The sequence below is a fragment of the Amycolatopsis sp. NBC_01307 genome (assembly GCF_035975215.1).
In the GTDB taxonomy this organism is placed as follows: domain Bacteria; phylum Actinomycetota; class Actinomycetes; order Mycobacteriales; family Pseudonocardiaceae; genus Amycolatopsis.
The window spans coordinates 4287652-4517463 of sequence record NZ_CP108403.1 but is presented as its reverse complement, the minus strand read 5'-3'; the positions used below and the strand labels follow the sequence as shown (position 1 = coordinate 4517463).

Sequence of the window (229812 nt, the reverse complement as noted above, 5' to 3'; positions counted from 1 at the left end):
CGGTGGTCACCGCGTGCGGGTGCGCCGGGTCGTAGGTGTAGTCCCCGGTCCGGGAGTTCCCGGCGATGTTGCCGGCCGCGTCGTAGGACACGGACTGGTTGTTCGCCGTGCCGGTGTCCGCGGTCGCGCTGGTGAGCTGGTCGGCCTCGTCGTAGGCGTAGGTCCAGCTCTCGTCGGGGAACGGGCTGGTGACCTTTGTGATCTTGCCGCTCGCGTCGCGGGTGAACGCGTTGTCCTGGACGACGTCGGCGCCCGACGTCGTCTTGATGCCGGTGAGCCAGCCGCGGGCGCCGTCGTGCGGGCGGGTGGTCACGGTGCCGTTGGCGTTGGCGATCGTGGTCACCTTGCCGTCGGCGTTGTAGGTCGCCGAGGTGACGTAGCCGGGGATCGCCGCGAGCCGGCCCGCGCTGTCGTAGCGCAGCGGCGCCGCCGCGGTGCCCTGCGTGTCACCGTCGGGGTAGGTGGTCCACAGCTTCCGGTCGCCCGTGTCGAAGCCGTACCGGAACTCGTAGGCCGTGCCGCCCACGGTGCGCACCGTCTTGACGACGTGGCCGAGGGCGTCGTAGCCGAACGTCCTGGTGCCGGCCGCGTCGGCGTTCGAGGTGACCTTTCCGACGTTGTAGAAGCCGTCCTGGACCTGGTCGTAGGTCCAGGAAACCGTTGCGGCGGAAGCGGTGCCCGCGTCGGACGTCTTGCCGGTCTCGCGGCCCAGCAGGTCGTTGGTGAAGGTCGTGCGGTGGTTGTTCGCGTCGGTCTGCGCGGTCGCCCGGCCGGCGGCGTCCCACTCGTAGGTGGTGGCGCCCTTGTCCGGATCCGCCACCTTCGTCTGCCGGCCGAACGAGTCGGTGGTGTAGGTGATGACGTACCCGGCCGGGTCGGTCGACTGCGCGAGGTTGCCGCGCAGGTCGTAGCTGTACCGCGCGGTACTGGGCTGGCCGCCGACCACCTGCTGGCGCTCGACGCGCTTGCCGTACGCGTCCGTGCGGTCGGTCGTGGTGTGGCCGCTCTCGTCGGTGGTGGTGGTCGACCACGGGCCGTAGCTCTCGGTCTGGGTCGCGCCGTCCGGCAGTGTGGTCCTGGTCGACCGGTCGAGTCCGTCGTAGGCGGTGGTCGTCGCGTAGGTCGCCGGCTGCGCCTGGCCCGCCACCCGGTAGTAGGGCGCGGTCTTCGACGCGACCTGGCCGCGGGCGTTGTACGCCGTGTCGACGTAGATGTCGCCGGTCGCGGCGTCCGGGCCCTTCGCCGCGGTGCGGTACGGGCGCTGCAGACCGTCGACGTAGCGGCGGCTCCACTGCGGAGCGCTCGTGCCGTCCGCGGCCGGCTTCTCGACCTGCTCGTACTGCCCGGCCGGATCGCCGACGTTCACCCACTTGTGGCGTTCGAACTTGCCGCCGGGCTGGGTGGTCTCGACCACCCGGCACAGCGGGTCGTAGGTGAGCGTGGTCGGCTGCTTGTTGAGGTCGTTCACCCGGGTCGGCGTGCCGCAGCCGGCGTCCCACGTCGCGTCGACCGTCTGGGACAGCGCGTTGGTCTCCGAGGTCTGGAACACGTGGTAGGCCGGGTCGTAGCCGAGCGTGGTGCGCGCGCCGACCGGGTCGATCTCCGCGGTGAGGTTGCCCCAGGCGTCGTACTCCTTGCCGGTCTCGACGAACGCGTCCGTGGTCGAGAGCCACCGCGCGGACGTCGTCTCGAAGCCGGCCGCCGGGGCCTGGTCCCAGGCCTTCACGCCGTCGTAGCCGGTGCGGGTCTCGCTGAGCCTGGTCCCACCGGCGCCGACGCCGGCGACGACCTTCACCGCGGCGGGTTTGTCCACGATGTAGGCGGCCGTGTTGGGCACGAACGTGGTCACCGTCGTGCGCTCGTCGCCCGGCTGCTCTTCGTCGCCGTGCTCGATCCGGGTCACCACCTCGCCGTAGGCGTTGTACGCCAGGCTCGTGTGGGTGCGCTTGCAGTCCGCTCCGGGGCAGACCGCGCTCCGGCCGGTGTACGCGTACTCCCAGGTGCCGGTCGGCAGCACGGTCCTCGGCACGGTCGTGCCGCTGGTGGCGTATTCGGTGACCGTCGCGCTCAGCAGCGCGCCGTCACCTTCGTGGTTCTCGACGCGCTCCGGCCGGCCGATCGCGGCGAGGTCCTGGCGGAAGGTCGTGTCGGTGTACGGGCACGCCGTCTCGCCCGCGTTGCAGGGCTTGGTCTCCCGCTGCGTGCGGAACCCGAGGAACGTGCGCTCCGGGTGGTAGTACGTCCCGCCCGAGTAGCTGTAGTTCGTGGTCGCGGCGCCGCCCGGGCCGGCGTCGTCGGTCACCGCGGCCACCGTCTGGGTCAGCGGCGGGTTGTTCGTGTTCGCCCACGCGGAGGACGGCTTGTAGCTCACCGTCGTCTTGGCGCCCCACTCGTTGGTGCGGGACGTCAGCACGTCGGTCGCCGCGCCACCCATGTTCCAGATGTGGCGCCCCTTGTTGAGGCCGAAGTTGGTGTTGTAGAGCTCCACCATCTCCGTGCGCATGTCGCCGTTGACGTCCATCTCGAGGAAGTCGGCGGTGCAGTTGCCTTTGCTGCAGGTGTAGGTGCCCATCGTCGGGTCGCTCGCGCCGGGCGCGAAGCCGGTGCCGGTGGACAGCCAGATGTCGCGCTTCGTCGAGGCGCCCAGGAATCCGGGGGAGAGGGTGACCATGTCCATCCGGTGATCGCCGTTGACGTCCATCACGAGCTGCTTGGACGCCGTGCTGTAGCTCATGCTCGTGTCGGTGGCACCCAGCTTGTAGCCGTAGCCGGTGGAGAGCCAGGTCCGGCGGGTGTACGTGCCGAACGCCGGGTAGAGCTCGACCATGTCGGCCTTGTCGTCGTCGTTGACGTCCATGATCAGGAACCGGCTGCCGGCGCCCTCGGCGTCCGGCTGGCTCCAGGAGATGCCGCCGTCGGTCGCCCCGGAGACGAAGCCCGTGCCGGTGGACAGCCAGATGTGCCGGGTACCGGCGCCGAAGAGCGCGGGCAGCAGCTCGATGAAGTCGGACTTGCCGTCGCCGTTCACGTCGGCGGCCTCGAACTGCCGATCCGCGCTCATCCCGATGCCGGCGTCGTTGGAGGCGAGCGTGAAGGTGGTGCCGTCCGAAAGCCAAGTCGCGCGGCAGAAGTTCACGGGGAAGATGCCGCAGGAGTACAGCTCGAGGACGTCGGTCTTGCCGTCGCCGTTGACGTCCATCGGGAGGAAGCGCGAGTTCGCGTCGTTGCGGCCCTGGGCCGCGCCGGTCGAGCCCGCCGTGAAGCCGGTGCCGGTGGACACCCACAGCTGCCGCGCCATGCCGAGGCCGGAGGGGGAGAACTCCAGCAGGTCGGACTTCCCGTCACCGGTGAAGTCGCCGGGCAGGTAACGCGCGTTCTGGTTGAGCGACGTCGCGCCCTCCGTCGACGCGAGCGTGAAGTCGGTGCCGTTGGAGAGCCACGTCTTGCGTTGGTAGGAACCGAAGTTCGGCCACAGCTCGAGCATGTCGGTCTTGCCGTCGCCGTTGATGTCCATCGGGAAGTTCTTGGCGGTGTTGTTGTTCCCGGTGAACGCCTTGTTGTCGTTGCCGGAGACGAACGCGGGCGCGCCGGCCTGGTAGGTCGCCGAGACGGCCGGCATCGCCGTGCCGCCGGTGACGGTGCCGGTGGCGTCCAGCACGGCGTCGGTGCCGAACTGCTGCACGGCCGACAGGAGCGACCGGCCCGTCGCGTCACTGGTGGCGTAGGTCAGCTTGTACGCGCGGACCCGGCCGCCGGCCACGCTCACGTCGACGGTCTTGATGCGCCCTTGGACGGTCCGGAGGCCGCCGTTGCCCATCGCCTCGAGGTCGGTGTCGGTGCGCTTCTCGTAGAGGAACTTGATCGTGGCCTGGTTGTAGGTGACCGAGTCGAGGTACTCCCAGCAGCACTCGAACTGGTTGACCGCCCAGTTGTAGGAGACCGTGTTGTTCTTGGTGTCGACGACCTGGCTGAGGCCCCACCGGTAGACGAGATCGGTCGCGGCGGACAGCACCGGCGCGTAGACGCGCTTGACGCCGTCCTTCGCGGTCAAGGTCCACCGGCTGGCGGCGCCGGTGCCGGTCAGCGCGACCCTCCCGAAGGACTCGTTCTTGGTCGAGTGCGTGCCACCCGAGGTGCAGCTCGGGCTCACACTGCCGGCGGCGCAGGGGACGAGCTCCTCGCCGTCCAGGAGGTAGCCGTCCGAGCCGTCGTACCGGGGCGCGCCCTTGCCGCTGCCGGCCCGCTCGATCTCGCTCAGGCCGTTGAGCGTCCAGCCGACCCCGGCCAGCCCGTTGCGCGCGGAAGAATCGTAGGCCAGCGAAAGTTCCGGGGTGATGTTGTGGAAGGCCGGGACGCGGATCGCGATGTCGTCGGTGAACGTGCCGTTCCCGTCGACCTGCCAGGATTTGTCCGGCACCTGCGGCTCCGGCGTCTTCGCGACGTCGGCGAGCGGGGTGCGCGCCGCCTCTTTCTGGCTGTCGGCGGGCGCGGTCACCGCCCCGGCCGTGCTCACACTGCCGGCGACCAGCACAACGGCGACGAAGAATCCGCGCAGCGCGCGGCCGACTACCGACCTCATGGGTCCGACACCTCGGCATGGGAGTGGACGGGCGCACCGTCCAGGAGATTGTGCCGTCCGGGCCCCGATTCCGTCGGCTTGATCAAATCCGATGGTACATCGCAGCCTGTGCACTGAAAAGGGTAAGTGTCACATTGCGGCTACGGGCCGCTACCTCGCCCGTGCGCTCCCGATCACTCACGGTCACACTGCAGGGGGTGTTCGCGCCGAGATTTCCGTGCAGAAGAAATCGCTGCAATAGCAGTGCGGCCACGATCGACGTCGACATCCGAAGTCACGGAACGTGCTGGTGCGAACGGGCTCTTCCCGCCGGACTTCCGCGCAGTTTCCGCGCTGTTCACCCCCGGTTGGCCGCGAAGACTCGCTACGATCACCCGGTGGGGGATCGACGCTGCCCGGTCACGAGAGTCGTCAGCGGCACCTGGGTGCGCGACGTCGTCACGGTGGATGCCGGGGGTTGCGGCGGTCATCGAGTGAACCGCGAGAAGGAACCGACGCCATGGCGAACCCGCTGGTAGCTCAGCGCGAAGATTCCACCACGGCCATTTCCGGGGTGCCGCTGCTGGAGTCCGCGAACGATCTCAAGCAGGGGATCGAGAGCGGCGACTGGGCCTCGGTCGCGATGGGGGCCGTCGGGGTCGCGCTCGACGCGCTGTCCATGGCCATGGATCCCTTCGGGTCGATCCTCGCCGCGGGGGTCGGGTGGCTGCTGGAACACGTCGGCCCGCTCTCCGCGGCGCTCGACGCCCTGACCGGGGACGCCGACCAGATCAAGGCCCAGTCCCAGACGTGGGCGAACGTCGCCGAGGAACTCGGGGCCGTCGGCACGGACCTGACCGACATGGTCAAGGCCGACCTGCAGTCCTGGAGCGGGAACGCCTCCGACCAGTACCGCCAGCGGGCCGCCGACACGGTCGACATCCTCACCGCCGCCCAGAAGGGCTGCGAAGGGGCCTCCAGCGGCGTCAAGACGGCCGGTGAGGTCGTCGCCGCCGTCCGGATGCTCGTCCGCGACATCATCGCCGAGCTCGTCGGCCACCTCATCAGCTGGGCGCTGCAGGTGGTGTTCACCCTCGGCATCGGCCTGACCTGGGTGGTGCCGCAGGTCGTGGCCGCGGTCGCCAAGACCGCGTCGAAGATCGCCGACCTGGTCAAGAAGCTCGTCAAAGCGCTCAAGGCCCTCGTGCCGCTGCTCAAGAAGGCCGGGACGCTGTTCGACGACGCCGCCAAGGCGCTGCGCAAGATCAAGCCCGGCAAGGTGGACGCCCCGCGACCCATCAAGGAGAAGCCCGGCGGCAAGAAGGGTGACGGCGGCCCCGACGCCAAGAAGGACAAGCCGCACGACGACGACAGCACCGCCACCTCGAGCGCGGGCCACGGCGACGGCAAGGGCGGCGACGGTCACAAGGGTGGTGACAACGGCGCGGACAAGGGCGGCCACAAGAACGACAGCGACCAGACGAACCCCAGCGGCGCCGGGAACAGCGGCGGCAAAGGTGGCGGCAAAGGCGGCAAGGGCGACAAGGGCAACGACACCAGGAAGAAGGACAACCCCGACCGTTCGGCGGCCGACAAGTCGAAGAACTACTGCGGTGACCCGATCGACGTCGCGACGGGCGAGGTCGTGATGACCCAGGTCGACGCCACCCTGCCCGGCGAGGTCGCGGACCTGGAGCTCTCCCGGACGCACCTGTCGTCCTACCGGGCCGGCCGGTGGTTCGGTCCATCGTGGACGTCCACTTGGGACCAACGGCTGGAGCTCGACGCGAACCGGGTCCGGTTCTACGCCGAAGACGGCATGGTGCTGGAGTACCCCGTCCCGGGCGACGAGCCCGTGCTGCCGGTGCAGGGGCCGCGGCACCGGCTGCGCCGTGTGCCACAGGGTTTCCGGCTCTCGGTGGGCCGCCGCGAACTGTATTTCTCCGGCACCGGCGGTGTTCTGCCGGTGACGGCCATCGAGCAGGACGGCGAGCGCACCGAAATCGACTACGCCGCCGACGGTTCACCCACGAGGCTGCGCCGGCCTGGCGGCGTCGAGATCGTGGTCAGCACCGCGCGGGGCCGGATCGTCGCGCTGGGGGCGCCGGGGCAGCCGCCGGTGGTGCGGTTCGCGTACAACCGGCTCACCCAGCTGAGCTCGGTGACGGACTTCGCGGGCCGCTCGATGGCGCTCGACCACGACTTCGACCACCGGCTCGTCGGCTGGCAGGACCGGGTCGGCACCTGGTACCGCTACGTCTACGACAACGTCGGCCGCTGCGTCCGCGCGGTGGGCGCGAACGGTTACTACAACGCGGCTTTCGCCTACGAACCCGGCACGAGCCGGCACACCGACGCCCTCGGCCACACCTGGACCTACCGCCTGAACGCGGCCCACCAGCTGATCGAGCGCATCGACCCGCTGGGCAACTCCCGGCGCTACGAGTGGAACCGGCGGGACGAGCTGCTGTCCCAAGTGGACGAACTGGGCCGCGAGACCCGCTACGAGTACGACGACGACGGGCTGGTGTCCCTCCACCGCCCCGGAGCGCCCGCCGTGCGGCTGACCCCGGCCGAAGACGGCGCGGTGTGGCTGCAGGCCGGCGAAGGCGACGACGAGATCGAGCGGCTGGTGGCCGAGTTCGACCCGGCCACCACGCTGCTCGGCAACGGGCTCCCGGTGGACGTTCTGGAGCCGCCCGACCCGTTCGAGGACGCGCCCGTGACCGACCCGGCGGCCCGCCCCGGCGACCGCGACCTGTACGGCCGCCCGCGCCTCGCGCACACGGCGTCCGGCGGGGCCGCGCGGCTCGGCTGGACCGCCGACGGCCGCCGCGCCTGGCGGCTCGACCCGCACGGCGGCCGCGAGACGTGGGTGCACGACGCGGAAGGCAACGTCGTCGAATACCGAGACGCGGCGGGTGCGCCTCGGCGCCGCAAGCACGGCCCGTTCGGCCTCGTGCTGGAGGAGACCGACGCCGCGGGCGCGCGCACGCTGTTCACCTACGACGGGGAGCTGCGGCTCACCTCGGTGACCAACCCGGCCGGCCTCACCTGGCGCTACGTCCGCGACGCCGCCGGCAGGCTCGTCGAAGAGACCGACTTCGACGGCCGCCGGACCACCTACGCCCACGACGCGGCCGGCCAGCTGCGGCGCATGACCACCGGCGCCGGCCAGATCGTCGAGTACGACTACGACCTCGAGGGCAACGTCGCGGAGCGGCGGACCCCCGACGACGTCACGACCTACGTGTACGACGCGCTCGGCCGGCTGGTCGTCGCCGAGAACGCCGAGTCGCGGGTCGAGATCCGCCGCGACGGCGGTGACCGGGTCATCGCCGACACGATCAACGGGCTCGGCGTGTGCTGGCGCGACGAGGGCGACGCCGTCATCCGCCGGACTTCGTCCGGTGTGGACAGTGAGTGGCGCTTCACCGAGTCCGGCCGGCCCCGATCGCTGCGGATCGCCGGTCACGACGTCGAATTCGCCTACGACGACGCCGGACGGGAAGCCGTCCGCAGCGTCGACGGCGCGGTGGTGCTCCGGCGGCGGTTCGACGAACAGGACCGGCTCGCCGAGGAGGACGTCGCCGGGGTCGGGCGGCGCACCTACCGCTACCGGCCGGACGGCAGGCTCGCCGGCGTCGACGACACGATCCGGCCGTGGCAGTTCTCCTACGACGCGGCCGGCCGGGTCAGCGAGGCGCACGGGCCGGTGGTGGCGGAACGGTTCACCCGCGACACCGCGGGCAACATCATCTCGGCGACGACGCCGTCACCGCCGGGCCCGCGCGGTTACGAGCGCAACCGGCTCGCCCGCATCGGGGACATCCACTTCGACGGTGACGAGCAGGGCCGCGTCACCGGCTGGCGCCACGCCGGCCGGGCGTGCGGCTACACGTGGGACCACCTCGACCGGCTGCGTGCCGCGCGCACGCCCGACGGTGCGCTCTGGACCTACCACTACGACCCGATCGGGCGGCGGTTCGCCAAGCGCTGCTGGGTGAGCGGCCCGGACGGGGAGCCCGAGCTCGCCCTGGACGTCCGGTTCCTGTGGAGCGAGCTGAACCTCGTCGAGCAGGTGGAGCACCGCCCGGCGGACGGGTCCCACCGGATCCTCACGTGGGAGCGCTTCGACGACGATCGCCCCGTCGTGCAGGTCGAGCACGCCGGCGTCGTCGAACAGGCCCGGTTCCGGGTCGTGATCACCTCGCCCGCCGGGACGCCGACCGAACTGCTCGACGAGCGCGGGACGCTGGTCTGGCAGGACCGCAGCAGCTTCTGGGGTGTGCCGCTGGCCGGCGCCGACACCGCGGCGATGCCGCTGGCGTTCCCCGGTCAGTGCCGCGACGAGGAGACCGGCCTGCACTACAACGTCTTCCGGTACTACGACCCGCGGACCACGCGCTACCTCAGCCAGGACCCGCTGGGCCTCGCCGCGGCGCCCAACCCGGTCGGCTACGTCGACCAGCCGCTGCTCGACAGCGACCCGCTCGGCCTCGCCCCGCAGCGGTGTTTCAAGGGGCGGGTGAAGGACCGGGCGAAGCGGCTGCGCGACCGGAACAAGAAGAAGCAGGCGGCCCAGCCGGCGACGCGGAAGAGCCCGCGGAAGCCGCCCGTCCGCGTCGACAACATGAGCAAGGAGGAGTTCGAGAAGTTCAAGCCGGAACTCGACAAGATGCTGAAGGCCGACAAGCACTTCTTCTGGTCCGGCGGTCACCTGGAGCGGGTGCCCGGGCGGAAGAAGCCGGACGAGTACCTCGGCTCGATGGAGGACAAGGCCACCAAGATCGCCAAGCAGCACGGCGGCAACACCCTCGAAGGCACCCTCAAGGACAACAACGTGAAGATGCCCGGGTGGATCAAGGACCCCAAGGACCCGCGGCGGCCGCTGGTCCAGGAGAAGTGGGACTACGTCTCCGAGACCTTCGCCAAGAACTCCGAGGCCGGCAAGACGCACGTCGTCTTCCCCAGCTACCCGGGCAAGGGCCACGACGTCTACCCGTTCCGGCGCTCGGACAACGTGTTCGACGTGACGGAGTACCCGCGGCTCAAGCAGGACGGCAAGGGGGACATCACCAAGTTCCACGACCGGACCGACTACGAGCGCCCGTACCGCGCGCCGAAGTGACGACGTCCTCTTAGGACGGTGCGTGGCCGGTCAGCCGATGACCCGGCGGATCCAGCTCAGCTGCCGGAAGACGTCGCCGGCACCGGCCATGGTGTCGCGGTCGGAGGTGTCGAAGACCCCGACGAGCGTGCCCGTCGCGGCGCCGGTGCCCATGACCGGGCCGCCGGAGTCGCCGCCCGCCGGGATGCCGGTGACGCTCGTGGTGCAGAAGTCGGTTCCGCCCGGGACGGCGAAGCCGTCGCAGTGCGGGTCGTCGGCGGCCAGGACCCGCAGGAGCGACTGCTTGAGCACGTCCGACTGGCAGCTGTTCTCGTCGCCCTGGCAGGTGGCGCCCCAGCCGTACTGCCGGACGTGCCGCCCCGGCCGCACCGGGCCCGTGGCGGGCAGTTTCGCCGGGGTGACGGTCATCGGCGGCACCTTGATCAGCATCATGTCGGCGTCCGCGCTGCCCTGCCTGCTGCCGGGCACCGGCCGCACCACGGTGCCTTTCCGCTGGTCCAGGTGGCCGACGTGGAACTCGATGCGGGTGTCCGCGATGGCCTCGGCCTGCTCGAAGAAGCAGTGCGACGCGCTGATGATCCATTCGCGCGTGATCGCGGTTCCGGTGCACTCGCCCTTGCCGTCGACGAGCATCCGCACGGCCCACGGCCCGCTGGTGCTGACCGAGCCGCCGATCACCGCCGACGCGGCAGGGGCCGTGGCCAGCGTGGCCGGCGCGACCAGCGCCAGCAGGACGAGCAGACGGCGAAGCCTCATGCGGATGCCCTTTCGTCGGTCGGTGTTCGAGGCGGATCAGACGTCTGCGAATTCTTCCGGCTGCCGGCCCGATCGGCTCGGCGAGAACCGGTCGATCACCCAGGCGATTGTCGTGGGCCAGTGGCCGGCGTCCGGGTGGCCCGTGGTCCGCTGACGAAGATGCGACGTGTCGTGTTTTGGACGCGGCCGCCCTAGTGACGGATGACGATCACGGCGCGAGCCTGGTGCGATGTACTGGAGATCACGTGTTCTGGTCCTGACCTGCGTCGCCACCCTGGCCGCGGGCACCGCCGGAGCCGCGGACGCGGCCCCCGGCCCGACAGCGGCGCCGGCCCCCGCGGCCGTCGAACGGCATTCGGTCACCCTGCTCACCGGGGACGTCGTCCAGGTCGAACGGCAGCCCGGCGGCAAGCAGGCCGCCACCGTCCAGCCCGCACCGGGCCGGGAGAAGATCCGGTTCCACCAGCAGGAGGTCGACGGCCACCTCAGCGTCTTCCCCGAGGACGTCGCCCCCCGGCTCGGCTCGAAGCAGGTCGACCGGACCCTGTTCGACGTCACCGAGCTGATCGCCGAGGGTTACGCCGACGAGCAGTCGAAGACGCTCCCGCTGATCCTCACCTACCGCAAGGGCGCCGACCTGCGCACCGCCGAGGCGGCCCCGGCGGCCGCCGAGCTGGGCGTGACGCTGAGCAGCGTCAACGGCCGTTCCGCGCGGGCCAGCAAGGCCGACGCCACGGCGTTCTGGACGTCGTCGGCGGGCAACGCGATCGAGCGGATCTCCCTGGACCGCAAGGTCCGTGCCTCCCTCGACCGGAGCGTCCCGCAGATCGGCGCCCCCGAGGCGTGGGCCGCGGGCTACGACGGCACCGGCACCACGGTCGCGGTGCTCGACACCGGCTACGACCCCACCCACCCCGACCTGGCCGGGCGCGTGAAGGAGGCGGTCAACTTCACGACCAGCCCCGACACCACCGACCACTTCGGCCACGGCACGCACGTCGCCTCGACGATCGCGGGCTCCGGCGCCGCCTCGGGCGGGCGGCTCAAGGGCGCCGCGCCGGGCGCGAAACTGCTCGTCGGCAAGGTCCTCGACGACGACGGCTTCGGCTACGAGTCCTGGGTCCTCGCCGGGATGGAGTGGGCGGCGCACTCCGGGGCCAAGGCGGTCAACATGAGCCTCGGCGGCGGTCCGACCGACGGCACCGACGAGCTCAGCCTCGGTCTCGAGGCGCTCAGCGCGCAGACCGGCACGCTCTTCGTGGTGGCCGGCGGCAACGACGGCGAACTGGGCGCGTACACGATCGGCTCGCCGGGCACCGCCGCGGCGGCGCTGACCGTCGGCGCCGTCGGCCGTGACGAGAGCCTGGCGCCGTTCTCCAGCCGCGGCCCGCGCCTGGGCGACAACGCCGTCAAGCCCGACATCACCGCGCCCGGCGTCGGCATCGTCGCCGCGCGCGCCGCGGGGACCGCCATGGGCGACGTCGTCGACGACCGCTACACCGCCGCGTCCGGCACGTCGATGGCCACGCCGCACGTCGCGGGCGCGGTGGCGATCCTCGCCCAGCAGCACCCGGACTGGACGGGCCGGCAGCTCAAGGACGCGCTGGCCAGCACCTCCCTGACCGCCGGCGGACTTTCGGTGTTCGAGCAGGGCGGTGGCCGGGTCGACGTCGCCCGTGCGGTGAAGCAGCAGGTCTTCGCCACCGGCACGCTCGACCTGGGCGCCGTCGAGGACGGCCGGGCGCCGGTGGTCAAGCAGGTCACCTACACCAACGTCGGCACCACACCGGTCTCCCTGAAGCTCGCCCTCGACGCCAAGTCCCTCGCCGGTGTCCCCGCCGCCGACGGGATCCGGCTCGGCAAGTCCACTGTGGACGTCCCGGCCGGTGGCCAGGCGAGCGTCACGATCACCGGCGACCCGGCGAAACTGGCGGCGGGCACCTACAGCGGGCGGCTCACGGCGACCGCGTCCGGTGTGGTCGTGCACACCTCGCTCGGCGCGGACAAGACCGCGCCGAAGCGCAAGGTCACGCTCACCGCCCTCGACCTGCAGGGCAAGCCGACGGTCGCGCCGTGGCTGCTGATGTACGGCGAGGACTACCGCTTCGACGTGAACACCTGGCTGGCCGGCGACGGCCTGACGGTCGAGCTCGGCGACGGCGTGTACTACCTGACCGCGCAGGTCAACGGCGTCCAGAGCAGCGACTACGTCTACCAGGTCGTCCAGCCGGAGATCCGGATCACCGGCGACACGACCATCGTGCTGGACGCCCGCAAGGCGGTGAAGGTGCAGATCGAGACCCCGAAACCGTCGGAACAGGCCGGGATCTGGAGCTACTACACCTACCGGGAACTCGGCTCGCGCAAGATCGCGAACTACGCCATGCAGTTCGACTACACCCGTGAACTCTGGGTCACGCCGACGCCGAAGGTGACGACCGGGGCCTTCGAGTTCGGCTCCCGCTGGTCGCGGATCGCGCCGCCGTTGACGGCGAACGTCCTGGGCGGCCGTGCTCCGCTCACGACCCGCTACCTCGCCGGATCGCCCAAGCTGGACGGGTGGCGGCTGCTCCAGGCCGTCTCCGCGGGTGCGGGCAAACCGGCGGACTTCACGAAGGCGAACGTGCGCGGGAAGGCCGCGATCGTCGACCCGGACCCGGCGGACTACAACCGCGACGAGGTCTCCCGCGCTGCCGCGGACGCCGGGGCGGCGATCGTCTTCATCGTCGTGCCGGACGGCTGGGGGACCGCCGCGGTGCCGTCGATCAGCGCGGCGCCGTTCCTGCGGATCCCGACCGTTCAACTCGACCGGGACGAGGGCGTGGCGCTGCTCGGCAAGATCAAACGCCTCCCGGCTTTCCTGAGCCTGCGAGGGATCGCGGTCAGTCCGTACCTCTACGACGTGGTGCAGACCGAGCGCGACCGGATCCCGGAGAAGCTCGTCCACCGGGTCACCGCGGCGAACACCGCGACCGTCACCACCCACTACCGCCAGACCGGCAGCGGCGGGGAGGCCAAGGAACAGCGGTTCGCGTGGAAGCCGTGGCAGGACTTCGCCGTCAACGAGTACCAGCGGTACGTGACGACGCCGTCGACCCGCGAGGAGTACGTCAGCTCCGGGGACGTCCAGTGGCAGCACCGGGTCAAGCACGGCCTGGTGTGGGACGAGATGTCGCCGCTCGACGGCGGTGTGACCGCGGCGCCGCGCACCTACACGGGCAAGGAGAACCTGACCGAGGACTGGTTCGCACCGGTCGTGCGGCCCGCCATCCCGCGGGGCGTGCCCGGTTTGGACTCGACCCGCGAGGGCGACAACCTGCGGATCCGGATCCCGGAGTTCGTCGACAGCCAGGCCGGGCACTACGGTTTCAACGAAGGCGACGACCAGGCCGCCCCGGCCACCACGTCGGCGAAACTGTTCCGGGACGGCAAGCTCGTGTCGGAGCAGCCGTACGCGTTCGGCACCTTCCCCGCCGGCGCCGACCCGGCGACCTACCGGCTCGACCTGTCGGTGCGGCGCGACTCACCGGAGTGGCTGTTCGGCACCAGCACGCAGACGTCGTGGACGTTCCGCTCGGCCCGGTCGGCAGCGCCGGCGCTGCTTCCGTTGCTGCAGCTGGACTACGCGGTGGACGCTGACTCCGGCAACCGGCTCCCGGCCGGTCGGAAGGCCAGGATCGGCCTGAGCGCGCGGTTCCAGGACGGGATGGCCGCGCCGGACGTACGATCGGTGAAGGCCTGGGCGTCCTACGACGACGGCAGGACCTGGCGCGCCGTCGACGTCAAGCGCACCGGGAAGTCCTACGAGGCCACGATCGACCACCCGTCGCTCGGGGCCACGAACAAGTACGTCGCGTTGCGGGTGCAGGCCACCGACGCGGCGGGCGAGATCGTCGACCAGACGGTGACGCGGGCGTACGGGCTGCGCTAGCCGGTTTCGCTCAAGGGCTCCGGGTGCCTTCCGCCGGTTCGCGGCAGGAGGTGCCCGGGGCTCGGCTCGTCCAGCCAGCCGAGTTTGCTGGCCTGCCAGGCCAGCTGCATCCGGGTGCGGGCGTTGACCCGGCGCATCAGGTCCTGCAGGCGCCGCTGGACGGTCCGGTAGCTGACGTCGAGCTGCGTCGCGATCGACTTGTCGCTGACGCCGCCGATGAGCAGGGACAGCAGCCGCCGCTCGTCGGGGTCGAGGTGGCTCGTGGGCGCGGTGTCGCCGATCCGCAGCGGCGACGCGCGTTCCCAGTAGACCTCGAACAACGCGACCAGCGCGGACAGCAGGCTGCTCTCCCGGACGAGCGCGGCGGTCGGCTCGCCCGTGCTGTCGTGGCTGACCAGCGGGCACAGCGCCACCGAGCGGTCGGAGATGGCCAGGCGCACCGGGAGTTTCGAGATCGAGCGGGCGATCTCGCCACCTTCGATCCCCTCCAGGACGTTGACGATCCGGCCGGGTTCTTCGAGCAGGCCGGTCTCGTAGATCACGCGGTAGCGCACGCCGCGGGCCTGCGCGAGCGCCTCCTCGACGTTCTCCGACGCCGCCATCGCGACGTTGCCCTCCAGGCAGAACCACAGCGACTCTTCGCGGGCCCCGCGCTGGATGGCGAGGGCCTGCCGCCGGATCGCGTCCACCCCGGTGACGACCTCGACGAGCTGCGCGGAGTCCCGCCGCCGCGCGCTGCCGCGGTACTCCTCGGCGAGCTGGGACACCGCGGCCCTGGCGGCCTCCAGCTTCTCCTGGCCGTGCACCAGCAGCGGACCGAGCGAGACGTCCGGCGGCGCGGACACGTAGTGCTCGTCGGTCCTGTTGACGAGCCCCTTCGCCAGCAGGACCTCCAGGATCGGGTCGACCTCGCCGCGGCCCACGCCGATCTTGCCCGCGATCTCGTCGGGCGCGGTCCGGTAGCCGCCGACGATCGCGCGGTAGACCCGTTCTTCATCGGGGGTCATGCCCAGTGCTTCCAGCACAATGCCTCCTGGCCACGTGGCCGGCGGGTGTCCCATCGGCGCTGACGGCTTGTCGACAACGTACAACGCGGGCGCAAACGGGTGAACGGGTCACACCGCTTCGTGATCTTGCCGGTCGTCCCGCAGCGCCGACTCCGCTTGCCCGGCCAGCCAGCCGGCCGCCTGCTCCAGGCCCCAGCCGAAGCTCCACATGGTGCGCCACGACTCGAACCCGAAGTAGAACCACAGGATCTGCCCGACGCGGGTCCGGTCCAGCCCCGCGCGCAGGCCGCCGATCTCGACGAGACGTCCCGCGGCGACGTCGAGACGCGCCCGGGTGGCGCGCACCGCCAGGTCGGCCGCGGCGGCGACGTCCCGGTCGGCCGTGCGGTTGTCCAGCAGGATCGCGAGGATCCGCTGCCGGCGCCGTTGCACCGAGCCGGTGCCCTCGGCCACCAGCCGCACCACCGCGCGGACGTCGGCGCACCCGGTGACCGCCCGCGCCGCTTCGACGGCTTCCTCGTCGCGGGCGCCGTCCTCGGTCAGCGCGGTCACCAGGGCCGGCTTGCCGCCCACGCTGGTGTAGACGGTGTTCACCGCCACCCCGGCGGCCTCCGCGACGGCGGCGACGCTCGTGCGGGCGTACCCCCGCTCGGCGAACAACGCGGCGGCCGCGTCGAGGATCGTCCGGCGGGTGTCCTGGGCGTGCCGCTCCCGCACCGACGACCGGTAGTCACGTGCAGCCATGGGCCGATGCTACCTCCCTACATTGAGAGTATGATCGTTACTATGAATATGGGGAGACTCCAGTCAACTGAACCGGTGCGTGACGACGTCGTGGTCGTCGGAGCGGGGCCGGTGGGCCTGTGGACGGCAGCGGAGCTGGGCCTGGGCGGCGTGCCGGCCGTGGTCCTGGAACGGGCCGCCGGGCGCAGCCCGCACTCCAAGGCGCTGGGCGTGCACCCGCGCACCCTGGAGGTGCTGGCGACGCGCGGGCTCGCCGAGCGGTTCCTGGCCGAGGGAACGCCCATCCCGCGGTGGCACTTCGGCATGCTGGACACCCCGATCGACCTCTCCGTGCTCGACACGCCCTACCCGTTCATGCTCGCCCTGCCCCAGCGCCGCACCGAGGAGCTGCTCGAAGAGCACGTGCTCGCGGCGGGGGCGCGGATCCTGCGTGGCCACCGCGTCACGGACCTGACGCAGGACGAGGACGGCGTCCGGCTGGAAGTGTCCGGACCGGACGGTCCGTACACGCGCCTCGCGCACTACGTCGTCGGAGCCGACGGCGTCGGCAGCGTGGTGCGCACCGCGGCCGGGATCGCCTTCCCTGGGACCGAAACGACGTTCTACAGCTACCTCGGCGAGGTCCGGGTGACGTCGGAACCGGTGCGCAGCGCCCACAACGAGCACGGCGCGCTGCTGTCGGTGCCCCTGCGCGACGGCCGCTACCGGATCTCCGGGGTGGACAAGGTGACCGGCCACGAAGCCGGCCCGTTGACCCTGGAAGCCCTGCGCGAGGCCACGATCCGCGTCGCCGGGAGCGATTTCGGGATGCACGACCCCAGCTGGCTCACCCGGTTCGGCGATGCCGCGAAGCTGGCGGAACGCTACCGCCACGGCCGGGTGCTGCTCGCCGGCGACGCGGCGCACCGGCACCTGCCGGCCGGGGGAGTGGGCCTCAACGTCGGCGTCCAGGACGCGATGAACCTCGGCTGGCGCCTGGCGGCGGTCGCCCGGGGCGACGCGGACCCGGCGCTGCTGGACGCCTACCACGACGAGCGTCACCCGGTCGGGGAACAGCTGGTCCAGCACACCCAGGGCCAGTCGGCGCTCATCACCGCCACCACCCCGGACGGGATGGCCCTGCGGGCGGTGCTGAGCGGGCTCATCGCCGAGGTGCCCGAGCTTTCGCTGGCGCTGGCCCGCAAACTGTCCGCCCTGGACGTCGCCTACCCGGCCGGCGGCCACCCGCTGACCGGCACACGCGTGCCGGTCGCACAGCCGTGGCCGGTGCTCCTGGTCGACGCGGCCGCACCGATCCCGGCGGCCACCGCGGCCGCGGTGAAGCGGGGAATCGACGTCGTCGCGGCGCCACTCCCGTGGACCACTGCGGCGGCGGTGCTCGTGCGTCCCGACGGGCACGTCTGGTGGGCCGCGGACGAGGTGGACGACGAGCGGATCGCCGCGGCACTGGCCGACGTCGGCGTCCGCTGGCCTGAACGCTCCGCTTCGGCCTAGGCGTTGCGCCGCTTCGGCTTGTCCCGCGGTGTCGTCTTCGTCGGTGTCTTCGGCGGTGCCAGGAGGCTAGGCATGAGGGCCACCGTCTCGGCGAACGCGTCGTTGTCGCCGAGGACTCGGGCGAGCACCAGCGAGCCTTCGATGCGCAGGAAGACGTCTCGGGCGGCACGCATGGCGTCGTCCGGGCGGCGGCCCGCGCGTTGTGCGGCTTCGGCCATCGCGTCGATCCACGTCTTGGCCAGCGCCCGGGCGTGGTCGCGCAGCCGCTCCGGGGTGCCGGCCAAGGTCATCGTGTCGAGGACGCACGACAACGCGCCCGCCCCGTAGAACTGGCCGAGCCGTTGCGCGGTCTCCGTGATGCCCTCGGTGACGTCCGGGTCCTCGCGCATCGGCGCCAGTATCCAGAGGAACCGTTTGCCCACCTCGGTGAGCACGGCGTCCGCCATCCCTTCCTTGCCGTCGGGGAAGCGGTGGTAGAGGCTCGCCCGCTGGAGGCCGGTGGCCGCCGAGAGGTCGCCGATCGCCGTGCCTTCGACGCCCTTCTCGCGGAACACCTTGACGAGCAGGTCGATCAGGTCGGCTTCGGTGATGGAGGGGGGGCGGGCCATACCGGCTAGTTTACCGAACTTTCGGTAAACTAGCCGGAGGGTGCTACTTCTTGAGCCTGCGGCTCCCGGCGTGCCAGTCCTCGGTCTTGCCCGTCTCCTCCGTCGTGACGCCGAACGACGGCAGCTGCGGGCGCTCGCGCAGGCTGCGCTTGAGCTCGGCGAAGCCGGGGAACCGGGCGAGGCCGACGACGTGGTCCCACAGCGCCGCGGCCTGGTCCTCGTCGGGCAGCCGGCTGATCACCGGCCCGAAGAAGGCGACACCCCCGGGCGGTTCGAAGTGGACGATCGGCGTACCGACGTCCTTGCCCGTCAAGGACAGTGCCTCGTCGGACTCGGCTTGGATCTCGGCGTCGCGGGTCGTGTCGTCGAGGGCGTCGGCGAGCGACGTCGGCAGGCCGGCTTCGGCGAGCGCGTCGGCGGCGAGGCCGGGGGTGCCTTGCCAGCCGGGGGTCTTGCCTTCGTCGGGGCCGGCTTCGAGGATGCGCGCGCCGAAGGCCGCGTAGAGCGGGCCGATCGCCTCACGGCCGTGCTTCTCGCGGGCCGCCGACGCGACGCGCAGCAGCCGCAGGCCCGCGGTGTGCTGGGCGTCGTACTCCGGGGGGAAGTGGGTGTCGTAGTCGAGGTGCGAGTTGATCAGGCGCAGGGAGATGAACCGCCAGTCGACGGTGTAGTCGCGCTGCGCCTGGACGATCCGGATCCACTTGCTCGTCATCCACGCGAACGGGCAGATGGGGTCGAAGTAGAAGTTGATGTCAGCGTTCTTCGCCGGATTCATGGTCACGATCCTAAGGTCGGTCTTCGGGTGGACGGCTGCTCAGTAGACGAAGCTCGGCCAGCCGCTGACGTAGTTGATGAAGCGCTCGCTCAGCCCGCCGGTGCGCAGATACTGTGCCGTCACGGGAAGCTGCGCGCTGTCGTACCGCGGGTTCGCTTTCACCTGCCGGGGGAAGTCCCGCTGGAGGATGCCGGCCCGGCCGATCAGCACGAAGTCGCAGCCTTCGTCCAGCAGCTGCCCGGCGCGCTGGGCGCTCATGATCTTGCCCGCTGTCCCCACGCGCACGCTCTTCCGGGGAAGATCGGTGAAGACGCCGAGCATGGACTGTCCGCGCAACGCCCCCTCCTGGACGAGCTGCGCGGAATCCCACAGGGCCAGGTCGAGGTAGTCGATCAGCTCGCGGTCGAGCACCTCGGCGGTGATGTCCCGCAGTTCTTCCAGGCGCAGCCCGTACCGCTCGACCGACAACCGCCAGCCGATCTGGAACCCGGGGCCGCACGCCCGGCGGATTCCCTCGATCACCTCGAGGGTGAGGCGAGCCCGGTTCTCGGTGCTGCCGCCGTACTTGTCGGTGCGGTCGTTGAGCAGCGGTGACATGAACTCGGACAGGATCCACCCGAAGGCGCCGTGGACGGCGACGCCGTCGAACCCGGCCCGTTCCGCCCGCACGGCGGCGGCGACGAAGCTGTCGCGGATGCGCTCGACTTCTTCCGTCGTCAGCGCTTTGACACCCGGCACCGTGGAGTCGGAGGCCGGAGCCGGGAGCCCGCCCAGTTCGGGGCGAGCGCGATGGCCGGCGTGGTGCAACTGCACCGCGGACAGGCCACCGCCCCGCCGGATCGAGGTGGCCATCTCGGTCAGGCCGGGCAGGTGGGCGTCGCTGTGGACACCCAGCTGCCGCTCGAACGCGATGCCGCCGGCCTCGACGGTGGCGGCGCACGTCTGGATCAAGGCGTAGTCGCTCCGGGCGAGCTGCCTGATCCACTCCTGGTCGAAGGGGGACGCGGAACCGTCGTGCTCGCTCTGCTGGTTGGTGAGCGGTGCCAGCATGAAGCGATTGCGCATCGCCGGGCCGTGGGCGAGGGTGAGCGGTTCGAACAGATCCGAAACTGACATGACGATCTCCTGCTGACGATGATTTCGGGCGAGCGACGGCGCTACTGGCCGGAGACGGGGTTCCGCGCCGGGAACGCGTGGGTCCGGGCGAGGAGCACGGCGAGCGCGGTCGGTACGAGGAGCACGACGGCCGCGATGATGAGCGACTCGGGGCCGAAACCGGCGAGCAGCGCGCCGCCGACCAGGCCGCCCAGTCCGATGCCCGGTTCCAGGTGGTCACCATCGACGACTGGGCTGCGTCGGCGTGCTTGCCCGCGGCCCTCATCAGCGCCGACTGCAGCAAGGTGGCCGCTCCGCCGAACGCGAGTCCCCACGCCGCGACCGCGGCGTAGTCGACGGCGGGGCTGGAGGCGGCCACGGCGAGCACGCCCGCGGCTACGGCGAAGAGTGCGGTGCTGACGACGACCAGCCGGCGGTGGTGCCGGTCGATGAGCACGCCGGTGAGCCAGATGCTGACGATCGAGGCGATGCCGAAGTCGAGCAGGACCCACTGCACCTGGTCCTGCAGTCCGGCTTCGGAGAGGATCGGCGCGATGTAGGTATAGAGGATGGTGTGCGCGAGTACGAACGCGCCCGTCACGGCGAGGACGGTGCGAATGCCGTGCAGCCGCAGGATGCGACGCAGCGGAACCCGATCCTCGGCCTTTTGCCCGGCGAAGTTGGGAAGGCTCCACACGGTCCAGATGATCAGCAGCCCGGTCAGGGCCGTGACGACGCCGAACGTGAGCTGCCACCCGACCGCCTTGCCGAGGTACGCCCCCACGGGAACGCCGAGGGAAAGGGCCACGGGCGTACCGGCCATGGCGAACGCCATCGCCCGCCCCTTGAGCCCGGGGCCGACCAGCCGGGATGCGTACCCGCCGAGAAGGCTCCAGACGATGCCGGAGGAAGCGCCCGCGATGAATCGCGCGCCCATGGTGACGGGGAAGCTGAGGGAAATCGCGGTCACGAGGTTGGCGACCACGAATCCGGCCAGCGCCGCCAGGAGCAGATGACGTCTCGGCCACGAGGCGGTGGCCAGGGTGACGGGAATCGCCGTCAGCAGGGTGCCGACCGCGTAGATCGTGACCGTCTGACCGCCGACGGATTCCGAGACTTCCAGCGCCTGGCTCATCTGCGGCAACACGCCGGCCGGCAGCGCCTCGGTGAGGGTGGTGATCAGTCCGGCGACGAAGAGCGCGATCAAGGGGAGCAGGGGCAGCCGTTCCGCGGGCGCGGTTGTCGGAACGTGCGTTGGTGAGGTGGTCACGAGTGTCCTTTGTGGTCAGAGCCGTTGAAGGTGTTGCCCTGGGCTCGAATCGGGCCTCCGTGTTCGGAGACTCGGCTAGACTCCAACCTTGACATCGATGTGAAGGCTAGTGGCTTTCCGGGAGTTGTGATGAGGATCAAAGCGCTGTCCGAGCGGACCGGCGTTTCCGCGCGGTTGCTGCGTTATTACGAAGAGCAGGGTCTTATCGATCCTCTACGCCAGCAAAACGGTTACCGCGACTACGACGAGGCTCAGGTCGAGCGGGTCCGACAGATTCGTAGCCTGCTGGATGCCGGGCTGACAACCGAGATCATCAGGGCCGTGCTGCCCTGCCTGGCCGAGGCGGCGGATTCCCGTTATCCCGCACCGGACTTCGTCAGTCGGATCCGGCAGGAACGCAGCCGCATGGCTGAACGGCTCGCAATCCTGTCGAAGAACCTGCAGGCGATGGACGCCTATCTGGACGCGCTCGTCAAGGAGTAACACTCTGGTGTCCACTGTGCACAGTCCGAGGTGGACGCTTCGGTTCCGGTGTTCGTTGGTCCGGTCATGGTCCTCCCCGGTATGGACGATGGCACACTTGTTACCGAACGTACGGTAAAAAACTCCTGCGGGCAGCGTGACGAGTGCCACTTTTGAATATTACCGAACGTACGGTAAAAATGAAGCCGTTCACCTCATCCGATCCCGAGGAGCACGTTCCATGAGCAGTAAGACCGCGGTCGTGGTGCTGTCCGACCCGTCGACCGGCACCGACGAAGCACTGGGCCGGGTGTTCGACGCCCTCGCCACGGCGTGGGAGTTCGCGCAGGGCGGGGAGGCCCTGGTGCTGTTCCAGGGCACCGGCACCCGCTGGCCGGCCGTGCTGGCCGACCCGGCCCACCCCGCGCACGAGCTCTACACGGCGGTGAAGAAGCAGGTGGCCACGGTGGCCTCCTCCGGCTGCACGACCGTTTTCGGGGCGACTGCGGGCATCGAGGCCGAGGAGATCAAGCAGATCGGCCAGAACCAGGCCCCCGGCACCCCCGGCGTCGCGAGCATCCGGGAACTGGTCGAGTCCGGTTACCAGGTCCTGACCTTCTGACGCCGTGACCTCATCGACCGGCTCGCCGTCCACCCGGCGAGCCGGCGGCGAGGTCCGGCGGGATCCCCGACGCCGGGCGGCCGCCCGGCGCAGCGACAATCCGAAGTGGACGGTGACGATGAACCCCAGCGCGCACCCGGCGACCCGCGCCGCGCGAGCGGGCACCCACACCCCGCCCGGCGCGGCCCCGCCCCTGGTGCCGGCGCTGCACCAGAGCACCGTGCACGCCTACCCGGACCTCGCGTCGCTGCACCGGGTCCTCGACGACGAGGAGCGCGGGCAGGTCTACTACCGGTTCGGGCACTACAACGGCCAGGTGCTCGAAGAGGCCGTCGCGGACCTCGAAGGCGCGGCCGACGCGGTCTCCGCCGCGTCCGGCATGGCCGCGCTCACCGGGACGGTGCTCGCCCTCGTCGAGGCCGGCGGCCACGTCGTCGCCGACCGCAACGCCTACGGCGGCACCCGCAGCCTGCTCGAGGTCGACCTGCCCCGGCTCGGCATCACCACGACCCTCGTCGACGCCGCCGACCCCGGCGACGTCGAACGGGCGCTGACCCCGCGGACCGGGCTCCTGCTCGTGGAGGCGCTGACCAACCCGACCATGCGGGTGCCCGACCTGCCCGCCCTCGCCGCGCTCGCCGCCGCGGCCGGTGCCACCTTCGTCGTCGACTCGACGTTCGCCACGCCCGCCCTGATCCGGCCGCTCGACCACGGCGCCGACCTGGTGTGGCACAGCATCCCCAAGTACCTCGGCGGCCACTCCGCCGCGATGGGCGGCATCGTCGCCGGCGACGCCGGCCTCGTCGCGCGGATCCGCCGGTCGATCGTCCACGTCGGCGCCACGCTGGGCCCGTTCGACGCGTGGCTGGCCCTGCTCGGGCTGAAGACCCTCCCGCTGCGGATGCGGGCGCACACCCGCGGCGCGACGGCCGTCGCGGAGTTCCTCGCCACGCACCCGGCGGTCACGCGCGTGCACCACCCGGCGCACCCCGGCCACCCGCACGCCGCCACCGCGGCCCGGCTCTACCCGGGCGGAACGGGCGGCATGCTGTCCTTCGAGCTCGCCGGCGGCCGCCGCGCCGTCGACGAGCTCATCCGCCGCCTCGGGCCGGCGATCCCGCTGTCGCCCAGCCTGGCCGACGTCGCGACGACACTCGTCCACCCCGCCACGACCACGCACCGGTCGCTGGCCCCGGAGGACCTGGCGGTTCTCGGGATCACCGACGGGCTGGTCCGCCTCTCGGTCGGCATCGAAGAGCCGGCCGACCTCGTCGCCGAGCTGGGCGCGGCGCTCTAGAGCCGGTCGGCGAGCTTCCGCGCCAGTGCGGTGTAGACGTCGGTGCGGTGCTCGCGCAGGTACAGGGTCACGGTCCGGTTCTGGCCGTGGCTCCGCTTCCCGGTCATGACCAGGGCGACGCCGTCGGCGGCGGCCAGCGGGCAGTGGATCGCGCCCTCGCCGATCCCGGGCAGGGTGGTCGCGGGGCCGCGGCAGTCCCGCTTGCTGTTTTCGACCGCCCTGGCGGGTGTGTAGGACCGGGACGACGCGATGATCCACATGTCGAGCACCCAGGGCGTCCGGTACTTGCCTTCGTAGCGGCACCGGAACTCGGTGCCGGGTACGTAGGTCGGGTCCGGCGGCTGCTCGGTCGCGATGATGTCCTCGCTGGTGCCGATCAGCTCCTGCACTTCGCCGGGGCCGAGGAACGGGCACGCGGCCGTCACCTTCGCGGGCGACACCAGCGGCGTGAACGGCGGCGCCACCGGGGTCGTGGTGGCCGGCGGGGTCGTGGCCGGGCGCGCGGTCGTGGCGGTCGTCGCCGGCGCGGACGTCACGGCGGCGGTCTTCGGGGCCGAGCACGCGGCCGGGCCGGCCAGGACCAGTACGGCCGCGAGAGCGACCCCGAATCTCCCCATACCGCCAATCTAGCCCGAAATCGGTCGGTGGCGAGGGCCGGTGCAGCGGTCACGACCGCGGAAACCGTCGAATGGGAAGTGGCGGATCCCGCCGAGGTGCCGGATTCGTCGGTGGCGCACCCACAGTCCGTCCCGCGGCCGGGCGACCGTGCTGATCCCGGGCCCTCGGTCCGGCTCGTGATTGACTGGCACGCATGGCCCTGCTCCCGCGTCCGTTCGCCCGGGTCCGCCGATGACCGCCGAGTCGCCCGCGGCCACCCGGCCGCGCAACCGCAAGCAGCTCATCGTCGAAGCGGCGGGCCGGGTGTTCAGCGAGCGCGGTTACCACGCCGCGTCCATGGAGGAGATCGCCACCACGGTGGGCATCACCGCGGCCGCGCTGTACCGGCACTTCCCGAACAAGTACGCGTTGTTCGCCGAGTGCGCGAACGTGATGGTGGACCGGCTCGTCGCCGCGGTCGACGAGGTGCCGCCCGACGCGGCCTTGGCGGACCTGCTCGCCGCCGTCACCCGGGTCACCGTCGCCCATCGCGCGGCGGGCGGGCTGTACCGGTGGGAGGCGCGCTACCTCGACCGCGACGACCGCCGGGTCCTGAGGGCGAAGTTCGCGCACGTCGTCGCGCGGGTGACCGGGGTGGTGCGGCGCGAGCACCCGCTGCCGGACGAGCACCTGCGGGCCGCGGCGGCCCTCGGCGCGATCGCGTCGGTCACGATGCACCGCACCTCGATCGCCCCGCGCCGGGCCGAGGACCTGCTGCTGGCGGCCGCTTTGCGCGTCGCCGCGACCAGCCCCGCGGCGGCCGTCGGGAGCGCGCGCGCCGTCGAGCTGCCGGTCCTGCCCGTGCCGCGCACCCGGCGCGCGGAGATCCTCGCCGCCGCCGTCCCGCTGTTCGAACGGGACGGCTTCGCCACCGTCACGAACGGCCGGATCGCCGAGGCCGCGGGCCTGGTCCCGTCGACGATCTACCGCCACTTCCCCGCCAAGGCCGACATCCTGGCCGCGGCCTGCCTGCAGGCCGCGGGGCTGCTGGCCCAAGCGGTGGAACAGAACCTGCACGGGGTGGCCGGCCCGCACGACGCCGTCGTCGCACTGGCGGCGACGTACGTGGCCTACAGCTTCGAGCACACCGCCCTCACCAGCGTCGCCGACGCCGAGGTCGCCGGCCTGCCGGCCGCCCTGCAGCGCCCGTTGGCCGTCGCGCAGCGCGAGCACATCGCCGTCTGGGAGCAGCAACTGCGGCTGGCCCGCCCGGACCTCGATCCGCGCCAGGCCCGGGCCCTGGTGCACGCGGGCTTCGGCGTGGTGGTCGAGGCCGGCCGGCGGCTGCGGTGGCGGGACAGCCCGGACCACCGCGCCGCCGTCACCGCGTTGGTCGTCGGGGCGCTGGGACTCCCGGCGCGCCGGTCAGGCGCCGGGCCGGTTCGCGGTGGGGATCACGATGGTGGTGCTCGTCGGTGACGTCCCGTTGTTGAGGAACAACATCGCCAGCGCCCGCACGAACTGGTCGAACATGTAGAACCCGACGGGCAGCACGGGCAACAGCCCCTCCCGGAACGCGATGTAGGTGGGCCACCCGGTGCGGACCAGGGTGGCCGCCGCGTAGTCGCGGGGCAGGGAGAGCCAGTCGCCGATCTTGTCGTTGAGCACGTAGCGCACGAACTCGTTCAGGAATCCGCGTGTCACACCCAAATCGACCTGCGCGGTCAGGCCGAGGAGGTCCTTGGCCAGTTCCTTGCCCTCGGTCGTCGGGGCGAGGATCGGCGTGAGCGCGTACGCCGACTGCGCGTTCGCGTCGGCCCACGTCTTGGGGATGAACTCGTCGCGCACGCCGAGCAGGTGGATGGCGACCTGCCACATGTGCAGGAAGGCCTCCTCCTCCGCGGCCGTCATCGGCACCTTCCACTCGACCAGCTTCCGGTGCACGAAGGTGCCCAGGCTGTGGAAGGTGACCAGGATGTCGCCGTTGCTGATCGGGATCGGCGTGTCCGTGGCCGCCTGCCAGTGCGCCGACCGCGGCAGCAGGTGGCGCACCGCGGCGTGCACCAGCCGCGTCTTGTTGGCGGTGACCACGAACTGGCCGGTGGGCTCGTAGGCGGTCAGCTCGCTCAGGTCGTAGCCGAACGTGAACGTCTTGGCCGCGCGGTCCTTCATGTTGGCGCCGCCCGCGGACCAGTAGACCGACTCGGCCTCCCGCGGGATGACCGTGCTCATGATGCCGCTGCCGAGGCCGTACAGCATGAACAGGTAGGTGTCCTTGCGCCGGTTGAAGTCGGCGGCGAGCCGGAGCTTGGCGCGGTCGGCCCAGGCGGGCAGGTTCGCGGCCTGCTGGAGGTGCGCGGCGAGGGCGGCCGGCAGGCTGCTGGGCACCGGGTCGTTGTTGTTCGCCCACGACGCCAGCGCGGCGTTGACCGCCGGGACCTGGCCGTTGTCGAGCAGCGATGCCACGAGACCGTCGACCGGGCCGTCCCAGACCTGCCACGGGTCGGCTCCTGAGCCGGTGCCGGCCATCGACCCCGTCGACGACCAGGCCCACGCGGGGGCGGCCGTGCTCGCCACACCCGCGAGCCCGAGCGCCGCACCGAGGGACAAGACACTCCTTCTGCTGAGATTGCTCATTTACATACCTGCTTCCTTGGAGGCTGTTACGTGCATCTCTGCTGTCTGGCCTGGACTTGGTGCCACGACGTCGTGTTCGAGCTTGTGTGCGGGTGCGATTCCTCGTTAACATATCGAAGCGGGGTGCCGGTCAGCAAGGCCGTCGCCGGCCGGAACCGGTTCGCAGGCGTCGAAGGAGTTCGTGTGACCACAGTCAGCCCGGCCGAGCGGTCGCTCTACGACCAGGACCACGAGCTCCTGCGGGACACGGTCCGCGCGTTCGTCGACAAGCACGCCGCGCCCCACGCCGAGCGGTGGCGGGCGGCGGGCAAGGTCGACCGCGAGCTCTTCCGGGAGGCCGCCCGCGCCGGGATCCTCGGCTTCTCCATCCCCGAGGAGTACGGCGGGGCCGGGATCACCGACTACCGCTTCAACGCCGTGATCGGCGAGGAGTTCTCGCGTAACCCGGTGTCGGACGGGCTCGCCTGCGTGGCGCTGTCCAACGACATCGTCGTGCCCTACTTCACCGACCTGACGAACGACGAGCAGAAAGCCCGCTGGCTGCCCGGCATCGCCGCCGGCGAGCTGGTCGTCGCGGTCGCGATGACCGAGCCCGGCACCGGCAGCGACCTCACGGGGATCAGCACCACCGCCGTCCGCGACGGCGACGACTACGTGGTCGACGGCAGCAAGGTCTTCATCTCCAACGGCCAGAACGCCGACCTCGTCGTCACCGCCGTCCGGACCGGCCCGGACCGCCACGGCGGGCTCAGCCTGCTGGTCGTCGAGGCCGATCGGGCCGGCTTCTCCCGCGGCCGCAACCTGGAGAAGATCGGCCTGCACGCCCAGGACACCAGCGAGCTGTTCTTCCAGGGCGTCCGGGTGCCCGCCGCCAACCTGCTCGGCGCGGAGGGGGCGGGCTTCGCCGGCCTGATGCGCAACCTGCCCCAGGAGCGGATCTCGATCGCCGCCAACGCCGTGGCGTCGTCGGAGGGCGTGCTGGAGCGCACCCTGGACTACGTCAAGCAGCGCACGGCGTTCGGCAAGCCGATCGGCTCGTTCCAGAACACGCGCTTCGAGCTGGCGGAAATGGTCACCGCCGTGCGGGTGAGCCGCAGCTACATCGACGACCTGCTGGCCCGGCACTCCCGCGGCGAACTGTCCTCAGTGGACGCCGCGGCGGCGAAGTTCTGGACCACGGAACAGTACGTCGACATCGTCGGGCGGTGCCTGCAGCTGCACGGCGGATACGGTTACATGCTCGAATACCGCATCGCGCACGACTACCTCGACTCACGCGTCTCCACCATCTACGGCGGCACCACGGAGATCATGAAGGAGATCGTCGGCCGCGACCTGGGCTTGTAAGTCTCGCTTCGGCCGAGTGCTAAGACTCGCGGCGAGCGAAGAGAACCGCGCCCGGCTTCTCGTCCGGGTGCAGCAGAAACTGGGCCTCGATCCCGAAACCGGCCTCACGCAGCCAGGCCGCTACCTGCTCCGGCCGCCGAAGGTGCTCGGTTTCCGACGGTGACCCGTCGCCGACGTGAAAGCCCAGCTGCAGCGGCCCGCCGGGCCGCAGCACCCGGTGGAAGTGCCCGAACACGGCCGGCACCTCGTCGTCGGGAATGTGGACCAACGACCACCAGGCGATCAGGCCGGCCACCGAGGCGTCGGGCAGGGCCAGGTCCGTCATCGACCCCACTTCGAACCGCAGGCCGGGATGGTCGCGCCGGGCCACGTCGATCATCCCGGGGGAGAGGTCGACTCCGAACGCGTCGACGCCGAGTCCGTGCAGGTGCGCGGTGACATACCCGGGCCCGCAGCCGACATCCGCCACCGGCCCGCCGCCGGCGGCCCGCACGTTGCCGGCGAACAGCGCGAGAGCCGTCCGCAGGTACGGCTGCTCGGTCAAGAGGTCGCGCACTTGATCGGCGTAGCTGACGGCGATGGTGTCGTAGGAGGTTCGGACATCGCCCAGCCAGTCGTCTGTGCCCATGATCCGCACGGTAGCCCACGATCCGGCGGCTTGAGCGGCTTTGGCGACCGGACGTGTGAAACGCCGGACCCGTAGCTGACCCTGCGTGGTCGCTGGTGGTGGCGCGCAGTGCGCGGAATCGCGGACACCGCCGTCGGCAATCGTTGGTCCCAACCGAAATGCCACGGTTCTTGATTTGTCCGATGTGGACACCGATTCCGGCCAGGCCGGAACGGTATCGGTGATCGGTTGCTCCGAATCGGTGACCGGTGCACGCGGGATCGATCACGGTGACGGCTTTCGTGGCCTGGGCCACACCAGGGAAAGGACCTTGACAGGTCAGGAGGTCGCCATCTAGCTTGAGGTACGGTAACTTTCATACCTAGGCCAGGGTGCAGAAACTGAACCCGCCGCTTCTCTTCACATCGTCGTGAAACCACATCGGATGAGTCCCGTTCAACGCTCCGGGGGAGTCTTGACTGTCGTCGATCAGGATGTCGAACTGTCTTTTGTGTCCACGGTTCCGCGGAACCTGGTGCATCGTGCCGCAATTTGTGAAGTGTTTCTGACCGATTCCGTGAAAACAACCGACGATCGTTTCGTGCTGGCCGCGCAGTTGCCGCGGGTGCACAGTTATTACAGTGACCAGGTCGCGTCGCGGCCGGTTTACGACCCGCTGCTGCTCACCGAGGCCGTCCGGCAGGCCGCCATCTTCGTCGCGCACCGCTACCTGGGCGCGCCGCCGGCCGACAAGTTCGTCTACAACACGAGCGACCTGCGCATCTGCGACCCGGACGCGCTGGCCGTCACCGAGCTGCCCGGGCACCTGCTGCTGGACGCCACGCTGACCGCCACCAAGCGCCGCGGTGACGTGGTCGTCGGGCTCGCGCTCGCGGTGGCCCTGCGCGTCGACGGCGTCGTCGCGGGGTCGATGGACATCACCATCCAGTGGATGCCGCCCGCGGTGTGGGACGGCCTGCGCACCCGCGCCCGCGCCGGCCTGGACGCGGCCCCCGACCGCGCCCACTCCCTGGACACCCGGCTGCGCGCGCACCGGGTCGGCCGGCTGCTCGACCCCAACGTGGTCCTCGGCCGGTTCGCCGCGACCGGCGACACGCTGACGGCGAACGTGCTGGTCGACCGCTCGCACCCGGCGCTGTTCGACCACCCGCTGGACCACATTCCGGGGATGCTGCTGTTCGAGGCCCTGCGCCAGGCCGGTGCGCTGGCCGCCTACGAGCTGAACGGGTCGGCGCCGTCCCGGCTCACCCTGGTCGGCTGCCGCGCGGAGTTCACCCGGTTCGGCGAGTTCGAGCTGCCGACCGCCGCGCACACCACGCTGCTGCCCGCGCCGGGGCCGGGGCGGACCGCCTTCGCGGTCGACGTCCGGCAGGACGACGCGACCATCGCCCGCGGCGAGGTCGAGTTCACCGCGCTCGCCTGGCGCGAACGGTAGGCGCGGCGATGTTCGTCTGGTTCGACTTCGGCGGTGTGCTTTCGCCGCCCCTGCAGGTCCTGTTCGACACCTTCCGCGACCGCACCGGCATCTCCCGCGAGCGGCTGTGGGCCGCGATGACCGCGGCCGACGCCGAGCTCGGCCTGCCGCCGCTGGCGAGCGTCGAACTCGCCGTCCGGACCGAAGCCGAGTGGGGCGCGCGGCTGCGCCACCACCTCGCGGCGGCCGATCCCGGCCTCGACCTCTCCCGCGCGCGGCTGGAGGAGTTCGGGGCCCAGTGGTTCGCCGGGATCGAGCCCAACCACCTGATGATCGCCACCCTGCGCCACCTCCGGGACAACGGCGTTCCCGTGGGCATCCTCACCAACAACGTCCTCGAATGGGGACCGCACTGGAAACGGATGGTCGGGTGCGCCGGCGAGGTCGACGCGCTCGTCGATTCGTGCGAGATCGGCGCGCGCAAACCGCAGCCGGAGATCTTCGCGATCGCCGAAAAGACGTCGGCGGCCACCGGCCCGTTCCTGCTCGTCGACGACGTCGCGGAAAACTGCGCGGCCGCGCGGAACGCGGGCTGGCTCGCGATTCATTTCCGCGACAACGTCCAGGTCTGCCGGGAACTCTTCCGGCACACCGGGGTGCCCGGAATCATCTGAACCCCGTCGTTCTTCTCACACTTGGGGGAAAACCATGTCTGTTGACAGCGCTTTCCGCGCGTCCGTCGGTGCGGTACCGCACCTGGACGCGCCCCCGCACTACACGAAGACGGACCCGTCGCCGGGCGGTGTGCCGCGGATCGTCCTGCCCAGCGGGCACGTGGCGGCGCACCTGACCCGGTACCGCGACGTCTTCGCCGTCCTCGCGGACCCGACCTGCTCCCGCAGCGTCACCAACGTCGAGGACGGCCCCAGTTTCCTGCCGACGATCATGCCGAAGGAGATGCTGCTCAACCTGGACGTGCCCGACCACTCGCGGATGAAGACCGTCGCCAACGCCGAGTACAGCGCCCGGGCCGTGGCGGCCCTGACCCCCGTGCTCGGCACCGTCGTGGACGAGCGGTTCGCCGCGCTGCGCGCCGAAGAGCGGCCCGACCTGTTCCGGACCGTCCTCGACGAGGTGCCGATCCGCGTCAACAGCGTCTTCCTGGGGCTGCCGCTGGCGGACCGCGAGTACTACCGCCCGCTCGGGCACACCGTGCAGCGGGCGCCCGCCGACGACGTCGAAGGCCTGCTGGCCGACTTCTGGCGGCTGTACGAGTACGTCACCGACCTCGTGCGCGGGGTCCGGCCGGTGCGCGAGGGCGGCCTGATCGCCCGCCTGCTGGCCGGGCGGTCGGCGAGCACCCCGCCGCTGACCGACGAGGAGCTGGTCGCGCTGCTGCTGGGGTCGGTGCTCGGAGCCGACCAGAACATCCTTTCGGTGCTGACAAAAGCGGTGTACGTGCTGCTGGTGTCGCCGGGGCTGTGGGGCCGGCTGCACGACGAGCCCGCGCTCGTCACCCCGGTCTGCGAGGAGCTGATCCGGCTGATCCCGCTCGGCACGATCTCGGCGTTCCCCCGCGTCCTCACGCGTGACGTCGAGACGAGCGAAGGGATCGTGCCGGAAGGGAGCGTGGTCTACGCGGACGCGTTCGCCGCCAACCGCGATCCCGAGGCGTTCCCCGACCCGCTCACGATCGACCCGGGCCGCCGCGGTCCGCGGCACCTGCAGTTCGGCTACGGGATGCACCACTGCATGGGTGCCGCGCTGGCCCGCCTGGAGATCACGACGCTGGTCGGGCGGCTCGTCGCCGAGTTCCCCGGCATGACGCTCGACGCCGACCCGCACACGCTGCCGTGGGACACCGGCACCGTGCTGCGCCGCCCGGCCGCCCTGCCCGTGCGCTGGTAACCGACCCGAAAGGAACGCGATGTCCATCGGTATCCTGGGCACCGGCTCGTACCTGCCCAAGCAAGAGGTCTCCAACGCCGAGGTCGCCGAACGCGTCGGTGTCGACCCCGAGTGGATCGAACGCAAGACCCGGATCCTCAACCGGCGCTACGCCGCACCGCACGAAGCGACGTCCGACCTGGCCGCGGCCGCGGCGGTCGCGGCCCTCGAGCAGTCCGGTGTCGCGGCGGCGGAGCTCGACTTCCTGATCGTCTCGACGTCCACTCCGGACTCGCCCCAGCCGCCGACGTCGGCGGTCGTGCAGAACCTCATCGGGGCCCGCAACGCCGCGTGCTTCGACCTCAACGTCGTGTGCGCCGGGTTCGTCTACGCCCTGGAGATCGCGCGCGGCCTGCTGCGGGGGCGCCCGGGCGGCCGCGTGCTGGTGATCGGCGCGGACCTGTACTCGCGCTGCCTCGACTTCGGCGACCGCCGCACCGCGGTCCTGCTGGGCGACGGCGCGGGTGCCGTCGTCCTCGGCGAGACGGCCGAGGGCGGACTGCTCGCCACGGACCTCGCCACGCGGGGCGAGGACCAGCACCTCATCCGGGTGGAGGCCGGCGGCACGCGGCTGCCGGCCAGCGCCGAAACCGTGGCCGGGACAGGGCACTTCTTCAAGATGGAGGGCCGCGCGGTGCGTGATTTCGTGCTGGCGCACGTGCCCCCGGCGATCACCGCCCTGCTCGCCCGCACGGGCGTCCGACCGTCCGAAGTGGACCACGTGGTCCCGCACCAGCCCAACGGCGTGCTGCTGGCCGAGCTGGTCGAGCACGCGGGGCTCGGGCACGCGGTCACCCACCGCACCCTCGAGCGGTACGGCAACGTCGGCAGCGCGTGCGTCCCGGTCGCGCTCGACGCCGGGTACCGCGCCGGCGCGATCCGGCCCGGCGAGCTGGTGCTCTTCAGCGCGTTCGGCGGCGGCATGTCGATGGGGCACAGCCTGATCCGGTGGGGACTGCGATGACGGCGACCGTTTCCCCGGCCGAGGCCGACGAGCGCGACCCGCGGGTCCGGGTGACGCGGTTCGCCGGGGCGTTCGCCGAGCGCCGCGCCGACGGCGGCGGGCTGTGGGGCACCGCGCCGGTGTGCGGGGTCACGGTGGTCGTGTTCGCCCTCGACCCGCGCGACCGGGGCGGGGCGATGGGCGCGGCGAACTGCGAGATCATCGTCGAGGCCTACGAACACGCGTTGGAGCGCAGGCTGCCGATCGTCGGGCTGTGGCACTCCAGCGGGGCGAAGCTGCAGGACGGCGTGGTGAGCCTGCACGCCGCGGCCCGGGTGTTCGCGATCATGACGCGGGCGTCGGGACGGGTGCCGCAGATCTCCGTCGTGCTGGGGCCCGCCGCCGGCGGCGCCGCGTACGGACCCGCGCTGACCGACGTGATCGTCATGGCGCCGCGGGCCCGGTTGTTCGTCACCGGGCCGGACGTCATCCGGTCGGTCACCGGTGAGGTGATCGACGCCGAAAGCCTCGGCGGCCCGGCGCAGCACGCCGGCCGCAGCGGGGTCGCCCACCTCGCGGCCGGGTCCGAGGCGGACGCGTACCGGCAGGCCGGCCTGCTCGCCGGGCTGCTGGCCGATCGCCGCGCGGTCGATCCCGCGCTCGCCGGCGACCGCGGGTTCGCGGACCTGCTGCCGGTGCCGGACACGGCGTACGACGTGCGCCCGGTCGTGGCGCGGTTGCTGGACGGCCCGCCGCTGGAGCTGCACGGCGGGTACGCCGGCAACGTCGTCACGGCGCTCGGGCGGCTCGGTGGCGGCACGGTCGGGGTCCTGGCCAGCAATCCCGCGGCCGGGGGCGGGTTCCTGGACTCGGCCGCCGCCGAGAAGGCCGCGCGGTTCGTGCGGATGTGCGACGGCGCCGGAGTGCCGTTGGTCGTGCTCGTCGACGTGCCCGGGTACCTGCCCGGGACCGATCAGGAGCGCGACGGCGCGGTGCGGCGCGGGGCGAAGCTGCTGTTCGCCTTCGCCGAGGCGTCGGTCCCGCGGATCACGGTCATCATCGGCAAGGCGTACGGCGGCGCGTACGTCGCGATGAACAGCCGCGGTCTCGGGGCGAGCCACGTGCTCGCGTGGCCGGCCGCGGAGGTGGCGGTGATGGCCCCGGTGGCCGCGGTCCGGTTGCTCAACCGCCGTGAGCTGGCCGCGGTGCCGGAGCCGGAGCGAGCCGCGGTGGAGGAAGTCCTGGCCCGGCGACACGCGGCGGACGCGGGCGGGCTGGCCGCGGCGCTGGACCTCGGCGTCGTCGACGAGGTGCTCGATCCGGACCACACCCGCCACCGGGTGGCCGGGCTGCTCGCCGGGGCGCACGGGCGCCGCGGCGAGCACGGCAACATCCCGTTGTGACCTGCGGTCAGGCACCTTCGGTGGCGAGCAGGTCCAGCAGGCCGGGGAAGCGGTGCTTCAGGTCGGCCCGGCGCAGCCGCACCTTGCGGCTGTTGCCGCGGTCGACCTGCCGGATCAGGCCGGCCTCCCGCAGGATGCGGAAGTGGTGGGTCAGCGTGGACTTGCCGACCGGCAGGCCGAACGACTGACAGGTCCGCTCGGTGTCCTCGGGCTGGCCCAGCAGGGTGACGACCACCGAGCGGCGGTGGTCGTCGGCCAGCGCGGTGAGCACCGCCCGCAGTTCCATCTCGGCGAGCTCGGGGTGGCCTTCGGCGTCGGGCATCGCACCTCCTCGTGCCGTCGTACTACGACCATCGTACCTACCCTCTTGTCCCGTGCGAGCGAGACGTGTCACGATAGGTACGACATCGGACGTACCTTTCATCCTCATCCTACCTTCGCGGAGACCGTTCCCATGAGTGCAACCGACGACCTCGCCGCCACGGACCGCGTGGCGACCCCACCCGCGGTGCGCGGTTCCGGGCTCACGCTCGCCGTCGTGCTGCTCGCCGTGTTCGTCGTACCGAGCTCGATCTCCGGTACCGCCGTCGCCCTGCCCGCGATCGGCGCCGACCTCGACTCCGGCGTCGCCGGACTGCAGTGGGTGGTCAACGCCTTCAACCTGGCCTTCGCCTGCTTCACGCTGGCGTGGGGCTCGATCGCGGACATCATCGGCCGGGCGCGGGCGTTCGCCGCCGGTGCCGCGCTGTACCTGGTGGCCTCGGTGATCAGCGCCGTCGCCGGGAACATCTACCTGATCGACGCCGGGCGCGCGCTCGCCGGCATCGGCGGGGCGGCGATCTTCGCCGCCGGCGGGGCGATCCTGTCCACGATCTTCACCGGCACCCAGCGCGCCCGGGCGTTCGGGCTGTTCGGCGCGGTCGCCGGGATCGGGGTGGCGCTGGGCCCGTCGCTGTCCGGCGTGATCGTCGAGGGCCTGGGCTGGCGGTGGATCTTCGGCCTGCACGTGATCGTGCTGGCCGTCGCGCTGCTCGGCTCGCCCGCGGTGTTCCGCGCGGTCGGCGGCGTGCGGCGGCAGGCGAGCGTCGACTTCGCCGGCGCCGGCCTGTTCATCCTCGCCATGCTCGCGCTGATGATCGGCATCGTGCAGGGCGGGGAGTGGGGCTGGACGAGCACAGCGGTGCTCGGCTCGTTCGCCGCGTTCGTGGTGCTGCTGGCGGTGTTCACGGCCGTGCAGCGCCGCGTGGCGCACCCGATGCTGGACCTGTCGGTGCTGCGCGACCGCCGGTTCGTCGGCGTCAGCCTGGTCACGGTCGTGGCGTCGTTCGGGTTCGTCACGATGCTGACCTACCTGCCGAGCTACCTCACCACGGTCGGCGGCACGTCCACCGCGCTCGCCGGGGTGCTGATGGTGCTGCTGACCGCCGGCGTGCTCGTCTGCCCGCTGGCGGCGGGAAAACTGGTCTCCCGGGGGGTTTCCCCGCTGACGCTGATCTACGTGAGCCTCGCCTGCCTGGTCGCCGGCGACGCGGCGGCGACGGTGTTCGGCCCGTCGTTCTCCGTCGGCGTCGTGGTGTTGCCGCTGCTGGTGATCGGCGCGGGCATGGGCATCTCGACCGGCCTGGTCGACGGGCAGGCGCTCGACGCCGTCCCCGCCGAGAAGGCCGGGATGGCCGCGGGCGTGGTGAACACGATGCGGCTGGGCAGCGAGGCGATCGCGGTCGCCGTCTACGGCGCGCTGCTGGCGGCGATCCTGCGGAGCACGCTGACGACCGGCCTGCCCGCGTTCGGCGCGGCTGACCCGGTCCGCGTCGCGGGCGACCTGGCCACCGGCAACCTCGCCGCCGCGGCCCGCACGGCGGGTGGCGGGGCCGGGGTCACGGACTTCCTGGTGCGCAGCTACGACGACGCGTTCCACACCATCCTGTGGGTGCTGACCGGGATCTGCCTGGTGCTGTCGCTGGTGATCGTGGCCCTGCTGCGCAAGCCCGCCCGGGTCGTGGCGTGACCGAGGTGCTGATCGCCGGCGGCGGTCCGGTCGGCATGGTCCTGGCCGCCGAACTGGCTCTACTCGGCGTCGGCACGACGGTCCTGGAACCGAATTTGTCCACTGTGGACGTACCGAAGGCGGGCACGCTGCACGCGCGCACGGTGCAGTCGCTGGCGCGCCGCGGCTACCTGCGCGCGGACGCCGGTCATCCGCCGGGCGCGCGCGTCACCTCCCGGTTCCACTTCGCCGGGCTGCCCGGCCTGGACATCAGCGGCCCGGCGACCGAGGGGACGCCGATCGTCGGGCTGAGCCAGGCCGACCTCGAACGGCACGCCGAGGCCCGCGCCCGGCGGCTGGGTGCGACCATCCACAGAGGACACCGGCTCACCGCCGCCGGCCAGGACGCGGACGGCGCGCACGCGACCGTGCTCGGTCCCGGCGGCGAGTACCGGATCTCGGCCCGCTACCTCGTGGGCGCGGACGGCGCCCGCGGCGTCACGCGGGAGGCCGCGGGCTTCACCGCCGAGACCCACGGGCCCACGATCGCCGCGCTGCTCGGGGCCGTGCGGCTGCTCGATCCCGCGCACGCGCCGGCGGGCTGGCACCGCACCGAACGCGGCTGGTTCGTCGGCAACCCGAACCCGTACGGCCACTCCCGCGTCATCACGTTCGACTTCGCCGGACCGCACCCGGACCGGCGGGCGCCGCTGACCCTGGACGAACTGTCCGCGACCGCCGACCGGATCGTCGGCCGGCCGGTGCCGATGACCGACGCGGTGTTCCTGTCGCGGTTCAGCGACTACAGCCGGCTGGTCACCGAGTACCGCCGGGGCCGCGTCCTGCTGGCGGGCGACGCCGCCCACGTGCACTTCCCGGTCGGCGGGCAGGGGCTCAACCTGGGCGTGCAGGACGCGGTCAACCTGGGCTGGAAGCTCGCGGCGGTGCTGCGCGGCGCCGACGAGAGCCTGCTCGACACCTACCACGCCGAGCGCCACCCGGTGGCCGCGCGGGTCGTCCACAACACCCGCGCCCAGCTGGCGCTGATGAACCCGGACCCCGCGGTGGACCCGCTGCGCGACCTGGTGACGGAACTGCTCGGCCTGGAGCCGGTCCGCCGCCACCTCGGCGACATGATCAGCGACCAGGAGATCGACGGCTTCCTCCCCAACGCCTCGCTGCGGGTGAACGGGCGCACCACAACGATCGCCGAGCTGCTGTGGCCGGGCCGCCCGCTGCTCGTCGTCCTCGACGACGGCGCGCGTCCGCCGGACCTGCCGGGCGTCGAGGTGGTCCACGCGACGGCGACCCATCCACTGCCCTGGTCGTCCGCCCTGATCCGCCCGGACGGCTACCTGGCCTGGTCGGCGCCGAGCGGGGTGCGCGACACCGAAGGCCTGTCGGCGGCCGCGCACCGCTGGTTCGGCACCAAGGCGGAGTCGGGCACCGGCCTTTGTGGCCACGACGTCCGTGCGCGCTGACCCGGCGGGGGAAACCCGGGCCAGGGCCGGAGAACCGGCCCGGTTGTGGCGAATCCGACTCGGACTAAGCCGAACCGCGGGGCCGGGCGTGGTGGCATCATGAAACCGAGAACAAAAGTCTTCGCTGTCATCACGTTCCTACTGTCCGTGGTCTTCACCGGTGCCACGCCGGCGTCGGCCGCCACGGTGCAGACCGTCGAAGTCGCCACGCCGGTGGCCAGTGGCCTTCCGCCCTACGTCGCCTTCATCAGGCCCGTCACCGCGCAGCGGCTCGCTTCCAGCTGGCACGAGGGCTGCCCCGTCGGTCCCGATCAGCTGCGGCTGATGAGCTTGCGGTTCTTCGGCTTCGACGGTGCGGTGCACCAGGGTGAACTGGTCGTCAACGCCGATCGCGCCGTCGAAGTCGCCTACGCCTTCGGTGACCTGTACGCCGCCCGGTTCCCGATCGAGCGGATGGAAACCGTGGAGAAGTACGGCTCCGACGACGACGCGTCGATGGCGGCGAACAACACCTCGGCGTTCAACTGCCGGGCGATCACCGGCGGCACCGCGTGGTCCAACCACTCCTACGGGCGCGCCATCGACGTCAACACCGTGCAGAACCCCTACATCTCCGGCAGCGGCGCGATCTACCCGCCCAACGGCGCGCCCTACGCCGACCGCACGCTCAACGCGCCGGGCATGATCCACGCGGGCGACACCACCGAGCAGGCGTTCAGCACCCGCGGCTGGACCTGGGGCGGCTCCTGGGACACCCCGATCGACTACCAGCACTTCGAGAAGCCCTGACTCCGTAAGGGACCACGCCCAGGATCGCCACCGGCCGGATCGGCGGCGGCCCTGGGCGGGTCGTCGTGGCCTCGCGGCGTTAGGGTTTTTCCCTTGGTGATAAGGGGAAACAGGGCCATGACCGACGAAGCGGACGAGTGGTACGCGGTGCGCTGCGTCTTCCGGTGGTCCGAGCCCGACGACCGGCCGTCAGGGCGCGCGCTGACCGGCCGAGCCGACGTCAAGATCGGTGCGCCGCCGGGCGGCGGCGGAGTTCCGGGTGCGCGAGTGCCGGTGGGACGTAGGCGACGTCGATCGGTCCGACGTCCGTTCCCGGCGCGACGATCTCGTCGATGCGGTCGAGCACGTCGTCGTCGAGGAGCGTGCCCGCTCCCGCGAACAGGTCGTCGAGCTGCTCGGGCGTGCGCGGGCCGATGATCGCCGACGTGACCGCGGGGTGGGCGGTCGCGAACGCCAGCGCGAGGTGGGGCAGCGACAGCCCGGCCTGATCGGCGACGCCGGCGAGGGCTTCGACGGCGTCGAGCTTGCGTTCGTCGGTCATGTGCCGCCCCGCCCAGTGCAGCCGCCCGGCCGACGCCGTTTCCGCGCTGCCCTTGCGCAGGCGCCCGGCGAGCAGGCCCATCGCCAGCGGGCTCCACACCAGGACACCCAGCCCGTGCCGCTCGCAGACCGGCAGGATCTCGCGTTCGATCCCGCGGTTGAGGATCGAGTAGTGCGGCTGTTCGGACCGGAAGCGGGCCAGCCCGCGCCGCTGCGCCACCCACTGGGCCTCGACGATGTCCGACGCGGGCAGGTTGGAGTGACCGATCGCGCGGATCTTGCCCGCGCGCAGCAGGTCGGTCAGCGCGCCGAGGGTTTCCTCGACGTCGGTGCCGGGGTCGGGGTGGTGGGCCTGGTAGAGGTCGATGTGGTCGGCACCCAGCCGCCGCAGCGATCCTTCGACGGCGGACACGATCCACCGGCGGGAGCTGCCGCGTTCGTTGGGGCCGGACCCCATCGGGCCGTTGAACTTCGTGGCCAGGACGACGTCGTCGCGGCGGCCGCGCAGGGCCTTCCCGACGATCTTCTCGGACTCGCCGTCGCCGCCGTAGACGTCGGCGGTGTCGATGAGGGTGATGCCGCCGTCGAGGGCGCGGTGGACGATGCGCACGCAGTCGTCGGGGTCGGGATTGCCGTAGGGCCCGAACATCATCGTGCCGAGGGCGTAGGCGCTGACCTGGATGCCGGTCCGGCCGAGCGGGCGGGTCTGCATGGGGTTCTCCTGTGGGGGTGCGGGGAGTGCGGCCGGGACCGGCCGCACTCCCCGCGGGTCGGTCAGGCCTGGGCGTACTCGGCCGCGACGTCGACGATCCAGGTGACGCCGAAGCGGTCGGCGAGCATCCCGAAGCCGGGCGCCCAGGGGGCGGGGCCGAACGCCTCGATCACGGCCCCGCCCTTGGCGAGGCCCTCCCAGACGGGGGTGACCTCGTCGACGCTCTCGCCGCGGACGGAGAGGAAGAACGGCTCCGTGGTGATCGTGGTGCCGTTTTCGCGACGCGTGGTGGGCGCGCCCGGGGCGGCCGGCGTCTGCGCGCCGGGCACGTCGTAGGCCATGACCCGGAAGCCGTTGTCGGCGACGACCTGGCCGAACACGACGCGGTCGGCGCCCGGCACGTCGGCGGGCATCCCGAAGTCGGCGTAGGTGGCGACGGTGAGCTGCCCGCCGAACACCGACTGGTAGAACTCCAGGGCTTCGCGGGCCTGGCCGTGGAAGTTCAGGTGGGTGACAGCGCTGAGCGACATGGTGTTCCGGTCCTTCACGAGTGGTTCCTGGTGCCGGAGGTTTCCGGCGACTGGAACGACGATGCCAGCAGTAGCGGACAGGGAACGTCCGCTACTTGTGGCATGGTGAAACCATGCCGATCGCCTCCTCGACGACCACCTCCAGCCGGCTGCTGTCGCTGCTGTCCATGCTGCAGGCCCGCCGTGACTGGCCCGGCGGCCTGCTCGCCGAGCGGCTGGGCGTCAGCGAGCGGACCGTGCGCCGTGACGTCGACCGGCTGCGCGAGCTGGGTTATCCCGTCCACGCGGTCAAGGGCCCCGACGGCGGCTACCGGCTCGAAGCCGGCAGTCAGCTGCCGCCTTTGCTGTTCGACGAGGAGCAAGCGGTCGCGCTCACGGTGGCGCTGCGGATCGCCGTCGGCACCGGCGCGGGCATCGAGGAGGCGGCCGCGCGGGCCCTGACCACGGTGCGGCAGGTGCTGCCGTCGCGGCTGCGGCAGCGCGTCGACGCCCTCGAGATCAGCGCGGCCGGCCCCGGCGGGCCCCAGGTCGACACCGGGGTGCTGCTCACGCTGAGCGCCGCGGTCCGCGCGGGGGAGGAGCTGCGGTTCGGCTACCGCTCGCCGGGGCGCCCCGCGGACGCCGAGCCGGGCCCGCCGCGGCGGGTGCAGCCCCACCACCTGGTGGTGCGGGCCGGGCGCTGGTACGTCGTCGGTTGGGATCCCGACCGCGAAGACTGGCGGACCTACCGCGCCGACCGGATGACACCGCGGATCCCGAACGGGCCGCGGTTCGCGCCCCGCGAAGTGCCGGGCGGCGACGTGGCCGCGTTCCTGTCGGCCCGGTTCAAGGGATCCGAGAGCGCGGACGCCTGGCCCTGCCGCGGCGAGGTGATCCTCGACCTGCCGGTGGCGGAGGTGGCCCCGTTCGCCGGCGACGGCGTCGTCGAGGCGCTCGGCGCGACCCGGACCAGGCTGACGTCGGGCTCCTGGTCCTGGACCGCCCTCGCCGGGGCGCTGGCCCGGTTCGACACCGAGATCGAGGTGATCGCCCCGCCGCAGCTGCGTACGGCGTTCGCGGAACTGTCCCGGCGGGCCGCCCGCGCCGCCGGCTAGGCGCTGTCCTGTAAGTCATCGGAGCCGGAGGACGATCGCGGCGATGGTGAGTTCTGCCTGGTAGCAGGTAGCGGGTGGCCAGGTCACGGATCTGTTTGAGCCGGTTGAAGCACCGCTCCACGACGTTGGGCTGCTTGTAGGCCTCGGCATCGAAGGCGGGTGGCCGGCCGCCGCGGGAACCTTTGGCTGCGCGGCGGGCAACCACACTCGAATCCACCGAGACGACCCACTCGAGGTCGCCGACAGAGTCGTCTTCGCGCCCAGGCGGCCCCTGACGGCACGGGCGGCTCACCCGAGAACGACCCGGTACGAGGGCGATCCGCCCGCACCGTCAGGAACCACCTGGATCACGAAGCCCGTCGAGCAGACTCGCAGGACAGCGCCTGGACGATCAGGCCGAGTGCAGCCGCACCGGCAGTTCGCGCACGCCCCAGGTGAAGTTCGACGCCGTGTAGCGCGGCTCGCCCACGATGTCCACGGCGGTCACCCGGTTCAGCAGCTCCTCCAGGAACACGGTCAGTTCCAGGCGGGCCAGGCGCGCCCCCAGGCACTGGTGACGGCCGCCGCCGAAGGCGAGGTGGCGGTTGGGTGTGCGGTCCACCCGGAAGCGGCCGGCGTCGCCGAACTCGGCGTCGTCGCGGTTGGCCGAGACGTTCCACAGGGTCACCCGGTCGCCCGCGGCGATGTCGACGCCGCCGATCGTGGTGGGCGCGGTCGCGGTGCGCAGCACGTGCACGCCGGGGGTGGTCCAGCGCAGGACCTCCTCGACCGCGCTCGGCAGCAGCCCGGGGTCGGCCCGCAGCGCCGCCCACTGGTCCGGGTGCTCGATCAGGGCGAGGACGGCGCCGGCCGCGGAGTAGCGCGTGGTCTCGTTGCCGCCCGCGAGGACGCCGTTGCAGTTCACCACGATCTCGGTGTCGGTCAGCGGCCGCTTCGTGCCGTCCGCCGTGGACCGCCGGTCGGCGGCGATGCGGCTGACGAAGTCGTCGCCCGGGTGCTCCCGGCGGTCGAGCACCAGTTCCGAGAAGTACAGGAAGATCTCGGCGTGCGCGGCGAGCCTGCTCTGCTCGTCCTCGCCCTCGAAGGCGTCGTTCATCGTGCCGCCGAGCCAGTCCCACTCCTCGCGCGGCACGCCCATCAGCGCGCACACCACGCGGGTCGGCAGCCGGCGCGCGGTCTCCACGACGTCCACCTCGCCCGCGGCGAGGGCGTCGTCGAGCAGGCCGCGCACCACGGTGCGCACCAGGTCCTCCGCGTGCGGGATCGCGGCGGGCGAGAAACCCTTGGCCAGCACGGTCTTCAGCTGCGCGTGGTCCGGCTGGTCGGAGACGATCAGCATCTGCCCGGTCACGGCGTCCACCGCGGTCTGGTTGGTGCCCAGCCGCATCCCGTGCCGGGAGCTGAACCCGGCCGCGTCGCGGTAGACCGACAGCACGTCGGCGTACCGGCTGACCACCCAGAACCCGCCGTGGGCGTCGGGGTGGCGGCTCACCGGGTCGTGTTCGCGCAGCCACGCGAAGTGCGGCCAGAATTCGGTGCCGGCGAAGCTCAGGTCGTCGGTCAGGTCCATCAGCACAGCAGGCTCCCCAGCGCGGGCACGGTTTCGTCGGCGAGATCGGTCAGGAAGGTGTGGCTCCCGGCGAAGGCGCGCCGGGTGGTGCCGGCGGTGCTGTAGCCGGCCCAGCCGTCGAGCAGGTGCCCGGGCACGACCTCGTCCAGGTCGCCGGACCAGGCGTGGATCGGGCAGTCCACCCGGAACTTCTCGGCGAGCACGTGGGTGTCGGCGAGCTTGTCGTCCCGGCGCAGCACGTCGAGCAGGAACTCCTGGCTGTCCTCGTCGAGGTCGCGCAGTTCCGGCGGCCCGGAGACGAACAGGTCGCGCAGGATCTGCTCGTCGATGACCAGGTGCTCGGCGGCCGACCGGTTGCCCGGCGGCTCGGTCGCGGCGAGCACGAGCGCGTCCGGCCCCACCGCCCGCGCGAGCTCGTAGGCGAGCAGGCCGCCGAAGCTCTCGCCGACGATGACGAGCGGCGCGCCCGCCCGGAGCTCGGCGAGGTCCGCGGCGACGGCGGCGACGGCGTCGGCGAAGGTCGCCGGATGCTCCTCGGCGAACCGGTTCTCCCGCCCGGGAAGCTGCACGCCGACCACCGAGACGGCCAGCCCGAGCCGGGCCTGCCAGCCGCGGAAGCGGTTGCAGCCGGAGCCGCCGGGCGGCGCGCAGACCAGGGTCGGGCGGCCGGCGGGGGACGGGTGCCACGGCACCACCCAGGCGCTCACGCGGACACCGCCGCGAGCAGGTCCAGCTCCCGGGCCAGCGCCGCCGGGTTGGGGTTGCCCAGCAGCAACGGGATCGACGCCCGCAGCCCGGTCCGCTTGCGCAGCGTGGCCACCATCCGGGCGGCGAGCAGCGAGTGGCCGCCGAGCTCGAAGAAGTCGGCGGCCACGTCGGCCACCGGCTGGTCGAGCACCTCGGCGAAGACGGCGCAGACCTCGTGTTCACGGGCGGTGGCCGGCGCCCGGCCCGCGGGGCGGGCCGCGTCGGCGGCCACCGCGAGCGCGTCCCGGTCGACCTTGCCGCGGTCGGTGTAGGGCAGTGCGGGTACGAAGTCCACTGTGGACGGCAGCAGGTGCTCGGGCAGGAACGTGCGGCAGTGCTCGCGCACGAGCAGGGCGCCGGCGACCGGGTCGTGCCCCTCGCCGAGCACGGCGGCGACGCCGAGGGTGCCGCCGTCGGTCCGCACGAACGCCGTGGCCGCGAGCACGGCCGGCAGCTGCTCGACGACCTGCTCGAGCTCGCCGAGCTCGATCCGGAACCCGCGCACCTTGACCTGGGTGTCGAGCCGGCCGAGGAACTCGAGCTGCCCGTCCGGGCGGGCGAGGACCTCGTCACCGGTGCGGAACAGCCGTTCGCCGTCCACGGTGACGAACCGGCGCGCGGTGAGGTCGGCGTCGCCGCGGTAGCCCCTGGCGAGCGCGGGGCCGCCGAGGCACAGCTCGCCGCGGGTGCCCGCGGGCACCGGCCGCAGGTCGTCGTCGAGCACCCGGGCCAGGTAGCCGGGCAGCGGGCGCCCGATGGTCGTGACGTCGTCGCCGCGGGCGCTGTCGGCGCAGGTCGCGGCGATCGTGGCCTCGGTGGGGCCGTAGACGTTCAGCACCCGGTGCCGGGCCAGCAGCACCTCGAGCAGCCCGCGCGGGCAGCGTTCCCCGGCGACCACCACGACCTCGGCCCCGGCGAGCGCGTCGGCGCAGGAGGCCAGCAGCGACGGGGTGAGGCTGGCCGTGCGCGGCGCGATCGCGGCGATCCGGCCGGCGAGGTCGACGTGCTCGCCGTCGTCGGCGAGGTCGAGGATCGCCGTGCCGATCCCATTCAGCAGGTGCAGCAGCACGCACCAGAGCCAGCCGTCGAACGCGGGCGAAAGCGGGTTGATCCCGAGGCCGCCCGGTCCGATGTGGAGGGTGCTCATGGCGCCCAGCGCGGTTTCCAGTCCCGCGTAGGTGACTTCGACGCCCTTCGGCCGCCCCGCGCTGCCCGAAGTGTGGATGAGGTAGGCGATCTCGCCCCCGGCCGCGGTGAACGCCCCGCCCCGGGCGCTCTCCGGGTCGAGCACGAGCAGGTCGGCCGGCGCGCCCGGCGGCCGCCGGCCGAGGATCAGCGACACGCCGGCGTCGGCGAGCACCTCGGCGGTCCGGGCGGCCGGGTGCCGCTCGTCCAGCGGCACCGCCGTCGCGCCGAGGCGCCACACGGCGAGCAGGCTCGCCACGGCCAGCCGGGACCGTCCGGTGGTCAGCGCGACGGTGGTGCCCGGTCCCGCGCCGGCGGCCGCCAGCGCCCCGGCGATCGCCGTCGTCCGCTCGGCCAGGCCGGCGAAGTCGAGCACGCCGTCCGGCGCGGAGCACGCCGTGGCGGTGGGCCGCTCGGCCGCCCACCGCTCGACCGCGGCCTCCAGCAACCCGATGCTCCTGCTTCGGGCGGCGTTCACCGGCAACGCGAGATCCGTCATCGTGCTGGAATCCATTCTTTCGGACGCGACAATGAAACCGACAAAGGGTGACCCGGCGCGTTCGTCGACGGGGGGTGATCGTCAGGACCGGGGAAGGGCGACTGATCGCTGGAGAAGTTACGGTGAGATCGCGTCCGAAGCAATACCACTCGAAGGTGTTCGACCCTCTTCGCCTAGTCGGACTGTACGCAGCGCAACTGCTCCGAATGCGCCGCCGACCATGGTATGCGACCGTTCGTGGCAGGGTGGATAACCCGATTAGCGTAGGACCGGTCGGATTCACCAATGATTTGACAGTATTGCGAAAAGTGACTATCCACATCGCGCGCCGCGTGGGTTTGTGACTGCCTGTGACAGTGATCGGCGGCGGCTGGTCCCAAGTTCCGGAACCGGCTCCCGCGCCTTGGATCGCCGCGGCGCTTTCCCGGTCGCCGGTCCGACGTGGATAGTGCGGTAGCCACCCGGGAAGTGACGCCCGTCACGTCCGTCGGCGGTGATTACGCCAGTCGGTCCAATTCGGAGCGTCGGCGGCGGACCGCGACGACGGCTTTTGCGATCGACGGCGCGTTCGGCAGGCCGGCTTTGTTCGAGGGCGGCGAAAAAAGGGGAGTCCGGGCCTGTCGGACGCGACGCGGCGAGCCGTACGATGCGGCGTCGCCCGATCTGATCGAATGAGGAAACACCGGATGTCACAGACCATCGGCTGGAACAACTTCGTCGACACCCAGGCGGAGGCCGAGCGCCACCGGCTCGGCCTGCTGGAGAAGAGCTTCGACCCGTTCAGCTTCCGGCAGCTCGAAAGCCTCGGGGTGCGGCGGGGGTGGCGGTGCCTGGAGGTCGGCGCCGGAGCGGGTTCGGTGGCCGACAGGATGGCCGACCTGGCCGGCCCGGAGAACGTGGTCGCGACGGACCTCAGCCTCGCGTTCCTCGACCCGCTCGCCGACCGTGGGGTGACCGTGCTGCACCACGACGTCACCACGGACGACGCGCCCGGGGAGTTCGACGTCATCCACACCCGGTTCGTGCTGGAGCACCTGCCTGCGCGCGACGCCGTGATCAAGCGGTTGTCGTCGTGGCTCAAGCCCGGCGGGTGGCTGCTCATCGAGATCGGTGTCACGCTGCCCGAGCTGTCCTCGCACCCGGCGACCCGCCAGACCATGGCGGCGCTCGCGCGGGTCATGGCGGACCGGGTCGGCACCGCGCCGGAGTGGGGCCGCACCCTGCCGGTCGCGCTGGAGGCGGCCGGCCTGCTCGAGTGCGCCGCGGAGGGCGTGGTCCTGCCGGCGCGGGGCGGGCAGCCGCTGGCGGGCTGGCTCAAGGGCACGACGAAGATCGTCGAGGAGCACGCGCTCGCCACCGGCCTGGTCACCCGGGAGGTGCTCGACGAGGCGTACGCAGTGTACGAGGATCCGTCCTTTGTGGACTACAGCTGGATGACCGTCGGCGCGCGCGGCCGCCGGGGCTGAGCGAGCCCACCCCTCGGTGGCGGGGGAGTGGTCTCGACCACGACCCCGCCCCGACCGGCGTGCACGAAGAGCACGTCTCCGATTGCCGTCAGTGACAACGCAAACACGCGGCCCAGCGCGGCACCGGGCGGCCCTTTGGGGGTTTCCTTCGCGAAGCTAAGCGTTAGTCTGTGGGCATGATCAAGCGCACGGTCCTCGACGCCACCCGTGAACTCCTCCGCGAACTCGGCCTCACCACGGTGTTCGGGAACCCCGGCACCACCGAGGTCCCGTTCCTGACCGACTGGCCGGACGACTTCGACTACATCCTCGGGCTACAGGAGTCCGCCGTCGTGGCGATGGCCGAGGCCTACTCCCAAGCGGCGCGCAAAGCCGTGCTCGTCAACCTGCACTCCGCCGGCGGCGTCGGGCACGGCCTCGGCAGCCTTTACACCGCCTACAAGAACCGGACGCCGCTGATCATCGTCGCGGGGCAGCAGAGCCGCTCGCTGCTGCCGCACGATCCGTTCCTCGGCGCGACGGACGCCCCCGAATTCCCCAAGCCGTACGTGAAGTGGTCCATCGAACCCGCGACCGCCGAGGACGTCCCGGCCGCGCTCGCGCGGGCCTACCACGTCGCGACGCAGGCGCCGTCCGGTCCGGTCTTCGTGTCCGTCCCGGCCGACGACTGGACCGCCACCACCGAACGCCCGATGATCAGCCGGTCGCGGATCCGCGGCTTCGCACCGGATCCCGAGGCCGTCGCCGAACTCGCCGCCGCGCTGGAGGCTGCCGAGCGGCCCGCCATCGTCGTCGGCGGGGCCGTCGACCAGGACGGTGCCGTCGAGGAGACCGTCGCCCTCGCCGAGCGCGTCCGGGCGGGCGTGTGGGTCGCGCCGATGTCGTCCCGGTGCTCGTTCCCCGAGAACCACCCGCTGTTCCAAGGGTTCCTGGACCCCGAGCGCGGCGCGATCTCGGACAAGCTGGCCGCGCACGACCTCGTCGTCGTGCTCGGCGCACCCGCGTTCACCTACCACGTCGACCGCGGTCGCGGGGAGGCTCCGCTGCCGCCGCTGTTCATCGTCAGCGACGACGAGCAGATCCTGGCGCGGGCCTTCGAAGGCACCGGCATCCGGGCCACGCCGAAGCTCGGCATCCGCGCGCTCGTCGACGCCGTCGGCGAGACGAGCCGGCCCGCGCCCGCGCCGCTGGCGCGGCCCGCGAAGCCGAGCAGCGAGAAGCTGACCGGCGAGTTCGTCTACTCGTCGCTCACGGACCTGTTGCCGGACAACGCGATCGTCGTCGAGGAGGCACCCAGCCACCGCGGGGTGATGCACGACCACCTGCCCATCACCGCGACCGACACGGGCTTCCTGACGGTCGCCAGCGGCACGCTCGGCTACGGCGTCCCGGGTGTGGTCGGCGCGGCGCTCGCCCGGCCGGACCGCAAGGTGATCGGCGTGGTCGGTGACGGCTCCAGCATGTACGGCATCCAGGCGCTCTGGACGGCCGCGCGTCAGGAGCTGCCGGTGACGATCCTGATCCTGGACAACACCGAGTACGCGGCGGTCCGCATCTTCGGCGACTCGATCGGTGGCGGGAAGCTGCCGGGTACCGTGCTGGGCGGCATCGACTTCGCCGCACTGGCGTCGAGCATGGGCTGCCAGGGCGTGACGATCTCGGAGCCGTCCGGCCTGGTTCCCGGCCTGACGGCGGCGTTCGCCGACTCGCGCCCGACGCTGGTGCACATCCGCGTCACCTCGGCGGAGAAGTCGCCGTACTGACGCACCGGCGTCGCCGCTGAGTCCCTCGGTTCCGCCAGAACGCCCGTCTTCCGCAGCACGTACCGGCTGCGGAAGGCGGGCGTTCCTGTGTGGAGCGTGGCTCCTGCCACGCAAAGCGGCCTGGCCGGCTTCCTCCCGGAGCAGGGGGAAGCCGGCCAGGCCGGTGAGTCCGCGGAAGCGGTTGCTACCTCAGCTGGTCACCTGCGGGGCGATCATCGAGGCGGCGTCCACGGCGGTCGTGATCGCGCCCATCTGGAGCATCAGGTCGGGCACGCGCTGGAGGCGCCGGGCGTCCAGCTTGGCGACGAAGGCGGGCAGGTTGAGCAGCTTCGCCGTGCCTTCGTCGATCTTGGCGTACTTGACCAGGATCGGCTCGACCTTGGACCGGTCGTTGGTCGTGTCACTGGTGGCCTTCGCCATCGCGCGCTGGAAGGCGGCCAGGGTCTTCGGGTTCGCCTGCACCCACTTCCTGGTCGAGGCGTAGCCCGACAGCGGGAAGTCCTGGGTGGCACCGGTGTTGACGTCGACCACCGGGATCGCGCCCGCGGACTTGGCGGCCTGCGAGAGGAACGGCTCGGGCAGCAAGGCCGCGTCGACCTGACCCTGCTGCAGGGCCGCCGCGACGTTCGGGAACGGCATCTGGACCCAGTTCACCTTGGTGATGTCGACGCCGTGGTCCTTCATCTGGGACTTGGCCAGCAGGTCGCTCGCCGTGTTCTTGGCGGTCATCGCGATCTTCTTGCCCTCGAGGTCGTTGATCGACTTCACCGGCGAGTTCGGGACCGTGACGATCGAGACGGACTTCGGGCTGATCGACGTCGCGTCCGAGACGAACTGCAGGTCGGCCGCACCCGTGCTCTTCGCGACGAAGAACGGGAAGTAGCTCGAGATCGCGATGTCGGTTTCGCCGGAAATCGCCTTCGTCATGGCCGCCTGGCCACTCGCGGCCACAACGGCTTCGACCTCGAGGCCCTCGGCCTTGAAGTAGCCGTTGTCCTGGGCGAGCCACAGCGGAGCGGTGTCGACGGTGGGCAAGATCGCGACCTTGATCTTGGTCTTCTCCAGACCGCCGCCACCGGTCGACGAGGCGTTCGAGCTGTCCGAGCCGAGCGAGCTGCACCCGGAGAGGGCGGTGGCGGCGACGGCGATGAGGGCGAGCCCGAGCGCGGCGCGGCGAGTGCGAACCCGGCCACCGCTCATGGCGTTTCCAAGCAAGGCTTGCTCCTTGAAGAAATATGACGGTTCGGGGACCGAATCCGATGGGAGTGCGTGACTCATTCTCGGGGAGTCACGCGGGCCACTGTAGAGGCGGTGACAGCTTGCTCACAACGGGTGGGGTCAATACTCGGGAGGATGACACACGTCACTTTTTTGGCCTTCGGTCTAGACTCACTGGTCCGTTCGTAGGAGCTGTTCACCCAGTGTAGGACGAAGATCGTGAATCTGAAACGTCAGGAACTTCCGGCGGCCGAGCGCGCCGGAGTGGGCCTGGACCAGGGCGGGGGTGGCCCGGACGGTCCCGTCCGGTGTGGACGGCGTGCGCAACTGTGCGGCGGATCCCACGTGGACGACTCGGTCGAAACAGGACGTTCCGGAACGGACAGTCACCGGACCGGGCGCGCGTTGTCCGATCGCGACAGATCGCTCGGAGGCGGGGTTCGTGCCCGGCCTGGACGTGCTGCGGACACCGATCGCTCCCGCCGGTACCGGGCCGGGGAGTCCATCGTGGTCACTTGTCGGCTCTCGCCCGGCCGGGTGAGCCACGGCCGGTGAATCACGGCCGCCCTCGCGCGGCTCGTCCGCACCGCCGGTGAGTCACGGTCGTCGGGCTACCGCCGGCGAGCCGCGACCGTTGGGCTACCGCCGGTGAGCCACGGCCGCCCTCGCCCGGCTCGCCCGCACCGCCGGTGAGTCACGGTCGTCGGGCTACCGCCGGCGAGCCGCGACCGTTGGGCTACCGCCGGTGAGCCACGGCCGCCCTCGCCGGGCTCGCCCGCACCGCCGGTGAGCCACCGCCGACGGGCTACCGCCGCCGAGCCATGGTCATCGAGCTACCGCGGTGAGTCACGGCTGCCGAGTCGGATCGGCGACCTTACGGCCTCCTTACCGAACGCGTCGCCGGCCCACCTGACCAGCGCGGGGTGCCTAACGTGGGCGGCCTTCGTCGAAAGGGGTTACCGGTGCGTTTCGCTCCGTGGTGCCTGGCCGCCGTCCTCCTCGCCGGCTGCTCGAGTCCGGTCGCGGACAAGCCCGCCGAGCTGCCGCCGGCCGCCGAGCCCGCCGCCGCTCCCGGGGTGGCCCGGCCCCCGGCCGGCCAGGTGCTGCCGATCGGCGCGTCCCCCGAAGGTGTCGTGGCCGACGCGCTGACCCACCTGGTCGCGGTCGGCGTCCGCGAGCCGAACGCGCTCGCCCTCGTCGACGCGCGGACCGGGCAGGTGGTGAAGCGGGTGCCGCTGCCCGGCTGGCTGCGGCACCTGCAGCTGGCCGGGCCCGGTGGGCCGGTGCTGGTGCCCGACGAGACGTCGAACTCGCTGCTGACCATCGCCCTGCCCGGTGGTGAGGTGACCACGACGGTGGTGACCGGGGTGGTCCCGCACGACGCCACCCGGGCCGCCAACGGCTCGTACTTCGTGGCCAATGAGCTGGGCAAGAGCGTCGTCGTGGTCCGCGACGGGCACGTCGTGCACACCTTTGCCGACGTCACCCAGCCCGCCGGGCTCGCCGCGGTCGGCGACCTCGTCGGGCTGGTCGACGTCCGGCAGAACGACCTCACCGTCTACGACGCGGGGGCGTTGCGGCAGGTCGGGCGCGTGCCCGCCGGGGCGGGGCCCACGCACGTCCTCGCCGACAAGCGCGGCCACCTCGCCGTCGCCGACACCCGCGGCAACGCCGTCCTGCTCTACCGGCTCACGCCGCGGCTCGAACAGATCGGGAAGCTGGCGCTGCCGGGAACGCCGTACGGGATCGCCTACGACGCCGTGCGCGACCGGATGTGGGTGACACTGACCGCGCGCAACGAGGTGGTCGGCATCGACCTCTCCTCCGGCACGCCGAAGGAGGTCGTGCGGCTGCCGACGGTCCGGCAGCCGAACACGGTCGGCGTGGATTCGTCGACCGGGAGGCTGTTCGTCACCGGCACGGCCGACGGCGTTCTCGAGCTGATCGACCCGCGCTGACCGTTGTGCACAGTGGACGGTCGGCCGGGCCGTAACGTTCAGGTAAGGATCATCGGCGACGTGACGTGGGACACTCGACGTATCACCGAATCAGGAGGGTACGTCATGACCCACCAGCATTCCTGGCGCACGATGGTCGCCAAGCCGGCCGGAATCCGCCCGCTGCACTGGCTGGTGATCGCCGGCTACGCGCTGGTGGTCGCCGGCGGCGCCAAGGGCGTTTCGCTGCTCACCGCGGGCATGATGACGGGTTTCCCGTTGGTGGGCGCGTGGTTGATGCTCGCGTTGGGACTGGCTTACGCGGGAGTGCGGCTCCGCCCGGCCGTCGGCGGCGCACTGCTCGTCGGGTTCGGCGTCGGCGCCCTGCTGGTCGTGCTCTTCGCGGGGATGCAGATGCTCGGCTGACGACACGGGCGTCCCCTGTGAGTCCGATGTGGACTGTCGCGTCCGGTGTGTCACTCCGTGAGCTGCGGACCGGAGTCGATTTCGGGGATCAGGCGGCCGAGGGAGTCCTTCCAGGCTCGGGCGTAGCGGCCGTCGCGGTAGCTGTGCGCGAGGATGTCGTGGATCGCCTGCCTGAGCGTCGGATCGCCGATGGCGACGGCGATCCCGTAGGCCGTGTCGCCGAAGCTGGTGTTGAGCAGACGGGTGCGCCCGGCCAGCGCCTTGTCGTAGGCGACCAGCAGTGACCGGTCGCCGGTCACGGCCTCGACCTGGTGGCGCAGCAGCAGCCTGAGGCACTCGTCGACCGAGGTCCGGGTGACGATCTGCCCGGCGTCGCCGAGGTAGGGTTTCACCCCCTCCGGCCCGGTGCTGCCGGCGACCCCGCACAGGGTTTTGCCGCTCGTGCGGAGGTCTTCGGGATCGTTGATCGCCGTGTCCCCGGCGAGGACGAGCAGGGTTTGCGCGCTGATCTCGTAGGGGCCCGCGAAGGCGATGTGGCGTTTCCGCTCGGTGGAGATCGCCATGCTCCCGGCCACGAAGTCGACCTGGTGTTGTTGCAGGGCCGAGACCCTGGCCGCGACCGGGAGTTCGGTCCAGGAGATCCGGCCGGGTGGGTAACCGAGGTCGGCGGCGATGATTTCGCCGACGGCGACGTCGAAGCCGCGCAGGCTCCCGTCGGCGCAGCGCTCGGTGTGACCCGGCCGGCCGGACACGATCCCGATGACGATCCGATCGTGGGTCTTCCGGTTCGCGCGCGCCTGGGTGATGGCGGGTGTGGTTTCGGCGTCGACGGCGGTCGGTGACGGTGGTGGTGTGGGGTTGGCGCAGGCCAGCACGGCGTTGACCGGCAGATCCGGCGTCGGCGGCGGCAGCGTGTCGGCGCCGGTGAGCAGCACCGCCGCGGCCGCCACCGCGGCGGGCCAGCGTCGCCGCGGCACGGCCGGGGCGCCGGCCGGTGGCCGCGCCGCGGTGGTCGCAGTGTTGCGGACGAGGACGATGCGGTGGCCGGCGTTGCGGCTGCGCAGCTGGGGGATCGGCCGGTTGCGGGCGTCGAGTTCCGCGCGCAGGTGGTGGTAGATCGTCTCGACGTCCAGCAGGGCGGGGCCGTCCGGCACGCCGGTGCCCAAGGTGCGGAGCAGGGCGCCGGTGAAGGCGGTGAACGGCTCGCCGCGCGGCGCGAGGGCGGTCCTGGTTTCGGCCGTGGCCGTGAGCACGCAGGTGCCGCTGATGGCGACCCGGTCGCCCAGGGCCGCGGGGCCGGCGAGCGAGCCGCCGAGGGCGATGCCGCTGTAGCAGCAGTCGAGGAGGACGACCTTGCGGCGGGAGCGGATGGTGGGGTGCTGCATGGCGTGGCGCAGCCAGCGGTAGGGGAGCGCGGTCCAGGGCCGGTCGGGGTCGGTGCCGGTCAGGGCGAGGTGGAGCTCGTCGGAGTCGGGGTCGACGAAGCCGTGGCCGGCGAGGTGGAGGACGAACAGGTCGGTGGCTTCGGCGGCGGCCGCGCGGACGGCGTCGAGCACGGTCGTGGCGGAGGGCGGATCGGTCAGCACGCGGCAGTGCGCGGCCGGCAGCCCCCACAGCCGCGGGTCGGTCAGGGCGGTGGCGAGCTGGGCCGCGCCGCGGGTGACGGACGGCAGGTGCGGCAGGGCGCTGTAGCGCCCGGTGCCGACGATCACGGCCCGGGAGCGCCCGGTGTCGGCGAGGGAGTCCATGGCCTCAGGCGGGTTCGTCGTCCTCGGGAATCCCGAGCGCGCGGGCGATGGCGGCGATCTCCGCGGCCGAGGCGCCGGTGACGTCGATGACGACTCCGTCTCGTTCCAGCGTCACGGTGGGCGGCACCGCTCGCCGCCGGTCCCGCCAGCCGGCGACCGCGACGACGAGGCTGGACAGCGCCAATCCGTTGGCGACGACCGTGTTGATCACCTCGAAGGTGCCCTGCTGTTCGTCGTCGGCGGGGCCGCCGAAGCCGGTCAGCAGCGCGTGGGCGTCCGGGTCGTCGCCCAGCCAGCGCCAGAGGGAGCCGGGTTCCCGGTCCGGGCGGACGGTGATGACGGCGGCGTGGTTCTCGATCGCGGGGTTCAGGGTCACGCACAGCAAGTCGCCGGAGGAGGGCTGTCCGCTACAAAGCCGTCCTCGGGGGTGGGCCGAGGCCGCCGATCGCGGCACCGGCCGGGCCGTCGATAGCGGGTGGACCGGGTGTGCTATGCGGTCAATCGATCATTTTCTTCATTCGTCCGTGAATGATTGACGAACCTGTGAGAAAGCGCTTTCATGATTTGGTTGGACCATCCCCCGCATCCCCAATGGAGTCGATGTGACGCGCAACCCTTCCGCGGTGAAATCCTGGTTCCTGGCCGCCCTCGCCGTGCCGGCCCTGACGTCGGCCTGCCTGCTGGCGACGGCGGGTGCGTCGGCGGCGGCGGTGACGCTGCCGCCGACGCCGTCGGCGTGGGACTACCAGATCGGCGGGGCCTACACGCCGCCGTCCGGGGTCAAGATCGTGAGCCGGGACCATTCCGACCCGGCGGCGAGCGGGCTGTACAACATCTGTTACATCAACGCTTTCCAGGTCAACGAGGGTGACGACGGCGAGTGGGCGAGTGACCTGCTGCTGCGGGACGCGAACGGCAACAAGGTCGTCGACCCGGACTGGCACGAGGCGTTGCTCGACCTCCGCACGGCCGACAAGCGCTCCCGGGTGGCCGCGCAGATCAACGGGATCGTCGACTCCTGCGCGGGCAAGGGTTTCCAGGCGATCGAGCCGGACAACTACGACAGCTACGAACGGTCGAAGAACCTGATCTCGACGGCGAACGCGCAGGACTACATCAAGCTGCTGTCGAGCCACGCGCACGCGAAGGGGCTGGCGATCGCGCAGAAGAACACGGTGGACCTGGCCGCGAACCGGGTCGCCAACGGGCTGGACTTCGCGGTCGCCGAAGAGTGCGGGCAGTACACGGAGTGCGACGTCTACGCGAACGCGTTCGGGAACCGCGTGGTCGACGTCGAGTACACGAGTTCGGGCCTGAGCAAGGCGTGCGCGTCGTGGAAGGGCAAGATCAGCATCGTCCGCCGGGACGAGGACGTCGTCCCGGCGGGTGAGTCCGGGTACGTCCGGAAGACCTGCTGAGCGCCCCCGGGCTCACCCGGCTACGAGGCGGCTGGTGAACGGCGTCACCGGCCGTTCGAGCAGCTCGCCGTCCACCTCGATGTCGACGATCTCGTTGTAGAACGCGACGTGGTCCTTGATCGGCCCGGCGGCCGGGATCGGGGCCGGGTAGGCCCACGCCGCGTTCGGCGCGTCCGGAGTGGACCAATAGCGGGCGGTTCCCTTGTACGGGCACGACGTCTGCAGCGGAACCGGGGTCAGGCGGTCGAAGTGGACGTCCTCGGGCGGGATGTAGTAGCGGATCGGCAGGCGGGTCTCGAACAGCAGGACCGGCCGCCGGGTCTCGGCGACGACCACGCCGCCGATCGAGACGCGCACCCACCGCGAACCGGGCAGGGCGTCGACGCGCTTGTACGGGTCGCGGGGGTGGACGAAGATCTCCTCTTCCTCTTCGTACCAGTGCTCGACGCCCGGCGAGGTGCGGCCGAACCAGTCGAGCGCGAGGTGCCCGGCCAGCTCGGGCACCTCCCCGGAAACGTCGTAGTCCCAGGCGAGCGCGGGGAACCGCCGCCCGTCGAGGGTCAGGTCGTACCAGGTGCGCACGCCCGGCCGGTCGCGCCCGGCCGCACCCGGGGTGAGCAGGTCGGTCCGGACGTCGCCGGCCGGGAACGCGTACAGCGGTACCGGCCGGCCCGGCTCCCAGACCAGCACCGGGTGCGTGCTGTCGACGACCGTCGTCTCGCCGATCACCCCGCGCACCCGGCGCTCGCCCGGTTCGTAGGTCAGTTCGCCCGCCGGAACCGGGTGGCGCCGGGATGCCGCGAGGTCGCTCATTCGGTCACGGCCGCCACGTAGGGCCGGCCTTCGCGCCAGGCGGCGACCTGCTCGGGCCGCCCGAACACCGAGAGGTACTCCTCGACGCCGGACTTGACCGAGTCCCAGAGCAGGAACGGGTCGTACTCCGGCTCCTCGTCGCCGACGACGAACGGCGCCAGCGGCTCGACGACCGTGTCCACCCGCGGGTGCCAGAACACGCCGCTGGACAGCCGGGTCACCGTGCCGCCGGCGACGACGCGGTGGCGGCCCGCGCGCAGCACGCCGTTGGTCCACCGCGACAGCAGCGACCCGGTGAACACCTGCAGCGCGCCGGGCACGATCGGGACGGGCAGCCAGGTCCCGTCGACCTGCTGGCCCTGCAGGCCTTCGTAGTCGCCGCGCTGGTGCAGCACGGTCAGCGCGGACCCGTCCGCGTGCTCCAGCAGCAACAGCTTCTCGCCGTCCTCTGTGGACGAATCGTCGTGGGTCCAGGTCGGGTAGTTGTTGACGGTGAAGGTCGTGTGGTGCGGGGTCGCGGCCACCGGGAAGACGTCCGGGTTGACCTCGAGCGCGCGGGCGTAGAGCCGGAGCACGCGGCCGGCGAGGCCGGTGGCGGCGTCGTGGTAGGCGAGGGTGACGTCGCGGAAGCCGGGGTCCTGCTCGGGCCACACGTTCGGGTGGGCGAACTCGCCGGTGTACTCGGCGGGCAGCCCGGCCGCCTCGGCGTCGGCGGGGCTGTCGTACCGGCCGATGCTGAACCGCTCGAGCTCGAGGCGGCCGAAGTCGTCCGGCCACTGCCGCCAGCCGCGGTACGGGTGCCCGGTCGGGCTGGCCAGCCCGATCTTCTCGGCGCGGGGCAGCGCGAGCAGCGCGGCGACCCGGTTGTGGAAGTCGTCCACGAGGTCCTGCGGGACGCCGTGGTTCACGACCTGGATGATGCCCAGCTCGGTCCCGGCGGTGCGCAGCCGGGCCAGTTCGGCGGTGTCGCCCGCTTCGGCCGCGGCGACGTCGATCAGGGTGATTTCCGGTGCGCTCATCTCAGTTTCCCTTCCGGACGGTGGTGAGGGCGGCGGCGAACGCGCCGGGATCCCCGGGGGCGGCGAGTTCGGTGATCGTGGTGCCGGGCAGCTGCTCGCGCAGCGCGGTGACGTCGTCGCCGGGCTCGGTGCCGGCGAGCACGACGGTGCCCAGCTCCGCGCGCCGGAGCGCCACCGCGAGCGCGATGACGCCGCCGGCGCCGATGCCGGCGATCACCCGGGCGCGGGGCGCGAACGACGCCACGGCCTCGACGATGTCCCTGGCGGCCCGCTTGGGGGTGCCCGCGCTGCCGCCGGAGCGGCCGGTGCCCGGCGGGTCGATGACCACCACCGGCTCGCCGAGCGCCAGGGCGACGCGGTCGAGGGACCGGGCGTCGGCGCCCGGGGCGGGCAGGAGCACCAGCGCCGCCGGCCCGGCGCCCCAGAGCACCCCGCTGACGTTGATCCCGGCCGTCACGGTGACCCAGCGCCGGTGCACCACCTGCGCGGGCGCCTCGGCGGTCACCTCGGCGAACTCGTTTTCGGGCTGGATCCGGGTGTCGGTCATCGAGGCTCCTTCTCGGCGGCGAGCGGACGGGACGGGGGCAGGCGGTCGGCGGGCAGGTGGCAGCGGACGTCGTGGCCGTCCCCGAGGTCGCGGGCCGGCGGTGGCTCGTCGTCGCAGAGCGGCCCCAGGTGGTGCGGGCAGCCCGCGGCGAACACGCACCCGGCGCCGGTGTCCGCGCGCCGCGGCGCTTCGGTGACCTCGGCGCGGTGGGCGGCGGTGACGAGCAGGTCCGTGTAGGGGTGGTGCGGCCCGGCGAGGACGTCGGCGGTGCGGCCGGTCTCCACCAGGCGGCCGCGGTAGAGCACGCCGACGCGGTCGGCCAGGTAGCCGGCCACGGCGAGGTCGTGCGAGATGAACAGGACCGACGTGTCGGTGGTTTCCCGTTGCCGCGCCAGCAGTTCCAGCACCCCGGCCTGCACGCTGACGTCGAGCGCGGACACCGGCTCGTCGCAGATCACCAGGTCCGGCCGGCCGGCGAAGGCGCGGGCGATGGCGACCCGCTGCTGCTGCCCGCCCGACAGCGCGGTCGTCCGGGCGGTGAGCAGGTCCGGGCCGAGCTGGACGCGCTCGGCGAGCTCCCGCGCGGTGCCGGTGCCCCCGAGCGTCCGGATCGCGCGGCGCAGGACGGTGCCGACGCGCTGGGCCGGGTTCAGGGTGGCTTCCGGCTGCTGGAAGACCATCTGGACCCGCCGCCGGAGCCCGGAGCGGCGCCGGCCGAGCGACGCGGGCAGGTCCGCGCCGGACAACGTCATCGTGCCGGCGCCCCCGCCCGGGCCCAGCCCGGCGATCGTCCGAGCCAGCGTGGTCTTCCCGCTGCCGGACTCGCCGACCAGGCCGAAGACCTCGGCCGGGCGGATCTCGAACGTCACGTCGCGGACCACGGGCCGGCCGCCGTAGCCGGCGGTGAGGCCGTCCACGCCGAGCCGGCTGCCGTCCGGCGCGCCCGAGGACGTCACTTTCGCCGGGAAAGATGCGTCCAGGGGCGGCACGTTCCCGGGGAAAGCCGCGTCCGGGCGGACCGGGAGCGGGGCGAGCCGCTCGGCGTGGTGGCAGCGCACCGTCCGGCCCGGCGCGAACTCCGTGACGCCGGGTTCGGTGGTGCGGCACAGGTCGTCGGCGAACGCGCAGCGCGTGGCGAAGCGGCAGCCCGAGAAGCCGTCGGCGGCCGTGCCCGGCGCGCCGGGGATCGCGGCGAGCCGCCGGACCGAGCGGGGGACACCCACCTCGGGCGCGCACGCCAGCAACGCGGCGGTGTACGGGTGCGCGGGCCCGCGCAGGACGGCGTCGGCCGGGCCGAACTCGCTGCCGCGGCCGGCGTAGAGCACGGCGATGTCGTCGCACAGCCGGCCGACCAGGTCGAGGTCGTGGCTGATCAGGACGACCGTCGCGGACAGCTCGCGGCGCAGCCGGTCGAGCAGGGTGAGGATCTCCCATTCGACGGACGCGTCCAGCCCCGTCGTCGGCTCGTCCAGCACCAGCAGCTTCGGCTGCTTCGCGAGGGCGGCGGCGATGACCACCCGCTGCTGTTGCCCGCCGGACAGCTCGTGCGGGTAGCGCCGCGCCACCGACGCGGGCAGCCGCACGCGCTCCAGCAGCCCGGCCGCCCGCTCCCGCCGGCCGGGGCGGGGAACGTCCTGCAGCGCCAGCGCTTCGGCCAGCTGGGCACCCACCCGCATGGTCGGGTCCAGCGCGCCGCCGGCCTCCTGGTGCACGAACGCCAGGTCCCGGCGGCGCCAGGTCCGCAGGTCGCGGCGGGACAGCCCGAGCACGTCGACCCCGCCCGCCGTGATCCGCCCCGACACGATCCGGCCGCCGGCCGGGAGGTGCCCGCCGAGCGCGCGGGCGATGGTGGTCTTGCCGGACCCGGACTCCCCGACGACGCCCAGCATCCGTCCTTTCGCGATGGTCAGGGACACGTCGTCCACCGCGCGCACCTCGCCCGCCGCCGTCCGGTAGGCGACCCCGAGGTTCTCGACGACCAGGCCGGCGCTCATGCCGCCTCGAACCGGGCGCGCAGGTCGTCGGCGACGAGCGCCACGCCGACGACGAGGGAGGCGATGGCCAGCGCCGGGGCCAGCACGGTCCACGGCGCGGTCGGCAGCCACGCGCGGTTGTCGGAGACCGAGGTGCCCCAGTCCGGCGAACCGGGTTCCTGGCCCAGGCCGAGGAACGCGAGGGTGGCCACGGCGAACACCGCGTCGCCGAGCCGGGACGTCGCCTCGACCAGCACGGTCCGGGCGACGTTGGGCAGGATCTCGCGCAGCATCAGCGACCAGCCCGGCTCACCGCGCAGCCGGGCCACGTCGACGTAGGGCTTGGCCCGCTCCACCAGCGTGGCCGCGCGCACGCTCCGGGCGACGATCGGGACGAACGAGATGCCGATGACGAGCACCAGCACCGCGGCGGAATGCCCGAGCAGGGCGACGAACAGGACGCTCGCGATGATCGACGGGAACACCAGCACGGCGTCCAGCACGCGCATGATGACGCCGTCCACCCAGCGGCCGTAGGTGCCGGCGAGCAGGCCGATCGCGGTACCGGCGACGACGGCGAGCAGCGTCGCGACCGGGGCGATCCGCAGCACCGGCCGGGCGCCGGCCAGCACCCGGGAGAAGGTGTCGCGGCCGAACTGGTCGGTGCCGAGCAGGTTCGCCCCGCCCGGGGCGGCCAGCCGGTGCGCCGGGTGCTGCAGCTGCGGGTCCTGCGGCGCCAGCTGCGGCCAGAACACGGCGACGACCACCCAGCCGAGAACCAGGAGGAGCCCGAGCGCGAGCACGACCGGGACCCGCTTGCGACGCCGGCCCGGCGGGAGCGCGACGGCGGTGACGAGCGCGACCGGGGCCGTCGCCTGCCGGAGGGCGCTCACGCGGTCACCCCGCGGCGGATCCGGGGGTCGAGCAGCCGGTAGGCGAGGTCGACCGCGGTCATGACGAGCACGTAGCACAGGCCCAGCACCACCGCGGTGGCCTGCAGGGTGGGCAGGTCCTTGTCCAGCGCCGACGTCAGCAGCAGCGCGCCCGCCCCCGGGTAGTTGAACAGCAGTTCCACCGCGACGAGGCCACCGAGCAGGAACTGGGCCTGCACGCCGAGCGCGCTGACCGCGGGCACGGTCGCGTTGCGCAGCACGTGCCGCCGGACGACCTGCCACCGCGTCGATCCGCGCAGCTCAGCGGCCCGCACGTAGGTGCTGTCCACCACGGACACGGTGCCGGCGCGGACGTGCCGGGCGACGTAGCCGGTGCACAGCAGCACCAGCGACAGCGCGGGCAGCACCAGGTGCTCCAGCCGCAGCACCAGGCTCGCGCCGGGCGGCGTCTGCGCGGACGCGGGGAACCAGTGGACGTTCACCGCGAACACGACGAGCAGCACCACGCCGGTGACGAACTCCGGGATCGCGCCGAACACCAGGCCCAGCCCGCTCAGCACCCGGTCCAGCGGTCGGTCGTGGTGCAGGCCGCTGAGCACCCCGGCGGCCAGCGCGACCGGCACGAGCAGCACGAACGCGAACCCCGCCAGCAGCAGGGAGCTGCCGAGCCGGTCGAACACCAGCTCGCGCACCGGGACGTGCAGCGTGAGCGACGTGCCCCAGTCGCCGCGGACGAAGTTGCCCGCCCACCGCAGGAACCGGTCGGTCAACGGCTGGTCGAGCCCGAGCGACCCGCGCAGCCGGGCCACCGAAGCCTCGCTCGCCTCGCGGCCCAGCACCGTCCGCGCCACGTCGCCGGGCAGGATCTCGGTGGCGAGGAACACCAGCAGGGACACCACGAACAGCGTCACCGGGATGGCGACGGCGCGGCGCAGCAGCAGCCCCGTCACGCTCGGGACACCGCGCTGAAGTCCACAAAGGACGACGGGTGCGCCTTGATCCCGGTGAAGCGGGTCTTGTTGTAGGCCCGGACGGCGCCGTTCCACAGGGCGAGCACCACCGGGACGTCCTCGTGCAGGACGTCGGCGATGATCTTCGCCTGCCGCTTGCGCTCGTCGTCGGACGTGGCGCCGTCGTAGGCGACGAGCGCCGCGTCGAGCCGCGGATTGCGGTACTTGGCCCCGTTCCACACGCCGTCGGAGGTGACCATGGGCCGCACGAACTGGCTCGGCGCCGGGCGCCCGGCCCAGCCGACGAGGTTGGCCGGCGTGAACAGCCAGGGCGTGTCCTTGGCCTGGTCGCCGCCGTAGAACGCCTTCGACGTCTGCTGGTCGAGGGTGACTTCGATGCCGGCCTGGCGGAGCTGGTCCTGCACCGCCAGCGCGAAGTTCTTGCTCGGCGGGTCGAACGACAGCGGGAAGCTGAGCTTCCCGACGCCGGCCGCGGCGAGCAGCTCCTTGACCTTCGCGGGGTCCTTCGCCCGCTGCGGGATGTCCTTCGGGCCGGCCGCGAACAGCGGGGCGTACAGGTGGTCGTTGCCCAGCTGGGCGATGCCCGCGTCGACCACCTCGTTGAGCGCGGGCCGGTCGAGGGCGTACGCGATCGCCTGGCGGACTTCCTTGCGGTCGAACGGCGCTTGGTCCACCCGCAGGGTCAGCGCGGTCATCGCGGTGCCGGGGACCTTGTCGAGCACGACGTCGCCGGTCTCCTGGATGATCGACGGGTCGGTGATGACCAGCGCGTCGATCTCGCCGCTGCCCAGCGCGAGCTGCTCGGCCTGGGCGTCGGCGTAGAACTTGATCTCGACGCCGTCGAGGTACGGTTTCCCGGGCTGCCAGTACTTCGGGTTCCGGGTGAAGGTGGCGCCGGTGGACGGGTCGTAGCCGCCGAGCAGGAACGGGCCGGTGCCGATCGCGTGGTCGGTGAACGCGCCCGCGTAGTCCGCCTTGAGGATCACGGCGTTGTAGTTGCCCGCCGAGACCAGGAACGGGAAGTCGGAAAACGCCCGGTCCAGCGTGAACACGACCGTCGAAGCGTCCCTTGTGGACACTCCGCCCGCGCTGAGCACGGACTTGAACGCGGCCAGTGCGGCGGAGTCCTGGGCCGGGTCGAGCAGCCGGTCGAACGACGCCTTCACCGCGGTGGCGTCCAGCGGCGTGCCGTCGGAGAAGGTGACGCCCGCGCGCAGGGTGAAGACCCACCGCTTGTTGCCGTCTTCCGCGGCCCACTTCTCGGCCAGCCGCGGCGTCAGGCTGAAGTCGTTCTCCAGCCAGATCAGGTAGTCCGCGACGAGCTGCACGATCGCGATCGCCGAGCCGTCGTACATCGTCACGGGATCGACGGCGGTCGGCGGCGCCGGAGTGCCGACCCGCAGCGTGCCGCCGGATTTCGGCGGCCCACCGGCGGGCCCGGCGGTGTTCTCGGCGTCCACGCCGCACGCGGCGAGCAGGGCGGCGAGGCCGATCCCGCCGGTGCCACGCAGCAGCATCCGGCGTGAGAAAGCGCTTTCGATCATGGTGGACGTCCTTGTCGAAGGCGACGAGGACGTCACCGATCATTCGGGAAAAGGGTGTGACAGCAACAAATGCGTCTGGGCCGGGCGGCCGGCGGGTGCGACGGATCGATACTCGCACGGCGCTGTCGCCGCTGCCAAGAGAGGGAAGCGGCCGTTCAGCATCTGGGAGAGGCGCCGGATTTGCCGAAGAAACGGCAACGAGATTGGGCCCTCCGGGCGTACCGGTACCGGCGACCGGGCCATGGGGGAAGCCGGGCCGGCTCGACGCGGGCGCTCAGCTCAAGGGGGCGCCGACGCGGTGGAGATCACGGCGCGGCACAAGGGGTGACACCATGATCGCCGCCGGCGCGTGGCCGACGGCGATCCGGACTCGTTTCACTTATCGCTTGAGAAGGTGTTCAGTCCCGCGGCGCGTCTTCGATCGTGCCGACCTGCTCGAGGTCGTCCGGTGCGGGCATGTGCCGGATGCTCTCGCCGCCCTTGTGGTCGTGCGCCTTGGTGTACCGGGAGTCCAGCACCTTGCCCAGCTTGTGCGCCGCCCCGGCGTACGCGTCGTCCACGGTGGTGGCGTGGTGGGTGACCGCGACCGGCTGCTTGCCGCCGGGGCGGGCCTCGATCACGCACTTCTTGTCTTCCGGCTTGCCGCCGCCGTCCTCGCTGAGGTGCACCTCCACCCGGGTCAACCAGCCGTCGAACCGGGAGAGGCTGGTCTCCAGGTCGGTGGTCACGAAGGTGGCCAGTCCTTCGCCACCGTGGACGTTGTGGTCGGTGTTGACCTGGATCTGCACGAGCACCCTCCAAAGCGGGACATCGATGATCTCGTGGCAGTACCACGAGGACGGCCTGCTCAAACCCGGTGACGTCCGGTGCAGGTCAGAGCAGTCCGGCGGTGGCGGCGTGCGCGGCGGCCGCCGCCCGGGACGTTACGCCCAGCTTGCCGCGGATGTTCGACACGTGGCGGTGCGCCGTGTGGGCGCTGATGCCGAGCCGGCGGGCGATCTCCTGGTCGCTCAACCCCTGCGCGACCAGGCGCAGCACGTCGAGTTCGCGGTCGGAGAGCTCGTGACGCGGCGAGCCGGCCCGGCGGGCGCGCCGGCCGGCGCCGAGGAACTCCCGCACGGGGCGGACCAGCGCTTCCACGTCCCCGCGCCAGGGCAGGTGGTCGGTGCCGTCGAGCGGGACGAACGTGGCGCCCGGGATGCGGGCGGCGACGTCCTGGCCCAGCGCGAACGGGATCGCGCGGTCGTCGCGACGGTGCAGGACGAGGGTCGGCACCGTGATCGTGGCCAGCCGGTCCCGGACGTCGAACGCGTACACCGCCGCGAGCGAGCGCTCCGCCTTCTCCGCCGTCAGGCCGGCGCGCTGGAAACGGACGAACTCGTCGCGTTCCGCCGGGGTCGCGGTCGGCAGGAACAGGTCGGCGAAGACCCGGGAGCCCACGCCCCAATGCCGGCCGACGAGCGCCACCAGGGAGTCCCGCGCGTCCGCCGTGGCGATCTCGGTGCCGCGGGCGTAGCTGCCGTAGAGGACGAGCCGCTCCACGCGGTCCGGGTGGGCCGCCGCGTACGCCATCGCGGCGCAGCCTCCGGACGAACCGCCGAACAGGGTCACCTTCTCCCCGGCCGCGTCGACGACGGCGCTCAGCGCGGCCACTTCGTCGGCGAGCGAGGTGATCAGCGGCCCGGCGGGGTCGGACATGCCGACGCCGGGCCGGTCGTAGCGCACGAGCGTGAAGTGGTCGCCGAGCAGCCCGCTGAACCGCCGGAACAGCGCGTTCCGCCAGTCCAGCTCGAGGTGCCCGCACCACCAGCTGCCGACGACGAGGGGCGGGCCCGCGCCGGTGGTGGCCCAGGCGACCGGGCGATCGCCCGCGTCGGTGAACCGCACGGCTTGGTCTTGCTCCGGCATTTCCCCAGCTTAGGCCGGGCCACGCGCCGGCGTGGCCCGTTCCGGCCAGCACCCGGAATGGCACGAGCGGGTGATGCGGTGGGCGGGCGGCGGCTGGTGTGCTGCGTCGCATCAAGTGGTGCGGAGGAGGAACGATGGCCGGAGGGGACGACGTGGGGGCACGGGACGGGTTCGGGGAGCGGTTCGGGGCGGCGCTGTACGACCCGTTCCTGCGCCGGGGGGAGCGGCTGGGCCTGGCCGGCCGGCGCGCGGAGCTGCTGCGACGGGCGCACGGACGGGTGGTCGAGATCGGGGCGGGGACCGGGCTCAACGTCCGGCACTACCCGCCGGCGGCGGAGGTCGTGCTGAGCGAGCCCGTCGCGGCGATGTACCGGCGGCTCGAGAAGCGCGTGCGGGGCCACGCCGGGATGCGGCCGGTGCGGGCCGATGCCGACGCGCTGCCGATGGCGGACGCCAGTGTCGACACGGTCGTGTCGACACTGGTCCTGTGCACGGTGCCCGACGTCGATCGGGTGCTGGCCGAGCTCGTGCGGGTGCTGCGGCCGGGTGGGCGGCTGCTGTTCCTGGAGCACGTGCGTGCGGAGGACCCGAAGCTGGCCCGGCGGCAGACGCGCCTGGCGGGGCCGTGGGCGGCGTTCGCGCAGGGCTGCCGGTGCGACCGCGACACCGTCGCGCTCGTCAAGCAGCGGTTCGACATCGAGGACCTGAGCACGGCGAGCTGGCGCGGGATGCCTTCGGTGGTGCACCCGCTGATCATCGGGACGGCGACGCCTGCCCGCTGACGTCGCTCGAGCGTTCCCGGCACCGAGCGGCCAGAATGATCCTCATGGCAGATTTCGGGATCACCCGCGTCGGCGTGGTGGCGCACCCGCGGAAGCCGGTGCGCGACTCGGTCGACGTGCTGGTCGCGTTCGCCGAGCGGCACGGGGTCGAACTGGTGGTGCGGGAAACCGACGCCGCGCAGGTCGGGGCCGGGGTGGCGGTGGTGTCCGACGAGGGGTTCGCGGCCCGATAACACCGCGCCCAGCCTCGGCGGGGACGGCACGATGCTGGGCGCCATGCGGCTGGCCGTCGAGCGGCCGGTGCCGGTGCTCGGGGTGAACTACGGCAACGTCGGCTTTCTGGTCGAGATCGCGCCGGCCGAGCTGGCCGGCGCGATCGAGCGGGTGCACGCCGGGGACTTCGAAATCGAGCCGCACAGCTGCATCGCGCTGGAAGAGGGCGACGCGGCCGCGGTCGCGTTCAACGACGTCGTCGTCGGCGGGGCCGAGCCCGGCGCGACGGTGGAGGTCGACCTGCTGGTCGACGGGGCGCAGTTCGGGTACTACCGCTGTGACGCCCTGATCCTGAGCACCCCGACCGGCTCCACCGCCTACAACTACGCCGCCGGCGGGCCGGTGATCTCCCCGGCGGCGGAAGTGCTCGCGGTGACCCCGGTCGCGTCGATGTCGGGCGTCAGCCGCTCGATCGTGCTGCCGGCCCGCGACGTCGTCACGCTGCGTGGCACGACCCGCAGTGCGCCGCCGATGCTGCGCGTCGACGGGAACGCCTGGCGGCCGCTCGAGCCCGCCACTCCGCTGACGGCGACCCTGCGCCCGGACGCGGCCCAGGTCGTGCGCCTGGACCCCGGCCGCCACGCCCGGCGCAGCCGGGTCAAGCTCAGCCTCCTCGACCTGCCGCTGCGTCCCGAGCAGATGGCCGAGCTCCTGCCCACGGACATGCGCGAGGACCTGGCCCGCCTGCGCGAACGCCGTCAGCTGCCGGAGCGCTGAACCGACCTCGCCGCCCGGCCGCGAGTGTCCACTTCGGACCGTGGTGCGCCTTCAGTTCGTGTGGGTGACGGTCAAGGCGTGGATGACCACTTCGCCGTAGTTGGCGTCCGAACACGGCGCGGACTTGTCGCAGTTGGCTTGGGTGTACGCGCCGGCCTTGAAGTAGGCGCCGCTGAACTTCTGGGAGATCGTGGTCTGCAGCGTGCCGTTGTAGTACGCCTTGACCTTCCCGTCCGAGACGACGTACTTGGCCTCGAACTCCGTGCCGAGCTGGTAGGTGCTGGTGACGAGCTTGTAGTGGGTGTCGTCGCCCTTGGTGACGTAGAGGTTGCCGCCTTCGAGGCGGAACACCGTCAGGTCGTCGTCGGAGCCGTGGATCTGGCCGGCGACCACCTGGTTCTTGTCCTCGGGCAGGTGCGTGATCGCTTCCTTGACCACCATCGTGTGGGTGCCCGAGGTCGAGGACCAGCTCGCGTTCTTCGACCCGTCGGTCTCGCGCAGTTCCGAACGCGGGTAGCCCGAGCCGCTCGTGGTGACGCCGTTCACCGCGGCCCGGAACCGCACGCCGGTGCAGTCGGCCGTCGTGGTGAACCAGGGGTCGGCGCGGTAGGTCGCCAGTTCGGGCTGCTTCACGTTCTTCGGGTTCTCGGCCTCGCCGATCGGCAGGCCCTCGTACCAGTTGTGCAGGTCCAGGACGTCGGCCGGGTAGGTGCAGGACGCCGCGGCCGGGCCGCCCGGCGCCGCGATCGCGGCGCCGCCGCCGCCGGCGAGCACCGCCACGGCACTCAGGACCGTCGCCACCGTCAACCCGCGCTTGACCGTCATCGGTTCCCCCTGTGTATGCGGCTGTGGACGCATCGTAAGTTTCCGTCGCCGGAGACGTCAACGGCGTGATCTTCCGACGGTCAGAGGTTCCGGAGCCCGGCGACGTAGATGTCGGCTTGGCGGCGGGCCGTGGGTTTCCAGCCCGGGACGTCGGGCAGGCCTTGCGCCAGCAGCGCGCCGAAACCGACGATGTCGGCTCTGGTCACGTCGGGCCGGATCGTGCCGTCGTCCTGTCCCCGTTCGAGGATCGAGCCCAGCGTCCGGTGGGCATCGTTGCGGAGCGCGACGGTGGCCTGGTCGCCGGGTGCCGGGCCGCCGTGCATCGGCAGCACGAGGTCCCGCCCGTGCTCGATGGTCCGCTCGAGGAAGAAGCGAATCCCCTCGAGCGCCGGTCCGTCGAGGGCCGCGGCCCGGCGGGCGGTGTCCAGCACGAGCTGGAAGGACCGGTGCGTCAACGCGCCGAGCAGTGCTTCCCGCGAGGGGTAGTGGCGGTACACCGTCCCGACGCCGACCCCGGCGTCCGCCGCGATGGTGGCCATCGGGACCGCGGTCCCTTCCCGGCGGACCGCGACGGCGGCGGCCGCCAGGACCCGGTCGCGGTTGTCGGCCGCGTCCCGTCGTGGCCCCCGGCGCCGGACGACCTTGTCCTGTTCTTCGGTCACGGCACCGATCATCGCAGCTCGACGGTCCGGGGGCGCCGTTGACAGGTGGTTAGACGGACGATAGCGTCCGTTTAAGGCGCACGAGTGCCGGGAAGAAGGACCTCCGTGACGTTCACTGTCGACCCTCAGGTCGCCGCGATCCTGGCGCCGATGGCCGAAGCCATGGCCGACGCACCGCACCCCGCCGTGGGTGACGTCGCCACCCGGCGGGTCGCGCTGGAAGCGATGATGGCGCAGACCGCGGCGCTGCAGCCCACTCCGGCCGACGTGACGGCCACCGACTTCCACGCGGTCGCCGCGGATGGCGCGAAGGTGCTGCTGCGCTGGTACGCCAAGGACGGCGCCGCCCCGGGCCCGGCCGCGTTGTACCTGCACGGCGGCGGGATGATCCTGGGCAGCGTCGCGCTCTACGACGCGCCGATCGCCCGGTACGTGTCCGCGAGCGGGGTGCCGATGCTGGCCGTCGACTACCGGCTCGCCCCCGAACACCCCGATCCCACCCCGATCGAGGACGTTTACACCGGGCTGCGGTGGCTGCACGAGCACGCCGCCGAGCTCGGCGTCGACCCGGCCCGGATCGCCGTGATGGGCGACAGCGCCGGTGGCGGCCTGGCCGCCGGGGTGACGCTGCTGGCCCGCGACCGCGGCGGACCGGCGGTGGCGCGCCAGATCCTCGTCTTCCCGATGCTCGACGACCGCACGACGACGCCGGACCCGGAGCTGGTCCCGTTCGCGACGTGGAATTACGAGGACAACGCCACAGGGTGGACAGCGCTGCTCGGTGACCGGGCGGGCGGCCCCGACGTCTCGCCGTACGCCGCCGCGGCGCGGGCCGCCGACCTTTCGGGTCTGCCGCCGACGTACATCGAGGTCGGCCAGCTCGACATCTTCCGCGACGAGGACCTCGGCTACGCCCGGCGGCTCGGCGCGGCCGGGGTCGACGTGGAGTTCCACCTGCACCCCGGGGTGCCGCACGAGTTCGAGACCTTCGCCTGGGACACCGACGTCGCCCGCCGCGCGGTCGCCGATCGCCTGCGTGTCCTCGGTTCCCTCTGACCGTCCCTTCGAACGGAGCCACCCGATGAGCATGGCCTACCTCGCCCAGCCCGATCAGCAGCAGAAACTGGAGTGGCTCGACGGCGGCACGCTGTCGATCCTGCTCGACAGCGCGGCCACCGACGGCCAGCTGATGGTCGGCCGGTTCGACGTCGAGAAGGGTGAAGCGCCGCCGTTCCACCTGCACACCCGGGAAGACGAGGTGTTCATGCTCATCAAGGGCACCGCGCTGGTGTGGGTGGGGGAGGAGGAGATGGAGCTGGCGGAGGGCGGCATCGTCTTCCTGCCCAAGAACATCCCGCACGCCTACCGCATCACGTCCGCGAAGGCCGACCTGCTGGTGATCAACACCCCGGCGGGCATCGAGGGCATGTTCCGCCACGCCGGCCGCGACCGCGCCGAGCCCCGGCCCGACGGTTTCGAGATCTCCCCGGACCGGATGGCGGAGGCGGCCGAGAAGTTCGGGAACGTCATCGTCGGCCCGCCGCGCTGACGTCGATCCGCCGCCGACCGGCACCGTGATCCGGACCGACCCGGGCCGCCGGGGCCGGGACGGCGTCCCAGCGGTGTCCCACGGGGGTGGCGTTCCCGCTGGTCCGGTGGGGTGGGACTGTCCCGGCGTCCCGAGTCGGTCGCTGACCGCGACCGGCGGGGGCGGGCACTGCCAGCCTGCTCGCCATGCAAAGACTCGCTCTGGTCGTCGCGGTGCTGCTGGTGTTCCCCGCCGCGGCCGCTGCCACAGTCGCGGCCGAACCCGTTGCGGTGTGCGGGCACACCACCGCCCAGCCGACCTTGCAGCAAGGGTCGACCGGCACCGAGGTCGCCGAGGCGCAGTGCGAACTGAACCTGGCGACCAAGACGAGCAAGTACACGCCCATCGGCGCGGACGGCTCCTTCGGCGCGGCCACCGACGCCCGGGTGCGCGTATTCCAGCGGTGCGCCGCGCTGAGCGTGGACGGCCAGATCGGGCCGAACACCTGGACCGCGCTGAACTCGTGGGCCGCGCGGCCGAAGAAGTGCGCCACCCAGGGCACGGCGGACGCCGCGCAGAGCGTGGTGTGCGGCCTCTCCACGGCCCGCCCGACCCTGCAGAGCGGTTCCACCGGCACGGACGTCAAGGAGCTCCAGTGCCGGCTGAACCTCGCCATGGAGCCGGGGCACTACCCGCCGCTGACGGTGGACGGCAACTTCGGTGACGGCACCCGCAACCGGGTGATCCAGTTCCAGCACTGCGTCAACGCCAGCGCCGACGGCGTCGCCGGGCCCACCACGTGGGCGAAGGTGGCCGACTGGTCAAGCCGCAACGCCTACTGCGTGCCGCCGAAGCCCGCGGGACGCCCGATCGACGGCGTCGACACGGCGAAGTACCAGCACCCCGGCGGCGCCCCGATCAACTGGGCCGCGGTGAAGGCGTCCGGTGTCGAGTTCGCGACCGTCAAGGCGACCCGCGGCCTGAACACCACCGACGAGTACCTGGCCACGGACCTGCCCGCCGCCCGCACCGCCGGCCTGGCCGTCGGGCCGTACCACTTCTACACGGGCACCACGGCCGGCACCGGCGGCGCGCAGGCGGACCGGTTCATCGCCGCGGTGCGGGCCACCGGGTACACCGGCAAGCGCGCCGGTGATCTGCCGCCCGTGTTCGACCTGGAGTGGAAGGACGACGGCTCCGGCGGCTGCCCGCCGTACGTCACCGTCGCCGACGCGAAGGCGTGGCTGGACAAGGTCCAGGCGGCGTTCGGGCGGACCCCGATCATCTACACCCAGAAGTCGTTCCTGGACGCCTGCCTGGGCGGCACCACGGCGTTCGCGGCCTATCCGATGCAGCTCGCCGACTACCGCCAGTCGGTCACGCAGCCGTCGCTGCCCGCCGGGTCGAGCACCTGGCTGATGTGGCAGTACACCGACGCGGCCATCCCCGACGGCATCCCCGCGCCGGCGACCGGCGACGTCTTCAACGGCACCCAGGCCGATCTCGACCAGCTCGCCAACCGCTGAATCCCGCCCGAGAATCCCGCTAGGAAAGGACGAGAATGAGTCTCCCCATGAGCCGTCGCACGCTGCTGCGCAGCGCGGCGGTGATCGGCACCGCCGTCGCGGTCAGCCCGCTCCTGCTGCCGGGCATCGCCCAGGCGTACCCGTGGTCCCGCACCCTGGCCGAGGGCAGCACCGGCGCCGACGTCACCGAACTGCAGATCCGGGTGGCGGGCTGGGCGGCCGACTCGGCGAGCCACAGCCGGGTCTCGATCGACGGCGAGTTCGGCCCCGGCACGGCCGCGGCGGTCCGCCGCTTCCAGGCGGCCTACGGCCTGGGTGCCGACGGCGAGGCCGGCCCGGCCACCCAGAGCGCGCTCAACGCGCTGGAGCAGAGCGACGGGTCCACCGCGCACTTCAACTTCAGCGAGTTCACCGACCGGGTGAGCGGCACCTTCAACGGCGGCAAGGTCAGCGCGGCCACCGCCAAGGAGAACGCCCGCCGCTGCATGTACAAGCTGGAGGCGGTGCGCAAGAAGCTCGGGAACAAGCCGATCACCGTGAACTCCGGCTTCCGCAGCATCGCGCACAACGCCGAGATCGGCGGCGCCAGCGACAGCATGCACATGTACGGCACCGCGGCCGACCTGGACGTGCCGGGCGTGGCGAACAAGACCGTCTACCAGAAGGCCGAGACCAGCGGGTTCTCTGGCCTGGAGACCTACAACACCGACCACCAGCACGTGGACAGCCGGGCCGACCTCGGTCGCGCGTGGTGGTGGGAGAACGGGACGGTCTGACCGGCGCTGGGGGTCTGACGCCGGGAACCCCTCTCCCCGGGGGTTTCCGGCGTCAGGATCTTGTGCTCGGGCAGCCCGCCAAGCCGTGCCCCGGGCGGCTCGGCGGGAATTTCGGCGTGCCGCGCGTCGACCTCGTCCGGGCTGAGCGGCTCACCGTGGTGGGGCGGACCACCGTCCGGGTCGTGGTGGCCGTTTCGTGCGGACGGTGTTCACGCGGACCGCTTTCGTGCGGACCGTGGCTTTCGGGACTGTGCGGACCGCCGGGGCCGGTGTGCCCGGGATCGCCCGGCCGGGTGCCGGGGGTGTGGCCGCCGGGGCGGGTGTCGGGACCGTGGGTGCCGGGCCCGAAGCCGCGAGCCGCCGGCGCGGGTGCGTCCGGCGTGCGCGGACACGGGGTGTCACCCGGCCGCCCTTCGGGGAGATCGCGGCCGGGCCGTGACCCGGGCGGCTCGGCGGGAACGAGCACCGGCGCCCGCGTTCAGTGCGACCGCGGGTCCTGGAGGGCCGCCGAGCAGGAGGGCCAGTCGCGGAAGTCGTGGTGGGCGCTCCACAAGCGGTGCGCCGCGTCGATGTTCCAGACCGGGTCGAACGCCTGCCGCGGCGTGCCGCCCAGGTCCAGCAGGCGGGCGTCGGAGATCTGGAAGATCCCCCAGTTGCGGCTGCCGTTCGTGTTCGGCAGCACCCACAGCGGATCGAGGAACGAGGCGCAGCGGGCGATCGCGACCGCGGTGTCCGGCGCCTCGGTGAACACGGCCCGGATCCGCTGCTCCACCAGCGGCCCCGGCCAGGCCGCCAGGCTGGTCCGGCGGTCGTACAGCGCGTTCTTGGTGGCCTCGTCGACGACGCCGCGCGCGGGCAGGCCGGCCATGACCTGGAACGCGGTGACCCGGCGCAGCGTCTCCGGGCCGAACGAGCCGTCGACCGAGAGCCGCCCCTGGGCCGCGACCAGCAGGTTCTGCACCTCGGTGACGCACTCGTCGTGCTGGCCCATGCTCACCGGCGGCTGACAGGCCGGCGAGAAGAGCACCCGGTCGGCGTACCGGCCGGGGGGCGGCTCGGACCCGTCGGCGGTGACCCAGACCAGGCCGCCCGCCAGCAGGATCATGATCGCGATGGCCAGGGCCGCGTACCCGCGTCTGCGTCGCGGTGTGACGTCCGCAGCGGGGGCCGGCGTCGCGGTCGCGGGGACGACCGGCGCCTCGGCGTGCCCCTCCTCGACCCGGCCGGCGTCGGCCAGGGCCCACAGCTGGTGCAGCTCGCGCAGTTCCTCCGCGGACGCGCCGCAGACCTTGGCGAACGAGTGGACCACGCGGTAGTCGGCGGGCACGCTCTGGCCCGAGCAGTACCGGTGCAGGCTGGAGCCGCTGGCCCCGGCCCGCCGGCCGAGACGTTCGTATCCCTGCCCGCTGCGGTCCTTCAACATGCGCAGGTAGGCAGCGAACTTGTCCACGTGCAGGGTCACGGTCACTGGTACACCTCGCTCGGGCGAATGACGGACGGAAGCTAGCACCGTCCCGCCGGAAGCCGGGCGGAAATTCACGGATTGGGCCACTCGGCGGCTCACGGTCCGGCCATGTGGTGGTCACCGCCCGGGGCTCAGTCCCCGGGACAGAGGTGCAGCGCCAGGACGTTCCCGCCGGACACGCGGACGTGGACCCGGGCGATGCCGAACCCGGGACCGGTGGCGACGCGGAAGTCGGCGCCGGCGTTCTCCCGGTTGCCGAACCCCGCGTCGGGCAGGGTGAAGGTCGCCGTCTTCCAGGTGCCGGTGTTCGTGTTCGTCACCGAGGCGCTGCCCTTATACGGCTCCCCGGTCGAGTCGTACTGCACGTTCCACGTCCCGGTGCCCTGGTCGAAGTAGTCGACGTCGATCGTGGCCGTGTAGGCGGAGCCGCCCGGTACAAGGTCGTTCGTGACCCCGAAGTACAGGTAGCCGTTCACCGTGGTGCGGGCCGGGCGGCCCGCGACGGTGCCCGCTTCGGAGCGGCCGTCGTCGTTGTCGAGCCGCTGCAGGCCGCACTCGGTGTCGGTGGCGCCGAGGGTGTCGCACACGGTCGCCGCGCCGTCGGCCGCGGGCACCGTCACGCCGATCGTGCTCCCCGGCAGCGCCTTTCCGGTGGAATCGGCGAAGCTCACCGGCACGGGGTGGCTGCCCTGCGCCGCATCGGCGGTGACCGCGACGGTGACCGCCTGGCTCGTCCCGGGGCGCAGCACGCCCGACGACGGCGTCACGGTGATGCCCGCCGGGGGGTTCGCCGTCCAGCGCACGGGACCGGCGCGGCCCCCGGCGTCGACCACGCCGACGGTCGCCGGGAACGACGTGCCCTGGCCCGTGACCACCCCGCCGCTCGGGCTGGTGTAGCCGATGGCGGGCGCCTGACGGTCCTGATAGGACGGTGGAGCGGCCCCGGCGGCCGTTGCCCAGGACGTGTTGGGCTGCGCCGAAAGCGCGAAGGTCAGCTTCGCGCCGGACCGCAGCGCCGTGTCCGGCAGGACCGTCTTGTCCCACCGCTTGCCGTCGAGGGTCAGACCGGTGACGTAGGGGTGGTCGTCGGCCGCGGCGGGGGCATCGATCGTGATCGCGCGGCCGTTCGCCAGGTGGATCACGGCCTTCGGGAACAGCGGGCTGGCGAACGCGAGGTCGGTCGTGCCCGGCGTCACCGGGTAGAGCCCGAGCGCGGCCCACACGTACCAGGACGACTGCGCGCCCAGGTCGTCGTTGCCGGGCTCGCCGTCCGGGGTCGCGGAGAACAGCTGGGTTTCGATGCGGCGGACGACCTCCTGGGTCTTCCAGGGCTGCCCGGTGTAGTCGTAGAGCCAGGGCGTGGCGAAGTCGATCTCGTTGCCGGACCACTGGTTCGGCAGGTTCGGCCCGGCGTTGAGCAGCCGGAAGAACGCGTCGGCCCGCTGGTTGACGGCGTCGCGGCCGCCCATGGCCGTGATCAGCCCGGCCATGTTCTGCGGGACGAGGTAGTTGTACTGCGCGGCGTTGCCCTCGTCGAAGCCGTCCTGGCCGAACTGGCCGGGTGGCGGCGCGACGAACCCGGGCCCGGTGGGGAAGGCGCCGGTGCTGTCCTTAGGCCGCAGGTAGCCGGTGCCGCCGTCGAAGACGTTCTGCCAGTTCTGCCCGCGCGCCGCGAACGCGCCGGCCGTGTCGCCCCGGCCGAGTGCGCCGGCGAACCGCGAGATCGCGAAGTCGTCGATCGCGTACTCGAGGGTCTGCGACGCGCCTTCGCGCACGTGCCCCAGTTCGGCCCGGTCGTTGGGCACGTAGCCGTAGGCCTGGTAGTCGGCGACGCCTTGGCGTTCGAGGTAGGGGAACCCGGCCGGGGCCGGTGTCGTCGCGCCCTTCAGCAGGTACGTCAGCGCGGTGCCGGTGTCGAAGTCCCGGGCGCCGAAGGCGTGCAGCGACGCGAGGAACGGGACGACGTTGTCGCCGTTCATCACGCCGGACTCCCCGTTCATCACGGGCCACTTCGGCAGCCAGCCGAACTGCTCGGCGTCGTTCACCAGCGACTGGGCGAGGTCGCTGCCGACGTCCGGCAGCAGCAACGCCTGCAGCGCGGCGAGGCAGCGATACGTGTCCCACAGCGAGAAGTTGGCGTACTGGACGCGCTGGTGGCCGCTCACCGCGTGGACCTTCGCATCGAAGCCGAGGTAGCGGCCGTCGACGTCGCTGAACGTCGTCGGGTACAGCAGCGAGTGGTAGAGCGCGGTGTAGAACGTCCGCAGCCGAGCGTCCGTGCCGCCGCCGACCTGGATGCGCGCGAGGACGTCGTCCCACTGCGTGCGCGCGGCGGCTTGGACCGGGCCGGGGTCCCAGCCGGGGATCTCGGCCATGTTCCGCTGGGCACCGGCGGTGTCGACGAAGGAGATCGCGACTTTCGCGTGGACCGTCCGGTTCGTCCGCGTGTCGAACGTCAGGTAGCCGCCCGAGTGCGGGCCGGAGACGTCGATCGACGAGCCCGGTGCGCCGACCGTCGTGCCGTCCCAGCCACCCGCCGTCGTGAACGGGCGGTCGAACCGCACCGAGAAGTAGATCGTGTACTTGTTCTGCTTGCCGCAGAAGTCCCCGGTGGTGGCCGAGCCGGTCACCTCGCGGTCGCCGACCGTCCGCAGACCGGCGGCCTGGTTGCCGTTGAGGCTGGCGCCCGCCTTGACGAGCACCTGCGCCTGGTCACTGGCGGGGAAGGTGAACGCGGCGAGGCCCGTGCGGGTCGTGGAGCTCAGGTCGACGCGCACGTCCGAGTCGGCCAGCGTCACGCTGTAGGCCCCGGCTCGGGCCGTCTCGGTGCTGTGGGAGAACGTCTCGGCGCGGTTCCACGGCGCGGCGCCGACGTCACCCACCACCGGCAGGATCGGCACGTCGCCGAACTGCCGGCAGCCGACGGAGGCGTGCGTGAGGCTGAAGCCGCTGATCTGCGTGCTGTCGTAGGAATAACCGGCGTACGCGCCGGGGGTGTCCGGGCTCCACTGGAGCATGCCGAACGGCACCGCCGGGCCGGGGAAGTTGTTGATCTGCCCGACTTCCGCGCCGCCGGTGCCCGTCCCGATCATCGGGTCGACGTACTGCGCGGGATGCGTCACGAGCGGCACCGCCACGGTGGCCGCGGTGGCCGGCGTGGCGACGCCGAGCGCGAGCAGGATCGCGGCGGGGAGCCCTTTCCACGACGCTTTCCGGGACGGGGATCGGCGCACGGCAAGCCTCCGGAATCGTCGGCATCGCGGTCAGGCGGCGCCTCGAAGTGTCGGCATTTCTCCCATATCTGTCAATACCGCTCACGCCGTAGGGAGCTTGCTGAAACTTTACGTCTTGTCCTGTTCCGGTTTTGCGTCGAACAAAGGGGACAAGATCGCGTTCCGCCCTTGACTTTCCGTGCTGAACGGCGGAAGTGTGGCTTCTCGCGTCGGTCCGCCCCTGGAGGTTTTCCCATGGCCCACACGCGTCCCGCCCACCGGTACACGGCTTTCGCCGTCGCCGCGCTGAGCGGAATCGCCGTCACCGCTGCCGTGGTCACCGATGCGGCCGTCGCGGCTCCCGCGCCCGGCACGCCGATTTACCGGGACACCCATTACAGCTTCGCCGAACGCGCCGCCGATCTGGTTTCGCGCATGACGCTGCCGGAAAAGGTGCAGCAGCTGCACACGAACAACGCGCCCGCGATTCCGCGGCTCGGCGTGCAGCAGTACACCTACTGGAGCGAAGGGCAGCACGGCCTGAACCGGCTCGGCGGCGACGCCGGCGCGGGCGGCCAGGGCGACGTGGACGACGTGCACGCGACGAGCTTCCCGGTGAACTTCGCCGCGACGATGTCGTGGGACCCGGCGCTGACCTACGCCGAGACGACGGCGATCTCCGACGAGGCCCGCGGCTTCCTGGACAAGTCGCTGTTCGGGACCGGGCAGAACAACATCGGCCCGAACGTCGGCGAGTACGGCGACCTCACCTATTGGGCGCCCACGGTCAACCTCGACCGCGACCCGCGCTGGGGCCGCACCGACGAGGCGTTCGGCGAGGACCCGTACCTCGTCGGGAAGATGGCAGGCGCGTTCGTCGACGGTTACCAGGGTTACACGCTCGACGGCACGCCGATGACGCCGTACCTCAAGGTGGCCGCCACGGCCAAGCACTACGCGCTCAACAACGTCGAGGACGACCGGCTCTCCGGCGACTCGCCGACCACCGAGGCCGACCTGCACCAGTATTACCTCAGACAGTTCCAGAAGCTCGTCGAGGACGACCACGTCAGCGGGCTGATGACGTCGTACAACGCGATCGACGGCACGCCCGGCGCGGTCAACACCTACCTGGTGAACCAGCTGGCCCAGCGCACCTTCGGCTTCGACGGCTACACGACGTCGGACTGCGACGCGATCGCCACGGCGTGGCAGCCGCCGCCGGGCGGACACCTGTGGGCCGCGCCGGGCTGGCGCGCTTCCGTCGCGGGTGCGCAGGTGATCTGGACGAACACCACGACCGGCGCGACGATCCCGGCCGCGGCCGGCGCCGAGGCGTACGGCCTGCGTGCCGGGACGCAGCTCAACTGCACGGGCGACCAGGCGACGCTCACGAACATCCAGGCCGCCATCGACGCGGGGATCCTGTCCGAAGGCGTGCTCGACGCCGGTCTCGTCCGGCTGTTCACCACGCGCATGGCCACCGGCGAGTTCGACCCGGCCGACCGGGTCGGCTACACGAAGATCGGCAAGTCCGTCATCGAAAGCCCGGCGCACCAGGCCCTCGCGACGAAGGTCGCCGACAACTCCATGGTGCTGCTGAAGAACGCGCCGCTGCCGGGTGGTGCTCCGCTGCTGCCGGCCGACCCGGCGAAGACCGCGAAGGTCGTCGTCCTCGGCGACCTGGCGAACACGGTGACACTCGGCGGTTACAGCGGCCAGCCGACCCACACCGTCAACGCCGTGCAGGGCATCCGGGCCGCGCTGCCGAACGCGTCCGTCGTCTTCGACGCGGCGGGGACGTCGACCACGGCGACGACGCCCGCGGTGCTGAGCGAGGCGACCAAGGCGGCCGTCCGGGCCGCCGACCTGGTCGTGATCGCCGCCGGCACGGACCGCGCGACGGCGGGGGAGGGCCACGACCGCGCGTCGCTCGCGCTGCCGGGCAACTACACGTCGCTGATCGACCAGGTCAGCGCGCTGGGCAACCCGCGGACCGCGCTCGCGCTGCAGACCCTCGGGCCGGTCGCGCTGGGCGACATCGAGGCGAAGGTGCCGGCGATCCTGTTCAGCGGTTACAACGGGCAGAGCCAGGGCACCGCGCTCGCCGACGTCCTGTTCGGCGCCCAGAACCCGGACGGGCACCTGGACTTCACGTGGTACCAAGGCGACGCGCAGCTGCCGGACGTGCACGACTACGGGCTGAGCGCCGCCGCGACCGGCGGGCTGGGGCGCACCTACCAGTACTTCACCGGCGCGCCGACCCGCCCGTTCGGCTACGGGCTGAGCTACAGCACCTTCCGGTTCTCCCGCGTCGCCGCCGACCACCAGGCGGTGTCCGCCGACGGCACGGTGAACGTCAGCCTTGATGTGACGAACACCGGACAGCGCCCGGGAACCACCGTCGCGCAGCTGTACGTGGCCACGCCCGGCGCGGGCACCGGTGACGAGCCGCTGCAGCGCCTCGCCGGGTTCCGCAAGACGCAGTCGCTCGCCCCGGGCCAGACCCAGCACCTCGTGCTGCCGGTGCGCGTCCGCGACCTCGCGCTGTGGGACACCGCGCACTCGCGTGAGACGGTCGCGGACGGCACCTACCAGTTCCGGGTGGGCACCGACGCGGCGACGATCGTGGCCCGCAAGGACGTTCAGGTGACCGGGACGCCGAAGCCGCGCGTGAAGACGGTGACCGTGCAGCCCGAGGCCGTCGTGTACCACCCCGGGCAGAGCCTCGACCTGACGGGCGCGAACCGGTGGCTGGCCGACGACACGAACCCGGCCGAGCAGCCGGACCGCGACCTGGGCATCGTCGCGGACGACGTCGTCGAAGCGGTGAACGACGATCAGTCCTTTGTGGATCTCGCCCATGCTCATGTCGCGTACCAGAGCAGCAATCCGGACGTCGCGAGCGTCGACGGCAAGGGGATCGTGCACACGATCAAGGACGGCGTCGCGACGATCACCGCGACCGTGAACGGCGTCTCCGGGTCGGCGCCGATCGTCGTCACGGGCACGCTGACGAGCACGGTGCCGGCGTTCCTGGCGGCGGGCGAGCAGGGCACGGCGACGGCGACGTTCGTCAACGGCAGCACCAAGGACGTCCGGGGGCTCGCCGTGGCGATCGCTCTCCCGGCAGGCTGGACCGCCACGCCGTCGACCCCGGCCGGCTCCGGCCGCGTCCCGGCGGGCGCGTCGGTCACGGTGAAGTGGACCGTCACGGCCGAGGCCGACGCCCAGCCCGGCACCTACCCGATCGGCTTCACCGCGACGTCCAGCGCCGGGACGTTCACCTCCAGCGGCGACGTCAAGGTGCCGTACGGCTCGGTGGCGGCCGCTTACAACAACTCCGGGATCAGCGACGACGGCCTGCCCGCCGCCGGCGCGTTCGACGGCAGCGGCCTGAACTACTCGGCCCAGGCGCTGGCCGCCGCCGGCTTCGCGCCGGGACAGCCCGTCACCGCGGGCGGGATCACCTTCGCGTGGCCGCGGCCGAACGTCCCCGACAACGTCATCGCGGCCGGTCAGGTGCTGCCGGTCAGCGGTTCGGGCCGGCTGCTCGGGTTCCTCGGCGCCAGCGCCTTCGGCAGCACGTCCGCGCCGGGCACCGTCGTCTACACCGACGGCAGCACGCAGAGCTACACGCTGTCCTTCGCCGACTGGTGGTCGGGCAGCGCGTCGCCGGGGACGTCGATCGCGGCCACGACGCCGTACATCAACGTCGGGCCGGACAGCGCGCGCCAGAACCAGAACGTGCACGTCTACCTGGCCTGGACGACGCTGGACCCGGCGAAGACGGTCCGGTACGTGGTCCTGCCCGACAGCGCGCCGGGCCAGGCGGCGGGCAGCCCGGCCACGCACGTCTTCGCCGTCGGCGTCGGGCAGCCGGCCGGCGGGGCCGCGATCGTCGGCGACTCGTTCGGCGACCCGGACAGCGCGCACGGCGCGAGCGTCCGGGACGGCGACGACGGCCGGACGATCCCGGTGACCGCGGGCGGGCTGCCCGCTCGCACGACGACGGGTGCCGCGTCGCCGTTCGTCTACCTGGACCTCGACGACGGCGTCGTCCCGGGCGGTAGCTACCAGGCCACCGCGTACGTCAGCTATTTCGACCGGGGTACCGGCAGCTGGAACATCCAGTACGACTCGGGCGCCGACGTGCCGAACAACGCCTACCGCGAGTCGGCGGCCGTGACCGGGGAGGACACGGGTACCTGGCGGACCGCGGTCGTCCCGCTGCCCGACGCCGCGTTCGCGAACCGCGAGAACAACCACTCGGACCTGCGGCTGAACATCGGGACGGGCGGGCTGGCGATCGGCCGGATCGCGGTGACCGTCACCGGCGGCGACGTCGTCCCGATCCAGCTGACGTCGGCGGAGCCGACGGCTCCGGTGGTGTCCCAGCAGCCCCAGGACGCGACCGCCGCACCGGACGCCACGTTCACGGCCTACGCCGTCGGCGACCCGGCCCCGCTGGTGCGCTGGCAGCAGTGGCTGCCCGGTGGCGAGTGGGCCGACGTCCCGGCGGCGACGTCACCGACACTCACGGTGAGCGGCGCGGCCGACGGCACGCAGTATCGAGCCGTGTTCACCAACCTGGCCGGCAGCACGACAAGTGACCCGGCCACCCTGCACGTCGGCTGACCTCACACGGAATTGTCCACGGTGGACAGTGCGGCGTAGGCGATGTCCCGCCCGGCACGCTCCCAGATGACGTCGGGGCCGGTCAGACCCTCGGCGGACAGCTGCCGCTTGACGACCTTGAACGTCGACGTCCGCGGCAGCTCCCGGACGGTGCGCACGTACCGGGGCACCTGTTTGGGCCCGAGATCGGGCTGGCCGGCGAGGAAACGGCCGAACCCGGCGGGGTCCAGGGGCGTGTCGCCGAGGACGATCGCGGCCATCACCTGGTCCCCGGTCACCGGGTCGGGCACCGCGTAGACGGCGGCGTCGGTGATCGCGGGGTGCCGCAGCAGGATGCGCTCGATCGGCGCGGTGCCGAGGTTCTCCCCGTCGACGCGGAGCCAGTCGCCGAGCCGCCCGGCGAAGAAGCAGAACCCGGCGGCGTCGGCGTAGGCGAGGTCGCCGGTGTGGAACCGGCCGCCGCGCAGCCGCTCCGCGTCGGCTCCGGGGTCGCGGTAGTACCCGGCGAACCAGCCGGCGCCGGTGGTGTTGACCAGCTCGCCGACGGCGTCCCCGGCGTTGGTCAGCCGGCCGTCGGCGTCGAACTCGGCCGGTGGGCACGGCCGGCCGGTGTGCGGGTGCACGATGGCGACGTCCTCGGCCGGTCGGCCGAGGGAGCCGGCCGGGGTGTCGTCGGTGCGGGCGAAGCCCACGCCGCCTTCGGTGGAGCCGAACGCGTCGACGACCTTGCAGCCGAAGCGGTTCTCGAACGCGGCCAGGTCGGCGCTCGCGCCTTCGTTGCCGTAGACGAGACGCAGCGGGTTGTCCGCGTCGTCCGGCCGTGGCGGGGTGGCGACCACGTAGGACAGGGGCTTGCCCACGTAGCTGGCGTAGGTCGCGCCGAACTTCCGCACGTCGGGCAGGAAGCCGGATGCGGAGAACCGGCGGCGGAGCGCGATGCCCGCGCCCGCCGCGAGCCCGACCGACCAGCCGGCCATGATGGCGTTGGAGTGGAACATCGGCATCGTGACGTAGACCGTGTCCGTTGTGGACAGTCCGAAGCGCTGGGCGAGCATCGCGCCGGGAAACGCGATCTTGCCGTGGGTGCAGCGCACCGCCTTCGGGTCGCCGCTGGTGCCGGAGGTGAAGATCAGCATGAGCAGGTCGTCCGCCGACGCGGGGACGGGATCGAGCGGCGTGTCCGCCGACGGCCACGATTCCAGGTCCCGCACGCCGATCCCGCCGAGGTCCAGTCCCGCCAGCAGGGGCCGGTACTTGCGCTCGGTGACCACGAACTGGCAGTCGGCGAGCCGGATGTCGCGCGCGAGGGCCGCACCGCGGCGGGTGGGGTTGAGCCCGACCAGCACCGCCCCGGCGAACGCGCAGGCGCCCAGGAGGACGGAGAACGCCGGTACGTTGTCGGCCAGAATGCCGACATGGGGCGGTTTGTCCCGGTCCAGCGTCGCCCGGAGGTCGGTGGCGCGGCAGGCGGAAGCCCGGACGTGCTCGGCCCAGGTGTACGTCTCGTCCTCGAACCGCAGGCCCGGACGCTCGTCGGCGGCGCGGGCCAGCAGCAGTTCGGTCACGGTCGGGACGCCCATCCGCGCACCTCCAGGCACCGGTGATCAAAGTGAAACAGGTTCTACTTCTACCACGGTGACCGGTGCGGGGTCCACCGCCGCCGGGTACTCCGGGAATCACTAAGTCTTCCTCAAGCCCATTTTCTTTCCCCCGCACCGGTGTTAGACCTGCGGTGGTGCTTCCGGACAGCGTGGTCACCAGGGCGGTGGTCACTCGTCCCGGAGAAGGGACGCTCATGCGCACAGTCCGATCAGTCCTCACGGTCGGCGTCGTCACCACCCTGGTGCTGACCGGGGCCGCGGCGCCCGGTCAGGCCCAGCCCCAACCACCGAAACAGGCCGTGGCCGTGGGGTCCGGCGGGGCGGTCGTGTCCAACACCCCCGAGTCCACCCAGGCCGGGATCGACGTCCTGCGCCGGGGCGGTACCGCGGCCGACGCCGCCGTCGCCGTGGCCGCCACCCTCGGCGTCACCGACCCCTACGTCGCCGGGCTCGGCGGCGGGGGCTACTTCGTCTACTACGACGCCCACACGAAGAAGATCTCCACGATCGACGGCCGCGAGGCCACCCCCGCGGCCGACGGCCCGAAGATGTTCATCGACCCGGCCACCGGTCAGCCGTACCCGTTCGAAACCGCCGTCGAGAGCGGCCGGTCCGTCGGGGTGCCCGGCATGCTCGCGACGTGGCAGCGGGCGCTGGACAAGTGGGGCCGGTTCAGCCTGGCGGACAACCTGCGCCCCGCGGAACAGGTGGCGGACCGCGGGTTCGTCGTCGACCCGGCCTTCTCGAACCAGACCACCGAGGAAGCGGCCAAGCTGGGCCAGTTCAGCTCGAGCGCGAAGCTGTTCCTCCCGGGCGGCAAGGCACCGGCCGCCGGCTCGGTCTTCCGCAACCCCGACCTCGCCGCCACCTACCGGCAGATCGGCCGCGAAGGCATCGGCGCGTTCTACGGCGGTCCGGTCGGCCGGGACCTGGTGAACACCGTCCAGCACCTGCCGCTGGCGAAGAACGCCACCATCACGCCGATCCCCGGCCCGATGCAGCTGTCGGACCTGCGCGCCTACCGGGCGCTCGACGCCGCGCCGACGCACGTGAACTACCGGGGTTACGACGTCTACAGCATGGCCCCGTCCTCCAGCGGCGGCATCACCGTCGGCGAATCGCTGAACATCCTGCAGAACTTCGACCTCGGCAAGATGTCCACCGTCCAGGCCCTGCACCACTACCTGGAGGCCAGCCGGCTCGCCTTCGCCGACCGCAACCGCTACATCGGCGACGCGCGTTACGTCGACGTCCCCCAGCAGCAGCTGCTGTCGCGGTCGTTCGCGGCGACCCGGGCCTGCAAGATCGATCCGGCCCGGGCCGGGCAGAGCCCCGTCGCGCCGGGCGATCCGTACCACCCGCAGGGCTGCAAGACCGTCCCGGCGGCGTCGGCCGACGGCAACGAGAACCACACCAACCACTTCGTCGTCACCGACAAGCAGGGCAACGTCGTGTCCTACACGAACACGATCGAGCAGCAGGCCGGCAGCGGCATCACCGTGCCCGGCCGCGGTTTCGTGCTCAACAACGAGCTGACCGACTTCAACTTCGCACCCACCCAGGGCACCGCCCCCGACCCGAACCTCCCGGCGGCCGGCAAGCGGCCGCGCTCGAGCATGTCCCCGAGCATCGTGCTGCGCGACGGCAAGCCGTTCCTCGCCGTCGGCTCCCCGGGCGGCGCGACGATCATCACGACCGTCCTGCAGATCCTCGTCAACCGCATCGACCTGGGCATGAGCCTGCCGCAGGCGATCGCCGCCCCCCGCGCGTCCCAGCGCAACGCGGCGACGACGGACGCCGAGGCGGCGTTCATCGCGCAGCCGACCACGGCGGGGCTCGAGGCACTCGGCCAGAGCTTCACCGACGTCGGCGACATCGGCGTCGCGGCCGGGCTGGAGTTCCTGCCCCACGGCCGGGTCCTCGCGGCGGGCGAACCGGCCCGCCGTGACGGCGGCACGTCCGCGGCGGTCGTCTCCCGCCGGTGAGGTGCGCACCGGCCGGGTTCACCGCCCGGCCGGTGCGGCCCGCTCCCGAACCGGTGGCCCGGTGGCCGCGGCGAGGCGCAGCTTGGTCTCGGCGGGGCTGCCGGGGACGGCGGTCATAATGACGATCTTGAGCTCGGTGTCGCCGTCGCCCAGCACGTCGCAGTTCACCTCGATCGGTCCCACCGCGGGGTGGTCGATCGTCTTGTCGTCCTCGCGGTGGGCGGCCACGGCGCCGGTGGCCCACAGCCGCGCGAACCGCCGGTTGCCCGCGGTCAGCTCGCGGATCAGGCCGGCGAGGCGGGCGTCGTGCGGGAAGCGTCCGGTGGCGCGCCGCAGGTCGGCGACGACGGCGAGGTCGGTCGTGTCGCTGTCGAGCTCGGTCACCGGCCACTGGGCGAGGCAGGCGGGGCCCGCGCCGAGCGGGAACCGATCGCGGGCGAAGTTGCGCCGGCGGGGCTCCGCGGCCGACGGGTCACCCAGCAGCGCGGCCCAGCCGCGGTTCCACCAGACCAGCTGCCAGTCGGCCGCGAACACCGCGACCGCGACGTCGCCGAGCCGGGAGAGCACGCGGTGGACGCCGGGCGGGATGTGGTCGGAGATCGTGCCGCCGGCCGGCGGGGTGAGACCGGCGAGCCGGTACAGGTGGTCCCGTTCGGGCGTCGAGAGCTGCAGGGCCCGCGCGAGGGAGGCGACCACCTGCACCGACGGCGTGGTGGCCCGGCCCTGCTCCAGGCGCACGACGTAGTCGACCGACAGGCCGGCGAGGTCGGCGAGCTCCTCACGCCGCAGCCCGGCCGCGCGGCGGGCCCGGCCCACCGGCAGCGCCGCGGCCGACGGGGGCAGCCGATCCCGCCAGGTGCGGATCATCGCGCCCAGCCCGGTCCCGGGTGTCGTGGTCATGCTCCCATCTTCCCCGAGCACGGCCGCCGGACCCGGCTTCGAGGGTGGTACGGCTGTTCCTACCGTCGAGGCGTCCCTGGCCGGCCGCCCGCAGCGGGCCGAGGATCGACCGCATGACGATCACCTTCATCACCGGAGCGAACAAGGGTCTCGGCCGCGAGACCGCCCGCCGCCTCGTCGAGGCCGGCCACACCGTGCTGGCCGGCGCCCGCGACCCGGAGGCGGGCGCGCGCGCCGCCGCCGCGGTCGGCGCGCGGTTCGTGCTCATCGACGTGACCGACGACGCGTCCGTCGCCGCCGCGGCCGCCGACGTCGCCGCGCACGAGGGCGCGATCGACGTGCTGATCAACAACGCCGGCGTCCACGGCCCGGCCGGCGACCCCACCGGCCTGACCGGCGCCGACGCCCTCGGCGTCTTCGACGTCAACCTCGCCGGCGTCGTCCGCACGACCAGCGCGTTCCTGCCGCTGCTGCGCCGGTCGGCGGACCCGGTGATCATCAACGTCAGCAGCGGGATGGGCTCCCTCGCGCTCACCCACGACCCGGCGCGCGCCGAGTCCCGCGTCGTCGCCCCGCTCTACACCGCCTCGAAGGCGGCGCTCACGATGCTGACCACGCAGTACGCGAAAGCGTTTCCCGGCATCCGCGTCAACGCCGCCGATCCCGGTTACACGGCGACCGACCTCAACGGCCACAGCGGCCCGCAGACCGTCACCGAGGGCACCGACGCCATCGTCGGCCTGGCCACCGAGGAGCCCGGCGCCGGCTCCGGGCGGTTCGTCGCCCGGAGCGGCGAGATCGCCTGGTCCTGAGCCGGTCCTACTCCGGTGCCGGCCCGGCGGGGCGCGACCCGGCCGGCGCCAGGGAGGTGTGCCGCAACAGGGTCAGCGCCTGCTTGGCGGCCAGGGTGAACAGCCCCATGGTGATGTCCGGCTGGCCGAACACGACCAGCAGGAGCGACGTTTCGACCGGGAAGACGCAGACGTAACCTGAGCTGCCCTCGAACATCGCGGAGCGTGATTCGCCGATGCCGGCCTGGGCGGTGAACTGCGCGGCGAGCCCGATGGCCGCCGCCGACATGGCGGCCACGCTGTCGGGCTCGACGCTGTCGGTGTCGTCGGCGAGGACCAGGCCGTCGTGGGTGGCCATGAGCAGCCCGGCCACCTGGTCGACCTGACCCCGGATCGTGCGCAGCACCTCGAGGGTGCGGCCCGAGTCGGGCGGCGGGCTCGTGACCGCCCGTTCCGGCGGGCTCGTGGTCGCGGTGGACGGTTTGCGGATCGGCAGCGGCGCTCTGAAGTGCTGGCTGTGGATGTCGGTACCGCTCATACGGACAGGCTGATCTCGATGCGCTTGAGGCTGTGCCGGGCGAGCGCGAGGTTCGCGCGTTCGCGGTCCAGCACGAGGTAGAGGAACAGCGTCGAGTTGCCGCGGGCCGACAGCGGCCGGATCACGTGGTACTGGCGGTGGAGCGTGATGAGGATGTCCTCGATGGCGTCGTCCAGCCCGAGGGAGGCCATCACGCGCAGCTTCGCCCGGACGACCTCGGTGTTGCCGGCCGCGGCGACGTCCAGGTCGAGCCAGTCACCACCGCCCGCCGAGCCGAGCGACATCCCGCTCTCGTAGTCGACGAGTGTCGCGCCGACGGCGCCGGGAATGCTCATCGCTTCTTTCAACGCCAGGTCGATCGTCATGAAAAGGGGTTCTCCTGTCGGGCGATCACGTTCGAGTGCGGCAATCGACGTGCCCGGGCGCGAAGGCTCGCTTCGCGTAGTGGCAGTCCGTTGCGTAGGCAGGTGACGTTATGTGTCCGCGGCGGTGATGAGTACGCCCGTTCGGAGCAATCTGATTAATTCTTCCGGGAGTCAGGGCGGCGCGGCTTTGTGACTTGTTCGCCTGTCCGATGACCTGGTCCGGCATTCGTTTTCCGCGCGGAAGCGGAGTGCGGGCGAGGCTTATCGCGGCGATATGCATTCGGCAAATTGCAGATCGGCCGTTGTCACGCGCGGTCCGCGTGTGACGAGCGGGGAACGCTAGCCGGAGAACCGCTCCAGCTCCGCCGCCGGGAAGTAGTTCTGGGTGACCGCGCCGACACGCACCAGGTACTTGTCGCGCTTGCCGTCGAAGTGGACGACCGTGCCGACGTTCCCGGTCATCGTCCGGCCGGTGATCCGGACGGTCTCGCCCACCTCGAACTCATCCATGACGATCATGGTGCCACGCGGACCGGCCGCCCGGGATCGCTCGGTCCGGTGATGGCCGGCGTCAGGGCAACCGGCTCCGCAGGGCGGAGATCCGGTCGACCGAGGCCGTGAAGTCCGCGCTCGGCAGGGTGCCGTTGCCCAGCGCGCCGGCCAGCGCGTCGGCGGCGCTGTCGCCCTGGGCGACGTCGCGGGCCGAGGCCAGGATCAGGTCCGTTCCCGCGCCGGCCGCCAGCACCGCGCGGTTGCCGGTGGTCCCGTAGCCGTTCAGGGCCCCGGCTTCCAGCGCGTCGGTGATGGTGACGCCGGAGAAGCCGGTGCGCTGCCGCAGTTCCTGCCGGACGACGACCGGGGACAGCCCGGCCGGGCGTCCGGCGTCGAGTGCCGGGTAGACGGCCCAGGACAGCATCACGAGGTCGACCGCGGCCCGGATCGCCGTCGGGTAGGGCGCTTCGTCCTTCGCGCGCAGCTCGGGCAACGGCACGGTCAACGTCACCGGCGCCACGTCGGTGTTCGCGCTCGCCGGGGCCGAACCCAGACCGGGGAAGTGCTTGGCCGCCGCCGCGACGCCGGTGGCCTGTTGCGCGGTGACGGCCGCGGCGCCGAGGCGCCCGGCGACCGCCGGGTCGTTGCTGTAGGAGCGGCCGTAGCGGTCGATGAAGTCGCCGGCCTGGCGGTAGACGTCGAGCACCGGGGCCAGGTTGACGTTCATCCCGGCCGCGGTCAGGGTGCGGCCCGCGCCGGTGCCGGCGGCGGTCGCGGCGGCCACCGGATCGGCCGCCTGCCCGACCTGCTTCTCCGACAGGGCGGGCTCGCCGGGCAGCCGGCGCACCTGGCCGCCCTCCTGGTCGGTCATCAGCAGCAGCGGCCGGGGCACCGGGCTCTGCGCCGACGCGGCGCGCAGCTGCCGCACGACCCCGGCGATCTGCTGGCTGCTCTGGACGTTCTCGCCGAAGAAGATGACGCCGCCCGCTTCGCCGGCCCGGATGCGCTGCAGGAGCGCGTCCGGTGGCGTGAGGCCGGGGTAGGAGTAGATCACCCGCTGGCCGGCGAGCTGCCGGGGCGTCAGGCCGGTGGCCCCGGGAGCGGCGCCCATGGCGCCCGCCAGCGCCACCACGGCGACCAGGGCCGGCAAAGTCCTCCTGCGCGTCACACGGGTCATGGGTTCCGCTCCCTCCAGGTGACGTCCACGGTAACTCCTTCGAGTGGCTGACGGAAATTTTCTGACGGTCCGATATGTGTTCTGCGGCCGTGGGCGTGTCCGGGAATCGCCGAAAACGGACGAGCCGGGCCGGTTCCGCGAGCGGGCAGCCGATGGAGGGGAACAATGCGCGAGAAATTCTCGCCGGTCGCACTTCCGGTCCTGCTGACGGCCTTTCCCGGACCCGGTCCGGGAAAGGCCGTCAGCGCGTCGCGGATTCCGGTTGCGGTGAACGCCGGACCTCCGGTCGTGGAGCGGTTTGCCGGTGGCGTAAGCGGTATCGGCGGGGCGTCTTGTCCACCCTCACGACATCGGGCGGGCTCGGCCCGAGGTGCTCGCGGCCTGGCGGGCCCGGTAGGCGCGCATCTTGTGCCGGGCGCCGCAGACCGACGTCTCGCACCAGCGGCTGACCGCGTTGGGGGAGCGGTCGTAGAAGGCCCACAGGCAGTCCTCCGCGGCGCAGGTCTTCAGCCGGTGCAGGGAACCGTCCAAGCGGGTGGTCACGACGGTGGCGAGCACCCGGGTGATCGCCGTGTCCAGGGCGGTGGCGTCGTCGCCGACGAACTCCGCGCCGGGTGGGTCAACCCGCAGGAGGGGGCGGGTGCCGGTGCGGGCCAGTTCGCCGTTCAACGCGCTCACCGCGGCCGGTGCGCCTTCAGGGGCGCCCAGCAGCTGCCGCAGGGCTTCCCGGAGGCGGCGCACGCGGGTCAGGTCCGCCTCCGTCGGCCGGGCGGGGCACGGCAGGCCTTCGGAATCCGCCCACGTCACCAGGCCGGCCGGAGTGCTCAGGTCGTCCCGGTCCTCCAGTAGCTCGCGGGTGTTGACCAGGCGCTGGACGACGCCGAGCGGAGGTGGTGCGGCGGGACGGGGAACCATGGCAAGCACGTTACCAGCATTTTCGCTGTGTGAGTTACAGGTGAGGGCGGAGATGTCTTGCGGGGCGGTACGGTCACCCGCTCGGGTTACCAACACTCGGCTTTGCTGGTAACGTCAACTCGTGACGAGTCCGAGGAGATGAGCTGTCGTGACCGAAACCACCACTGAACCCCGCTCCCCGGCCCGGGTCGTGCGCCCGGTGCTGCCGGTGGCCGCGGCCGATCTGGCGGACGGCATGGCGTTCGGCGCGCTCGCGGCCTCGGTCGGGATGGGCGTGCTGGCCCCGGTGGCCATGTCGCTGCTCGTGTTCTCCGGCAGCGCCCAGTACGGCGCCGTCGCCGTCATCGGCCAGCACGGCTCGGTCTGGGCCGTGGTCGGCGCGGCGGCCGCGCTCAACGCGCGTTACCTGCTGATGGGCACCACGATCGCCCCGGCGCTGACCGGGTCCGCGTGGTCGCGGGTCGGGACGGCGCTGCTGATCACCGATGGCTCCTGGGCGATCGCCCACCGCGGTGAGGGGCGCTACGACCTGCGCACGCTGCGGGTGGCCGGCTCGTTGTGCCTGTGCGGCTGGACCGCCGGGACCGCGCTGGGCGCCGTCCTCGGCGACGCCATCGGCGATCCGGGACGGCTGGGGCTGGACGCCGCGTACCCGGTGTTCTTCCTCGGCCTGCTGCGTTCGCACCTGAAGACCACGCGCGCGTGGGTCCTGGCCGTCCTCGGCGTCCTCGTCGCGGCCGCGCTGGTCTCCTGGGCCCCGCCGGGTATCCCGGTGCTGGTGGCCGGGGCGGCGGGTGCCGTGGCGGGGGCGGCTCTGGGGGTGCGGCGATGACGTACCAATGGGTGATCGTGCTGGCGCTCGGCGTCACCGCGCTCACGTTGCGGGTCGTGGTGCCGCTGGCCGCCGGTGGGCGGGAACTGCCCGCCTGGCTGCGCAACGCGCTGACCTGCGCGACTCCGGCTCTCATGGCCGGGCTGGTGGTCACCTTGCTGTGGCCGGCCTCGGGTGACGTGTCCTCGATGCGGACGCTCACCGCGCTGGCGGGCGTCGGCGTCGGAGTGGCCCTGCTGGCCGCCAAGCGGTCCATCCTGACCGCGATGATCGGTGCTGCCGTCGTGAGCGCTCTGCTGCGCCTGGTGCTCGGCTGATCCGTCGTCGCCGGGCGCGTTCGTGCGAACAATTCCTAAAAGTGCAAGATCGACCACCGGGCGTCCGTAAACCCGCTGGTCGGAAAGGGACTGCTCCGGCCGCCTGCGGTCGAATCGGGAACTGGAGCGACGTTGCTCTCTTGGGGTGAAGGACAATTTCTCAGCTGGCCACGTTGGGTGAGAACGAGCAGTTTTCCCTGCCGGATAGTGGCAGTTTGCCAGCCACTTACGGGTGGTATCCGAAGTGGGTCAACCAGCGGGTGAGCGTCGGCCAAGGCCGTTCCCCGCCGCCTGGCAAGGACTTTCGGCAAGGGCATGAACGAAATAATCGAATGGTCACCCGGAGCCGGAAAGGGCCGAAGGTGCCGATCGGGGGACGTTCGTCGTGAAGGGTTTCGTGCCGACAGCGAGTAGGCGGCACCTAGGAGGTTTCGTGTTCGGGACCGAGTTCCACCACTGCGGGAGGGCGGCCACCACGGCCGGCCGGAGAGGCCGTCGGCATCTGACGGCGAGCACTTCTCACCAGAACCACGACGAGCGGGAAGAGGCCGTGCCGCGAAAATCCGCCTCGATCGACGAAGGGACCATTCGCCGCGGCGTGGGCATCGACCCCCGCGCCGCTCGCCAGGATCGGTGGTGACCTGTGGACACCGCGTCCCTCACCACTTTCCTCAACGTGGCCGAGCAGTCGAGCTTCACCAAGGCCGCCAGCGATCTGAGCCTGGCGCAGCCGACGGTCACCGCCCGGATCAAGAAGCTTGAACGCGACCTCGCCTGCGATCTGTTCCACCGCACCGGCGCGCTCATCCGGCTCACCACCGCCGGTCAGCGGTTCCGGCGTTACGCCCACAAGATCGTGAAGCTGAGCCAGATGGCGGAGGAGACGGTGCTCGAAGGCGCCGCTTCCGGGGACGCGCTGAGCGTCGGCGCCGACAGCGGGCTCGCCTCCTACCGGCTGGTGCCGATCATCGAGTACCTGTACCGGCGGCACCCCGAGCTGGCGCTGGAGATCCGGCCGATGGAAGAGGACCCGTGGAGCCGGATCGGCGACTCCGACGTCGACTGCGCGTTCTTCATCGACGTCTGCAAGTCCTCGCCGAAGGCCGATTCGACCCTGCTGTGCCCGGAGCCGCTCGTGGTGGTCACCGGCCCGGACGGCCCGCTCGGCCGGGAGCCGGTGCCGACCTCGCGGCTGGCGAAGTACCCGCTGCTGTGCGCGCACCGGGACAGCGGCTACCAGCGCCTGTTCGAGCGGACGCTGAGCGGTGCCGCCGACAGCCGGATCCGGGCGCTGTCCTTCGGCTCGATCGACGCGGTGAAGCACGCGCTGACCGCGGGGCTGGGCATCGCGCTGCTGCCCCGGCTCAGCGTCGCCACCGAGCTGGCCGACGGCCGGCTGGTCGAGGTGCCGTGGACCGCGCCGTTCCAGGTCTTCACACAGGTCGCCTGGCACCGCGAGATCCGCACCGACCCCCGGTTCTCGGTCCTGCTCGACGCGGCGGCCCGCGCGACCGCCGAGCAGGTCGCGGACGCGGGAACGCGTCCGGCCCACCGGTCCGCCCTCTGAGGGCGGACCGGCGAGCCGGTCCTTCTGTCTTCAGGCCCCGAACGGATGCTGCTCTCCGCAGCCCCCTGTCGGGGCCTTCGTCTCGCCACCCTGCGACTGGCGCGGGCCGGGGTCGTGAGTGGTAAGTAGGGTTAGAACCCGACTAAACACTCACGACAAGCCACGGCAGACCCGGGTACCGCACCTGCCGCCCAGGCGCCCGGGTGCGTTCCTTCCGCTCCTCCGCGACGGAGTGCCGCCCCCGCTCAACCGAAGTCCGTGAATGCCACATTGAGGGACACTAGGTCCCTCAATGTGGCATTCACGGCTTACGGCAAGGCTGGGTTGTAGAGCACGGCAGTTGGGGCCGGGGTGGGGTCGTGAGTGGTAAGTAGGGTTCTAACCCGACTAAACACTCACGACGAGCCGCGGCAGAAGCGGTAGCTGGGGCAAGGGTTCGCCCGGCTCGGCGGGCCGCCCCCAGCGGGGCGGCCCGCCGAGCCGGGCGATTGTTCTTTTCCTCAGGCTCCCAGCGGGTATTGCTCGCGGCCGTAGAGCACTGTCGGGGCTTCGTTCGTGTGCCGCAGCCAGACGACCTTGCCGACGACCACGGTGTGGTCCAGCAGCGCCGCGGTGTCGCCCACCTCGCAGACCAGCGCCACCCCCGCCGCGGACAGCACGGGGATCCGGCGCTCGGGCTGCCACGGGACGCCGTCGAACCGTTCGGCCGGGCTGCCGGAGGCGAACTTGCGGGTCAGCGCCCGCTGTGACCAGGACAGCGTGTTGACGGCGAACGAGCCCGTGTCGAGGATGGCCGCGAGGGTCCGGCTGTGGCTGCCCAGCGACACCAGGACGCTCGGGGTGTCGGCCGAGAGCGACATGACGGCGTTGGCCGTGCAGCCGACGGGGGAGTCCCCGGTGACGGTGGTGAGCACGGTGACCCCGGTCGGCAGCTTCGCGATCGCCTGGCGGAATCCCTCCGCGGGCACCAGGTCCGGCGCGGGCGGGCCCTGCGCCGACGGGCCGTGCGTCGCGGACTCCGATGTCACCGGCGTCGAAACTCCCGGCGCCGAAACCTCGTGTGCCGAATCTCCCGGCACCGAAGCCGAAACGCCAGGCGGCGCGGCCTCCTGGGCCGGCATGCCCGGTACCGGCCGGGTTTCGGTGGGCCGGCGGGTGGTGCGGAGCGGCGACTGGGTGACGTGTGCGGTGCGCATGGTCTTCCCTTCCCGGGGTGTGGTGGTCATCCGCGCTGCCCGATCGCTTCCTTGGTGAGGGCCGAGCGGTCGATCTTGCCGTTGACGTTGAGCGGCAGCGTGTCCAGCACGGTGAGCCGCCGGGGCACCATGTACCCGGGCAGCCGGCCGGCGACGGCGGTGAGCAGCCGATCGGAGTCCAGGTCCGAGCCGGTGCACACCGCTTCGAGCTCCGTCGTGCCGCCGCTGCCGGGCAGGGCGAGCACGATCGCGTCGCGCACCGCCTCCTGGTCCCGCAGCACGGCCTCGATCTCGCCGAGCTCGACCCGGTAGCCCTGCACCTTCACCTGCTGGTCCGACCGTCCCAAGTGGACGAGAGAACCGTCCTGCCAGGACACCCGGTCACCGGTGCGGTACCACGCGGTGTCGTCGAGCTCGTCACCCGCGGCGTGCGGCCGCGCGGTCTCGTCGCCCGGGCCGAAGTGGTAGAAACGGCCTTCGTTGGCGGCCGGGTCGAGGTAGCCGGGGAACCGCTGGGGCCCGCGCGCGCAGAGTTCCCCTTCCACCGCCGGACGTCCCCGGTCGTCGAGCACGACGTGGCTGACGCTGGGGTAGAGGCGCCCGATCGGCACGGTCCCGTTGGCGGTTTCCGGCCAGTCCGCCGGGTCGGCCGGCAGCCGGTACTCCGCGCAGCTGATGGTCAGCTCCGTGGGGCCGTAGAGGTTCTCCACGACACCGCCGGGAGCGGCGCGTTGCCAGGCGGTGGCCTGGTGCGTGGTCAGCGGTTCCCCGCAGAACAGGCTCCAGCGCAACGTCGGCATGCTCCCGGGCCGCAGGCTGCGCAGCCGCTGGGCGTAGGACACCATCGAGGGCACCGAGAACCAGTGGGTGAGCCGCTTCTCCGCGACGAACCGCACCGGCGCCAGCAGGTCCTCGCGGCTGGGGACGACGAGCGTCGCGCCGCCGCCCCACGCGGTGAACATGTCGAACACCGACAGGTCGAAGGTCAGGTCGAAGGTCTGCGAGACGCGGCTGCCCGGCTCCATGCCGTAGCGCGGCACGACGTGCTCGAGGTAGGCGCAGACGTTGCGGTGCCGGATCGGGACGCCTTTCGGCCGCCCGGTCGAGCCCGAGGTGAACAGGATGTAGGCCAGGTCCCCGGTGGCGGACGCCGGCGGGGTGCCAGCGGCGCCGCCGGTGGGCTCGGCCATGGCCAGCTCCGGCACGCCGAGGTCGGCGGGGCCCTCGGTGAGGACCAGGTCGAGACCGGCGGCCTCGGCGATCATCCGGTTGCGCTGCGCGGGAAATGCGGGGTTGAGCGGCACGACGGTGCTGCCGAGCCGGTGCGCGGCGAGGTAGCCGGCGTAGGTGAGCACGCTGCGCTCGGCCAGCACGCCGATCCGGGCGGGCACCGACCCCAGCGCGGCGACGGCCTCGGCCGCGACGTGCCCGGCGAGCTCTTCCAGCTCGCTGTAGGTCAGGGTGCGCGCGCCGACTTCGAGCGCGGGCGCGTCGGCGTGCTTCCCGGCCGAGTTTTCGAACCAGTGGTAAAGGGTGTTCATCGTTCTCATGCCTCCGATGCCGGGCCGGCGGTCGTCTTCGTGTTGGTGCGCACCAGGTCGTCGAACGTCCGCTCCAGCAGACCGGCGCGGGGCCGGCCCCTGGCGGCCGACTCCGCGGCGAACCGGACGACCTTGGGCAGCTCGCCCCAGCTCATCGCGGCCGCGGCGGCGTCCTCCGCGCAGATCTCGCCGTTCGCGGCGAGCACTTCGAGCCGGTAGGTGTAGTGCCTGCTCGCCGCCCACAGGTCGTCGCCGTAGCGGGCGGCGGCGGTCTCGTCCTCGGTGAGGACCCCGCTGATGCGGCCGAGCACCTCGGGCAGGACGCAGGTCCAGCCGTCCGGTTCCGCCGCCGGGGCGGCGGGCGCCTCGCCGGCGGAGCGGGCCAGCCAGCGGAACCGGTCCGCGAGCACCGGCTCCACGGCGGCGCCCAGCGCGTGGCGGTCGCGGTTGTCGATCTCCGCCGGCCACGGGGCGTGCGGCGTCAACGCGCGCTCCAGCGCGGCGTCGTCCAGCCAGCCGAGGAACGGTTCCTGGGCGCCGAGCGGGGTCAACGCGCAGAAGTGGTCACCCACCAGCCAGTGCCCGTCGCGCCGGCCGAGCAGCAGCAGCCAGTGCGGCGAGTGCGCGGTCTCGTGCGCGGGGGACCAGGGCAGGTGGAAGGTGTCGGCGACGGTCAGCACCCGCCCCGAGCGGGTGAGCTCCGCGTCGAGGTCGCCTGCGGCCAGCGCCCAGTCCGGGGCCCCGCGGTAACCGAGCGGATCGTGCGTGGCGCTGTCGTCGACGCGGGCGTGCTGGGAGAACACGAGGTCCCCGCTGCCGCCGTCGAGCCGGACCGCGAGCCGCACGGCGTGGGCCAGGCGGGTCTTCACGCCGGGGTCGTCGGCTTCGAGGTAGGCCACCAGGTTGGTGGTGTAGCAACTGAGTTCCGGCACTACGTCCGGGGCGTTGATGAGGTGCACGTCGACCTCCGTCGTCGTGGTCGGGTTCCGCACCGGATCACCAGTGCGGAGCGGTGTGGAAGGCGCAGCTGAGCGGCACCGGCGATCGGGTGCGCAGGCTCAGCCAGGCGAACCCGCCCCAGTGCCCGGACACCGCGCCGGGCGGGACGTCGATCGACCAGGGCCGTCCGGCCATGCCGGTGCCCGCGGCCTTGACGCACGCTTCCTGCACGGTCCACACCCAGGCGAACTCCCGGGCCCGCCACGCGCGGGGCAGGGCGGTGACCTTCGGTGCGTGCGAGCCGAGGCACCGGCGCACGGTCGAGTCGGTCAGCCGGTCCGGGGGCAGCTGGACGTCCACGCCCACGTCCCCGTGCGCGCACACCGCCGCCGCGATCCGGTCCCCGTCGTGGGAGATGGTGATGCCGGGCAGCGCGAGGTCCGGCGCGCCGCCGGCGTCCAGCCGGGGTTTGCCCGCTGGGTCGGCGCGCAGCGGCAGCGCGGCCAGGTCGGGCCGCACCCGCCGCAGCAGGCGCCGCAGCAGGTGCCGGCCGGCGAGGAACTCCGCGCGGCGCCAGCGCGGCCGGGTGCCGGCGTCGGCGAGGTCGCCCGCGTGGGCGAGCGTGTCGCCGAGGTCAGCACGGGCGGCCGAGGCGACCCACACCCCGGGCGAGATCTCGGCGCCGTCGGCGGTGACGTCCAGGCCATCGCCGGCGTCGGCCCGCGTTCCGGCGGTCACGCGCGCAGCTCCTCGAGCAGGGTCCCGGCGCCGTCGGCAACCGCGCCGAGCATCAGCTCGGTCACCCCGCCGCCGATGCCGAACACCGCGGCCTCGGCCCGCACGAGCTGCAGGCCGTCGTCGGCGAACCCGTCGGCGCCGCGCCAGCGCGCGCAGCGCGAGAGCACCTCGTCGGGGGTGATCCCGATCGCGGCCTTCAGCATGGCCGCGCTCGTCGTGTCGTGTTCCTCCACGACCCGTTCGCCCAGGGCTTCGTACAGGGCGCGCAGTTCGCGCACCCGCACCAGGCAGCGCGCGAACTCCTGGCGGACCGAGTCGTGGTCCCACAGCGCGCGGCCGTCGATCTCCCGCTCGGTCAGCGCGGTCCGGGTGTCGGCCAGCACGCGGCTGGTGAGCGCGGTGGCCCACTGGGCGCCGGCGAGGCGCTCGGTGCCCATGTGCCGGGCGAACAGGGCCAGCCCGCGGCCGGTCCGGCCGAGCACGGCCGACGCGGGCAGGCGGACCCCGGAGAACTCGACGTGCCCGGTGCCCGAGCCCGGGAGCAGGGACGTCGTCGCGGGCGTGACCCGCACCCCGGCCGTGTCGGCCGGGACCAGGACCCAGGTGAAGGACGTGAAGTGCCGTCCGGGCCGGTGCCGGGCCAGCACCAGGAAGTACGCGGCGCGCGTCGCCGTGGTCACCCACCGCTTCGCGCCCTCGAGCCGGACGGTGTCTCCGTCGACCTCGATCTCCGTGCCCAGCCCGGTGAGGTCGGACCCGGCCGCCGCGGCGTCCGTGGCGGCCAGCGCGACCTCGCAGTCGCCGTCGGCGACCCGGTCGAACGCGGCCTCGGCCGGCCCGGTCCCGGCGGCCAGGATCGGCAACGCGCTCGCCGACTGCACCAGCACGCTCAGCGTGATGCCGTTGTCCCCGCGGGCGTCGACCGCGCGCAGGGTGGCGCCGAGCCGGTCCGGGTCGGCGACCAGGCCGGTCGGGGTGCGCCGGCGGTACTGCGCCCGCAGCACGCCGGCGGACCCGAGCGCCCGCCACACCTCGGCGGCGGGGGCGTCGGATTCCACAGTGGACAGTGTTTCCGCCGCGTCCGGGGCGGGACCGGCGCGCACGCGCGAGTCCAGCAGCGCTGACTCAGGCAAAACGCACCTCCTGGTCGAGGAGGGTGAGCCGGCCGTCGGCGAGGTGCAGCCGGTCGTTGCTGTAGTTCAGCACCGCCGAGCGCAGGTCCCGCAGCGACTGCTCCAGCCGCGTCGGGGAGTCGCGCAGGTAACCGTGGCGCATCCCGACGGCGTCGACCAGCTCGTCGACGGCGCGGTAGCACTCCTCGGCGGCGGTGATCTTCACGGCGTTGATCAGCAGCTGCACCTTCGGCACGCTGAGGTCCGCGGTGGTCTCGACGACCTCGCGGGCGTGGTCGATCAGCGCGTGCACGGTGTCCAGCCGCTGGCGCGACCGCGACAGCCGCGTCATCAGCAGCTCCGAGCTCAGGTCGGTCTTCCCGCGGCTGCCGCGCAGCGAGCCGATCACCCGGGACAGCGCCCCGGCCGCCGTGCCCAGCCAGCACGACGCCCAGCCGAGGTGGGCCAGCGGCCCGAACACGGTGGTGACGATCGTGTGGAAGTCGCCGTGCCGGCCGACGACCTGGTGGGCGGGCAGCCGCCCGCGCAGCTTCAGGGCGCCGCTGTCGCTGGCCCGCATGCCCAGCGGGTTCCAGCCGCCGGCCGGCTCGATCTCCACCTGCGAGCGGGCGGCGTAGACCAGCGAAACCTGGTTGTCCGCCTCGGAGTCCGGCGACCGCATCGTGATCAGGAACCCGTCGGCGTGCCGGCCCCCGGTGACGATCGGGGCGAAGCGGTCGACGAGCAGCTCGCCGTCGCGCCAGGCCGCGGCGGACTCGGCGGTCAGCAGGTGCCCGCCCTTGCCCGCCTCGGTGGTGACCGAGGCGATGTAGAGCCGGCCCGCGGCGATCTCGGGCACCAGCTCCGCGCGCAGCTTGCCGTCGGCGTGTGCGAGCACGGCGGCGACCTGCTGGCAGTGCATGGCGAAGATCATCGCCAGGGACATGTCCACCCGGCCCAGCTCGACGCTGGTCTCGAGCATGTCGGCCAGCGATCCGCCGAGCCCGCCCTCCTCGGCGGGCACGAGCAGGCCCAGCAGGCCGGTGGCACGCAGCTCGTCGAGCGCCTGCACCGGGAACGCGGCGTCGTCGTCGGTCTCGCGGACGTGTTCGGCGGCGACCTTGGTCACGCGCCCCACGAGCTCGGCGAGGGGAGCGGTGGTCATGACGAGACCCCCTGGTGCTCCAGCTGAGCGTTGACCGCGGTCCACAGCGTGGCCGGGGTGGCGAAGGTGGCGTCGGTGATGTCCTCGTCCGGCAGCGAGATGCCGAACACGTCCTCGATCTCGAACAGCACGTTGATCGACTGCATCGAGTCCAGCCCGCACTCGCGCAGCGAGTCGTCCGGGCCGAGCTCGCGGCCGTTGAGGAACTTCAGGAACGGGGTCAGCAGTTCGGTCATGCGGGGGTCCATCGGTTCGCTCCTCATTTCGGGTCCGCCGAAGCGGGGTCAGTGACCGTGGTGGTCCTGACCAGTTCCACACGCGAGGTCCGCGCGGGGGTTCCGGGGCGGTCGCCGTCGACGACGACCTCCGCCGGCAGGGGGTGGCCCAGGAAGGCGATCAGGCTGGCGTACAGCCCGTAGGCGCCGACGTTCGGCACCGCCACCAGGTCGCCGGGGCTCAGTTCGGGCAGCTTCCCGTTGCGGGTCCAGGTGTCCAGCGGCGTGCACAGCGGGCCGGCGACGAGCGCGTCCAGCGCGGGCGGGCCGGCCGGGCCGAGCAGGTGGGGGTTGAGCGGCGGCAGCCGCCGCATCCCCGACATGCCGCCGAGGTGGTTGATGCCGGACTCCAGCACGACGATGTCCTTGCCCTGCGAGCGTTTGACGTCCAGCACGGCCGTGACGAGGGTGCCCGCGGTGCCGACCAGGTACCGGCCGGACTCGAACACGACCTCCGGGCCCTGCTCGCGCCAGCCCGGCACCTTCTCGCCGAGCAGCGCTTCGAGCCCTTCGCGCAGGCCGGGCAGCTCGCCCGCGGTGCCTTCCTTCGCGAACGGGGCACCGAAACCACCGCCGAGGTCGAGGGTCCGGAAGCGGACCCCGTGTGATGCCAAGGCTTCCTGCAGCCGCGCGGCGGTGTCCAGCGCGCGGCCGAACTGCCCGAGCAGGTCGTCGACCTGGGTGAGGTTGGTGCCCATGTAGAGGTGCAGCCCGGACGCCTCGGCGTGCGCGCCCCCGGCGAAGCGGGCGGGCTCGGCGAGGATCCAGCCGGTGTCGGCGCCGAACTGCGACGGCACGCCGGTCATCGCCAGGCCCTGGCCCGGCACCGGCTGGTCGTCGTTGACGCGCAGCAGGTAGCGGGCGTGGACGCCGGCCTCGCCGGCGAGCCGGTCGAGCTGGGTGATGGCGTACGGCGAGTCCACGGAGAACTCCCGCACCCCGGCCCGCAGCGCGGCCGTGATCTCGGCGTCCCGCTTGGCCGGGCCGGTGTAGAGTACCTGCTCGCCCGCCCAGCCGGCCTCGAGCGCGGCCCGCAGCTCGCCGGAGGAGCAGACCTCCGGGCGGGCGCCGGCCTCGCGCAGCGTGGCCAGGACGTCCGGGTGCGGGTTGGCCTTCAGCGAGTACAGCAGCCCGGTGCCTGCGGGCAGGGCCTCGTCGAGGCGCCGGTGGTTGCGGCGGACCTCGGCCAGGTCGTAGACGTAGGCGGGGGTCGGCAGCGCGGCGAGCTCGCCGGGCAGGTCCGCGAGCGGGGAGGGATGCTCAGCGAGCAGCTCCACTGGACACCTCCTCCGCGATCGAAGCGAGCGCCTTGCGGTCGACCTTTCCGTTGCCGGTCAGGGGAAGCGTGTCCACCAGGCGGCAGGTCGCCGGGATCTTGAACTCCTCGATCCGGGTGCGCATCGCGTCGAGCACGCCGTCGGCGGCCAGGTCGCCGGTGACGAACAGCCAGGCCGGGCGGGTGTCCTTCGGGACCAGCACCGCGGCTTCGCGGACGCCGGGCACGCGGCGGGCGGCGGCCTCGACCTCGGTCGCGCTGACGCGGAACCCGCGCTCCTTGTAGATGTCGTCGCGGCGGCCGTCGAAGTAGAGGTAGCCCTCGTCGTCGAGCCGGCCGTAGTCGCCGGTGCGCAGTTCCGGGAACAGCCCGTCCACGCGCGGGAACTTCTGCTCGGTGAGCTCCGGACGGCGCCAGTACCCGGCCATCACGTTCGGGCCGCGCACCACGATCTCGCCGACCTCGCCGGCGGGCAGCCGCTCGCCGGCGTCGTCGATGACGAAGACCTCCGTGCCGGGCAGGGCCCGGCCGCTGGAACCAGGCCGGTCCAGGTCGCCGTCCACCGGCATGATGGTGGCGCGCTTGCACTCGGTCAGCCCGAACATCAGCTGCACGCGCAGGCCGGGAATGGCTGCACGCAGGCCTTCCAGCGTGCCGGTGGGCATCGCCGCACCGGTGTTGGTGAGCAGCCGCAGGGCGGGGGCGGGCGTCGGACGGCGCCGCAGCAGCGCGCTCAGCGCCTCGGCGACGGCCGGGACGGCGGGCAGCACGGTCGCGCCGGCGCGCACCAGGTTGCCGACCAGCGACGGCCCCACCTCGGTGGGCGCGCCCAGCGTCAGGTTCGAGCCCGCCGTGACGGACAGGAACACCTGGTAGAGCCCGTAGTCGAAGGACAGCGGCAGCGGGCTGTAGACGACGTCGTCGCTGCGGTACTCCAGCACCGAGGTGATCGCCCCGACGGCGAAGAGCAGCTGCTGGTGGGTGCTGACGACGGCCTTGGGCAGCGAGGTCGTGCCCGAGGTGTAGATCAGGCACACGACGTCCACCGGCAGCGGGGGAGCGGGCAGCTCGACGTCGTGACCGGGGCCGGCGGCGAGGTCCTCCACCGAGACGGCGGGGACACCGGCCGCGGCGGCCGAGCGCCGCACCTCGTCGTCGCCGGTCACCATCAGCACCGGCTCGGAGTCCGCGAGCACGTGGTCGAGGCTGCTGCCGCGGACCTGTTCGTGCAGCAGGGAAAACGCGACCCCGGCGCGGGCGGCGCCGAAGACCACAGCGGGCAGCAGGGTGCTCGCCGGGGCGTTGATCAGCAGCCGGTCGCCGCGGCGGGCGCCCCGGTCGGCCAGCGACGCGGCGACGCGCTGCGCGGCGGCGGCGAGCTCGGCGTAGGTCGTCGACTCGCCCCGGCAGGTCAGCGCGGTGCGGTTCGGCCACTGCCGGGCGGCGTGGTCGAGCAGTTCGTGGAGCACTCGAGGGGAGTAGGTCATCGTGTTCCTCCTGCGGCCAGGACGGCGCGGCAGAGGCCGTCGACGTGGGTGAGTTTCTCCGGGACCAGGTCCTCGGCGGCGAACTCGACGCCGAGGTCGCTTTCGATCCGCTCGACGATCTCCATCATCCGGAACGAGCTGAAGCCGGGGATCTCGCCGAGCGCGCCGGCGCCGGCGGGGGGTTCGGTGCCCAGCACGGTCCCGATCACCGAGGTGACGGACTCGCGGACCTGCACCGGGACCTCGGCGGTGTCCACTGTGGACGTCGCGGTGATCTCGACGATGCCGCCGAACGCGGTGTGGTCCGCGGCGAGGCACTCGGCGAGGCGCGGGAACAGCGCCCGCGGCTCCTCCCGGCCCGCGGACACCCGGCGGCTCGCCAGGTAGACCTGCTTGGCCAGCGCGTCCCACTCCGCCAGGTGCGCCCGCACCGCGTCGGTGTCCAGCTCCATGGCCGCGGCGTGCAGGCGGCGGCTGCGGGTGAGCAGCCACGTCTGCAACGTCAGGCCCCGCAGCGCCCGGACCCGGTCGGGGTGATCGGCGTAGGTCGCCACGAACGAGCCGGCGTCGGCCAGTTCCACCAGCGGCGTGCGCTCGGTGGCGGAGCCGTCGGCGACGAGGTCGAAGGTCAGCGCGCCCTCGGGGAGCGCTTCGGCGAACTCCGCGTGGCCGAGCGTCCAGCGGCCCGGCCGGGCCGCGCCCCACTGGGTGTCGTTGTGGTAGCCGTCCACGACGGTGACGCCGTCGTCGGCCGGCTCGACCAGGAAGCTGTGCTCCAGGTGCTGCTCGTGGAAGTAGGGCACCCAGGGCAGGTGGTAGGCGTCGGCCACGACGTAACAGCCGGGGCCCGGTGCGAGGCCGTCCGCGCCGTCGACCCGCTCGCGCCGGGTGACGCGCATTCCCAGCAGGGTGGCGGATTCGGTCACGTGCGCGTCGACCCGCGGCTCGACGGTGGGCAGGCCGTCCGCGCCCGGCCGGGGCCAGAAGCGCAGGACCCGGCCCAGCGCGAGGTGCGTGCCGTCGCCGTGGAGGCGGTCGGCGAGCTCGGCCAGGTTCACCTGGACGCAGTCGAAGAGGCGGTGGTCCAGCGGCTCAGACGGCATGACCACTCCCGGCGATCGCGAGTCCCTGGACCGGCTGCAGCTGGTCCATCGCCGCCAGGAGCGACTGCTCCACGGGCGGCTCGTTGCTGAGCTCGCCGTCCATCAGCTGCTGGTAGGCGGACAGGTCGAGGTAGCCGTGCCCGCTCACGCAGGCGACCACGCCGCGGGTGGGCCGGTCCTCGTCGTCGCGGCCCGAGGCCAGGCGCGCGGCGACGGCCAGCGCGTGCCCGGACTCCGGTGCGGGGAGCACCATCTCCGTGCGGGTGAAGACCTGACCGGCCTCCAGCGCTTCGACCTGGCCGACGGCCCTGGCGGTGATCTGGTCCTGGTGCCGCATCGCGGACAGGACCTTCGCCGCGCCGTGGAAGCGCAGGCCGGCCGAGTGCGAGTCCGGGATCGGGTAGGAGCTGCCGATCGTGTACATCGCCTCCATCGGGCTGACCCCGGTGGCGTCGGTCTTGTCGTAGGCGTAGACGCCGCGGGTGAGCTTCGGGGTGGTGCTGGACTCCGCGGCGACCAGCCGCGGGCACTCCGCCCCGGTCGCGGCGGCCTCGGCGAAGAACGGCAGGGCGAGCCCGCCGAAGTTCGAGCCGGCGCCGACGCAGCCGACGACACTGTCCACTTCGGCCTCCAGCTCGGCGAGCTGCTCGATGGCCTCCAGCCCGATCACGGACTGGTGCAGGATGCTGTAGGTCTCGCCGCTGCCGATGCAGAACGCGGCCCCTTCGGTGCGCCCGGCGTATTCGACGGCTTCGCCGATGGCCAGCGCGAGGCTGTTGAACCCGCCGCCGGCGCGGGCGGCGACCTCGGTCAGGTCGCTCGGGCTGGCGTGCACGGTGGCGCCGAGGGTCCGCATCAGCGTGCCCCGGTAGGGCTTCTTCTGCAGGCTCGTGCCCACCATGAACACCCGGCAGCGCAACCCGAAGATCGAGCAGGCGGCGGCGAGCGCGGTGCCCCACTGCCCGGCCCCGGTCCCGGTGACCAGTTCCTTCACGCCGGCCTTGGCGTAGTAGTAGGCCTGCGCGAGCGCGGTGTTCAGCTTGTGGCTGCCGGAGATGTTGCCGCCCTCGTACTTGACGTAGATCGGCACCCGCGCGCCGACGGCCTCCTCGAACCGGCGGGCCCGCCACAGCTGGGTGGGCCGGAAGGTGCGGTAGGCGTCGAGCACCTCGGCGGGGATGTCCCAGAACTCGCGGCCCGGTGCGGACTGGCGCACCAGCGCGAACGGCAGGTTCACCGAGACCCCGGCGTCCGAGCTGCCGGCGGTCGCCTCCGGGCTGCGGTCGGGCGGCAGCGGCTCGTCCAGGTGCGGCAGCACGCTGCGCCAGCTGGTCGGCATCGCGACGGTGCTCATCGCTGCACCTCCGTCTCGCGGGCGCCTTCGGCGACGACCTCGACGAGGTCGTTGACCGTCTTGAAGGTGCGGCCGACGAACAGGTCGTCGGGCAGTGTCACGTCGAGGGTGTCCTCCAGCTGCACCAGCATGCCGACGAAACCCATCGAGTTGATGCGCAGCAGGTCGCCGCTGAGCGGCTCGTTGTCCTGGATCTCCTCCGGCGCCAGTGAAAGCCGGGATTCGGCGATCACCACGCGCTTGACCGAGTCGGAGACCGTCGTGTGGTCTGGTCCGGTTGTCATCTTTGCCCTCCCAGGCATTCGGGGATCGGTTCGTCGTTCTTCTTGCGCGGGGAAGTTCAGGCCGTGCGGGCCAGGTCGGCGTCGTTCCGGGCGAGGAACTCGTCGAGGTGGCCCAGCACAGCGGGCAGTGCTTTCCGGCCGAACACGTCGAAGTGACCGCAGTGCAGTTCGCGCACGCGCAGCCGCCCGGACAGCCGGGTCCAGTTCTCGATCTGGGTGCGGCGGTTCGGCCCGTCGCACGCCATCAGCAGCGCGGGGCCGGGGTGGGCGCTGGTCACCCGGTGCCGGCCCGACGCGGTGACGTGGGCGTGGGCGGTGGTTTCGGCCGACGGCTGGTCGCGGGGTGCGACCTTGGCGTGGACCGAGCGCATGATCCGCTCGACGACGTCGTCGCGCTGGGTCGCGGTGCCGAACTCGTCCCGGCGGGTGAAGCTGTCGATCATCACCACGGCGGGGGCCGGGCCGGTCTCGGCGAGCCGTGCGCCCAGCTCCCAGGCGAGGACGCCGCCCATGGACCAGCCCACCAGCAGTTCCGGGCGCCGCGGCAGGGTGTCCAGCAGCCGCAGGTACCGCCGCGCCATCGCGTCGACGTCCTCATCGGGCAGCTCGCCTTCGAACAGGCCGCTGGCGCGGATCCCGCTCACCCCGCCGCGGCGGGCCAGCCGCACGGCCAGCGGGGTGTACGGGCTCAGGCCGCCACCGCCGGGGTGCACGAGCACCGCCTGCGAGGCCTGCGGCCGCCGGCTCAGCGGGAGCAGCAGGGGCGGCTTCGCGGGGGCGGTCATCAGTTCGCCTCGCGCAGCCGGCCGTTGGCCTCGACCACCCAGCTGTAGTTCACCAGCGCGGCCAAGGTGATCGGCCCGCGGGCGTGCAGCCTGCTGGTGCTGATCGCGATCTCCGAGCCCAGCTCCAGCGTGGGACCGTCGTTGAGCCGCAGGGACCCGTTGACGACGATGGTGGCCGCGTCCACCCGGTCGGTGAACTCGCCGGTGACCTCCGGGTCGGTGGCGGCGATCGCTTCGCTGTGCCCGGAGCCGTACCGCTGGATGAACTCGACGGCTTCGTCCGGGGAGTCCACCGCCACCACACCGATCGTGCTGTCGAGGAACTCCCGGCCCAGGTCGTGCTCGCCGAGGGCTTCCGCCCGCCACGGCCCGGTCGTCTCCGGCTGCCGGATCCCTTCACCGACCCGCAGGGTCAGCGGCCGGCCGTCGCGGCGGGCGCCGTCGAGCAGCGCCGCCACGAACTCGTCGGCCACCGGCCGGTCGACCAGCGCGATCTCCAGGGACGTGCAGCCGGCCGGGGCGGGCAGCTTGCTGTCCAGCGCGATCGCGACCGCCTGGTCCAGCTCGGCGCTCGAGTGCACGTAGAGGTGGTTGACCCCGCCGCCGCTGGCCAGCACCGGGATGGTGCCCGCGTTGTGGCAGTAGTCGACGAGCGAGGGGCTGCCGCGGGGGATGAGCACGTCGATCTCGTCGGGCCGGCGCAGCAGTTCCTTCATCAGCGCGCGGCTGGGGTCGTCCAGCACGGTGACCAGGCCCGTGGGCAGGTCCGCGTCCTCCAGCGCGGCGGTGACGGCGGCACCGAGCGCGGCGTTGGTCCGCGCGATCTCCTTGCCACCGCGCAGGATCACCGCGTTGCCGGCCGCGACGTTGAGCAGCGCGCCCTCGACGGTGACGGTCGGGCGGGCCTCGAAGATCATCAGCACCACGCCCAGCGGCCGCGGCACGCGGCGACGCGTGCCCCAGTCGCCGATCGGGGTGCCCGGCGGGCGGTGGGTCAGCTCGCGCATCTCGCCGGCGACCGTCGACGTCAGGGTCACCAGGTCCGCCAGGTGCTCCTCGGTCAGCCGGAGCCGGTCGACGAGCACGTCGGGTAGGCCCTGCTCTTGAGCCCGGCCGACGTCGGCGTCGTTCTCCGCGCGGATCCGCGGCCACGCCGAGGTGAGCCGGGCGGCCAGCCCGGTGCAGAAACGGTCGTACGCTTCGGTGCCCAGCGGCGGGGCCGCCACGGTCGCCGCACGTGCGGCGGTCACGATCTTGTCTACCATTGTTCTCCCGACCTCGAACCGGATTCCAGCCGCGGCGACTCCGCGGCGATTCCGATGATTTCCCCCGGTAGATGACTCACGCTCCCACCGGGAAATGGTCGGGGCAAATGTGATCATGGCCCCGCTGATGGGCTCATCAATAGTTTCTATGACCCCATCAACCGCACCCTGTTCCACGGTTCTAAACGTTGACTACGTGGAAATTTCCTTGGAGTGTCTTCAGGCATGGAACATCGACGACTGGGCCGCAGCGGCCTCTCCCTGAGCAGGATCGCCTACGGCAATTGGATCACCCACGGATCGCAGGTGGCGGAAGAACAAGCGAAGAAATGCGTCGAAGCGGCGCTCGACGCCGGTATCACCACTTTCGACACCGCCGACATGTACGCGAACACCCGCGCCGAAGAGGTGCTGGGCCGCGCGCTGGCGGGCCGTCGCCGGGAAAGCCTGGAGATCTGCACCAAGGTGTACTGGCCGACCGGCCCCGGCGGCCCCAACGACCAGGGCCTGGGCCGCAAGCACATCATGGAGTCCGCGACCGGCTCGCTGCGCCGGCTCGGGACCGACTACCTCGACCTCTACCAGGCCCACCAGTTCGACCCCACGGTCGAACTGGAGGAGACCATGCTGGCCTTCGCCGACCTGGTGCGCCAGGGCAAGGTCCTCTACGTCGGGGTCTCGGAGTGGACCGCCGACCAGATCACCCGCGCCGCCGCGCTGGCCCGCGAGCTGCGGGTCCCGCTGATCGGCAGCCAGACGCAGTACTCGATGCTGTGGCGCGTCATCGAAGCCCAGGTCATCCCGGCCTGCGAGCGCGAAGGCATGGGCCAGCTCGTCTGGTCGCCGATGGCCCAGGGCGTGCTCACCGGCAAGTACCTGCCCGGTCAGCGCCCGCCCGAGGGCTCCCGCGCCACCGACGGCGAGGGCAGCGGCTACATGGTCCGCTGGCTGCAGGACGACGTGCTCCGCAAGGTGCAGGAGCTGCGCCCGGTCGCCGAGGAGCTCGGCCTGACGATGGCCCAGCTGGCCCTCGCCTGGGTGCTGCAGAACCCCAACGTCACCTCCGCGATCACCGGTGCCTCGCGCCCCGAGCAGCTCACGGACAACCTCAAGGCCGTCGACGTCGTGCTCGAGGACGCCGTGATGGCCAAGATCGACGAGGTGCTCGACGGCGTCAGCCGCTTCGACCCGACGTTCATCGGCGTGCCGCTGACGGCCCTCGTCTGATCACGACTCCAGGGAGAAACGCGTGTCGGACACCGAATGGGCCTACGACGGAAAGCGCTATCGGTCGCACCGCTTCCCCGGTGAAGTCCGGGCGGAGCTGAAACCCCTCAACCGCAGCGACAACTGGCACGCCGGACTGGCGTGGCTGGAGGACGCCTGCTGGATCGCGGCGTGCGTGTGGCTCTGCGTCGCGGTGTCGTGGTGGTGCTACCCGCTGGCGGCGCTGGTCATCGGCGCCCGCCAGCGGGGGCTGTCCACGATCCTGCACGACTGCGCCCACGGCGTCGGCGCGGCCGACCACCGGGTGCGGATGCTGCTCGGCACCGTGCTCACGGCGTACCCGATCTTCCAGCAGCACTACGCCTACAAGGTTTCGCACGTGTTCACCCACCACCCGCGGCTGGGCGATCCGGACCAGGACCCGGATCTGCGGTTCTTCATCGAGCAGGGGGCCTACCGGGCCGCGTCGCCGCGGGCCTACGTCCGGCGGGTGGTGCTGATGCCGCTGTTCGGCACGCAGACCTGGGCCTACCTGCGGTACCTGGTGCGCAACCGGTACCGGGTGCTGCGGGCGGGCCGCTCCCAAGAGGCGTCGCCGGTCCAGCCCCGCAAGCGGGCGCTCGACCGCGTCGGGTTCTGGGCGTTCTGGGCCGTGGTCGCCGGCGTGTGCTGGTCACAGGGCTGGACGATGGAGCTGCTGCTGTTCTGGTTCGTGCCCTACCTGACGAGCTTCCAGATCCTGGGCTGGTACATCGAGCTGTCCGAGCACACCCCGCTCGTCCGGGACTCCCGGGTCGACCTGCACATGACCCGCAACCGCAAGAGCCGCGGCTGGGAGAAGTTCCTCACCGGCATCCACAACGACAACTACCACCTGGAACACCACCTCGACCCGCGCACGCCGTTCTGGAACCTCGGCAAGGCGCGGCGGGTGCGGCTGGCCGATCCGGAGTACGCCGCGGTCGACGCCGTGCTGGGCGGTCTGTTCACCCGCGGGCCGCAGGGCCAGCCCAGCGCCGTCACCGCGATCGTCACGTCCATGTCCGAGCAGCCGAGGGAGCACGCCCATGCCGGTCGGTGACAGAGCCGCCAGCACGCCGAAGCAGTACCGGCGGCCCGAGTCCGCGGTGCTGCACGCCGGCGCCGAGCTGCGCACCGGCCCGACCGCGCCGGTGGTCACGCCCATCTTCCAGACCGCGGCCTACGAGCTGCCCGGCACCGGGGCCGCCGCGGGCATCTTCGACCTCAGCGAGGACGGCCACGCCTACACCCGCCTCAACAACCCGACGTGCGACGTCCTCGAGGCGCGGATCGCCGCGGTCGACGGCGCCCCGGCGGCACTGGCCGTCTCGTCCGGCCAGGCCGCGACCACCGTCGCGCTGCTCAACCTGTGCCAGGCCGGCGACAACATCGTCAGCTCCGACGAGCTCTACGGCGGCACGTGGAACCTGCTGGCCAACACCTTCGCCCGGTTCGGCATCGAGACCCGGTTCGTCAGCCCGGAGGACCCGAAGAACTTCGCCGCCGCCACCGACGAGCGCACCCGGTGCTACTTCGGTGAAACCCTGCCCAACCCCAAGCTGCGCATCTTCCCCATCGAGGACGTCGCCGGGCTCGCGGACCAGGCCGGGGTGCCGCTGGTGCTGGACAACACCCTGCTCCCGATGGTCTGCAACCCGCTGAAGTTCGGCGCGAACATCCTGGTGTACTCGGCGACGAAGTACATCGGCGGGCACGGCAGCGCCCTGGGCGGGCTCATCGTGGACGGCGGCACCTTCGACTGGACCCGCCACGCCGCGCGGCACCCGCTGCTCACCGAGCCCGACGCCGCCCACGGTGGCGAGGTGTGGACCGAAGCCGGTGCCGGGCTCGAAGGCGCGCTGGGCCGCAGCCCGTACCTGCTCAAGGCGCGGGAAACGCTGCTGCGCGACCTCGGGCCGTGCCTGAGCCCGTTCAACGCCTTCCTGCTCATCCAGGGCATCGAGACGCTGCCGCTGCGGATGCGGGCGCACGGGGACAACGCGGCCGCGGTGGCCCGGTTCCTCGCCGCGCACCCGGCGGTGGCCTCGGTCCGCCACCCGAGCCTGGCCGGCGGGGAGCAGGCGGACCTGCTCAAGCGCTACCTCGGCGGCAACGGCGGCCCGCTGGTGCAGTTCGAGCTCACCGGCGGGCAGGAGGCGGGCAGCCGGTTCATCGAAGCCCTCCGCCTCTTCGCGCACGTGACCAACATCGGCGACGTCCGGTCCCTGGCCACGCACCCGGCGTCCACCACCCACGCCCAGCTGCCCGTGGCCGACCAGCTCGCGGCGGGCGTGACCCCGGGCTCGGTCCGGCTGTCCCTGGGCCTGGAGCACCCCGACGACCTGCTCGAAGACCTCACCCAGGCGCTGGAGCAGGCCCGGTGAGCCGCCCGCTGATCGCGCTCGCCGCGTCGGCCGAACCGGTCGACGACGTGTCGCACATCGCGGTGCGCGAGGTCTACGTCCGGGCCCTGGAACGGGTTTCCGGCTGCGCGGTGGCCGTCGTCGGCGGCCCCGCGCCGTACCTGGCGGAGCTGCTCGGCCGGTTCGACGGCGTCGTGTTCGGCGGCCACCAGACCGACGTCCAGCCCGCCCGCTACGGCGGCACCCCCCGGCTCGCCCCGGCGGACCCGGCCCGCGACGAGCTCGCGTTGCGGGTGCTGCCCGCCGCGTTGCGGGCACGGCTGCCGGTGCTGGGGGTCTGCCGCGGGCTGCAGGAGCTCAACGTCGCCCTGGGCGGCACCCTGCGCGACCTGCCCCACGACGGGCACCGCGAGGACCTCTCGCAGCCCCGGGACCGGCAGTACCTGCCCGCCCACGAGATCCGCCTGCGCGAAGGCGGGGTGCTGCGGCGGCTGCTGGGCACCTCGGCCGTCTCGGTCAACTCGCTGCACCACCAGGCCATCGACCGGGTCGCCCCGGACCTGCGGGTGGAAGCGGTGTCGGCCGACGGCGTGATCGAGGCCGTCTCGGCCACGACGGGCTCGTTCTGCCTCGCCGTGCAGTGGCACCCGGAGTGGTACGCGGGCACGGACCCGGTCTCCGCCGCGCTCTTCCGCGAGTTCGGCGTCGCGGCCCGGCTGGCGGCCGACCGCCGATCGCACCTGGCCGCGGCCGGCTGAGCCGTCAGCCCGGCTTTCCCTTGCCACGCCCCATGTCCAGCAGCGGCATGAACAGCTGGGCCAGCGGCCCGATCGTGCAGGCGTACAGCACGGTCCCGATGCCCACGGTGGCGCCGAGGGCGAACCCGATCACCAGCACCGCGATCTCGATGCCCCAGCGCACCGCCCAGATCGGGTGCCCGCGCTGGGCGAGCCCGGTCATCAGGCCGTCGCGCGGCCCCGGGCCGGCCTGCGCGCCGATGTAGCAGCCGGTGGCGAAGCCGTTGAGCACGATGCCCGCGATCAGCACGACCCAGCGCAGCCACAAGTGGTCGAACGACGGCAGGAGCGCGAGGGTGACGTCCATCGAGGTGCCGACGAGCAGGACGTTGCACAGCGTGCCCAGCCCCGGTTTCTGCCGCAGCGGGATCCACAGCAGCAGCACGGCGGCGCCGATCAGGTTGGTCCAGACGCCGATGCTGAGCCCGACCGTGCGGGTCAGCCCCTGGGCGAGCGCGTCCCACGGCTCGACGCCGAGCCCGGCCGCCACGACCATCGCGTCGCTGATCCCGTAGAGCACCAGCCCGAAGAGCAGCTGGCTCCCGCGCCGCACGGGCCTGCCCGGCGGGATCAGCGGCGACTGCAGCAGATCGGCCGCCCGCACGCGTGATTTCGGCACCGTCCGGGCCACCCCTTCCCCGCAGAGTCGTCCCGAAGTCTACGGGCACCGGCGTCCCACCGCGCGGCTCAGCGCACCGGCGTCGCCCGGAAGGGCCGGAAGAACTCGCGCAGTTCCGCCGCGTACAGCTCGGGTTCCTCGAACGGCGCGAAGTGGCCACCGCGCGCGGGCTCGGTGACGCGTGTGACGTTCGCCGTGCGCTCGAGCCACGCCCGCGGCGGTGTCAGGAAATCCCCGGGGAACAAGGAAAAGCCGGACGGCACCTCGACGCGCCGGGCGAGCCGCTCGGGTGGGATCGCGGAGTTCGCGCGGTACATCCGCATCGACGAGCCGATCGTCGCGGTGAACCAGTAGAGCGTCACGTTGGTGAGGATCTCGTCCTTCGTGAAGCTACGTTCGACGTCGCCGCCGCAGTCGCTCCACGCCCGCATCTTCTCGACGATCCACGCGGCCAGCCCGACCGGCGAGTCGGTCAGCCCGAAGGCCGCGGTCTGCGGCTTCGTGCGGTGCATCGCCGCGAAGGCGCCCTCGGTCCCGCTCCAGGCCGGCCAGGCGGCCAGCCAGGTCCGTTCCGCCGGCGTGAGGTCCGCCGGGTCGCCGGTGAAGACCGGCAGGCCCGGGTCGGTCCGGTGGACCGCCACCACCCGCTCGGGGTGGTCGAGCGCGAGGAAGCGGCTCACCTGGCTGCCGACGTCGCCGCCCGCCGCGCCGAACCGCGCGTACCCGAGATCGCCCATCAGCTCGGCCCACAGCCCGGCGACGGCGACCGAGTCGAGGGGTGCGGCCGGCCGGTCCGAATAGCCGTAGCCCGGCATGTCCGGCACCACGACGTCGAACGCGTCGGCGGGGTCGGCGCCGTGCGCGCCGGGATCGGTCAGCAGCGGGACGACCTTCGAGTAGCGCCAGAACGAGTCCGGCCAGCCGTGGCTGAGGACCAGCGGAAACGCGGGTCCGGCCGCGGCTTTCGCGTGCACGTAGTGGATCCCGAGGCCGCCCACCGGCGCGTGGAAGCGGGGGAGCCTGCCGAGTGCGGCCTCCTGCGCCGGCCAGTCGAACTCGTCGGCCCAGTACGCGGCCAGCTCGCGGAGGTAGGCGACGTCGGTGCCGAGTGCCCACCCGGCGTCTTCGGGGGCGTCGGGCCAGCGGGTCGCCCGGATCCGCGCACGCAGGTCCTCGATGGCCGCCGGCGTCGTCCGGGGGGTGAATGGGTCGGCGGTCGCCGTGGAGGTCTTCTCGGTTGTCGACACCGGCAAAGGCTATAGTCGGTGTCGGTGACCGTCAACACCGGTATGGGGTTACAGTGGTGTCGTGAACATCGCGGTGGCGGATCTGACCCTGGTCGAGCAGTTCCTCAACACGCTCGACCAGCGGACCTTCCGCTGGCACGGCGAGAAGCGCGTTGCCGCCGACCGGCTGACCTCGGTCGAAGCGCTCTACGAGTGGCTCGAGGAGCACGATCTGGTCGCCGAGGGGCAGCGGCTGCGCCCGGCCGACCTGGCCGCCGCCGTCGCCTTGCGGACCGCGCTGCGGGAAGCGCTCACCGACGGCGCCGCGCGGGCCCTCGCCGAATTTCCCCTGCGCCTGGCGCCGGACCCGGCCGGCGGGCTGCGCGTCACCGCCGACAGCGGCGTACCCGGCCTCGACCCCATCCTCGAGACGGTGGCGGTGAACGTGGCGAGCGGTGGCTGGCACCGCCTGAAGCTGTGCGCGGCGGAGGACTGCCGCTGGGCGTTCCACGACACCTCCCGCAACGGCGGCGGCCGCTGGTGCACGATGGAGGCGTGCGGCAACCGCACCAAGACCCGCGCCTACCGCCGCCGCACGAGCTGATCTCTTCCGGTCGCCCACTGTCCTCAGTGGACTCCCGGCGACGGCGGGCCCGGTCAGCCGACGGCGTTGTCGGCGTAGTTCACCGTGATGTTCTTGAAGCCCAGCGACTGCAGCAGGCCGACCAGCATCGTCCGGGTGTTCTTCTCCGCGTCGGCCACCAGCGGGCTCTTCTCGGCCGCGGCCTGGATCTGCTTCTGCGCGAGTTCGTACAGTGCCTGCTGCGAGTTCGGGTTGCCGCTGAGGAACTCGTTGATCCGGGTGAACAGGCCCTGCTGCTGCGCGTAGACGTGGGACTCGTGCACGTCCAGGGTCGCCGGCTCCAGCTGGGCGTGGCCCAGGGTGATCGTGGCGGACAGGCGGTCGTCGGAGACCTTGATCGCGTCGCCCTTCAGGTGCGAGAAGTCGACGAAGGCGTTGTCCGTGCCGACGCCGATGAACAGCGTGTCGCTGCCCACGAGGAAACTCGGCAGCACCGAACCGGTCGCGATGTCGACGACCACCTGGAACGAGCCGCTGGCCGCCTCGTAGCGGGATAGCTCGACGATCGACTGCAGCAGCACCGGACCCGAGTGCTCTTCGGTGTGTTCGGCGAACGGGTTCCGCAACTGGGGTAACAGGTGTACGGCCGATCCGACGAGCACCGCCGCGACGACGACCACTACGGCCACGGCCATGGCGATGAGCCGCTTGCCCCATTTACTCATACCGGCAGGAATACCCACGTCGCCGCCCGGTCAAGCGGCCGGCGGCGGTACGGTGTTGCCCGCTCGCGTGGCCGGCCCTCCGACGACGGGAAACATCGTGCGCAAGTCCCTGTGGCTGTGGATCCTGCTCCTCGTCCTCGCCGTCCTGGTGCTGGGGATGATCTTCGGCGGCTACCGCATGGGTACCAAGCTCGGTGCCCCCGAAGGCGATCAGCCGTCGACGTCCATCGCGTTCGGGTCCTTCGGCGGCTTGTAGGTCGCGTTGAAGTCCGCGATGTCCTTGTCCGTGATCGACTTGAGCTCCTTCGGGTCGAGGTCGCCGCGCTCCAGCGCGGCCCAGTCGTCGGCCGTCGGGTTCTTGTAGAAGCCGCCGTAGCCCGGCCATTCGCCGGTGCGGGCCGCGTCGCGGGCGCCGTGCATCTCGGCTGCGTCCCACTTGTCGATCGGCTTGGTCGTCACGTGGCCGGTGCCGTCCACCGTGTGGCCGCCCGCCGGGGTGGCCTGGCCGGCCTGCGGGTTGTACCGCATGCCCTCGCCGCCGGAGTGCATGTCGTCGACCATCTTGTGGTACGAGTCGTCGGCGATGTCCATCCGCTTCTGCTCGGCGTCGTAGGAGGCCCGGTCCGGGTGGTTCGGGTCGGCCTTGACGTCGTCCCGGCGGTCCTGCTCGGCCTTCGCCTTGTCCGCCGTGTCCTTGTCGTAGAGCGGGTGGTCCTTGTTGTGGACGTGGTTGGGGTCGTCCCCGTGGTAGACCTGATCGGAGAAGCTGTGCGGCTTGTCGTAGCCCGCGCCGATGGTCTGCGAGTTCTGGAAGCCCTGCTGGTGCCCGTAACCGAGCTGGTTGAGCTGCACCGCGCTGCTCGGGTCGTTGGCCTCGATGGCGTTGCGCTGCGCGTTGCGGTACGACCCGAGGCGGTCGTCGTAGCCGAGCTTGTCGTCCTTAGTCGTGTTCGGCGAGTCCCGGACGTCGCCCTTGGTGAACCCGGACTCGTGGTTGCTGCCGCCCTTGCCCGTGCCCGGGTGGTACCGGTGGTTGGCGTAGTCCTCGTAGTACGCGTTGGCGTTGTTCTCCAGCGGCTTGCTGCTCTTGTCCGCCCGGGAGCCCTTCGCGGCGCCGTTGTCGGTCAGGATGTCGTAGCCGGCGGCGTGCTCGGACTGGTGCGTCTTGTCCCCGTCGATCTTGAAGTCGTGCTTTTCGTCGAGGCGCTTGCGCTCGGCGTTCCGGTCGCCGTAGGTGCCTTCCGGGTACTTGCGCTTGCTCGTCGACGGCCCGGAGTTCCCGCGGGCGTAGGGGTGCGCCTGGGCCTTGGCGGCCGCGGCCGCGCAGGGCGTGGTCCGCGTCGGGGCCAGGCCGAGCGGGTCGATCATCGCGGTCGGGTTGCCGACGTAGGCCAGCGAGTCCGGCGCCGGGGTCAGGCCCAGCGGGTCGTGGGAGAGGTACCGGCCGGTCTCCGGGTCGTAGTAGCGGTGCCGGTTGTAGTGCAGCCCGGTCTCGGGGTCGTGGTACTGGCCCGGGAACCGCAACGGCGTCCCGGCCGTGCCGCCGGCCGAGACGACCGGGCCCCACAGCGCGGTGTGCACGTGCCCGGCCAGCGCGCCGGTGTCGTCGACCAGCTCCGCGGGCGCCCCGACCAGGTCCGAGACGATCGCGTGGAACCGGTCGCCGCCGGCCGCGCCGAGGACGCGTTCGGTCTGGGTGAGCGGCAGCCGCGCGCCCGGCGCGTACTCCCACACCGTGGCGACCGGCGGCCGTCCCGGTCCACTGTGGACCTGTTCGGCGGGGAGCTGGCCGTCCCAGGCGAATTCGACCTGCTCGGCGACGCCGCCGGTGGCGTCGAGGCGCTGCTTGGCGACGCGCCGGCCGAGCGGGTCGTAGCGGTAGCGCCACCCGACACCCTCCGGCGTGCGGACGCCGAGCAGCCGGTTCTCCGCGCTCCACTCGTAGGTCCAGCGCTTCCCGCCGCGCTCGCGGGCGGTGACGCGCCCTTCGCCGTCGTGGGTGTAGCCGGTGGGGCCGGCGGTGGTGAGCAGGGTGCCGGTGTAGGCACGCGGACCGGTGGCCTCCGGCGCGCCGGACCAGCCGGCTCCGGTGACGGCGCCGGTCACGTCGTAGTCGTAGTTCTCCTGCCAGCGCGGGCCACGCACCGCGCGGACCCGCCCGGCGGCGTCGACGTCGAGGGTGCGCGGCCCGGAGATCAGGTCGTCGACGCCGGTGAGGTAGCCGTCGATCAGGTAGCCGTACTCGCGCCGCTGCACGGTCTCCGCGCCGCGGAGCACCGTCTGCGCCGAGAGCTGCCCGGTGGGGGTCCAGTCCTGGCGCAGCTCCGCCACCGGCCCGGCGCCCTTGTGCAGCCGGCGCACCGTTTCCCGGCCCGCGGCGTCGTAGCCGAACCGCAGGGTGCGCCCGGCGGTGGCCAGCGCGGTCGGCCGGTCGGCGGCGTCGTAGCCGATCACCGACTCCGCGCCCGACGGCGTCCGGCGGCCCACGCGGCGGCCGAGCGGGTCGTAACGGGAGTAGACGACCCGGCCGTTGATCGACTCGGACAGCACGCGGCCGAGCGCGTCGTAGGTGAACCGGACCTCGCTGTGCGCGTTGGCCGCCGACAGCATCCGGTCGGCCGCGTCGTAGGTGAACACGGCGACCTCGTCGGCGCTACTGCGCCGCACGACCCGGCCCACGCTGTCCCGCTCGAGGGTGATGGCCTGCCCGGCGCCGTTGGTGCGGTGCACGAGCCGCCCCGCGGCGTCGTAGCCGTAGCGCAGGACGCGCCCGTTGTAGTCGGTCTCGCCGACCTTCCGGCCCGCGGCGTCGTACTCGTAGCGCCACACCAGGCCGCGTTCGTTGGTGACGGAGGTGAGCCGCAGTTCGGTGTCGTAGCCGTACTTCAGCGTGCCGCCGCCGGGGCTCCGCTCGCTGACCGGCACGTCGAACTGGGCGTACTCGATGCGGCTGACGCCGCCGCGCGCGTCCGTCCGCTCCTCGAAGCTGCCCCGCGCCGTCGAGGCGAACCGCTCGACCGCGCCGTCGGCGTCGCGCGCCTGCACGAGGTGGCCGGCGGCGTCGCTGACCAGGGTGGTGGTGTGGCCCAGCGGGTCGGTCGTGCTGGTCGTGTTGCCGAGCGCGTCGTAGCCGTAGCGCCACACGGCGCCGTCCGGCTCGGTGACGAGCACGGGGAGCCCGGCGGCGTTGGCCTGGATCCGGGTGACGCCGCCGAGGGCGTCGGTCGCGGAGTCCACGGTGCCGGTGAAGGGGTCGTAGGTGTAGGCGGTCGCGGCGCCGGTCGGGTCGACGGTGCGGGCGAGGCTGCCGCGCGCGTCGTACTCGTAGCGCCACACGGCGCCGTCCGGTCCGGTCACCGCCGCGGGCCGGCGCCGCTCGTCGTAGCCGACGACCATGCGGCCGCCGTCGGGCCGCGTCACCGCGGTGAGGTTGCCGATCTCGTCGTAGTCCCAGCGCGTGACGTGGCCGAGCTCGTCGGTCTCGGCGACCACGCGCCCGAAGCGGTCCCGCTCGGCGCTGGTGGTGTGGCCCAGCGGGTCGGTCTGCCCGATCACCCGCAGCCGCTCGTCGAGCCGGTAGCGGGTGACGGCGCCGAGCGAGTTCGTGACGGTCGTGACGCCGGGCTCGTAGGCCAGTTCGGTGTTCAGGTAGCCGCCGGTGCCCTGCGCGCGCACGCAGCGCCCCTGGGCGTCGTAGCCGTAGCGGTACCAGCGGCCGTTGACGTCGTCCCAGCGCACCAGCCGGCCGTCGGCGTCGTAGGTGAACTTCTGCGGGGTGCCGACCGCGTCGACGACCTCGACCAGCCGGCGCGCGGCGTCGTAGCCGTACTCCGCCAGCGGGATCGGCGAGCCCGCGGTGCGCAACGCCGTGACCAGGCCGTCGGCGCTGTCGATCTCGACGCGGTAGCCGCCGGAGTGCTCGATGGCCACCGGCACGCCGTCGCGGTAGCGCAGCACGATCCGGTTGCCCGCGCCGTCGACGACCGCGCGCAGCGGCAGGGTGGTGGCGCCGCGGCCGGCCGCGAAGTAGCGCATCCGGTCGGACTGCGGGTCGCCGACGATGAACCCGTGCCGGACCCGGCGCAGCGCCAGGTACGGGCCGCTCTCCGGGACGACGGCCTCGACCCCGCGCGGGACCGGGTAACGCAGCAGCGTGCCGTCGGCCAGGGCGAGGTGCAGCCCGACCGGCTCGACCTCGAGCCGCTCGTCCAGCGTCGAGGTCCAGGTGGGGCCGAACAGCCGGCCCGCGCGGTAGGTCGACAGGTGCGTGCGCGCGACCACGAGCGGCAGCGCGCCGGGCAGCGACACGTCCTCCTGCTCCAGCATCACCGCCCCGGTCGCGACGTCGATCGGGTCGCCGCAGTCCGTCTTGTCCTTGGTCGGCGTGGTGTGCTCGTCCGGCTTGGCGTTGTTGTCCTTGATCCGCGGCCCGTCGTCGGGCTTGCCCTTCGGCGTCGACGACGGTTTCGTGTCGCCACCGTCGGGACCCTTCGACGCCGGGGGCGGCGTGGGGTCGGGGTTCTTGGGCGTTTCGTCCGGACCCTTGGACGCGGGCGGCGGATCGGTCTTGGCCGGCGGCGCGTCCGCACCCGACGAGTGCGTACCGTCGCCGTCACCCTTGGCGCCGGACGGCGACGTGTTCCCATCACCCTTCGGCGGCGGATCCGTCTTCGCCGGCGGCGCGTCCGGCCCACCCTTGCCCTTCGGACCACCCAGATCCTTCGGATTCCCCTTGATGTCGATCTTGTTCGGCGGCGGAGACGCCTTACCCGGCTTGATCTTCCGCAACGCCTTCGCCGCATCCGAGAACAAATCCCCGGCCCGCTTCAGCAACGGAACCAGCGCCTTCAACGCCGTCACCAGCCGCTTCACCAAGTTCGCGATCTTCGACGCCGTCTTCGCCACCGCACCGATCACCTGCGGCACGACCCAGGTGAGGCCGATACCCAGGGTGAACACGACCTGGAGCGCCCAGCTGATCAGGTGCCCGATCAGCTCCGCGATGATGTCCCGCACCAACGCCCGCACCGCCGCGACGACCTCACCAGCGGTCTTCACACCGCTGGAAGCGCCTTCACAACCCTTCTGCGCCGTGTTCAGCAACGTCACCGTGTCATCAGCACGCTGCCGATAGCTGTCACCCGCGGGCCCGGTCCAGGACGCGGTGTCCGCTTTGACCATGCCGGTCAGGTCTTCGCCGATGCTGCCCAGCTCCGTGGCGATGTTCTTCCACGTCTCCGACTGCGCCGCGATCTCATCCGCGTTGCCGGTCAAGCCGTTGAGCGCTTCCTTGAGCGGCCCGACGTGCTCCATCAGCCACCCGACACCCGCGGCCAGGACCGCCCCGAACGGGTCCATCGCCATCGACAGCGCATCGAGAGCAGTGCCGACGGCACCCATCGCGACCGAAGCCCAGTCACCCGACTCGATCGCGGACTTGAGGTCGGCCGCCGACTCCAGCAGCGAGACGCCCGAATACGCCTTCGTCGAGTCCTTGGTCTCCGCGACCAGCGGATTGCTCACGTGCGACTTCCCCTCCACCGGCCGAGCTGCAACAAGTGAAGTTAACAAGAACCATCCGGGTGAACCACGTGAACCCCGGCTGAATGCCTCTTCGCCCCGTCGATCTTGCCCCGTTCCTCGTGCGGTCCACGAGGACTCACGGGCCGATGTCCGAGGCGTAGGCGAAGAGGGTGACGCGGTCGGGCAGCTTCGTCTTCGTCATCAGGCTGGACACGTGCTTTTCCACCGTCTTCGGGGAGATCAGCAGCCGCCGGGCGATCTCGGTGTTGCCGAGCCGGTGCGCCAGGAGCCGGAACACGTCGTACTCGCGGACGGTGACGCCGGCGTCGAGCAGCTCCCGGGGGAGCCGGTGCAGGCCGGGGCGTCGCTGGCGGACCGGCTCGCCCGCGCGGCGCAGCAGGACCCGGCACGCGCCGGCGACCGCCGGGACCGCGGCGTCGTGGAAGTACTCCTCCGCGGCGCGCAGCCACGGCACCGGGTCACCCCAGCCGTCGGCGAAGGCGGCCTCGGCCACGAGCCGGGCCCCGAGGTGGATCGCCATCCGGTACGGCCGGGCCGCGTCCCGGGCCTCCTTCGCCGCGGCTTCCGCGCGGGCGCTGTCGCCGTGGCGGCCGTGCAGGACCGCCTCCGCCAGCGCGGTGAACTGCCGGTTCCAGCGCAACCGGCCCGCCGGGGCCGCGGCCGCGGCCGCCAGCTCGTCCGGACCCAGGTCGCCGGCCAGGACGTCCAGCAGCGGCCCGAGCCCGTGCCGGCCGGACAGGGGAGCGCCGCCGGCGAGCCTCAGGTCGCGCCGGGCGCGGTCGCGGTCCTCCTCGAGCAGGGCGCAGAACGCCTGGGCCAGCCCCAGGCCGGGGTCACCGTCGGCGGCGCGGATCCCGGCCAGCGCCTCGGTCATGCCCGCCCGGTCCGCCTGGTGGGCGGCGCAGACGGCGCGGGTGACGCGGACGTGGCGGACGACGGCGTCGAGGTGGTGACGCTCGGCGGCCGCCGCCAGCCGGGCCGGCTCGCCGGGCCGGTACTCGCCCCCGAGCACCTGGCCGTACCGGACGATCCGGGCGTCCGCCGCGTGGCTCACCGCCACCGCGCCACCGCGGTCCGCCTGGTCCCGGGCCAGCACCAGGCCGCCGACGTCCCCGTCCGCCTGCGCGAGGTGCTCGCCCAGCCGGAGCAGGACGTGCGTGCGCCACAGCGGCAGCCGGTGCGTGTCGGTCAGCAGCCGGGCCCGCTCGAGGTGGTCCCGGGCCGCGTCCGGGTCCCGCTCCCAGGCGAGGACGCCGAGCGCGAGCAGGGCCTGGCAGGCGACGACCGCGTCGTCGTGCCGTTCGGCCTGCGCCAAGGCGGCTGTCGCCAGCCGCCCGGCCTCGCTGGGGTCGGCTCCGCCCGGGGCATCTAGCAGCAGGAGCGCGTGGACGGCGTCGATCGCCGCGCCCTGCCGGTCCGGGCCGGCGGACCCGTGACACGCCCGGGCGGCGGCCACCTGGGCGAGCCCGGCGTCGTACCGGCCCGCCAGGCAGGCGGCCCAGGCCAGCCGCGCGTGCAGCGCGGCGGCCCGGTGGAACAGGCCGACCTCGTCGAGCCGGCCCGACAGCTCGAAGGCCCGCTCGACCTGCCCGGTCTCGCCGAGCACGTAGGCCAGCGATTCGAGGACACCGCCACGCAGCGGGAGATCGGGGCTGTCGGTCAGCAGCGCGTCGGCGCGGCCGAACAGCCCGACCGCGGCCCCGGCCGCCCCGACGGCGAGCGCGCGCTGCCCGGCGTCCGCGAACAGCCGTCCCGCGACGGCCCGGTCGCCCGCGAGCCGCCGCAGCTCTGCGACCCGGGCGCACCAGTCGCCGGGGAGCCCGGGGTGCAGCCGTTCGGCGGCGTCCGCGGCGAGGCGGGCGAGCTCGGCCCGCCGGGTGGGACCCAGCCGGGTGAGCACGGCTTCGACGGTGAGCGGGTGGCGGAAGGCGTACCAGCCGAGCGCCGCCGGGTCCGGCTCGACGAGCCGCGCGTCGATCACGGCGTCGAGGAAGCCGGCCACCGTCCGGTCGTCGGCCCCGGCGGCCCGCTGGACCACCGGCGCGGCGAACCGGGCGCCCATCACGGCCGCGGCGGCCAGCAGCTCGGCGCCGTCGGATCCCAGCTGGGTCATCCGGGCCTCGATGCTGGTGACCAGCGCGACGGGCACGGTCCCGGCCGGTTTGTCCGCGAGGTGCCAGCCGTCGGCCCGTTCGAGCAGCAGCCCGTCGTGGATCAGCTCGTGCAGGAGTTCTTCGACGAGGAACGGGATCCCGGTGCTGAGCTGCCACAGGTGCCCGGCCGTCGCGCCCGGCACCCGCTCGCGGTCCGTGCCGAGGCACGCCGCGATCACGCCGTGCACGTCGTCGCGGCCCAGCCGGTGCAGGGTCCGGACCGCGCAGACGCCGTGCCGGGCCGCCGAGCGGGCGATGTCGCGGGCGGTGGAGGTGTGGTCGCGGATCGTGCCGATCAGCAGGACCCGGGCCGATTCCAGGTTGTTGACCAGGTACTCCAGCACGAACAGGGTCTCCGCGTCGGTGTCGTGGAGGTCGTCGAGCACCAGCACGCAGCCGCCGGCCCGGCCCACCACCGCGAGCAGCCGCAGCACCGCCTCGGCGACGACCAGCAGCGGCGGCGCCGGGTCGTCGTCCGGGCCGGTGCGCCAGTCCGGGACGAGGACGCCGAGCGCCGGCAGGTACGGGCCGAGCTCGGCGACGTCGAGGGGTTCGGTGTCCCGGGTCAGCGAGAGCAGGGCCTCGGCCAGCGGGCGGAACGGCACCAGCGGGCCGATCGAGCTGCCCTGGCCGCGCAGCACCCGGGCGCCGCGCCCGGCCGCCCGGGCGGCCACCTCCCGCGCGAGCCGGGACTTGCCGATCCCGCTTTCCCCGACGAGGACGACGGCGCGGCCGTGCCCGGCCAGCGCGTCGTCGAAGGCCGTGGCGAGCTCCCGCAGCTCGCCGTCCCGGCCGATCAGGTCCGGCGACCGGATCAGCATGCCCGGTGGGTACCGGGTAACGGGACATGATCATCGGAATAATCGTATTCGCTCATCGAATTGTTCCCCCAGCTCTCCGGTCACTCCGGATAGGCACTTCTTGGATACACGACGGGCGTGATCACGCCAAGCGGGACCGAATACTGGAATAAGCGGGAGCGTTGCGCGGAGGTCTTCTGGTAACGGGGCGGGCGAGTCCCCCAGGTTTTCCCGGCCGGATCGCGGGACCCCGGAATCCGGGGCTCGCCCGATCGGAGGTTGACACGCGCCGGGCGCGTCCGCGTCCCGCTCCGGCGCCGTGAGCCACGCCGCACCGGTGGTCCGGGCCGGCGGCGCCGACGCGCCGGTCGGGCCGGATTCGCGCTGCTGACGGCGATTCCGCGAGACGGCGGGGGCACTCCGCGGGAAAGGTGGGGGAGCGGCCCCCATGGCGCCGCGCCGCCCGGCATGGGCAGACTGGCGATCGCCACGGCTGGGGTGCGGTGGACCGGGGCACTGGGGTGACACGGCGGGAATGCGACGCGGAGCGATCCGCGCCGCACATCGGCGCGAACTCGTATTCGGCAGGGTCGCCGGATTCGGCGCGCCTTTCGTCGTGCTCCCGGGCAATCATCTCGAACAGGACAACTCCTTGACGCGGCGACGCGGAAGTCGCGGACCGGCAGAATGCGGGGAAAACAAGTGCTTGCGAACGGAATCACCCGGGTCGGCGTGGTCGGCTCGGGCACGATGGGCGCGGGGATCGCCGAGCTCTGCGTGACGAAGGGTGTCGACGTCCGGCTGGCGGTGTCGCGGGAGTCGTCGCTGGTCTCGGCGCCACGGCGGATCGCGGCGTCGCTCGCCCGCCGCGTCGAGAAGGGGAAGCTGGCCCCGGCCGAGCGCGACGCCGCGCTGGCCCGCCTCTCGGTCGGCACGGACCTCGCCGACCTCGCCGACCGGCAGCTGGTGATCGAGGCGATCCCGGAGGACGAGCAGCTCAAGCTCGGCCTGTTCGCCACGCTCGACAAGGTCGCCGCCGACGACGCGGTGCTGGCCACGACGACGTCGGCGATCGCGATCACCCGGCTCGCCGCGGTGACCAGCCGCCCGGAGCGGGTGATCGGCCTGCACTTCTTCAACCCGGTCACGGCGCTGCGGCTCGTCGAGGTCGTCCCGGCGCTGCCGACGGCCGACGCGGTGACCGACCTGGTGACGGCCTTCGCCGAGGACACGCTGGACCGGCGGGCGGTCACCGTCGCCGACCGCAGCGGCTTCGTGGTCAACGCGCTGCTGATCCCGTACCTGCTTGCGGCGATCCGGATGGTCGAGGCCGGCTACTGCCCGGCCGAGCGGGTCGACCTCGCGATGGAACTGGGCTGCGCGCACCCGATGGGCCCGCTGCGGCTGGCCGACCTGATCGGCTTGGACGTCGTCGCCGCCATCGCGGCCGCGCTGCACGCGGAGTTCAAGGAGCCGCTGTACGCCACGCCGCCGTCGCTGGCGCGGCTGGTCGAAGCCGGGCACCTCGGCCGCAAGACCGGCCGCGGCTTCCACACCTACTGAAACCCCTTGAGGAGAAACCGATGCACTCGTTCCTGAACATCAAGAAGTCGGCCCGGATCAGCGACGACTTCTGGGACGTCACCAACAAGGCCGGGCTGTTCGACGTCGTCGTGGCCGGGCTCGGCGACGGCCGCCACCGCGCGCTCGCCGACGGCCACGAGTTCGTGAACATGTCCTCCTACTCCTACCTCGGCCTCGACACGCACCCGAAGCTGGTGCGGGCCGCGGCCGACGCCGTGCTCGCCGAAGGCGCGCTGAACACCTCGACGTCCCGGATGCGCGTGCGCTTCGGGGTGCTCAGGGACGCCGAAGCGGCGCTCTCGGAGCTGTTCGACGTCGAGGCCGTCACGCTCAATTCGTGCGCCGCCGCCGCGTGGGCGGCCCTGCCGCTCGTCGCGTCCGGCATCTTCACCGAGGGCGAGCCGCCGCTGATGGTGTTCGACAAGAACGCGCACTTCTGCCTCAACGCCATGAAGCCGAGCGTCGCCGACGAAACCGAAGTCGCCGTGGTGCCGCACAACGACGTCGAAGCGCTGGAACAGCTGTGCAAGCAGCACAAGCGGGTCGCCTACGTCGCCGACGGCGTCTACAGCACCGGGGGCCAGGCACCGGTGAAGGAACTCCTTCGCCTGCAGGAGAAGTACGGCCTGTTCCTGGTCTTCGACGAGGCCCACGGCATCTCCACGGTCGGCCACCGCGGCCGCGGCGTCGTGCTCGAAGAGCTCGGCCAGATCAACGACCGCACGATCATCATCACCTCGCTGAACAAGGGCTTCGGCGCGTCCGGCGGCGCGATCTTCCTCGGCCGCCGCGGGTCCCAGTGGCGGCTGGACACCGCGCAGCGCAACGGCGGCCCGCTGATGTGGTCGCAGCGGATCAACACCGCGGGCCTGGGCGGGCTGCTCGCGTCCGCGGAACTGCACCGGACTGCTGAACTGACCGCGTTGCAGCAGCGGCTGCAGGACAACATCGCCCTGTTCGACCGCCTGGTGGAGACCGGTGAACGCGGCGACGGCCTGCCGATCCGGTTCGTCCGGGTGGGGTCGGAGGACGCGACCGTCCGGCTCGCGCAGGGCCTGTTCCGCAACGGCTTCTACGTCTCGCCGATCTTCTTCCCGATCATCGGCCGCGGCAAGGCAGGGCTGCGGATCATGCTGCGCGCCAGCATGACCACCGCGGAGATCGAGCGGTTCGCCGCGTTGCTGGGCACGTTGGGGGAGGCGTGACGGCCCTGCGTTCGCACGTCGACGTCGCCTCGGCCGGCTTCCGCCGCAACGCCGAGGACTTCGAGGTCAACCGTGGGGTGATCGCCCTGGCCAAGGCCGCGGCGCTCGCCGGCGGCAGCGAGAAGGCCCACCGCAAGCACGCCGGCCGCGGCAAACTGACCGCGCGGCAACGGATCTCCCGGCTGCTCGACCCCGGCACGCCGCTGCTGGAGGTCGGCCAGCTCGCCGCGCACGACGTCTACGACGAGCCGGTCCCCTCGGCCGCGCTCGTCACCGGGATCGGGGTCGTGGCCGGCCGGCCGTTCATGATCTTCGCCAACGACGCCACGGTCAAGGGCGGCACGTACTTCCCGCTCGGCGTCCGCAAGCACCTGCGCGGGCAGAAGATCGCCCGCGAGAACGGCCTGGGCTGCCTCTACCTGGTCGACTCCGGCGGGGTGTTCCTGCCGCTGCAGGAGGACCTCTTCCCCGACGAGGACCACCTCGGCCGGATCTTCCGCAACATCGCGGAGATGTCGGCCGCGGGGCTGCCCCAGCTGGCGGCCGTGATGGGGTCGTGCACCGCCGGCGGCGCCTACATCCCGGCGATGTGCGACGAGACGGTGATGGTCCGCGGCACCGGCACCGTGTTCCTCGGCGGCCCGCAGCTGGTGCGCGCGGCGACCGGGGAGGTCGTCGACGCCGAGACGCTCGGCGGGGCCGACCTGCACACCCGCGTCACCGGCGTGGCCGACCACCTCGCCGAGAACGACGACCACGCCCTCGCGATCCTGCGTGACCTCGCCGCGCGCAGCACCCGGCCGCGGCTGGCGGAACCACCTCAGGCACCGCGGCCGCCGAAGTACGACCCGGCCGAGCTGTCGGGCGTCGTCAGCGCCGGGCTCAAGGAGCACATCCCGGCGCGCGAGATCCTGGCGCGGCTGCTCGACGACAGCGAGCTGACCGAGTACCGCGCCCGGTTCGGCCCGACGATCGTCTGCGGGACCGGGCACGTCGGCGGCTACCCGGTCGGGGTGCTGATCAACGACGGCGTCCTGTTCTCCGAGAGCGCGCAGAAGGCCGCGAACTTCATCGAGGTGTGCGCGCAGCGCGACATCCCGCTGCTGTTCCTGCACAACATCAACGGGTTCATGGTCGGCGCCGAGTACGAGGCCGGCGGGATCACCAAGCACGGCGCGAAGCTGGTCAACGCCGTCTCGTGCGCCAAGGTGCCGAAGTTCAGCCTGGTGATCGGCGGCAGTTACGGCGCCGGCAACTTCGCGATGTGCGGGCGGTCGATGGGCTCGCAGCTGATGGCGATGTGGCCGAGCGCGCGGTCCACGGTCGTCGGCGCGGAGCAGACGGCGAAGGTGATGACCCTCATCCGCGGCGACCAGCTCGCCAAGGAGGGCCGCGAGCTCACGCCCGAGGAGGAAGCGGCCATCCGCGAGCCGATCCTCGCCTCCTACGAGCGGCAGGCGCAGCCGTTGTACTACGCGGCCCGGCTGTGGGTCGACGCCGTCGTCGACCCGGTCGAGACCCGGGACTGGCTGGCGCTGTGCCTGGCCATGGCCGCCGACGCGCCGAAGCGGGAGACCCGCTTCGGGGTCTTCAGGATGTGAGGGAAGATGCCGAAACGTGTGCTGATCGCCAACCGCGGCGAGATCGCCCGCCGGATCGCGCGCACCTGCCGCCGGCTCGGCGTCGACCACGTCGCCGTGCACTCCGACGCCGACGCGGGCGCCGCCCACCTCGACGGCGCCTTCGAGACCGTCCACATCGGACCGTCGGCGGCCCGGGAGAGCTACCTCGACATCGACGCGGTCGTCGGCGCGGCGCTGCGGACCGACTGCGACGCCGTCCACCCCGGTTACGGCTTCCTGTCGGAGAACCCGGAGTTCGCGGCGCGGGTGACCGAGGCCGGGCTGGTCTACATCGGACCGGACGCCGCCACGATCGCGGCGATGGGGGACAAGGCCCGGGCCCGGGAGCTGATGGCCGCCGCCGGCGTGCCGGTGCTGCCCGGTTCGGAGCACGCGACGGAGTCCGCGGCGCAGCTGCGCGCCGACGCCGCGCGGATCGGGTACCCGGTGATCCTCAAGCCCGTCGCCGGGGGCGGCGGCAAGGGCATGCGCGTGGTCCACGGCGAAGCCGAGCTGCCCGACGCGGTGGCCGAGGCCGTCCGCCTCGGCCGGGCCGGCTTCGGCGACGGCCGGCTGCTGGCCGAGCGGTACGTCGCCGCGCCCCGGCACATCGAGGTCCAGGTGTTCGGCGACCGGCACGGGAACGTGGTGCACCTGCTCGAACGCGAGTGCTCGCTGCAGCGCCGGCACCAGAAGATCGTCGAGGAGGCGCCGGCCCCGCACCTGCCGCCGGTCACCCGCAAGGCCCTGCTCGACGCGGCCGTGCGGGGCGCCACCGCACTGGGTTACGTCGGCGCCGGCACGTTCGAGTTCATCCTCGACGGCGACGGCCGGTTCTTCTTCCTCGAGGTCAACACCCGGCTGCAGGTGGAGCACCCGGTCACCGAGGAGATCACCGGGCTCGACCTGGTCGAGTGGCAGCTGCGCGTCGCCGACGGCGAGCCGCTCCCGCTGCCGCAGCACCGGATCCGGGCCACCGGCCACGCGATCGAGTGCCGGATCTACGCCGAGGACCCGGCCCACGGGTTCCGGCCCGCGCCCGGCCGCGCCGAGGTCGTCGAGTGGCCGCCCGAGGTCCGCGTCGAAGCCGCCTTCGACGGTCCCGGCGCGGTGCCGGGCTTCTACGACCCGATGGTCGCGAAGCTGGTGGCCGCCGGGCCGGACCGGGAAACGGCGCTCGCCCGCCTCCGCACCGCGATCGGGGAGACCACGCTCGTCGGGCTGACCACCAACCTCGGTTTCCTCGGCGAGCTGCTGGCCGAACCCCGGGTGCTCGACGGCCGCGTCGACACCCACCTGGTCGACGCCTTCACCGCCCGGTCCGCGCCGCCGGACCGGGCGGCGCGGGCCCTCGCCTGCGCGGCGGCCATGGCGGTGCCGGACCGGACCGCCGGGGCCTCGCCGTGGTCGGGCACCGTCGGGGCGTTCGACCGCGCCGCCCTCGACCCCGACGCGCCGCTCGGGCGGATCGGGCTCCGTCACGAGGGCCGGGACCACGAGGCCCGGCTGCTGTCGCGCGACCGCGCCGGGCTGCGCGTCGACACCGACGGCGGCCGCTTCACCGTGCTCGCCGAACCCGCGCCGGGCAGGCTGGTCCGCGGCACCGTCGGGACCACCCAGTGGACCGGGTTGGCCACCGCGGCCGGCTACGAGATCGTCATCGGCGGCCACCGCGTCGCGCTGGGCCGCCGGAGTTTCGACGAAGGCGGCGGTGACACCTCCGACGGCGCCGTGCGCACGCCGATGCCGGGGGTCGTCGTCGGGGTGGCCTGCGCACCCGGTGCCCGAGTTGAAGCGGGGGAGCTGCTGGTGGTCGTCGAGGCGATGAAGATGGAGAACCGCATCGTCGCGCCGTTCGCCGGGACGATCGAGCGGCTTTCCTGCGCGCAGAACGAAACCGTCACCGCCGACCAGGTCCTGGTCACGCTCACACCCGAAGGAGACACCCATGCCTGACGCACCGAACCTGCTGTTCGTCGGCGGCGCGCGCCCGCTGAGCTTCAGCCTCGACATGGCGACCGAGGCGCTCGCCCAGGCCGCCGTGCGCGGCCTGCGCGTGCACGTCACCAACACCGCCGAGATCCTCGCCGCCACCGCGCCGGTCGTCGCGGCGGCCACCGTCCAGTCCACTGTGGACGTCCTGGCGCCCGGCGCCTCCGCCGCGTGGGCCGCGGCCCGGGTCGCGGCCGGCGAGCGATTCGACGCCGTCTACGCGCTGCAGGAGCTGGCGCAGGTCGCCGTGGCCGAGACGGCCGAAGCCGTCGGCGCGCCCGGCAACCCGCCGGCCGCGGTGCACCGCGTCCGGACCAAGGACGCCTGCCGCGAGGCGCTCGCCGCGGCCGGGTTCCCCCAGCCGGTCGTCGGGCTCTGTACCGGCGAAGCCGAGGCGGCGGTGTTCCTGAAGGAGCACGACGGGCCGTGGATCGTGAAGCCGCGCGACGCCATGGGCAGCGTGGGCGTCAGCCTGGTCACCGACGCCGCCGAGCTGCCCGCGGCGCTCGCCCTGCTGCCGGACGCGAAGCCGTTCCTCGTCGAGCAGTTCGTCGACGGGCCGGAGTTCAGCGTGGAAGGCGTCTTCCTCGGCGGGGTCCCGAAGATCCTCGCCGTCACCGCCAAGGAGAAGGTCCCGCCGCCGTTCTTCGTCGAGACCGGGCACGTGCTGCCGGCCCCGCTGCCTGACGCGCGGCGCCGCGAGATCGAAGCCACCGTGGCGGCCGCGCTCACCACGCTCGGCCTGCGGACCGGCGGTTTCCACGTCGAACTCTGGCTCACCCCCGCCGGCGTCGTGCTCGGCGAGGTGCACGGCCGCTTCGGCGGCGACTGGATCCACCGCATGCTCGCCCACGCCATCCCCGGCCTGGAGCTCTACGGGCTGGTCTTCGACGACATGCTCGGCCGGCCGGGCACCGGCGTCCCGCTGGAGCCGAGCCGCGGCGCGGCCGTCCGGTACTTCACGCCGCCGCCGGGACGCCTCGCCGCCGTCGAGGGCTGGGAGCAGGTGCGCACGCACCCCGCCGTGCTGCACGCCGAGCTGGGCGTCGGGCCCGGCGACGAGGTCAAGCCCCTGCAGCGCTCCGGCGACCGCGTCGGGTTCGTGGTCGTCGGCGCCGACACGCCGGAGGCGGCGAGCGCGCTGGCCGCCGACCTCACCGGTTCCGTGAAGTTCCTCTTCGAACCCGAGATCGAGCCCGAGATCGACCCCGAACCCGAGCCCGGCCGGCTGCCCGGTCTCTGGGCCCTGCGCTGACGACCGAAGGACGACATGACCAGCGACATCGGCATCATCGCCACCGGCTCCTACCTGCCCGACCGCGTCGTCACCAACGCCGAGATCGCCCCGGCGGCCGGCGTCGACGCCGCGTGGATCGAACGCAAGACCGGCATCCGCGAACGCCGGCACGCCGCCCCAGGCCAGGCCACGTCGAACCTCGCGGCGATCGCGGCCGACCGGGCCCTGCTCGCGGCCGGGCTGAGCCCGGACGACGTCGACCACGTCGTCGTCGCCACCTCCACCCCGGACCACCCGCAGCCGGCGACGGCCAGCCTCGTCCAGCACCTGATCGGCGCCCGCTCGGCGAGCGCCGTCGACGTCAACGCCGTCTGCAGCGGGTTCGTCTACGCACTGGCGATGGCCCGGGGGCTCGTGCGCGACGGCGGGCACGCGCTGGTGATCGGCGCCGACGTCTACTCCCGCATCCTGGACGTGCGTGACCGCAAGACCGCGATCCTGTTCGGTGACGGTGCGGGGGCGGTCGTGCTCGGAGCGGTACCGGCGGGAGGGGGCGTCATCGGCACGCGGCTGCGCGGACACGGTGCCGACCACCGGCTCATCGGCGTGCGCGCGGGTGGCAGCCGGGTGCCCGCGTCGGTCCGCTCGGTGCTGGACGGCGAGCACTACTTCCGGATGGACGGGCGTGGCGTGCGCGAGTTCGTCAGCGGGCACGTCCCGGCGGCCATCGCCGGGACCCTGCGGGAGAGCGGGCTGCCCGCCACCGCCGTCGACCACCTCGTGCCGCACCAGGCCAACGGGGTGCTGCTGCGCGAACTGGGGGAGGCGCTCGACCTGCCGAACGCGACCCTGCACCTGACCGTCGACCGGTTCGCCAACACCGGCGCGGCGTCGGTGCCCATCACGCTCGACGCCGCCCACCGCGCCGGCGCGCTCGACGTCGGCGATCTCGTGCTCCTGGCCGGGTTCGGCGGCGGCATGAACCTCGGCATCGGCCTTTGCCGCTGGACGGCCACGCCGCCGCGGAGCGACACCGCCGTCCGGAACCACACCAGCGCCCTGTCCCACGGCTGAGAAAGGTCTGTCATGCCCGCGCTCCTTCCCCGCAGCGGACCGCCCCGGCTGCTCGCGGTGGCGACGCTGATCACGATGACCGGCTACGGCGTCTACCTGACCGCCGGTGTCCTGTACTTCACCCGGGCCGTCCACCTGCCCGCCGGTCAGGTCGGGGCCGGGCTGACGATCGCCGGCGCCGTGTCGCTCTCGGCCGGGATCCCGTTCGGGCACCTCGCCGACCGCCACGGCGCCCGCACGGTCTACGCGTTGACGCTGGTGCTCGGCGCGATCTCGATGGCGGGGTTGTGCTTCGCCGGCGGCTTCTGGTCGTTCGTCGTGTTCGCGAGCCTCGGCGCCGCGGCCCAGACGGCCGGCCCGGCCGCCCGCAGCCCGCTCGTCCAGGAGTACGGCGGCGAGCGGCCCGCCGAGTTCCGCGGTTACCTGCGGTCGGTGACCAACCTGGGCATCGCGTTCGGCGCGCTGCTGGCCGGCTGGGGCGTCGCCGCGGACACCCGCAACGCCTACCTGCTGCTCATCGCGGCCAGCGCGGTGTCCTACACGGCGAGCGTGGTCGTCGTGCTGTTCCTCCCGTCCGTGCCACCGAAACCGGCGGGCACCGGCCCGCGCTGGGTGGCCCTGCGCGACCGGCCGTACCTCGTGCTCACGGTGCTGGACGGCGTGATGGCGATTCAGTACCGAGTGCTGACGGCGGCGGTCCCGCTCTGGCTGGTCAGCCGGACCACGGCGCCGAACTGGACGATCTCCGGCGTGATGATCGTGAACACCGCGATCGTCGTGTTCTTCCAGGTCCGCGCCAGCCGCCGGATCGACACGACCCACGCGGGCGCGGTGGCGTTCCGCCGAGCCGGCTTCGCGTTCTTCGCCGCCTGCGTCGCGATCGCCGCCATGGCGGGCGCGCCCACCTGGCTGGCCCTGGTCTTCCTGCTGGCGGCGGTGGTGGTGCACACGATCGGCGAGATCTGGCAGGCGGCGGGCGGGTTCGAGCTGTCGTTCACGCTGGCGCCACCCCACGCGGTCGGCCAGTACCAGGGCCTGTTCGGCATGGGCTTGGGCCTGGGCGTGACCCTCGGCCCGGCGGTGCTGATCGCACTGTGCATCACGTGGGGCACCCCGGGCTGGTGGGTGGTGGGAGGCATCTTCGTGGTGACAGGCCTCGCGGTCCCGCCGGTGGTCCGCTGGGCGGAGCGCGACCGAGCCCGCCGCTCGGTGGCCGAGCCACAGGTGGCTTGACGCGGCTCGGTGCGTCAGGAGCTGTTGGCGAGCAAAGGGACGAGGGCTGCTCGGCCCCGGCCGCGATTCGCCACGCGATGGTGGCCGAGCCCCGGGTGGCTTAAGCGGTCAGGTGCGCGGCGAGCGCGGGATGAGCGCCGCTCGCCGAGCGCCTGGTCGTCGGCCGCGACCGCCCGGCATCGATGAGTCTTCGGCGACCGAGCCTCTGGGCCGAGCGCGACCGGGCCCAGCGCGATAGCCCGCCGCGCCCCAGGCGGCTTGGTGCGTCAGGAGTCGTTGCCGAGCCTCGAAAACAGCGCTGCTTGATGGGAGCCGCGATCCGCCGCGCGGTGGTGGCCGAGCCGCAAGCGGCTTGGGGGCAGGAAGTGCACTGCTCGCCGAGCGCGACCAGGCCCAGCGCGATAGCCCGCCGAGCCCCCAGACGGCTCGAGCGGTCAGGAACCGGTGGCGAGCCGGGGGAATAGAACCTCCGCGGCCGCGCGGTCGACGTCCGGGAAATGCTCGGCGCCCGGGCCCTCGTACGTGGTCAGGTTCCGGTCGAACCCTTCGCGCCATTCCTTGGGGGCGAAGGGGAAGTCGCTGCCGTAGAGGACGTGGCCCGGCTCGGCGAAGGCGTACAGGGACGGCAAGGCCGTCGGGGTGGCCGACAGCGCCGTGTCGAAGTAGAACTTCCGCAGTCCGGCCAGGATGCCGTCCGGGGTGGTGCCCGGGTTGAACATCGCCGCGCCGGTGAAGCGGTGTGCGGCGAACGGCAGGAAGCCGCCCGCGTGCGAAAGGATGACGCGCAGGTCCGGGTGCCGGTCGAACACGCCGTGGGCCACCAGGTCGAGCGCGGCGCGCGTGGTGTCGAACGGGAAGTCCAGCAGCGGGCTCGGCAGGCCGTCGAGCCGCGCGATCGGCGGCTCGGCCGGGTGCACGAACACCACGGCGCGGCGCGCGGCCAGCTCCGTCCACAGTGGACCGTACGCCGGGTCGCCCAGGTAGCGGCCGCGGGCGTTGGACAGCAGGACGACGCCGTCGGCGTGCAGTTCGTCCAGCGCGCGCACGGCTTCGGCGACGGCGCCGTCGAAGTCCGGCAGCGGCAGCACGGCGAAGTGCCCGAAGCGGTCGGGGGCGTCCTTGACCAGTTCCGCCTGGAAGTCGTTGACCTCGCGGGCCAGGTCGCGGGCCGCGGCGTCGTCACCGAAGTGGACGCCCGGTGCGCTGATCGACAGCAGTCCGGTGGCGATGCCCGCGCCGTCCATCATCGCGGTCGCGGCGCCGGGGCTCCACGAGGGCATCGGCCACCCGCCCGCGGTCTCGCCGTTGTCGTCAAGGGCCTTCAGGTAGCGGGGCGGGAGCAGGTGCTGGTGTACGTCGATCCGGCCGGTCATGATGTCTAGCCTCCTAATAGCTAGGTTGCTAACTATTGCTTTGCTAGGCTAGCTCGCATGACGACGACCGGCAACCACCCGCCCACCGCCGCGGAGGTCGACGAGCTCGTGCACGCGGCCGACACGGTGTTCTTCGCGATGCGGAAGGCCCGGTCGGCGGGGGCGGACCGGGACGGCGGGCTGTCGCTGCCGCAGCTCACGATGCTCGAACCCCTGGCCGCCGAGCCGGAGCTGCCGGTCGGCCGGCTCGCGGCGGCCGCGGACGTCTCCATCCCGACGGCCACCCGGATGCTCCAGCAGCTCGAAGCCGCCGGGGTGGTGGTGCGCCGGCGCTCGGCCGCGGACGAGCGCAAGGTGCTGGTGGCGTTGACGGCGGAGGGTGGCGAACGGTTGACGCGGCTGGTCGCCCGCCGCCGGGAACGTCAGGCGGAGGCGTTCGCCGTCTTCACGCCCGCGGAGCGCGAACAGCTCGTCGCCCTGCTCCGGAAGCTCGCGCCGGTAATCGACGTCAACCTGGGTGGCCGGGACTGAGCAGGTAGGCCATCGCCATGTCGGCGAGCTCGTCCGCGTACCGGCGCTGGGCCGCCTCGTCGGTGAAACTGTCCGGCCGCACGGAGTTGTGGAAGCAGGCGCCGAGGATGGCGCGGGCGACGGTGTCCAGCGCCGTCCCCGGGTCGGTGCGCCGGATCTGCCCGGCGTGGGGGAGGGCCGCGTCGAGCAGGAGGCGGTGGATTTCGGTGATGGTGCGGGCGCCCAGCGCCAGCGCGTCGGTTTCCCGCGCGCGCAGCAGTTCGGGGAAGAGGTTGCTGCTGTCGGTGAACGACTGCAGCAACGCGTGCGCGTAGGCGGTCACGACGCCGGCCAGGGACGGCCCGGCCGCGCGCAGCCGCTCGGCCACGAACGCCTCGCGCTCGTCCAGCATCCGTTCCGTCAACGCGGTGATCAGCTGCTGCTTGCCCTCGAAGCGGCGGTAGATCGAGCCGACCGAGACGCCGGCGCGTTCGGCGACGCCGTTGATCGTCAGCTCCTCGAGGCCGAGCGAGGCCGCGAGCTCCCCGGCCGCCTGCAGGACCCGGGCCAGGGTCGCGGCACTGCGCGCCTGCCGGGGTTCCCGGTAGTGCGGTTCGCGGCTCGGCTGCTCGGTCATATCGGGCATGGTAACGGCGGCTCCGGTCGGCGATCTTGACAAGCGGCGCGCGGCCGACGCTACAGTAGCGAATGCGAGTTCGCATTCTCATATCACTCCGGGTAAGGGAGCTGTCATGTCGACGCAGGGGGAGGCCCGCGCCCTGATCGCCGCGGTCCGGGACCGCCATGGGGAACTGGCCGAGGGTGGTTTCGCCGCCGATCGCGACAACGCGGACCCCACCGCGAACCTGGCTTTGCTGGCGGGGCTCGGGGTGGCCCGGCTGGCCGTGCCCGCCGCGTACGGCGGGCTGTGGGACGGCACGGAACGCGGCGGGTGGGGCGCGGTCATCCGGGCGGTGCGGGAGATCAGCGCGGGCGACGGCCCCACCGGGCAGAACTGGCTCACCACCGCGCTGGCGGCCCGCGAGCTGTTCGGCCCGGACAGCGGCCTGCCGGAACCGACCCGCGCCGAGCTGGCGCGCCGCCTGCTCGACGACGGCCTGCGGCTCGTCTCCTCCGCCGCCGAAACGGGCGTCTCGGGCAAGACGACCGCGCGGCCGGTGACCGGCGGGGTGGTGCTGAACGGCACGAAGTCCTTCAACACCAACAGCGGCGGCCTCGGCGTGGCTGCCGTCCGCTGCCTGCTGGCGGGCGAACCGCCCACGCCGTACCAGGTCCTGGTGGACCTGACCCACCCGCAGGTGCGGCTGCACGACGACTGGGACACCATGGGCCAGCGCGGCACCCGCAGCCAGACGGTCACCTACCAGGACGTCTTCGTCCCCGACGGTCGGCACCAGCCCCTCGCCGGGCCGTTCTCCCCGGTCTTCCTGGGCGCGGCGATGCTGCTGCACGCCGGCCTGTTGCAGGGCATCGGCGAAGGCGCCCTGGACGCCCTCGTCCAGCACACGCGCACCATGAAACGCGGCTCGCTGCCGCAGTTCGCCACCCCGGCCGAGGACCCGCTGATCCTGCGCCGTCTCGGCGCACTCTCCAGCAGGCTCGCCGCGTCCCGCGCCCTGCTCCACACCGCGGCCGACCAGCTGGAAACCGGTCAGGACGGCGAAGACGACGGCACCGTCGACTGCTTCCGGGCCAAGGTCGCCGCCGTCGACGCGGCCCTCGAAGCCGCCGCCGGGATCCACGAGGTCACCGGCGCGCGCAGCACGTCCAACGCCTTCCGGTACGACCGCTTCTGGCGCAACGCCCGCACCTTCGCCTCGCACGACCCCACGGACGCGAAGAACGTCTACATCGGCGGTTACGAACTCAGCGGGCACCTCCCCGCGTTGTCGAGCATCATCCGTTTGTGACGGTGACCGCGGTCACACGGGGCGGGTGTCGAGAACGTCGTGCCGGCTCCGTCCCCGGGGCGAGAGCGGCCACGAGGGCCGCGCGACACGGGAGGACAGCATGACGATCCACCGGATGGACCACGTCGGCGTCGTGGTCGGGGACCTCGCGGCCGCCATCGCGTTCTTCGTCGAACTGGGCCTGGAGCTGGAGGGCGAGGCGTCCGTCGAGGGCGACTGGGCGGACCGGCTCATCGGGCTCGACGGTGTCCGCACGGACATCGCCGTCGTGCGGACGCCGGACGGCCACGGCCGGGTCGAGTTGTCGACTTTCCGCTCGCCGGTGACCACGGCCACCGCGCCGCGGCCGTCGGTGGACGTCCCGGGCATCCCGCGGCTCACGTTCGTCGTGGACGCCGTCGACGACGTCGTCGACCGCCTGCGCGGCCACGGCGCCGAGCTGATCGGCGAAGTGGTGCGGTACGAGGACTACTGCCGGTACTGCTACGTTCGCGGGCCCGAGGGCATCATCATCGGGCTGGTCGAAGAACTCGCCTGACGTAGATCCCCTGACCGGAAAGGACGTTTGCCATGGCCGTCGCCGCTGATCTCGACCGCGCCACCGACTCGGCGTGGGACTGGGTCGCCGAGCAGACCCGGGCGTACCTCGCCTCGGACGGAGCGGAGGGGCACGAGTCGGACGGCGTGTTCACGCTCCTGCTCGCCACGACCGGCCGCCGGACGGGCGAGGCCCGCCGCACCTGCCTGATCTACGGCACCGCGGGCGACGACTTCGTCGTCGTCGCCTCGAAGGGCGGCGCCGACGAGGATCCGGCGTGGCTCAAGAACCTCCAGGCGAACCCGAGCGTCGGCGTTCAGGTCGGCCCCCGCCGGTTCACCGCCCACGCCCGCGTCGCGTCCCCGGCAGAGCGCGAGTCCCTCTGGCCGCTGATGACGCGCACCTTCCCGCTGTACGACGAGTACGCGCAGAAGACCGAGCGCGTGATCCCGATCGTGCTGCTCACCCCGGTCGCCGGGTAACGCACCGGGAATCGCCTCGAAGGGTGGTTTCGAGGTCGGGCGGGCGGACCAGCGGATCGTCGGATCGGCGACCGCCGGAGCGCGGCCGGCTACACGGGCCCATCCCAGGTCAGCCGCGACTGCAAACGCACATTCGGCACCCGTCGTCGGCGGCCCCACTGCGCCGGCGACCATCGCGGGAGTGACCTGCGGGCCAGGGTGAGCGCGGTAACGTAGAGCTCGCAGCGAGGTTCCGCCGGCTGGATCTTGAGGAGGCGATGATGGCCTGCTGCCACTGGGAATTCGAATGCGAGGCCGGTACACGGTTCGAGATCGAACTTCGCAGCGGGCCGATGAACGTGCTGCTCATGGACGGCCCCAACTTCACCGCCTACTGCGACGGCCTCGAGTGCTACGCGTTCGGCCGCTACTACGACGTGACCCCTGTAGTTCTCCAAGCGCCGCACGAGGGCTATTGGTGCGTCGTCGTCGACAACGGCAACGAAGAGGAACTCGGCGACATCGATGCATACGTGCAGGCGCTCTAGCCACGCTTCGGTGCGGGAGAGGGCACTTGATGCAGGCGGACCGGGAGGTGGGTGAGGCCCCGGATCAGGAGGCTCGGCTGCCAGCCGACCTCGGCGGGGTCTGCCGCCAGCTCCAGGTCCGGCAGGCGGTCCAGCAGGACGCGGAACGCGATTTCGCCCTCCAGCCGGGCCAGTGCCGCGCCTAGGCAGTAGTGGATGCCGTGGCCGAAGGCCAGGCTGCCGCCCCGGGGGCGGTGCAGGTCCAGGTCGTCCGGGTGGTCGAACGCCGCCGGGTCGCGGTTGGCGGAGCCGATCGCCAGCAGCACCGTCTGGCCGGTGGGGATCGTCGTTCCGCCTATGGTCACCGGCTCGGCGGCGAAGCGGACGGTCGCCGTGTTGACCGGGCTGTCCAGCCTCAGGAACTCCTCCACCGCGCCGGGCAGTGACGCCGGGTCGGCGCGCAGCCGCGCCCACTGGCCCCGGTCGCGCAGGGACGCCAGTGCGCCGTTGCCGATCAGGTTCACCGTCGTTTCGTGGCCGGCCACGAGCAGCAGTGAGGCCATCCCGGTGGCCTCCGCGTCCGACAGCTCGTCGCCGTGGTCGTCCGGGGCGATGATCGCCGACAGCATGGCGTCGTCGGGGTGGGCGCGCTTGTCCGCCACGAGCCGGACGAGGTACTCGCGCATCTCGGCCGACGCCGTCACGAACTGCTGGGGCGTGGCGGGCGACAGGATCGCGTGCGACCAGGTCCGGAAGTCGCCGCGCCGGTCGTCCGGCACCCCCAGGATCTCGCAGATCACGGTCATCGGCAGCGGAAAGGCCAGCGCGTCGATCAGGTCGACGGACGGCTCGCCCGCGGCCAGCCGGGCCGCGACGGCGTCGACCAGTTCGACGGCCAGCGTCTCGATCCGCGGGCGCAGTCTCGCGATGGCCTTGGCGGTGAACGCCTTGGTGACCAGCTTCCGCAGCCTCGTGTGCTTGGGCGGGTCGGAGTTGAGCATGTGGTCGTGGACGTCGAGGCCGCCGAGACCGGCCGCGGCGGCCGGCCCGAACAGGGTGGCGGCGTCCTTGACCAGCCGCGGGTCCGCGAGCGCGGCGCGCACGTCCTCGTATCGGGTGACCAGCCAGAACGGCGGTGCCCCCGGCGCCTGGGCCCGGGTCACCGGGCGCTGCTCGCGCAGGAGCGCGTAGACGGCGTGCGGATCGGCGGCGAACCGCTCGTCGAGCAGGACGACGTCGTCCGCGGTGCCGGGCACCGTGCGGAGCGGCGGTGAAGGTGTCGGCATGCGAAAAGCTCTCCTTCGGACGATGGCGAAACCGCGTTTCCCCGGAAATCGCGCGCACCGAGTCCTGCTGGATACCTTCCTTCCTATCGTGCGTGCGCGTGAAGTCAAATACGAGGTGGGGACACTAATGAATCCCTTAGTCTCGTCCCGGTGACCGGAGACGATCTTGAAAACGCTTGCCCGGCGTGGTTAGGGTGAAATTCACCCGGCGATCGACGAGCACTGGACAGGTGGTTCCATGCAGTTCGGCGACAGCGCTGCTCCGTCCTCGATCGCCGTGATCGGCATTTCGCGCGGTAGTCGGCCGGCACCGCCGGTGGACGACGCCCGGCGCGCGCTGGCGAACGCCGCGATCGTGCCCGGAGCCTGGGAAGGCTTGTCTGCCGGGGTTTTCGCGACGGCGCAGGCGGATTCAGTCGCGGCCGGACTGGCCGTCACGGGTCCCGTCGTGACGGCGGACGTCCCCTTCGCCGCGGTGGTCCACTTGGCCGCGCAGAGCATTCATTCGGGTGAATCCGCATTGGCGATCGCCGGTTCCATTTCTTCGGCGGGCAGTGCGTATATCGTCCTGAAATCGACGGCGCGGGCTGTCGTGGATAGTGATCCGATCCATTGTGTTCTCGCCGGAAGTGCGCTAGGCCGGACGCTGGTCGTGCAGCGCGCGTGCGAACGCGCCGGCGTGGACGTCGACGACATCCGGTTCGCGTGGCACGGTGAATTCCGCTCCGGCCAGACGTCGCTGGCCGATCTCGAGGAGCCGGTCGACGCCGACGACGCGGTGACGGCCCTGCTGGAACTGACGGGCCGGTTCAGTGGGGGAGAGGCCACCGCCGTACTGAGTTCCCTCGACCACGCCGGGAACCACGCCGTCTTGGTGCTGGCCGAACCGCCGGTGCGTCCCGTGCCGGTGCGCGACCCGTTCCCCGTCGTGCCGCTGCTGCTGTCGGCCGAGAGCCCGGAAAGCCTGCGCGGCCAAGCCGAAACCCTGCGCGCCCACCTCGACCGCCCGCAGGCGCCGGACCCGCTCGACGTCGCGCACACGCTGGCCCTCGCACGGCCGCACCTGACGCACCGCGCGGTCGTGCTCGGCGCGGACCGGGCGGAGCTGACGACGGGACTGGCGGATCTGGCCGCCGGCTGGAGCGCGGTGACGCGGGCCGGGACCGGGCGCAAGGTGGCGTTGCTGTTCCCCGGCGAAGGCGGGCAGCGCCCGGGCATGGGCCGCGACCTCTACCCGCGGCTCCCGGTGTTCGCCGCGGCCCTCGACGAGGTGTGCGAGCACCTGGACGCCGTGTCGGCCTGGTCGGTGCGCGACCTGCTGCTGGGCGACGCCGGCACCGCGGTCGCGCCCGAAGACGAGGCTCTGTACAGCCAGGACGCCCTGTTCGCGCTGCAGGTGGCGTTGTTCCGGCAGTTCGAACACTGGGGCGTGCGCCCTGACTTCGTGGTGGGTCACTCGGTGGGGGAGCTGGCCGCGGCGACGGCCGCCGGGGTGTTCACGCTGCCGGACGTCTGCGCGGTGCTCGCCGAGCGGATCCGGCTCTTCCGGGCGAAGACCACGGTCGGCGGCGCGATGGTCGCGCTGCGCGTCACCGAGGACGAGGCCCGCGAATCCCTGGCCGGGCTGGCGGACCAGGCCGCGATCTCGGCGGTCAACGCGCCGCGGTCGGTGGTCATCTCCGGCGACCGGGACGTCGTGCTGCGGATCGCCGGCGACTGGGAACGCCGCGGCCGCAAGGTCAAGCAGCTGGCCGTCGACCGGGCCTTCCACTCCCCGCACATGGCGCCGATGGCCGGCGACTTCGAGCGGTTCCTCCGCGGCCTGCCCACGCGGCCGCCGCGCATCCCGATCGTCCCGGTACACCCCGGGCTCGGCACCGAGCCCGACGTCGTGTGCCGCCCCGAATACTGGGGCACCCAGGTGCGCGGCACCGGGCACTTCCTCGGCTGCGTGCGGACGCTGGCCGCGGCGGGCGTGGACACCTACCTGGACATGAGCGCCAACGGCGTGCTCGCCGCGCTGGTCGAGGAGACGCTGCCCGCGGCCGCGAGCGGCGACGTGCTCGTGACGTCGGCCCTGCGCGACGGCCGGTCCGAGCTGCACGCGGTGCTGGGCACCGCGGCGGAGCTGCACAGCCACGGCGTGCCGATCGCGTGGGGCGAGGTGCTCGGCGGGCGGCGCGTGCACCTGCCCACCGACGTCGCCGAACCCGCGGCGACCCGGACCGCGGACCTGCCCCGGCTCATCCGGGCCGAGGCAGAATCGCTGATCGGCGCGGACTTCCGGGCGGATCGGACGTTCCTGGAGCTGGGCATGGACTCCGTCGCGGCCGTGGAGCTGGTCCGCAGGCTGCGCCGGCGCACCGGGCTGCCGATCGCCACGACCGCGCTGTTCGACCACCCGACCCCGGAGCGGCTGGCCGCGCACCTGGACGCGCACCTGGACGGCGGCACGCCCCGGCGAGCGGTCGTCGCGCCCCGGCGCACCGCGTCCGACGAGCCGATCGCCATCGTCGGGATGAGCTGCCGGTTCCCCGGCGGAATCCAGAATCCGGACGACCTGTGGCAGGTGGTCGCCGACGGCCGGACGGTCCTCGGGCCGATGCCGGAGGACCGCGGGTGGGACGTCGCCGCGCTGTACGACCCGGAGCGGCGGCGGCCGGGCACCAGCTACGTGCGCGAAGGCGGCTTCCTGCACGAGGCCGCCGGGTTCGACAACGCGTTCTTCGGCATCGGCGGCCACGAAGCCCTCGAAATGGACCCGCAGCAACGGCTGCTGCTCGAGCTGGCCTGGGAGGCGTTCGAGCGGGCGGGCATCGACCCGGCGACACTGCGCGGCAGCGACACCGGCGTCTACGCGGGGGTCGCCCACGACGACTACGGCACCGGCCCCGGGCACGGCGGTATCGGCACGCGCGAGAACCTGGCGATCGGGACCGTGTGCAGCGTCGCCTCCGGCCGGATCTCGTTCACCTTCGGCCTGCAGGGCCCCAATCTCTCCGTCGACACGGCGTGTTCGTCGTCGCTCGTCGGCGTGCACTTGGCCGCCACCGCGCTGCGCCGCGGCGAGTGCTCGCTCGCGCTGGCCGGCGGGGTGGCCGTGCTGTCCTCGCCCACCGTCTTCGTCGAGTTCAGCCGGCAGGGCGGGCTGGCGCCGGACGCGCGGGTGAAGCCGTTCGCCGACGGCGCCGACGGCACCGCGTGGGCCGAAGGCGGCGGCTTGTTCGTGCTGGAGCGGTATTCCGACGCCCGCCGCCACGGTCATCCGGTCCTCGCGCTGATCGCCGGCTCCGCCGTCAACTCCGACGGCGCGAGCAACGGCCTCACCGCGCCGAGCGGCACCGCCCAGGAGCGGCTGCTGGCCACCGCGCTCGCCGACGCCGGGCTGCGACCGTCCGATGTGGACGTCGTCGAGGCGCACGGCACGGGCACGAAGCTCGGCGATCCGATCGAGGCCGGGGCGCTGCTGGCGGCCTACGGCGTGCACCGCGCCCCGGACCGGCCGCTGCTGGTCGGCTCGCTCAAGTCCAACCTGGGCCACACCCAGGCCGCGGCCGGGGCGGCCGGCGTGATCAAGATGGTGCAGTCGATGCGCCACGGCACGGTCCCGGCGACGCTCAACGTCGACCGGCCCAGCGAGCACGTCGACTGGACGGGGGGCCTGCATCTGGTCACCGAGGCGACTCCGTGGCCCGAGGGAGCGATCCGGCGCGCGGGCGTCTCGTCGTTCGGCATCGGCGGCACCAACGCCCACGTGATCCTGCAACAACCCCCTTCGCAGCAAGAGGTTTCGCGCTCGACCAAGAGCGACATTCCTCCACTGTGGACGATATCGGCCGGGTCGCCGGACGCGCTGCGCGCGCAGGCCGCCCGGCTGGCCGCGCACTGCGCCGCCCACCCCGAGCTGGACGACCACGACCTCGGGTTCTCGCTCGCGACGACCCGCGCCGCGCTGAGCCACCGGGCGGTGCTGACCGGCGGCCGGGAGGCACTGACGGCGCTGGCGGCCGGGACGACCGATCCCGGGCTCACCACCGGCGTCGTCGGCGAGGGCGGCCTGGCCTTCCTGTTCGCCGGGCAGGGCAGCCAGCGCGCCGGGATGGGCCGTCACCTGCACGAGCGGTACCCGGCCTTCGCCAACGCCTTCGACGAGGTGTGCGCCGAGCTGGACCTCCCGCTCCGGGACGTCGTGTTCGGCGCGGACCAGGACACCCTGGACCGGACGGAGTTCGCGCAGCCCGCGCTGTTCGCGGTCGAGGTCGCGTTGTTCCGGCTGCTGGAGCACTGGGGCAGCCGGCCGGATCTGCTGCTCGGGCACTCGGTCGGCGAGCTGGCGGCCGCGCACGTCGCCGGCGTGCTGTCCCTGCCCGACGCGGGCCGGCTGGTCGCGGCGCGGGGCTCGCTGATGCAGGCGTTGCCCGCGCAGGGTGCCATGTACGCGGTGGCCGCCACGGCGGACGAGGTCGGCGAGCTGCCCGCGGGAGTGTCGCTGGCCGCGGTCAACGGCCCCCGCTCGGTGGTGCTGTCCGGCAGCACCGACGCCGTCACCGCGGTGGCCGAGCGGTTCCGCGCGCGGGGCCGCCGCACCAAGCGGCTGCGCGTCAGCCACGCGTTCCACTCCGCGCTGATGGAGCCGATGCTCGACGACTTCCGGGCCGTCGCGAAGAGCCTGGACTACCGGCCGCCCCGGATCCCGGTCGTGTCGGACCTGACCGGCCGCGTGGCCACCGACGAGCAGCTCTGCTCACCGGACTACTGGGTCGACCACGTGCGCGGCACGGTCCGCTTCGCCGACGGCGTCCGCACGCTCGCCGACCAAGGCGTCACGACGTTCCTGGAGATCGGGCCGTCAGCGACGCTGACGGAGATGGCCGCGGAGTGCCTGGACGACACCGTCGACACGGCCGTGGTCGACACCGTCGACACGGCCGTGGTCCCCGCGCTGGCCGACGACGACGTCCTCGCCGCGATCGCGGCACTGCAAGTGCGCGGCCACGGCCCGGACTGGGCAAAGTGGTACGCCGGGAGCGGGGCGCGGCCGGTGCCGTTGCCCACGTACGCCTTCCAGCGCAAGCGCTTCTGGCTCCTGCCCGAATGGGCGCCGGAGCAGAACCGCGCCGACACGGAGTTCTGGGCCGCCGTCGCGAGCGAAGACCCGCGCCGGTTCGGCGACCTGCTGGGCACCGACCTGGACGTCGCCGGCCTGCTGCCCGCGCTGGCGCGCTGGCGGCGCGGGCACGACCAGGACACCGAAGCGGACCGGCTGCGGTACCGGATCGGCTGGCAGCCGGTCACCGGCCACGACGCCGCGAAGCGCAACTGGGTCGTCGTGCACCCCGCGGACCGGCCCGTACCCGAGCCGATCCTCGCGGCGCTCGGCGGTACGGCGCTGGCCGTCGACGCCGACGCCGGCCGCGCGGAGATCGCCGGGCTCCTCCGGGCCGTCGAGCCCGGAGACGGCCTGGTTTCCCTGCTGGCGCTCGACGAACGGCCGCACCCGGCCGGGGTACCCGCCGGGCTCGCGCTGACCACCGCGCTCGTCCAAGCCGCCGGAGACGCCGACCTCGACGTCCCGTTGTGGTGCGTGACGCAGGAGGCGGTGTCCACCGGCGCCGGCGACCGGCTCGGCGCGCCCGTGCAGGCCATGGTGTGGGGCCTCGGCCGCGTCGCGGCCCTGGAACACCCGCGGCGCTGGGGCGGTCTCGTGGACCTGCCGTCTACAGTGGACCACGCCGCCGCCGAGCGGCTGGCCGGAGTGCTGTCCGGCACCGAGGACCAGGTCGCCGTGCGCGCCTCCGGCGTGTTCGCGCGGCGGCTGCTGCGCGCCCCCGTCGTCGGCGCCTCGCCAGGACGCGCCTGGCCGCGGCACGGCACCACCCTGATCACCGGCGCGTTCGGCGCACTGGGCCGGCACCTGGCCCGCCGGCTGGCCGCCGAAGGCGTGCAGCGGTTGCTGCTGACCGGGAGGCACGCCGACGACCCCGAGTTCGTCGCGGAGCTGACCGCGCTCGGCGCCGAGGTCGACGCGGTCGCCTGCGACGTCGCCGACCGCCAGGCCGTCGCGGACCTCCTCGCCGCGATCCCGGCCGACCGGCCGCTGACGGCGGTCGCCCACGCGGCCGGCGTGCTCGACGACGGCGTCATCGATGCCCTGGACCCGGACCGCCTGGCCCGCGTCCTGCGCGCCAAGGCCGACGGCGCGCGTCACCTGCACGAACTCACCGACGGCCTCGACGCCTTCCTGCTGTTCTCCTCCGCGACCGGCGCCGTCGGCAACGCCGGCCAGGCCAACTACGCGGCGGCCAACACCTACCTCGACGCGCTGGCCGAGCAGCGCCGTGCCGACGGCCTCGCGGCCACCGCGCTGGCCTGGGGCCCGTGGGGCGCGGGCGGCATGGCGGACGCGGCGGCCGTCGGCAGCCGGTTGCGCCGCGGCGGCATGACCGTGCTCGACCCCGGCGTGGCCCTCGCCGCGCTGGCCACGGCCTACGCCCGCGATGAGTCCGGCCTGGTGCTCGCCGACGTCGACTGGGAGCGCTTCGGCACGGTCTTCGCCACCACCCGGCCCAGCCCGCTGCTGGCGGAGCTGCCGGAAGCTCATCGGAGTGCCGCCGAACCGCCGGAAGAGGTCCCCACGCTGCGGCTGGCCGGGCTCTCGGCGGCCCAACGGCGCCGGGAGCTGCGCGACCTGGTCTGCCGGCACACCGCGCTGATCCTCGGGCACGACTCCGCCGCGCAGATCCAGCCCGGGCGGCCCTTCCACGAGCAGGGTCTCAGCTCCCTGGGCGTCGTCGAGCTGCGCAACCAGCTCGGCGCGCGGACCGGGCTGCGGGTCCCCGCGAACGCGTTTTTCGACCACCCCACGCCGCTCGCGCTGGCCGGCTACCTGGAAGCGGGCCTCGCCGACGATCCGGCACCGGCGGCCGCCGAGCCCACCGAGTCCGCCGAGTCCGAAGCGGACGTGCTCAGCCGGGCCGAACGGGAAGTCTTGCTGGCACAGGAGGATCTCATCGATGGCTGACGACAACGCGGTGCTCGCCACGCTGAACCGGGTGACCACCGCCCTGCGGGACACCCGGGAACGGCTGCGCGTGACGCAGGCGCGGGCACGCGAACCGATCGCCGTCGTCGGGCTGGGCTGCCGGTTCCCGGGCGGGGTCGCCGACCCCGAGGCGCTGTGGCGGCTGGTCGAGGGCGGCCACGACGCCGTCACGGCGTTCCCCGCCGACCGCGGCTGGCCGGCCGACCTCACCGGCGCGGGCGGTTTCCTCTCCGACCCGGCGTGGTTCGACGCCGCGTTCTTCGGCATCGGCCCACGCGAGGCCCAGGGCATGGACCCGCAGCAGCGGCTGCTCCTGGAGATCTCCTGGGAGGCGCTGGAGCGCGCCGGGATCGACCCGGCCTCGCTGCGCGGCTCCCGCACGGGCGTCTTCGCCGGGACCAGCGACCAGGACTACCGCCAGCTGCTGATGGCCCACCTCGACGACCACCCCGATCACCTGGCCACCGGCACCTCGGCGAGCGTGCTGTCCGGGCGGATCGCCTACCTGCTCGGGCTGGAAGGGCCCGCGGTCTCGGTCGACACCGCGTGCTCGTCTTCGCTGGTGGCCCTGCACCTGGCCGTGCGCGCGCTGCGCGCGGGGGAGTGCGATCTCGCGCTGGCCGGTGGCGCGCTGGTGATGGCCACCCCCGGCATCTACCGCGCCTTCGAGCACCAGAGCGCGCTCGCCGCCGACGGCCGCTGCAAGGCGTTCGCCGACACCGCGGACGGCGTCGGCTGGGGTGAAGGCGCCGGCGTCGTCGTGGTGGAACGGCTTTCCGACGCCCTCGCGCACGACCACCCGGTCCTCGCCGTCGTCCGCGGCACCGCGGTCAACTCCGACGGCGCGTCCAACGGCCTGACCGCGCCCAACGGGCTGGCCCAGCAGCGGGTCCTGCGCGCCGCGCTGGCCGACGCCGGGCTGCGACCGTCCGATGTGGACGTCGTCGAGGCGCACGGCACGGGCACGAAACTCGGCGACCCCGTCGAGGTCGCGGCCCTGCAGGCCGTCTACGGCCGCGACCGGGCCCGGCCGCTGGCCATCGGCTCGATCAAGTCCAACATCGGGCACAGCCAGGCCGCGGCCGGCGCCGCCGGGCTGCTCAAGGTCGTGCTCGCGCTGCGCCACCGGACCCTGCCCGCGACGCTGCACGCGGATCCGCCGTCGTCCCAAGTGGACTGGACCGGTGGTGGTGTCGAAGTGCTCACCGAGAACCGGCCCTGGCCGGCGGACGACGAACGGCCGCGCCGGGCGGGGGTGTCCGCGTTCGGCATCAGCGGCACCAACGCGCACGTCGTCGTCGAAGAAGCACCGGCTCGCACTGAGACTGTCCCTGCGAACGCGGCCCAGCTGCCGTGGGTGCTCTCCGCGCGCTCCGAGTCCGCGCTGCGGGCCCGGGCCGGGCAGCTGGCGTCCCAAGTGGACGGCCGGGACCCGGTCGCCATGACCCACGCCTTGATCACGACGCGCAGCACGTTCGAGCACCGCGCCGTCGTGCTCGACGACGACCCCGCGACCGCGCTCGACGCGGTGAGCCACGACGCCACCGTGCCCGGTCTCGTGTGCGGCACCGCGGACCTGGCCGGCAAGGTCGTGTTCGTCTTCCCCGGCCAGGGCGGCCAGTGGGCGGGCATGGCCGCGGACCTCCTGGAGAGTGCGCCGGTGTTCCGGGAGCAGCTCGAAGGCTGCGCCGTCGCCCTCGCCCCGCACACGGACTGGGACCTGCTCGACGTCCTGCGCCAGGCCCCGGACGCGCCGTCGCTGGACCGCGTCGACGTCGTGCAGCCCGCGTTGTTCGCGGTGATGGTCTCCCTGGCCGCCCTCTGGCGCGCCTCGGGGATCGAACCGGACGCCGTCGTGGGGCACAGCCAGGGCGAGATCGCCGCCGCCCACGTCGCGGGCGCGCTGTCGCTGGAGGACGCCGCGCTCGTCGTCAGCCGCCGCGCGAAAGCACTGACCGCGCTGTCCGGCCTCGGCGGCATGGCCTCGGTCGAGCAGCCCGCCGACAGCCTGCGCCTGGATGACCGGCTGGCGATCGCCGCGGTCAACGGGCCGGAGTCCGTGGTGGTCGCCGGGGACACCGCCGCCCTCGACGACCTGGTGGCCGAGCTGACCGCGGCCGGCGTCAAGGCGCGGCGGCTCGGCGTCGACTACGCCTCCCACTCGCCCGCGGTCGAACGCGTCCGCGACCGCGTGCTCGCCGACCTCGCCCCGATCTCGCCGCGGGCCGCGGAGATCCCGTTCCACTCCGCGGTGACCGCGACCGTGCTCACCGGCACGGAGCTCGACGCCGAGTACTGGTACGACAACCTGCGCAAACCGGTGCGGTTCGCCGACGCCCTCGCCGGGCTCCCGGCGCCGGAGCACACGTTCTTCGCCGAGATCAGCCCGCACCCCGTGCTCGTCCCCGCGGTACTGGCGGCGGTCGGCGACGACGCCGTCGTCACCGGGACGCTGCGCCGCGGCGAAAGCGGCCGGGACGCGTTCTTCGCCGCGCTCGCCCGGGTGTACGTGCGCGGCCTCCGTCCGAAGTGGACGGAACTGGGCGAGCCCGGCCGCCCCGCGTTCGCCGAGCTGCCGACCTACCCGTTCGAACGCAAGCGCTTCTGGCTGGCGCCGAAGGAGACCCGCAGCAGCGCGCACCCGGTCCTCGACGCGCCGGTCGAGCTGGCCGACACCGGCGAACTGGTGCTGACCGGCCGGCTGTCGTCGGCGGAGACGCCGTGGCTGGCCGACCACCAGGTCCTGGACGCGGTGATCCTGCCCGGCACCGCCTGGCTCGAACTCGCCCTGCACGCCGGGGCGGCCGCGCAGTGCCCGGTCGTCAAGGAGCTCACCCTCGAACGGCCGCTGGTCCTGCCGAACGACACCACCGTCGCCGTCCAGCTGCGCGTCGGCGCGCCGGACGCGGCCGGGCACCGCGACCTGCGCCTGTACGCGAAGGCCGCCGGCGCGAAGTGGGAGCGCCACGGCGAAGGGCTCCTCGGCCGGCAGCAGACGGACCCCGAGCCGATCGGCGCGTGGCCGCCCGAAGGCGCGGAACTCGTTTCGCACAGCGGTCATTACGCGACGCTCGTCGAGCGCGGCCTGCGGTACGGGCCCGCGTTCCAGGGCCTGCGCGCGGTCTGGCGGCGCGGTGACGACGTCTTCGCCGAGGTGGCCTGCCCGGTCGACACGCGCGGGTTCGCCGTCCACCCGGCCCTGCTCGACGCCGCCCTGCACGCGCTCGGGTTCGGCACCGGCGGCCCGGTGGCCGACGGGCCGATGCTGCCGTTCAGCTGGACCGAGGTGACCGCGCACGCCACGCGCCCGGCCGCGCTGCGGGTCCGCCTGCGCGGCGCGGTGGGCGGCTCGGTGCGCCTCGACGTCGCCGACGGCGAAGGCGCGCCGGTGCTCTCGGTGGGCTCCCTGGTGCTGCGCCCGGCCACCGCGCGCGGCGACGTCCCCCGCGACGCGCTGTACCGGACCAAGTGGGTCGAGGTGCCCGCTACAGGCAACACCGCGCCGGGCGGCATCGTCGCCGTGGGCCTGGGCACCGGCCGGTTCCCCGCGTTCGCCGACCTGAACGCCCTGCGGGCCGCCGTCACGGCCGGGCAGCCCGTACCGAGCGCGGTGCTCGTCAGCGCGTCCGGCGACTCGGTGCGGGACGCCACCCACCGCGCGCTTGCTCTTGTGCAGTGGTGGCAGGTCTTCCCGGAGTTCGCCGCCTCGAAACTGGTGTTCCTGACCTCGGGCGCGGTCGCGGCCCGCGGTGGTGACGACGTCGCGGACCTGGCCGGCGCGGCCGTGACCGGCCTGGTCCGCTCCGCCCAGACCGAGGAGCCCGGCCGGTTTGTGCTGCTGGACGCCGCCGACGTCACGCCGTTGACGGTGGCCGCCGCGCTGGGCACCGGCGAGCCCGAACTCGCGCTGCGCGGGGGAGTGCTGCTCGCGCGCCGGCTGGTGCGCGCTTTCGCCCCCGCGCCCGCGCCGTTCGCCGACGCCGACGACGTCGTGCTGATCACCGGCGGCACCGGCACCCTCGGTGGGCTCCTCGCCCGGCACCTGGTCACCGGGCACGGCGTGCGCCGGCTGGTGCTGGCCGGCCGGCGCGGCCGCGCGCCCGAACTGGTCGACGACCTCGCCGAGCTGGGCGCGACGGCCGCCGTCGCCGCCTGCGACGTCGCCGACCCCGGGCAGCTGCGACGGCTGCTCGACGAGCACCGGCCGACGATCATCGTGCACGCGGCCGGAACGCTGGACGACGGCGTGCTGCCGGCCATGACCCCGGCACGGCTGGACGCGGTCCTGCGGCCGAAGGCCGACGCGGCCCTGCTGCTCCACGAACTGACAAAAGACCGGCCGCTCAAGGCGTTCGTGCTGTTCTCCTCGGCCGCCGCGACCGCGGGCAGCGCCGGCCAGGCGAACTACGCCGCCGCCAACGCCGTCCTCGACGCGCTGGCCCACCGGCGGCGCGCGCTCGGCCTGCCCGCGATCGCCCTGGCGTGGGGCCTGTGGGCGGAGCGCAGCGACCTGACCCGCCACCTCGCGCCGTCGCCGGATGCCTTGTCCACCAAGGAAGCGCTCGCCCTGTTCGACGCCGCCGTGTCGCTCGGCGACCCGGTGCTGGTGCCCGCCCGGTTCACCCTGGACGGCGCCGTCGACCGCCCGCTGCTGCGGGAGCTGGCCGAACGGCCCGACACCCCGGACGACGACCTGCGCCACCGGCTGGACCGCCTCGGCGGCCCGGACCGGGAGCGGGCGCTGGTCGACCTCGTGCTGACGACGGTCGCGGGCACCCTCGGCCACGACGGCACCGGCGACCTCCGCCCGAACGCCGGCTTCCTCGAGGTGGGCGTCGACTCGCTGGCGGCGGTCCGGATCCGCAACCGGCTGGCCGGGGTGCTGCGGCTGCGGCTGCGCGCGACGGTGACCTTCGACCACCCGAGCCCGGTGGTGCTGGCCCGGCACCTGGCCGAGCTGCTGGCCACCGGCGCGGAGGACGTCATCGACGAGGAAGGCGCGCGGATGCGCGAGTCGGTGCTGAGCACTCGCGACACCGACTGGCAGGAGACGCGCCGGTTCGTCACGTCACTGCAGGAGGTGTCGCAACCGCCCCAACCGGTCCGGCTGGCCACCGGCTCCCGGCACCCGGCGCTGGTGTGTGTGCCGGGCATCGTTGGCATGTCCGACCCGGTGCAGTTCGCGCGGCTGGCCAAGTCCTTCCAGGGCGACCGGGACGTCTGGGCGGTGCGCCACCCCGGCTACCGCCGCGCCGAGCCGTTGCCGAAGAGCCGGGACCTGCTGCTGGACCTGCACGCCGCCGGGCTGCGCGCCGAACTGGGGGACGAGCCGTTCGTGCTGGCCGGGCTGTCCGCCGGCGGCCTGGTCGCCTACCAGATCGCCCGGCGGCTGCGGGAGCAGGGAACCCCGCCCGCCGGGGTGGTGGTGCTGGACAGCTACGTCCCCAGCGAGCACCAGCGGCTGGTCCGCCTGCTGCCCGGGCTCGGCGAGGAAGCCCAGGCCCGGATGGACAACCCGAACCACGCGGTGCCCGGTGACGACGGCTGGATCACCGCGATGCTGCACTACCAGGAATTCGACTGGACACCGGAAGAACTGCCGATTCCCGTGCTGTTCGTGCGCGCGGCCGAACCGCTGGAGGGCTGGCCCGCTGACTGGGAACCCGAATGGCCGTTCGAGCACACCCTCGCCGTGGCGCCCGGCAACCATTTCACCATGCTGGAAGCCCACGCCGCGGACACTGCCGGGCTGATCGACGGCTGGATGCGCAAATCCCTGGAATGACCGCGGGTAAGCGCTTTCGAAGACGAGTGGTTCTACCAGAAACGCCATCGCCGGCTTTGCCTGAACGCCGGGAAAAGCCAAAATCGAGAACGCAGCCGACTCGAGGGGAATCCGCGTGCAGCGACCCGAGCGCAACGCCCGACTGGCCGGGCGGACCCTGGGCGAAAGCCTGGCCCTGCTGGCCGGCTCCACCCCGGACGCCCGTGCGAGATTCCCCACCGCGGGCGACGAGATCACCGCCACCGAGCTGGACCTGGCCGCCACCGCGGCCGCCCACGGGTTCCTCCGCGCCGGCGTCCGCCCCGGCGACGTCGTCGGCGTGCTGGTCCCCACCGCGGCCCGGTTCCTCACCACGATCTACGGGCTCTGGCGCGCCGGCGCGGCGGTCAGCGTGCTGCCGATCCAGGCCGGCTTCGCCGACGTCGCCAACACCGCGCGCCGGCTCGCCCGCATCGTGACCGCCGCGGGCATGCGCCACCTCGTGCTCGACCCCGCCCACGCCGACCTCGGCGACGCGCTCCGCGGCCTCGGCACCGGCGTCACGCTGGTGCCGCCGTCCGCCCCCAGCGGCACCGGTGACGCGCGTGCCCTGCCCACCGTCGATCCCGCGTCGCTGGCCATCGTGCAGTTCACCTCGGGCAGCACCAGCCGGCCCAAGGGCGTGATGCTGCCGCACGAGACGACCATGGCCGGGCTCGAGTCCTGCGTGATCGCGGGGGAGTTCACCGCCGGCGACGTGTTCCTGCAGTGGGTGCCGACCTTCCACGACATGGGCCTGATCGGGCTGCAGTCGCACTGGCTCAACGGCGCCGACGTGCACGTCTTCGCCCCGACGACCTTCCTGCGGCGGCCGGGTGCGGTGCTTGCGCACTTCGCCGCGCACGGCGGCACCGTGATGACCGGCCCCAACTTCTCCTACGACTACCTCGTCGACCGCGTCCCGGCGGAGGAACTGGCCACGTTGGACCTGTCCCGCTGGCGGCTGGCGTTCAACGGCGCGGAACCGGTCAGCGCGGCGACCGTGCGGCGGTTCACCGAGGCCCTGAAACCCAGCGGGGTGGCCGAATCCGTGATGTACCCGGTGTACGGCATGGCCGAGGCCACCCTGTCGATCAGCTACCCGGATCCCGGCAGCACCGCGCGCGTCCGCGCCGTGGACCGCCAGGAGCTGGGCGCCACCGGCGTCGCGCGGACGGTCGCCGAGACGGCGCCGACGGCCAAGCCGGTCGTCTCGGTGGGCCGCGCGGTGCACGGCATCGACCTGCGGGTGGTCCGCGACAGCGGCGCGGTCGCCACCGACGGCGAGTTCGGCGAGATCCAGATCGCCGGGGACCCGGTGGCCACCGGCTACTTCCGCGACCCCGGAGCGACCGCCGCCGCGTTCGACGGCCGCTGGCTGCGCACCGGGGACCTCGGCTTCCGGCTCGACGGCGAGCTGTACGTGACCGGGCGGCGCAAGGAGATGGTCGTCGTGCACGGCCAGAACTTCTTCCCCGACGACGTCGAGCGCGTCGCCCGGACCGTGCCGGGGGTCTACCGCGGCCGGTGCGTCGCCTTCTCCGACACCGACGACGAAGGCGGCGAACGGATCGGGGTGATCGTCGAGACCGGGGCGGACCCGGCCGGCGTGTGCGAGGAAGTGCGCCGCCGCGTCGCCGCCGAAGTCGACCTCGCGCGGGTGGCGATCTACCCGGTGAAACCCCGCTGGATCCCGCGCACCACCAGCGGCAAGTGGCAGCGGGTGCTCGCCGCTCGCCGCGTCACCGCCGGCGAAGCCGACGGAATGTTCCCGGACAACGCACACGACGGCCGAGGAGAACGGGTGTGAACAACAGGACGACATCGCGGGCCGGCGTACCCCTGCTGGCCGACGAGGAAATGCACAGCGCCAGGATCTTCGCCGACTACCAGCACGCGACGTGGGAGCTGCACCACATCCCGTGGGACTCCTTCCGGGCCGATCTGGTGAAGCCCGAGCACATCATCTTCGCCAAGGGCGCCATCATCGGCGAGTCCAACGTGGTCGCGGCGACCCACGGGCTGCTCAACGAGTTCGGCATGGACTACGACTTCTCCCAGTTCACCTGCATCTGGGGCTACCAGGAGATCCAGCACCACCTGGCTTTCCAGACCTGGCTGCAGCTGGCCGGGCACAGCATCGAGCACCGCACGATCGCCTCGATGCGCGAGGCCTACCCGCCGGGGGTCACCCGGGCGGCGACGCTGGCCACCAACGTCATCTGCGAGGTGCTCGCCACCCACGCCTACAAGTGCGTCGCCCGCAGCATGGAAGAACCGGTGCTGGCCGAGATCCTGCGCAAGGCGAGCGGCGACGAAGCGCGCCACGCCCGCGAGTTCGTGCACTACACCGCGCAGCAGCTGGCCGACCGGCCCGAAGAGCTCGTCTCGGTCTTCGAGACCCTCTACATCTACATGGGCACCACCCGGGACCTCTACCGCCACCCCGTCAGCCGCTTCAAGGGCGACCTGCCCGAGCTGGCCGGCCACGAGACGATCGACGAGATGTTCGCCTACTTCGCCGAGGTCGACGAGGACGGCACCGAGTGGGCCAAGTGCTGCGAGCAGCTGTTCAAGTACTTCTCCACGATCACCGGCTACCCGCTGACGAAGATGGCTGACGTCCGCCGCGCGATCGTCGACGAGTCGCTCAAGGCCGAGGCGGCGGTCGGATGACCGTCGCCGCGCACCAGCCGGGGGAGGAGATCGAATTCCCCTGGCACACCGAATCTTCCTTCAACTGCTTCGGCTGCTCACCGCACAACCCGATCGGGCTCAAGCTGCGCATGCGACGACTGTCCAATGGGGACTATACGGCCGAGACGGTGTTCTCCGAGGACTACGCCTCCTACCCGGGGATCGTGCACGGCGGCATCGTCCAGGTGCTGCTCGACGAGGTCATGGGCGACACCCTCGCGCTGGTGCACGGCATGCTCGCGTTCTCGGTGACCCTGCGCAGCCGGATGCTGCTGCCGCTGCGCGTCGGCATCCCGTACACGACGACCGCGCGGATCACCGGCCGCGGCCACGGGGTGCTGCACACCGAGGCCGAGATCACCGGGCCGGACGCCGAGACGCACGTCATGGCGGGCGGCACCTTCCAGCCGATCCGCTCCGACCAGGCCCGGACCCTGATGGACCTGGACGAGGCCGCCTTCGGCCGCGTCCGGCACTACTTCGACCACGGAACAGGAGAGTCATGACCGCCGAATCCGCCACCCGCGAAGACATCGCGTCCGTCACCGCCGAGTACCTCGCCGGCGAGCTGAAGATCCCGACGGGCGAGATCGCCGCCACCGACGTGCTCCGGGACCTGCCCGGCGCCGACTCGATGAAGATGCTGCGCGTGGTGGCCAAGCTGGAGCGCCGCTGGGACGTCGAGTTCGAGGACGAGGAGATCTTCGCGGTGAAGACCGTCGACGAGCTCGTCACGCTGGTGCGGAAGGGCATCGGCGGCGACCTGGCGGAGTCATGACGGCGACGACCCCGCAGCAGGCCCGTGAGGCGACGAACAAGCACTACGAGCTGCCACCCGAGCTGTTCGCGCTCTACCTGGACCGCCGCCTGAAGTACAGCGCCGGGCTGTACGCCGACGAGCACACCGACCTCGACACCGCGCAGACGAACAAGCTGCACTTCGTCGCGCGGCAGCTGGGCCTGAAGGGCGGGGAACGGCTGCTCGACGTCGGCTGCGGCTGGGGCAGCCTGATCCTGTTCATGGCCCAGGAGTACGGCTGCCGCGCCACCGGCGTCACGCCGTCCGGCCCGCAGGCCGAGTACATCCGGGCGCGCGCGGCCGAGGCCGGCGTCGCCGAGCTGATCACCCTGGTGCCCGGCTCGTTCACCGACGTCGAGCCGGCCGGGCGCTTCGACGCCGTGACCATGCTGGGCTCGATCGTGCACATGCCGGACCGGACCGAGGTGCTGCGCAAGGTCCGCGGCCTGTTGCGGCGCAACGGATCGCTGTACGTGTCGGAGAGCTGCTTCCGCGACCACGAGACCTACCGCGAGTTCTCCCGGCGCCCGGGCACCGTGCACGTCACCGAGGACATCTTCGGGTTCGCCGACATGGTGCCGGCCTCGGTGCTGCTGGAAGCGCTCGAATCGGCGGGGTTCAGCCTCACCGGTCTCACCGACCTGACGGCGCACTACCACCGCACCATCGAGCAGTGGGAGGAGCGCGTGCACGCCGCGCGCGACCGCGTCGAGCAGGTGGCGCCCGGCATGAGCGAACCGCTGATCCGGTACCTGCAGACGGCCAACGCCGGCTGGGGGTACACCACCAAGCACTACGCCATGACCGCGGTGAAGTCCCGGATGGGCCCCACGGAGGCGCCATGAACCAGCCCGACGCGTCCGGTGCCCGGGCGGACCTGGACCCGGCCGAGATGCGCCGGCTGGCCGGGGCCGCCGTCAGCCGCGCGGGCACCCGCCAGTGGTCGGTCGACGACCTGCCGTGGGAGTCCCTGCGGCCGGAGGAACTGACCGAGACCGACTGCTCGGTGGTCCGGTTCATCACCTTCATCGAGGACCACATCCCCGGCTACCTCACCTACTTCCTCCAGGCGTTCCCGGTGTCCGGCGGCGACCAGGCCATCGAGGAGTTCTGCTTCAACCGCGAGTACTTCCGGTTCCTGATCTCCTGGGCCAACGACGAGGAGCGGCACGCGTCGGTGCTGACGCGCTACCAGATCGAGGCGGGCATCAGCGACCCCGACACCCTGATGTGGGAGCTGGCGCGGGAAGGCAGCAAGAAGTTCGCCCTGCCCTACGAGACCCCGGTGCAGGCGTTCACCTACACCCTGGTGCAGGAGAAGGCGACGCAGCTGTTCTACCAGCGGTTCAAGGCGGTCGCGACCGAGCCCGTGCTGCGTTCCCTGCTGCACCGGCTGGCCCGGGACGAGGCCCGGCACTTCGCGTTCTACAGCGAGCTCGTCACCGCCTACATCCGCCGGCACGGCCTCGCCGCGACGGTGCCCGATCTCAAGGACGTGCTCGCGACGTTCCGGATGCCGCTGGCCGACACGCTCAAGGGGTACTGGCGGTGGTCGGTGAAGATCACCGACGCCACGTCGTACGACCACACCGAGGCCTACGACGCGCTGGTCCGGCTGGTGACCGGCTTCGCGGGCGAGAGCGGCCGGGCGTCGGCGGCGGACCTGACCGGGTTCGTGCACCGCATCCGCGCGATCTGAGGGACGGGAACCAGATGACCACGCTGTTCGACCCCCGCGATCCCGCGGTGCGCACCGACCCGTACCCGGTGTACCGGCGCCTGCGCGAGACGGACCCGGTCCACCGGTCGGACTTCGGCTTCTGGGTGCTCTCCCGCTACGCCGACGTCGACGCCGTGCTGCGCGCGCCCGGCGTGTCCAGCGAGTTCTACCGGAACCCGAGCTGGGCCCAGCGCCGCGGCGGCCTGGACAGCCCGCTGGTGCGCAGCGTGCGGAGCTGGCTGCTGATGCTCGACGGGCCCGCGCACCGGCGGATCCGCGGCGTCATCGGCAAGGTCTTCACCCGCGCCGCCGTGGACCGGCTGCGCCCGCGCGTCGCCGCCGAGACGAACCGGCTGCTCGACGCCGCCGGTGAGGGCCGCACCGACCTGATCGCGAGCCTCGCGCTGCCCCTGCCGGTCACCGTGACCTGCGACCTGCTCGGCCTCCCCACGGACGACCGCGACCGGTTCCGGCGCTGGACCGAGCAGATCAGCCGGGTGATCGACCCGGCGATCACGGCCGCGGACGTCGCCGAGCTGAACCGGGCGGAAACCGAGTTCCGCGCGTACGTCACCGGAGAGCTCGACCGCCGCCGCGCCACCCCGCGTGACGACATCCTGTCGCTGCTCGCCCACACCGAGGTGGACGGCGTCCGCCTGACCGACCACGAGATCATCGCCAACGTGCTGTTCCTGTTCGTGGCCGGGCACGAGACCACGGTGAACCTGATCGGCAACGGCCTGCTCGCGCTGCTGCGCCACCCGGAGCAGCTGAAGCTGCTGCGCGAGCACCCCGAGCTGATCCCCGGCGCCATCGACGAGATCACCCGCTTCGACGCGCCCGTGCAGATCGCCTCGCGGCTGCTCGACGACCAGGTCGTGCTCGACGACGTCGCCCTGCCCGCCGGCTCGAAGGTCATGCTGCTGTTCGGCGCGGCCTGCCGTGACCCGGAGCGCTACGCGGACCCGGAACACCTCGACGTCACCCGGACCGGGATCAAAAACCTGGCGTTCAGCGGCGGCCCGCACTACTGCCTCGGCGCGGCGCTCGGGAAGATGGAGGCCGCGACCGTGTTCCGGGCGCTGCTGGACCGCTACCGCGTGATCGAGCTGACCGGCGAGGAGCTGTGCTGGCGGCCCAACGTCAGTTTCCGCGGGCTGGAACGGCTGCCGCTGGACCTCGCGCACTGAGCCGCGCGCGAAGGCGGCGATCCAGCCGGTAGGTGCCGAGCGTGGAGCCACCACAGGCGCCCTGCTCGGCGATCGGCTCCGTCGTGGCCCGCACGATCTGCTCCCGCTGCGCCCGGTGGTGACCGACCGCTGGTCATCGTCGTGTACTCGCTCAAGTACACGGCCGCGCGGCGACGCCTTCCTTCACTCGATCGAGGGAGATGACAAAAGCGACCTGTCCTGCGGCGCGACGGCGGCGAACAAAGGGCATACCCGGGAACGAGCCGGGTGAAGTTCTCCGCCGATCGGCCAATCCGGTCCGGCGGGAGCGCCGAACCACCGCCAGTACCCTGGGCAGATCCACAGTGGACTGTCTCCGCCGCCGCAATCCGTGGAGTGATTTCGCATGAGCAAGCTTCGTATCGCCGGTATCGGCCTGACCGCGGTCGCCGCGCTGGCCCTGACCGCGTGCAGCAGCAACGACACCGCCTCTTCGGGCTCGGCGAGCAGCAGCGCGTCCGCGCCGGCCCCGATGTCCTCCTCGGCCGCCGCGCCGGCCGGTGGCGCCACCGACGGCGTGACCACTAACGCCGACGTCTTCGGCCCGGCCTGCTCGCAGCTGCCGCAGGGCTCTTCGCCCGGTTCGCTGGACTCGATGGGCCCGCAGCCGGTCGCGTCGGCCGCGTCGACGAACCCGCTGCTGACCAAGCTGGTCGCCGCGGTCAAGGCCACCAACCTGGTCGACACCCTCAACAGCGCCCCCGCCATCACCGTGTTCGCCCCGGCCGACCCGGCCTTCGCCGCGTTGGGTGACGCGAAGTTCAACGAGCTGGCGGGCAAGCCGGCCGAGTTGTCGCCGATCCTGCAGTACCACGTCGTCGGCAAGCGTTACGACGCCAAGGGCCTCGCGTCCGCCGGCACGCTCGACTCGCTGAACGCCGCCGGTGGGCCGCTGAAGATCGAGGGCACCGGTGACAACATGACCGTCAACGGCGCGAAGATCCTGTGCGGCAACATCCCCACCAAGAACGCCACCGTCTTCGTGATCGACAAGGTGCTGACCCCGGGCACCAACAAGTAACACCGGATCTCCCGGGCCACCTCACCCCTCCCGCGCGGGTGGTCCGGTGACAGCAGGCCGCCGCGGCTCCGCCAACTCGGAGCCGCGGCGGTCGCGTCGCATCCACGAGGTGACGCGCCCTCGTGGTGTCCGGCCTGGCGGCGGGTTGCAGGAGATCCGCCGCCGGGGGACGCCGAAGCGGCGGCGTTCCGCCGGTCGCCGGCTCTGCCGGTTCACTCCAGGGCAGGGCCGGCGGCCGGCCCTCGGTCTCGCCGGCCGTGAAGTGCTTACCGGCAAAGAAAACGAAGGCCACCCCGGGACGCGCCCGAGGTGGCCTTCGGAATCATCTCCTACTGCTCGGTGGAGAGCTGGAACTCGACGCCGCCGAGGTCGTCCTTGCCGTCGGACTGCGACATCCGGAACACGAACTCACCGCCGGCCGCCGCGTCGGTCGCGGTGAACGTCACCGCGGTTTCGAGGCGTTCCTTCGGCTCGATCACCAGGCCCTGCAGCGTCGCCTGCCGCGGGTCGACGATCTCGACCTGCGTGTCCCCGACCGGCCGGACACCGACGCCCTTCTGGCCGCTCTGGCGCCAGCGCTCGGCGAGCACCTTGCCGAGGTCGACGACGACCGTGCCGGGCCCGCCCGCGAACGGCTTGCCGGGCTGGGTGAAGACCAGGTCCGTGGTCAGCCGGTCGGCGACCGGGTTGCCCAGGGTGAACGGGTGGGTGGTGCCGACGCCGGGCTTGAGCTTGATCGTGTCGACGTTGTGCCACGCGATGTTGTTGTTGTTCCGCGTGTTGGTGAGCGTGTTCGACCCGGGCAGCTCGGGGGAGGTCATCGGGTCGGTCGCGGAGATCCACCGGGCCAGCAGGCAGAAGTGGCCGGGACCGGGGACGCCGGCCCACAGGACCGGGACCTGCACCGACCCCGGGGCCACGGTCACCGTCGCCGAGGAGCCGACCGGGACCCAGTCCGTCGGCCACAGGGCCGCGCCGCCCTGCGCGGTGTAGGAGACCTCCACGTGGCCGGTCGACGCGCCGGAGCCGTACGGGCCCGGGTTGTTGAGCGTCACCACGACGTAGTTCGTCGCGCCGACGACCGGGTTGATCGAGGCGCACGGCGGCAGCGACGCGCACACCTTGATGTCCGGGCTCGTCCAGATCGGGTTCAGCGCGTGCGGCGCGACCCCCGTGTCCGCGGCGGCGTCCTTGATGAACACGTCGGTCTTGCGGCAGTTCTTCAGCGCGTCGAGGATCGCGGTCCCCGCGCCCGCGCCGCTGGCGGGTGTCGCGGCGTAGGTGCCGCCGGTCGTGCTGGCGTAGTCTTGCATGATCGTCGGGATGACCGGGTAGGCCGTGCTCGTCTGCACGTAGACCGACGAGATCTTGATGCCCTTGGTCGCCGCCTGGACCGCCCGGAGGTGGGCGTTCGCCTGGTCGGCCGCCGCGAAGGCGTCGTCGAAGCCGCCGGGGCGGGCGTCGGTCACCAGGATGACCATCTTCGTCGCGTTGCTGCGCCAGACGCCGGCGAAGTTGCCGACCTGCGGCCGCCCGGTGGCGGGCAGGTTGTTGACGGCCGTGTTGACCGCCTCGTCGGAGGCCTCGGGTTCGTTGTTGCCGCCGGTCGCGGTCAGGGCGTTGATCTGCGGGGTGACCGTGGCCAGGTTGAGCGCGGCGAGGTCGCTGTGCACGGTGATGTTGTCCTTGAACGTCACCAGGCCCAGCTTGTAGTCGTTGCCGGAGTTGGTCTGCACCGCGGTGGCGATGTTGCCCAGCTCGTTCTTGATGTTGGTCAGGGCCGGGCCCATGCTGCCGGTGTCGTCGATGACGAAGGTGACGTCGAGCGGCCCGCACGGCGAGGTGGGGGCCGGGGCCACGGCCGGGGTGGCGGCGGCCGTGAACACGGGCAGGAACGTGGCCGCGACGGCGACCGCGAGCGCGGCGGCGAACGGTCTGCGGCGCCGGTGGCGCAGAGTGGTGCTCATCGGGGTTTCCTCACGGGAGTGGGGGCTGGACTGCCACCGAGCGTCGCCCCGCGTGGTTGTGAACCGGTTGTCGCTCGCGCGCAGATCAGCTGGTTGGCTGTTTTCGCACCGCATCCGCGTGGTTACGCTCGCTGAGCCGTTTCGGCGCGGGAAGGAGCTGGGGGGTGTCCCAACCCGGGGAACTGCGCGTGCTGGGCCCGGTCGAAGCCGTGGGCCCGGCCGGGCTCGCGACGCTGCACGGAACGCGGCAGCGGGTCGTGCTCGGGGTGCTGGCGCTGCACGCGGGCACGGTGCTGCCGATCCCGCGGCTCGTCGACGTCCTGTGGGGCGAGGACCCGCCGCGCACGGCCGTCAAGACGCTGCACAGCCACGTCGCGCGCCTGCGCCAGGCCCTGGACGTCTGCGGCTTCCCGGCCGTCCTGGTCACCCGCGGGCCGGGCTACCTGCTCACCGTCCCGCCCGCGACGGTCGACGCGCACCGGTTCGAGCAGCAGGTGCGCGCGGCCGCGGCGGACCTCGCGGCGGGCGCCGTCGAGCGGGCGGCGTCGACCCTGCGGGCCGCCGTGACGCTCTGGCGCGGGGACGCCTTCGCCGACGCGGCGCTGTCCGGCTGGGGCCTGCGCGAGGTGGACCGGCTGCACGAGCTGCGGCTCTCGGCGGTGGAGGACCTCTGGGACGCCGAGCTGCGGCTGGGCCACCACGAGGACGCCGTCCGCGAGCTGCCGCGGCTGCTCGCCGCGGCCCCGACGCGGGAACGGCTGACCGGGCTGCACATGCTCGCGCTGTACCGCTGCGGGCGGCACACGGACGCGCTCGACGCCTTCCAGCGGCTGCGGCGGCGGCTCGCCGACGAGTTCGGCGTCGACCCCGGTCCCGAGCTGCTCACCCTGCACACGGCGATCCTGCGCCGCGACCACGAGCTGGAGCCGCGGGCCGCCGCGGCCGGGCCGTCGCAGCTGCCCGCGGGCGTCGGTCACTTCACCGGTCGCGGCGACGAACTCGCGTCGCTGGACGCGGCCCTCGAGGACGGCGATCGCCCGGTCGTGGTGATCTCGGGCGCCGCGGGCATGGGGAAGACCGCCCTGGCGCTGCACTGGGCGCACCGCGTCGCGGCCCGCTTCCCGGACGGGCAGCTGTTCCTCGATCTGCGCGGCCAGGACGCGGCCGAGGCGATGCCGGGGTCCCGGGCGCTCGCGCACCTGCTGCGCGGCCTGGACGTGCCGGAGGAGAACATCCCCGGCGACCCGGCCGAGCGCGCCGCGCTGTACCGCTCGCTGCTGCACGGGCGCCGGTGCCTGGTCGTGGTGGACAACGCCCGCGGCCTCGACGACGTCCTCCCGCTGATCCCCGGCACCGGCCCGGCCCTGCTGGTGATCACCAGCAGGCAGACCCTCGCCGCGCTGAGCACCCGCCACGCGGTGCACCCGGTCGCCTTGGACGCCTTCGCGCACGCCGAATCCCTCGCGCTGCTGAACCGCGTCCTCGGTGCCGACCGGGTGCGGCGCGAGCCGGGGCCGGCCGCCCGGGTCGCGCGGCTGTGCGGCGGGATGCCGCTGGCGCTGCGCATCGCGGCGGCCCGGCTGGTGGGCACGCCGAAGCGGCCGCTGGCCGAGCTCGCAGCCGAGCTGGCCGGGGCCGGGCGGCTCGACACCCTTGCGGTGGAAGGGGATTCGCGCACGGTCCGGGCCGTGCTCGCGACCGCGTACCTCCCGCTCGGCGACGCGCAGGCCCGGCTGTTCCGCCGGGTCGCGCTGAGCCCGGGCGCCACGTTCACCACCGCGCTCGGGGCGGCGTTGTGCGGGATGACGGCCGGCGACGGCGACCGCGCGACCGCCGGGCTCGCGACCGCGCACCTCGTCACGGCCGCGGGGGAGGACCGCTTCCGCTTCCACGACCTGATCCGCGAGTTCGCCCGGCAGTGCGCGCGGGCCGACGAACCGTCGTCCGCCCGGGCGGAAACCGGCGACCGGCTCGTCGACTGGTACCTGCTGGCCGCGGCCGCCGCGAACCGGGCGCTCGACCCGAACCGCGACCTCGTGACGCCGGTGCCGCGCTACGCCGCGCCCGCCGTGCCGGTCGGGCCAGACCGGCACGCCGCGCTGGCCTTCCTCACCGCCGAGCGCGACAACCTGCTGCCCGTGGTGCGGTTCGCCCGCGAGCACGGCCGCCCGGAAGCCGCCTGGCAGCTCACGTACCTGCTGACCAGCTTCTACGACACCGCCGGGCACTGGCACACCCGCGTCGAGCTGTGCCGCCAGGGCGCGGCCGCCGCGACCGAGATCGGCGACCCGCTGGCCGAAGCCGAGATGCTGCGGGCACTGGGCGTCGCGTACTTCATGACCCGGCGGCTGCAGGAGGCGCTCGACACCAACGCGGCCGCGTTGCGGACGGCCCGGGCCGCCGGCGACGTCCAGGGCGAGGGGCACATCCACAACAACACCGCCAACGCCTACGCGGAGCTGCGCCGCTTCGAGGAGGCCATCGCCTCGCACCGGCTCGCGGTGGCGCGCAACGCGGAGGCGGGCAACGACCTCGGCCACGCGCTGTCCCAGCGCAACCTCGGCCACACCTACGTCCGGATGGGCCGCGCGCGGGAGAGCCTCGACCCGCTGACGGAAGCGCTGGCCACGTTCCGCGACCTCGGCAACGCCCGTCTGGAGGCCGCCACGCTCGACACGCTGGGTGAGGCGCACCTGCAGCGCGGCGACCACGCGGCCGCGCTCGCCCACCTCGGCGAGGCGATCGCGGTGAGCCGGGCGATCGGCGACCGCTGGCTCGAATGGGAGTCGCTGCTCGACGCCGGCCGCGCCCACCTCGGCCAGGGCGACTTCGCCGTCGCGCTGGCGCACTTCGGGCAGGCGCTGGACCTCAGCCGCGACGTCGGCGACCGGCACGGGGAGGCGTCGGCGCTCGAACACCTCGCCCGCGCGCGGCTGGGCGCGGGCGACCTGGCCGCCGCGCGGGAGCACCTGGAACGCGGGCTGGCGCTGCGGGCCACGGTGCCCGACGGTTACGAACAGGCGCACCTGCACCGCGATCTCGGCGAGCTGGAGGCCCGGCTCGGCCGCCCGGCCGACGCGGCCCGGCAGTGGGCCACGGCCGCCGCGTTGTACACCCAGGCCAACGCGACGGCCGAAGCCCGTGAGGTGGCTAACCGCCGGGCTTGATGGTCACCTCCGTCCGTGCGTTGCCGAGTGTGCCCGCCGAGGGGGAGAACAGCTCCAGCACGAAGCGGGACTCGCTCTGGGTGTCGAGGAGCTTGACGACGGCGTCGCCCCCGCTCGCGCCGACCGGGATGGTGAGGATCGCGTCCTTCACCGGCACGTACGCCGGGACGCCGTCGCCGACCGGCAGGGTGCGGTAGTGCACGGTCACCGGCGCCCGCACCGGGGTGCTGACGTGCACGCCGATCGCGCAGACCTTCCAGCAGATCTTCCCGCCGTCGGTCGAGACGACCACGAGCGGCCCGCCGGCGCCGTCGTCGTCGAGCACCCCACCCGCGGCGAGGTCGTCGGCCAGGGTCACGCCCACGGGGTCGTAGAGGCGCAGCAGGAAGGGTTCGTTCGGCTCCGGGACGGCGTCCTTGACCACCTGGACGGAGACGGTCCGCGAGCTGGCCTCGCCGGTCCAGGTCAGCCGCCCGTTCACCGGGACGTAGTCGGCGGGGCTGGTCGCGCCGGGGGAGCCGTCCTCGGTCTTGTAGGAGACCGTGCCGGTGGGCGCACACCCCGCGGCCGAGGAGACGGACACGGTGAAGCTGAAGGTGGTGTAGCCGGGATTCAGGTCGGGAGTGCCCTCGTAGAGCGTCCGGTCGGCCACCGACACCGCCGCGGGACCACACCCCTGGGCGGCGTCCGCGGCCGGCCCGGGCACCAGGCCGAGCAGGAGCACGACCGCCGCGAGCACCGCTGATCTCATGCGAGCCACCCCTTGGGTCCGGGCGCACGGGAGCAGCGCGCCGCCGGGATATGGCGTACCGCACCCCGGTTGTGGCCGGGTTGTGACACCGTGTGGGGTGTGGCGGAGGAGTTGGCGAGTCGCGCGGCGTCGGCCCGCTGGAAGTGGAAAGCCGAAAGGGCTCGGACCGCCATCACCGCCGCCTTCGAGAGCCGGGATCAGCACCTGGCCGGCGAGTGGTGCGGGTTCGAGGAGTCGACGAGGCTCGGCGAGAGAGTGGACCGGCTTGGTCCCTCGCCCGGCCGGATCATCCAGCGGTGGCCGGCGAAACGGCAGTTCGTCGCCGCCCTGCAAGCATGCGGATCCGCGGCGTTTCCCTCGGTCGATGTCCACGTGGTCGTCATGGATGCCCCGGACGCGGGCTGGATCCGGGTCCGGGCCGACCTCGTGGCGGGCGACCTCGCGCGCGCCGTAGGGGAGTGGATGGCCGACGGGTTCATCGCGTTCGACCCCGAGGTGGATTCGCTGCTGAGCGTCGATGTCGAAGAGAAGGGCGGCGAGTCCTTCATCGAAACGACGCTCATCGGTGCCGGGTTCGGCGAACTGCATGCGTATCTCGGGAAACGCGGGCCGTCGCCGCTGGCCGTCGTGGACCAGGCGCGCCGGCCGTGAGTGGTGTTCCCCGTCACCGGTGCGGGGAACACCACTCCCGGGTCACGTCAGCTCATGGCGACCGCGTTCTTCGCGCGGACCGTCGTCGACGCCAGCAGCTGGTTGTCCTCCGGGCGGGCGTCGCCGGAGTAGACGTTCTCGATGGTCGCCACCACCTTGAACGACGTCCGGCCCGCGGCGACGTCCGCCGCCGTGTACGTGTAGGCGAAGGGGAAGACCACCTTGCGGCCCGCGGCCGCCGGTACCCACTGCTTGAGGTGGCCGATCTCCTGGTTGTAGCCCTGCTCGTCCAGCCGGTACAAGGTGACCGTCACCGTCTCGTCGTGGCGGGTGTTCGCGACCGACACCTTGATCGGCTTGGTCTGGTCCACCCGCGCGGTCGCCGGCACGGTGAAGTCCGACAGCGCCACGTCGTGCGTGTCGACCGTCAGCGTGTCGAAGCCGGTCCCGGTCCGGCCGTCGGCGGTCGTGCCGGTCACCTCGACCCGGTAGTCGCCGTCCGCGGCGTACCGGTGCCGGATCTCGGCCCCGGTGATGGGGGCCGAGCCGCCGTCGCCGAAGCGCACCTCGCCGCTGACGAAGGGCCGGCGGAGGCTGTCGCCCGAGTACGGTGCCAGCGTGACATCCGTGTACACCGACGGGTTGTTGGGGTAGAAGTTCAGGAACGGCGCCAGCGGCGGCGCCGTCTCGAGCCGGATGTCGAACAGGGACGCGGCATCGACGTCGTCGGCGACGCGGATCTGGTACGTCTCCCCGGCGACGGCGGTGAACACGGCGGCCCGGCGGTCACCGGAGGCCACACAGTCCACTTCGGACAGTGAGTCCGCCGACGTGCCCCGGTACACCGTGATGCCCGGGCCCCAGTCGAACATCGCCAGCGCGCTCACCGACCGCGTGCGGTCCGGGGTGAACCGGAACCACACGGACCGGTCGGCGTCCGGGTCGCAGCTCGGCGCGACCTCGCCGGCCTCGGCCGAGGCCACGGTCAGGTCGCCGGAGTACTCCCCGGGCACGGCGGCCGCCGCGGCCGCCGCGAAGTCGTCGTTCTGCGCCGGCGGCACGGTGGTGAAGCCCACCGTCAGGTCGCTCTGGTTGTACTGCTGGGCCAGCATGACGTGGTAGGTCGTGCCGGCGGTCGCGTGGAACGTCGCGGTCCCCGGGTAGCTCCACGTCGCGCAGGCGCCCGGCACCTGCGTCAGTGCGCCGCGGTCACCGGTGTAGACCGCGACGAACGGCCGGGCGGAGCCGGTGCTGGACGGCGTCACGCGGACCAACGCGTCCGCGGCCGCGGTGTAGTCGTACCAGACGGTCCACGTCGTGTAGGTGCCGCACGGCGTCGGGTCGTCGGCCGCCTTGGTCGATTCGGTGACGTCCTGGCTCGCCGTGAACGGCAGGGCGGTGACGGCGGTGGCGGAGCCGAAGTCGTCGTTGGACGGCGGGGCCGCGTGGGCGACCCCGGGCGCCAGCAGCACGGCCGTGAGGGCCGCGACACCGGCGAGCAGTGGACGGGCGGACAGCTTCATCTTGTTCCCCCTGGAAGTGGTCAGACGGCGACGATGCGCGAGGCGGGCGGCTTGACGGTCGTGGCGATGGAGATCGCCTCGTTGTCCGCCGGGACGGCGTCGGTCACCGGGTACTGCAGCTGGACCTCGGCGCGGAACGCGACCTTCCCGGCGAGCGTGTCGTCGGGGGTGAAGGTGTAGGCGAACGGGAACCGGACCTTGCCGGTGGCCCGCGCGGGCACCTGCAGCGTCAGCCGGCCGACCTCGGCCCAGTAGTCCGTGGTCCGCTTGGACAGCACGACGGTCACCGACTCGGCGTACCGCGTGTTGCTCACGTCCACCGAGATCGGCTTGCTGACGCCCTGCCGCGCCGACGCCGGGGTGGTGAACTTCGCGATCCCGACGTCGTGCGTGGTCACCGTGACCGGCTGGGTCACCGTCGCGGTGCGCCCGTCCGGGGACGTCGCGTGGAGCGTGACGGAGTAGACGCCGTCGGCCGCGTAGCGGTGGTACACCGTCTCCGTGCCGAGCGGGGCCGTCGCGCCGTCGCCGAAGTCCCACGTCCCGCTCAGCGGCAGGTCGATCGAGTTCCACGACGACGCGGAGAAGCCGGCGTTGTCGAACACCGTCGGGGTCGACGGGTACACGGACACGTCCGGCCGCAGCGGCGGCGCCTCGTCGACGACCAGCTGGACCGGCCCGTAGCCGCGGTGCGCCCCGGTGACGCGCAGGAAGTAGCCGGTGCCGGGACTCGTGCGGAACACGGCCGTGCCGCTGCCACTCCGCCGGCAGGTGACCTGCGTCAGGTCCGGCAGCGAATTCCCGGCGTACACGGTGACGGCGGCTTCGGACCCTTCGACCCGCGCGGTGACCGAGCGCGCCGTGTCCGAGGCCGGGTAGGAGTACCAGACCGACGGGATGCCCTCGTCCTCCACACAGCTCGAGTCCGGCTCGCCGGCCTGGGCCGTAGCGGTCGAGAGGTCAGCCTGCCGGGTGAACGGCAGGGCGGTGATCGGCTCGGCGGCCGCGAACGCGTCGTTGGCCGCCGGCGCGACCGCGTCGAGCGCGAACGACAGCGCGCCACCGGGCGCGTCGAGGCCGCCGACCAGGAAGGAGTAGGTCGTCCCGGCCGTCACCTGGAGCGTGATGGCCGGGTCGGTCCCGTAGTCGCAGGCGTCGGCCACGCTCTGCAGCCGGCCGCGCGGGCCGGTGTTCGCGGACAGGATCGTCCGGTGGTCGCTGCCGGCCGTCGTGGCGCGCAGCAGCCCGTCCTGGGTCGCGGTGTAGCTGAACCAGACCGACCCGGCCGCGGCGTACCCCGAGCACCAGCCCGGGTCGTCGCTCGTCTTGGTGGCCGCGCTGGTGTCCTCCTGCGTGGTGAACGGCAGGGAGGTGACGGCCACCGCGGCGTCGAAGTCGTCGTTGGCCGGCGGTGCCGCCGCGTGCGCGACGCCCGGGGCCACCACGGCCACCGCCGCGATCAGCACCCCGACCACGGCGACACGGCCGCGTGATCGCAATGAATACAGCACGAAGTGCTCCCCCTCGTGAAACGCCCCCGCCCCCATGACGAAGATCCCCTGCCGGACGTATCGACGGCACCCCGTCCGGCGTGACCGACTTCGCGGGAATTACGCCGGATGCCGTAACGGCGCGGCCTCGCCGTTCGCCGGGCGGTGTATTTCCCCGGCCGCTCCGGCATCCGATCGGTACCACTGCCGATGGGGAAGGAACGATCATGCCGGAACACGGGATCTACCACGCCAGGGCCGACGCCGAGCGCGCGTTGCTGCTGGCCGGGACCACGTCGCCGTTCACCGTCACCGTCCGGTTCGCCGGTGGGCTGACGCCGTCGCAGGTGGACGCCTTCGCCGCGGCCGCGGACCGGTGGGCCAAGGTGATCGTCGGCGACCTGCCGTCGGTCGTGGTCGACGGCGAGGCGATCGACGACGTGCTGATCATCGCGAAGGGCGCCGACATCGACGGCGCCGGCCACATCCTCGGTCAGGCGCACATCACCCACGTGCGGCCGGCCGGTCCGGAGCCCTCGGCGTTGCTGCCGGCCCGCGGCGAGATGACCTTCGACAAGGTCGACCTGGCCAAGATGGAGGCCGAGGGCATCCTCGGCGACGTGATCACCCACGAGATGGGCCACGTCATCGGCGTCGGCTCGCTCTGGGCGGCCAAGGGCCTGCTGGTCGGCAAGGGCACGACCGACCCCACGTTCTCCGGGCCCGGCGCGGTGGCCGAGTACCACAAGCTGCGCGGCGGCTCGGGCGACCCGGTGCGGGTGCCCGTGGAGAACACCGGCGGGCCCGGCACCGCGGACGTCCACTGGCGGGACGAGACCTTCGGCGACGAGCTGATGACCGGCTTCGTCAACCCGGCGCCGAACCCGCTGAGCCGGGTCACCGTCGCCGCCCTCGGCGACCTCGGCTACCAGGTCGACGTCGACGCGGCCGACGGTTACGAGCTGCCCGTGTCCGTCGGACCCGCGGCCCGCTTCGCGGTGCACGCGTTCGCAGTGACGCCGGTGCCGGCCGAGCTGCCGCGGACCGCGCTGCAGGCCTGAAGTCCACAGTGGCCGGTTCCCGGACCTGGGAACCGGCCACTGCTTCAACAGCTCGAATACATCTTCAGGTGGGCGATGTCGTTCCACAGACCGGTTTCGAAGCTCGCCCAGGCGCGGAACCGGTAGCGTTCCGCGCTGCTCGGCATGTTCTGCACGAACTTGCGCCAGTCGCCCCCGATCGGGTGCTCGGTGGCCAGCGAGCCCAGAACGGCCCAGTCGGCGTCCAGCAGGTCGACGTGCCAGATCACCCACGCGTCGTCGTCGTCCCCGCTCGTGACGGTGCCGTCGAAGGTGGCGGTGCCGTTGGGGAACAGGGTCCACTTGGCCCCTGCGAACATCGTGCAGTCGCCCTTCTTGATCAACCCCCAGGTGAACTCCCACGGTGTCCAGCCGGTAAGCCGTTCCGCGGCGGCGTTCGCCGCCTCCACGATGGTCGAGGGATCCATGACACTGCCTTCCGCTCGGTTCACTGCTGCCGCTGGACAGAGGCGCGGAACACGACCTTGATACGCGTCACCGGCCTCGCGTGGCGGGCACCGCCAGGGCCAGGGCGAGGTTCTCGTCGAGGAACATCAGCCCGCGCGCGGCGAACTCGCGGAACACGGCCTCGACCTCGGCGACCGGCGCGGTGAGACCGAGCTCGCGGTGCACGGCCGCGGCGGTGCGCGGGCGGTCGACGCAGGCGAGGTAGATGCCGGCGAGGGCGTCGTGGAAGGTGTGGGTGCCGGCGCGGTCCGGCCGGCTGTCGTAGATCTGCAGGAAGCCGGGGGAGGTGCGGTAGACGAGGACCGGCCGCCGGTCCGCCTGCCACGCCGCCGTCCACGCCGACACCGCGTTCCCCAGCGGGGCGTAGACGTCCGCGTCGAGCGCGGCTTCCGTTTCGTAGTCGAAGAAGTAGGCGACCCGGTCGAGGTCCACTGTGGCCGGGTAGACGTGCCGGTAGCTGGGCTCGGGCTCGCGCCGCCGCAGCGGGAACCGGGCCGGCTGGGTGAACAGCGGGCTGAACCGCTCCAGCCAGACCCGGTCCGCGCCGGCCGGCGGCTGGAGGTGGACCAGGTCCGGGACGACCGCCGCCTGCGCCGCGTACGCCTCGGGCGTCTCGCCCGGGAACCCCCAGAGGATGTTCCAGCCGACGGCGATCCCGTAGTACCCGGCCCAGCGCAGCAGGTTGACGTTCTGCGCGGCCCGGACGCCCTTGTCCATCAGCCGCAGCACTTCCGAGCTCAGCGACTCCAGGCCCGGCTGCAGCCGGGTGACGCCCGCCGCGGCGAGGACCTTCAGCTGCGCCCGGGTCAGGTTCGCCTTGACCTCGTAGAAGATCTCGTAGTCGCGGGCCCCCTCGGTCATCGCCGGGAACAGCTCCTTGAGGTAGCCGGGCTCGAGGATGTTGTCGACCGCGTCGAACCGGAAGGTGCGGTAGCGCCGGGCCTGCCGGTCGAGCTCGGCGAGCACCCGGGCCGGCGACTTGGCGCGGAACCGCATGGTGGTCCCGTTGAGCCCGCAGAACGTGCAGTGGTGCTTGGCGCCCCACCAGCAGCCCCGGGCGGACTCGAACGGGATCGTGACGTGCTCGGTGGGCAGCCCGAGCCGCGCCGCCCGGGCGAAGTACTCGCCGTAGTCCGGCACCGGCAGGTCGTCGAGCCGGTCGTGCGGCGCCTCGGGCGGCGTCGCGACGACGTCGTCCCCGGCGCGCCGGGCGACGCCGGGAACCGCGCCGGGGTCGGTGCCGTCCGCGAGCGCGGCCAGCAGCCGCGGGAACGCGACGTCACCCTCGCCGAGGACGGCGAAGTCGACGCAGTCCACCGACCGCACCAGCTCCCGGCCCATGTCACCCTCGAAGTTGGCGCCGCCGAACACGGTGACGATGCCGGGGTGCCGCTCCTTCAGCCGCCGTGCGAGCGCGAACGACGCCGTGTTCTGCTGGAACGTCGAGCTGAAGCAGACCACCCGGACCCCGGCGAACTCCCCGGCGACGGCGTCGAGGTACGCGGGCACGTCGTGCTCGCGCGTGCTCAGCAGCCGGGCCGCCGCGGACTCCGCCGGTCCGTCCAGATAGGACAGTTCGGTGCCGAGCTCCGCGAGCAGCTTCCCGTCCGGATCGGGCGCGGCGTCGCCGAACGCCTCGACCGAGAACAGCCAGTCGCCGAGCTGCCGGCCCCGGTGCTCGGCCAGGGATCGGTAGTAGTCCAGGCCGATCCGCACGGCGAAGTCGAGGTTCAGGTGCAGGGTCCGCACCGGGAGCCCGTGCTGGTCCGCGATCGCCTTGAGCAGCCCGAGCTGGATGGACGGCCGCTCCACCTCCAGGAACGGCATCGACACGAGAACGGCCGGCACTGCGGTCATGGTCTGGCTCCCCCTGCGAATGGCTGTGGTCGATGAATTCAGGGTCTGATGATGCTTCTGATCATCAGAGGGAGCATGTCACCGAGCGCAATGGCGCCGGACGCGAAGTCGATGACCACCGAGGCCTGGTGCGCGCTGAAAGACTCTGCGAACCCGGAGATGAGCGGCTTCTCGTCTTTGGTCGAGTTCCAGGCGAGCCACAAGATGCTGTCCAGCAACTTCTGCTGCTGGTCAGACAGTTCCTGCTTGAATACTTCGAGTCTGACAAAGAGATCCTTCACTTCATTTTCGAATTCTTTGGAGTCCTCGGCGCTGGTTTCGGACATGAATTTCCTCCTGAGTGAATCATCCACTGTGTACTTCGGACAGTCGTATGCGCACTTCGTCCGCGTCGGGATGGGCGAGGTGCGTGAGGATGTCGTGGGCTCGCTGCCAACCGGCTCGGGCGGATTCGGTGTCGCCGAGTTCGCGGTGGAGGCTCGCGATGTCGATGTGCAACCGCGCCTCGACCATGAGGCTTCCGTTGCGGTGCACGAGGTTCAGGGCCGTCTCGTAGCAGGTGAGCGCGCGGGCGTGGTCGCCGAGCTGCTTGTGGGCGTAACCGAGGCTGTGCCAGCTCTGCGCCGCGCCCATGTGGTCGGCCAGCAGTGTCTGCAGGTCGACCGCCTGGCGGCAGTAGTCGATGGCCACTGCGTGGTCGCCGAGCAGGGTGTGGAACCAGCCGACGGCGTTGAGTGCCGTCGCCTGCCCGGCCCGGTGCTCGGCCGTGCGGAACAGGTCCAGGGCCTGCTCGGCGTGCGCGAGCGCGTCGGCGACGGCGCCCTGCCGGTCCAGCAGCCAGGCGAACTGGCGGTGCGCGTACGCCTGCCCGACGACGTCGCCGGCGGCGCGGGACAAGGTCAGCGCGGCTTCGAGATCGTCGTGGGCCTCGGTGTGCCGGCCGAACCGGACGTGTGTGCCCGCCAGGTGCAGGTGGCCGAAGGCCTGCTTGCGCTCGTCGCCGAGCCGGTGCGCGGCGGCCGCCGCCACCGTGAGCACGTCGCGTTCGTCGTGCCAATGCCCTTGCATGGAAAGGAAACGCTGCAGCGACCGGGCGAGGTCCCAGACGCGGGTGTCGAACGCGGCGCCCGCGTGGACGGCCAGCAGCAGCACGCGGTGCTCGGCCTCGAACCACGCGAGGGCCTGCCGGTGGTCGGTGATCCGGTCGGACTCGGCCCCGGCCGGGAGCGGGGTCAGCGCCGGCGGCACTTCGAGCCGCGGGTCGAGGAAACCGTCGGCGTGGAAGGCCGTGTGGGCGTAGTGGCCCAGCACGCGGTGGACGGCCGTCTCGCGGTCGGCGGGGGACTCGACCTCGTGCACGAGCTCGGTGGCGTAGGCGCGCAGCAGGTCGTGCACGGTGTAGCGGCCGGGGGCGTGCTCGGTGATCAGGTGCGCGTGCGTGAGCTCGGACAGGATCGGGCGCGCTTTGCCGGCCGGGACACCGGCCAGGCTCGCCGCCGCGCGGAGGCCGACGTCCGGCCCGGGGTGCAGCCCGAAGAGCCGGAACAGCCGGGCGGCGGCCGGATCGAGGCGCAGGTACGACCAGGAGAACACGGCGCGGGCGTCGGTCGCCGGGTCGGTGCCGGAGAACTCGTCGAGGAACCCGCGCGCGTCCCGCAGCTGCCCGGCCAGCGCGGCCAGGCTGAAGCCGGGGTGCGTCGCGGCGCGGGCCGCGGCCACCGCCAGGGCCAGCGGGAGCCGCGCGCACAGGCCGATGATCTCCTCGACGGCCGCGGGTTCGGCGGTGATCCGGCCGGCGCCGAGCCGGCCGCTCAGCAGCGCCCGGGCCTCGGCGTCGTCGAGCAGGTCGACGGTGACGGGGTGCGCGCCCGCGACGACCAGGCCGGCGAGACGGTCCCGGCTGGTCACGACCACCACGCAGCCCGGCGCGCCGGGCAGCAGCAGCCGGACCTGCTCGGCGTCGCGGGCGTTGTCCAGCACGACCAGGACGCGCCGGTTCGCCAGCAGGCTCCGGTACAGGCCGACCTGGGCCTCGACGGTCGTGGGGATCCGGCCGCCCGGCACGTCGAGCGCCTCGAGGAACCCGCGCAGCGCACCGGCCGGGTCGACCGGTGTGCCGGTCGGGTCGAAGCCGCGCAGGTTCACGTACAGCTGGCCGTCGGGGAACCGCGGCGCGACCGTGTGGGCCCAGTGGACGGCCAGCACCGTCTTGCCCACCCCGGCGGTGCCCGACAGGACGACGATCCGGGTGGCCGGCACCTGCTCGTCGCACACGTCGTCGAGCCGGCGCAGCGCGCTCTCGCGGCCCGCGAAACCGGGGGTGTCCGGGGGCAGCTGGGCCGGGGTGGTCGTCGGGTCGGCCCGCGGCGCGGCCGGCAGCTCGTCCCGCAGGATCGCGCGGTGCAGCGCGCGCAGTTCGGGGCCGGGATCGGCACCGAGCGCGTCGGCGAGCCGCTGCCGGACCGCGGCGTACCGGTCGAGGGCCTCGGCCTGGCGCCCGGCGTTGTGCAGGGCGCGCATGAGGAGCACTTCGAGCGGTTCCGCGAGCGGGTAGTCCCCGGCCAGGTCGGACAGCGCGCCGAACACGGCGTCCGGGTGGCCGAGGCGCAGCTCCAGCTCGCCCCAGCGCACGGCGGCGTCGAACCGGTGCCGCTGCCAGGTCGCGCGCACCCCGTCGGCCCAGCCGCCCGGGATGGCGGCCAGCGGGGTGCCGCGCGGTCCGAACACCGCTTCGGCGAGTGCCGCCGCCCGCTCGGCGTCGGTGCGGCTCCGGTCGTTTCCGCGCTCGACCAGGCGGTCGAAACGCAGCAGATCGACGTCGTCCGGGTCGATTTCCAGCACGTAACCGGCCGTCCGGCGCGCGACACTCACGGCCTCGTCGGTGGAATCGGCGAGATCTTTGAACAGTCGACGAATTCGACTCAGGTGGGAATACAACACATTGCGAGCTTCGGCCGGTGGATCGTCACCCCAGACCCGGCCGATGATCGTTTCGAGCGAAACGGGACGCCCGGCGTCGGCCGCCAGCGCCGCGAGCACCGCCTGCTGCCGGGGCGTTCCGATGTCCAGGGACCGCCCCGCCACCCGGAGCTGCACCTCCCCGAACAGCACGAACTCCATGCGGCGGCCTTCCCGTTTCCGACGCGTCGCGAATGGCGGAACCGATACTGCTCCGTCCGCAAGATTCCCGCAAGGTCGCCGAGCAGGTCGTGGCGGAATCGTGAACCCGGGAACGGAAGAGTTCGAGGAGGGGCCATGTACCACGATTCGCCGGCACCATTGCTGGAAAACGCCGCCCGGGGTGCGGAATGGGCTTGGCGGGATATCGTCGAGCGTTATTCCGCGCTGGTTTCCGCCGTGTGCCGCCACTACCGGATCAGCGGCGCGGACGCCGAGGACGTCCGCGGCGCGGTGTGGCTGAACCTGGTGACGCACCGGGCGCAGATCCGCGACGCCGAGGCGCTGCCGGGCTGGCTGCGCACCACGACCCGGCACGAGTGCCTGCGGGTGCTGCGCCACCGCACCCGGCAGATCCCGACCGACGCCGTGCTGATCGACGACCCGGCCGAGCCGGACTTCGCCGCCGCGCTGATCGGCGAGGAACGCCGGGCCGCGGCCCGCCACGCCCTGGCCGCACTGCCCCCGCGGGACCGGCGGTTGCTCTCGATGCTGATGTGCGATCCGCCGCGGTCCTACCGGGAGATCAGCGCGACGCTGGGCATCCCGGTCGGCTCGATCGGCCCGTCGCGGGCGCGCTGCCTCGCCCGGGCCCGGCGCGCGCCGGCGGTGGCGGCGCTGCTCGGCGGCGATCCGCTCGACGTCCCTGGACACACCCCTCAGAGCGCGCGGGTGACGGCGTGATGCGCCGAATCGGCGGTATCACCGCCCATGCTCGCGGCTCCGCAAGCGGAGGAGGAACCACGATGAACCTGTTCCGTACCACCCTGGCCGCCGCGGCCGCGGTGCTCGTCTTCGCGGCGGCCGGCTGCTCCGACTCCGCCGATTCCGGGTCCGGCTCCGGCTCCGGTGCGCAGGACGCCACCACGGAGGCACCCCTGCCCACCGGCGCCCCGAGCACCGAGGCGTCCGGTCCGGAGAGTCCGAGGACCGCCGACGACACCGGGGGCGCGATCACGATCCCGCAGCTGCCGGTGGGCGGGGGTGCCGAAGACACGAGCGTCGAGGAGCAATGCGTGAACGTCAGCTGGCTGCAGCCGGACCTGTTGCGGGACAACGATGTCAGAGTCACCGATGTCGACTTGGACCGGCCGGGGGCCTTCACCCTGGGCGGCCGGTGCGGGGAGTCGCCCGGGTGCGCCTCGTTCAGGTTCACGTCGGGCGCCGACACCTGTTCCGTCGCGGTGACCGCGCGCGGGAACGGTGGCCACGCAACGCTGACGTTCAAGGGCCAGGTGGTGTGCGCCGCCGGAAAGGACGCCTCATGCCGGGATCTCCCGACCCGGGTGAACCCCGGCACGGTCCCGCTGACCCAGCCGGATTCGCCGTCGACCGAGACCACGGCGACCCCCACCGGGTGAGCCCGGCGGCCGCCGGGGCGCTCGAGCGTTTCCTCGACGCGGGCAAGACCGCGATCCCGCCGCTGACGCTGCTGACCGCGGTGCTGTTCTACTTCGGCTACGTCTCCGCGCGGGCGCGGTACGAGTACTTCGGCGTCGACGTCGACACGATCGGGCTCGGCACGCAGGAGTACATCATGCGCAGCCCGCAGCCGTTGTTGACGCCGTTGCTCGTGGTCGCCGCGGCCGGGCTCGGCTCGGTCGCGGTGCGCGCCGCCGTCCGGAAGCGGATCCGGACGGCGACGGCGGTGCGCCGGCTGGGCCGGGTCGCGCAGGGGATCGGGCTCACCACGCTGATCGCCGGTCTCGTGCTGGTGTCCGGCTACACCTTCCTGCGGGACTGGTGGTTGTTCGGCCTGGTGACCCCGTTGCTGATCGCCGTGGGCGCCACGCTCGTGCGGTACGGCGCGACCGTCCGGCGGTCACCGGACGGCGCGCCGCCGTTCCGGCGGAGCTCGGTCGTCCTCGGGTACCTGGTGCTCGCCGTCAGCGTGTTCTGGATGACGGCCACGACCGCGCAGTGGTCCGGCCGCGGGCTCGCGATGGCCGACGCGACCCGCCTCGACAAGCTGCCCAGCGTCATCCTCGACACCAAGGAGAGCCTGTACCTGCGCAGTCCTGGCATCGAGGAGACCAAGCTGCCGCCGTCCGAGGGCCAGACGTTCCACTACCGCTACCGGCACCTCCGCCTGCTGATCCACGGCAAGGACCGGATGTTCCTCGTGCCGGACCGGTGGTCGGCGAGCGACTCGACGATCATCGTCCCGCTGGACGGCTCGGTGCGGGTCCAGTTCCAGTTCCAGAACCAGCGGCCTTAAGCCGGACGGTAGGTGGTGATGGTGCCGCCGTGGCTGAACGTCCGGGTCTCCACCGGCGTGAACGGCCGCGGCCGGAACGGGCCGGTGAACGCCGGGAGGCCGTGGCCCGCGACGACCGGGTAGCGCTTGAACACCAGCTCGTCGATCTCCGGCAGCAGCTCGCCCGCGAGCCGCGCGCCACCGCAGAGCCAGATGTCCGCGCCGGGCTCGTCCTTGAGCCGGCGGACGGTGTCCACCGGGTCGCCGGTCAGCTCGACGGCGGGGTCGGCGCTCGCGCCGAGCGTCGTCGACGCCACGACCTGCCGGAGGTGGGCGTACGGGCTGGTGACGCCGGCGTCGAGCCCCGGCTGGTAGGCGCCGCGGCCCATGACCACCGTGTCGAACCGCTTGTTCGGCACGCCGTCGAGCCCGATGTGCGGCCGGACGTGGCTCGGCATGGTCTCCGGGAACTCCGCCCGGAGGTACTCGACCATGTCCGGCGCCTCCGGGTAGAAGTCGAACTCGCCGCCCGGCCCGGCGATGAACCCGTCGATCGAGACGGCGACGTAGTAGACGAGCTTGCGCATGCGACCCCCAGAACAACTCGATGTGTAGTACTTTGCTTGTAGTGGTTTGACCATAACACTACAAGCGGAGTGGTTACAAGCGATGGCGCGACGCAATCCGGAACGACGGGCAGCCCTGCTCGACGCGGCGATCGAGGTCCTGGCGGCGGACGGCGCGCGCGGGCTGACGTTCCGCGCGGTGGACCAGCGGGCCGCGGTGCCCACCGGCACCGCCTCCAACTACTTCGCCGGCCGCGAGGAGATCCTCACCGGCGCGGGCGAGCGCGTCTACGAACGGCTGGTGCCGGACGAGGCGACCCTGGCCGCCCCGTTCGACGGCCCGCGTGACCGCGCCCGCCTCGCCGAGCTGATGCACGCCCTGGTCGAGCGGGTGGCGGCCTTCCCGACGGGCTTCCTGGCCCTGCTGGAGCTGCGCCTGGAGGCGGCCCGCCGCCCGGAGCTGCGGGAGGTGCTGACCCAGCGGATCCGCGCGGACCTCGACTTCAACGTGGCGAACCACCTGAAGACGGGCCTGCCCGGCGACGCGACGACGGTCAAGCTGCTGTGGCTGGCCCTGAACTGGCTGATCATCGAGCGTCTGACCTTGCCGGACCTGCTGACCCCGCAGGAACGCGCAGGGCTCGTCGACGCCCTGGTCGAGCGCCTCACCCCGTGATCCCGGAGGTGTCCGGCTAGACCGGTTCCGCGCTCTCCTCGGCCGGCGCCTTGTGGGCGGCGGCGTAGTGCGCGGTGCCGATCGCGCCGGCGACGGCGAGCACGAAACCCGCGATGGCCGCGACCGTGAAGCCGTCGCGGACGCGGTCGTCCAGGATGGTCACGCCGATCAGCGACGACACGGCGGTGTTCGTGGTGAACATCGTGGCCGTGACGGCGGTCGCGCGGCCGCGTTGCAGGGCCATCGCGAAGACCACCGCGGCGACCAGGCCGTTGGCGATCATCGCCCAGATCGCCGGGTCCAGTGCCACCCGCCAGGCCGGGCCCGACGTGTCGAGCGTGCGGGCCGAGATGCCGACGACGCTGAAGCCCAGGCCGCCGCAGAAGCCCAGCACGGGCGCCGACCAGCGGTGGTCGTGGCGCTGGACGTAGAAGCCGGTCGCCGCGATCGGCACCGCCGCGGCCAGCAGCAGGTACCTGGCGGCGGTGGGCAGCAGGTGCGCGGGACCCGGGTCCGCGGACAGGCCCAGCAGGACGAGGCCGGTCGCGCCGACGCCCAGTGCGGCCCAGCCGGCGGAGGCCAGCCGGATGCCGAGGAACGCGGAGATCGTCGCGGTGACGCCGACGCTGAACGCCAGCACCGACTGGACGAGGAACAGCGGCAGCCGGTGCAGCGCGGCGGCGGCGAAGATGAAGCCCAGCAGGTCCACGCCCACGCCGAGGAAGTACAGCGGCTGGCCGCGCAGGGCGACGAGGTCCTGGGGCGCGCCGCCGTAGGCACCGGCCCGCCGGACGCCGGCGGACTCCAGGATCGAGCCGCTGCCCGACGCGACGGCGGCCAGCAGGGCGAGGACGTAACCGAGGATCACCGGTCGAGTCTGTCAGCCCGCCCGCCGCCGGGATCCGAAAGGCCGGTAAAACCGCCCGCGGCGAGGCCCGGCCGCACCCATAACACCTGGGATAACACCGAGGCGGCGACGTCGGCCGCTCGTCGCGAACACCGCGTGCTGACCAGCGGATATGTGACGCGGGCCACCGTGCGGCGAGCCGGTCGTTTACTCATCGTTTACCGACTTGCGTCGGTTGTTGGAGATTTTCGCCTGCCGCACAGTGATGGGGCGAAGTTACCGCGGAATGGGTCCGGAACCGTTCCCCGTCGTCCCCCTTTCCCTTTTGCACAAGGAGAAGCTCGTGGTCATCGCGCTGGACAAACGAATGATGGGCCTGGTTCTCACGTGTGGTGCGGTCGTGGTCACGGCCACGCTCGCGCTCACCCCGGCCGCCGGGGCCCAGCCGGTCGCGCCGCCGGCGCCGAACGGCGTGACGCTCACCCACCCGCTCGGCGACAACAGCGCGCTGCGGCTCCCGGCCGCCGCGAACGCGGCCCGGGACGCCAAGGCCGCGCGCAGCTTGAACTACAGCCAGCAGGTGCAGCAGAACGACGAGTGGTGCTGGGCCGCGGACGGCGCGAGCATCGAGCAGTTCCACGGCGCTTCGACGTCGCAGAACCAGTTCTGCGCCGCGGGCAAGGGCACCAGCGCGGGCAACTGCCCGAACCAGGCCGCGCAGATCGGCGAGATCGTCAACGGCTTCCGGGGCACCGGGTTCTCCGCGAGCAGCGCCGGCGGCGCGGTGTCGTTCTCGACGATCACCCAGCAGATCGACGCCGGGAACCCGGCCCTCACCGGGATCTACTGGACCTCTGGCGGCGGCCACGCCGAGGTGATCTACGGCTACGACGCGGGCAACCAGTCGATGAACGTCGGCGACCCGTGGCCGACCTACCAGCGCTACCGCACGCAGTCCTACAACGACTACCTGCGCAACAGCGAGTTCACCTGGGGCGACACCGTCGTCGGCATCACGGGCGGGCGGTGAGCTAGGCCATGACCAGGTCTGCGGTGAAGGTCCTGACGGCGGTGCTGCTGGCACTGGCGGGTACGGCCGGGTCCGGCGCGGCGGCCTCGGCCGCGCCACCCGCGTGGGTGCCGCTGCCGGCGGCGCAGGTCGCCGCGGCGGTGGCCGCGGCCCACTCGGCCGAGGCGATCAGCTTCGCCCGGACCAACTTCCGCAGACCTGGTCAGCCCGACCCGGGCGTCATCACCGTGGCGGACACGGGTGTCCCGGCCTACACGCTCGACCCGGCGTTCGTGCGGGGCGACGGCGCCGACCGGGTCGCGGTCCTCGAGTACGTCGCGGTCGTCGCGCACGCCCAGGACGGCCGCACCGCCACCATCCAGGCCGCCCCCGACGCGGCGGGCTGGCGGGTCGGCAGCGTCTTGTCCGGCGACGACGAGACCCGCCTCGCCACCCGGCTGCCGGCCGGTGCCGTCCTGCTCGACGAGCCCCAGATCAACGGCTGGTACGCGCTGGGCGCCGGCGGCGTCCGGCTGCTGCAGGCCAGCCTGCCGCAGACGCCGGTCGGCGCGTTCGTCCCGCTGGCGGACTACCAGCGCCAGGTCCACGACCGGTACGCGGACAAGCAGCCCGGCTCCCAGTACCAGCGTGACGGCGGGCTCGGCTTCGCCCAGCACCCCGAAACCGCCGCGCCCGCGACGTCGGGGTGGTGGTGGGTCGGCCTCGCGGGCCTGGCGGTCGTGCTCCTGGCCGTCGTGGCTCTGGTGCTCGTGCGTCGCGGTCGCGCGACGTCTCCGGCCCGGAACACTGAGGTGGCCGCCGGACGCCCGTGACGGGCTCGCGGGTCAGCGCAGCCGGTCGCGCAGGCCGGCGGCGAGACCGGCGACGGTCAGCAGGTCGACGAGCCCGCCGCCGTACTCGACCAGCCGCGGGCGGCGCGCGCCGCTGAGCCGGAACCGGAGGTGGACCCGGGTGGTGCCGGGGCCGTCGCCGGTGAGGCGGATCGCCCAGCTGATCTCCAGGCGGCCGCGGGTGGAGCGGTGGACCAGGGTGTGCGGTGGGTCGTGGGTGACGATCTCGAAGGTCGCGTCGCGGCCGCCCCAGTCGTCGATGACGTCGCCCGGGCGCAGGTGCTGCAGCGCGGGGTCGAGGTGGCGCAGGGCGCGGCGCCGCCGGGGGAGGAGCGCCTCGATCCCGGTGGGCAGGTACCAGCCCGCGCGGTTCTTGCCGAGCTGGGCGAACCAGGGCCAGACCCGCTCGGGCGGCGCGTCCAGGGTGAACCCGCGGTCCATCACGACGTCCGGGTGGGGGACGAGGTCGTCGCCGGGAACGGTGGCGGCGACTTCGTCCGCGCGGGGTGCCACTCCGAAGCCGATCACCTTGACCACCGCCATTCCGTATCGAATGAAACCGTATCACCCGACGCCCGTTGGGGTAGGGTGCTCGCATGACCGCCAAGCCCAGGACCCGCGCCACCGACCGCCCGGGGGACGTCTCCCCGTTCGCGTTGGGGTTGCTGCTGCGCCGGGCGCACGCCCGCGCGGCGGGGGCGATGGCCACCGCGATGCGCCCGCACGGGTTGGAGCTGCGGCACTTCGCCGTGTTGATCATCCTGGTGGACCGCGGGCCGACGACGCAGCGGGACCTGGTCGAGGCGACCGGGTCGGACAAGGCCGGGATCATGCGGGTCGTCGACGACCTGGAGGCGAAGGGGTTCGCGGTCCGCAACGCCGTGCCGGGGGACCGGCGGGTGCGCGAGGTCGAGATCACCCCGGACGGCGTCAAGGCCTTCGACGCCGCGCACGAGGACGCGCTCGCCCCGGCCGAAGCGCTGCTCTCGCACCTGCGCGCCGGCGAGCCGGCGAAGCTGATGGACCTGCTGACCCGGTTCACCTATCCGCCCGGGGGCGAGGCGTAGGCCTCACGCCGCGGCGAGCCCGTACCGCAGGGCCGCGGCCATCGTCGCGACCCGGCGGCCTTGCGAGCGGGCCGCCGTCAACGCCGTTTCGCCGACGGCGATCGAGCCGTCGTCGCCGGTGACATGACTGGCGCCGTACGGGTTTCCGGCGGAGTCGTTCCGGTGGTCCTTGTAGCCGGGCGGGACGATAACACCGCCGAAGTGGTAGACGGAGTTGTAGAGCGCCAGCAGCGTCGACTCCTGGCCGCCGTGCGCGGAGGCCGTCGAGGTGAATCCACTGTAGACCTTGTCCGAGAGCAGATCGCGCATCCACAGCCCGGACAAGGTGTCCAGGAACTGCTTGAGCTGGCTCGCGACGTTCCCGAATCGCGCCGGCGTGCCGAACACGACCGCGTCGGCCCAGAGCAGGTCGTCGTGCGTGGCGACCGGGATGTGCCCGGTGCCGGCCAGGTGCTCGACCCAGGCGCCGTTGCGGGCGACCGCCTGGACGGGCGCGATCTCCTCGACGCGCCGTAGCCGCACCTCCGCCCCGGCGTCGGCGGCGCCGGCGCGCACGGCGTCGGCGAGGGTGAAGATCGTGCCGGTCGCGGAGTAGTAGACGACGGCGACGTGACAGGTCGGCTCGGACATGACCGCTCTCCTCGTTGATTCATCACTCGGTGAATCCTTCACGACTGAACGTATCACATGATACCGTCGCGAGTGCAACCAAATGACTGCGTCGAAAGGAGGCGTATGGACCTGGACGGGATCGACGCGATCGGGCGGACCGCGTTCGAGGTGGCGCTGCTGCGTGCGGCCGAGGACCGCCGCCCGGACCGGCTGGCCGCCGACCCGTGCGCGCGGCTGTTCCTGGAAGCCGCCGGGATCACCGAGGAGAAGCCCGACTTCGCCGCGCTGATGGGACCGCAGGTCGCCGTGCGGACGCGGTTCCTGGACGACGCGCTGCTGGCCGCCGGGGCTCGGCAGGTCGTGCTCGTCGCGTCCGGAATGGACGGACGGCCGTGGCGGCTCGACTGGCCCGCCGGCACCGAGGTCTTCGAGATCGACCAAGCTCCCGTGCTGCGGTTCAAGGACGCCGCCGCGGCGTCCCTGGCGGCCCGGTGCGTCCGGCGTCCTGTTGTCGCCGACCTGCGTGACGACTGGGCGATGCCGTTGCGGGAGGCCGGTTTCCGGCCCGACCGGCCCACGGCGTGGCTGACCGAAGGGCTGCTCTACGCGCTGGACGAAGCCGCCGCGGACGGGCTGCTGGCCACGATCACCGGGCTCAGCGCGGCGGGCAGCACCCTCGCGTTCGACCACGTCGAGACCAGTGCCGCCCTGCGCGCGGCGATCGGCCCCGATCTCGCCCGGTTGTGGCGATCGGGTCCGGTCGATCCGGCGCGGTGGCTGACCCGGCGCGGCTGGGAGCCGGACGTGGGCGAACTCGCCGACGTCGCCGCGAAGTACGGGCGGCGGATCCACCCGGCCTACGACCCGGCGGCCGGTGGCACGGCGCGGGCGTGGCTGGGCCGAGCCGTCTTCCCCGGACAGGAAAGGTGACCATGAGCGCACCGAAGTTCGTCACCCACCCCGACGGAGTGCACCCGCCGCCGGGCAACGCGTTTTCGCACGCGGTCGTCGCCGGCGGCCTGGTGCACACCTCGGGCCAGGTCGGCGTGAGCCCGGACGGCCTGCTGCTGGACGGCTTCGAGGGCCAGGCGAAACAGGCGTTCGAGAACCTGGAGGTGGTGCTCGGCGCGTGCGGCGCCGGGCTGGCCGACGTGGTGAAGGTGACCGTCCTGGTCGCCGAGACGGCCGACGTCCGCAAGTACCTCCCGATCGCGGCGAAGTACCTCGCGCACCGCCCGGCGAGCACCCTGCACGCGGTGAAGGCCTTTGCCATGCCAGGACTGCTGTTCGAGGTGGACGCGGTCGCGGTGCTGCCGCGCTGAGCGGGCGGTGCCGGGGGACCCGCCCCGGCACCGCTCACTCCGCTGCTACGTGGCTCGACGCCACCGTGAACTGCCGCACCACCGGCCGGGCGATCGCCCACGCGGGCGCCATCCGCGCCCGCACCGCCGGATCGGCCGTCATCGCGCGGACGGCCGCCGCGTCGGTCCAGCGGGCGTGGTTGACGACCGTGGTGCCGTCGGGTGCGGCCAGCAGGTCCGCCGTCACGAAGCCGGGCTGGTGGCGCAGCACCTCGTCGCCGTTGGTGCGCAACAGGTCCAGGAGCTCTCGCTGCCGTTCGGGCGCGACCGCAAAGGTCGAGATCACCACGAGCACGGCTCAGCGCACCGGGAACATACGCTGCTTGACCGGCGGCAGCGCTTCGGCCAGCCGCAGCACGGTCCGGAAGGCGTGCCGGGGTAGCCGGGACGTCGTCGCCGCGCCGCGGGCGTTGCGGGTGGACAGCGCGAGTGCCGCGTTGGCGTAGGCGCGCATGTCGGCTTCGTAACCCCGCACGCCGCCGTCGCCGGCCAGGTGCCGGCGCAGTGTGTCGGCGTCGCGCAACGCCGTGTTGGCGCCGATCCCGGCCATCGGGGTCATGTTGTGGATCGCGTCGCCGAGCAGGGTGACGGCCGTGGGCGCCCAGTGCGGCAGTTCCGGCATCGTCTTGAGCGGGATCGCCGCGATGGTCGCGGGATCGGTCTCGGCGATCATCCGCCGGAGCGGGGGCGCCCAGGTCGCGGTCCGGTCCCGGACCAGTTCGCGCAGGCGGGCGGGCTCGGCGGTGCCGAGGTCGTCCGGGTAGGTCGAGCGGTCCGCGGCCCACGCCCACACCACGTACCGCGCGTCGGCGCCGGCGTCCCAAGTGGACAGGAACAGCCAGCCGGGTCGCGCGGGCACGACGTTGTTGACGGCGCCGTCGACGAGCGTCGCCGGCAGGGCGCTCGCGAGGCCGGGCGTGAGCCGGACGCGGCCGGCGATGTTGACGATGCCGAGGTCCTGGCGCCGCAGGTCGGGCAGCCGCTGCTCGCGGACGCGGGAGTTCGCGCCGTCGGCCCCGACGAGCAGGTCCGCGTCGATCGCGTGGCCGTCGGCGGTGTGCACGCGGACGCCGTCGCCGGTGTACTCGAAGCGCTCGAACGCGGTGCCCCAGCGGATGAGGCCGTCGCAGCCGAGGAGCAGGGCGTCCCGCAGGGCGTCGCGGTTCACCGCGTGCCGGCGCGTGACGGGATCGGCGTTGGCCGGGGTGCCGGTGTGGTCGCGTTCGGCGAGCACCCGCAGGTCCTGGTCGTGGAAGCGGACGACGTCCGGCGCCGGGGCCGACGTCGTGACCAATCGCGCCCAGTTCTCCCCGGGCAGGCACGCGTGCAGGGCGCGCAGGCCGTCGGCGTTGAGGTGGATGCCGTAACTGGCGGGCCGGGCGTCCGGGGTCGGGTGGCGTTCGAGCACGACGACGTCCACGCCGTCGCGGCGCAGTCCGTGGGCCAGGCACAGGCCGCCGAGCCCGGCGCCGGCGATGACGACTCGCATGAAGGTTCTCCCTCGTCGGTGGATCAGGCTTTTCGGTGGATCAGGGTCGGTGGGTCAGGCTTCGCCGGGAAAGGCGAGCCGGGTGAGCAGGTCCAGCAGGAGCCGGACGTCGCCGAGGCCGCCCTGCAGGTGCGCGGCGACGGGCTCGGCGTGGCGGTGGGCGGTGCCGAACACGGCCGTCCCGGCGGGGGTCGGGGTGATCGTGTGCACGCGGCGGTCGCCGGGGCGCGGATCGCGGGTGACGAGCCCGGCGCGTTCGAGGTCGTCGACGACGCGGACCATCGTGGCCTTGTCGCCGCCGACGGCGCCGACGAGCGCCCGCTGGCTCATCGGCCCGCGGTGGTGGAGCGCGACGAGCACGATGAAGTGCCGGAACTCCAGCCCCAGCGGCCGCAGGACACTCAGCAGCTCCGCGGCGACGCGGTCGTGGGCGCGGCGCAGCAGCAGGCCGAGGGCGAACGGCGACTCGTCACCCGGTCCGTCCGTCGCCCACGCCGTGTCCAGCTGCATCGTCATGACCGAGAACGTATCAGTCGATACGACCTTGTGCAAGAAGGTTTCATGTGAGACGTTCTCTGGTGTGAACACGAACCAGGAAGTCCGCGTCCCGTCCGAACCCGCCGCCCCGCCGCGCAAGAACCGCTGGGAAGGAATCGTGGTGACCGCCGCGCCGACGGTGGCTTTCGTGGCGGCCAACGCCATCGGCGACCTCGCCGCCGGCCTCGTGACCGCCGCGGTCACCGCGATCGCCGCGTTCGCCTGGCGCCTCTACCGACGTCAGCCGCTGCGCCAGGCCGTACTGGGCCTGCTGCTGGTCGCGGCGTGCGCGGCGGTGGCCGCCGTCACCGGCGAGGCACGCGGGTTCTTCCTCATCCCCGCACTGATCCCGTTCGCGGTCATCGCCGTCTGCGTGACGACCGTCCTCATCGGACGCCCGCTGACCGGCCTCATCCTCAACCGCGTCGCGGGCGGCCCCGCGGACTGGCGCTCGGTGCCCCGGCTACGCCGCATCTACACGGTCTCGACGCTCACCTGCGCGGCGGTCAACGTCGTCAACGGCGCGCTGCAGGTGATCTACTACCGGGGCAACCAGCCCCTGGTCCTGGGCGCGGTCCACATCGCGACGGGCCCGGTGTTCGCGCTCATCGTGGCGGTGACGATCGCTTGCGTCCGCCGGTCCCGGCGCGGCTGATCCCCTCGATCAACGACCACTGGGCATCCGAGAACTTCCGGCCCGGCTCCGGGTCAGGTCCGCTTGCGGCTCGCGATCTCGTCGGAGAGCTGCCGCACGTGGGCGGGGTCCGCGTCCCGGGCCAGGGCGACGTAGTGGTCCATGACGGCCGGCCGGTAGCGCACGGGCAACGTCTGTCCCGGGGCGAGCCGGGTGAGCTCGGTGATCGTGAGGTCTTCGTCCGCGATACCGCGGAACGAGAGGCCGCCGGCGGTCTCCACGTCGAACATCAGGACCACGCGTGGATTGCTGTTGACCTCCCGCCAGTCGACGAGAACGCCGAGCGCAAGCGCCCCCGTACGCAGTTCCGCATTGCGCTTCCCCGCATCACCGCTCAGGAGCGGGTTCGGGGCGACGCCCGGGAAGCCGGGCCCGACGCCGAGCGCTTCCCGGCTCAGGTCGGGCCTGAGCTGCGCCATCAGATCGTTCAGATCGTTGCGCTTCTTCTTCCGACCGAACATCCTGACCCCTCCCTCACGCCGTTGCCGGAATCTCGGCCTGGCGCTTCGCCCTCACTGCGATTGTACGTCGCGGTCCGGGAGCGCGCTTCCGGTCAGGTCATGGGGTGTGGCGTTGTTCCACAGCGCTTCGGCTTCGTCGACGAACGTCCGGTACCCGAGGGCAGTGCCGGGCTGGAGGACGAACTTCGGCTCGCCGGGAGCCTGGTAGGTGTAGTACTCCGCGAAGACCGCGGACAACGGCCCGGCGTGGTCCGGACGGCTGTCGGTGGCGATGACGCCGACCGCGATCGGGTGCGCCACGAGCCGGACCGTCAAGTCGCCCTCGGTCGCGGACTTCAGCTCCGCCAGCAGCCTCAGCGTGTGGCGCACTCGTTCCCGGGCGCCGGCGGGCGAGCGTTCCGCGTAGTAGCGCGACGCGGCCGCGTCGATCGCGGTCGAGTCGGGATCGATGAGCACGAACCTGATCACGGTCCCGGCCTTCAGCAGCCTTTCCAGTTTGGCGTAGTGGTTCTTGACGAAGGCGTTGCGGGCCATGCCCGTGACGAACAGGTCGGCGGCGTTCTCGATCGCCAAGTCCAGTTCGGGGCCGAAACTTTCGCTGAAGACCGGCCGGCGGGTGCGGGCGAGCTGCTGGGCGGGCGACAGCGGCCAGGGTGTGCCGGCGTCCCACAGCCGCTCCGCCTCCGCGGCGAAGTGCTGGTACCACGGTGCGTGCTCGGGTTCGAGGACGAACACCGGCGCCGCCTCGCCGACCGGGTGGTACTCGTAGTGCTGGACGCTGATCAACCCGCGTGGGCCGGGCACGTCGAGGCAGTTGAAGCCCGCGGACGAGATCCGGGAGGAGACGCGCACCTCCAGCCGGCCGGTCGTCCTGCTCCGCAAGGTCGTCAGGTCGTCCAGTGTGGTCATGATCCGCTGCCGCAGCCTGCCGTTCGCGAGGGTTTGCGAGATGCGCCGGTCGGCCGTTTCGATGAGCACGTCGTCGGTCGGGTCGAGGACGAGCACGCGGATGCGGCCACCGTTTTCGAGGATGGCGCGCATGTCGCTGCGCATGCCCTGGACGGTCCGGGTCATCGAATGGCCGATGAGCAGGATGTCGAACGCGTCGGCCCGCCGGGTGATGAGGTCGGCCGGGAAACGGGTCTTGAACAGGGCCGTCGGGTCGGCCTGGTGCGATCGCCGGATCTGCTCGGTCAGCCGTCGCGAGCGGATCTGGGAGAAGGCGAGCAGCGCCAGCAGTGCGAGGACGACGGACGACAGCGTCTTCACGTCGGAGATGCCGGTCGCTCCGAGTACGGTGAACGCCAGGGCCACCACGCCGAGCAGGTAGAGATCCAGGTTGTCGTCGTTGATCACCCGGATCAGGGATCGCCTGATCCGGCCGCGCTCGTCAGCCACGAAGCACCTGCCTCCCCGGTTCGGTCCAGCCTATCCGTACCGCAGCGTGCGTAGGGCGGCTTCACGCGTACGGCGGCGGACGTAGCCGCGAAGCCGCTTCTCGACCGGCGACGGCCGTGCGCTCACCCCGGGACACTGTGCGGGTCAACACATCCGCAGTGGATCAGAGGTGGCGCTCATGACCGGAACACAGCTCGGCGAACAGCGGACGGCGGCGGGCTGGGCGCGGGCGATGCGGGTCGTCGCGACCGGGGAGGTGCTTCTCCTCCTTATGCAGGCGGCCACCGCGGGGCAGCTGCTCGAAGGGGTGGCGTCGGCGCGGACGTTGCACGGGGCCGGGGCGATCCCGGTGGCCGTGTTCGCGGTGGCCGAGCTGCTCGTCGCCGCGGTGGTGTGGCGGCGGGGGCGGCGTCCCGCGTGGCCGGTGTGGGCGAGCGGGATCCTGGTCGTGCTGGTCTTCGTGCAGGCGATGCTCGGCGGGATGGGCAACCGGGCGGTGCACGTGCCGCTCGGCGTCGGGGTGGTCGTGCTCTCCTCGGTGCTCGCCGCGTGGGCGTGGCGGGCGTCTACTGTGGACACACCCGGGCGGTGAACGGGTGCCGTCCCGGGCCTTCGGTCGTGGTGCCGCCGGGGAGGCGGATCTCGGCGCGGGTGCCGGGTGGGACGTCGACCGTGAGCCGCAGCTCGTCGCCGTCGAGGTGCCACGCGCTGCGGATCGGGCCGTACGGGCTGAGGTGTTCCGCCTCGGCCCGGCGCAGGCCGCCGCCCGGACACGGCTGGATGACGAACCGGCGGTACCCGGCCTCGTCCGGGCCGGGGTCCGCCGGGAGCCGGATGCCCGCGATGTGGGTGTACAGGAACGACATCGCCGCGCCCTTGCTGTAGTGGTTCAGCGAACCCCGCACCTCACCGCCGTCGACGGCGTCCCAGCGCTCCCAGAACGTCGTCGCGCCGCGGTCGAGCATCTCCAGCCACGACGGGATTCCCGTCGACAGGAGCACCCGGTACGCGACGTCGAGGTAGCCGTGGTCGGCCAGCGTGGGCAGCAGCAGGCCCGTGGTGAGGAACCCTGTGCCGACGTGGTCACCGGCCTCGGCGACCAGCGAGGCGAGCCGACCCGCCACGGCGTCGCGCAGCCGCGAAGGCACCAAGCCGAACGCGAGCGCCCGGACGTGGTTGCCTTGCGTGGACTCGCCGAGCGTGCCGAGGTACTCGCGCTGCCACGCGTCCCGGGCGCCGTCCGCGAGCCGCCCGAACCGGACGGCGTCCGCCGCGTGCTCGAGCAGCGCGGCGACGCGAGCGAGCACCCCGGCGGAACGGGCGAGGTAGGCCGTGGCGACGATGCCGTGGTCGGCCGTCGGGTCGGGGTGGGGCGGGACGCCGGGCTCGAGCCATTCGCCGAAGTGCCCGCCGGTGTCCCACAGGAACTCGTCGTGCGGGGCCGAGCGCACACGGTCCGGGTGACGGCGTTCGCGGGCGGCCGCGGCCGCGTACTCGACCCAGCGGACCATCGATTCGTATTGCCCGGCAAGGACTTCCCGGTCGCCGTACGCCCGCCAGAGCTCCCACGGCACGAGCACCGCCGCGTCGCCCCAGCCCGCGGACCCGGCCATCGCGTCCGGGAAGGCGTTGCCGGACGGGCCGTCGCCCGCGGGGTCGGGTGTGATCGTCGGGACGCGGCCGTCGGGCCATTGGTCGGCGGCCAGGTCCCGCAGCCACTTCCGGGAGAACCCGGCGACGTCGTGGGTGAGCGCGGCGGCGGCGACGTAGACCTGCCAGTCGCCGGTGAAGCCGGAGCGTTCCCGCTGCGGGCAGTCGGTCGGTACGTCGCAGGCGTTGCCGCGCAGGCTCCACACCGCGGCCCGGTGCAGGGCTTCGAGCCGCGCGTCGCCGCACGCGAACGTCCCGGCCACGGGCAGGTCCGTGTGGACGACCACGGCGGTCACGTCGGACGCGGCGAGCCCGCCGGGGAGCCCGTCGACCTGGACGTACCGGAAGCCGTGGGTGGTGTGCCGCGGCTCGAAGACGTCGCGGCCCGCGGAAACGACCGTGTCGACCTGCCCGGCGGGCAGGAGTTCCCCGCTCGCGAAGTCGAACGCCCGCAGGTGGTCGGTGGTGACGCGGCCGTCCGGGCCCAGGTGCTCGCCGTGGGTCAGCCGCAGCCGGGTGCCCGCCGGGCCGAGGTCGGCGAGCCGGACCCAGCCGTTGAGGTTCTGCCCGAAGTCCACGACCACACCGCCGGGGAACCGGGTGATCGACACCGGCGGGATCTCCTCGATCCGGCGGACCGGCGGCGCTTCCGTGAGCACCAGCTGTTCGGGGCCACCCTCGCGAACCCGCGCCGGGTCCCAGCCGGGCGCGTCCAAGCTCACCGAACCCGGTGCGGGGAGCCGGAAGTCGGTCGTCTGGCCGTCCATCAGGTCCGCGGTGATCCGGCTCGGCCGTGACCACCAGCCCGGGCCGGTGGTGACCGCGGTGGTGCCGTCGATCGCCAAGGTCAGCCACGCGGCGACGCGGTCACCGAAGCCGTCGGCCGCGCGCTCGAAGCCGTGGCGGCCGCGGAACCAGCCGTCGGACACCAGGAGTTCGACGGAGTTCACCCCCGGCCGCAACAGGGAGCCGACGTCGAAGGGCTCCACCTGGAGCCGCTTGCGGTAGGCGGTGAAGCCCGGTGTCAGTTCGAGGTCGCCGACGCGGGTGCCGTTGACGAACAGCTCGTAGATCCCGTGCGCGGTCGCCCAGGCCGTCGCGGTGCCGACCGGCCCGGCGAGCGTGAACTCGTGACGCAGCTGGTAAGCCGGGCGCTGGCCGGGTGGCGCGACGACCGGCTCGTGCGGCTCGACCCACGTCGCCGACGTCGTGGGCAGCGTGACGGCGGTCCACGGCGCGGGCTCCGACCAGTCGCTCTCCCCGAGGTCGGTCCAGACGCGGACCTGCCACGCCGTCGCCGGCCGCTCCGGCAGCTCGACGAGCACCGACCGGTCGCTCTCGCACCGGCCCGACGTCCAGTCCGGGCCGGTCAGCCGGACCTCGTACGCGTGCTGGACGGCCGCGCCGCCGGGCAGCCACCACGACAGCCGCGGTCGCGGTCCTGACGGCCGGCCCGGCGTGAGGTGGTCGAGCCGCAGCCGGGTGGGGGCGGTGCTCACGTCAGCCGGTAGAGGTCGTAGCGGACGGTGCCGGGTGTGCGTTCCGCCGACGCCACCAGGATCCCGGCGGACAGCCGTCGTTCGACCGCGCCGGAAAGCGTTACGGTGAGCCGGAACTCGTACCGGGACCGCTCGACGTGCTCGCCGCGGGCGAGCGCGGCCAGCACGTCGGGCGGCCCGCTCCGCACCCCGGTCGAAGTGATCGAAACGAGCCCGTCGGTGGTCTCGACGAGGTAGCGCGCCTCGACCAGCGTGGTGCCGTCGGGCAGGAGCCGTTGCCAGTCCGCGCTGACCGCCTGGATGCGGCCGGTGAGCCCGGGACCGGTGAAGCTCCCGCCCGTGATCGGGACGACCCGGCGGTGCCCTTCCAGGGTCTCGCCGACGTCGAGGACGTCGCCGAGCTCGACGATCGCGCTGCTGACGTACTCGAGAGCGGGTGGTTCGAACAGTGGCACTCAGCGGACCTTCCGGATCGGCAGGATCAGCACCGCGCCCAGCAGGCCGGCGATCGCGCCTGCGATGAACAGGGCGGGGAAGTTCTGCGGCACGGCGGCTGTCGCGCCGATGGCGAGGATCGCGGGCGCCAGCGCCGGCACGACCGACGTCGGCAGGTTGCCGGCCAGGTTCATCAGCCCGAGGTCCTTGGCCGTGTCGTCGGGGTTGGGGAGCACCTGCGTGATGAGGGCGATGTCGACGGCGAAGTAGACGCCCTGGCCCAGGCCGATCACGCCCATCGCGACCAGGAACAGGGGATAGGTGCTGGTGAACGTCGCGAGCAGCAGCCCGATCCCGAAGATCACGGCCGCGGTGACGACGAACGGCTTGCGGCGTCCGACGCGGTCGGAGATCTTGCCGGCCAAGGGAGCGAACAGCAGTGCCGCGCCGGTGAGCACGAGCGTGGACAGGAAGACCGCGTTCGCGATGCCGGCCGGCGGGATGTGGAAGACGTTCATCAGGTAGAAGGCCTGGTACGCCTGGATCGCGGCGACGCCGAAGAAGATCAGCAGCCGGCTCAGCCAGGTGAAGCCGAAGTTGGGGTGGCGCACGGGGTTCACCCAGAACGTGCGGGGCAGGTCGCGCCACGCGAACGCGGGCCGCTCCTCCGGGGAGAGCCGCCGGTCGCGCATCGTGAAGGTGAGCAGCAGCGTCCCGAGGACCGCGAGCCCGGCCGGCAGCAGGATCATCGCGGGCAGGTTCGGCGCGACCAGCTGCGCGATGAACAGGCCGATGACCGCGCCGACCGGGAGGCTCAGCCCGACCACGGCCGACGCCGGGCCGCGGCGATCCGGGGGCAGCTGGTCCGGGATGACCGAGGTGAACGCGACGGTGGCCGCGCTCGCGCCGACCGTCGTGCAGCTCGCCGCCAGCGTCAGCGCGAAGGTCGTCGAGCCCAGCTGCAGGCCGATCGCGCCGAACGTGAACAGAATGGCGCCGAGCAGGAGGAACGGCCGGCGCCGGCCGAACCGGCCCGTCGTCCGGTCGCTGAGCCTGCCGAAGACCGGGAACGCGATGAGCGAACACAGCGCGCTGATGCTGGTCACGATGGAGACCATCGTCGTGGCGCCCGCGGGGTCGAGCAGCGTCGCCTTGACCGACAGCGTCAGCACGGCCGGGACCAGGACCGCCATCCCCGCGCCGACCGCGGCGAAGGCGAAGAAGAAGAGGAACCCGCGCCGTGGCCCGGGAAACGTCGTGCCGGTGGTGGACTCTTGGCGGAAAGAAGTACTCATCGTTGGGCACCTTTCGCGTCTCGGTCGGCTGACCTGCGGGGAAGGATGAGCGCCCGGTGCGGTGTACCGTGAGGGGGATGCCAATCAATGGAACGTCGAGGTCGACATGACCGAGTCCGCGCGGGTGCGGGGCCGCCGTCCGGCCCACGGCGAACCGGTCGTCGACCGCGCGCTTTCCCTGCTCGCGTCGTTCGACGCCGAGCACCGCACCCTCACGCTCGCCGAGCTGAGCCGGCGGGCCGAGATCCCGCCGAGCTCGGCGTTGCGGCTAGCGAACCGCTTGGTGGACTGGGGCGCGCTGGAGCGCGACGACGCCGGCCGGTTCTGCGTCGGGCTCCGGCTGCTGGAGGTCGCTACGCTCGCCCCGCGCGGCCACGGGCTGCGGCAGGTGGCGCTGCCGTTCATGAACGACCTCGCCGAGGTGACGCACCAGCACGTCCAGCTGGCGGTGCGCGACGGAATGCAGGCGATGCTCGTCGAACGCCTGTCGGCCCACCAGGCGACCCCGGTGGACTACCGCATCGGCGGCCGGCTTCCGTTGCACTCCACCGGCGTCGGGCTCGCACTGCTGGCGTTCGCGCCGAAGGAGGTCCAGGAGGAGCTGCTGTCGAAGCCGGTCTACAGCGAGCCCGACAACCGCTTGATCCTCCCGGACGTCCTGCGCCGCACCCTGGCCGACGTCCGCCGCGAGCGGCTGGCCATCTTCCGGCGGGAAGACGAGCACGAGTCGATCGTCTCGGTGGCCGCGCCGGTGTTCGACCGGGAAGACGCCGTGGTGGGCGTGGTGGGCGTGCTGGTCCCGAAACGCGTCGCGCAGCCGCGTCGCCTGGGTCTGGCGGTGCAGACGACGGCGCGGGGCATTTCCCGCGAGCTGGGCGCGGCCCGGGTGCGCCTCTGAAGGCTGCCGGTTCTCGCGGCGCTGGTAAGTGACCGGAGTGCTCAGCTGCGCAGCTCGAGGTTGGCGGCGCGGGGCAGCTCCCGTGCGATCCCGGTGGCGCGTGGCTCGTCCCGAAACGCGTCGCGCAGCCGCGTCGCCTGGGTCTCGCGGTGCAGACGACAGCGCGGGGCATCTCCCGTGAACTGGGCGCAGCCCGGGTGCGCCTCTGACGCTTGCCATTGAATGGCAGGGCCGTAGGTGGGCCGGATCGCGCGCGGTCATTCTCGGCGCATGCTCCTTCTCCACGACGGCAACGGTGTCGCCTTCCGCGATCTCGACGGCGACGGGGTGATGGCCCCGTACGAAGACCCGCGGCGGCCGGCGGAGGAGCGCGTGCGGGACCTGCTGTCCCGGATGACGATCGCCGAGAAGGCCGGGCTGCTCTGCCACGCGCCGGTGTCCGTGACGGCCGACGGCGGCCTGGTCGACGCGCCTGCCGGGCTGCTGCCGACCGCGCCCACGACGTCGGTGCTGCGCGACGGGCACGTGCGCTGCCTGAGCCTGATGGCCCCGGTCGCCGCCGGGCCGCTCGCCCGCTGGCACAACCGCGTCCAGGACCTCGCGGCGCACAGCAGGCTCGGGATCCCGGTGCTGCTGTCGTCCGACCCGCGGCATTCGGCGAACGAGAATCCGCTGACTTCGGTGCCGTCCGGTGGCTGTTCGCGCTGGCCGGAACCGCTCGGGTTCGGCGCCCTGGACGACGAGGACCTGGTGCGCGAGTTCGCCGGGATCGTGCGGGCCGAGTACGCCGCGGTCGGGATCCGGCTGGCCCTGCACCCGATGGCCGACCTGGCCAGCGAGCCGCGCTGGGCCCGGACCTCCGGCACCTTCGGCGCCGACCCGGACGTGGTCGCGCGCCTGGCCGCGGCCTACGTCGAAGGCCTGCAGGGCCCGGCACTCGGCCCGGGCTCGGTGGCCGCGATGGTCAAGCACTGGCCCGGCGCGGGACCGCAGGCGGGCGGGCTCGACGCGCACTTCGCGTCCGGGCCGGACCAGGTCTACCCGGCCGGGCGGTACGAGCTGCACCGCGACCGGTTCCGCCCGGCGCTGCGGGCCGGCGCCGCCGCGGTGATGCCGTACTACGGCCGTCCGGTCGGCGTGCCGGGACTGCGTGAAGTCGGGTTCGCGTTCGACCCCGAGGTGGTGGCCGGCCAGCTGCGCCGCGACGAGGGCTTCGACGGCCTGGTGTGCACGGACTTCGGCCTGCTGACCGACAGCGTCCTGGCCGACGGGACCGTGTGGCCGGCCCGCGCCTGGGGTGTCGAGCACCTCGACCGGACCGAGCGCGCCCTGCTGTTGCTCGACGCCGGCGTCGACCAGTTCGGCGGCGAGTGGTGCCCCGAGGTGATCACCGGCCTGGTCGAGACGGGTCGGGTGAGCGAAGCGCGGCTCGACGAGTCCGCAGGCCGGGTGCTGGCGCTGATGGTCCACTTGGGACTGTTCGAAAACCCTTACGTGTCCGAAGAAAACGCGGTCGAAACGGTCGGTCGAGCGGACTTCGCCGCGGCCGGTACGGCGGCCCAGCGGCGGTCGATGGTCCTGCTCGACGAGGGAATCCTGCCGCTCGCCGAGGGCGTCCGGCTCTACGTCGAAGGCGTCGACCCGGCGGTCGCGGCGCGCTATGCGTCCCTTGTGGACACACCGGCGGACGCCGAGGTGGCGCTGGTCCGCATCGACGCCCCGTACGAGCCCGCGCGGCAGCTGCCCGAGGCGTTCTTCCACCAGGGCCGTCTCGACCTGCCGGACGACCGTCGCGATCAGCTGACCGCGCTCGCGGCGGCGGTGCCGACCGTCGTGGACGTCTTCCTCGAGCGCCCGGCGATCCTGCCGGAGGTCGCGTCGGCCGCGGCCGCGCTGCTCGGCGACTTCGGCGCCTCCGACGAAGCCGTGCTGGACGTCGTGTTCGGCCGCGCGCGGGCGGAGGGCCGGTTGCCGTTCGAGCTGCCCCGATCGATGGCCGCGGTCGAGGCACACCCCGAAGACCTGCCGGGTGGGACGGCCGACCCGCTCTTCGCACTCGGACATCCCCAGAAAGGCTGACCCGCATGCCGATCCACCCCGCCGTGGCCGCGAAACTCCCGCTGCTCGACGGCGTCCCGTCCTTCGAGGCGCTGGTCACCGATCCCGCGTTCCGCGACCGGATGATCCGGTTCATGACGCCGTCGGTGGGTGGCCCGCCGCCGGTCGTCGAGACCCGGGACGAGAAGGTGCCCGGTCCGCACGGGCCGGTGCCCGTCCGCGTCTACGCGCCCGGCGAGGGGCGGCCGTGCCTGGTGTGGCTGCACGGCGGCGCGTTCAAGATGGGCGACCTCGACATGCCGGAGGCGGACTGGGTGGCGCGCGAGATCGCCGTCCGGGCGGGCGCGACGGTGGTCAGCGTCGACTACCGGCTCGCCGTCCCGTACCCGGTCCCGCACGACGACGTCGTGGCCGCGGTCCGCTGGGCCCGCGACACGCTCGCGCCGGAGCGGATCGTGCTGGGCGGCGCCAGCGCGGGCGGCAACCTCGCGGCGGGCGCGGCCCTGCGCCTGCGCGACGCCGACGCCTGGCAGCCCGCGGCGCTGGCGCTGGTGTACCCGGTGCTGCACCCGGAACTCCCGCCGCCTGCGGCGTCCCTCACCCAGCTGATGACCGAAGTGCCGCCGCTCCTGCACTTCCCGCCGGCCGAGGTCCGCTCGATCACCGAGGCCTACCTCGGCGGCCCGGTGAGCAGCGCGGACGGCTACGCGATGCCGGGCCTGGCGGTGCTGGCGGACCTCAGCCCGACCCTGCTGCTGACCGCGGAGTACGACGACCTGCGTCCCTCGGGAGAGCGGTTCGCGGGAGCGCTGGCCGCGGCCGGAGTGGACGTGCACCACGTCCAGATCCGCTCGATGCTGCATGGCTTCCTGGGCCTGCCCTCGGCGATCGAGCCGGTGGACCGCGCACTGACGCTCATCGCGGGAACGCTCGCATAGCCCACCCCACTGCGCGACCCGCGAGCGCGCCGCCGCCCCAGCGCCCCGAAAAGCCGTGAAGGCCTCCTTACCGGCCATAAGAGCCGGTAAGGAGGCCTTCACGGACGAACCACGGGCGGGCGCTCAGCCGAGTGCGCGGAGGAACTGCACCGAGCGGTCGACGATCGCGCCGACGTCCCGGGCGTCCGTCCACATGTGACGGGCGCCTGGGACCAGGTCCAGCTCCACCGGGGCACCCGCCGCCCGCAACGCCGACGCCAGCCGCTCGCTCTGGGCCGGCGGGACGAGGTCGTCGGCGTCGCCGTGCATCAGCAGGATCGGCGGGGCGTTCCGGTGTGCGAAGGTGAGCGGGCTCGCCGCCCGTGCCCGCTCGGGATCCGCCGCCGGGTCCACACCGAGCAGTTCGGCCTCCCGGGAGACGTCGGCCGCGCCGTCGACGTCGCCGGGCAGGCCCAGCAGGTCGGTCGGCGGGTACCAGGCGACGACGCCGTCGACGTCACCGCCGTCCAGCGCCGCCAGCAGCGCGAGGTGGGCACCCGCCGACTCGCCCCACAGGAACGTCGCGGCACAGTCCACTTCGGACCGCAGCCAGGTGATCGCCGCGCGGACGTCGGCCAGCTGCGCGGGAAAGCGCGCCTCCCCGCTGAGCCGGTAGTCCGCCGCGGCGACCGCGAAACCGCGCTCCGCCAAGGTCGGGCACAGCGACGCGGGGATCGTCGTCCGCCGCGAGCCGCGCCGCCAGCCGCCGCCGTGCAGGTACACGATCGCCGGGTGCGGGCCGGGGCCGGCGGGCAGGTGCAGGTCCAGCTCCAGCGGCCGGAAGCCGAGGACTTCGCGGTAGACCGTCACGCGGCGGGCGCCTTGTGGAACCGGCCGCCTTGCATGATCGCCAAGAGATTGTCCTTGTCCTGCAGCACAGTCACGTCCGACGTCGGGTCGCCGCGCACCACCAGGATGTCGGCGAAGTAGTCCTCCGTCAACACGCCGACCGGCATGTCCAGCACCTGGCCGCCGTACTGCGTCGTGGCGCGCAGGGCCTCGGCGGGGGAGTAGCCGAACAGGCGCACGAACAGCTCCAGGTCCCGCGCGTTGCGCCCGATCGGGTTGTTCGGGAAGCCGTAGTCGCCGCCGGGCAGCACGCGCAGGCCGCGTTTGCGCAGCTCCGGGTAGAGCTGCTCCATCGCGGCGAGCGACTTCACCGAGCCCATCTTCTCCGCCAGGCCTGCGTCGATGCCGAACTCGGCGCCCTCGTGGACGTTCGCCCACATGATGCCGACGGCGGGGGACAGGAAGATCTCGTCCTTGTGCTCCTCCAGGAGGTCGATCGCCTCCTGGTCGGCGTACGAGCAGTGGTACACCGAGCGGAACCCGCTGCGCACCGCCAGCTTGATCGACTCGGGCGACTGCGCGTGGCAGTTGAGCCAGACGCCGGACTCGCGCGCCTGCTCGCCCGCCGCGGCGGCCTCTTCCGCGCTGTACTGGGTGACCATCGAGCCGCCTTCGAAGAAGACGTCGTCGTTGCTCATCAGCAGCTTGACGCTGTCGAAGCCGAGCGCGGCCTGCTCGCGGATGAACGCGCGGACCGCCTCGGGGCCGATCTCCTTGGGCGTCGGGCCGTTCGGGCCCAGCTGCACGGGGTTGTTGTCCCGTTCGAACGACGCCGCCCGCATCCGCGGGCCAGGGACCAGCCCGGCGGCGATCCGGTCGCGCAGCCGCACCTCGGTCGGCACCGGCGTCAGCGAGCCGGCGGAGTACGCGCTGGTGAAGCCGTGGTTCAGGAGGATCCGCGCGTTGCGCTCGGCGAGCGCGAGGTGCTCGTCGGGCGTCGGCAGGTGGTGGAAGAACGACACGTCCAGCGGCGGGTTGAACGACGGGTCGACGTGCCCTACGGCGGACGGGAACGTCAGGTGCGCGTGCGACTCCACCAGGCCCGGCATGACCGTCGCGCCCCGGCAGTCGACGACCCGGTCACCCGGCTCGGGTTCGACGCCGGTGCGGACGGACTCGATCCTGTCGCCGCGCACCACGACGTCACCCGGCACCGCCGGAGCGCCGGTCCCGTCGAACACCCGGCCACCGGTGAACACCACTCTGGGTTCGCTCATCTGCTCGTCCTCACTGACGAAGTCATGCACCGATCATGTTGTAACCGCCGTCGGCGACCATGAAGCTGCCGGTCATGTGGCTCGCGTCCGCGGTGGCCAGGAACAGCGCGGTCCCCGCGAGTTCCTCCGGCCGCGGGATGCGGCCGAGCGGGGTGTCGCCCCGCAGCTGCTCGCCGCGCCCGGACTTCCAGTCCTCGCGGCCCAGCGTCGCCTCGGTCTCGATGAAGCCCGGCGCGAACACGTTCACCCGCACGGTGGGCGCGAAGGCGCGCGCGTAGGACTTGGTCAGGCCGATGATCCCGTACTTGGCCGCCGCGTACTGCGGGGCGCGGGCGCTGCCGCGCGCGACGACCGTCGAGCCGATGTTGACGATCGCGCCGCCGCCCTGGGTGAGCATCCGGTCGCCGAACTCGTGGGTGCACAGCAGTGTGCCCTTGATGTCGACGGCCAGGACGTGGTCGATCGACTCCTCGGTGATGTCCCGCCACGACATCTGCTCGCGCGCGACGTCGCCGACGTTGTTGATCGCGACGTCGAGCCGGCCGAAGTGGCTCCAGACCTCGTCGGCCAGCCGGACGATCTGCGCGCGCTCGGCGATGTCGGCCTGCACGAGGAACGCCTTGCGCCCGGCCTCTTCGACGCGCTGGGCGGTGCGCTCGGCCCCGGCGCGGGAGCCGCGGTAGTGCACGGCGACGTCGGCGCCCTCCTGCGCGGCGCGGACGGCGATCTCCGCGCCGAAACCGGTACCCGCGCCGGTGACCAGGACGGTCTTGCCGGTGAACCGCTGGGGGAAGGTCACGAAAATGTCTCCTTCAGACGAGGGTGCGGCCGCCGTCGGCGTACAGGATGTGTCCCGTGACGAACGCCGAGCGGTCGGAGCAGAGGAACAGGACGGGGCCGACGAGGTCGTCGACGGTACCGAGACGCCCGGCCGGGACCAGCGACGTCAGGCCGTCGCGGACGCCGGGCTTCTCGAGGTGGTGGCGGGTCAGCCCGGTCTCGGTGTAGCCGGGCGCGACGGCGTTCACCGTGACGCCACTGGCCGCCCACTCCCGGGCCATCACCCTGGCGAGCTGGTTGACGCCACCCTTCGTGGCGGCGTACGGCGCGTGATGTGGGTGCGCGAGCAGCCCGGACACCGACGAGAGGTAGACGATCCGGCCGTGCCCGGCCGCCACCATCACCTCGCCCGCGGCCTTGCCGGTCCAGAACGCGCTGCCCAGGTTGAGCGTGACGATGTCGTCCCAGACCTCGTCCGGGGTCTCGAGCACCGGGCGCCGGTCGTTGACGCCGACGGCGTGCACGAAGACGTCGAGCCCGCCCAGCAGCTCGGTGGCGCGGGCGACGCAGTCGCGGCTGCCCTCGGCCGTGGTCAGGTCCGCCCGCAGCGTCTTGGTCCCGACGGCGGCCAGCCGCTCCTTGTCGATGTCGGCGACCACGACGTCGGCCCCCGCTTCGGCGAGCGCGGCGGCGACCCCACCGCCGATCCCGCCGGCGCCCGCCACCAGGGCCTTCCGCCCGCCCAGTCCGAGCCAGTCCACCCGCACGCTCCTTCACCGTTCTTGGTCCGCCCGACGCTAGGTCCGGAGCCCGGGCCGGGAAACGGCCGTGCCATTGGTTGGCAGATCCGGGCGCGCCGGCCGGGGGCGCTGGTGGGATGGCGGCATGAGCAGGTTGCCGCACCTCACCCCCGACGACCTGGACCCCGAGCAGCGGGCGCTGTACGACGAGATCACCGGCGGACCCCGTGCGGCCGGGCCGCAGCGGTTCTCCCTGAAGGACGACGAAGGACGGCTCGCCGGTCCGTTCAACGCGATGCTCGTCGCGCCCCCGGCCGGGCAGGCGCTGCAGGCGCTCGGCGCCGCGATCCGGTACGAAACGACGTTGAGCGACCGCGTCCGGGAGCTGGCGATCCTCGCCGTCGCGGCCCGCTGGGCCAGCGCGTTCGAGCAGCACGCCCACGAGCCGCACGCGCTCGCCGCGGGGCTCACCGGGGCGCAGGTCGAGGCCGTCCGCGCGGGTGCGATCCCGGACCTGGCCGACGAGACCGAGCGGGCCGCGCTGCGGTTCGTGTCCGCGCTCCTGCGCGAGGAGGACGTCGACGACGTGACCTACGCCGAGGTCGTGCCAATCATTGGCAACCGGATGGCCGTCGAGCTGACGACTTTGGTGGGCTACTACGCGACGCTGGCCCTCCAGCTGCGTGTGTTCCGCGTGGCCGACCCCGCAGGAAGTGGACTCCGATGAAGCTCGTCACCTTCAACGACAACCAGGTCGGGCGCATCGCCGACGACCAGGTGCTGGAACTCGACACCGCCTCGACGCGCGAGTTCTTCGAACGCGACCGGGACGTGCCCGAAACCGGCCGCCGCTACCCGCTGGCCGACGTGCGCCTGCGCGCGCCGATCGTGCCGAAGAAGTTCTTCCACACCGCCGGGAACTTCCGCGAGCACCACGAGGACCTCGTCCGGGTGAACTGGTCGCACCCGGTCAACAAGGGCATCGTCTTCTTCCAGAACGTCGACGCGATCATCGGCCCGGAGGAGCCGATCGTGTACCCGTCGCACCTGACGTCCGAACTGGACTACGAGCTGGAACTGGCGATCGTGCTCGGCAAGCCGGGCAAGTTCTTCACCGCCGAGCAGGCGGCCGAGCACATCGGCGGCTACCTCGTCTTCAACGACATCACCGCGCGCGACATCCAGCGCCGCGAGATGGAATCCGGCGTCTTCTCGTTCTCCAAGGCCATCGAGACGTTCTGCCCGATCGGCCCGTACATCGTGACCGCGGACGAGATCGAGGACCCGCACAACCTGGACATGGAGCTGCGCGTCAACGGCCAGGTCCGGCAGAAGTCCAACACCGGGCGGATGTCCGTGTCGATCCCGCAGCTCATCGCGTACCACTCGCCGCAGACCTACAGCGCGGGCGACCTCATCACCACCGGCACGGTCGCCGGCGTCGCGGCCAGCACCGAAGACCCGTTCGCGAACTACCTCAAGCCCGGCGACGTCGTCGAGGCCGAGATCGAGGGCATCGGGATACTGCGCAACCCGGTCGTGTCCTGGCAGGACGCCCACGGCACCCCGCCGCCGGCCGCGGACCAGTGGGTCTGATGCGCTTGTCCACAGTGGACCACCGCGCGGTCCTGGTGGCCGGCGACGGTGTCATCGACGTCGCCGGCGCCAGCGACGGCCGGTTCGGTCCTGACCCGATGGCCGTCCTCGAAGAGTGGACGGCGTTCCGGGTGTGGGCGGCGAACGCGGCGCTGCCCGCGGCGGAGCCCCTGGCCGGCCGCGCGCTCGACGCGCCCGTGCCGCGGCCGCGCCAGGTCTTCGCGATCGCCCTCAACTACCCGCCGCACGCCGCCGAGGCGGGCTACCAGCCGCCCGCCGATCCGCTGGTGTTCACCAAGTTCCCGAGCTGCATCACGGGCCCGGACACCACGGTGGAGCTGCCCGGCGACCGCGTCGACTGGGAGGTCGAGCTGGTCGCGGTGATCGGCGTCGGCGGCCACCGGATCCCCGCCGGGGACGCGTGGCACCACGTCGCCGGGCTGACCGTCGGGCAGGACCTGTCCGAGCGCGGCGTCCAGCTGCTCGGCACGCCGCCGCAGTTCTCGCTCGGCAAGTCGTTCCCGGGCTTCGGCCCGACCGGCCCGGCCCTGGTGACGCCGGACGAGTTCGCCGACCCCGGCGACCTCCGGCTGGTCACCGAGCTGAACGGCACGGTCGTCCAGAAGGCGCGGACCGGTGAGATGATCTTCGACGTGCCGGAGCTGATCGCGCGGCTGTCGGCGATCTGCCCGCTGCTGCCGGGCGACCTCGTCTTCACCGGAACCCCGGCGGGCGTGGGCAACCGGATGAGCCCGCCGCGCTACCTCGGGCCGGACGACGTGCTCGTCAGCCGGATCGAGGGGATCGGGGAGCTGCGCACCAGCTTCCGGGCCGCCTGACACCACACCCGGCCGAGGCTTCGGTGATCACCCGGCGTGACCGGCCGCGGCAGGTCGCGCCGGGCGTCGCCGTCGCCGGGCCGGACGGCGCCGCGATCGGGCGGCGGTCCGCGAGGCCGCTAGTCCTGGTCGCCGGCCGCCTTGGCGCGGTCGTGGGCCCAGCCCGCCAGGACGACGCCGATCGCCGTCACGACCAGGTAGCAGACCAGCGTCCCCGCGAACCCCGCGTCGAGCCGGCCGAGCAGGCCGAGGTTCCCGTGGTCGATCAGCAGCCGGATCGCGCCCTGCGCGCCGGCCACCAGCAGCACCATCCCCAGCACCTGCAGCACCCCGAACTTCATGCTGTCCCCTCCCGTTGTTGATACGACTGCATCATAACCAGGAGTGACCAGCGCGCTCAACCCCCGGCGGCGCGGTAGCGTGTCCGGCGTGGCGGGGAGCCGGATCACGGTGCGGGTGGGCGAGCGGCAGCTGACGCTCTCGAACCTCGAAAAGGTGCTCTACCCGAAGACCGGGTTCACCAAGGGCGAGGTGCTCGACTACTACACGCGGATCGCCCCCGTGCTGCTGCCGCACATCCACGACCGGGCGATGACCTTCGTGCGCTTCCCCGACGGCGTCACCGGCGGTTCGTTCTTCGAGAAGAACGGCTCCCGGCACGCCCCGGAGTGGGTCCGCACCGCGAGCCTCACCGTCGCCGGCCACGGCAAGGAACCCGAGATCGTCAACTACCCGCTGATCAACGACCTGCCCGAGCTCGTCTGGGCGGCCAACCTCGCCGCGCTCGAACTGCACGTCCACCAGTGGACCGTCGTGGACGGCGACGAGCGGAGCCTGCCGGACCGGCTGGTGTTCGACCTCGACCCGGGCCCCGGCGCGACCGTCGTCGACTGCTGCCGGGTCGCCGAGCGGCTCTACGACGTGCTCGCCGACGACGGCTTCAGCCCGGTCGCGAAGACCAGCGGCTCCAAGGGCATGCAGCTCTACGCGGGCGTGGTGACCTCCGACGCCGGGGAGACGTCGCAGTACGCGAAGGCGCTGGCCGAGCGGCTGGCCGCCGAGACCCCGGACCTGGTCGTCGCGCGGATGACGAAGACCCTGCGCCCGGGCAAGATCTTCATCGACTGGAGCCAGAACAACCCGTTCAAGACCACGGTGGCGCCGTACTCGCTGCGTGGGCGCGACGAGCCGACGGTGTCCACTCCGGTCACCTGGGACGAGGTCCGCGCCTGCCGGCACGTCACGCACCTGCGGTTCACCGCGGACGAGGTCCTGGAGCGCGTCGACGAACTCGGCGACCTCTTCGCGGACGTCGAGCGGACACGCGTGCCGATTCCGACATTCGGCTGAATTTCGGAAAACGCAATTCCCCGCCGATTCGCCTCCGGTTCTCGCGGTGGCCGCCGGGATGGCGCGAAGAATTGCCGGATGAGAACGCTGACCAGCACTATTTGATCGTCCACAACGGACCCGTGCACGTGCAGACGGGCGTGTCGGTGCACGACCCATCGGCCGGGCGGTTCCCGTTGTGCGCCAAGGTGGACGGACTCGGTACGGTCTACGCGTAAACCGTCAGCATGAGCCGCCGGAGCCGGTCATGAGAATCCAGAAACCACCGCGGCTTTCGCGGGCATTCGGCCGCAGTTCGCCGGGCGCGTTGTGCGAGCCGTTCGCGGTCACCACGGTGCTCGAAGGCGCCCGGAGCACGGTCGTCACCGTGGCCGGTGACATTGATCTCGCCACCGTCGGAATTCTTGTCGAATGTGGGGAAACCGCGATTCGCGCGGGTGGCGTGCTCGTGCTCGACCTCGGCCAGGTGCGGTTCTGCTCCGAGGTCGGCCTGCGCGCGTTGCACCGGCTGCAGGGCGCGGCCGAGGAAGCGGCCGTCCCGGTCGCCTGGGTGGTGCGGACCCCGCGGCTGTGGCGGTTGCTGCGAGGAGCCGGTGCCACCGGCTTCTCCTGCTACCGGGACCGCGCCGACGCGCTCGCCGCCGTCGGCTGATCCCGGCACGACCGGCCGGGCAGGGCGCCCGGCCGGCTTCGGAGGAGGGAAAGGAAACGGGTGTCCGGCCTGATCGACGCCGATCTCGAGTTCTGGTTCCAGCGCGGCTTGCGCGCCTACCTCGGCGAGGTGGCCCGGGCACTGGGCTTCGGCCTCGAGTCGTGCACCGTGGACGTCGACGTCCCGGTGTCGGCCTACCTCGCCGTCGACTGGCGGCTGCGGCGCTTCCCCGAGCGCGACGTCGCCCTGCTGTGGGACGAGGTGCACGGCTGGGCGGTCGCGGTCGAGGCGGCGTGCGGGGAGGAGATGATCGTGCTGGCCTACCTGGGCGGGGCCGACATCCTGCCGGACCCCCGGGTGATCGTCCGGTTCCTGGCCGCGTTGCGCGCCGGTGACCTGGCCCCGGACGGGCTGGGTTCGCCGGTACTGCGCCGCGCCGGGAGCCACCAGGATCTCCTGCCGCTGCTGCCGACGGGGTAGGCACGCGGGGCCCCATCCTCCACACTGGACGGCATGGTGGGGACGAGCACGGTGCCGGACGCGGTGGCGCCGATGCTGGCCGTCGACGGGCCGCTCCCGGACGACGACCAGCACGGCTACGAGTGGAAGTGGGACGGGTTCCGCGGGTGCGTGCGCGTCGCGGGCACCGGCGAAACCCGGATCACCAGCCGCAGCGGCAGCGACCACACGGCCCGGTACCCGGAGCTGGGCGACGTCTTCGGACCCGCGCTCGGCGGCCGGGCCGCCGTGCTGGACGGCGAGGTCGTCGCGCTGAACCCGGCCGGGCGGCCGGAGTTCGAGCTGATGCAGCGGCGCGCCATGTACGAGCCGACGCCGAAGCTGCGCGCGGAGGTCCCGGTCGTCTACTTCGCCTTCGACCTGCTGTGGCTCGACGGCGAGTCGCTGCTGAACCTGCCGTACGCGCAGCGGCGCGAGCTGCTGGCCGGACTGCTCCAGCCGGCGGACGGCCGGATCGTCGTGCCGCCCTGGTACACGCGCGCCGACATCGCGCCGGCGCAGCTGCTGGCGACCGCGGCCGAGCACGGCATCGAGGGCGTCGTCGCGAAGCGCCTGGACGCGCCGTACCTGCCCGGCGCGCGGTCGCCGGTGTGGACCAAGCGCGCGCTGACCCACACGGCCGAGGTGGTCGTCGGCGGCTGGCGGCCCGGTGCCGGCCGCCGCGCGGGCACCCTGGGCGCGCTCCTGCTGGGCGCCTACGACGACGAAGGCGCGCTGGTCTACCTCGGCGACGTCGGCACCGGCTTCTCCGACGACGCGCTCGAGCACCTCAGCGGGGTGCTCGCGTCGCTGGCCCGCCCGGCGAGCCCGTTCGACACGGAGGTCCCGCGCGACCGCGCCCGCGGCGCCCGGTGGGTCGAGCCCTCGCTGGTCGGCGAGGTCGTCTACCGGCGGTTCACCCCGGACCGGCGGCTGCGGCACACGTCGTGGCGCGGCCTGCGCCCGGACCGGACGCCGGCCGAGATCGGGCTGCCCCCGTTGTGAAGTAGCGGAAACTGTCGGTGCCGCGTGGTTGCATGGACACCATGACGACCTCGGTCCTGCACGCCCCACCCACGCGCATCCACCGCCCGGACGTCCCGGTCATGGAGCAGACCACCGCCGACGAACTGCCGAGCATCCAGGAACTCTGGCCGGCGTTCGAGCGGCTCGTCGGGCTGCGCGGCCGCAAGATGTACGGGCGGGCCGACGTCAAAGCGGGCACCTACACCGCTTGCACGCCGATCAAGGAGGAAGACCGGCCGGCGGAACTCGGGCTGGCGACCGGGATCCTGCCCGGTGGTTGGTACCTGCGCGGGAACCTGACCGGTGAGCCGCCGGGCATCTTCGAGAAGATCGGCGCCGGGATGGCGGAGCTCGAGGGCGCCGGACCGATCGACGACAGCCGTCCGCTCGTCGAGTTCTACCGCCGGTACGACGCCATCGAGCTGTGGGTCCCGGTGTTCCCGGCATGAGCTCGCCGGTGCGGCTGGTCGAGATCACCGACGCCAACCGGGATGCCGTGTGCGCGTTGCACGTGCACCCCGGCCAGCAGCGGTTCGTCGCGTCGGTGGCGCGGTCCCTGGAGGACGCGGCGACGACGCCGGAGGGCGAGCCCTGGTACCGGGCCGTCTACGCGGGCGATGAGCCGGTCGGGTTCGTCATGCTCAGCTGGGACGTGCCGCCCGGGCGCCCGGGCGTGCTCGGGCCGTACTTCCTGTGGCGGCTGCTGATCGACGCGCGGCACCAGGGGCACGGCTACGGCCGTGCGGTGCTCACGCTCGTCACCGGCCTCGTGCGCGCGGACGGCGGTACCGAGCTGCTCACCAGTCACCAGCCGGACGAAGACGGGCCCGGGCCGTTCTACCGGAAGTTCGGCTTCCGGCCGACCGGCGAGATCGACGACGGGGAGGTGGTCCTGCGGCTCACACTGTGAATCACATCAGCAGGAAGGCCACGTACACCCCGCCGCCGGCGGCGGCCAGGCCGATGAGGAAACCCACCCACCGCGGGATGTCGTAGTCCTCCAGCAGGCATTCGCGCACGATCGCGACGAGGAGGCCGATCGAGGCGAACACGATGATGCCGACGTCGTTGCCGACGGTGTTGCGCAGGTCCACGACGGTGCCGTTCTTGCGCACGGACACGATGTCGTTCGTCGTCCGCGACACCTGCACCACGACCAGCGTGCCCGGTTCGGTGTCGAGGGCCTGCTGTTCGTCGCCGAACTCGAAGTCCCCGGTCGCGCTGCGGACGGTGATGAAGTAGGTCGTGTACCCGGTCGAGTCCTGGGACGACTGGTGGTACACGTCCCGGTGCCCGACGACCGTGCCCTCGATGCTGTAGGTCGGCGCGTCTCGCACGTCGAGGTCGTGCACGGCGTAGGTCAGGAAACCGGCCGGGAGACCGAACCAGAAGAGGGTGCCGAACAGGCGCAGCACGAGCATCGCCCAAGCGTGCTCGCGCACGGCGTCCGGGGGGAGGGGACAACGGCCCTCAAGGGGTGATTACGGTCACGTCGATCGCTGTCACACGGACGCGGCGGCGGGGGTCGAGCAGGTGACGGACCCGAACCGCGGGGCCGGAAACCCTTGAGGAGCCCCGATGTCCACCGCTCACCTGATCGTCAGCATCGCCGGTGCCGCCATGGCCGGGTTCTCGGCCTTCTCGGTCTTCACCCACGCGAAGTGGGTCGTGGAGCCGCTCGCCGAGTACGGCGTGCCCCGCTCGTGGTGGCCGTGGCTCGGCACGGCCAAGGCCGCCGGCGCGGCCGGGTTGATCGCGGGCCTGGTCGTCCCGGCGATCGGCGTCGCCGCCGGGATCGGCCTGGTGCTCTACTTCACCGGCGCCCTCATCACGGTCGCGCGGGCGAAGTCGTACGCGCACCTGGCTTTCCCGCTGGTGTACGTGGCGCCCGTCGTCGCTTCGCTGGCGCTGGCGTCCTGATCAGCGGCGCTGCTGGCGCTGGGTGCTGATCAGTGGCGCGCGAGCCACGCGAGGGCGTCGGCGGCGTGGTCGAGCACCGAGAGGTGCCCGTCGGCCGGGTGCGGCCGGAACTGCGCGGTGGGGCAGTGCGCGGCGAGCCACGCGCCGTGCGACGCGGGGATCAGCCGGTCGCGGCCGCCGTGCACCAGCAGCAGGGGAGCGGTGATCAGCGCCGGATCGCAGCCCCACGGGGTGACGTAGGCGAGATCGTCGTCGATCAGGGCGCCCGGCCCGGCCGCCAGCGCCGGCCCGACGACGTCGTTCAGCCACGACTGCGAACCGTTGAGCGCGGCCATGTCCGCGTCGGTGAAGACATCGGGATCGAACTCGGCGGCGGCCTCGTACTTCTCCTTGGCCACACGACCTTCGGCCGCGGCGCGCAGAGAAGCTTCGCTCGCCGGGGCCATGCCGCCGAACCAGTCGAGCCCCGCGGCGTCGAAGGGCGCCATGGCGGAAATGCTCACGACGGCGAGGACCCGCGCCGGCAGCAGCGCCCCGCAGGCGAGGGCGTGCGCCCCGCCGCCGGAGTGCCCTGCGACGGCGAATTCGTCGATACCGAGCGCGTCGACGACGGCGGCGGTGCACGCGGCGGCGTTGGCGACGTCCCGCCCGGGAAGGGGCGTGGAGCCGCCGTAGCCGGGCCGGTCGTAGGACACCCACCGGACGTCGTGGCGCGCCCGGACGAGCGGCGGGGGCGGGGTGCCGACGTTGGGCGTCCCGTGGTGCCAGACCACGGTGAGCGGCGCGGGCGTCCCGGTGTCGTAGACGTGCAGGGTCCGCCCATCGAGCAGCACCAGGTCGGTCTCGGTCACCATCCCCCGAGCCTAGCGGCGGCCCTCTCGGTGGGGGGTCGTGAGTGTTTAGGAGGGTTAGAACCCTCCTAAACACTCACGAGGGCGCTCCGTCAGCGGGCCAGCCGTTCCGCCAGCCAGGCCAGCGAAAGCGGGTAACGGTAGTCGATCGCGGCGTGGCCGGCGTCGAACAGCTCGAAGTGCACCCGCTCGTCCGGGACGCCCGCCTTCGTGAGCTGGTCCCGGAACGCCTGCGCCCCGACGTCGAGGTAGTACTCGTCGCGCGTGCCCGCGTCGATCCAGACCGCGCGCAGGGACCGGAGCGCCTCGGCGTGGCCGGGTGCCATCCGGACCGGGTCCCAGTCCAGCCAGCGCTGCCACGTCTCCGGGCGCAGCACGCCCGTCGCGGGGTCGAACGGCAGCTCCGGGCGGCCATCTTCGCCCGGCGAGAAGCAGGCGGAGACGCCGATCAGCTGCAGCAGGTTCGCGTCCTCCGGCTTGGTGAACGCCGGGCGCGCGCGGAAGTCCGCCCACCACGCCTGGATGTCCTGGTCGTAGCCGCGCAGGGCGCGGACGGCGTCGCCGAAGTCGGGGACGTAGCAGAGTTCGTACAGCGTGTCGCCCGCGTGGGTGGCCAGCGCGCCGAACAGGTCCGGGCGCAGCATCGGCGTGATCATCGCGCCGAACCCGCCCGACGACTTGCCCGTGATCGCACGGGATTCGCGGTCCGGGATGGTGCGGTAGTGCTCGTCGACCCACGGCACGATCTCGTCGCACAGGTACGAGTGGTACCGCCCGGTGCCGGGCGAGTCGACGAACTGCGAGCCCCCGTAAGCGGTCCACGCGTCGACGTACACCACGACGCAGCCCGGCGTCCCGGCGGCGAAGACCGCGTCGGCCGTCTCGGGGAACGGCTGCCGGAACGCCGTGCGGTTGGCCCACATCGCCAGGTGCCCGGTGTAGCCCTGGATCACGTACACCGCCGGGTAGCGTTCGGCGGAGTCGTCGTAGCCCGGTGGGACGTACACCCACAGCGGCCGCTCGTGCGGGTCGCCGAGCGGATTGCCGCGCAGCAGCGCGGAGTTCACGGTGTGCCGGTCGAGCCGGCCGGCGAGGTCGCCGTCCCAGGGCAGCATGGCGCCAGTCAACCACGCGCGCCGACCACTTGCAGGGGCTAAGCGATAGCTCTTTTCCTCGCGTAGCGTTGAGCCGCTCCGCTCCGACGTCCGTGTCAAGGGCACGGTGGTGGAGAGGGAATGCGGGGACGATCATGAAACATCCGGGACCGTTGTTCACCCTGCTCGCGGGCGTCGCGCTCGCCGGCGGGATCGGGATGGCCAATCTGGCGACGGGGACCGGCGCGCCGCCGGCCGCCGGCGCCGCGAACGCCGCGGGCGCGCCGCCCACGACACAGCAGACACAGACGACACAGCCGCCGACGACCCAGCCGGCCAAGACGGTCGACGCGCCCGCGCGGGCCGACTACGCCGGGCACGTCGACGGCGGCGGCGCGTCGGTCGCCGTGTCGGTCCGCGACGGCCACGCGATCGCCTACGTCTGCGACGGCAAGAAGGTCGAGGCCTGGCTGCAGGGCGTGACCGTCGGCGGGAAGCTGGACCTCAAGGGCACCAAGGGCGCGAACCTCGCCGGCAGCTACGACGCCGCGGCGGTGACCGGCTCGGTCACGGCGGGCGGCAAGACGTGGACGTTCACCGCGGGCCCGGCCAAGAAACCCGCCGGGCTCTACCGCGCGACGCCGAAGGTCAAGGGCAAGGGCGCGAAGGTCGGCTGGATCGTCCAGGCCGACGGCAGCCAGGTCGGCATCCTCACCACGGACGACGACCAGCAGTCGATCGCCGCGCCGGCCCTCGACCCGGCGGCCGGGTCCGCGACGGTCGACGGCGCGCCGGTGACCGCCGAGGCGATCAGCGGGATCGCGGGTGGGTTCTGATGACCGCGCCCGCGAGGAACAACCGCGCCGGGGCCGCGCTCCTCGTGCCGCTGGCGATCGGCGCCGTCGTCGCGGTGGCGCTCGGCGTCTACGGCAACCTGCACACACCCACCGGCGTGGCCATCAACGTCGCGGGCTTCTCGAGCCCGCAGGCGGTGAAGGCGTGGCTCGCCACGGTCGTCGTCGTGCTGGCCATCGTGCAGCTGGTCACGGCGCTGGTGTTGTACGGCAAGCTCGTGAGTAATGCGCCCGCGTGGGCCGGGCCGGTGCACCGCTGGTCAGGGCGCCTGGCGTTCCTCGTGTCGATCCCGGTGGCGTTGCACTGCCTGTACGCGCTCGGGTTCCAGTCGTTCGACACCCGCGTGCTGCTGCACTCCCTGCTGGGCTGCTTCTTCTACGGCATCTTCGTCGTGAAGATGTTGCTGCTGCGCAAGGACGGCGCGCCCGGCTGGTCGCTCCCGGTCGTCGGCGGGCTGGTCTTCACCGCGCTGGTCGGGCTCTGGCTGAGCGCGTCACTGTGGTTCTTCACCCAATCCGGCTTGACCTTCTAGGGGGACGATCGTGCGCGAAGAGGAAACGCTGGCCCGCCGGACGGCGCTCGCGGTGCTGGGCGCCGGCTTGGTGGCCGGCTGCAGCACCTACGGCGGCGGCACGAACGGGACGTCCGCGCCGGCACCCGCCGCGGGCAGCGGCACCGAGCTGGGCGCGGCGGGCGACGTCCCGGTCGGCGGCGGAAAGGTGTTCGCCGACAAGCAGGTGGTGGTGACGCAGCCAGCGGCGGGGACGTTCGCCGCGTTCTCGGCGATCTGCACCCACCAGGGCTGCGCGGTCGACGCCGTCGCGGACGGCACCATCAACTGCCCCTGCCACGGCAGCAAGTTCAAGATCGCCGACGGCTCGGTCGCGGCGGGCCCGGCGAACCAGCCCCTGGAGAGGAAGACGGTGACGGTCACCGGCGGCAAGATCACGCTGGCCTGATCTCGCCAGGCAGGCTTCTGCGGACCGGCCACGATGGGGATCAGGCGCTCGGCTTCACTTGCACGCGTCGGTCCGGCCGGCTCCGTAGGCGGCCTGCGCCTTGGTGTAGCCCTCACCGGCAGACGACGAGAGCTGCTGCTTCAGGCCTGAGCAGGAGAACGACGTGAAGCTCAGGTAGCTCTCGGCCGACTTGACGGCCTGCGCGTTCCAGTCGACCGACAGGCTGTCCACGGCTTCGGTGGCCACGGCTTTCGGAAACCCTTCACCAGCGTCCGACGACAGCTGCCGGATCAGGCCGTTGCGTGAGAACGCGCTGAAACCGAGGTAACTCTGCGCCTTGTCGCGGGCCATCTCCACCTGCGGCGAGAACTGTGCGGCCGCCTCCACCGTGCTCGTTTCGTCGTTGTGGCTCGGGCTGGTCGGCGACGGCGTGCTGGGCGGGTAGGTGGCCGGCTGGGTAGTGGCAGGCTGGCTGGTGGTCGGCTGGTCGGTGGCCGCGGTGGGCTGTTCGGTCGGCGCGGACGCGCGAGTCGTCGGGCTGTTGCACGCCGTGGCGATCACGAGCAGGGCGATGCCGATGCCGACGCCGATAACGATCTTCTTCATGGTGGTTCGCTCTTTCCGAGTTGTCGTCCCCCGGGCGGTGCAGGCGCAGCGGGGGGCGGAAGATCAGCGATGCTTCACGGCGCCGCCCGGCCATCCGGCGGTGGTCCGGAGCGACCGGCGGTGGTGGCGACGGTGTTGTCGATAAGGTCGAAAACGGCGTCCACTGTGTTACTCCTGCGTGGACTGGAGTTGTCCGTGCCGCCGCCTTGCTGCGGACCCTAGGCGTAGGCCTTCGCGATCGTCATCTGCCGCAGCGGTGGGGCCTGGTCCGCGGCCTGGACCGTCCACAAGGGATTCGCCGGGTCCGGGTCGCCGTAGAGGAACGTCTTGGCGCTGCAGGCGAACCGGGCGTTCAGGCCGGCCACCGGGGGCGCGCCGCCGGTGACGCCGAGGCACTGCAGGCCGCCGTCCAGGGCGAGGAGGAACGGGTTCGCCGTGCCGTCGCCCTGGGGCGGTGCCGGCAGGGTCCCGGTGTAGGTCAGCAACACGGCTTTCGTCGCCGTGGACGGGCAGACGACCTGGTGCCGCGCGTTCGGCGCGGTGGCGGCGAAACACGGGTCGTACACCTTGTCCTTGACCGCGCAGCGGTAGGCGTCGTGCCGGCCGGACACCGTCGACGCCGCCGAGCAGGTGCCGGTCGCGGCCGTCGTGCGGATGCCCGCGGCGACGCGCGTGCCGGTCCACGGCCGGTATGCGACGGTCTGGGTGAACCGCTCGGTGCCGCTGCCCACGGTCAGCGGCACCGCGAAGGCGGGGCCTTTCGCGGCGTCGGCGAGCCAGCCGGTCACCGGGCCGATCCCGGCGGCCAGGAAGCTGTGCAACGCGCCCGCGTCCGCCGTGCCGCGCGGTGTCAACGCGGCCCAGACCTCCGCCGCGACCTGGGCGAACGGCCGGTCGGCGGCGTAGTGCGCGGCGCCGGCGTCCGCCGCGCAGGCCAGCACGCCGGGGTCCTGCTCGAGCTCGCCCGGCCGGGCGAGCGCCATGCCGAACAGCGCCGCCGCGCGGTGGGCCGTCCACGCCAGGGCCAGCCCGAGGTACGGGCCGGGGTCGGCCTGGCCGCGGATGCTCGCGGGCAGCCGCTCGACCGGGACGTCGTAGGTGACGCCGGCGCCGGGCCAGAGCAGGTCGCGCAGCCGGGGCTGCGGGAACAGCTGGACGGTCGCGGTGCTCGGCGCGGCGGTGCGGGCGCTCGGTGCCGGCCAGCCCGGCGGCAGGACGATCCGGTAGGGCACCCGCGCGTTCGACGTCAGGGTGACGCTCGCGCCGCTGCCGTCCTCGGTCACGCACGCCCCGACCGGTGCCCGCGCGTCGGCCGGCCCGCCGAGTTCCACCGTGACGCCGGCCGTGCTCGCCGCACGCCCGAGGCACGTCGGCGGCGGATCGGCCGCCGCCTGGGCGACGTCGCGGCCCAGCGCGGCGAAGTCGAGCAGGCCACCCCAGAACGCGCCCTCGGGGGCCAGGTCGGCGACGATCCGGCGGGTCGTGGCGTCGTAGGAGGCGAGCGCGAGGCGCGTCCCGTTCGCGGTGACGACGACCGGCGCGAACCCGGACGGCGGCGCGGTGGGCACCGCGATCCGCACCTGGACCGGGAGCCGCGGCGGCGCGCCGGCGTCGAAGGTCAGCTCGGCGCCGCCGCCGGTCCGGCGGGCCACCGGCGTCAGGGCGCCCGGCTCCGGCGCGGCGTGCGCGGCAAGCCGGGTGCCGGCCAGGACGGCGTCCGGGGGCACGACGACCTCGACGTCGCCGACGGTCAGCGTCGCGCCGGCCGCTCCGGACACCGCGGCCGCGTCCCCGGCGCCGGCCAGCCGTTGCTGCACCAGCACCCCGGCGGCCCCCAGCAGCAGCACGACCACGGCCGCCGCCAGGGCGAGCCGGGCCGGCCCGTGGTCCGTGGCCATCCGCACCTCCCAGCACCTGCTCGTCGAGTCTCCGGACGGCGCGCGGTCGTCAGCCGTCGTCGCCCAACCGTGACCGGGTCGCATTATGGGCCCCCGGGTGGCGCGCACGCGAGGCTTCGGCCGGGATCACCGCAGGTAAGAACTCGCCGCCGCCCGGTTCGTCTGGCACCATCGGGCGGGTGAACCCGGTCGAGATCGCCTGCGACGAGTCGGGTTCGGAGGGGGAGAACCTCGTCGGCGGCGAGACGGACGTCTTCGTCCACGCCGGGATCCGGATGTCCCCGGCGGCGGCCGAGGCCTGCGTGCGGGAGATCCGCCGCCGCATCGGGTCGCCCGCCGAGGAGTACAAGGCCAACCACCTGCTGCGCGCCAAGCACCGGCCGGTGCTCGAATGGCTGCTCGACCCGGCGGGCCCGCTGGCCGGCCGCGGGCACGTGCACCTGACCGACAAGACCTTCTTCGCCGTGCGGGCCGCGGTCACGCTGCTGGCCGAGCACGGCACCGCCGCCATGGCGCGCACCCTCCACCGCGAGGGCCCGGCCGCGTTCGGCGCCGACTGGGACTTCTTCCTCGCGGCCTTCACCAGCGTGCTGCGGCTCCGGCCACGCCGGGGCGTGCCGACGTCGCCCGCCGAGTTCTTCGCGCTGGTCGCGAAGCTCGCCGACATGCCGGGCGAAGCCGGCGGGATCATGGGCCGGTTCGCGGGCGGCGGCGACCGCGTGGCCGCCTACCGATCCCGGCTGGCCACCGACGCGAGCGTCGTGCCGGTGCTGGACCCGCTGGTGCCCGCGGTGCTGCACACCATCCGGCACTGGAGCGCCGACGGCACCCCGGTGGCCCTGGTCCACGACGAGCAGCTTGCCCTGACCGCCGAGCGCGTGCTGCAGCTCAAGGCCACGCTCGGGTCCCGGCTGGCCGGCGTGCGGTTCGTCGACTCGCGGTCCGACGCCCGCGTCCAGATCGCCGACTTCCTCGCCGGCGTCGCCCGGCGGATCGCCTCCGAAGAGCTGAACGCCCGCGGTGACGCCACCCTGACCGCGCTCCTCCAGTCCTTTGTGGACGCGGACTCGGTCTGGGCCGGCCCGTTCGTCAGCAGGTGACGACCGCGACCGGCGACGACGTGGTGTCGAGCCGCTTGACGTAGGCGGTCCCGGTACGCCGCGCGCACGCGCTTTCCTTGCCGGTGAACGGCCCGTCGAAGACGGCGTACACGTCGGCGCCGTCCACCTGCTGCCGCAGCGAACCGCAGCCGGTGCTCGGCGTGTGCAGGTAACGCGCGCCCGGGTGGGCGTTCAGCAGCTGCTGAACGTCGGTGCGGTAGCGGGCCGGCGTGACGGCGGAGCCGAGCACGACGACGTAGGAGCCGTCGCACGCGGGTGTGCTCAGCGGCGTCGTCAGCCCGAGGTCGGCGGCGGGGACGACCGACGTCTGCACGGTCACCTGCGTGGTCGTCACCGGTGGCACGCTCGCCGGCGAGGACGTCGTCGGCGGCGGTGCCGTCGTCGAGGAGGTGGGTGCCGCCCCGGCCCGCGACGACGCCCGGTCGGCCAGGAACCACGCGGCCACGGCCACCAGGGCCACCAGCGCCACCCCGGCGACCAGCCACGGCGCTTTCGAACTCCGCGGGGCAGCGGGCGATGCCGTCCGCGTCGCCTGCCGGGTCGGGGGCGCGGCAGCGGGGACCGGGCTCGGGCCGCCGAGCGCGGCCCGCGCGGCGCCGGCCAGCTCCGTGACGCTCGCGAAGCGCTCGGCCGGGTCCTTCGCCATGCCGCGCGCGACGACGTCGTCGAACGCCGCGGGCAGGCCGGGCCGCAGTGAACTGGGCCGGGGCGGCGGCTGGTGCAGGTGGGCGCCGATCAGCGCCGCGGCCGTGGTCGCCGCGAACGGCTTGCTGCCGGTCAGGCACTGGTGCAGCACGCAGGCCAGGGCGTAGACGTCGACGCGGTGGTCGGCGGGCGCGTCGGCGAACCGCTCCGGCGCCATGTAGTCGAGCGTGCCGACCGCGCCGCCGGTCGCGGTGAGCCCGGTCGCGGGCCCGGCCGCGCGGGCGATGCCGAAGTCCACGAGGTAGGCGAAGCCGGTCGGGCCGACGAGCACGTTCGACGGCTTGACGTCCCGGTGCACCAGGCCTTCGGCGTGCGCGGCGGCCAGCGCCTGCGCGACCTGGCCGACGACGTCGACGGCGTCGGCGGGGGCGAGCGGCCCGCCGGCGGTGAGCCGGGAGCCGAGGTCGTCGCCCTCGACCAGGCGCATGTCGAGGTAGAGCCGCCCGTCGATCTCGCCGTAGGCGTGGATCGGGATGACGTGCGGCTCCCGCAGCCGCGCGACGGCGTGCGCCTCGCGCCGGAACCGTTCCTGGAAGTCGTGGTCGGCGGCGAACTCCGGGGCGAGCAGCTTCAGCGCCACCACGCGGTCGTGCCGCGTGTCGTAGGCGCGCAGCACCTCGCCCATCCCGCCGCGGGCGATCAGCGACTCCACCCGGTACGGCCCGAACTGCCAGCTCACGCGTCTTCCTCCACCACTCGCCAGGCGTGAGGAGACTACGCGACCCGGACGGCGGCCGAGCGCGACCGGGGGACCGGGCGGCGGAGTCCACTGTGGATCACGACGTCCGGTCCGGCCGGCCTACGTCCGGGGCGTCCCGAAGTCCTGCGTCCAGTACGCCTTCTTCGCCGAGTCGACGCTGTAGCCGATGCCGATCTCGCGCAGCGAGCAGTCGAGGATGTTGGCCCGATGCACCGGGCTGTGCATCCACGCGTCGACGACCGCGGTGGGGGTGCGCTGCCCGGCCGCGATGTTCTCGGCCCACTGTGCCCAGCGGTACCCGGCGTCGGTGATCCGCACCGCGGGTCCCTCGCCCTTGCGGCCGGTATGGCTGAAGTAGCGGTACTTCGCCATCTCGTCGTTGTGCGCCTGGGCGGCCACGGCCAGCTGCGGGTCGCTGGTCAGCGGCTTGCACCCGTTCTGGACCCGGTTGCTGTTGGTCAGCTGGAGGACCTGGGCGGGGTAGAGGTCCGCGGCGGACGCGGGCGCGGACCACCCCGGGGCGAGCGCCGCCACCACCGCGGTCGCGCCGCAGGCCACCATTTTCCGGAACATCACAACCTCCTCGATGGACGGTTTTGCCGACACCAGAGGACTGCGCCGGGGGACCGGGTGACCAAACCCGCCCGTTGGGACGGTTCCCGCCGGTACGGGCCGTGCCCGCGGAAGGCGGATTTTCACCGGACCGGAGACCGGCGGCACCGGCTGGGTGGATCTCCGGAGGACCTCCCCGACGAACAGTCGCGGCACGTGCAGGCTCACGTGCGGCGGAATCCTTGACCACTGTCGGCGAACGGAGCGGAATCCGGCGTCCGACGGCGCGCGCCGGTCCGGGAAGTCCACGTAGGCTGGTCCGGTGCGGACACGGCCCACCCTGACCTGGACCTCGACGGACGCGCCGCTGCCGCGGACGGCCGGCCTCGACGAGCTGACCGCCGTCGTCGCGCGGCGGCGGGTCGCGGTGCTGAGCGGCGCCGGCCTGTCCACGGAGTCCGGGATCCCCGACTACCGCGGCGAGAGCGGCAGCCTGCGCCGGCACACGCCGATGACCTACGACGAGTTCGTCACCAGCGACGCCGGCCGGCAGCGGTACTGGGCGCGCAGCCACCTCGGCTGGCGCACGATCGCCCGCGCCGACCCCAACGACGGTCACCGCGCGGTGACCGCCCTGCGCGACGGCGGGTACGTCGCCGGCGTGATCACCCAGAACGTCGACGGCTTGCACCAGGCGGCGGGCACCGCGGACGCCGTCGAGCTGCACGGCAGCCTCGACCGCGTGATCTGCCTGGACTGCCGGCGCACCAGCCCGCGCGCCGAGCTGGACCGGCGGCTGCGCGCGGCCAACCCGGACTTCGAGGGCACGGCGACCCGGATCAACCCGGACGGCGACGTCGAGCTGCCCGAGGACGTCGTGCGCCGGTTCGGCCTGGTGCCGTGCGCGGACTGCGTGTCCGGCGTGCTCAAGCCCGACGTGGTGTTCTTCGGCGAGAACGTGCCCCGGCCGCGTGTCGAGCAGTGCTTCCGGCTGGTCGACGACGCCGACGCGCTGGTCGTCCTCGGTTCGTCCCTGACGGTGATGTCCGGCCTGCGGTTCGTCCGGCACGCGGCGAACGCGGGCAAGCCGGTGGTGATCGTCAACCAGGGCGAGACCCGCGGCGACCGCTACGCGACGGTCCGGGTGGACCGGCCGCTGGGCCAGGCCCTGACCGAGCTGGCCGACCGGCTGGGCTGCCCGGTCAGCGGGGGTCGCGGCCGAACCGCGTGAGCAGCCGGTCCTGGCGCGACGCCGGGGGCGCGCCGGCCGGCGGGTCCGCGAAGAACCGGTCGACCGCGAGCCCGGCGAAGATGTCTTCGTAACCGTCGTCGACCCAGGCGACGAGGTCCGCGTCGAGCGTGTCGCCGGCCCCGAGCGCGCGCGCCAGGTCCCAGGTGTGCACGACGCTGTCGGCGGTCCGCACGGCCAGAGCCCGCCGCCCGGTCAGCGCGCCCATCGGGTAGTCGACGACGCGGTCGAGCGCGCCGCTCCCGGCGAACGCGGCCGTGCAGGCCTCGGCCGACGCGGTGAACGCCGTGACCGGGTCGTCGCCGAGCGCGTCGGCGTCCCGCTGGGCCAGGAACTCCTCGCGGGTGGCGCCATGGATCAAGCCGACGTAGTTGAGGTTGCCGCGCGTCATGTGGTTGGCCAGCTGCCGGACGTCCCACTCGGGGCACGGCGTCGGCGCGCCCCAGCCGCCGGGTGGCACCGCGCGGAGGTGGTGTTCGAAACCCTTGGCCGCGCGGCGGAACCGGTCGAGGACGTCGTCGAAGGTGTCGGCCATGCTGCCGAGTCTGCCCACCTCGCGCGGCCGGAGCCAGCGGAAATCGGTCACGGCGTCCGGTGGACGAACCGACCCGGGCGGGTTGGGGGGAAACGCGCCCGGGACGGCTCTGCGACGGACCTCCACAGCCAGTCGTTGCCCACAAGACGTCGCGGCCGCCCCGGGCGTTACACCGGCTGCAACCCGTTCCACGACCAGTGCGGCACGGCCAGGCCGGCGGGCACTTCTTCGTGGGGACCCGGGTAGGTGAGCACCTCGGCCACCGCCCACTCCATGTAGGACCGCAGCGCGGCCCGGAACCCGGGATCGGCGGGCAGCCCCGCGTCGTCGGCGGCGAGCACGAAGCAGTCCACGAACCGGCGGCCGAGGTCGGTCATGTCGCCGTTGCCGGCGTGCATCCTGAGCATCGCCGAGTGGTCCGCGCACTCGGTGGAGAACCGCGGCGGGCCGCCCATCACCTCCGCCCAGTACCAGGCCAGCCGCTCCACGTGCTTCGGGTGCTGACCCGGGTGGGAGAACGGGTGGTTCAGCTCGGGATCGGCGAGGCAGCGTTCGTGGTGGGCGGTGGCCAGCGCGAGGAACGCGGGGTCGCCGCCGGCGAAGTCGTACAGCGTCGGGCGCACGGGCCGAGCCTGGCACGCGCGGCCCGGCAACACCAGCGCGTCAGCGCATCGCCGCGCGTTCCGCCGCGGGCGTGAAGCCGCCGTAGGAGTCGATCGCCATGCGGACGTCCTCGGCGACGAGGTCGTGGTTGAGCGCTCCGGCGGCGGCCGCGCCCTGGGCCGCGGCGATGATCACGGTGGCCCGCGCGTCGACGACGTTGCCGGCGGCCCACACGCCCGGGACGCTGGTCTGCCCGCTCGGGTCGACCTTGACGACGTCGTTCTCCACCGCGCAGCCGAGCTCGCGCAGGTGCGCGTCGTGCGGGACGGTCCGGGTCCGGATGAACAGCGCCGCCCGCGGCACGAACCGGCTGCCTAGCTCGACGCCGGTGAGCTCGCCGTCCTCGCGCCGCACCGCGGTCACGGTGCCCTCGACGACCCGGATGCCCCGCGCGTCGAGCCGCGTCCGGTCCTCTTCGGACGGTGGCGCGGTGTGGGCGAAGTAGACGACGTCCGGTGACCACTGGCGCACGAGCAGGGCGTGCTCGACGCTCGCGGCTTCGGTGCCGAGCACGCCGAGCGGCCGGTCGCGGACCTCGTAGCCGTGGCAGTAGGGACAGGTCACCGCGTCGGTGCCCCAGCTTTCGCGCAGGCCGGGGAGGTCCGGGAGGTCGTCGTGGACGCCGGTGGCGTACAGGACGCGCCGCGCGGTCAGCACGCGGTCGCCGGCCAGGCGCAGCGTGAAGCCGGGCTCGAGGCTGGTGACGTCGTCGTCGACGAGGTCGACGCCGTACCCCGCGAGCTCTTCGCGGCCGATCTTGAGGAGCTCGTCCGGCGGCAGCCCGTCGCGGGAGAGGAAGCCGTGCATGTGGGCGGCGGGGGCGTTGCGCGGCGCGCCGCCGTCGACGACCGCGACGCGCCGCCGCGCCCGGCCGAGCATCAGGGCGGCGTTGAGGCCCGCGGCCCCGCCACCCACCACCACTACGTCGTAACTGCTGTTCTCGGTCATGCGGCCACCATGACCCCGCCGTCACGAATCCGACAACTTATGTTGCCGTTTCCGGGACGAAGGAGTTTCCTGGGGGCATGACGGACGCGATCAACCAGGCACTGGCCGAGGTGGGCCCGCGGCTCAAGCGGGTCCGCACGCAGCGGCGGGTCACCCTCGCCGACCTCTCGGAGGCGACGGGCATCTCGAAGAGCACGCTGTCGCGCCTGGAGGCCGGCCAGCGCAAGCCGAGCCTGGAGCTGCTGCTGCCGATCGCGCAGGCCCACCAAGTCCCGCTGGACGAGCTGGTCGGCGCCCCGGAGGTCGGCGACCCGCGCGTCCGCCTGACGGCGCGGCGCATCCCGCGCCACAACGGCGCGACGATGACGGTGCTCCCGCTGACCCGCCAGCCGGGCGCGCCCCAGGCGTTCAAGATGATCCTCGAGCCGGAGACGGGCGAGCCGGACCCGCAGGTCCACGAGGGTTACGAGTGGCTGTACGTGCTGTCGGGACGGCTGCGGCTGGTCCTGGCGGACCGCGACATGACGCTGGGTCCGGGCGAGGCGGCGGAATTCGACACGCGCCTGCCGCACTGGTTCGGCGCGGTCGACGGCCGGCCGGCGGAGATCCTGAGCCTGTTCGGCAAGCAGGGGGAGCGGCTCCACCTGCGCGCGAAGTCTCGCTGACGGCTCATCGGGCCGGCAGCGGGGCCTGAGTCTCCAGGAGCGGCGCGAGCAGGTCCCCGTGCGTCTCGACGCGGTCCAGGACGTCGTCGGCGGTGAAGGTCAGGCGGCTGACGTGCCGGCACGCGCGGACCTCGGCCCACGTGAGCGGCGTCGAGACCGTGGGGTGCTCGCGGCCGCGCAGGCTGTACGGCGCGACTGTCGTCTTGGCCGGGTTGTTCTGGCTCCAGTCGATGAACACCCGGCCGGCGCGCTGGGCCTTGACCATGACGGCGGTGACCGTCGCCGGGGTCTCGCGCGCGAGCCGTTGCGCCAGCCGCTTGGCGTAGGCCGACGGCGCGGCCGGGTCGTCCGTGCGGATGCCGCAGTAGAGCTGCATTCCCTTCGAACCGGACGTCTTCGCGAACGGCGTCAGCCCGTCGGCGAGCAGGACGTCGTGCAGGCGTTCGGCGACCCGGCAGCAGTCGACGATCGACGTGCCCGGGCCGGGGTCGAGGTCGAACACCAGCCGGTCCGGCGGCCGGCGGGTCGCGCCGGGGCCGACCGTCCACTGGGGAACGTGCAGCTCCAGCGCGGCCAGGTTCGCGGCCCACACCAGCGCGGGCAGCTCGTCGAGCAGGGCGTAGTCGATCGTGCCTTCGCCGCGGCCGGACCGGGAGCCGGTGCTGGGCAGCGTGACGGTCGGCAGCCAGTCCGGGGCGCCGCGCGGGGCGTTCTTCTCGAAGAACTGCTGGCCGCCGACGCCGTCGGGGAAGCGGATGAACGTCACCGGCCGGCCCGCGAGGTGCGGCAGCAGCACGGGCGCGACGCGGGAGTAGTAGTTGATGACCTCGCCCTTGGTGAAGCCGTCGGGGAACAGCGGTTTGTCCAGATTGGACAGTGTCAGCCGCCGGTTTCCGGCCTGCACGGTGATCTTCGGCCCCAGCGGCGGCGCTGGCTCCGAGGGCGCGGGCTCCGGCGCGGCCTGGCCGGTCGAGCGGGGCGCGCGGACGTCGTCGGGGCTCTTGTCGGCCCGCAGGCCCCGCCAGGCGGTGTGGCGGACGCGGCCGCCGCGGGTGAACTGCCGGTAGACGACCTCGCCGACGAGGTGCGGTTCGACCCAGCGGGCGCGGGTGGTGTCCTCGCGCGGCGGCGTCGTGGCGAAGGGGTGGGTCCGGCGCTCGAGCGGCGTCAGCATGGTGACGAGGTCCGCGCGGGCGGCCTGGGAGAAGCCGGTGCCGACGTCGCCGATGTAGACGAGGTCGCCGGTGGCGGGGTCGTGGGCGCCGAGCAGCAGGCCGCCGAGGGTGCCGGTGAAGCTGCGCTGGCCGGGGCGCCAGCCGCAGACGATGACCTCCGCCGTCTGGATGAACGGGTGCTTGAGCCAGGAGTCGGGCCGGTGGCCGGGCTGGTAGGTCGAGCTGCGGAGCTTGGCGACGACGCCCTCGTAGCCGGCGTCGGCGGCGTGGGCGAGGAAGTCGGCGGGGGAGCGGTGGTCGGCGTCGAGTTCGGCGAAGGTGACCGCGCGGACGACGGAAACCTTGTGGAGGTCGGGCATCGGCAGCGTGGCCAGCAGACGGCGGCGTTCGTCGTAGGGCTCGGCGAGCAGGCTGCGTTCGCCCAGCTGCAGGAGGTCGAAGGCGAGGAACCGGACGGGAAGGTCGTCGAAGGGTTCGTCGCGGCGCAGGGAGCTTTGGTGCTTGACGTAACGGCCGCGGCGTTCCTGCATCAGCTCGAAGTCGATCCGGCCGTCCTCGTTGTAGACGACGACTTCGCCGTCGAGCAGCGCGGCTTGGCCGTCGAGGTCGAGGACGTCGGTAACGCCGCGGAACTCGGCGGTGAAGTCGATGTTGTTGCGGCTGGTGAGCACGGTGGTGCCGTCGGGGGCGATGCGCATGGCGGCGCGGTAGCCGTCCAGCTTGTACTCGTAGGCCCACTCGGGGCCGCTGCGCAGGCGCCCGCCGTCGGCCTTGGCCAGCATCGGCTCGACCCAGGCGGGGACGCGGGCGGTGTCACGCGCTGCCATGCCGGCCTCCGTTCCCGCTCGGTGCTCCGACCGTAACCCGTTCGGCCTAGCTTCGCTGGGTTTGTGCAGGTGAAAGCCGTACTGGCAGCGCGCGGGACCGGGCGTCAGGTCGCTGACAGCGCCGTGTGCGGCCCGTGCCAGCGGCCCGCGTCAATCTTGGAATGTAATTCCAACGGCGGCCGCGCCTGGGCTCACCAGGCGGCCGCGATCGGCGAAGGAGCCACCATGAACACCCCAGTCACGATCATCGGTGCCGGACTCGGCGGCCTCACCCTCGCCCGCGTCCTGCACGTCCACGGCATCCCGTCCGCGGTGTACGAGGCCGAGCCGTCCCCGATGGCCCGCATGCAGGGCGGGATGCTCGACATCCACGACTACAACGGCCTGCTCGCCGTCGAGGCGGCCGGCCTGACCGAGGCGTTCCAGGACCTGGTGCTGGAGGGCCGGCAGGCGATGCGGATCCTCGACCACCAGGGGACACTCCTGTTCGAGAAGGTCGACGACGGCACGGGCGGCCGCCCCGAGGTGCAGCGCGGCGAACTGCGCCGGCTGCTGCTCGACGGGCTCCCGGACGGGACCGTCCGGTGGGGCCACAAGGTCAGCGCCACCCGCGTCCGCGCCGAAGGGGACTACGAGGTGACCTTCGCCGACGGCTCCACCGTCGTCACGAACCTGCTGGTCGGCGCGGACGGCACCTGGTCGCGAGTGCGGTCGCTGGTCACCGGCGCCGTGCCCGAGTACGACGGCACGGCGTTCATCGAGACCTACCTCTACAACGCCGACACCCGGCACCCCGCCACGGCGAAAGCGGTCGGCGGTGGCTCGATGGCGTCGAACGGGCCCACCCCGGACCGGGCGATCAGCGCCCACCGGGAAAGCGGGGACACCTTGCACGCCTACGTCGCCCTGACGGAGTCCCTGGACTGGTTCGAGGCCCTCGACTTCGCCGATCCGGCCGCGGTCACGGCGCGGATCGCGCGGGAGTTCGACGGCTGGGCCCCGGAGCTCACCGCGCTGATCACCGACGCCGACACCGCGCCGGTCTTCCGCCCGCACTACGCCCTGCCGATCGGTCACCGCTGGGACCGCCTGCCGGGCGTCACCCTGGTCGGCGACGCCGCCCACGTGACGGCTCCGAACGGCGAGGGCGCCAACCTGGCCATGCTGGACGGCGCCGAACTCGGCCAGGCACTGGCGGCCCACCCGGGCGACGTCGAAGCCGCGCTCGCGGTCTACGAGGAGGCCATGTTCACCCGCACCGCCACCCCCCTCGACGACGCCGCCCTGATGGAAAGCCTCTTCGACGGCGAACTGCCGGAGAGCCTGCGGGAGATGTTCAGCGGAGACCAGCAGAAGTCCTGAGCCCCGACACCCGCGTGTCGACCCTCCAAACACACGTGTCGACCCTCTGATCACGGGAGTCGGCTTCCGGATCACACGGGCCGCGAGCGAAGTCGTGGGCCGGCACCGCCGGCGCGTGGGCCGGAGAGGTCGGCTCGCGTGATCGGGAGGTCGACTCGCGTGATCCCAGGGTCGACACCCGTGATTGCCGGGACGACACGGCGCATCCGGACGAACCAGGCCGCCGCGGCGGGCGTCGGCCTAAAGCCGTCCGTAGGCCGGGGCGGTGTGCCGGGGGACGTCGGGGCCGCGCCAGGTGGCGGCCAGCTCGTGCAGCGGCGTGTCCAGCACCTCGCCGAGGCGGACGATCGTGCCGAAGCCGGGGGAGGGCAGGCGGCCGGTCTCGATCTTGCGGAGGGTCTCCGGCGAGATGCCGGCCGCCTGTGCGACTTCCGCGAGGTCGCGGCCCGCCCGCGCGCGGCGCAGCAGGACGCCGAGCCGCCGGCCGGCTTCGACCTGGGCGGGCGTGAGCGGTTGACGGACCATGCTCCGAGGGTAGGACTGGTATTACTATACCGGCAAGTGCTACGGTCCCGGTATAACTATACCAACCCTGTGACGTGAGGTTTTCGTGATCGAACTGAAGACGCCCGCCGAGATCGAGCGCATGCACGTGGCCGGGCGTTTTGTCGCCGAGGTGCTGACCGAGGTGGGGCGGCTCGCCGACGTCGGCGTCAACCTCATGGACCTGGAGCACCACGTGCGCGGCATGATCGAGCGCCGCGGCGCGGAGTCGTGCTACTGGGACTACGCGCCGTCCTTCGGCAAGGGCCCGTTCCGCAACGTCATCTGCCTCTCGGTCAACGACGCCGTCCTGCACGGCCTGCCCCACGAGTACGTCCTGCGGGACGGCGACGTGCTCAGCGCCGACATCGCGGTCGGCATCGACGGCTGGGTGGCGGACTCGGCGCGCACGGTCATCGTCGGCACCCCGGCCGAGGAGGACCTGCGGATCATCCGCGCCACCGAGGAAGCGCTGGAAGCGGCGATCGAGGTGGCGCGCCCGGGCAACCGCCTCGGCGACATCTCGGCGGCGATCTACGCGGTGGCGTGCGACTACGGCTACCCGGTCAACACCGAGTTCGGCGGCCACGGCATCGGCCGCACCATGCACGAGGACCTGCACGTCTCCAACAAGGGCCAGGCGGGCCGCGGGATGAAGCTCCGGCCGGGCCTGACCCTCGCGCTCGAGCCGTGGTTCGCCCGGACGACCGACAAGATCGTCTACGACCCCGACGGCTGGACCATCCGCTCGGCGGACGGCTCGCGCACGGCTCACTCCGAGCACACGGTCGCCGTCACCGACGACGTCCCGCTGGTGCTGACCCGGCGTGCCCCGGAGACCCCGGCGGCGCGGGACGACGCCGACCGGCTGTCCACAAAGGACGCCTGACGCGGCCCGCCGCCGGTCGTGATCGACCGAGTACGGTGGATCACGACGCGGCGGTCGGCGACCGCCTTCCGGCGATCGCGACGAGAAAGGCCCCGCTCATGGCCGACCCCGACCTGCCGGACAACTGGGGCCGCTGGGGCGCCGACGACGAACTGGGCACGCTCAACCTGATCACCGACGACGTGCGCGCGCAGGCCGCCGCCGAGGTGCGCACGGGCCGGTGGGTGTCGCTGGCGCAGCCGATCACGCCGAACCCGATGATCAGCAGCCCGTTCGCGCCCACGACGGTGGACGTTTCGCCGGTGCAGCAGCTGATGTCGTACACCGGGGTGGGCGTGTCGGCCGACCTGATGCTGGTCACCAACCACCACGCGAAGTCGACGCACCTCGACGCGCTGGCGCACTGGTCGACCGGCGACCAGGTCTACCCGGGCCGCCCGCGGGCCGAGGTCGTGACCGCCGGCGGGGTCACGCACGCGTCGACGTCGGCCTTCGCCGCCGGGATCGTGACGCGCGGGGTCCTGCTCGACCTGGCCGTCGACGGACCGCTTCCCTCGGGATACGCGGTGACGTCACACGACTTCGAGGAAGCCGAGCGGCGCCTCGGCGTCGAAGTGCGCCCGGGTGACGCGCTGGTGGTGCGGCTCGGCT

At 72.7% G+C, this 229812-nt stretch carries 197 protein-coding genes and 3 pseudogenes (2 of these 200 cut by a window edge); 99 read left to right on the top strand and 101 right to left on the bottom strand.

All coding sequences use genetic code 11. The features are described 5' to 3' along the window. Positions 1-4579, bottom strand: partial view of an RHS repeat-associated core domain-containing protein gene (locus OG439_RS19130; RefSeq protein WP_326950712.1) — the 5' portion only. The gene continues 1136 nt to the left of window position 1, outside the view; 4579 of the gene's 5715 nt are visible here — the first part of the coding sequence; the start codon lies at positions 4577-4579; the stop codon falls past the left edge of the window. A 499-nt stretch (positions 4580-5078) separates the two neighbouring features. Between OG439_RS19130 and OG439_RS19125 the strand changes: the two genes are divergently transcribed. Next, positions 5079-9689 carry a DUF6531 domain-containing protein gene (locus OG439_RS19125; RefSeq protein ID WP_326950711.1) on the top strand — a complete coding sequence of 1537 codons (4611 nt, stop codon included), beginning with the start codon at positions 5079-5081 and terminating at the stop codon, positions 9687-9689. A 30-nt stretch (positions 9690-9719) separates the two neighbouring features. Here the strand turns inward: OG439_RS19125 and OG439_RS19120 are convergent, their stop codons facing one another. Beyond that, positions 9720-10445, bottom strand: a complete 726-nt coding sequence (locus tag OG439_RS19120) for a S1 family peptidase (RefSeq protein WP_326950710.1) — start codon at positions 10443-10445, stop codon at positions 9720-9722. A 229-nt stretch (positions 10446-10674) separates the two neighbouring features. On the opposite strand from OG439_RS19120, the gene OG439_RS19115 reads away from it, so the two are divergent. Then, entirely contained in the window at positions 10675-14376 is a 3702-nt protein-coding gene (locus tag OG439_RS19115) for a S8 family serine peptidase (protein WP_326950709.1), read from the top strand. Here OG439_RS19115 and OG439_RS19110 read toward each other — a convergent pair. Both OG439_RS19110 and OG439_RS19105 read right to left on the bottom strand, forming a co-directional pair. Beyond that, positions 14373-15437, bottom strand: a complete 1065-nt coding sequence (locus OG439_RS19110; protein WP_326950708.1) for a helix-turn-helix domain-containing protein — start codon at positions 15435-15437, stop codon at positions 14373-14375. The genes OG439_RS19115 and OG439_RS19110 overlap by 4 nt on opposite strands. Positions 15438-15491: 54 nt before the next feature. Next, positions 15492-16127, bottom strand: coding sequence for a TetR/AcrR family transcriptional regulator (locus tag OG439_RS19105; protein WP_326950707.1), 636 nt, complete (start codon positions 16125-16127; stop codon positions 15492-15494). A 75-nt stretch (positions 16128-16202) separates the two neighbouring features. On the opposite strand from OG439_RS19105, the gene OG439_RS19100 reads away from it, so the two are divergent. Next, complete coding sequence (locus OG439_RS19100) at positions 16203-17621, top strand: FAD-dependent monooxygenase (protein ID WP_326950706.1); 1419 nt, start codon at positions 16203-16205, stop codon at positions 17619-17621. Here OG439_RS19100 and OG439_RS19095 read toward each other — a convergent pair. From OG439_RS19095 to OG439_RS19075, 5 genes and pseudogenes are all read right to left on the bottom strand, one after another. Beyond that, complete coding sequence (locus OG439_RS19095) at positions 17618-18229, bottom strand: TetR/AcrR family transcriptional regulator (protein ID WP_326950705.1); 612 nt, start codon at positions 18227-18229, stop codon at positions 17618-17620. The two genes, OG439_RS19100 and OG439_RS19095, sit on opposite strands and share 4 nt — an antisense overlap. Before the next feature lie 43 nt (positions 18230-18272). Beyond that, positions 18273-19004 (bottom strand): mycothiol-dependent nitroreductase Rv2466c family protein, encoded by a 732-nt coding sequence (locus OG439_RS19090; protein ID WP_326950704.1) that lies wholly within the window; start codon positions 19002-19004, stop codon positions 18273-18275. A 39-nt stretch (positions 19005-19043) separates the two neighbouring features. Further along, positions 19044-20120 (bottom strand): NADH:flavin oxidoreductase, encoded by a 1077-nt coding sequence (locus tag OG439_RS19085; protein WP_326950703.1) that lies wholly within the window; start codon positions 20118-20120, stop codon positions 19044-19046. Positions 20121-20161: 41 nt separating this feature from the next. Continuing rightward, the gene (locus tag OG439_RS19080) at positions 20162-20434 is read right to left on the bottom strand and encodes a hypothetical protein (RefSeq protein WP_326950702.1); all 273 of its coding nucleotides are present in this window, start codon (positions 20432-20434) and stop codon (positions 20162-20164) included. Further along, positions 20386-21246: pseudogene (locus OG439_RS19075) on the bottom strand (MFS transporter); the annotation flags it as partial. The gene OG439_RS19080 and the pseudogene OG439_RS19075, both read right to left, overlap by 49 nt. Positions 21247-21498: 252 nt before the next feature. On the opposite strand from OG439_RS19075, the gene OG439_RS19070 reads away from it, so the two are divergent. The 3 genes from OG439_RS19070 (at position 21499) to OG439_RS19060 (ending at position 23750) form a co-directional block, all read left to right on the top strand. Beyond that, on the top strand, positions 21499-21852 hold the full coding sequence (locus OG439_RS19070) for a MerR family transcriptional regulator (protein ID WP_326950701.1): 354 nt from the start codon (positions 21499-21501) through the stop codon (positions 21850-21852). A gap of 220 nt (positions 21853-22072) precedes the next feature. After that, a complete protein-coding gene (locus OG439_RS19065; RefSeq protein WP_247053000.1) occupies positions 22073-22453 on the top strand; it encodes a hypothetical protein in 381 nt (126 codons plus the stop codon). Positions 22454-22457: 4 nt separating this feature from the next. Next, on the top strand, positions 22458-23750 hold the full coding sequence (locus OG439_RS19060; protein ID WP_326950700.1) for a trans-sulfuration enzyme family protein: 1293 nt from the start codon (positions 22458-22460) through the stop codon (positions 23748-23750). Here the strand turns inward: OG439_RS19060 and OG439_RS19055 are convergent. Further along, positions 23747-24367 (bottom strand): hypothetical protein, encoded by a 621-nt coding sequence (locus OG439_RS19055; RefSeq protein ID WP_326950699.1) that lies wholly within the window; start codon positions 24365-24367, stop codon positions 23747-23749. The two genes, OG439_RS19060 and OG439_RS19055, sit on opposite strands and share 4 nt — an antisense overlap. A 232-nt stretch (positions 24368-24599) precedes the next feature. On the opposite strand from OG439_RS19055, the gene OG439_RS19050 reads away from it, so the two are divergent. Then, complete coding sequence (locus tag OG439_RS19050) at positions 24600-25826, top strand: TetR/AcrR family transcriptional regulator (RefSeq protein WP_326950698.1); 1227 nt, start codon at positions 24600-24602, stop codon at positions 25824-25826. Here the strand turns inward: OG439_RS19050 and OG439_RS19045 are convergent. After that, complete coding sequence (locus OG439_RS19045) at positions 25773-26984, bottom strand: oxygenase MpaB family protein (protein WP_326950697.1); 1212 nt, start codon at positions 26982-26984, stop codon at positions 25773-25775. The genes OG439_RS19050 and OG439_RS19045 overlap by 54 nt on opposite strands. Before the next feature lie 183 nt (positions 26985-27167). Here OG439_RS19045 and OG439_RS19040 point away from each other — a divergent pair, with 183 nt between their 5' ends. Then, positions 27168-28331: an acyl-CoA dehydrogenase family protein gene (locus OG439_RS19040; protein ID WP_326950696.1), complete on the top strand. Its 1164-nt coding sequence runs from the start codon at positions 27168-27170 to the stop codon at positions 28329-28331. Positions 28332-28350: 19 nt separating this feature from the next. On the opposite strand, the gene OG439_RS19035 is transcribed toward OG439_RS19040, so the two are convergent. Next, on the bottom strand, positions 28351-28959 hold the full coding sequence (locus tag OG439_RS19035; RefSeq protein ID WP_326950695.1) for a class I SAM-dependent DNA methyltransferase: 609 nt from the start codon (positions 28957-28959) through the stop codon (positions 28351-28353). Positions 28960-29383: 424 nt separating this feature from the next. Between OG439_RS19035 and OG439_RS19030 the strand changes: the two genes are divergently transcribed. The 5 genes from OG439_RS19030 to OG439_RS19010 are packed head-to-tail and all read left to right on the top strand — an operon-like array spanning position 29384 to position 34666. Next, positions 29384-30394: a ScbA/BarX family gamma-butyrolactone biosynthesis protein gene (locus OG439_RS19030; RefSeq protein WP_326950694.1), complete on the top strand. Its 1011-nt coding sequence runs from the start codon at positions 29384-29386 to the stop codon at positions 30392-30394. A gap of 8 nt (positions 30395-30402) precedes the next feature. After that, complete coding sequence (locus OG439_RS19025) at positions 30403-31047, top strand: HAD-IA family hydrolase (RefSeq protein ID WP_326950693.1); 645 nt, start codon at positions 30403-30405, stop codon at positions 31045-31047. Positions 31048-31081: 34 nt separating this feature from the next. Continuing rightward, positions 31082-32281, top strand: coding sequence for a cytochrome P450 (locus OG439_RS19020; RefSeq protein ID WP_326950692.1), 1200 nt, complete (start codon positions 31082-31084; stop codon positions 32279-32281). A gap of 19 nt (positions 32282-32300) precedes the next feature. Next, positions 32301-33284 (top strand): 3-oxoacyl-ACP synthase III family protein, encoded by a 984-nt coding sequence (locus OG439_RS19015; protein WP_326950691.1) that lies wholly within the window; start codon positions 32301-32303, stop codon positions 33282-33284. Beyond that, positions 33269-34666 (top strand): carboxyl transferase domain-containing protein, encoded by a 1398-nt coding sequence (locus OG439_RS19010; protein WP_326950690.1) that lies wholly within the window; start codon positions 33269-33271, stop codon positions 34664-34666. The genes OG439_RS19015 and OG439_RS19010 overlap by 16 nt, the downstream gene beginning before the upstream one ends. Positions 34667-34673: 7 nt before the next feature. On the opposite strand, the gene OG439_RS19005 is transcribed toward OG439_RS19010, so the two are convergent. Continuing rightward, positions 34674-34988: an ArsR/SmtB family transcription factor gene (locus OG439_RS19005; protein ID WP_326950689.1), complete on the bottom strand. Its 315-nt coding sequence runs from the start codon at positions 34986-34988 to the stop codon at positions 34674-34676. A 132-nt stretch (positions 34989-35120) separates the two neighbouring features. On the opposite strand from OG439_RS19005, the gene OG439_RS19000 reads away from it, so the two are divergent. From OG439_RS19000 to OG439_RS18990, 3 genes are all read left to right on the top strand, one after another. Then, complete coding sequence (locus OG439_RS19000) at positions 35121-36674, top strand: MFS transporter (RefSeq protein ID WP_326950688.1); 1554 nt, start codon at positions 35121-35123, stop codon at positions 36672-36674. Continuing rightward, entirely contained in the window at positions 36671-38134 is a 1464-nt protein-coding gene (locus OG439_RS18995; RefSeq protein WP_326950687.1) for an FAD-dependent monooxygenase, read from the top strand. The genes OG439_RS19000 and OG439_RS18995 overlap by 4 nt, the downstream gene beginning before the upstream one ends. 99 nt (positions 38135-38233) lie before the next feature. Then, the gene (locus tag OG439_RS18990; protein ID WP_326950686.1) at positions 38234-38923 is read left to right on the top strand and encodes a M15 family metallopeptidase; all 690 of its coding nucleotides are present in this window, start codon (positions 38234-38236) and stop codon (positions 38921-38923) included. Positions 38924-39143: 220 nt separating this feature from the next. Here OG439_RS18990 and OG439_RS18985 read toward each other — a convergent pair whose 3' ends face one another. Together OG439_RS18985 and OG439_RS18980 are read right to left on the bottom strand one after the other, a co-directional pair. Continuing rightward, on the bottom strand, positions 39144-40175 hold the full coding sequence (locus OG439_RS18985; RefSeq protein WP_326950685.1) for an aldo/keto reductase: 1032 nt from the start codon (positions 40173-40175) through the stop codon (positions 39144-39146). 62 nt (positions 40176-40237) lie between these two features. After that, complete coding sequence (locus OG439_RS18980; RefSeq protein ID WP_326950684.1) at positions 40238-40705, bottom strand: VOC family protein; 468 nt, start codon at positions 40703-40705, stop codon at positions 40238-40240. A gap of 113 nt (positions 40706-40818) precedes the next feature. Here OG439_RS18980 and OG439_RS18975 point away from each other — a divergent pair, with 113 nt between their 5' ends. Continuing rightward, positions 40819-41799 (top strand): helix-turn-helix transcriptional regulator, encoded by a 981-nt coding sequence (locus OG439_RS18975; RefSeq protein WP_326950683.1) that lies wholly within the window; start codon positions 40819-40821, stop codon positions 41797-41799. Positions 41800-41866: 67 nt separating this feature from the next. Here the strand turns inward: OG439_RS18975 and OG439_RS18970 are convergent. The 4 genes and pseudogenes from OG439_RS18970 to OG439_RS18955 form a co-directional block, all read right to left on the bottom strand. Continuing rightward, positions 41867-41992: pseudogene (locus tag OG439_RS18970) on the bottom strand (IS5-like element ISMt1 family transposase); the annotation flags it as partial. Positions 41993-42190: 198 nt separating this feature from the next. Beyond that, entirely contained in the window at positions 42191-43369 is a 1179-nt protein-coding gene (locus OG439_RS18965) for a cytochrome P450 (protein WP_326951570.1), read from the bottom strand. Further along, positions 43369-44076, bottom strand: a complete 708-nt coding sequence (locus OG439_RS18960) for a thioesterase II family protein (protein WP_326950682.1) — start codon at positions 44074-44076, stop codon at positions 43369-43371. Before OG439_RS18960 ends, OG439_RS18965 begins: the two co-directional genes overlap by 1 nt. After that, positions 44073-45815, bottom strand: a complete 1743-nt coding sequence (locus OG439_RS18955) for a non-ribosomal peptide synthetase (RefSeq protein ID WP_326950681.1) — start codon at positions 45813-45815, stop codon at positions 44073-44075. Before OG439_RS18955 ends, OG439_RS18960 begins: the two co-directional genes overlap by 4 nt. Before the next feature lie 671 nt (positions 45816-46486). On the opposite strand from OG439_RS18955, the gene OG439_RS18950 reads away from it, so the two are divergent. Together OG439_RS18950 and mdlC are read left to right on the top strand one after the other, a co-directional pair. Then, on the top strand, positions 46487-47266 hold the full coding sequence (locus OG439_RS18950; RefSeq protein ID WP_326950680.1) for a class I SAM-dependent methyltransferase: 780 nt from the start codon (positions 46487-46489) through the stop codon (positions 47264-47266). A gap of 176 nt (positions 47267-47442) precedes the next feature. Further along, on the top strand, positions 47443-49029 hold the full coding sequence (mdlC, locus tag OG439_RS18945) for a benzoylformate decarboxylase (protein WP_326950679.1): 1587 nt from the start codon (positions 47443-47445) through the stop codon (positions 49027-49029). Between the two features lie 189 nt (positions 49030-49218). On the opposite strand, the gene OG439_RS18940 is transcribed toward mdlC, so the two are convergent. Next, on the bottom strand, positions 49219-50229 hold the full coding sequence (locus OG439_RS18940; protein WP_326951569.1) for an ABC transporter substrate-binding protein: 1011 nt from the start codon (positions 50227-50229) through the stop codon (positions 49219-49221). A gap of 980 nt (positions 50230-51209) precedes the next feature. Here OG439_RS18940 and OG439_RS18935 point away from each other — a divergent pair. Continuing rightward, positions 51210-52205: a YncE family protein gene (locus tag OG439_RS18935; protein ID WP_326950678.1), complete on the top strand. Its 996-nt coding sequence runs from the start codon at positions 51210-51212 to the stop codon at positions 52203-52205. Between the two features lie 105 nt (positions 52206-52310). Beyond that, complete coding sequence (locus OG439_RS18930) at positions 52311-52610, top strand: hypothetical protein (protein ID WP_326950677.1); 300 nt, start codon at positions 52311-52313, stop codon at positions 52608-52610. A gap of 50 nt (positions 52611-52660) precedes the next feature. Here the strand turns inward: OG439_RS18930 and OG439_RS18925 are convergent, their stop codons facing one another. Then, a complete protein-coding gene (locus tag OG439_RS18925) occupies positions 52661-54358 on the bottom strand; it encodes a caspase, EACC1-associated type (protein ID WP_326950676.1) in 1698 nt (565 codons plus the stop codon). A gap of 4 nt (positions 54359-54362) precedes the next feature. Further along, entirely contained in the window at positions 54363-54734 is a 372-nt protein-coding gene (locus tag OG439_RS18920; RefSeq protein WP_326950675.1) for an effector-associated constant component EACC1, read from the bottom strand. Between the two features lie 226 nt (positions 54735-54960). Here OG439_RS18920 and OG439_RS18915 point away from each other — a divergent pair, with 226 nt between their 5' ends. Then, positions 54961-55776 carry an endo alpha-1,4 polygalactosaminidase gene (locus OG439_RS18915; RefSeq protein ID WP_326950674.1) on the top strand — a complete coding sequence of 272 codons (816 nt, stop codon included), beginning with the start codon at positions 54961-54963 and terminating at the stop codon, positions 55774-55776. Positions 55777-55788: 12 nt separating this feature from the next. Here OG439_RS18915 and OG439_RS18910 read toward each other — a convergent pair whose 3' ends face one another. The 9 genes from OG439_RS18910 to OG439_RS18870 all read right to left on the bottom strand — a co-directional run bounded on the left by OG439_RS18910 (position 55789) and on the right by OG439_RS18870 (position 65444). Then, positions 55789-56589 carry a DUF427 domain-containing protein gene (locus tag OG439_RS18910; protein ID WP_326950673.1) on the bottom strand — a complete coding sequence of 267 codons (801 nt, stop codon included), beginning with the start codon at positions 56587-56589 and terminating at the stop codon, positions 55789-55791. Further along, on the bottom strand, positions 56586-57608 hold the full coding sequence (locus OG439_RS18905; RefSeq protein ID WP_326950672.1) for a 2OG-Fe(II) oxygenase family protein: 1023 nt from the start codon (positions 57606-57608) through the stop codon (positions 56586-56588). The genes OG439_RS18910 and OG439_RS18905 overlap by 4 nt, the downstream gene beginning before the upstream one ends. 1 nt (position 57609) lies before the next feature. Beyond that, complete coding sequence (locus OG439_RS18900; protein ID WP_326950671.1) at positions 57610-58155, bottom strand: alpha/beta fold hydrolase; 546 nt, start codon at positions 58153-58155, stop codon at positions 57610-57612. Beyond that, on the bottom strand, positions 58152-60149 hold the full coding sequence (locus OG439_RS18895; RefSeq protein WP_326950670.1) for an ABC transporter ATP-binding protein: 1998 nt from the start codon (positions 60147-60149) through the stop codon (positions 58152-58154). Before OG439_RS18895 ends, OG439_RS18900 begins: the two co-directional genes overlap by 4 nt. Next, positions 60146-61021: an ABC transporter permease gene (locus OG439_RS18890; RefSeq protein WP_326950669.1), complete on the bottom strand. Its 876-nt coding sequence runs from the start codon at positions 61019-61021 to the stop codon at positions 60146-60148. The genes OG439_RS18895 and OG439_RS18890 overlap by 4 nt, the downstream gene beginning before the upstream one ends. Then, a complete protein-coding gene (locus tag OG439_RS18885; protein ID WP_326950668.1) occupies positions 61018-61971 on the bottom strand; it encodes an ABC transporter permease in 954 nt (317 codons plus the stop codon). The genes OG439_RS18890 and OG439_RS18885 overlap by 4 nt, the downstream gene beginning before the upstream one ends. Beyond that, on the bottom strand, positions 61968-63536 hold the full coding sequence (locus OG439_RS18880) for an ABC transporter substrate-binding protein (RefSeq protein ID WP_326950667.1): 1569 nt from the start codon (positions 63534-63536) through the stop codon (positions 61968-61970). The genes OG439_RS18885 and OG439_RS18880 overlap by 4 nt, the downstream gene beginning before the upstream one ends. Positions 63537-63934: 398 nt before the next feature. Then, on the bottom strand, positions 63935-64330 hold the full coding sequence (locus tag OG439_RS18875) for an HPF/RaiA family ribosome-associated protein (protein WP_326950666.1): 396 nt from the start codon (positions 64328-64330) through the stop codon (positions 63935-63937). A 79-nt stretch (positions 64331-64409) separates the two neighbouring features. Next, positions 64410-65444, bottom strand: coding sequence for an alpha/beta fold hydrolase (locus tag OG439_RS18870; RefSeq protein WP_326950665.1), 1035 nt, complete (start codon positions 65442-65444; stop codon positions 64410-64412). A gap of 134 nt (positions 65445-65578) precedes the next feature. On the opposite strand from OG439_RS18870, the gene OG439_RS18865 reads away from it, so the two are divergent. Genes OG439_RS18865 through OG439_RS18855 form a run of 3 tightly spaced genes read left to right on the top strand, consistent with a single transcriptional unit; the run spans position 65579 to position 67216 of the window. Then, complete coding sequence (locus tag OG439_RS18865) at positions 65579-66226, top strand: class I SAM-dependent methyltransferase (RefSeq protein WP_326950664.1); 648 nt, start codon at positions 65579-65581, stop codon at positions 66224-66226. Positions 66227-66270: 44 nt separating this feature from the next. Beyond that, positions 66271-66459 (top strand): hypothetical protein, encoded by a 189-nt coding sequence (locus OG439_RS18860; RefSeq protein WP_326950663.1) that lies wholly within the window; start codon positions 66271-66273, stop codon positions 66457-66459. Positions 66460-66490: 31 nt separating this feature from the next. After that, positions 66491-67216, top strand: a complete 726-nt coding sequence (locus OG439_RS18855; protein ID WP_326950662.1) for an NAD(+)/NADH kinase — start codon at positions 66491-66493, stop codon at positions 67214-67216. A 51-nt stretch (positions 67217-67267) separates the two neighbouring features. Here OG439_RS18855 and OG439_RS18850 read toward each other — a convergent pair whose 3' ends face one another. After that, positions 67268-68041, bottom strand: coding sequence for a polysaccharide lyase family 7 protein (locus tag OG439_RS18850; protein ID WP_326950661.1), 774 nt, complete (start codon positions 68039-68041; stop codon positions 67268-67270). Between the two features lie 80 nt (positions 68042-68121). Further along, positions 68122-68703: a TetR/AcrR family transcriptional regulator gene (locus tag OG439_RS18845; protein WP_326950660.1), complete on the bottom strand. Its 582-nt coding sequence runs from the start codon at positions 68701-68703 to the stop codon at positions 68122-68124. A 105-nt stretch (positions 68704-68808) separates the two neighbouring features. Here OG439_RS18845 and OG439_RS18840 point away from each other — a divergent pair, with 105 nt between their 5' ends. From OG439_RS18840 to OG439_RS18825, 4 genes are all read left to right on the top strand, one after another. Further along, positions 68809-69759, top strand: a complete 951-nt coding sequence (locus OG439_RS18840; RefSeq protein ID WP_326950659.1) for an alpha/beta hydrolase — start codon at positions 68809-68811, stop codon at positions 69757-69759. A gap of 25 nt (positions 69760-69784) precedes the next feature. Further along, complete coding sequence (locus OG439_RS18835; protein ID WP_326950658.1) at positions 69785-70252, top strand: cupin domain-containing protein; 468 nt, start codon at positions 69785-69787, stop codon at positions 70250-70252. Positions 70253-70437: 185 nt separating this feature from the next. Beyond that, positions 70438-71757: a GH25 family lysozyme gene (locus tag OG439_RS18830; RefSeq protein ID WP_326950657.1), complete on the top strand. Its 1320-nt coding sequence runs from the start codon at positions 70438-70440 to the stop codon at positions 71755-71757. 47 nt (positions 71758-71804) lie between these two features. Then, entirely contained in the window at positions 71805-72533 is a 729-nt protein-coding gene (locus OG439_RS18825; RefSeq protein WP_247052953.1) for a D-Ala-D-Ala carboxypeptidase family metallohydrolase, read from the top strand. Between the two features lie 478 nt (positions 72534-73011). Here OG439_RS18825 and OG439_RS18820 read toward each other — a convergent pair whose 3' ends face one another. Both OG439_RS18820 and OG439_RS18815 read right to left on the bottom strand, forming a co-directional pair. Further along, entirely contained in the window at positions 73012-74001 is a 990-nt protein-coding gene (locus tag OG439_RS18820; RefSeq protein WP_326950656.1) for a helix-turn-helix domain-containing protein, read from the bottom strand. A gap of 128 nt (positions 74002-74129) precedes the next feature. Continuing rightward, the gene (locus OG439_RS18815) at positions 74130-77231 is read right to left on the bottom strand and encodes a GH92 family glycosyl hydrolase (protein WP_326950655.1); all 3102 of its coding nucleotides are present in this window, start codon (positions 77229-77231) and stop codon (positions 74130-74132) included. Between the two features lie 234 nt (positions 77232-77465). Between OG439_RS18815 and OG439_RS18810 the strand changes: the two genes are divergently transcribed. Further along, the gene (locus tag OG439_RS18810) at positions 77466-81848 is read left to right on the top strand and encodes a glycoside hydrolase family 3 C-terminal domain-containing protein (protein ID WP_326950654.1); all 4383 of its coding nucleotides are present in this window, start codon (positions 77466-77468) and stop codon (positions 81846-81848) included. A gap of 2 nt (positions 81849-81850) precedes the next feature. Here the strand turns inward: OG439_RS18810 and OG439_RS18805 are convergent, their stop codons facing one another. Next, a complete protein-coding gene (locus OG439_RS18805; protein ID WP_326950653.1) occupies positions 81851-83428 on the bottom strand; it encodes a long-chain-fatty-acid--CoA ligase in 1578 nt (525 codons plus the stop codon). 215 nt (positions 83429-83643) lie between these two features. On the opposite strand from OG439_RS18805, the gene ggt reads away from it, so the two are divergent. Continuing rightward, entirely contained in the window at positions 83644-85434 is a 1791-nt protein-coding gene (gene ggt, locus OG439_RS18800; RefSeq protein ID WP_326950652.1) for a gamma-glutamyltransferase, read from the top strand. 18 nt (positions 85435-85452) lie between these two features. Here the strand turns inward: ggt and OG439_RS18795 are convergent, their stop codons facing one another. Then, entirely contained in the window at positions 85453-86334 is an 882-nt protein-coding gene (locus tag OG439_RS18795; protein ID WP_326950651.1) for a helix-turn-helix domain-containing protein, read from the bottom strand. Between the two features lie 113 nt (positions 86335-86447). On the opposite strand from OG439_RS18795, the gene OG439_RS18790 reads away from it, so the two are divergent. Beyond that, entirely contained in the window at positions 86448-87146 is a 699-nt protein-coding gene (locus tag OG439_RS18790) for an SDR family NAD(P)-dependent oxidoreductase (protein ID WP_326950650.1), read from the top strand. Positions 87147-87153: 7 nt separating this feature from the next. Here the strand turns inward: OG439_RS18790 and OG439_RS18785 are convergent, their stop codons facing one another. The 5 genes from OG439_RS18785 to OG439_RS18765 all read right to left on the bottom strand — a co-directional run bounded on the left by OG439_RS18785 (position 87154) and on the right by OG439_RS18765 (position 90612). Beyond that, positions 87154-87663 carry a roadblock/LC7 domain-containing protein gene (locus OG439_RS18785; protein ID WP_326950649.1) on the bottom strand — a complete coding sequence of 170 codons (510 nt, stop codon included), beginning with the start codon at positions 87661-87663 and terminating at the stop codon, positions 87154-87156. Next, the gene (locus tag OG439_RS18780; protein ID WP_247052939.1) at positions 87660-88028 is read right to left on the bottom strand and encodes a hypothetical protein; all 369 of its coding nucleotides are present in this window, start codon (positions 88026-88028) and stop codon (positions 87660-87662) included. The genes OG439_RS18785 and OG439_RS18780 overlap by 4 nt, the downstream gene beginning before the upstream one ends. A 339-nt stretch (positions 88029-88367) precedes the next feature. Next, positions 88368-88538 carry a hypothetical protein gene (locus OG439_RS18775; RefSeq protein ID WP_247052937.1) on the bottom strand — a complete coding sequence of 57 codons (171 nt, stop codon included), beginning with the start codon at positions 88536-88538 and terminating at the stop codon, positions 88368-88370. A gap of 61 nt (positions 88539-88599) precedes the next feature. Next, positions 88600-89697: a glycoside hydrolase family 3 N-terminal domain-containing protein gene (locus OG439_RS18770; protein WP_326950648.1), complete on the bottom strand. Its 1098-nt coding sequence runs from the start codon at positions 89695-89697 to the stop codon at positions 88600-88602. Between the two features lie 342 nt (positions 89698-90039). After that, positions 90040-90612 carry a CGNR zinc finger domain-containing protein gene (locus tag OG439_RS18765; protein WP_326950647.1) on the bottom strand — a complete coding sequence of 191 codons (573 nt, stop codon included), beginning with the start codon at positions 90610-90612 and terminating at the stop codon, positions 90040-90042. A 148-nt stretch (positions 90613-90760) separates the two neighbouring features. Between OG439_RS18765 and OG439_RS18760 the strand changes: the two genes are divergently transcribed. The 3 genes from OG439_RS18760 to OG439_RS18750 all read left to right on the top strand — a co-directional run bounded on the left by OG439_RS18760 (position 90761) and on the right by OG439_RS18750 (position 93328). Next, positions 90761-91444: an AzlC family ABC transporter permease gene (locus OG439_RS18760; protein ID WP_326950646.1), complete on the top strand. Its 684-nt coding sequence runs from the start codon at positions 90761-90763 to the stop codon at positions 91442-91444. Beyond that, positions 91441-91761, top strand: a complete 321-nt coding sequence (locus OG439_RS18755) for an AzlD domain-containing protein (protein ID WP_326950645.1) — start codon at positions 91441-91443, stop codon at positions 91759-91761. The genes OG439_RS18760 and OG439_RS18755 overlap by 4 nt, the downstream gene beginning before the upstream one ends. Before the next feature lie 643 nt (positions 91762-92404). Beyond that, positions 92405-93328, top strand: a complete 924-nt coding sequence (locus tag OG439_RS18750; protein ID WP_326950644.1) for a LysR family transcriptional regulator — start codon at positions 92405-92407, stop codon at positions 93326-93328. A 500-nt stretch (positions 93329-93828) separates the two neighbouring features. Here OG439_RS18750 and OG439_RS18745 read toward each other — a convergent pair whose 3' ends face one another. The 14 genes from OG439_RS18745 to OG439_RS18680 are packed head-to-tail and all read right to left on the bottom strand — an operon-like array spanning position 93829 to position 107848. Continuing rightward, complete coding sequence (locus OG439_RS18745) at positions 93829-94554, bottom strand: flavin reductase family protein (RefSeq protein ID WP_326950643.1); 726 nt, start codon at positions 94552-94554, stop codon at positions 93829-93831. Beyond that, positions 94551-96065: an amino acid adenylation domain-containing protein gene (locus OG439_RS18740; protein ID WP_326950642.1), complete on the bottom strand. Its 1515-nt coding sequence runs from the start codon at positions 96063-96065 to the stop codon at positions 94551-94553. The genes OG439_RS18745 and OG439_RS18740 overlap by 4 nt, the downstream gene beginning before the upstream one ends. A 5-nt stretch (positions 96066-96070) precedes the next feature. After that, positions 96071-97057, bottom strand: a complete 987-nt coding sequence (locus OG439_RS18735; RefSeq protein WP_326950641.1) for a hypothetical protein — start codon at positions 97055-97057, stop codon at positions 96071-96073. 4 nt (positions 97058-97061) lie between these two features. Next, positions 97062-97742 carry a 4'-phosphopantetheinyl transferase family protein gene (locus OG439_RS18730; protein WP_326950640.1) on the bottom strand — a complete coding sequence of 227 codons (681 nt, stop codon included), beginning with the start codon at positions 97740-97742 and terminating at the stop codon, positions 97062-97064. Next, on the bottom strand, positions 97739-98875 hold the full coding sequence (locus tag OG439_RS18725) for an acyl-CoA dehydrogenase family protein (RefSeq protein ID WP_326950639.1): 1137 nt from the start codon (positions 98873-98875) through the stop codon (positions 97739-97741). The genes OG439_RS18730 and OG439_RS18725 overlap by 4 nt, the downstream gene beginning before the upstream one ends. Then, positions 98868-100019 (bottom strand): acyl-CoA dehydrogenase family protein, encoded by a 1152-nt coding sequence (locus OG439_RS18720; protein WP_326950638.1) that lies wholly within the window; start codon positions 100017-100019, stop codon positions 98868-98870. The genes OG439_RS18725 and OG439_RS18720 overlap by 8 nt, the downstream gene beginning before the upstream one ends. Further along, positions 100016-100267: an acyl carrier protein gene (locus tag OG439_RS18715; RefSeq protein WP_247052913.1), complete on the bottom strand. Its 252-nt coding sequence runs from the start codon at positions 100265-100267 to the stop codon at positions 100016-100018. Before OG439_RS18715 ends, OG439_RS18720 begins: the two co-directional genes overlap by 4 nt. Before the next feature lie 11 nt (positions 100268-100278). Further along, complete coding sequence (locus OG439_RS18710) at positions 100279-101571, bottom strand: type III PLP-dependent enzyme (RefSeq protein WP_326950637.1); 1293 nt, start codon at positions 101569-101571, stop codon at positions 100279-100281. Then, positions 101555-103057 carry a class I adenylate-forming enzyme family protein gene (locus OG439_RS18705; protein WP_326950636.1) on the bottom strand — a complete coding sequence of 501 codons (1503 nt, stop codon included), beginning with the start codon at positions 103055-103057 and terminating at the stop codon, positions 101555-101557. Before OG439_RS18705 ends, OG439_RS18710 begins: the two co-directional genes overlap by 17 nt. Beyond that, a complete protein-coding gene (locus tag OG439_RS18700; protein ID WP_326950635.1) occupies positions 103054-104160 on the bottom strand; it encodes an acyl carrier protein in 1107 nt (368 codons plus the stop codon). The genes OG439_RS18705 and OG439_RS18700 overlap by 4 nt, the downstream gene beginning before the upstream one ends. After that, positions 104150-105514, bottom strand: coding sequence for a TrpB-like pyridoxal phosphate-dependent enzyme (locus OG439_RS18695; protein WP_326950634.1), 1365 nt, complete (start codon positions 105512-105514; stop codon positions 104150-104152). Before OG439_RS18695 ends, OG439_RS18700 begins: the two co-directional genes overlap by 11 nt. Next, entirely contained in the window at positions 105511-105798 is a 288-nt protein-coding gene (locus tag OG439_RS18690; RefSeq protein WP_247052908.1) for an acyl carrier protein, read from the bottom strand. Before OG439_RS18690 ends, OG439_RS18695 begins: the two co-directional genes overlap by 4 nt. Positions 105799-105854: 56 nt before the next feature. Next, entirely contained in the window at positions 105855-106583 is a 729-nt protein-coding gene (locus tag OG439_RS18685; protein WP_326950633.1) for an alpha/beta fold hydrolase, read from the bottom strand. Further along, positions 106583-107848 carry a glutamate-5-semialdehyde dehydrogenase gene (locus OG439_RS18680; protein WP_326950632.1) on the bottom strand — a complete coding sequence of 422 codons (1266 nt, stop codon included), beginning with the start codon at positions 107846-107848 and terminating at the stop codon, positions 106583-106585. Before OG439_RS18680 ends, OG439_RS18685 begins: the two co-directional genes overlap by 1 nt. 225 nt (positions 107849-108073) lie before the next feature. Here OG439_RS18680 and OG439_RS18675 point away from each other — a divergent pair, with 225 nt between their 5' ends. From OG439_RS18675 to OG439_RS18660, 4 genes are read left to right on the top strand one after another with little or no spacing between them, the layout of a single operon-like run. Continuing rightward, complete coding sequence (locus tag OG439_RS18675; RefSeq protein ID WP_326950631.1) at positions 108074-109075, top strand: aldo/keto reductase family protein; 1002 nt, start codon at positions 108074-108076, stop codon at positions 109073-109075. A gap of 22 nt (positions 109076-109097) precedes the next feature. Beyond that, on the top strand, positions 109098-110156 hold the full coding sequence (locus OG439_RS18670) for a fatty acid desaturase family protein (RefSeq protein WP_326950630.1): 1059 nt from the start codon (positions 109098-109100) through the stop codon (positions 110154-110156). Then, positions 110143-111480, top strand: a complete 1338-nt coding sequence (locus tag OG439_RS18665) for an O-acetylhomoserine aminocarboxypropyltransferase/cysteine synthase family protein (RefSeq protein ID WP_326950629.1) — start codon at positions 110143-110145, stop codon at positions 111478-111480. The genes OG439_RS18670 and OG439_RS18665 overlap by 14 nt, the downstream gene beginning before the upstream one ends. Continuing rightward, a complete protein-coding gene (locus OG439_RS18660; protein ID WP_326950628.1) occupies positions 111477-112217 on the top strand; it encodes a gamma-glutamyl-gamma-aminobutyrate hydrolase family protein in 741 nt (246 codons plus the stop codon). The genes OG439_RS18665 and OG439_RS18660 overlap by 4 nt, the downstream gene beginning before the upstream one ends. Positions 112218-112221: 4 nt before the next feature. Here OG439_RS18660 and yczE read toward each other — a convergent pair whose 3' ends face one another. Further along, complete coding sequence (gene yczE, locus OG439_RS18655) at positions 112222-112842, bottom strand: membrane protein YczE (protein WP_326951568.1); 621 nt, start codon at positions 112840-112842, stop codon at positions 112222-112224. Positions 112843-112943: 101 nt separating this feature from the next. After that, positions 112944-114122, bottom strand: a complete 1179-nt coding sequence (locus tag OG439_RS18650) for an epoxide hydrolase family protein (protein ID WP_326950627.1) — start codon at positions 114120-114122, stop codon at positions 112944-112946. 61 nt (positions 114123-114183) lie between these two features. Here OG439_RS18650 and OG439_RS18645 point away from each other — a divergent pair, with 61 nt between their 5' ends. Beyond that, complete coding sequence (locus OG439_RS18645; RefSeq protein ID WP_326950626.1) at positions 114184-114705, top strand: CGNR zinc finger domain-containing protein; 522 nt, start codon at positions 114184-114186, stop codon at positions 114703-114705. Positions 114706-114758: 53 nt separating this feature from the next. Here OG439_RS18645 and OG439_RS18640 read toward each other — a convergent pair whose 3' ends face one another. Then, entirely contained in the window at positions 114759-115409 is a 651-nt protein-coding gene (locus OG439_RS18640; RefSeq protein ID WP_326950625.1) for a DUF4230 domain-containing protein, read from the bottom strand. Positions 115410-115506: 97 nt separating this feature from the next. Between OG439_RS18640 and OG439_RS18635 the strand changes: the two genes are divergently transcribed. Further along, positions 115507-115665, top strand: coding sequence for a hypothetical protein (locus OG439_RS18635; protein ID WP_326950624.1), 159 nt, complete (start codon positions 115507-115509; stop codon positions 115663-115665). On the opposite strand, the gene OG439_RS18630 is transcribed toward OG439_RS18635, so the two are convergent. Both OG439_RS18630 and OG439_RS18625 read right to left on the bottom strand, forming a co-directional pair. After that, positions 115620-120932 carry an RHS repeat-associated core domain-containing protein gene (locus OG439_RS18630; RefSeq protein WP_326950623.1) on the bottom strand — a complete coding sequence of 1771 codons (5313 nt, stop codon included), beginning with the start codon at positions 120930-120932 and terminating at the stop codon, positions 115620-115622. The genes OG439_RS18635 and OG439_RS18630 overlap by 46 nt on opposite strands. A 136-nt stretch (positions 120933-121068) precedes the next feature. Then, a complete protein-coding gene (locus OG439_RS18625) occupies positions 121069-123927 on the bottom strand; it encodes a helix-turn-helix transcriptional regulator (protein ID WP_326950622.1) in 2859 nt (952 codons plus the stop codon). Between the two features lie 681 nt (positions 123928-124608). On the opposite strand from OG439_RS18625, the gene OG439_RS18620 reads away from it, so the two are divergent. From OG439_RS18620 to OG439_RS18590, 7 genes are read left to right on the top strand one after another with little or no spacing between them, the layout of a single operon-like run. Then, entirely contained in the window at positions 124609-125469 is an 861-nt protein-coding gene (locus tag OG439_RS18620; protein WP_326950620.1) for a 3-hydroxybutyryl-CoA dehydrogenase, read from the top strand. A gap of 20 nt (positions 125470-125489) precedes the next feature. Next, positions 125490-126695: an 8-amino-7-oxononanoate synthase family protein gene (locus OG439_RS18615; protein ID WP_326950619.1), complete on the top strand. Its 1206-nt coding sequence runs from the start codon at positions 125490-125492 to the stop codon at positions 126693-126695. Continuing rightward, the gene (locus OG439_RS18610) at positions 126692-128296 is read left to right on the top strand and encodes a carboxyl transferase domain-containing protein (RefSeq protein ID WP_326950618.1); all 1605 of its coding nucleotides are present in this window, start codon (positions 126692-126694) and stop codon (positions 128294-128296) included. The genes OG439_RS18615 and OG439_RS18610 overlap by 4 nt, the downstream gene beginning before the upstream one ends. Before the next feature lie 6 nt (positions 128297-128302). Next, a complete protein-coding gene (locus OG439_RS18605; protein ID WP_326950617.1) occupies positions 128303-130273 on the top strand; it encodes an acetyl/propionyl/methylcrotonyl-CoA carboxylase subunit alpha in 1971 nt (656 codons plus the stop codon). Next, entirely contained in the window at positions 130266-131564 is a 1299-nt protein-coding gene (locus OG439_RS18600) for an ATP-grasp domain-containing protein (RefSeq protein ID WP_326950616.1), read from the top strand. The genes OG439_RS18605 and OG439_RS18600 overlap by 8 nt, the downstream gene beginning before the upstream one ends. Before the next feature lie 15 nt (positions 131565-131579). Then, a complete protein-coding gene (locus tag OG439_RS18595) occupies positions 131580-132620 on the top strand; it encodes a 3-oxoacyl-ACP synthase III family protein (protein ID WP_326950615.1) in 1041 nt (346 codons plus the stop codon). A 12-nt stretch (positions 132621-132632) separates the two neighbouring features. Then, on the top strand, positions 132633-133853 hold the full coding sequence (locus OG439_RS18590; protein ID WP_326950614.1) for an MFS transporter: 1221 nt from the start codon (positions 132633-132635) through the stop codon (positions 133851-133853). 434 nt (positions 133854-134287) lie between these two features. On the opposite strand, the gene OG439_RS18585 is transcribed toward OG439_RS18590, so the two are convergent. Then, positions 134288-135226 (bottom strand): amidohydrolase family protein, encoded by a 939-nt coding sequence (locus OG439_RS18585; protein WP_326950613.1) that lies wholly within the window; start codon positions 135224-135226, stop codon positions 134288-134290. A gap of 57 nt (positions 135227-135283) precedes the next feature. Between OG439_RS18585 and OG439_RS18580 the strand changes: the two genes are divergently transcribed. Further along, on the top strand, positions 135284-135757 hold the full coding sequence (locus OG439_RS18580; protein WP_326950612.1) for a MarR family winged helix-turn-helix transcriptional regulator: 474 nt from the start codon (positions 135284-135286) through the stop codon (positions 135755-135757). Here the strand turns inward: OG439_RS18580 and OG439_RS18575 are convergent. Next, entirely contained in the window at positions 135735-136373 is a 639-nt protein-coding gene (locus tag OG439_RS18575; RefSeq protein ID WP_326950611.1) for a TetR/AcrR family transcriptional regulator, read from the bottom strand. The genes OG439_RS18580 and OG439_RS18575 overlap by 23 nt on opposite strands. Before the next feature lie 115 nt (positions 136374-136488). On the opposite strand from OG439_RS18575, the gene OG439_RS18570 reads away from it, so the two are divergent. The 4 genes from OG439_RS18570 (at position 136489) to OG439_RS18555 (ending at position 139214) form a co-directional block, all read left to right on the top strand. After that, positions 136489-137667: an acyl-CoA dehydrogenase family protein gene (locus OG439_RS18570; RefSeq protein ID WP_326950610.1), complete on the top strand. Its 1179-nt coding sequence runs from the start codon at positions 136489-136491 to the stop codon at positions 137665-137667. Positions 137668-137767: 100 nt separating this feature from the next. Beyond that, complete coding sequence (locus OG439_RS18565) at positions 137768-138205, top strand: VOC family protein (RefSeq protein ID WP_247052875.1); 438 nt, start codon at positions 137768-137770, stop codon at positions 138203-138205. Positions 138206-138237: 32 nt separating this feature from the next. Beyond that, complete coding sequence (locus tag OG439_RS18560; protein ID WP_326950609.1) at positions 138238-138687, top strand: nitroreductase family deazaflavin-dependent oxidoreductase; 450 nt, start codon at positions 138238-138240, stop codon at positions 138685-138687. Positions 138688-138944: 257 nt separating this feature from the next. Further along, positions 138945-139214, top strand: coding sequence for a DUF1883 domain-containing protein (locus tag OG439_RS18555; RefSeq protein ID WP_326950608.1), 270 nt, complete (start codon positions 138945-138947; stop codon positions 139212-139214). Here the strand turns inward: OG439_RS18555 and OG439_RS18550 are convergent. Beyond that, the gene (locus tag OG439_RS18550; protein WP_326950607.1) at positions 139211-140479 is read right to left on the bottom strand and encodes a cytochrome P450 family protein; all 1269 of its coding nucleotides are present in this window, start codon (positions 140477-140479) and stop codon (positions 139211-139213) included. The genes OG439_RS18555 and OG439_RS18550 overlap by 4 nt on opposite strands. A gap of 238 nt (positions 140480-140717) precedes the next feature. Here OG439_RS18550 and OG439_RS18545 point away from each other — a divergent pair, with 238 nt between their 5' ends. From OG439_RS18545 to OG439_RS18500, 10 genes and pseudogenes are all read left to right on the top strand, one after another. After that, the gene (locus OG439_RS18545) at positions 140718-147500 is read left to right on the top strand and encodes a type I polyketide synthase (RefSeq protein WP_326950606.1); all 6783 of its coding nucleotides are present in this window, start codon (positions 140718-140720) and stop codon (positions 147498-147500) included. A 70-nt stretch (positions 147501-147570) separates the two neighbouring features. After that, positions 147571-153306 (top strand): annotated as a pseudogene (locus OG439_RS18540) (SDR family NAD(P)-dependent oxidoreductase); the annotation flags it as partial. A 115-nt stretch (positions 153307-153421) separates the two neighbouring features. Then, positions 153422-155134, top strand: a complete 1713-nt coding sequence (locus OG439_RS18535; RefSeq protein WP_326950604.1) for an AMP-binding protein — start codon at positions 153422-153424, stop codon at positions 155132-155134. After that, a complete protein-coding gene (locus OG439_RS18530) occupies positions 155131-156000 on the top strand; it encodes a ferritin-like domain-containing protein (protein WP_326950603.1) in 870 nt (289 codons plus the stop codon). Before OG439_RS18535 ends, OG439_RS18530 begins: the two co-directional genes overlap by 4 nt. Further along, positions 155997-156527 (top strand): PaaI family thioesterase, encoded by a 531-nt coding sequence (locus OG439_RS18525; protein WP_326950602.1) that lies wholly within the window; start codon positions 155997-155999, stop codon positions 156525-156527. The genes OG439_RS18530 and OG439_RS18525 overlap by 4 nt, the downstream gene beginning before the upstream one ends. Further along, on the top strand, positions 156524-156799 hold the full coding sequence (locus tag OG439_RS18520) for an acyl carrier protein (protein ID WP_326950601.1): 276 nt from the start codon (positions 156524-156526) through the stop codon (positions 156797-156799). Before OG439_RS18525 ends, OG439_RS18520 begins: the two co-directional genes overlap by 4 nt. After that, positions 156796-157665, top strand: coding sequence for an SAM-dependent methyltransferase (locus OG439_RS18515; RefSeq protein WP_326950600.1), 870 nt, complete (start codon positions 156796-156798; stop codon positions 157663-157665). Before OG439_RS18520 ends, OG439_RS18515 begins: the two co-directional genes overlap by 4 nt. Beyond that, a complete protein-coding gene (locus OG439_RS18510; RefSeq protein WP_326950599.1) occupies positions 157662-158519 on the top strand; it encodes an acyl-ACP desaturase in 858 nt (285 codons plus the stop codon). The genes OG439_RS18515 and OG439_RS18510 overlap by 4 nt, the downstream gene beginning before the upstream one ends. A 14-nt stretch (positions 158520-158533) precedes the next feature. After that, on the top strand, positions 158534-159730 hold the full coding sequence (locus OG439_RS18505) for a cytochrome P450 (RefSeq protein ID WP_326950598.1): 1197 nt from the start codon (positions 158534-158536) through the stop codon (positions 159728-159730). A gap of 385 nt (positions 159731-160115) precedes the next feature. Further along, positions 160116-160790: a fasciclin domain-containing protein gene (locus OG439_RS18500; RefSeq protein ID WP_247052859.1), complete on the top strand. Its 675-nt coding sequence runs from the start codon at positions 160116-160118 to the stop codon at positions 160788-160790. A 329-nt stretch (positions 160791-161119) separates the two neighbouring features. Here the strand turns inward: OG439_RS18500 and OG439_RS18495 are convergent, their stop codons facing one another. Further along, on the bottom strand, positions 161120-162757 hold the full coding sequence (locus tag OG439_RS18495) for a vWA domain-containing protein (RefSeq protein ID WP_326950597.1): 1638 nt from the start codon (positions 162755-162757) through the stop codon (positions 161120-161122). A gap of 164 nt (positions 162758-162921) precedes the next feature. Here OG439_RS18495 and OG439_RS18490 point away from each other — a divergent pair, with 164 nt between their 5' ends. Beyond that, the gene (locus tag OG439_RS18490) at positions 162922-165924 is read left to right on the top strand and encodes an AfsR/SARP family transcriptional regulator (RefSeq protein WP_326950596.1); all 3003 of its coding nucleotides are present in this window, start codon (positions 162922-162924) and stop codon (positions 165922-165924) included. On the opposite strand, the gene OG439_RS18485 is transcribed toward OG439_RS18490, so the two are convergent. After that, positions 165908-166675 (bottom strand): Calx-beta domain-containing protein, encoded by a 768-nt coding sequence (locus OG439_RS18485; RefSeq protein WP_326950595.1) that lies wholly within the window; start codon positions 166673-166675, stop codon positions 165908-165910. The genes OG439_RS18490 and OG439_RS18485 overlap by 17 nt on opposite strands. Positions 166676-166774: 99 nt before the next feature. Here OG439_RS18485 and OG439_RS18480 point away from each other — a divergent pair, with 99 nt between their 5' ends. Then, complete coding sequence (locus OG439_RS18480; RefSeq protein WP_326950594.1) at positions 166775-167326, top strand: hypothetical protein; 552 nt, start codon at positions 166775-166777, stop codon at positions 167324-167326. A gap of 47 nt (positions 167327-167373) precedes the next feature. Here the strand turns inward: OG439_RS18480 and OG439_RS18475 are convergent, their stop codons facing one another. Both OG439_RS18475 and OG439_RS18470 read right to left on the bottom strand, forming a co-directional pair. Beyond that, positions 167374-168849, bottom strand: a complete 1476-nt coding sequence (locus OG439_RS18475) for a hypothetical protein (protein ID WP_326950593.1) — start codon at positions 168847-168849, stop codon at positions 167374-167376. 20 nt (positions 168850-168869) lie between these two features. Next, complete coding sequence (locus OG439_RS18470; RefSeq protein ID WP_326950592.1) at positions 168870-170360, bottom strand: PKD domain-containing protein; 1491 nt, start codon at positions 170358-170360, stop codon at positions 168870-168872. A 206-nt stretch (positions 170361-170566) separates the two neighbouring features. Between OG439_RS18470 and OG439_RS18465 the strand changes: the two genes are divergently transcribed. Beyond that, complete coding sequence (locus OG439_RS18465; protein WP_326950591.1) at positions 170567-171400, top strand: leishmanolysin-related zinc metalloendopeptidase; 834 nt, start codon at positions 170567-170569, stop codon at positions 171398-171400. Between the two features lie 44 nt (positions 171401-171444). Here OG439_RS18465 and OG439_RS18460 read toward each other — a convergent pair whose 3' ends face one another. The 4 genes from OG439_RS18460 to OG439_RS18445 all read right to left on the bottom strand — a co-directional run bounded on the left by OG439_RS18460 (position 171445) and on the right by OG439_RS18445 (position 176863). Then, positions 171445-171846, bottom strand: coding sequence for a DUF6294 family protein (locus tag OG439_RS18460; protein WP_326950590.1), 402 nt, complete (start codon positions 171844-171846; stop codon positions 171445-171447). 67 nt (positions 171847-171913) lie between these two features. After that, the gene (locus OG439_RS18455) at positions 171914-173743 is read right to left on the bottom strand and encodes a RiPP maturation radical SAM C-methyltransferase (protein ID WP_326950589.1); all 1830 of its coding nucleotides are present in this window, start codon (positions 173741-173743) and stop codon (positions 171914-171916) included. A 38-nt stretch (positions 173744-173781) separates the two neighbouring features. Continuing rightward, positions 173782-174069, bottom strand: coding sequence for a hypothetical protein (locus OG439_RS18450; RefSeq protein WP_326950588.1), 288 nt, complete (start codon positions 174067-174069; stop codon positions 173782-173784). A gap of 19 nt (positions 174070-174088) precedes the next feature. Beyond that, positions 174089-176863 (bottom strand): AfsR/SARP family transcriptional regulator, encoded by a 2775-nt coding sequence (locus OG439_RS18445; RefSeq protein ID WP_326950587.1) that lies wholly within the window; start codon positions 176861-176863, stop codon positions 174089-174091. A gap of 135 nt (positions 176864-176998) precedes the next feature. Here OG439_RS18445 and OG439_RS18440 point away from each other — a divergent pair, with 135 nt between their 5' ends. The 3 genes from OG439_RS18440 to OG439_RS18430 all read left to right on the top strand — a co-directional run bounded on the left by OG439_RS18440 (position 176999) and on the right by OG439_RS18430 (position 179138). Next, the gene (locus OG439_RS18440) at positions 176999-177604 is read left to right on the top strand and encodes an RNA polymerase sigma factor (RefSeq protein WP_326950586.1); all 606 of its coding nucleotides are present in this window, start codon (positions 176999-177001) and stop codon (positions 177602-177604) included. A gap of 62 nt (positions 177605-177666) precedes the next feature. Then, a complete protein-coding gene (locus tag OG439_RS18435) occupies positions 177667-178281 on the top strand; it encodes a hypothetical protein (RefSeq protein WP_326950585.1) in 615 nt (204 codons plus the stop codon). Further along, positions 178278-179138, top strand: coding sequence for a hypothetical protein (locus OG439_RS18430; RefSeq protein ID WP_326950584.1), 861 nt, complete (start codon positions 178278-178280; stop codon positions 179136-179138). Before OG439_RS18435 ends, OG439_RS18430 begins: the two co-directional genes overlap by 4 nt. On the opposite strand, the gene OG439_RS18425 is transcribed toward OG439_RS18430, so the two are convergent. Continuing rightward, positions 179135-179704, bottom strand: a complete 570-nt coding sequence (locus tag OG439_RS18425; RefSeq protein WP_326950583.1) for a dihydrofolate reductase family protein — start codon at positions 179702-179704, stop codon at positions 179135-179137. The genes OG439_RS18430 and OG439_RS18425 overlap by 4 nt on opposite strands. A gap of 82 nt (positions 179705-179786) precedes the next feature. Between OG439_RS18425 and OG439_RS18420 the strand changes: the two genes are divergently transcribed. After that, a complete protein-coding gene (locus OG439_RS18420; protein WP_326950582.1) occupies positions 179787-180359 on the top strand; it encodes a TetR/AcrR family transcriptional regulator in 573 nt (190 codons plus the stop codon). 16 nt (positions 180360-180375) lie between these two features. Here the strand turns inward: OG439_RS18420 and OG439_RS18415 are convergent, their stop codons facing one another. Further along, entirely contained in the window at positions 180376-181227 is an 852-nt protein-coding gene (locus OG439_RS18415; RefSeq protein ID WP_326950581.1) for a hypothetical protein, read from the bottom strand. A 322-nt stretch (positions 181228-181549) separates the two neighbouring features. On the opposite strand from OG439_RS18415, the gene OG439_RS18410 reads away from it, so the two are divergent. After that, positions 181550-182236, top strand: coding sequence for a papain-like cysteine protease family protein (locus OG439_RS18410; protein WP_326950580.1), 687 nt, complete (start codon positions 181550-181552; stop codon positions 182234-182236). An 8-nt stretch (positions 182237-182244) separates the two neighbouring features. Further along, positions 182245-183048 carry a hypothetical protein gene (locus OG439_RS18405; protein WP_326950579.1) on the top strand — a complete coding sequence of 268 codons (804 nt, stop codon included), beginning with the start codon at positions 182245-182247 and terminating at the stop codon, positions 183046-183048. A 12-nt stretch (positions 183049-183060) separates the two neighbouring features. Here OG439_RS18405 and OG439_RS18400 read toward each other — a convergent pair whose 3' ends face one another. Continuing rightward, the gene (locus tag OG439_RS18400) at positions 183061-183603 is read right to left on the bottom strand and encodes a hypothetical protein (RefSeq protein ID WP_326950578.1); all 543 of its coding nucleotides are present in this window, start codon (positions 183601-183603) and stop codon (positions 183061-183063) included. Between the two features lie 59 nt (positions 183604-183662). Here OG439_RS18400 and OG439_RS18395 point away from each other — a divergent pair, with 59 nt between their 5' ends. Then, the gene (locus OG439_RS18395) at positions 183663-184133 is read left to right on the top strand and encodes a MarR family winged helix-turn-helix transcriptional regulator (RefSeq protein WP_326950577.1); all 471 of its coding nucleotides are present in this window, start codon (positions 183663-183665) and stop codon (positions 184131-184133) included. Positions 184134-184136: 3 nt separating this feature from the next. On the opposite strand, the gene wrbA is transcribed toward OG439_RS18395, so the two are convergent. Then, on the bottom strand, positions 184137-184763 hold the full coding sequence (gene wrbA / locus OG439_RS18390; RefSeq protein WP_326950576.1) for an NAD(P)H:quinone oxidoreductase: 627 nt from the start codon (positions 184761-184763) through the stop codon (positions 184137-184139). A gap of 105 nt (positions 184764-184868) precedes the next feature. Here wrbA and OG439_RS18385 point away from each other — a divergent pair, with 105 nt between their 5' ends. Further along, complete coding sequence (locus OG439_RS18385; RefSeq protein WP_326950575.1) at positions 184869-185675, top strand: SAM-dependent methyltransferase; 807 nt, start codon at positions 184869-184871, stop codon at positions 185673-185675. A 2-nt stretch (positions 185676-185677) separates the two neighbouring features. Next, a complete protein-coding gene (locus OG439_RS18380) occupies positions 185678-186067 on the top strand; it encodes a RidA family protein (protein ID WP_326950574.1) in 390 nt (129 codons plus the stop codon). 34 nt (positions 186068-186101) lie between these two features. Here the strand turns inward: OG439_RS18380 and OG439_RS18375 are convergent, their stop codons facing one another. From OG439_RS18375 to OG439_RS18365, 3 genes are read right to left on the bottom strand one after another with little or no spacing between them, the layout of a single operon-like run. After that, the gene (locus OG439_RS18375) at positions 186102-186401 is read right to left on the bottom strand and encodes an antibiotic biosynthesis monooxygenase family protein (RefSeq protein WP_326950573.1); all 300 of its coding nucleotides are present in this window, start codon (positions 186399-186401) and stop codon (positions 186102-186104) included. Positions 186402-186404: 3 nt separating this feature from the next. Continuing rightward, on the bottom strand, positions 186405-187595 hold the full coding sequence (locus OG439_RS18370) for an FAD-dependent oxidoreductase (RefSeq protein ID WP_326950572.1): 1191 nt from the start codon (positions 187593-187595) through the stop codon (positions 186405-186407). 54 nt (positions 187596-187649) lie between these two features. Next, on the bottom strand, positions 187650-188111 hold the full coding sequence (locus OG439_RS18365) for a MarR family winged helix-turn-helix transcriptional regulator (protein WP_326950571.1): 462 nt from the start codon (positions 188109-188111) through the stop codon (positions 187650-187652). A gap of 64 nt (positions 188112-188175) precedes the next feature. Between OG439_RS18365 and OG439_RS18360 the strand changes: the two genes are divergently transcribed. After that, complete coding sequence (locus tag OG439_RS18360) at positions 188176-188787, top strand: DUF3159 domain-containing protein (RefSeq protein ID WP_326950570.1); 612 nt, start codon at positions 188176-188178, stop codon at positions 188785-188787. A gap of 53 nt (positions 188788-188840) precedes the next feature. Here OG439_RS18360 and OG439_RS18355 read toward each other — a convergent pair whose 3' ends face one another. Together OG439_RS18355 and OG439_RS18350 are read right to left on the bottom strand one after the other, a co-directional pair. Beyond that, positions 188841-189287 carry a hypothetical protein gene (locus tag OG439_RS18355; protein ID WP_326950569.1) on the bottom strand — a complete coding sequence of 149 codons (447 nt, stop codon included), beginning with the start codon at positions 189285-189287 and terminating at the stop codon, positions 188841-188843. A 51-nt stretch (positions 189288-189338) separates the two neighbouring features. After that, entirely contained in the window at positions 189339-190685 is a 1347-nt protein-coding gene (locus OG439_RS18350) for a DUF5919 domain-containing protein (protein ID WP_326950568.1), read from the bottom strand. Between the two features lie 178 nt (positions 190686-190863). Here OG439_RS18350 and OG439_RS18345 point away from each other — a divergent pair, with 178 nt between their 5' ends. Continuing rightward, entirely contained in the window at positions 190864-191277 is a 414-nt protein-coding gene (locus OG439_RS18345; protein WP_326950567.1) for a hypothetical protein, read from the top strand. Here the strand turns inward: OG439_RS18345 and OG439_RS18340 are convergent. From OG439_RS18340 to OG439_RS18330, 3 genes are read right to left on the bottom strand one after another with little or no spacing between them, the layout of a single operon-like run. Beyond that, positions 191252-193834 (bottom strand): family 78 glycoside hydrolase catalytic domain, encoded by a 2583-nt coding sequence (locus tag OG439_RS18340; RefSeq protein WP_326950566.1) that lies wholly within the window; start codon positions 193832-193834, stop codon positions 191252-191254. The two genes, OG439_RS18345 and OG439_RS18340, sit on opposite strands and share 26 nt — an antisense overlap. After that, the gene (locus tag OG439_RS18335) at positions 193831-194289 is read right to left on the bottom strand and encodes a DUF3237 family protein (protein WP_326950565.1); all 459 of its coding nucleotides are present in this window, start codon (positions 194287-194289) and stop codon (positions 193831-193833) included. Before OG439_RS18335 ends, OG439_RS18340 begins: the two co-directional genes overlap by 4 nt. Beyond that, positions 194290-195564 (bottom strand): MFS transporter, encoded by a 1275-nt coding sequence (locus OG439_RS18330; protein ID WP_326950564.1) that lies wholly within the window; start codon positions 195562-195564, stop codon positions 194290-194292. A 106-nt stretch (positions 195565-195670) separates the two neighbouring features. Between OG439_RS18330 and OG439_RS18325 the strand changes: the two genes are divergently transcribed. The 3 genes from OG439_RS18325 (at position 195671) to OG439_RS18315 (ending at position 199458) form a co-directional block, all read left to right on the top strand. Next, positions 195671-196462, top strand: coding sequence for an IclR family transcriptional regulator (locus OG439_RS18325; RefSeq protein ID WP_247052805.1), 792 nt, complete (start codon positions 195671-195673; stop codon positions 196460-196462). Between the two features lie 270 nt (positions 196463-196732). Then, the gene (locus tag OG439_RS18320) at positions 196733-198541 is read left to right on the top strand and encodes a glycoside hydrolase family 3 protein (RefSeq protein ID WP_326950563.1); all 1809 of its coding nucleotides are present in this window, start codon (positions 196733-196735) and stop codon (positions 198539-198541) included. 5 nt (positions 198542-198546) lie between these two features. Then, the gene (locus OG439_RS18315; RefSeq protein WP_326950562.1) at positions 198547-199458 is read left to right on the top strand and encodes an alpha/beta hydrolase fold domain-containing protein; all 912 of its coding nucleotides are present in this window, start codon (positions 198547-198549) and stop codon (positions 199456-199458) included. Between the two features lie 123 nt (positions 199459-199581). Here the strand turns inward: OG439_RS18315 and OG439_RS18310 are convergent, their stop codons facing one another. From OG439_RS18310 to OG439_RS18295, 4 genes are read right to left on the bottom strand one after another with little or no spacing between them, the layout of a single operon-like run. Next, complete coding sequence (locus OG439_RS18310; protein ID WP_326950561.1) at positions 199582-200307, bottom strand: alpha/beta hydrolase fold domain-containing protein; 726 nt, start codon at positions 200305-200307, stop codon at positions 199582-199584. Then, positions 200304-201563, bottom strand: a complete 1260-nt coding sequence (locus OG439_RS18305; protein ID WP_326950560.1) for an amidohydrolase family protein — start codon at positions 201561-201563, stop codon at positions 200304-200306. The genes OG439_RS18310 and OG439_RS18305 overlap by 4 nt, the downstream gene beginning before the upstream one ends. A 22-nt stretch (positions 201564-201585) precedes the next feature. Then, positions 201586-202362 (bottom strand): SDR family NAD(P)-dependent oxidoreductase, encoded by a 777-nt coding sequence (locus OG439_RS18300; RefSeq protein WP_326950559.1) that lies wholly within the window; start codon positions 202360-202362, stop codon positions 201586-201588. A 13-nt stretch (positions 202363-202375) separates the two neighbouring features. Further along, complete coding sequence (locus tag OG439_RS18295) at positions 202376-203104, bottom strand: SDR family NAD(P)-dependent oxidoreductase (RefSeq protein WP_326950558.1); 729 nt, start codon at positions 203102-203104, stop codon at positions 202376-202378. 124 nt (positions 203105-203228) lie between these two features. Between OG439_RS18295 and OG439_RS18290 the strand changes: the two genes are divergently transcribed. From OG439_RS18290 to OG439_RS18280, 3 genes are read left to right on the top strand one after another with little or no spacing between them, the layout of a single operon-like run. Further along, positions 203229-203810: a carboxymuconolactone decarboxylase family protein gene (locus OG439_RS18290; RefSeq protein WP_326950557.1), complete on the top strand. Its 582-nt coding sequence runs from the start codon at positions 203229-203231 to the stop codon at positions 203808-203810. Continuing rightward, the gene (locus tag OG439_RS18285; protein ID WP_326950556.1) at positions 203807-204679 is read left to right on the top strand and encodes a fumarylacetoacetate hydrolase family protein; all 873 of its coding nucleotides are present in this window, start codon (positions 203807-203809) and stop codon (positions 204677-204679) included. The genes OG439_RS18290 and OG439_RS18285 overlap by 4 nt, the downstream gene beginning before the upstream one ends. Continuing rightward, on the top strand, positions 204679-205518 hold the full coding sequence (locus tag OG439_RS18280; protein WP_326950555.1) for a fumarylacetoacetate hydrolase family protein: 840 nt from the start codon (positions 204679-204681) through the stop codon (positions 205516-205518). Before OG439_RS18285 ends, OG439_RS18280 begins: the two co-directional genes overlap by 1 nt. A gap of 119 nt (positions 205519-205637) precedes the next feature. Here the strand turns inward: OG439_RS18280 and OG439_RS18275 are convergent, their stop codons facing one another. Continuing rightward, a complete protein-coding gene (locus OG439_RS18275; protein WP_326950554.1) occupies positions 205638-205859 on the bottom strand; it encodes a hypothetical protein in 222 nt (73 codons plus the stop codon). Positions 205860-205947: 88 nt separating this feature from the next. On the opposite strand from OG439_RS18275, the gene ligD (OG439_RS18270) reads away from it, so the two are divergent. The 6 genes from ligD (OG439_RS18270) to OG439_RS18245 all read left to right on the top strand — a co-directional run bounded on the left by ligD (OG439_RS18270) (position 205948) and on the right by OG439_RS18245 (position 209954). Then, positions 205948-206868, top strand: a complete 921-nt coding sequence (gene ligD / locus OG439_RS18270; protein ID WP_326950553.1) for a non-homologous end-joining DNA ligase — start codon at positions 205948-205950, stop codon at positions 206866-206868. 247 nt (positions 206869-207115) lie between these two features. Beyond that, on the top strand, positions 207116-207520 hold the full coding sequence (locus OG439_RS18265; protein WP_326950552.1) for an STAS domain-containing protein: 405 nt from the start codon (positions 207116-207118) through the stop codon (positions 207518-207520). 60 nt (positions 207521-207580) lie between these two features. Further along, positions 207581-208000: a DUF6292 family protein gene (locus OG439_RS18260; RefSeq protein WP_247052783.1), complete on the top strand. Its 420-nt coding sequence runs from the start codon at positions 207581-207583 to the stop codon at positions 207998-208000. 33 nt (positions 208001-208033) lie between these two features. Beyond that, on the top strand, positions 208034-209023 hold the full coding sequence (ligD, locus tag OG439_RS18255; RefSeq protein ID WP_326950551.1) for a non-homologous end-joining DNA ligase: 990 nt from the start codon (positions 208034-208036) through the stop codon (positions 209021-209023). 41 nt (positions 209024-209064) lie between these two features. Then, complete coding sequence (locus OG439_RS18250) at positions 209065-209493, top strand: GyrI-like domain-containing protein (protein ID WP_247052781.1); 429 nt, start codon at positions 209065-209067, stop codon at positions 209491-209493. Next, positions 209490-209954 carry a GNAT family N-acetyltransferase gene (locus tag OG439_RS18245; protein ID WP_326950550.1) on the top strand — a complete coding sequence of 155 codons (465 nt, stop codon included), beginning with the start codon at positions 209490-209492 and terminating at the stop codon, positions 209952-209954. Before OG439_RS18250 ends, OG439_RS18245 begins: the two co-directional genes overlap by 4 nt. A gap of 1 nt (position 209955) precedes the next feature. On the opposite strand, the gene OG439_RS18240 is transcribed toward OG439_RS18245, so the two are convergent. Next, positions 209956-210465, bottom strand: a complete 510-nt coding sequence (locus OG439_RS18240) for a hypothetical protein (RefSeq protein WP_326950549.1) — start codon at positions 210463-210465, stop codon at positions 209956-209958. A 157-nt stretch (positions 210466-210622) separates the two neighbouring features. Here OG439_RS18240 and OG439_RS18235 point away from each other — a divergent pair, with 157 nt between their 5' ends. Next, a complete protein-coding gene (locus OG439_RS18235; protein ID WP_326950548.1) occupies positions 210623-210964 on the top strand; it encodes a DoxX family protein in 342 nt (113 codons plus the stop codon). Between the two features lie 29 nt (positions 210965-210993). Here the strand turns inward: OG439_RS18235 and OG439_RS18230 are convergent, their stop codons facing one another. Together OG439_RS18230 and OG439_RS18225 are read right to left on the bottom strand one after the other, a co-directional pair. Further along, positions 210994-211818, bottom strand: a complete 825-nt coding sequence (locus OG439_RS18230) for an alpha/beta fold hydrolase (RefSeq protein ID WP_326950547.1) — start codon at positions 211816-211818, stop codon at positions 210994-210996. A gap of 89 nt (positions 211819-211907) precedes the next feature. Continuing rightward, a complete protein-coding gene (locus tag OG439_RS18225; RefSeq protein ID WP_326950546.1) occupies positions 211908-212930 on the bottom strand; it encodes an alpha/beta hydrolase in 1023 nt (340 codons plus the stop codon). Between the two features lie 134 nt (positions 212931-213064). Here OG439_RS18225 and OG439_RS18220 point away from each other — a divergent pair, with 134 nt between their 5' ends. From OG439_RS18220 to OG439_RS18210, 3 genes are read left to right on the top strand one after another with little or no spacing between them, the layout of a single operon-like run. Beyond that, positions 213065-213745 carry a hypothetical protein gene (locus OG439_RS18220; protein WP_326950545.1) on the top strand — a complete coding sequence of 227 codons (681 nt, stop codon included), beginning with the start codon at positions 213065-213067 and terminating at the stop codon, positions 213743-213745. Beyond that, the gene (locus OG439_RS18215; RefSeq protein ID WP_326950544.1) at positions 213745-214296 is read left to right on the top strand and encodes a DUF6529 family protein; all 552 of its coding nucleotides are present in this window, start codon (positions 213745-213747) and stop codon (positions 214294-214296) included. Before OG439_RS18220 ends, OG439_RS18215 begins: the two co-directional genes overlap by 1 nt. A 10-nt stretch (positions 214297-214306) precedes the next feature. After that, entirely contained in the window at positions 214307-214723 is a 417-nt protein-coding gene (locus OG439_RS18210; RefSeq protein WP_326950543.1) for a Rieske (2Fe-2S) protein, read from the top strand. 54 nt (positions 214724-214777) lie between these two features. On the opposite strand, the gene OG439_RS18205 is transcribed toward OG439_RS18210, so the two are convergent. Both OG439_RS18205 and OG439_RS18200 read right to left on the bottom strand, forming a co-directional pair. After that, complete coding sequence (locus OG439_RS18205) at positions 214778-215329, bottom strand: Ltp family lipoprotein (protein WP_326950542.1); 552 nt, start codon at positions 215327-215329, stop codon at positions 214778-214780. Positions 215330-215547: 218 nt separating this feature from the next. Further along, positions 215548-217227 (bottom strand): hypothetical protein, encoded by a 1680-nt coding sequence (locus tag OG439_RS18200; protein WP_326950541.1) that lies wholly within the window; start codon positions 217225-217227, stop codon positions 215548-215550. A gap of 179 nt (positions 217228-217406) precedes the next feature. Between OG439_RS18200 and OG439_RS18195 the strand changes: the two genes are divergently transcribed. Continuing rightward, entirely contained in the window at positions 217407-218327 is a 921-nt protein-coding gene (locus tag OG439_RS18195; protein WP_326950540.1) for a DUF3800 domain-containing protein, read from the top strand. Here the strand turns inward: OG439_RS18195 and OG439_RS18190 are convergent. Further along, on the bottom strand, positions 218317-219732 hold the full coding sequence (locus tag OG439_RS18190) for a serine/threonine-protein kinase (RefSeq protein ID WP_326950539.1): 1416 nt from the start codon (positions 219730-219732) through the stop codon (positions 218317-218319). The genes OG439_RS18195 and OG439_RS18190 overlap by 11 nt on opposite strands. Positions 219733-219852: 120 nt before the next feature. Then, positions 219853-220326, bottom strand: a complete 474-nt coding sequence (locus OG439_RS18185; protein WP_326950538.1) for a CAP domain-containing protein — start codon at positions 220324-220326, stop codon at positions 219853-219855. A gap of 301 nt (positions 220327-220627) precedes the next feature. Here OG439_RS18185 and OG439_RS18180 point away from each other — a divergent pair, with 301 nt between their 5' ends. Next, positions 220628-221536 carry an NAD-dependent protein deacetylase gene (locus OG439_RS18180; RefSeq protein ID WP_326950537.1) on the top strand — a complete coding sequence of 303 codons (909 nt, stop codon included), beginning with the start codon at positions 220628-220630 and terminating at the stop codon, positions 221534-221536. Here OG439_RS18180 and OG439_RS18175 read toward each other — a convergent pair. The 3 genes from OG439_RS18175 to OG439_RS18165 all read right to left on the bottom strand — a co-directional run bounded on the left by OG439_RS18175 (position 221508) and on the right by OG439_RS18165 (position 223700). Then, complete coding sequence (locus OG439_RS18175) at positions 221508-222089, bottom strand: TIGR03086 family metal-binding protein (protein ID WP_326950536.1); 582 nt, start codon at positions 222087-222089, stop codon at positions 221508-221510. The two genes, OG439_RS18180 and OG439_RS18175, sit on opposite strands and share 29 nt — an antisense overlap. A 167-nt stretch (positions 222090-222256) precedes the next feature. After that, positions 222257-222712: a group II truncated hemoglobin gene (locus tag OG439_RS18170; protein ID WP_326950535.1), complete on the bottom strand. Its 456-nt coding sequence runs from the start codon at positions 222710-222712 to the stop codon at positions 222257-222259. A 40-nt stretch (positions 222713-222752) separates the two neighbouring features. After that, positions 222753-223700 (bottom strand): NAD(P)/FAD-dependent oxidoreductase, encoded by a 948-nt coding sequence (locus OG439_RS18165; RefSeq protein ID WP_326950534.1) that lies wholly within the window; start codon positions 223698-223700, stop codon positions 222753-222755. Between the two features lie 77 nt (positions 223701-223777). On the opposite strand from OG439_RS18165, the gene OG439_RS18160 reads away from it, so the two are divergent. Beyond that, positions 223778-224365 carry a helix-turn-helix domain-containing protein gene (locus OG439_RS18160; RefSeq protein ID WP_247052756.1) on the top strand — a complete coding sequence of 196 codons (588 nt, stop codon included), beginning with the start codon at positions 223778-223780 and terminating at the stop codon, positions 224363-224365. Positions 224366-224369: 4 nt separating this feature from the next. Here the strand turns inward: OG439_RS18160 and ligD (OG439_RS18155) are convergent, their stop codons facing one another. After that, positions 224370-226367 (bottom strand): DNA ligase D, encoded by a 1998-nt coding sequence (ligD, locus tag OG439_RS18155; protein WP_326950533.1) that lies wholly within the window; start codon positions 226365-226367, stop codon positions 224370-224372. 225 nt (positions 226368-226592) lie between these two features. Between ligD (OG439_RS18155) and OG439_RS18150 the strand changes: the two genes are divergently transcribed. After that, positions 226593-227729, top strand: coding sequence for an FAD-dependent oxidoreductase (locus OG439_RS18150; RefSeq protein ID WP_326950532.1), 1137 nt, complete (start codon positions 226593-226595; stop codon positions 227727-227729). A gap of 240 nt (positions 227730-227969) precedes the next feature. On the opposite strand, the gene OG439_RS18145 is transcribed toward OG439_RS18150, so the two are convergent. Then, entirely contained in the window at positions 227970-228254 is a 285-nt protein-coding gene (locus OG439_RS18145) for a helix-turn-helix transcriptional regulator (RefSeq protein WP_326950531.1), read from the bottom strand. 85 nt (positions 228255-228339) lie between these two features. Here OG439_RS18145 and map point away from each other — a divergent pair, with 85 nt between their 5' ends. Beyond that, entirely contained in the window at positions 228340-229161 is an 822-nt protein-coding gene (gene map / locus OG439_RS18140) for a type I methionyl aminopeptidase (protein ID WP_326950530.1), read from the top strand. 98 nt (positions 229162-229259) lie between these two features. Beyond that, positions 229260-229812, top strand: the 5' portion of a protein-coding gene (locus OG439_RS18135) for a cyclase family protein (RefSeq protein WP_326950529.1). The gene runs 317 nt beyond the window's last position; only the first 553 of its 870 coding nucleotides appear in the window; its start codon is at positions 229260-229262; its stop codon lies off the right edge, out of view.

Coding starts and splice junctions, on each gene's coding strand:
- OG439_RS19125 (WP_326950711.1), top strand. CDS start 5,079: ATGGCGAACCCGCTGGTAGCTCAGCGCGAAGATTCCACCACGGCCATT.
- OG439_RS19120 (WP_326950710.1), bottom strand. CDS start 10,445: ATGAGGCTTCGCCGTCTGCTCGTCCTGCTGGCGCTGGTCGCGCCGGCC.
- OG439_RS19115 (WP_326950709.1), top strand. CDS start 10,675: ATGTACTGGAGATCACGTGTTCTGGTCCTGACCTGCGTCGCCACCCTG.
- OG439_RS19110 (WP_326950708.1), bottom strand. CDS start 15,437: ATGGGACACCCGCCGGCCACGTGGCCAGGAGGCATTGTGCTGGAAGCA.
- OG439_RS19105 (WP_326950707.1), bottom strand. CDS start 16,127: ATGGCTGCACGTGACTACCGGTCGTCGGTGCGGGAGCGGCACGCCCAG.
- OG439_RS19095 (WP_326950705.1), bottom strand. CDS start 18,229: ATGGCCCGCCCCCCCTCCATCACCGAAGCCGACCTGATCGACCTGCTC.
- OG439_RS19090 (WP_326950704.1), bottom strand. CDS start 19,004: ATGAATCCGGCGAAGAACGCTGACATCAACTTCTACTTCGACCCCATC.
- OG439_RS19085 (WP_326950703.1), bottom strand. CDS start 20,120: ATGTCAGTTTCGGATCTGTTCGAACCGCTCACCCTCGCCCACGGCCCG.
- OG439_RS19070 (WP_326950701.1), top strand. CDS start 21,499: ATGAGGATCAAAGCGCTGTCCGAGCGGACCGGCGTTTCCGCGCGGTTG.
- OG439_RS19065 (WP_247053000.1), top strand. CDS start 22,073: ATGAGCAGTAAGACCGCGGTCGTGGTGCTGTCCGACCCGTCGACCGGC.
- OG439_RS19055 (WP_326950699.1), bottom strand. CDS start 24,367: ATGGGGAGATTCGGGGTCGCTCTCGCGGCCGTACTGGTCCTGGCCGGC.
- OG439_RS19050 (WP_326950698.1), top strand. CDS start 24,600: ATGACCGCCGAGTCGCCCGCGGCCACCCGGCCGCGCAACCGCAAGCAG.
- OG439_RS19045 (WP_326950697.1), bottom strand. CDS start 26,984: ATGAGCAATCTCAGCAGAAGGAGTGTCTTGTCCCTCGGTGCGGCGCTC.
- OG439_RS19035 (WP_326950695.1), bottom strand. CDS start 28,959: ATGGGCACAGACGACTGGCTGGGCGATGTCCGAACCTCCTACGACACC.
- OG439_RS19030 (WP_326950694.1), top strand. CDS start 29,384: ATGAGTCCCGTTCAACGCTCCGGGGGAGTCTTGACTGTCGTCGATCAG.
- OG439_RS19025 (WP_326950693.1), top strand. CDS start 30,403: ATGTTCGTCTGGTTCGACTTCGGCGGTGTGCTTTCGCCGCCCCTGCAG.
- OG439_RS19020 (WP_326950692.1), top strand. CDS start 31,082: ATGTCTGTTGACAGCGCTTTCCGCGCGTCCGTCGGTGCGGTACCGCAC.
- OG439_RS19015 (WP_326950691.1), top strand. CDS start 32,301: ATGTCCATCGGTATCCTGGGCACCGGCTCGTACCTGCCCAAGCAAGAG.
- OG439_RS19005 (WP_326950689.1), bottom strand. CDS start 34,988: ATGCCCGACGCCGAAGGCCACCCCGAGCTCGCCGAGATGGAACTGCGG.
- OG439_RS19000 (WP_326950688.1), top strand. CDS start 35,121: ATGAGTGCAACCGACGACCTCGCCGCCACGGACCGCGTGGCGACCCCA.
- OG439_RS18990 (WP_326950686.1), top strand. CDS start 38,234: ATGAAACCGAGAACAAAAGTCTTCGCTGTCATCACGTTCCTACTGTCC.
- OG439_RS18985 (WP_326950685.1), bottom strand. CDS start 40,175: ATGCAGACCCGCCCGCTCGGCCGGACCGGCATCCAGGTCAGCGCCTAC.
- OG439_RS18980 (WP_326950684.1), bottom strand. CDS start 40,705: ATGTCGCTCAGCGCTGTCACCCACCTGAACTTCCACGGCCAGGCCCGC.
- OG439_RS18975 (WP_326950683.1), top strand. CDS start 40,819: ATGCCGATCGCCTCCTCGACGACCACCTCCAGCCGGCTGCTGTCGCTG.
- OG439_RS18965 (WP_326951570.1), bottom strand. CDS start 43,369: ATGGACCTGACCGACGACCTGAGCTTCGCCGGCACCGAATTCTGGCCG.
- OG439_RS18955 (WP_326950681.1), bottom strand. CDS start 45,815: ATGGATTCCAGCACGATGACGGATCTCGCGTTGCCGGTGAACGCCGCC.
- OG439_RS18950 (WP_326950680.1), top strand. CDS start 46,487: ATGTCACAGACCATCGGCTGGAACAACTTCGTCGACACCCAGGCGGAG.
- mdlC (WP_326950679.1), top strand. CDS start 47,443: ATGATCAAGCGCACGGTCCTCGACGCCACCCGTGAACTCCTCCGCGAA.
- OG439_RS18940 (WP_326951569.1), bottom strand. CDS start 50,229: ATGAGCGGTGGCCGGGTTCGCACTCGCCGCGCCGCGCTCGGGCTCGCC.
- OG439_RS18930 (WP_326950677.1), top strand. CDS start 52,311: ATGACCCACCAGCATTCCTGGCGCACGATGGTCGCCAAGCCGGCCGGA.
- OG439_RS18925 (WP_326950676.1), bottom strand. CDS start 54,358: ATGGACTCCCTCGCCGACACCGGGCGCTCCCGGGCCGTGATCGTCGGC.
- OG439_RS18910 (WP_326950673.1), bottom strand. CDS start 56,589: ATGAGCGACCTCGCGGCATCCCGGCGCCACCCGGTTCCGGCGGGCGAA.
- OG439_RS18905 (WP_326950672.1), bottom strand. CDS start 57,608: ATGAGCGCACCGGAAATCACCCTGATCGACGTCGCCGCGGCCGAAGCG.
- OG439_RS18900 (WP_326950671.1), bottom strand. CDS start 58,155: ATGACCGACACCCGGATCCAGCCCGAAAACGAGTTCGCCGAGGTGACC.
- OG439_RS18895 (WP_326950670.1), bottom strand. CDS start 60,149: ATGAGCGCCGGCCTGGTCGTCGAGAACCTCGGGGTCGCCTACCGGACG.
- OG439_RS18880 (WP_326950667.1), bottom strand. CDS start 63,536: ATGATCGAAAGCGCTTTCTCACGCCGGATGCTGCTGCGTGGCACCGGC.
- OG439_RS18870 (WP_326950665.1), bottom strand. CDS start 65,444: ATGCCGGAGCAAGACCAAGCCGTGCGGTTCACCGACGCGGGCGATCGC.
- OG439_RS18865 (WP_326950664.1), top strand. CDS start 65,579: ATGGCCGGAGGGGACGACGTGGGGGCACGGGACGGGTTCGGGGAGCGG.
- OG439_RS18860 (WP_326950663.1), top strand. CDS start 66,271: ATGGCAGATTTCGGGATCACCCGCGTCGGCGTGGTGGCGCACCCGCGG.
- OG439_RS18855 (WP_326950662.1), top strand. CDS start 66,491: ATGCTGGGCGCCATGCGGCTGGCCGTCGAGCGGCCGGTGCCGGTGCTC.
- OG439_RS18850 (WP_326950661.1), bottom strand. CDS start 68,041: ATGACGGTCAAGCGCGGGTTGACGGTGGCGACGGTCCTGAGTGCCGTG.
- OG439_RS18835 (WP_326950658.1), top strand. CDS start 69,785: ATGAGCATGGCCTACCTCGCCCAGCCCGATCAGCAGCAGAAACTGGAG.
- OG439_RS18830 (WP_326950657.1), top strand. CDS start 70,438: ATGCAAAGACTCGCTCTGGTCGTCGCGGTGCTGCTGGTGTTCCCCGCC.
- OG439_RS18825 (WP_247052953.1), top strand. CDS start 71,805: ATGAGCCGTCGCACGCTGCTGCGCAGCGCGGCGGTGATCGGCACCGCC.
- OG439_RS18810 (WP_326950654.1), top strand. CDS start 77,466: ATGGCCCACACGCGTCCCGCCCACCGGTACACGGCTTTCGCCGTCGCC.
- OG439_RS18805 (WP_326950653.1), bottom strand. CDS start 83,428: ATGGGCGTCCCGACCGTGACCGAACTGCTGCTGGCCCGCGCCGCCGAC.
- ggt (WP_326950652.1), top strand. CDS start 83,644: ATGCGCACAGTCCGATCAGTCCTCACGGTCGGCGTCGTCACCACCCTG.
- OG439_RS18795 (WP_326950651.1), bottom strand. CDS start 86,334: ATGACCACGACACCCGGGACCGGGCTGGGCGCGATGATCCGCACCTGG.
- OG439_RS18790 (WP_326950650.1), top strand. CDS start 86,448: ATGACGATCACCTTCATCACCGGAGCGAACAAGGGTCTCGGCCGCGAG.
- OG439_RS18785 (WP_326950649.1), bottom strand. CDS start 87,663: ATGAGCGGTACCGACATCCACAGCCAGCACTTCAGAGCGCCGCTGCCG.
- OG439_RS18780 (WP_247052939.1), bottom strand. CDS start 88,028: ATGACGATCGACCTGGCGTTGAAAGAAGCGATGAGCATTCCCGGCGCC.
- OG439_RS18775 (WP_247052937.1), bottom strand. CDS start 88,538: ATGGATGAGTTCGAGGTGGGCGAGACCGTCCGGATCACCGGCCGGACG.
- OG439_RS18770 (WP_326950648.1), bottom strand. CDS start 89,697: ATGACCCGTGTGACGCGCAGGAGGACTTTGCCGGCCCTGGTCGCCGTG.
- OG439_RS18765 (WP_326950647.1), bottom strand. CDS start 90,612: ATGGTTCCCCGTCCCGCCGCACCACCTCCGCTCGGCGTCGTCCAGCGC.
- OG439_RS18755 (WP_326950645.1), top strand. CDS start 91,441: ATGACGTACCAATGGGTGATCGTGCTGGCGCTCGGCGTCACCGCGCTC.
- OG439_RS18745 (WP_326950643.1), bottom strand. CDS start 94,554: ATGACCACCACACCCCGGGAAGGGAAGACCATGCGCACCGCACACGTC.
- OG439_RS18740 (WP_326950642.1), bottom strand. CDS start 96,065: ATGAACACCCTTTACCACTGGTTCGAAAACTCGGCCGGGAAGCACGCC.
- OG439_RS18720 (WP_326950638.1), bottom strand. CDS start 100,019: ATGACCACCGCTCCCCTCGCCGAGCTCGTGGGGCGCGTGACCAAGGTC.
- OG439_RS18715 (WP_247052913.1), bottom strand. CDS start 100,267: ATGGACCCCCGCATGACCGAACTGCTGACCCCGTTCCTGAAGTTCCTC.
- OG439_RS18705 (WP_326950636.1), bottom strand. CDS start 103,057: ATGACCTACTCCCCTCGAGTGCTCCACGAACTGCTCGACCACGCCGCC.
- OG439_RS18700 (WP_326950635.1), bottom strand. CDS start 104,160: ATGCCGTCTGAGCCGCTGGACCACCGCCTCTTCGACTGCGTCCAGGTG.
- OG439_RS18695 (WP_326950634.1), bottom strand. CDS start 105,514: ATGAGCACCGTCGCGATGCCGACCAGCTGGCGCAGCGTGCTGCCGCAC.
- OG439_RS18690 (WP_247052908.1), bottom strand. CDS start 105,798: ATGACAACCGGACCAGACCACACGACGGTCTCCGACTCGGTCAAGCGC.
- OG439_RS18685 (WP_326950633.1), bottom strand. CDS start 106,583: ATGACCGCCCCCGCGAAGCCGCCCCTGCTGCTCCCGCTGAGCCGGCGG.
- OG439_RS18680 (WP_326950632.1), bottom strand. CDS start 107,848: ATGGTAGACAAGATCGTGACCGCCGCACGTGCGGCGACCGTGGCGGCC.
- OG439_RS18675 (WP_326950631.1), top strand. CDS start 108,074: ATGGAACATCGACGACTGGGCCGCAGCGGCCTCTCCCTGAGCAGGATC.
- OG439_RS18665 (WP_326950629.1), top strand. CDS start 110,143: ATGCCGGTCGGTGACAGAGCCGCCAGCACGCCGAAGCAGTACCGGCGG.
- OG439_RS18640 (WP_326950625.1), bottom strand. CDS start 115,409: ATGAGTAAATGGGGCAAGCGGCTCATCGCCATGGCCGTGGCCGTAGTG.
- OG439_RS18625 (WP_326950622.1), bottom strand. CDS start 123,927: ATGCTGATCCGGTCGCCGGACCTGATCGGCCGGGACGGCGAGCTGCGG.
- OG439_RS18615 (WP_326950619.1), top strand. CDS start 125,490: ATGCACTCGTTCCTGAACATCAAGAAGTCGGCCCGGATCAGCGACGAC.
- OG439_RS18605 (WP_326950617.1), top strand. CDS start 128,303: ATGCCGAAACGTGTGCTGATCGCCAACCGCGGCGAGATCGCCCGCCGG.
- OG439_RS18600 (WP_326950616.1), top strand. CDS start 130,266: ATGCCTGACGCACCGAACCTGCTGTTCGTCGGCGGCGCGCGCCCGCTG.
- OG439_RS18595 (WP_326950615.1), top strand. CDS start 131,580: ATGACCAGCGACATCGGCATCATCGCCACCGGCTCCTACCTGCCCGAC.
- OG439_RS18590 (WP_326950614.1), top strand. CDS start 132,633: ATGCCCGCGCTCCTTCCCCGCAGCGGACCGCCCCGGCTGCTCGCGGTG.
- OG439_RS18585 (WP_326950613.1), bottom strand. CDS start 135,226: ATGACCGGCCGGATCGACGTACACCAGCACCTGCTCCCGCCCCGCTAC.
- OG439_RS18580 (WP_326950612.1), top strand. CDS start 135,284: ATGACGACGACCGGCAACCACCCGCCCACCGCCGCGGAGGTCGACGAG.
- OG439_RS18575 (WP_326950611.1), bottom strand. CDS start 136,373: ATGACCGAGCAGCCGAGCCGCGAACCGCACTACCGGGAACCCCGGCAG.
- OG439_RS18570 (WP_326950610.1), top strand. CDS start 136,489: ATGTCGACGCAGGGGGAGGCCCGCGCCCTGATCGCCGCGGTCCGGGAC.
- OG439_RS18565 (WP_247052875.1), top strand. CDS start 137,768: ATGACGATCCACCGGATGGACCACGTCGGCGTCGTGGTCGGGGACCTC.
- OG439_RS18560 (WP_326950609.1), top strand. CDS start 138,238: ATGGCCGTCGCCGCTGATCTCGACCGCGCCACCGACTCGGCGTGGGAC.
- OG439_RS18555 (WP_326950608.1), top strand. CDS start 138,945: ATGATGGCCTGCTGCCACTGGGAATTCGAATGCGAGGCCGGTACACGG.
- OG439_RS18550 (WP_326950607.1), bottom strand. CDS start 140,479: ATGCCGACACCTTCACCGCCGCTCCGCACGGTGCCCGGCACCGCGGAC.
- OG439_RS18545 (WP_326950606.1), top strand. CDS start 140,718: ATGCAGTTCGGCGACAGCGCTGCTCCGTCCTCGATCGCCGTGATCGGC.
- OG439_RS18525 (WP_326950602.1), top strand. CDS start 155,997: ATGACCGTCGCCGCGCACCAGCCGGGGGAGGAGATCGAATTCCCCTGG.
- OG439_RS18520 (WP_326950601.1), top strand. CDS start 156,524: ATGACCGCCGAATCCGCCACCCGCGAAGACATCGCGTCCGTCACCGCC.
- OG439_RS18515 (WP_326950600.1), top strand. CDS start 156,796: ATGACGGCGACGACCCCGCAGCAGGCCCGTGAGGCGACGAACAAGCAC.
- OG439_RS18510 (WP_326950599.1), top strand. CDS start 157,662: ATGAACCAGCCCGACGCGTCCGGTGCCCGGGCGGACCTGGACCCGGCC.
- OG439_RS18505 (WP_326950598.1), top strand. CDS start 158,534: ATGACCACGCTGTTCGACCCCCGCGATCCCGCGGTGCGCACCGACCCG.
- OG439_RS18500 (WP_247052859.1), top strand. CDS start 160,116: ATGAGCAAGCTTCGTATCGCCGGTATCGGCCTGACCGCGGTCGCCGCG.
- OG439_RS18495 (WP_326950597.1), bottom strand. CDS start 162,757: ATGAGCACCACTCTGCGCCACCGGCGCCGCAGACCGTTCGCCGCCGCG.
- OG439_RS18485 (WP_326950595.1), bottom strand. CDS start 166,675: ATGAGATCAGCGGTGCTCGCGGCGGTCGTGCTCCTGCTCGGCCTGGTG.
- OG439_RS18475 (WP_326950593.1), bottom strand. CDS start 168,849: ATGAAGCTGTCCGCCCGTCCACTGCTCGCCGGTGTCGCGGCCCTCACG.
- OG439_RS18465 (WP_326950591.1), top strand. CDS start 170,567: ATGCCGGAACACGGGATCTACCACGCCAGGGCCGACGCCGAGCGCGCG.
- OG439_RS18460 (WP_326950590.1), bottom strand. CDS start 171,846: ATGGATCCCTCGACCATCGTGGAGGCGGCGAACGCCGCCGCGGAACGG.
- OG439_RS18455 (WP_326950589.1), bottom strand. CDS start 173,743: ATGACCGCAGTGCCGGCCGTTCTCGTGTCGATGCCGTTCCTGGAGGTG.
- OG439_RS18450 (WP_326950588.1), bottom strand. CDS start 174,069: ATGTCCGAAACCAGCGCCGAGGACTCCAAAGAATTCGAAAATGAAGTG.
- OG439_RS18445 (WP_326950587.1), bottom strand. CDS start 176,863: ATGGAGTTCGTGCTGTTCGGGGAGGTGCAGCTCCGGGTGGCGGGGCGG.
- OG439_RS18440 (WP_326950586.1), top strand. CDS start 176,999: ATGTACCACGATTCGCCGGCACCATTGCTGGAAAACGCCGCCCGGGGT.
- OG439_RS18435 (WP_326950585.1), top strand. CDS start 177,667: ATGAACCTGTTCCGTACCACCCTGGCCGCCGCGGCCGCGGTGCTCGTC.
- OG439_RS18425 (WP_326950583.1), bottom strand. CDS start 179,704: ATGCGCAAGCTCGTCTACTACGTCGCCGTCTCGATCGACGGGTTCATC.
- OG439_RS18420 (WP_326950582.1), top strand. CDS start 179,787: ATGGCGCGACGCAATCCGGAACGACGGGCAGCCCTGCTCGACGCGGCG.
- OG439_RS18405 (WP_326950579.1), top strand. CDS start 182,245: ATGACCAGGTCTGCGGTGAAGGTCCTGACGGCGGTGCTGCTGGCACTG.
- OG439_RS18395 (WP_326950577.1), top strand. CDS start 183,663: ATGACCGCCAAGCCCAGGACCCGCGCCACCGACCGCCCGGGGGACGTC.
- wrbA (WP_326950576.1), bottom strand. CDS start 184,763: ATGTCCGAGCCGACCTGTCACGTCGCCGTCGTCTACTACTCCGCGACC.
- OG439_RS18385 (WP_326950575.1), top strand. CDS start 184,869: ATGGACCTGGACGGGATCGACGCGATCGGGCGGACCGCGTTCGAGGTG.
- OG439_RS18380 (WP_326950574.1), top strand. CDS start 185,678: ATGAGCGCACCGAAGTTCGTCACCCACCCCGACGGAGTGCACCCGCCG.
- OG439_RS18370 (WP_326950572.1), bottom strand. CDS start 187,595: ATGCGAGTCGTCATCGCCGGCGCCGGGCTCGGCGGCCTGTGCCTGGCC.
- OG439_RS18365 (WP_326950571.1), bottom strand. CDS start 188,111: ATGACGATGCAGCTGGACACGGCGTGGGCGACGGACGGACCGGGTGAC.
- OG439_RS18355 (WP_326950569.1), bottom strand. CDS start 189,287: ATGTTCGGTCGGAAGAAGAAGCGCAACGATCTGAACGATCTGATGGCG.
- OG439_RS18345 (WP_326950567.1), top strand. CDS start 190,864: ATGACCGGAACACAGCTCGGCGAACAGCGGACGGCGGCGGGCTGGGCG.
- OG439_RS18330 (WP_326950564.1), bottom strand. CDS start 195,564: ATGAGTACTTCTTTCCGCCAAGAGTCCACCACCGGCACGACGTTTCCC.
- OG439_RS18325 (WP_247052805.1), top strand. CDS start 195,671: ATGACCGAGTCCGCGCGGGTGCGGGGCCGCCGTCCGGCCCACGGCGAA.
- OG439_RS18320 (WP_326950563.1), top strand. CDS start 196,733: ATGCTCCTTCTCCACGACGGCAACGGTGTCGCCTTCCGCGATCTCGAC.
- OG439_RS18315 (WP_326950562.1), top strand. CDS start 198,547: ATGCCGATCCACCCCGCCGTGGCCGCGAAACTCCCGCTGCTCGACGGC.
- OG439_RS18305 (WP_326950560.1), bottom strand. CDS start 201,563: ATGAGCGAACCCAGAGTGGTGTTCACCGGTGGCCGGGTGTTCGACGGG.
- OG439_RS18290 (WP_326950557.1), top strand. CDS start 203,229: ATGAGCAGGTTGCCGCACCTCACCCCCGACGACCTGGACCCCGAGCAG.
- OG439_RS18285 (WP_326950556.1), top strand. CDS start 203,807: ATGAAGCTCGTCACCTTCAACGACAACCAGGTCGGGCGCATCGCCGAC.
- OG439_RS18280 (WP_326950555.1), top strand. CDS start 204,679: ATGCGCTTGTCCACAGTGGACCACCGCGCGGTCCTGGTGGCCGGCGAC.
- OG439_RS18275 (WP_326950554.1), bottom strand. CDS start 205,859: ATGAAGTTCGGGGTGCTGCAGGTGCTGGGGATGGTGCTGCTGGTGGCC.
- OG439_RS18265 (WP_326950552.1), top strand. CDS start 207,116: ATGAGAATCCAGAAACCACCGCGGCTTTCGCGGGCATTCGGCCGCAGT.
- ligD (WP_326950551.1), top strand. CDS start 208,034: ATGGTGGGGACGAGCACGGTGCCGGACGCGGTGGCGCCGATGCTGGCC.
- OG439_RS18250 (WP_247052781.1), top strand. CDS start 209,065: ATGACGACCTCGGTCCTGCACGCCCCACCCACGCGCATCCACCGCCCG.
- OG439_RS18245 (WP_326950550.1), top strand. CDS start 209,490: ATGAGCTCGCCGGTGCGGCTGGTCGAGATCACCGACGCCAACCGGGAT.
- OG439_RS18240 (WP_326950549.1), bottom strand. CDS start 210,465: ATGCTCGTGCTGCGCCTGTTCGGCACCCTCTTCTGGTTCGGTCTCCCG.
- OG439_RS18235 (WP_326950548.1), top strand. CDS start 210,623: ATGTCCACCGCTCACCTGATCGTCAGCATCGCCGGTGCCGCCATGGCC.
- OG439_RS18230 (WP_326950547.1), bottom strand. CDS start 211,818: ATGGTGACCGAGACCGACCTGGTGCTGCTCGATGGGCGGACCCTGCAC.
- OG439_RS18225 (WP_326950546.1), bottom strand. CDS start 212,930: ATGCTGCCCTGGGACGGCGACCTCGCCGGCCGGCTCGACCGGCACACC.
- OG439_RS18220 (WP_326950545.1), top strand. CDS start 213,065: ATGAAACATCCGGGACCGTTGTTCACCCTGCTCGCGGGCGTCGCGCTC.
- OG439_RS18215 (WP_326950544.1), top strand. CDS start 213,745: ATGACCGCGCCCGCGAGGAACAACCGCGCCGGGGCCGCGCTCCTCGTG.
- OG439_RS18205 (WP_326950542.1), bottom strand. CDS start 215,329: ATGAAGAAGATCGTTATCGGCGTCGGCATCGGCATCGCCCTGCTCGTG.
- OG439_RS18200 (WP_326950541.1), bottom strand. CDS start 217,227: ATGGCCACGGACCACGGGCCGGCCCGGCTCGCCCTGGCGGCGGCCGTG.
- OG439_RS18185 (WP_326950538.1), bottom strand. CDS start 220,326: ATGTTCCGGAAAATGGTGGCCTGCGGCGCGACCGCGGTGGTGGCGGCG.
- OG439_RS18175 (WP_326950536.1), bottom strand. CDS start 222,089: ATGGCCGACACCTTCGACGACGTCCTCGACCGGTTCCGCCGCGCGGCC.
- OG439_RS18165 (WP_326950534.1), bottom strand. CDS start 223,700: ATGACCGAGAACAGCAGTTACGACGTAGTGGTGGTGGGTGGCGGGGCC.
- OG439_RS18160 (WP_247052756.1), top strand. CDS start 223,778: ATGACGGACGCGATCAACCAGGCACTGGCCGAGGTGGGCCCGCGGCTC.
- ligD (WP_326950533.1), bottom strand. CDS start 226,367: ATGGCAGCGCGTGACACCGCCCGCGTCCCCGCCTGGGTCGAGCCGATG.
- OG439_RS18150 (WP_326950532.1), top strand. CDS start 226,593: ATGAACACCCCAGTCACGATCATCGGTGCCGGACTCGGCGGCCTCACC.
- OG439_RS18145 (WP_326950531.1), bottom strand. CDS start 228,254: ATGGTCCGTCAACCGCTCACGCCCGCCCAGGTCGAAGCCGGCCGGCGG.